Genomic DNA, 230686 nt, shown 5'->3' with positions numbered 1-230686 from the left:
CGTCTGCCGCTCCGTGGTCGACGGCACCGACCCGAACTGCGTACCGTACAACATCTGGTCGCTGGGCAAAGTATCGCCTGACGCGCTGACGTATCTGCAGACCCCGGGCTTCAAGCGTGGCTCGACCCACCAGTCCGTGCTGGGCTTCAACGCCGGTACCGACCTGGGCAACTACGGCATCAAACTGCCAACCGCTGAAAACGGCGTGGCATTCAACCTGGGCTTCGAGCACCGCACCGAGAAGCTGAGCCTGGCAACCGACCAGGAATTCGACACCGGTGACCTGGCTGGCCAGGGCGGCCCAACCCACGGCGTGGAAGGCCAATACTCGGTGAAGGACTACTTCGTCGAAACCCGCGTTCCGCTGATTGAGCACAAGCCATGGGCTGAACTGCTGTCCGCTAACCTGTCCTACCGTCGTTCGGACTACTCCACCGACCAGAAGACCAACTCCTACGGTATCGGTACCGAGTGGAAGCCGATGGAACTGTTCGGCATGCGCGCGTCCTACCAGCGTTCGGCTCGTGCAGCAAACGTGGTTGAACTGTTCACTCCACAAGGTATCGGTCTGTACGACAACGATAAAGATCCTTGCGCAGGCGCGACCCCGTCCGCATCCTTCGCTCAGTGCGCGAAGACCGGCGTGACCGCGGCACAGTACGGCCACATCGACGACAGCCCGGCTGGCCAGTACAACGCCCTGTTCGGTGGTAACAAGAACCTGGCTCCGGAAATCGGCAAGTCCTACACCGTTGGTCTGGTGCTGACCCCAGCGAAGAACCTGTCCCTGTCCCTGGACTACTTCAACATGAAGGTCACCGGTGTGATCGCTGGCGCGCCAGCTACCACCACCCTGAACCAGTGCTTGCTGACCGGCGATCCGAAGTTCTGCTCGCTGATCACTCGTGACCGTCTGGGCACCCTGTGGGCCCTGCCGACCGCGCAGATCGTTGCGACCAACCAGAACCTGGGTATGCGCAAGACCTCCGGCCTGGACGTTATCGCCAACTACCGCATGAAGGCGCCTAACAACCTGGGCTCGCTGGACTTCAACCTGACCGGCACCTGGCTGAAAGAGTTCAAGCAGGAAGACGTACCTGGTACCGGCGAGTACGATTGCGCCGGCCTGTTCGGCCCATCCTGCGGCACTCCGCTGCCTAAGTGGCGTCACAAGGCCCGTGCTTCGTGGCAGACCCCATGGGCCGTGGATCTGGCTCTGACCTGGCGTTACATCAAGAAGGTCAACCTGTCCTCGACCAGCGACAACCCGATCCTGGCCGGCGATTCGGAGCCAGCTGACCGCGTGTTCGGTTCCCGCAACTACTTCGACCTGGCTGCGAGCTACAACATCAACAAGATCTTCACCGTGCGCGGTGGCGTCAACAACCTGTTCGACAAAGATCCTCCAGTTGGTGGCGTGACCTCCAGCACTTTCGGCAACGGCAACACCTTCCCACAGGTGTACGATGCTCTGGGCCGCCGCGTGTTCATGAACGTGACCGCGAAGTTCTAAGCCTTAGCGCTGTGAACGACAAAAAACCTCGCCCGCTGGGCGAGGTTTTTTTTTGATTGATTTTCACACTGCACGGTCGTAAGCTGGCCATGCAAATTTAATAAGAAAGGGACTTTATGGAAATGAAAAGTGTATGCGCCCTGCTGGGCGCCCTGGCGCTGACCGCCTGCGCCGCCAGCCAGGAGCCAATTGTCACCGAGGCGGATATTCAGAACGCCAAGCAGATGCAGGCGATTCAGGCCAAGCAGACAACGCTGACCGGCAGCCGTATTCCTGGCCGCATGACCTCGGAACAGATGCTGCGCTCGACCGGCCAGCAGGACTTCCGCGATTCGACGGAAGTCAAATCAATCGGCAATACCCTGCACGCTAACGGCCAGTAAGCGCGTATCAGAGGCCGAAGCCTGCGCTTTCGGCCGAATAAGCCCGCATGCCTTCACTGAGCGCACTGATCATGGTGCGCTCAGCTTCACTCAGATGCGGGTGCCAGACATCGARAATCAGTACCACGCGCAGCTCATCGCTTCGGTTCCAGGCTTCGTGCTCGATGGTGTCATCGAATACCCACGCCTTGCCCGGCACCCACTCCCGCGTTTCATTCCCCACCCGGAAGCCGCAATGCGGCGGCACGATCAGAGGCAGATGCACCACCAGGCGTGAATTGGACACGCCGCAGTGCGGCGGAATATGCGTGCCAGGCCTTAGCAGGGAAAACATGGCGGACGGCGTCCGGCCCGTCTGGCGCGGCTGTGGCGCCCCGCCCAGTGCCGCCATGGTGACCGGGCAGCGCGCGGCATTGGCTGGCGACAGCACGCCGTCCTTGATCAGGTGGAAGGCGCTCCAGCGCGGCGACTTGTTCAGCTCGGCCCACTGCGCCAGCGGCATATCGTCCGCATAATTCAGATAAGGTTCGAAACCATTGTCCTCGGCCAGCACGGCCAGGAATTCCTTGCGGATCGCATCGGTCTGCGCCTCGACCGCATCCAGCCAGGGAAAGTCTTCGCGCGCGAAAAAGCTCAGCGGCAGCAGGCCGGGGTAATGGTATTGCGCCGATTGCGATTCGAAGCGGCGCTTGCGGCCGAACATGATGTCCAGCGAATCCTGGAAGCGGCCCAGGTTACCGCCGCCCAGCGAGGCGATATGCGGCGCCAGGAAGGTTTCGAGATAGGTGCTGAAGTCGCGATCGTAATGCTCACGGAAAGCCAGCGCCTTCTGCAGCAGCGGCCGCAGATTGGGATGCAGCTGTTCCAGCGGCGGCGCCACACGGGCCGCCGCGCCATAGGCTTGGGCCGCGGCGTGCGTCTTCTTCTGGCGTTCGTACAGGGCGCCGCGCAGCAGCAGCGCCAGCAAGTCCTGCGGATCGCGCTTCAACGCGCCGCTCAGGGCGGCATCCTCGCCCGCCTCGTCGCCCTGCTGCTGGCAGACCACGGCCAGGTTGATCCATTGCTGCAGATCGCTGCCATCCGCCTGTACCAGGCGTTCCAGCAGGCTGCGCGCCTCCTTTAAGTCCTGGCGGCGGAAAGCCCGCTGCGACATGGCCAATAAGGCGCGGGGATGATTGGGGTCGAGGGCAAGAATGCGGGTCCAAATCTGGCCTGCGCGCTCGTCCTGTCCGGACTGGATGGCGCGCAGCACCTCGGCTTCAAGCGCCGCAATCTCCCTGGTCTCCAATTTTTCTCCTTATATACAATCGATACACTTCGTTACATCAATCGATTGTAAGGAGCAACTAATCAGAGCCGCAATGAAAAGTCACACATTGTTGCGTCCACCCCACCACTACTGCCGTGGCGTAAGGACTTTATTCGCCTTTCAGACGGCGCTGACGCACCGCTTCGGCCAGACCTTCCAGCACCTGCACGCTGGCATCCCAGTCGATGCAGCCGTCGGTGATCGACTGGCCATAGGTCAGTTCCTTGCCCGGCACCAGATCCTGGCGGCCGAACACGAGGTGCGATTCCACCATCACGCCCACGATACGGGTGTCGCCACCGGCCACCTGCCCCGCGATGTCGGCACATACCGGCACCTGGTTTTCCGGCTTCTTCGAGCTGTTGGCGTGCGACGCATCGATCATCAGGCGCGCCGCCAGGCCCTGGCCGGCGATCGCCTTGGCCGCGTCTTCCACGCTGGCCGCGTCGTAATTCGGCACCTTGCCGCCGCGCAGAATGATGTGGCAATCCTCATTGCCATTGGTGGACACGATGGCCGAGTGGCCGCCCTTGGTCACCGACAGGAAGTGGTGCGGCTGCGAGGCGGCCTTGATCGCTTCCACCGCGATCTTGGTGTTGCCGTCCGTGCCGTTCTTGAAGCCCACCGGGCAGGACAGGCCGGACGCCAGCTCGCGGTGCACCTGCGATTCCGTGGTGCGCGCCCCGATCGCGCCCCAGGAAATCAGATCGGCAATGTACTGCGGGCTGATCACGTCCAGAAATTCGGTGCCGGCCGGCAGACCCAGCTCGTTGATGTCGCGCAGCAACTCGCGCGCCATGCGCAGCCCGTCGTTGATGCGGAAACTGTTGTCCATGTACGGGTCGTTGATCAGGCCTTTCCAGCCCACCGTGGTGCGCGGCTTCTCGAAGTACACGCGCATCACGATTTCCAGGTCGTCCTTCAGACGCTCGCGCATCTGCACCAGGCGGCGCGCATACTCCATCGCCGCTTTCGGGTCGTGGATCGAGCACGGGCCGATCACCACCATCAGGCGATCATCCTGGCCGTGCAGGATGCGATGCAAAGCGACGCGCGCGCTGGACGCGGTCTGGGAAGCAGCCTCGGTGCAAGGGAACTCGCGGATCAAATGCGAGGGCGGCGTCAGTTCCTTCATTTCGCGGATGCGCAAATCGTCGGTGCGTTGCATATTGAATCTCCTGGGGATGGGTAAAAAAAAACCGCCATCTCTGGCGGTTTTTGGTATTTGCTGGGATCTCGTTTTTGCTGCTACGTGAACCGGCCGCTACTCCACCGCCTGAGGGTTGGAATGGCTAAAGTAAAAGTGGCCGGTAAAGAAAACGAAGCGCTGCATGGTCGAAAGATCCATTAATTTCGAACCACTATAGCAACAGATCGCAGCCTTTGCAAGCGAGGTTGATCGACGGAATTGTGTCGCGCACATACGACGGAATTCATACTCGGCTTTGCAAATTGGCATATAACGGCAGCTCTCGCATGAAAACACATTAACTTTCCTGGAGATTGCCATGCACCGAATGCGCCCCTTACCGGGCGTACTGCGACGAGCTTTTCCTCTTGCAGTCACGCCCCTTCTGCTGTCCACCTTCGCCGCACAAGCCCAGACCATGGGCCCCGATCAAAGCCAGCCAATCCAGCGTGTCGAAATCACCGGCTCCAACATCCGCCGGGCGCAGGCCGAAACGTCCAATCCCGTGCAGACCCTGAACCGCGCCGACATCGAGAAGTCGGGCAAGACCACGGTCGCCGAGCTGCTGCAAACGCTGGCGGTGGATAACCAGGGCTCCGTGCCGACCACCTTCGGCAACGGCTTCGCGGCGGGCGCCTCCGGCATCTCGCTGCGCGGCCTCGGTTCCGCCTCGACCCTGGTGCTGCTGAACGGCCGCCGCATCGCGCCTTACGGCCTGGCGGACGATGGCCAGAAAGTGTTTGCCGACCTGAACATCATTCCGACCGAAGCGGTGGACCGGGTTGAAGTGCTGAAGGGCGGCGCCTCCGCCATTTACGGCTCGGACGCCATTGCCGGCGTGGTCAACGTCATCCTGCGCAAGGATTATGTGGGCACGGCGATCCGCGCCAGCCAGGGCATCTCGCAGGAGCGCGATGGCGGCGATTCGCGCGTGTCGATCACGCATGGCTTCGGTGACCTCGACAAGGACCGCTATAACGCCCTGTTCAGCATCGAGTTCGGCAAGAAGAACGAGGTGTGGAACCGCGACCGCGACGACCGCGGTCCGGTGGGCCGCGCCGACCTGCGCGACTTCGGCTTCAGCGCCCAGGAAGCGCTGGGCGGCACCGGCGCCATCACCACCAACAATGCGGCCGGCAGTTCAGTCAACGGCAATGTGCGCAACCCGGCCACGCTCGACTACTACAGCCGCGGCAATCCGGCCGGCGCCGGCTTCACCCGCTTCTTCCCCGGCGCGGCCTGCTCCAACTTCACCAATCATCCGCAGGGCGATCCTGGTGGCGGCTGCCTGATCGACTCGACCCAGCAATACAGCCAGATCCAGCCGCGCCAGCGCACGCTGAATCTGTTCGGCCGCTTCACCTACCAGATCAATCCGGACTGGCAGACTTATTTCGAAGTGAATGGCTACCGCAGCAACTCGAAGTCGTCCACCACGCCCTCCACCATCAGCGCCAACGAAGGCTATCCGGGCGGCCCGGTCAGCAATGCCGGCGTGTCGCTGGGCGCGGCGCATCCGGACAATCCCTACTATGGCACGGCCGCACGGCTGCGCTACCTGGCCTGGGACATCGGCCCGCGCGTGAGCGAAATCGAATCGACCTTCACCCGCGCGGTGGCGGGCGTGAAAGGCAGTGCATACGGTTGGGACATCGACAGCGCCCTGCTCTTCTCGGAGAACAAGGTGAGCAACGACCGCGATGGCTATATCCAGCGCGACGTTGCCTTCGCCCTGCTGAACCCATCGGCCGCCAACGTGGCCGCGGCGATGAACAATCCGCTGTATGCCGGCCTGCCGCCTGGCAGCTACTGGCGCATCGGCGAGAACGCGGGTCTGAACTCGCGTGCGATTTACGAAGCCCTGTCGCCGACGATCTCGAACGACGCCCACACCCGCATCGCGCAGATCGACTTCAAGGCTTCGCGCGAATTCGGCAAGCTGCCTGGCGGTGCGCTGGGCCTGGCGGTAGGCGGTGAATTCCGCCACGAATCGACCGAGCTGCAGCCAACCGCCGGCACGGAGCGCGGCAACATCATTGGCCTGGGCTACTCCGCGTATGAAGGCAGCCGCAATGCTTCGGCCCTGTATGCCGAGCTGCTGGCGCCGGTGCTGAGTTCCGTGGAGCTGTCCGGCGCGCTGCGCTATGACCACTTCACCGACGTCGGCAATTCGTATACGCCGAAGGTCGGCTTGAAATGGACGCCGATAAATAACTTCGCCGTACGCGCCAACTTCGAACGCGGCTTCCGCGCGCCAAGCGCCGCGGAGAACGGCCGCGGCGGCCTGGCGGCCTTCTCCACAGCTGCCGATCCGCTGCGCTGCGCACTGGGCGTGGCGGCGGCCTGCAACCCTGCCTCGATTGCCGTCATCACCTCGCCGAATCCCGACCTGTCGCCGGAACGTTCGAAGAGCTATTCGGTGGGCGTGCTGTGGGACCCGCTGCCGCGTACCAGCCTGTCGGTGGACCTGTGGGAGATCAAGCGCAAGAACGAGATCAACCAGCAGCAGGTTGATGCCGCAATCGCAGCCGGCAATGTGGCACGCGATCCATCGACCGCCACCAGCATTCCTGGCGACCCTGGCGCCATCACGGCGGTGCTGGCGAAATACGTGAACTCGGCCTCGACCAAGGTGCGCGGCATCGACCTGGATGCGCGCCGCACCTGGGGCCTGGGCAGCTACGGCAACCTGGCCACCGACATCAAGTGGACCCACCTGTTCAAGTGGGTGCGCACCGAGCAGGACGGCACGTCGCGCGATTTTGCCGGCACGCATGGCAACTGCGACGTCACCAACTGCATGGGCACGCCGGATGATCGCATCAACCTCTCGGCCAGCTGGGAACGCAGCCAATGGAAGGTCACCGGCACGGTCAACTATCGGGCCAAATTCGACAACACTCTGTTCAAGGATGACCCGGATGGCTGCGCCAGCCACTTCGCCGATGGCCGCGATGCACCGAACGGTTGCCGCATCGCCTCCTTCACCACGGTGGACCTGACGGCACGCTATCGCATCAATCCGAAGCTGGAACTGTTTGGCACCATCCAGAACCTGTTCGACAAAGAGCCCCCGCTCGATCCGCTGACCTATGGCGCAGCAGGCTACAACCCGCTCGATTACAGCGGGGCCATCGGACGCTACTTCAACGTCGGACTGCGCTACCAGTTCTGATCACAACCCGAGGCAACAGCAGGTGGCAGGCACATCGTGCCTGCCACCAGGGTCACGCCGGTTTTTGACGCTTCGTTACAACACCGATCATATTATTTTCTAGACAATTGTTTTATATCAATTAGACTCTATGCAACCCATTGCACTGTCGTGGAACAGTGCTTGGCCGATCCACACTCACCATGGAGAGTCTGTTGATGAACTTACGCGTATGTGTGCTGTCCGCCTGGGGCCTGCTGGCCACCCTGCCCGCCCTGGCTCAAGAAATCCCTCCTGAAGAAAAAATGATCCGTGTTGAAATCACGGGTTCCTCGATCAAGCGGCTAGTGTCCGAGACATCCCAGCCGCTTTCCGTTTTCAAGGCCGAAGAATTCACCAAGCAAGGCCTGACCACTGCCCAGGAAGTGCTGGACCGCATCCCGTCCAACCAGACCAGCATGGGCGCGGGCAATACCGTTGGCGGTAACTCCAGCGGTCTGCCGACCGGCGGCCAGGCCGTCGCCGACTTGCGCGGCCTGGGCGGCGACAAGACCCTGGTGCTGCTGAACGGCCGCCGCATCGCCAACCACCCGTATGACGGCGCCAGCGTCGACCTGAACATCATCCCCGTGGCCGCGCTGGAACGCGTGGAAGTGCTGCGCGACGGCGCCTCCGCGATTTACGGCACCGACGCCATCGGCGGCGTGATCAACTTCATCACGCGCCGTTCCGTTACCGGCACCACGGTGACGGCGGAAGGCGTGATTCCCGAGCACAGCGGCGGCAAGGAAAAGCGCGCCAACATCATCAGCGGCATTGGCAATCTGGATGCCGATGGCTGGAATGCATTTGGCGTGATCGATTACCACAAGCAGGATGTGCTGACCTCGCAGCAGCGTCCCTTCTCCGCCACCGGCATCATTCCCGATCACGGGGTGAACGAAACCTCGGGCACCACCTTCCCCGGCAATTACTTCGACCCGACTTCAGGCGCCACCGGCAATCCCGGTTTCGCCAAAGGCTGCGACCAGCCCTTCTCGGTACCGCGCGCCAGCAATGGCACCTGCCGCCAGGACTACACGCGCCTGATCGACGACCTGCCGGAACAGGAACAGGTTGCCTTCTTCGGCCGCGCCGCCATGAAGTTCGGCGAGCACACGGCCAGCCTGGAATACCTGCATTCGCAAAACAAGGTGATGTCGCGCACCGCGCCGCCACCCCAGACGGATCTGATCCTGCCGAAGTCCAGCCCCTACTATCCGGGCAATTCGGGCGGCGTGCCTGCGCAGCCGGGCCTGTCCGGTGATCCGCTGTCGGTGAACTGGCGTCCGACCGAAGCGGGCCAGCGCCAGATCAATTCCAAAGGCCAGGCCGATCGCCTCGTCGGCGCACTGGAAGGCCTGGTGGCAGGCTGGGATTACAAGGCGGGCCTGAGCCACTCCATCAGCAAATCGGAAGAGAACTTCACCGGCGGCTATGTGCAGGATGCGGGCTTCGCGGCCGGCGTCTTCAACGGCATCCTGAATCCATTCGGCTTGCAGAACGATGCGGGCAAGGCCTACCTCGCCAGCGTGGCGCTGCGCGGCCGCGTGCAGGATGCGAAGAACACCACCACCGCCTTCGACGCCAAAGCCAGCCGCGATCTGATGCAGCTGGCGGGTGGCCCGCTGGCTGTGGCAGTCGGCACCGAGATCCGCCACGAGAAGGCGGACTTCAACGTGAACCGCGATATCGCAGGGCAAGCCGCCAGCTCCGGCCTTTCCGGGTCGCTGTCGAAAAACGGCTCGCGCAATATCCAGGCAGTGTTTGGCGAATTGAGCGTACCGGTCATCAAGGACCTCGACATCCAGGCCGCCGTGCGCTGGGACCACTACAACGATGTGGGCAGCACCACCAATCCGAAACTGGGCCTGCGCTACCAGCCTAACCAGACCGTTGTCCTGCGCGGTTCGGCCAGCACGGGCTTCCGCGCGCCGACCCTGTTCGAGAAGAACGCGCCGCAGTCCAAGAACGACACCAGCAATTCGTACAACGATCCGATCCTGTGCCCGAACGGCGTGCCGCAGCCAGGCGCCAATCCGCTGCGCGATTGCGATCTGCAGCAGTTCAAACTGCAGGGCGGTAATGCGAACCTGAGTCCGGAAAAGTCGACCACCTTCTCCTTCGGTGCCGTGATTGCGCCAATCCAGAACGTGACGCTGGCCGTCGACTACTGGAACATCCACCTGCGCGACAAGATCTCCTCGCTGCCGGAGCAAACCATTTACGGCGACTACGAGAAATACAAGGCGCGCTTCCTGCGTAATCCGGATGGTTCGCCATATGCAATCCTGGACCTGAACGAGAACCTGGGCAAGGTGCACACCGATGGTCTCGACATCAGCCTGACTGCCAATAGCGGCCGTACCGACTATGGCAACTTCGCCTTCACGCTGGACGGCACCTGGGTGCACAAGTACGAGTACCAGAACGAGCGCGATGGTGAGTTCATCCAGAACGTCGCCCGCTACGGCGACAATGCGCCGGTGTTCCGCTGGAAGCACAACGCTTCCCTCACCTGGAAGTACAGCACCTGGTCGGCCACGCTGTCGCAGACCTTCCGCACCGGCTACGACGACCAGAACCTGGTTGATCCGCAACACTTCAACAAGGTGTCGTCCTATCAGCTGTGGAATTTGTCGACGACCTATACCGGCTTCAAAGGCTTCAGCCTGACCGCCGGCATCAAGAATCTGTTCGACAAAGATCCGCCGTTCACCAATCAGGGCACGGTGTTCCAGAAGGGTTACGATCCGCGTTTCACCGATCCGATCGGCCGCGCGCTCTACCTGCGCGGCAGCTACACCTTCTGATCACGGCGCGGCCTGCGCAAGCCATACCAGGCGCAGGCCGCGACCGGTATGCCAAGGGCGACGGCGGAGACGCCGTCCCACACGCCATCGCCCAGCAGGGCCGCAATCAGTCCCACCATCGTCAGCAAGCCCATCGCCAGAGGTGCGCCCCACAAGCGCAGGAAGGCTGCGTTCATGCCGCCTCCGCTGCGATCGCGCTGTTCGTTGCGGGCACACTCACGCCACGTTTCAGCCACAGATACAGGCCGCTGCCCAGCACGATGATCGTTGCCAGATCGAGCATCGCCCACAGGAACTGCATCCATCCACCGCCGTAATCGCCGAAATGCAGCGGCTGCGAAATCAGCAGCGCGGTCAGATACCACGGCAGCTCGCGGCTGTCCGTGATCTGCGCGGTTTGCGCATCGACCAGCACCGGCTTGTACAAGCGCGAAGTCAGGGCCGTGTCGCCGCGCAGGAAGATGCCGTAGTGGTGGGCACTGGAGTAAGGCGTGCCGGGGAAGGCGACAAAGCCGATCTTCATGCCCGGCTCACGCGCCAGGGCACGCGCCATCGAATCCTGCATAGACCCCAGTTCCTTCAACTGCGGCGCGTTCCTGTACGGTGCGACCATGTCCGCCATCTCGGTGGATTGCCAATACTTCAGCATCAGATCGGCCCAGGTATTGACCATGCCCGTCGCGCCAACCACGAAGGTCCACACCAGCGTGACGATGCCCAGCAGATTATGCAAGTCCAGCCACTTCAGGCGCGGCGCACGCCCGCGGCGCACGGTGCCGAAATCCAGCTTGCGCATGAAAGGCGCGTACAGCACCACACCGGACACGATGGCCACCAGCAGCAGCAAGCCCATGAAACCGAGAAACAGCTTGCCCCACAAGCCCGAGTACAAATCCACGTGCAGGTGGAACATCACGCTCATGAAGCTGCCTTCGAACTTCGGCTGCGCCAGCACTTGCGCCGTGCGCGCATCCACCGCCACCGACACATAATCCGGATCGACCGGATTGGCGCCCAGCGTCAGATTCCAGATATTCGGCTCGTCCGCTTCCTGCGACATGTACATCATTATCTTGCCCGGATGCAGAGCCGACGCCGCTGCGATCACCTTGTCCAGATTGGCCTTCGGTGTGTTCACCGGCAACACGGGCGCCTCCACATCATCGCCCAGCAGGTGGCCGATTTCGTGGTGGTAGATCAGCGGCAACCCCGTCACGCACAGCAGCAGCATGAAGACGGTGCAGACCAGACTGCTCCACTTGTGAATCCACGCCCAGCGGCGGGTGGTTTGGGGGCTCATGGTAAATTGGCTTACGATTAAAGCATTAATGCTAATGCAAATCATTCGCATTTACAAGAGTTTATGAAAACGTTCCCAAGTTTGGTGATTTTCGTAATTGCAAGGGCGTAAGGCCCTCGCCACAATAAGCGCAAACCTAAAACAGCCTGGAGGCAGGATTGAGACAGCAAAGCATGCAGGTGGCCGTTGCAGCCGCCATTTCGTCCATGGTTCTGGCGGCGCACGCCGCACCGATCAAAACCCTCGACCGTGAAGGCGCCTGGGTTTCGGTCGAAGCCTACGGTCCCAACATCGTCCATGTCACCATCGCCGCCGACAAGGCGGAAACGCTGAAAGGCCCCGGCTTCGGCATCCTGCCGGCCGGCGCGGACAACAAGCCCTTCCAGCACGCCGCAGGCAAGGAAGGTGACAGTTTCACCTCCCCTGCCCTCGCGCTGCATGTCGATGCCGCACCAGCGCCGCACGTGCCGAGCATGGGCGAAAAATACTTCGCGCCCGCGCTGGCCAAGGTCGCGCTGCAGGTGAAGAACGCTGCCGGCGACACTGTGCTGAAGATGACCGGCTGGGAAATGTCGCCGCAAACCGTCGCTGGTGAAAAAACTTATCAGGTCGGCGCATCCTTCGCGGCGCCAGCCGGCGAGCATTACTACGGTATGGGCCAGAACCAGGAATCGCTTGGCCCGCTGGACCTGCGCGGCCGCACGCTCGATTGCAAGCACTGGTATGACGCGCCGGCTGGCGAATCGGTCTGCGTCCCCTTCATGGTGTCGTCCAAAGGCTATGGCATCGTGTGGGACAACGCCTCGGCAACGCGCTTTGTGGCTGGCGTGAACGGCCGCATGGGCTTCCAGTCCAATGTGGGCGAGCGTGTCAGCTTCTTCGTCATCACCGGCAAGACGCCTGAAGAAATCTATTCCGGCTACGCACGCCTGACCGGCAAGACGCCCATTCCGCCCAAGGCTGCTTTTGGCCTGATTCAATCGAAAGCCCGCTACGACAGCCAGCAGGAAGTGCTGCGCGTGGCGAACACTTATCGGCAGAAAAAGTACCCGCTGGATGTGATGGTGGTGGACTGGTTCTACTGGACCCGCATGGGCCAGCTGGACATCGATCCAGCGCAGTTCCCCGATCCCGATGGCATGAACAAGCAGCTGCACGATATGGGCATGCAGTCCATTATCTCGATCTGGCCGCGCTTCGAAACTTCCAGCCGCTACTTCAACGAGCTTGATACCAAAGGCTTCCTGCTGAAGGACAAGGACGGCAATTCGGTCGATGGCCTGCCCTTCCGCTCCGACCGTACGGGTGGCCTGATCGACGCCACCAATCCGGAAGCGCGCAAGTGGTACTGGCAGAAGGCGCGCGACAATATCCTGTCGCACGGCTTCGACTATCCATGGCTGGACGAAACGGAACCGGACCTGGTACCGGATGGCTTCTTCTATTCGATCGGCTCGGGCGACCGCTATCACAACCTGTTCCCGCTGATGCACGTGGAAGGCGCGGCGCAAGGCATGCGCGAATGGAAGCCGAACAAGCGCGTGCTGATCCTGTCCCGTGCCGCCTATCTTGGCGCACAGCGCACTGGCGCCCTGTTCTGGTCTTCCGATATCAATCCAACCTGGGAAGCGCTGGCGCGCCAGGTGCCGACTGGCCTGAACATGACCGCCTCCGGCATCGCCTACTGGGGCAACGATATCGGTGGCTGGCAGCATCTGCCGCAGACCACCAGCATCACGGCTACACCGTTGCTCGATCCATCCGACGCGCGCGATACCGTGGGACAGAACAACGACTATCCCGAACTGTTCACGCGCTGGTTCCAGTACGGCACCTTCCTGCCGACGCTGCGCATCCACGGTGAGCGCAAGCACACCGAGATCTGGGAATTCGGCAAACAGGCGGAAGCGGTGCTGGCCGAGTATGACCGCCTGCGCTATCGCCTGATCCCTTATCTCTACAGCCAGGCCAAGTTCACGCACGACACCGGCGCACCGTTCATGCGTCCACTGTGGATGGACTTCCCTGCCGATCCGAACGTCGCCAATATCGGCACGCAGTATATGTTCGGCCCCGCCTTCCTCGTTGCGCCGGTTACCGCCCAAGGCCAGACGGAGAAGGAGGTGTATCTGCCCGCAGGCAGCGACTGGTACAACTTCTGGACCAACGAAAAACTCTCCGGCGGCCAGTGGGTGAAGGTCGCCGCGCCAATCGAGCGCATTCCCGTCTTCGTGCGTGCCGGCTCCATCGTGCCGATCGGCGCCGACGTGCAGTCCACCGCAAGCAAGCAGGCGATCGCCGAGATCCGCGTCTATCCCGGCAAGGATGGCGAGTTCGCGCTGTATGACGACGATGGCGTCTCCTACGACTACGAAAAAGGCAAGGGCAGCGTCACCCGCCTGCGCTGGGACAACGCCAAGGGCACGCTGAGCGCAAGTGGCGGCGATACGGCACTGGCCAAGGCAGCGCAAGGTCTGCTCAAGGTAGCTGGAAAATGAAAGGGCACGCCATGCGATACGCCGTTGCCACCGCCGTTCTCGCGCTGGCTGCCGGTGCCGCCAGTGCGGGGCAGTACCAGCACTTCAGGACCGCGATCTATATTCCCGTCAACGTGACGCAAAGCCTGGCAGATCCCGCCGTGTTCGAGCACCAGTTCGCACGCGCAATGAACCAGGTCCCGTTCGACAAGGTCTACATCGAAACCTACCGCGACAACCGCTTCGCTACCGACGAACAAATCGAAATGGTGAAGAAGGCCTTCCTTGCCAAAGGCATTGAAGTCGCGGGCGGCGTGACGATGGCAGCTGGCGGCTTCAACGGCCAGTTCATGACCTTCGATTACGAAAAGCCGGAAGACCGCGAAATGGGCAAGAAGGCGATGGCACAGGCGGCACGCCATTTCGACTCCATCATCCTGGACGATTTCTTCTTCTACACCTCGAAGTCCGACGCCGACATCAAGGCCAAGGGCAAGCGCAGCTGGACGCAGTACCGGATCGACACCATGCGCAAGGTTTCGCAAGACATCGTGCTGGGTCCCGCCCGCGCCGCGAATCCGAAAGTGAAGGTGACAATCAAGTATCCGAACTGGTACGAGCACTTCCATGGCCTGGGCTTCGATCTCGAAAAGCAGCCGGAAATGTTCGACAGCATCTACACCGGCACCGAAACGCGCGACCCGATCATCACGGACCAGCTGCTGCAGCAGTATGAGTCCTACTCGATCATCCGCTACTACAATACCTTGCGCCGCGACGGCAAGAACGGCGGTGGCTGGGTCGATACTTATTCCACCCGCTACCTCGACCGCTTTGCCGAGCAGCTGTGGGACACGGCTTTCGCCAAGCCGCCCGAGATCACGCTATTCAACTGGCATCCGATGGCTGAGGACAAGCCCGCGGTGGCGGGCGAGCGGCCATGGGGCGATCAGGACACGTCCTTCAACTGGAAGCAAATCGTCGCCGGCTGGCAGGCGGCGAATCCGAATGCGGTCGCGCCCGCAGGCTGGGGCCTGGCCGCGCACGCTGCGCTGAAACAGGCGGATGAAGTGCTCGGTCAGCTTGGCAATCCTACGGGCCTGGCAAGCTACCGCCCACCGCACGCATCCGGCGAAGACTTCCTGCACAACTACCTCGGCAACGTCGGCATTCCGCTCGAAATGAGTGCGCGCTTCCCGGCGGAAGCCAGCACTGTGCTGCTGACACAAGCCGCGGCTACGGACAAGGACATCATCGCCAAGGTCCGCAAGCAGCTGGAGGCTGGCAAGAACGTCTTCGTGACTTCGGGCTTCGTGCGCGCCACACAGGATCATGGCTTCCAGGACCTGCTTGAAGTCTATGCCACCGGCCAGCAAGTCGCGCTGAACGACTACTACAACGGCTACGGCGCCGGCAATGGCGAATCGCTGCGCGACGACCCGAAGGTGGCGCCGCGCGATGTGATCTTCCCCGAGCTGCATTACTTCACCAATGACGCATGGCCGATCATTCGCGGCGTGTCCGGTGCGCGCGGCTTCCCGATCCTGCTGATGAACCGCTACAGCAAAGGCATTCTGTACGTGATCAATATCCCCAGCAATATCGGGGATCTGTACAGCATGCCGGTGGGCGTCATCAACAGCATCAAGCAATACCTGCTGGCCGACGCGCCTGTGCGCATCGAGGCGCCTGCCGGTGTCAGCCTGTTCACGTATGATAACGGCGCCTACATCATCCAGTCCTTCAACGACGTGCCGGCAACAGTACGCGTGCTGAAGAAAGGCGCGCCGCCAACCGAGGTGACCATCGCCCCGCACAGCTTCAAGGTGTACAAGTCATGAAGCGCGCCGCCGTGACAGCCCTCGCTGCGCTGGCACTGGCGGGCAGCGCGGCAGCATCTCCGCAGCCGCCCAAACAGCGGCTGCTGGTTCTCAGCGATATCGAGGCCGATCCGGACGATAGCCAGTCCCTGGTACGCCTGCTGCTGTATTCGAACCAGATCGACATCGAGGGTCTGATCGCCACGACTTCAGTGCACCAGAAGTCGCGCGTGGCGCCGGAATCGATACGCGCCATCATCAGCACTTACGGCCGCGTGCAGCCTAATCTGCTGAAACACGAGAAAGGCTTCCCAAGTGCGGCCGCACTTACGGCGCTGGTGCGGCAAGGCTTGCCGGTCTATGGCATGAATGGGGTTGGCGAAGACAAGGATTCGCAAGGTTCAAACTGGATCATCAAGGTGCTGGAGCGGCCGGACGCGCGCCCCTTATGGGTATCGGTATGGGGCGGCGCCAATACGCTGGCGCAGGCCCTGTATCGCATCCGGCAAACGCATACGCCGGCGCAAACCGCCAGGCTGGTGAGCAAGCTGCGCGTGTATGCGATCTCCGATCAGGACGATACAGGCATCTGGCTACGCAGCAGCTTCCCTGAACTGTTCTACATTGTCAGCCCGGGCGGATATGGCGCGGCGACCTGGGGCGGCATGAATGTCGCCGAGCCGGGCAACGACAACACGGAAGTCAGCAACGCATGGATCGCCGGGCATATCCAGCAGGGCCACGGTCCGCTGGGCGCGGCTTACCCGGACACCGGCTATGGCGTGGAAGGCGATACGCCCAGTTTCCTCGCGCTGATTCCCAATGGACTCAACGCACCCGAACATCCCGACTGGGGCGGCTGGGGTGGACGCTATGAGTTCTACCTTCCATCGCTGGACAATATGGATACGAAGGGATTCAATGGCGGCGTGCCTATCCTTCCCGAGCCGCATGCCATCTGGACCAACGCCATTGATGCTTACACGCCCTGGGTTGGCAACGAATATGGCCGCAATATCCGCGCTTCCGAAACGGTCTTCACCGGATTCAAGACCACCATCTGGCGCTGGCGCAAGGAGTTCCAGAACGACTTTGCGGCGCGCATCGAGTGGACCACCAAGCCTTATGCAGCCGCCAACCATCCTCCCGTTCCCGCACTCGCAGATGCCGAACGCATCACCGTCAAGTCGGGCGAACACTTCGCACTGAGTGCCGCCGGCAGCACCGATCCGGACGGCGACAGCCTGAGCTTCCTGTGGTTTCATTACCCGGAAGCCGGCAGCTGGAAGACGCCGATCAAAACCGACGGCGCGGAAAATATTTATACCGTTTGGTTCACCGCACCTGTTGTATCCAAGTCAGAAACCGCCCACTTCATCCTCAAAGTCACCGACAAAGGCAGCCCGCCGCTGACCCGCTACAAACGCGTGATTGTGACGATCACGCCCTGATTCAGCGGCCTTTTTGGCATACATCCCTCCATGTAGTTATATGTTTTCGGCATATAAAATAGTAAATAAATGATTAGTTTGTAATTCGTGCGCTACGTACGATGGCCTCCATGCAGCCCTAACTGCATCCCCAATAAGAATATTCGGAGACCAAACAGTATGCATAAATTCGATATGCGCAAGACCATATTGGCAGCCCTCATTGCCGATATCCTGATTTCTACCTGTGCCCTCGCACAAACCAGCAACGAGCCCAATGCTGAACCTGAACAGAAGGTTGTCGTGAGCGGCATTCGTGCGTCGCTCGCCTCTTCCCTGATGACCAAGCGCCTGCAGGAAGGCGTTGTGGATGCAGTGTCGGCTGAAGACGCCGGCAAATTCCCGGACACGAATATCGCCGAATCCCTGCAGCGTGTAACGGGCGTGCAGATCCAGCGTAACAACGGCGAAGGCCGCTATATTTCCGTGCGCGGTCTGGGCCCGGAATTCAATAACGTGCTGGTGAACGGCCGCACGCTGACCAGCGACACCGGCGGCCGCGAGTTCTCCTTCGACCTGCTGTCATCGGACCTGATTTCCAAAGCGCTGGTGTACAAAACCTCGCAGCCTTTCCTGCCTGAAGGCGGTATCGGTTCCACCGTGGACATCCAGACTGCACGCCCGCTGTCGGGCAAGGCAGGCAGCTCCGGCGTGGTCAACGTCTTCGATTCCTGGGACTCCAACTCGCGCAAGAACACGCCGAACGTCAGCGGCATGTACTCCTTTGCCAACGCCGAGAAGACCTTTGGCATTACAGGTTCCGTCTCCTACACCGACCGCGCATCCAAGCAGAATAAGGCGATTACCGACGCCTGGAATTACCGCGATGTGGCCATCATCAACGGCGATGCGAACTCCAAGGGTCTGACGATGGCCGACGTCACGACCAAGAAGCTGTATATGCCGCAGAGCTACGGCTTCCAGCAGGAGAACGAAAAGCGCAAACGCCTGGTCGCCAACCTGACGGCGCAATACAACCCATCCGAGAACTGGAAGCTGACCGCGGACGCCCTGTATTCGCGCCTTAACCAGCGCAACGACGTCATCGCCATCAGCGACTGGAACAATCCAACGCAGGTCGGCGTGAAGACCGATGCCAATGGCCAAGTGCTCAGCTTCATCCGTCCCGGCGCGCTGTTCTTCGCGAACAATCCGGCGCTGGTGGGCGGCACGCTCACCGACAAAAACTCGAACGACATGATCGTGAAAGGCGGTGACCGTCTCTCGATCACCAAAGCCGGCGGCCTGAATTCCAAATGGACCGTATCGCCCGACTTGAAAGTGGAGGCGGACGTGAATGCATCGCGCACCACTTCCACCCAGCCGGATATGTGGGTGGTGGCCGGCATGGTGCCGCAGAACAGCGACGTACTGACCTTCGGCTCCACGCCGACGCTGACTTTCGGCGACGGCATCGCCGATCCGAGCAAGGTGTTTGCACACGCCGTGTCGAACAACGACGTGCGCTTCTCCGACTCGCTGCAGGAAGGCCGCGCCAACGTCTCGTGGCAGCATGAAATGGGCTTCTTCAAAGGCATCGATTCCGGCCTGGGCTATCAGCAGCGCAAGGTTGGCCGCACCAGCTGGAGCAGCGATTCGTGGAATGCCTTCAGTGGTTATCACGTCGCCTTGCCATCGAGCCTGTTCACGGTCACGCCGCTGGGTAATCCGTTTGGCGGCAACGCACAGGTGCCGAGCGCCTACCTGAGTTTCGATCCGCAGGCCTACATGAATTACCTGAACCAGCCGTCCGTGCTGGCCTTCTCCAACGATCCGGCATCGTATCTGGACAAGACCAAGTATCCAAACGGCCCGATGGCGATCGACTACACCAAGCCATCGATGTGGCAGGTGAAGGAAAAGGTTTCGAACTTCTATGTCGATTCGAAGTGGGAGGGCGAACACTGGTCCGCCAACGCGGGTGTGCGCGTGGTGCACGTGAACTCGACTTCTTCGGGTATCAGCCGCGTGCTGCTGTCCGCCACCAAAAGCCCGAACGACACCACTTACATCCTGAACTGGGGTCCGGCCACGGCCACTTCGGTGGAGAACAGCTACAACAGCGTTCTGCCTTCCGGTAACTTCAAGTACGACCTGACCAGCGACATGATTCTGCGCTTCGGTGCGTCGAAAACCGAAACGCGCCCGACGCTGAACCAGATGGGTGTCGACAACTCCTACGGCGGCCGTTATGGCGACGTGCAGACCGGCGGCGGCAATCCTTACCTGAAGCCGATGAAGTCGACCAACTTCGATCTGTCGTATGAATGGTATCTGTCGAAGACCAACTACGTCAGCGCGGCCGTCTTCCACAAGAGCGTGCGCGATTTCCTTGAGCAGAAGCTGGTGGATATCAAGATCCCGCAGTACACCGAAGTGGTGCACGACACCCGTATCCGCAACGGCCAGAAGGGCAAGATCAAGGGTCTGGAACTGGCGGGCCAATATGCCTTCGACAGCGGCTATACCTGGCTGCAGGGCTTTGGCGTGTCGGCCAACTACACCTTCGTCGATGCCAAGGCGGAGCGCGACGACGAGACTGCCGCGTCTTCCTGCGGCTACCCTGGCCTGTCGAAGCAGTCGTACAACGCCTCGGTCTTCTACGAGAACGAGAAGTTCATGGCGCGTGTCAGCTACAACTGGCGTAATCACTTCGCCGTGGACTGCGGCGGCGGCAGCACCTTGCCGCGTACCCGTTCGGCTTACGGCCAGACCGATGCCAGCCTGCGCTACAACGTTACGCCGCACATCGCGCTGTACGCAGACGGCATCAACCTCGCCAATTCGCGCATGCACGAATATGCCGACAACGAGAGCCAATTCCTGACGCTGGAAAATGTGGGCCGACGCGTGAACGTGGGCGTGCGCGTAGCCTTCTGATGCAAGGCGGATCAATGATCCGCCCTACAAAAAAGCCGCCCAAACGGGCGGCTTTTTCATTGGTGGCACGTCGTAGGGCGGATCATTGATCCGCCATTTATGCGGTACCGCCGACGGTCACGCCGTCGAGGCGCAGAGTCGGCTGGCCAACGCCCACCGGCACGCTCTGGCCTTCCTTGCCGCACACGCCCACGCCCGGGTCCAGCTTCATATCGTTACCGATCATCGACACGCGGTTCAGCACATCCGGACCATTACCGATCAGGGTCGCGCCCTTGACCGGATAAGTGACCTTGCCGTTCTCGATCATATACGCCTCGCTGGCCGAGAACACGAACTTGCCGTTGGTGATATCGACCTGGCCGCCGCCGAAGTTCACCGCATACAGGCCGTTCTTCACGGATGCCAGAATCTCTTCCGGGTCCTTGTCGCCAGCCAGCATATAGGTGTTGGTCATGCGCGGCATCGGCAGATGGGCGAAGGATTCGCGGCGTGCGTTGCCGGTCACCGGCATCTTCATCAGGCGCGCATTCATGGTGTCCTGGATATAGCCCTTCAGGATGCCGTCTTCGATCAGCGTGGTGCACTGGGTCGGGTTGCCTTCATCGTCGATGTTCAGCGAACCGCGGCGGTCCTTCAGCGTGCCATCGTCCACCACGGTCACGCCTTTGGCGGCAACGCGCTCGCCGATACGGCCGGAGAAGGTCGACGAACCCTTGCGGTTGAAGTCACCTTCGAGGCCGTGGCCAATCGCTTCGTGCAGCAGGATGCCCGGCCAGCCTGGGCCGAGAACGACAGTCATCGGGCCGGCAGGCGCAGGACGAGAATCCAGATTCACCAGTGCCGACTTCACCGCATCTTCCGCATACTGCTCCAGGATCGCATCGGTAAAGTAGCCATACTCGTAGCGGCCACCGCCGCCGGACGAACCGACTTCGCGGCGTCCATCCTGTTCCACGATCACGGTCAGCGATACGCGCACCAGCGGACGGATGTCAGCTGCCAGCACGCCATCGCTGCGCACCACCAGCACCACGTCGTATTCGCCGGCCAGGCCAGCCATCACCTGCACCACACGCGGGTCCTTGGCGCGCGCCATCTTTTCGACTTTTTCCAGCAGCTYGACCTTGGACGTCGCATCCAGCGACACCAGCGGATCGTTCGGCAGATACAGCGAACGGCCGCCGGTCGGGCTCATCTTGCCCGCGACCTTGACCTTGCCCGCACCCGCGCGCGCGATGGTGCGCGTGGCGGCTGCAGCATCCAGCAGGGCCGCTTCGGAAATCTCATCGGAATAAGAGAAGGCCGTCTTGTCGCCCGAAACGGCGCGCACGCCGACGCCCTGATCGATGGAGAAAGAGCCCGTCTTGACGATGCCCTCTTCCAGGCTCCAGCCCTCGTTCTTCGTGAACTGGAAATACAGGTCGGCATAATCGACCTTGTGGGTGAACATACTGCCGAGCGCCTTCAGCAACTTGGCTTCATCGAGGCCGAAAGGCGTCAGCAAAATATCGCGCGCGGCTGCGAGAGCCGTCATGTTCGGTTCGAATGGTTTCATATTGGAATTCTTTGCGTTTTGGTTGTTACCGGCATCTTACATCGTCCGGTGTTTCAGTGCTGGCAGGCTCTCGCGCACGCCGTGCATGAAGATATCGTCTACCTCGCCGCTGACCACGCCCTCGCCTTCCGCCAGCACCGCCTTGACCTCGCCCCAAGGGTCGATCAGCATGGAATGCCCCCAGGTACGGCGGCCGTTGACGTGCGTCCCGCCCTGGGCTGCCGCCAGCACATAGCACTGGTTTTCGATGGCGCGTGCGCGCAGCAGGATTTCCCAGTGCGCCTTGCCGGTGGTGTAGGTAAAGGCGGCCGGCACCACGATCAGCGACACCGGCCCCATGGCACGGTACAGCTCCGGGAAGCGCAGGTCATAGCAGACGGACATGCCAACCTTGCCCACCGCTGTCTCAACTGTGCCGACCGATTTGCCCGGCACAATGGTGCGCGCCTCGTCGTAGGACTCGCTGCCCTTGGTGAAGCCGAACAGGTGAATCTTGTCGTAACGGCCAACATGCTTGCCCTGCGGATCGTAGACCAGGGTCGTGTTGATCACGCGCTGAGGATCGTCGGATGCCAGCGGCAGCGTGCCGCCCAGCAGCCAGATCTTGTGTTCGCGCGCCATCTCGGCCATGAAAGTCTGAATCGGACCGGAACCCAGCGGCTCGGCCCTGGCCACCTTGTCGCTGTCGCTCAGGCCCATGATGGCCCAGTATTCAGGCAACAGGACCAGCTTGGCGCCGGTGGCGGCGGCGTCCGCGATCAGGCTGCGGGCGGTGGCGATATTCTCTTCCACGACCGGCGTGGAAACCATCTGGACGGCTGCAACGATAGGCATTGGCCTCTCCTTATCTGGCGCTCGGAGCGGACAACAGCTCCGGCAATTTCGGGGCGTCGAGTTTGGTGATCACCGGCGCCTTCCATGGACCGGTAACCTGCATATGGTAGGTCAGTGCTTTCATCACCGGCGCACTGAGGAAGAGCTGAGCCAGGAAGCTGCCCAGGCCAATCACCGGGTTCACGGCCAGCGCATACACCAGCGGTGCCGTGCCGAGGTTCACTTCAGGAATCACGACTACATGCAGATTGGTCGATTCGTTTGCAATGTCGGCCGTGCCATCCATCAGCACCGTGGCCTGCACGCCGTGCATCTTCAGGTTTTCGGTTTTCACGATGCCTTTATTGATGACGGCGTTGGCGGTGATGCCGTCGAAGGCCAGGCCATCCGAGAATACATCGTGGAAGTCCAGTTTCAACAGGCGCGGCAAGGCTTGCAGGCTCAGAACACCGAGCAGTTTGGCGGCGCCCGGGTCCTGGCGCAGGAACTGGCCCTTCTCCACGTTCAAGGTCAGGTTGCCTGCCAGGCTGGGCGAGTCGAAGGAATACGGCAGGCCGTGCCAGGAAATATCGCCACTCAGCTTGCCTTTGCCGTTGCGCAGCGTGTCGGCAAAGCCGAAACGCTCCAGCAGCTTGCCCGCATCGTTGATGTTCAGGTCGAAGTTCAGCATGGTGGTGTGCTGGCCATCCTTGGTGACCCAGCGTCCCGTGCCATGCAGTTCACCGTCCGGATTTTCCAGCGCCAGCTTGCTGACGCGCCATTCGCGCGAACTGGTAATCAGCGCGTTATACGCCTGCAGTTCCAGATGGCCCAGCGGCTTGTTGAACAGTTCGAAGCGCTCGGCCACGATGTCCAGCGCAGGGATGGTCGGCGAGGTGGTCGAAGCTTCCAGCAGGTCCTTCACTTCGCTGGCCTGCGATTCAGGAATGATCAGCGAAGACAGGCGCGCCGTCACCTTGCCCACGCCGCGGCCGGATGCCGACTCGTTCCACGTCACGTAGCCGGTGGCCTGGCGCGAATCGATGCTGGCTTGCCAGACACCCTTCTGGTGACTGGCGCCGATCACCACGTTATCCAGTTTGCGCCCGCCTGCGGTCAGCTCGGTGGCGCGTGCAGCCAGGGTATCGGCCACGACGTATTGCGACAGGTCCGGGCCTTCGCTTGCATTGGCGCTGCGCAGCTCATTGCCCGCAATGGCGCTGCCGACGTCGATCCAGTCGTCCACATTCAGCGATTTCAGGCTGGCCTGAATCATCATGCCGCTGTCCGGTTCCGGCGCCGGCACATTGACGCCGATGCCGCCGTTGACCAGGTGATAGGGTACGTGCCCCTTGCGTTCGCGGTGATAGCGGGCGGCGATCGCATTGCCCAGCGTGATGCGGATGTCGTCGCGCTGAAGACCAGCCTCGTTTGGCGCGCCGCCGTTCAGCTGGAAGTGCAGCGGCATCGCTTCACTGGCGGTTTTCTTTAGTGGCGCCGGGAAGTCCAGGCCTGCCCCCACCATGTTCGCATCGACGCTGATCTGCCACTGGTGCTCGCGCGCCACCACCAGGCCATTGAATCTGGTGCTGCCGCTCAGGTGGGAAGCCAGGCGCTGCATGGCAGGCGTCGGATACGCCTTGCGCAAGCCATCCACTGTCACCGTCCCCCCCAGCTTGACCTGGATGGAGTTGTCGCGCTGCGAACCGCCTGACACCTGCAACTGCCCGCCCAGCAAGGTGCCATTGATGGTGTTCAGGTTCACGCCATGCTCATTGAATTCGATCTTGCCGCTGGCCAGCTGAATGGTCGGCATTTCGGTCCACAAGGCGATGTCATTCCCCAGCAGCGACAGCGCGCCCTGCACCTTGGTGTCGATGGCGTGATTGAGCGGCATATGCAGCTTGAGCGCCAGCTTGGCCGGACCGGTGGCGGTCGTCTCTTCGGTGAAGTTGCCGATCCATTCCAGTACCGGGCTGGCCGCCATGTATTTGACGAATTCGTTCAGCTGACCATTCGCTGTGCCATCGATATCCAGCACGCTTTCGTGAATCGTCAGGTCGGGAATCACAGCCTTCACATTGACCAGGGCAACGCCGGCGGTACGCGCGGTGTCGGCCTTGATTTCCATGCGCGCGCGGTCGAACAGGAAGCTGCCCTTGATCTTCTCGGCTTGCGGCCATAGCGGCGACTTGCCGTCCTTGGCGAACATGGTCGGGTCGTAATTCAGCTTGGCGTCATCGAGTTTGCCGGCGATGCGGAATTCTCCTTTCGCCTTATCCGGCGAAGCGTCCTTGAACGGGAAGTGATCCAGCTCGCCGCGCAGGCGCAGGCTCACTTCGCGCGCCGTGCCGTCTTCCAGTGCGCCGCTCAGCCAGGTGCGCAGATGCTCGGGGGTCTTGTATGGCAGGTAGCGGCCGATGGTCTTGATGTCGAAGCCATCCAGCGTGCCGGTGAAGTCGGCCACACCGGCGGTTTTGCCGTCGCGCGGCAGCACGTGGGTGCCGGTGATATTGGCTGCGATCCCGGCATGCAGCAGTTCCAGGTTGTCCACCTTGAGGCTCAGCTGCCGGGCGTCGGCCAGCGACCAGCCAGCGGCCAGCTTCAGTTTGTCGAACACCATCTTCGGTTCTTCGAACCATTCCGGCATATTCAATTCCAGGCCCGGCGCATCGAAGTTGATGCTGCCGCCCTTCTCGTTCGCTTCCAGCGTGCCGCTCAGGTGATCGAAGCCCGGCAACGCAGGAATCGCTGGCGCGCCGGGGTTCTTGCCCGACTTCGGAATGGCAGGGCGCGATTCGAGTGCATTCAAGCCCAGGTCCGACACCTCGGCCTTGACCTTGAAGCTGCCCGGCGCAGGCAGCGCGCCACGCCATTCGGCCGCCAGGTTCTGCACACGTCCGCGCGGCGACAGTGCATCCAGCAGGTCGCGCTGGATTGGCGGCAGCGGCAGGCGCGTCGCCAACTGGGACAGGATGGCCAGATCCAGCGACTTCGCCTTCATCTCGCTCACTTCCGGCTGGGTGGTGGTAGCGGGCAGATGGCGGAAGGAACCGGTGGTTGGCGTCAGCTCCACGCCATCGCGCGTGCGCACGGACAGATCGGTCAGGCTGATGCTGCGGCCCAGCGAGCCAGGCGGCGCCTTGGCTGCCACCAGCGTGGCTGGCATTTCTTCCTGCGCGGTGACGCGGCCATGCAAGGCCGCCACATCGAGTTCGGGCAATTCGGCGTCCAGCTTGGCGACCACGTTTTCCAGCGCCAGGTCGGCGGTCACGCCGGTGGCGCGGGCGCGATCGATACTGACCCAGGCGCGCGCCGCGCCGGCGCCGGACTGCACTTCGACATTGGCCGGAATATAGGTGGACCAGGCAGCCAGATCGGCGTAAGGCACGCTGGCGTACAGCTCGCCCCGCCACTGCGCCACGTCAGATATCCGGCCGAAAGCGGGATGCGAGAAATCGGCGCGCACATCCAGCGGCTTGCCGAGCGTCGCAGGCGGCGTCGCCTTCACGGCAAACTGGTGGCGGCGCCACTTGTTCATCATCAGGAAGCTGACGTTGTCCAGGGTCAGTGCCGGCGTGCCGCGCTGCAGATCGGTCCAGTCCACGCGGCCGTCGCGGATCACCACTTCGCGCTGCGACAGCAGCCAGTCGGCGCCCTTGCCATCGCTCTTCTTCGTTGGATCGATCAGGATGCCGGCGGCGTACAGCTTACCGTCCGCCTCACGCCGCACTTCTAGGTCGGGACGGATGAATTCCAGGGATTCGAAACGCAGGCTGCCGGCCGGCACGCTCCACCACGACAGCGTGGCGGACACGCTGGGCAGCAGCAACGCCTGTTTGCCCTGCGCGTCGCGCAGGATCACATCGCCCAGGAACAGGTTGGGACGCAAACCTTTCCAGGAAGCGTAAATGCGGTCGATGGTAACGGGGTTACCGACAGCACGCGTCGCCAGGCGCTCGAAGTCGCCTTTGTAGTGGTCGATGTTCGGCAGGATGATGTAGCGCAGCGCCAGGAACATGATGGCGAACGCAAAATACAGCAGCAGAACCAGCTTGATCGTGAAGCCGAGTACGTGGTGCGTGGCCAGATTCCAGAAGCGGTAGGCAGCCTGCAGCCGGTGCCAGCGGGACAACAAAGGCCCCTCTTCCGCCACCACCTCCTCCACCGAATTTTCCTTTATTACGCTCAAGCCAAGCCTTTGTTAATTCAGACAATTCTACCGCATGGACCCGCTAAACTATGTTCCAATAGCTAGGCTTTTACATTACTTCACAAATTCCTGATGACCGCACCAAGCCTCGTTTCCGCCTCCCGTTTTTACCAGCGCTGGCTGGCCGCTGCAGCGGATCGGCAAGCCAAAGTTGATGCCATAGCGCAATTATCGCTTGCCTCGCTGAATTTTGCTGAATTTTTGGCAAAAGAACGCAACACTGGCGAGGGAAATCCCCTGCCTTTGGCCAGGGGCATGCGGCGTCTGCGCAACCTGGTGATCGCCGGCCTGATCCGGCGCGACCTGGAGGGCAAGGCGGATCTGAACGAGGTGGTCACGACCATGACGCGGCTGGCCGATTTCGCCATCCGCGAGCATTTGTTCGAGCTCGATGCGGAAATGAGCGCGGCCCACGGCGCCCCGATTGGCGCGGACTCCGGCGCCGAGCAGCAGCTGATGGTGCTTTCCATGGGCAAGGGCGGCGGCGGCGAGCTGAATGTGTCGTCCGACATCGACCTGATTTTCGTTTATCCGGAAGATGGCGATACGGCGGCCGGTCCCGGCCAGCGCTCGCTGTCCAACCACGAATATTTTGTCCGCCTCGGCAAAAAGCTGATCGCGGCCATCGCCGAAATCACGGAGGACGGCTTTACCTTCCGCGTCGACATGGCGCTGCGTCCGAACGGCGCCTCCGGTCCGCTGGCGGCCAGCCTGGGCATGGTGGAGAATTACCTGATCGTGCAAGGGCGCGAGTGGGAGCGCTACGCCTGGGTGAAGGCGCGCGCCGTCACCGGCCATGCGGTCGATATCGCCGCGCTGGACGCCATCGTGCGTCCCTTCTGCTTCCGCCGCTACCTGGACTTCGGCGTGATCGACGCTATCCGCAGCATGCACGCCCAGATCCGCGCCGAAGTGAATCGCCAGGAGCGCCTGCATCCTGACCGCAGCAATAATGTGAAGCTGGGCCGTGGCGGCATCCGCGAAATCGAATTCCTGGCCCAGGTGTTCCAGCTGATCCGCGGCGGGCGCGATCCCAGCCTGCGCGGCCGCTCCACGCGCGAAACCCTGAAACTGCTGCCGGAAAAAGGCTTGCTGGCGGCCGACGTGGTGGAACGCCTGCTGGCCTCCTATACCTTCCTGCGCAACCTGGAACACCGCTTGCAGTACCTGGACGACGCCCAGACCCACACCATTCCTGCCAATGAAGCCGACCAGGCAGTCGTGGCGCAGATGATGGGGATGCCCGATGCCGCCAGCCTGCTGGCCGAGCTGGAAGCCCACCGCCAGTTCGTCGCCGAGCAGTTCGACGCCATCTTCGCCGACAAGAGCGGCAATAGCGATGACGTCGATCCCGACACCAGCAACGATTGCGCCGATCCCGACAACCGCGAAGCCATCGAAGCCCGCTTTACGGGGCTGGGTTACAGCGATCCCGCCGCCGCTGCACAGCGCCTGATCGCGACCTGGCAATCGCCCAAGCTGGCCAGCATGCCGGAAGCAAGCCGCAACAAGCTGGTCGCCCTGATCAATGCCGCCCTGCCCCAGATCGCGCGCGCAGCCGAAAGGAACAGCGCCGGCACCCAGCTGGCGACGCTGGGCCGCCTGCTGGACTTTCTGGAAGCGATCGCGCGCCGCTCAGCCTATCTGTCTCTGCTGACGGAGTATCCGCACACGCTGGAACGCGTCATCAATATGATGCACACCAGTGGCTGGGCCGCCACCTTCCTCAACCAGCATCCGATCCTGCTGGACGAGCTGCTGGATGACCGCCTGCTCAATACCAGCTTCGATCCCGCCGCCGTGGCGCTAGACCTGCAGCGTCAGCTGGCCACCGCGCCGGACGACACGGAACGCCAGCTCGACATCCTGCGCGAAGTCCACCACGTGCAGCTGTTCCACCTGCTGGCGCAAGACCTGGCGGGCGACCTGACCGTGGAGCGCCTGGCCGATCATCTGTCCGCCCTGGCCGACGTGATCGTGGCAGCCGTGGTGCAAGCCGCGTGGCAGAACATTCCCAAGCGCCACCGCGAAGTACCGAAGTTCGCCGTCATCGCTTACGGCAAGCTGGGCGGCAAGGAACTGGGGTACGTTTCCGATCTCGATGTGATCTTCCTGTTCGACGACGACGACCAGGATGCGCCGGGCTTGTATGCCAAGCTGGCGCAGCGCTTCATCACCTGGATGACATCGCACACCTCGGCCGGCATCCTGTTCGATATCGACACCGCCCTGCGCCCGGACGGCGCCAGCGGCATGCTGGTGTCCAGCGTGCAGTCCTTCGAAAAATACCAGCAATCCTCGGCCTGGATCTGGGAACACCAGGCCCTGACCCGCGCCCGTTTCTGCGCCGGCGATGCCGATATCGGCGAGCGTTTCGAAAAGATCCGCTGCCAGGTGCTGCGCAAGGAGCGACCGGACAGCGCCGCGCTGAAGCAGGAAGTGCTGGCCATGCGTCAGCGCATGCGCGACGCGCGTCCGAGCCGCAACGATCTGTTCGACCTCAAGCAGGACGAGGGCGGCATGATCGATATCGAATTCATCGTGCAATACATCGTGCTGCAATACGCATCGCAGTACCGCGAACTGACCGGCAATATCGGCAATATCGCCCTGCTCAAGCTGGCCGGCACGCTGGGCCTGATCGACTCCACACTCGCTAGCGACGTGGCGGACGCCTACCGCGATATGCGCAAATGGCAGCACCAGCTGCGCCTGCAAGGCCAGGAGCAATCGCGCATTGATCCGGCCCGTGTTGCTGTGCATGCTGCAAATGTGAAGCTTTTGTGGGAAGCTATCTTCGCTGGAACATAACTCACAAAAGGAGACACACGATGAAAGCTTTTCTGGGTGGAGTTGTCATTGGTCTGGGCCTGCTGTCCCTGCCCGCCTTCGCTGCCGACAAGGGCACCTCGGACGAGGCGATGGCGATGGTGAAAAAAGCGGCCGCCGCCATCAAGGCGGACGGCAAGGACAAGACCTTTGCCGCCATTGCCGATCCGAATAACAAGGACTATCACGACCGTGACCTTTACGTGTTCGTGTACGACATGAATGGCGTGGCTGTTGCGCATGGCAACAATCCCAAAATGGTCGGCAAAAACTTGCTCGACATGAAGGATGGTGAAGGTAAGGCAATGATCAAGGAAATGGTCGACACCGCCAAGACCAAGGGCAAAGGCTGGGTCTCCTACAAGTGGCCAAACCCGGTTACCAAGACTGTTGATAACAAATCGGCTTATATCGAGAAAGTTGACGACGTATTAGTGGGCGCCGGAGTCTACAAATAGCCGCGGTTTGTCCGGGTTTGCGGACGTTTGGCGAAATTTCTGGACGCCCGCAAAATGAAATTTCTATTGCCGAATAGTTTGTTACATTTTGCGATTGCACAAGACAAGCTGTTGTTTTTTAACTACGTGAAAGTTCAATATTAATAGAATCATCACCCCTTTCCACCTAAAGTGTCGATAGCGACTGGACGGCAAACCTCCAGTGGCAATCATCCAGCTGTTCCATACGACACTTATAAATAGGAGTAGGGAATGATTCGAGAAACAGCAATCGCTCGTTCGATCCGCCTTCTCTGCCTTGGTTCACTCGCCCTTGGCATGCAGCAGGCAAATGCACAAACCACCGCCCCAGAAGGGCCGGTCCAGCAAGTGATGGTGACCGGTTCCCGCATCGCCTCCCCCAACGCCGAATCGCCGTCGCCCCTGCAAGTGCTGACCGCGGCCGACATTGCAGCGTCCGGCGTGACGAATATCCAGGAACTGCTGCAGAAAAATCCGACGATGAGTACGCCTACCATCAGCCGGACCAACTCGAACTTCCAGACTTCCAGCGTCGGCGTCTCCACCGTCGACCTGCGCAACCTGGGCACCTCGCGTACCCTGGTGCTGGTGAATGGCCGCCGCTTCGTGGCCGGTATTCCGGGCGAAACCGCGGTCGACCTGAACTCCATTCCGACTGACTTCATCGAGCGCGTCGAACTGCTGACCGGTGGCGCATCCGCTACCTACGGCTCGGACGCTGTGGCTGGTGTGGTCAACATCATCCTGAAGAAAAACTTCAACGGCCTGATCGCCGACGCCACCTACGGCAAGAGCGACAAGGGCGATGACCTGAAGAAGAAATTCTCCCTGACCTTCGGCACCTCCAGCGCCGACGGCGGCAGCAATATCATGGGCCACTTCGGCTACACCAAGCAGGGTGCCGTGATGTCGAAAGACCGCGATGCTTCCGCGATCGACCAGACCTGGAGCGGCAACACCGAGAACTTCTTTGAAGCGCAGCGCCCCTTCTATTCGAGCTTCGCGCCGCAGGGCCGCTTCTTCCCGGACAGCGGCAGCTTCACCTATGACCGCTCCGGCAATGTGATCCCATGGAACACCAACGGCACCAACGGCCAGGCTGCAACGGGCTTCAACCGCTCCGAGTTCCGCTCCATTGCAGTGCCGACCGACCGCTACCTGTTTGCCCTGAACGGCAATCTGGCCCTGAACGAGAAGCACAGCGCCTTCTTCGAGGGCACTTATGCATCGACCCGCGTCAGCAGCCGCATCGAGCCGTTCCCGCTGGGTGCTGAAAACATCTACCCTGCCACCGGTGGCCAGGTGCCAGCCGAGTTCAATGTGAACGGCGTCATGATGCGTAATCCGATCGTGCCGCAGTATCTGTGGGATCGCATCTCCGATACCGACGGCGATGGCGCCCGCGACTACTACTTCACCCGCCGCCTGAGCGAAGTGGGTGCACGTACCAGCCGCGCCGACCGCGATACCTTCCGCCTGGTGACTGGCCTGAAGGGCAGCTTCACCGCCGGCACCGAGTGGAACTACGAAGCCTTTGTCGGCTACGGCCAGACCAAGGAATCGCAGACTTCCACCGGCCAGGTCAATGTGCTGAACTTCCGCAATGCGCTGGAAGCCATTCCGGACGTGAATGACGTCAACAACAATGGCAGCACCACCGATGCCATCTGCCGCGACGCCAATGCACGGGCACAGGGCTGCGTACCGATCAATGTCTTCGGCTTCAACAGCATCTCGCCGGACGCGCTGAAATACGTGACCGCCCCGGGCAGCCTGAATACCGCCGTGACCCAGAAGATCGCCGGCGCTTCCATCAACGGCGAATACTTCGATCTGCCGGCCGGTAAGATCGGTTGGGCAGCAGGCTTCGAATACCGCGCAGAAGAATCGCGCAGCGAAGCGGACCCGCTGACCCAGGCCGGCCTGAACGCGGGTAACGCGCTGCCGCCAACCTACGGTAAGTTCAACGTGAAGGAACTGTTCGCCGAGGTACGCGCTCCCCTGCTGAAGGACAAGCCTTTCGCCAAAGACCTGGCCTTCCTGGGCGCCTTCCGCCGCGGCGATTATTCGACAGTGGGCTACACCTCCAGCTGGAATGCAGGTCTGGAATGGTCGCCGTTGCGTGATGTGAAGTTCCGCGGCACGCGTGCATTGTCGACCCGTGCGCCGAACATCAATGAGCTGTTCCAGCCGCCGCAGCAGACCTTCCCGGCCGATATCGTCGACCCGTGCGAAGGTGTGACCGCCAGCTCGCAAGGCGCACGCGACACGGCCTGCCGCGCAGCACCGGGCGTGATGGCCAACATCAATGCCAACGGCGCCTTCACCCTGAGCCAGGCCGACAAGCAGGGCATCAGCGGCTACGACCGCGGCAATCCGAATCTGCACGAAGAGAAAGGCCGTTCCACCACGGTCGGTATCGTGTGGACGCCGATGTCGATTCCGATGCTGAGCAAGTTCACCTTCACCCTGGACTACTTCGACATCAAGATCTCGGACGCCATCGTGTCCATCCCACGCCAGTTCGCACTGCAGAACTGCTACGGCGGCGATGGCACCTTCTGTAACGTGATCACCCGTCGTCCGGCGGCAGTGGGCGCCAACAATGCCGGTTCGCTGCAGTACATCGACTCGTCCTCCAACAACAGCGGCGGCAAGGCCACTGAAGGCGTCGACGTCACCGGCTCGTGGGCTGACCGCGTCGGCCCTGGCCGCCTGGCTGCACGGGTAGCCTGGACCTGGCTGCGTGATGGCTACGACATCCCGCTGCCGGGCGCCGACAAGGACTACTGGGCCGGTGAAGTCGGCTCGGCCAAGAACCGCGGCGTGCTGAACCTGGCCTACAAGTGGGGTCCATGGGCCTTCAGCGGCACCACCACCTACATCGGCCCGTCCGCACTGGATGACCAGTTCCTGGCCCAGTACGACCTGCCACGCAACGCGGTGAAAGTGGGCTCGGTGACCTACCAGGACTTCCAAGTCTCCTACACCCTGGCCAAGCGCTATGAGCTGTATGTCGGTCTGGACAACGCCTTCGACAAGAAGCCGCCTCCAATCATCACCGGCCTGCCAAGCGATTCGACCGGTACCGAAACCGACGCGGGTACCTACGACCCGATCGGCCGCCGCTGGTACCTGGGCCTGCGCATTTCTTTGTAAGCCACAGCGCGTAAGTACAAACGGCGGGCTTCGTGCCCGCCGTTTTTTATGCCGCCAGCGGCAAATCCACCTCTTCCAGGCTGACGTGGCCGCGGAAACGGCCGCTCGTGACGGCAGGCCGGCTGGTTTCGATGGCGTCGGCAAAGAACACGGCGGGGTCGCCGTGCAGCTCCTCAACGTGCTGGCGCAGGCGCGGATAGTGCGCCAGCAGCAGTCCCGCGTGGCGTTCAGCCCAGCGCACGGCGGCCACCAGACAGGCGTCCGCAATAGTGCGTTTATTGCCGTCCAGCCATTCACGGCCGCTCAACTGCGCATCCAGATGAGCGCACACGGCGGCCAGGCGCGCTTCACCCGACTGAAATTCCTCATGCAGCATATCCAGCAAACGCTCCAGCCGCGCGTGATCCACCGTGCCGGACTTGTAGCCCAGCAGATGGCGGCGCTGCGAAGCGATGTGGCGCAGAATGCCGCGGCAGTCGCGCATCACGCGTCCGCCCGTTTGCAGCATGGGGCTATGCTGGCCGGGCAATTCAAGCCGCAGCAAGCGATAAGGGCGGCACAGCCATTCGAGGGCGACAATCGTGCCGAAGGCGCAGCCGTGCGGCGCGCCGTAATACAGAATCGGTTCCATGGTATTGCCTCTTTTTCGTAAATTAGGAGGGAATACCAGTCACTTTACTGGTTAAATAGGGCAAAATTGCCCCTCATTGCATGAGATCATTGCAATATGTCCAAACCAGCCATAAAAGCCCTGACCATTCTGGAGATGCTTCAAAGCCAGCGGCAGATCTCGGGCGCCGACATGTCCGAACGGCTCGGCATCGATCGCCGCAGTTTGCGCCGCTATATCTCCATGCTGGAGGAATTGGGGATTCCGATCACTTCGGAACGGGGACGCTACGGCGGCTACATGCTGGTGCCCGGCTTCAAACTGCCGCCGCTGATGTTCACCAATGAGGAAGCGAGCGCCGTCGCGTTGGGCTTGCTGGCGGTGCGCTCGCTGCGCCTGGCCGACACGGCGCCCGCCGTGGCCAGCGCCCAATCCAAGTTGGAACGCGTGATGCCTCCGTCCCTGCAAGGCAGCGTGCAAGCCCTGCGTGAAACCGCCGTGCTGGACGTACCGGATGCGCGCTGGACCTTCACCCAGCCGCATGGCCCCGCTCTCACCGGCGAGCTGACGGCGCTGGCGATGGCGGCCCAGACCCAGCACCGCGTCAGCTTCGAATACCGGCCGCCGGAAGGCGTGCCGATGCGGCGCGAGTTCGATCCCTACGGCCTGGTGTTCAGCCACACGCGCTGGTATGCGGTGGGCCTGTGCCGCCTGCGTCTGGCGATCCGCTCCTTCCGCCTTGACCGCATCGCCGAAGTGCGCGAAACGGGCCACAGCTTCGAGAAGCCGGAAAACTTCGACACCGCCGCCCACCTGCAGCACGCCCTGGCCACCCTGCCGCGCGGCCTGCCCGCCCACGTCCTGTTGCATACCGACCTCGACAGCGCCACCCGTGAACTGGGCCGCTACGTCGGCCCGCTGGTGCCGACGCCGGCCGGCATCCAGCTGCACACGACCACCACCAGCCACACCTGGTTCGCCCGCATGCTGGCCTCCCTCACCTTCGACTTCACCATCCAGGGCCCGGACGCACTGCGCGACGCCCTGCGCACCGAATCCACCCGCCTGGCCAGGCTGGCGCAGTCCTGAAATGCCCCGGCCAAAATCAGCTGCCTGCCACGCGTAGCAGGCACTAGTCCTTGCTGTGAGAAAAAAAAAGCGCCCCGCGGGGCGCTTCTTTGTTCGCTGAAGCGAAGGATTACTTGGCGTTCATCAGGGCCACGGTGGTGTCCAGCATGCGGTTGCTGAAGCCCCATTCGTTGTCGTACCAGGACGAAACCTTCACCAGTTTGCCGGACACCTTGGTCAGGGTCGCGTCAAAGTTGGAGGAAGCCGGGTTGTGGTTGAAGTCCACGGACACCAGCGGCTCGGTGTTGTAGGTCAGGATGCCTTTCAGCGCGCCTTCCGATGCTTCCTTCATGATCTTGTTGATTTCTTCAACAGTGGTGTCGCGCTTGGCGATGAAGGACAGGTCAACGATGGACACGTTGATGGTCGGAACGCGGATGGCGTAGCCGTCCAGCTTGCCGTTCAGTTCCGGCAGCACCAGGCCCACCGCGGCAGCAGCGCCGGTCTTGGTCGGGATCATGGACTGGGTAGCGGAACGTGCGCGGCGCAGGTCTTCGTGCATCACGTCGGTCAGCACCTGGTCGTTGGTGTAAGCGTGCACGGTGGTCATCAGACCGTTTTCCAGGCCGATGGCGTCGTTCAGTGGCTTGACCAGCGGGGCCAGGCAGTTGGTGGTGCAGGAAGCGTTCGAGATCACGGTGTCCGACGCTTTCAGCACATTGTGGTTCACGCCGTACACGATGGTCGCGTCCACATCCTTGCCGCCCGGTGCGGAGATGATCACTTTCTTGGCGCCGCCTTTCAGGTGGGCCGATGCTTTTTCCTTGGTGGTGAAGAAGCCGGTGCACTCCAGCACAACGTCCACGCCCAGCTCGCCCCATGGGATTTCGGCCGGGTTACGCTGCGCGAACACGCGGATCTTGTCGCCGTTCACGATCATGTTGTCGCCTTCCACCGACACGGTGCCAGGGAATTTGCCGTGGGCGGTGTCGTAGCGGGTCAGGTGGGCGTTCGACTCAGCATTGCCCAGGTCGTTGATGGCCACGATCTGGATGTCCTGCTTCTTGCCGCCTTCGTAGAAAGCGCGCAGTACATTGCGGCCGATACGGCCGTAGCCGTTGATTGCTACCTTGATCGTCATTACATGTGCTCCTGATAAAAAGAAATCGTTATTGTGCAAAGCGGGCCCGCAGGCCCGCCTTACTCTTCTTAGGCCAGAACAGACTTAACTTTGGCAACCACGTTCTCGACAGTGAAGCCGAAGTGCTTGAACAGCACGCCAGCTGGGGCGGATTCGCCGAACGAGTCGATACCGACCACGGCGCCTTCCAGACCCACATACTTGTACCAGAAATCGGTCACGCCCGCTTCGATCGCTACGCGTGGGGTGCCCTTGGTCAGCACGGATGCCTTGTAGGCAGCGTCCTGGCGGTCGAACACGTCGGTGGACGGCATCGACACAACACGTACCGGGGTGCCGGCTGCTTTCAGTTCGGCAGCGGCTTTCATTGCCAGTTCCACTTCGGAACCGGTAGCGATCAGGATGGCTTTCGCGCCCGGCTCGTCGGCCAGCACGTAGCCGCCGCGCGCGATGTCGGCCACCGCTTGTGCGCTGCGCTCCATGAACGGCAGGTTCTGGCGCGAGAAGATCAGGGTGGCAGGACCGTCGGCACGCTTCACCGCCTCGCCCCATGCAACCATGGATTCGACGGTGTCGGCCGGACGCCAGTTGTCCAGGTTCGGGATCAGGCGCAGTGCGGACACGTGCTCAACCGACTGGTGGGTCGGGCCGTCTTCGCCCAGGCCGATGGAGTCGTGGGTGAACACGAAGATCGAACGCTGCTTCATCAGTGCAGCCATACGCAGGGCGTTGCGGCTGTAGTCGGAGAAGGTCAGGAAGGTGGCGCCGAACGGGATGTAGCCGCCGTGCAGGGCCACGCCATTCATGATCGCGGACATGCCGAACTCGCGCACACCGTAGTTGATGTGGTTGCCAGGCTGGCCGGAACGCACTGGAACGATTTCCTTCCAGTTGGTCAGATTGGAACCGGTCAGGTCGGCGGAGCCGCCCAGGAACTCCGGCATGATCGGCGCCAGGGCCTGGATCGCGTTCTGCGATGCCTTACGGGTCGCGATGGTTTCTTTCTTTTCCACGCAAGCGGCGATGGCGGCTTGCAGGGTGGCGTCGAAGCTGGCCGGCAGATCGCCTGCCATACGGCGCTTCAGTTCAGCTGCTTCAGTCGGGTACTGGGCAGCGTACTTGTTGAACATTTCCAGCCATTCGTTTTCGAAGGCCGCGCCCTGTTCCTTGAAGCTCCAGGCTTCGGCCACGTCGGACGGAATATCGAAAGGCTCGGCGCCCCAGCTGATGTACTCGCGTACTGCGGCCACTTCCTTCTCGCCCAGTGCCGCACCGTGCACCTTGTCGCCGCCTTGCAGGTTTGGCGAGCCCTTGCCGATGATGGTCTTGCAGCAGACCAGGGTTGGCTTGTCGGACTTCTTGGCAGCGGCGATGGCAGCGGAAACGGCCGCCACGTCGTGGCCGTCCACGTTGCGGATCACATTCCAGCCGTACGACTCGAAGCGCTTCGGCGTATCGTCGGTGAACCAGCCTTCCACTTTACCGTCGATGGAGATGCCGTTGTCGTCGTACAGGGCGATCAGCTTCTTCAGGCCCAGAGTACCGGCCAGCGAGCACACCTCGTGCGAGATGCCTTCCATCAGGCAGCCGTCGCCGATGAAGGCGTAGGTGTAGTGGTCGACCACGTCGAAGCCCGGCTTGTTGAATTCGTTTGCCAGCAGCCACTCAGCCAGCGCCATGCCGACCGCGTTCGCAATACCCTGGCCCAGCGGACCGGTGGTGGTTTCCACGCCTGGGGTGATGTCGACTTCCGGGTGGCCCGGGGTCTTGGAGTGCAGCTGACGGAAGTTCTTGATCTCGTCCATCGACAGGTCGTAGCCGCTCAGATGCAGCAGCGCGTAGTGCAGCATCGAGCCGTGGCCGTTCGACAGCAGGAAGCGGTCGCGGTTCGGCCAGGCCGGGTTGGACGGGTTGTGGCGGTGGTGGCCGCTCCACAGGGCCACTGCGATTTCAGCCATGCCCATTGGCATACCTGGGTGGCCGGAATTGGCCTTCTGAACAGCATCCATTGCCAGCGCGCGGATCGCATTGGCCATCTTGGTGAAGGGGAGCGTAGGTTTCATCGTGGTGATTCGAGGAATGGTTGGAATTTTCATGCGCTGCGGCAGCGGGCCGCCACTGAACCCAATATTTTACCAGAGCGTGACATCAACGCTTAAAATTAGTGCATTTTCAAGCTTTTACCCATCCATATGCCCCGTTTTTTCGTTTCCCAGCCCCTGGCCGTCGGCCAGCATCTCGATCTGCCACAGGAAGTCGCCCACCACGTGAATGTGGTGCGCATGGCGCCGGGCGAGACGCTGACCCTGTTTAATGGCGAGGGTGGCGAGTACACGGCGGTGCTGACCGATGTCCAGAAAAAGCGCGCTTCGGCCGAAGTGAAGGTGTTCACACCGCGCGAAGTGGAGCTGCCTTACGCCATCACGCTGGCGCAGGCTCTGCCGGAGGGCTCGAAAATGGACTGGATCATCGAAAAGGCCGTGGAACTGGGCGTGGCGTCCGTGCAGCCGCTGGCGGCGCGGCGCTGCGTGGTGCGGCTGTCGTCGGAGCGGGCCGAGAAAAAGCTGGCGCACTGGCAGGGCGTGATCGTGTCGGCTTCCGAGCAGAGCGGACGCAACCGGCTGGCCCAGCTGGCCGAGCCGCTGGAATTCCGCGACTGGATTGGCCAGCAGGATTTGCACAAACGTGTGCTGCTGTCGCCGCGCGCCACCGAATCGCTGGCGGACTGGGCACGCCATCAGCCGCCACAGGCGCTGACCATCATGGTGGGGCCGGAGGGCGGTTTTTCGGATGAGGAGGAAGCGGAAGCCTTGCGCCGCGGCGCCCTGCCCTTGTCGATCGGCCCGCGCGTGCTGCGCACCGAAACGGCGGCGCTGGCGGCCGTGACCGTGCTGAACGCGGCCTGGGGCGGCATGTAAACCCACGGCGTAACCCAGGTGGCTGCCACGATGTGGCAGCCACCCGCCTTCTGCCTCGGGTTTTAAAAAAAAGGGACGCCGAGGCGTCCCTTTTTGCTGGCTGAAGCCTTCGATTAGAAGGTGTAGTTCAGGCCCAGGTTGAAGTAGCGGCCAACAGCGCCTGCCTGGTGCAGGGATGCGTTGTACGCGGTCAGGGTACCAGCATTGCCGTAGGTAGCTACGTCGATTGGTGGCTGACGGTCGAACAGGTTCAGGATCGAGCCCTTCAGAGTCAGGTTCTTGCTCAGCTTGTACGTTACGTTCAGGTCGGTAGACATGAACGAAGAGGTCTTGCAGTAAGAAACCGGGTTCTTGTTGTTCAGGTTGAAGAAGTAGTTACGGCCACCCACGCCAGCTGCAACGTCGGCGCAATCGGTCACGTCAAGCGACGGGTCCAGGTTGGAGTAAGAACCAATCCAGTTGAACGTGGTGGTCACGCCCAGTGGGCCCTTGTCCCAGCCCAGGGTCAGCTGAGCACGGTTTTTCGGGTTACCGGTGTCGCCAGACACCACGGATGGGCCGTGGGTACCAGCCAGTTCATACTTGGTGCCAGCCGACTCGATCTCGTAGGAGATCAGGTGGTTGAAGGTGAACTGTGCTTTCGCGGTGCCCATATCGCCCAGCTTCAGGCGGTAGTTCATGTCGATCTCAACACCGCTGGTGCTGGTGGTGCCGGAGTTCACGTAACCGGAGGTTGCGTAAGTGATCTGGCCGACCGATGGAACGCCCACGTGGGTGGTGCCGTCGCCGTTCGAGATATCCAGTGCCTGTGGAGCAGCACGGAAGAAGCTAGGCACGAAGCCTGGCAGACCGGATGCAGTGTTGATCTGGTTCTTCACGTCGATCTTGTAGTAATCCACAGTCGAGCTGAAGGCCGGGATTGGCTGCAGGATCAGGCCGAAGGTGTACGACTTCGACTTCTCTGGGCTCAGGTTTGGCGTGGTCACCTGGACGAAGGTCGGTGCAATACCGCAAGCGGAAGGGACGTTACCAGCGGTCTTAGGGTTGCCATCCTTACACAGGATCGGGTCATTGATCGCGTTGAAGGTGAAGATCGACGATGCGGTGCCCACTTCAGCTGCGTTCGGAGCGCGGAAGCCACGAGCGAAGGTACCGCGAACGGCAACTTGCGGCATCACAGTCCACTTGAACTTGGCGCCTGGGGTCCAGGAATTGCCGTAGGTGTCGTAGTGGTCGAAGCGGGTCGAAGCGCTGACTTCAACGTTCTTGATCGGCAGGGCCGACAGTTCGGCGAACACAGCGGTGTCGGTTTCGCGGCCGGATGCGAAGGCAGCACCGTTACCCACAGCGCCCAGAGCCAGCTGGCTTGGAGGCGGAGCGTTCAGGTCCTTACGGGTCCAGCTGCTACCCAGTGCCAGGGCCAGCGGGCCGCCTGGCAGTTGAGCCAGTTCACGCGAAGCGTGCACTTCGGCGTACTTCAGGGTCTCTTCCGAGGTGTTGCTGAAGTGCGGCGCGATCGCGTCCATATCCGCCTGGGAATTGCCGCCCAGGATGTTGAATGGGTTGGTCGCACGGTTCAGGGCGGTGTACAGGGCGAAACGGTTCACGTAGCCGCTGTAGTCGATCTCGGTCTTGACCTTGGAGTAGCCCAGGCCACCAGCGATATCCCAGCCCATGAAGGTACCGGTCAGGTCAGCTGCGAAACGGGTCGAGGTCGCGGTGTTGTCCTGGGTACGCTGTGGGTCTTGCTGTGGCAGGTAGCCGTACAGACGGGCAGGAGCGCCCAGCTTGTTCAGGTACCAGTTAGCAGGCATCACGGTGCTGCCGTAGGCGTTAACCAGGGCAGGCGCCTGGCCAGGAACCAGGGAGATGTTACCAACGAAGGAAGTCGGCGAAGTGGTCAGGCCCAGGCCGCGGTTGTTCTCGCTTTCGCGCTTGAACATGGAGGCCTTCAGTGCCAGTTTCCAGTCTTCGTTCAGCTGCTTGGTGAAGCCAGCCAGCAGGTTCACATTGTGCGAAGCAGGCTGGATGTTCGACACGGTATCCTGCACAGCGCAACCACCAGCGCGGTACTTGGCGAAGTCGCAGTTGGAGGTCAGGAACTGGTAGGAAGCCGGGTTGTCACGGCCGGTTGCCGGGTTGTACAGGAACGGGGTGTTGGCAGCCACCAGGAAGTTGTTCTGTACGTTCGGTACGCCTGGGTTCAGGTTGATACCGCCGCGGCTGGTCCAGTCGCCATTGGCCCACTCGAAGTTGCTGCGATCAGCAATCTTGATGGCGTCGGCGTGACGGTATTCCAGGGCTGCGAAGGCGTTGTAGCCGTCGTTGTTCAGATCACCGAAACCGTGGGTCAGGGACACGTGGTAGTTCTTGCCACCGCCGTGCTGGGTGTTGCCGCCGTCAACCTTGATATTGGTGCCGTTGAAGGTCTTCTTCAGGATGATGTTGACCACGCCGGACACAGCGTCCGAGCCGTACAGCGAAGATGCGCCGTCTTTCAGCACTTCGATACGCTCAACTGCGTCGAACGGGATCGAAGACACGTCCACGAACTGGCGCTGGCCGTCGTCGGACAGTGGGTATGGAGCCATGCGGTGGCCGTCGATCAGCACCAGGGTCAGGCCCACGGTCAGACCGCGCAGCGAGACGCCGGCGCCGCCGTTGGCGAACGCGCCTGCGAAGCCGGTGCCCAGGGCGCCCTGGCCGTTGGCGGTCAGGTTGCTCAGCACTTCAGCGATGGAAGTCTGGCCAGACTTGGCGATGTCGTCAGCAGTCAGAACCTGCACTGGCGACGGGGTTTCTTTGTCGGCACGGCTGATCAGGGAGCCGGTAACGACAACACGCTGCACGTCGCCGCCTTGCTGCTGCTGCGCCATCGCAGGCATTGCAGCAAGCACTGCAGCGCCGCCGAACGCAACTGCCAGCGAACGAACGAGAATAGTCTTTTTCAACATTATGGTTCCTAAAGTAAGCATGCAGTAGGGAAGAAGCTTGGGTAAAAACTCACTCTTACTCACGCCTTCTACAGCATTGATTTTGTTGTCCCAACTAAAACCAAGAAACACTTGTGACGCTTTGTGGGCGACCACTCGAAACTAATATTCATCAATTAGTTTCAGCTTGGCATAAGACCATATTAAAAGCGGCTATGTCAACGCAACTCCCGTCGCGTATGAGGAAAAAACAACAATTCCTGCGCGTTAAAATTGGCAGAAATAATTAAGCGCAGAAGAACGCAGAAGCGGGGAATTCGCCAGAAATTGCCGCAGCGCGGCATTATTACCTAAATAAATAAAGTTATTATTTTTAGGGGCGAGAAAATATTATCCCGGGCATTGCGAGATAATACAGGCGCGGACTTAATAACTCCGCGTGGGGAGAAAAACCAGAAGTAAGGCTGTACTTCAAATGTCAACTATTACACCCTTCTTATCAGTTGTACAGCGAAAATTTGTATCAGATCGGCCTTCTCCCCCTTCTGGCAGGCTCAGCGTTGCGTTTATACAACCGGGGAAAGCAGGTAAAATGGCGGATTGGGCCCGTTGCGCGCCCCACTAAGTAGAGAGAACACCATGCTGCGATTGAACGAAGTCAAGCTTCCCCTGAACCATACCGACGCCGAACTGAAGCAGGCCATCCTGGAGCGCCTGCACATCGATGAGGCAACCCTGCTCGGCTTCACCATCCACAAGCGCAGCTATGACGCGCGCAAAAAAGCGCACATCAGTCTGATCTACTCGCTGGACCTCGAAACCAGCGACGACGCCGGCATCCTGCAGCGCCGCAAGCACGACGCCCACCTGATGCCCTCGCCGGACATGGAATATAAATTCGTGGCCCAGGGCGTCAATGCCGATGGGAAACAGCCGCGCCCGGTGGTGATCGGCATGGGTCCCTGCGGTCTGTTTGCCGCCCTGATCCTGGCCCAGATGGGTCTGCGCCCGATCATCCTGGAGCGCGGCAAGACCGTCCGTGAGCGTACCAAGGACACCTTCGGTTTCTGGCGCAAGCGCGAACTGAATCCGGAATCGAATGTGCAGTACGGTGAAGGCGGTGCCGGCACGTTCTCGGATGGCAAGCTGTATTCCCAGATCAAGGACCCCAAACATTACGGCCGCAAAGTGCTGACCGAGTTCGTGAAGGCGGGCGCGCCGGAAGAAATCCTGTACGTCAGCAAGCCGCACATCGGCACTTTCCGTCTGGTAAAGATGGTGGAAGCCATGCGCGAGGAAATCCAGGCCCTGGGCGGCGAGATCCGCTTCGAGCAGCGCGTGGCCGATTTTGACATTGAAGAGAAAAACGGCCAGCGCCAGATGCGCGGCCTGAAGCTGGCCAGCGGCGAGTACATCGCCACCAACCACGTGGTGCTGGCAATCGGCCACAGCTCGCGCGACACTTTCGAACAACTGTACGAACGCGGGGTCTATATTGAAGCGAAGCCGTTCTCCATCGGCTTCCGCGTCGAACACCCGCAATCGCTGATCGACACCTGCCGCTTCGGCCCGAACGCCGGCCACCCGATCCTGGGCGCCGCCGACTACAAGCTGGTGCACCATGCCAGCAATGGCCGCGCCGTGTACAGCTTCTGCATGTGCCCGGGCGGCACCGTGGTGGCCGCGGCATCCGAGCCGGGCCGCGTGGTCACCAACGGCATGAGCCAGTATTCGCGCGCCGAACGCAACGCCAACTCGGCCATCGTGGTCAGCATCTCGCCGGAGCAGGATTACCCGGGCCATCCGCTGGCGGGTATCGCTTTCCAGCGCGAGCTGGAGGAAAAGGCCTACGTGCTGGGCGGCTCCAACTACGACGCGCCAGGCCAGCTGATGGGCGACTTCGTGGCGGGCCGCGCCTCGACCCAGTTCGGTTCCGTGGTCCCCTCCTTCAAGCCGGCCGTGCATCTGACCGACCTGGCGCGCATTCTGCCGGACTACGCCACCGAAGCCCTGCGCGAAGCCTTCCCGGCTTTCGACAAGCAGATCAAAGGCTACTTCAAGGAAGACGCCGTGCTGACCGGCCTGGAAACCCGCACCTCCTCGCCGATCCGTATCAAGCGCAACGACGGCGACTTGCAAAGCCTGAACACGCGCGGCCTGTTCCCGGCCGGCGAAGGCGCCGGCTATGCGGGCGGCATCCTGTCCGCCGGTGTGGATGGCATCAAGGTGGCGGAAGCGCTTGCCCTGTCGATGGCAGGCCAGCTTTAATTTCCATCGGCAGTTTCAAGGTGAAGGTGCTGCCTGCGCCTTCGCCGCTCTTCACCTCGATCTGCCCGCCCATCTGATGCACGATGGTGTAAACAATGTGCAGTCCCAGCCCTGAACCGCCCTGCCCGCGCTTGGTGGTAAAGAAGGGTTCAAAAATCCGCTCGCGCACGCTGGACGACATGCCCGCGCCGTCGTCGGCAAATTCCATCAGCAGGCTCTCGCCATCGCACCAGGCACGCACCCTCACTTCGCCGCCCGTGCCGTCTGGGTAGGCATGGCGGGCTGCGTTCATCAACAGATTGGACAGCACTTGCGAGAACTTCCCCGGCGGCAGCCGCGGACGCAGCATGCCGTCGATCTCCAGCGCGACCTTGATGCCCGCCTTGCGCAGTTCCGGACTGTGCGCCGACACCACGCCCTGCACATAGTCATGCAGCGCCAGCGTGCTGACATGCTCGGTGCCCTGGTCCACCGCCAGCTGCTTGAAGTTGCCGATCAATTCCGCCGCGCGGTGCAGATTGGACTCGATCAGGGCTGCCGCGTCGTTCAGGCGCGCGGCGATGTTGACCAGATCGGAGCGGCTGACCTTGGGCGCGGCCAGCGAAGACACCAGCTGGTCGGTGTAGCTGCTCATGGCCGATGCGGCAGTCAGCGCCACCCCTACCGGCGTATTCACTTCATGCGCTACGCCCGCTACCAGCGCGCCCAGTGCCGCCAGCTTTTCCTGCTCGACCAGGCTGGCCTGGGCCGCGCGCAAAGCCTCGGTACGCTGCAGGACTTTCTCCTCCAGCGAAGCTTCCCTGTCCTGGTGCTGCAACTCGGCTGCCGCGCGCGCGGCAAAGATCGACAATAGCGACAGCGCCAGCAGGCGCTTGTTTTCATCGATTGGTTTGGTATCGATGGCCGACAGGATGCCCAGCGTCCTGCCCTCTGTGTCCACCATGGGCATGCCGACATAACTCTCGGCCGCCATGTCCACCAGCAGTGTATCGAGGGGATAGTCCTGCTGGATGCCACTGGCGTGGAAGCACATGGTCTGGCAAGTCACATCCTGGCAAGGCGTGTGCTGGAGACTGTATTCCATATTGGGCGCGAAGTCCTGCCCACCCCACACCGCGAGCGTGCGAATGCCTTCGGCGCCGTCGAAAGGAATCACGCGGCCCACGATCACATACGTTACATCCAGCGCCTGGGCCATATCGTGCACCAGCACGCGGAAGAACTCTTCGCCACGCGCACGCGCCGTGGCCGCCGTGATGGAACGCAGCGCCGCTTCGGCGATGATCCGCGCATCGGCCGGCGTGTACAGCGGCGTATCGGCGCTCATCGCTGTTCTCCTTGCTGATAAAGGCTGCGCAGAAAGTCGCGCCGCGAAAGCAGCACTTGTGCAATGGCGGGATCAAAACGGCGGCCGCCATCGCAGGCCACTTCGCCCAGCGCTTCATCCAGCGTATGCGGACCGCGCCAGGGACGCGGACTCACCATGGAATCGACAAAATCGGCCAGCGTCGTAATGCGGGCGGGAAGACTGATCTGCGCTCCGCCCAACTGGCAGGGATAGCCCTTGCCGTCCCAGCGCTCGTGGTGCTCGCGTGCGATGCGGGCCGCCAGCTGCAGCACCGGCTGTTCGGAGCGCGCCAGCATGGCGGCGCCGGATTCGGGGTGCACACGCATCTGCTCCCACTGCTTTGCGTCCAGCGGACCGGGATGATGCAGGATGGCGTCCGGCACGCAGCAATGACCGACGTCATGCAGCGGCGCGGCCTGGCGCAGCTGGCGCACCGCTGCCTGCGGCATCTCCAACGCCTCGCCCAGCATGGCGGCGATGATGCCGACGCGTTCGGCGCTATTGCCCTGCTTCGGAGAGCGCGTTTCGATCGCCTCGCCGAGGATCGCGACCAGCGCAGACTGCGTGGCGGCCAATTCCTCCCGCTGCAGCAGTTTCTCGTAAGTGATCGCCACATTGGCCGCAAACAGCGACAGCAGCTCGCGCTCCTCTCCTGCCACCGGTTCGGCAAAGTCCATGTAGAGGAAGCACTCATTGCCTTCGCGGGTGCGGTAGTAGCAAGCGTAGTAGTTCTCGCCGTAATGGTCCTGCTGCTCGATCATGCAGCGCGTGAAGGCATCGCGTACAGCAGGCGGCAAATGGTCCAGGGTTTCCTGCGGCGCCAGGTCGGCGTAGGCGGCGGTGGCGGCCAGCACCTGCAGGCGTCCGTTCTGCTGGGCGGCAGCGTAGGCATTCAGGCGGCTGGCGCACACGCCCTGCCCTTCGTGTCCCAGCACGGCAGCTGCCTGCTCCAGTACCGCGGACGCGAAATGACGCAGATTGTCGGAATCGCAGACCTGGGTGATGGCGTCCACGGAACGGCGCAGGCCAGCGCGGGCACGCTCCAGGCGCATCAGGTCGCGGTAGGCGCCCAGGCCGGCATAGAACACGGCACTGAGCTTGGCGTGCGTCAGTTCGGTCTTTTCGCGGTAATCGTTTATATCATATCCGCGCAATACCACGGCTTGCGGCGCCTGGCCCGGCTGGCCGGTACGCAGCACGATGCGCGCCAGAGGATCGCCCAGTTCTTCGCGGATGTAGCGCACCAGATCCAGCCCTGCGTGTTCGCTCTCCATGACGACGTCGAGCAGGATCAGGGCAAACTGGCCGGGACGGGTGTAGATGCTGCGCGCCTGGGCGCCGGAATAGGCGTGGGTGAAGTGGACCGGGCGGCCCTCGAAGCTGAAGTCGCCCATGACCAGGCCGGTAACCTGGTGTACGGCTTCTTCATCGTCCACCACCAGGATTTCCCACGGCGAAGGCGCGGCACCGGCAGCAGGCGCCGCGGCATCCTCCTCGAACAGCATTTCGTCATCGACCATGCCGCCTCTCCCGCAGATTGGGCTTTATTGCCGATTATATATCTATAGCCAGCCGGCGCGGCGGAATCTGCGGTAGACGTAGATGCATGTTGCGAACATGACGCCAAGCGCCGACGGGTAGCCCCAGCGCCAGTCCAGTTCCGGCATGTTCTTGAAGTTCATGCCCCAGATGCCGGCAAAGGCTGTCAGCACCGCGAAAATGGCGGCCCATGCCGCCAGGCGCTTGTTGACCTCGCCCTCTTCCAGCGCCACCATGGAGAGATTGACCTGGATGGCAGTGCCGATGGTGTCGCGGATGGTATCGAGAATGCCATTGATGCGGTACAGGTGGTCATGCACATCGCGGAAGTATTCCTGGCTATTCATGCACACCGCAGGCACACGCCCGCCATGCAGCTTGCCGATGGCGTCCAGCAGCGGCGCCACGCAGTGCCGCATCAGCATGACCTTGCGCTTCAGGGCATACAGGCGCTGGATGCTGTCGCGCTGCGAACCGCGGATGAAGATGCGCTCCTCGATCTGCTCCAGTTCCAGCTCGAAGGTATCGACAATCGGGAAGTAGCGGTCGACCACCGCGTCCATCAGGGCGTACAGCACGAAGCCCGAGCCTTGCTTGAGCAGATGCGGTTCGTGTTCGGCGCGGGCCCGCACGCCGAGGAAGTCCTTGGCGCTGCCCTGACGGTTGGACAGCACGAAATTCGGCCCGACGAAGATATCGACTTCGCCCACAGCCAGTTCATCGTCTTCGGTGAGCTCCAGCATCTTCACCACCACGAACAGGGAATCGCCGTACTCTTCAATCTTGGGCCGCTGATGGCCGCGCAGGGCGTCTTCCACCGCCAGTTCGTGCAAGCCGAATTCGACCCGCATGATTTGCAGTTCTTCGAAACTGGCGTCGCGCAGGGCGACCCACACAAACGTATCCTGGCGGGCGACGTATTCGCTGATGTCCTCTACCGGGATGTCAGCCAGCTTGCGGCCTTCCTCGTAGGCGACACAATTAATCAGCATGGTTTCTCACAATAAAAAAGCTCCGGGGTGTGCAACCCGGAGCTTACCCGAAAACCTGCTGGTCAGTCGTCCTTGGCGCCGTCGATGCCCAGTTCCGCAATCTTGCGGGTGATGGTGTTGCGGCCGATGCCGAGGCGGATCGCCGCATCGTTCTTGCGGCCGTGGGTGTATTTCAGCGCGGTGCGGATCAGCGCCGATTCGAACTGGCGGCCCAGCACGGCCATCACTTCCTGCTGGCCGGAGGACAGCATGCCGGCCGCCTGCAGCTCCAGCAGACTAAGCCAGCCATCCGGCGACGGCGGCGTACGATCGGCCTGGGCATGCACCACGGTGCCGTGATGCTGGGGCATGACGTTTTCGGCGGCGGCCGTTGCGGCAGGCTGGGCGCCGCGTTCCTCGGTCAGCTCCAGCGGCAGGTCTTTCACTTCCACCGTCTGCCCCGGCGCCATCACGGTGATCCAGTTGCACAGGTTTTCCAGCTGGCGCACATTGCCCGGCAATTCCAGGCTTTGCAGGAAGGTCAGGGTGGCATCGCTCATGCGCTTGGCTTCCACGCCCAGCTGTTTGGCGCTCTGCACCAAAAAGTGACGCACCAGAATGGGGATATCCTCACGGCGCTCCCTCAAACTGGGCAGACGCAGGCGAATCACGTTCAGGCGGTGATACAAGTCCTCGCGGAACAGGCCGTCGCGCACGCGCTGCTCCAGATTCTGGTGCGTCGCCGTAATCACGCGCACATTGGCCTTCAAAGGCTGGTGGCCGCCGACGCGGTAGAAGTGGCCATCCGACAGTACGCGCAGCAGGCGCGTTTGCAAGTCAAACGGCATGTCGCCGATTTCATCGAGGAACAGCGTGCCGCCCTCGGCTTGCTCAAAGCGGCCGCGGCGCGTGGTCTGCGCGCCGGTGAAGGCGCCGCGCTCATGGCCGAACAGTTCCGATTCCAGCAAGTCCTTTGGAATGGCGGCCGTGTTGATGGCGATGAAGGGTTGCGAAGCGCGCGGGCTGTGCTTGTGCAGGGCACGCGCCACCAGTTCCTTACCGGTGCCGGATTCGCCCGTAATCAGCACCGTCACGTTCGATTGCGACAGGCGGCCAATGGCGCGGAATACTTCCTGCATCGCCGGCGCCTGGCCCAGGATTTCGGGCGTATCGGCGGGGCCGGATTCCACATTCGCTTCGCGCAGGCTTTCCTCCAGCGCGCGGCGGATCAGCTCCACCGCCTTGTCGATATCGAATGGCTTGGCCAGGTATTCAAAAGCCCCGCCCTGGAATGCGGCCACGGCCGAATCGAGGTCGGAGAAAGCGGTAATGATGATGACCGGCAGGCCGGGATGGCGCTGTTTGACCAGGGTCAGCAAGTCGAGGCCGGAATCGCCCGGCATGCGGATGTCCGACACCAGCACTTGCGGCGTCTCGCTTTCGAGCGCGGCAATGGCATCGCGTGCGTTGGCAAAGCTGCGGGTCGCGAGGTTTTCCCGCGCCAGCGCCTTTTCCAGAACCCAGCGGATCGATTCGTCGTCGTCAACTATCCAGATTGGTTTCATGTAGCTGTGATTCTCCGCATATCACGCCCCTCGCTTATGGCAGGGGCAACAAAATCCTGAAGTCCGTCATTCCCGCCCGGCTTTCGCACTCGATTACGCCGAGGTGCTGCTGTACGAAAGTCTGGGCCAGGGTCAGGCCCAGTCCGCTTCCACCATCCCTGCCCGACACCAGCGGGTAGAAGATCCGGTCGCGGATGGCCGGAGGAATGCCCGGTCCGTTGTCGATGATATGCAAATCTAATGCCAGGTTATAACGCACCTTGGCCATGGTGACTTGACGCGCCACCCGCGTCTTGAAAACGATCTCCGCATCGCCCGCTTCGATGCGACCGGCCAGGGCCTGGGCCGCGTTGTGGGCGATGTTGAGGACGGTCTGGATCAGCTGTTCCTTGTCGCCGCGGAACTCCGGCAGCGAAGCGTCGTAGTCGCGCTGAATCTTCAGGCCATTCGGGAATTCGGCCAGCATCAGACTGCGCACGCGCTCCAGCACTTCGTGGATATTGACGTCGCCTACGATGTGCGGGCGACGGTGCGGCGCCAGCAGGCGGTCCACCAGCGTCTGCAGGCGGTCCGCTTCCTTGATGATGACCTGGGTGTATTCGCGCAGCTGCGTCAGGTGCAGCGGCGGCAGTTCCATTTCCAGCAGTTGCGCCGCGCCGCGGATGCCGCCCAGCGGATTCTTGATTTCATGGGCCAGGTTGCGGATCAGCTCCTTGTTGACCTGGCTCTGGTCCAGCAGGCGCTCTTCGCGGTCCTGCTTCATTTGCTGCACGGTTTCGCGCAGCTCGATCAGCACCGTGTCGCCCGGTTCTTCCAGCGCGCTGGCGATCACGTGCACATGCAGCGGTTCACGGCCGTGACGTTCCAGCACCAGTTCCTGCCGCACATCGGAGAACTTGTGCTCGCGCGCCTGCGCCACGATATGTTCGAGTTCTTCGGGATTGCTGAACTGGCCGCCCAGCTGCTGGCGCGACAGGGCCTTGACCGAAGATTCGAGCAAGTTTTCCGCCGCCGCGTTGGCGAAGGTGATGTGGCCCTGGCCGTCCACCAGCACGACGGCCGATGCCAGCAAGTCCAGACCGGCGAGCGCCTGCGGCCGCGCCATGGCGGCTGCCGCGCGCGCGGCGATATTGCTCACGATGCTCATTTGATGTTGGCGATTTCCCGCTTCAACGCTTCCACATTCTGTTCCGAACGGGCGATGCTGTCCTTCATCGTGGCCACCCGTTCCAGGTACTTGGCGTAATTGCGCTCGTCGCCACGGCGTTCCGGCTCACCGTTGTTGAACTCCTTGCGCAGCTCGGCCAGCTTTTTCGTTTCGGAGTTGAGTTCGTCGGTCAGGATAGCCTTGCGGTCCGCATCGCGGGCCTTCTGCTCGGCGCTGTCCACGCGCGGGAAATTACCCGGGCTGGCAACAGGCGTCACCGGACGCGGCCGCGCGGCACCCTGAGGTGCGGCAATTGAAGCGGGCGGCAGATCCAGCGCCTTGCAGTTGCTCCCCTTGCGGGAATCCGTCAGTTCCTTATGGCCGTCGGCATCGGTGCACAGATAGATTTGCTGCGCCTGTGCCGCGCCACTCAAGGCAATCAGGGCCAGGCCCTGTAAAACGAGAGTGCGAGTTTTCATGCCCCGACTATACAACATCCGAAAAAAAACGCGAGGAAAGCAAAGCCAACCTCGCGTTTAGTTGTCGGCGGATTAATGCTCCGCCGTGTCCCGGCAATTACAGGGAGTAGTACATGTCGAATTCCACCGGATGGGTGGTCATGCGCATGCGAGTCACTTCCTGCATCTTCAGCTCGATGTAAGCGTCGATCATGGTGTCGGTGAAGACGCCGCCGCGGGTCAGGAACTCGCGGTCCTTGTTCAGATGATCCAGCGCTTCTTCCAGCGACGCGCAGACGGTCGGGATCAGTGCATCTTCTTCCGGTGGCAGGTGGTACAGGTCTTTGGACGCTGCTTCGCCTGGGTGAATCTTGTTCTGCACGCCGTCCAGACCGGCCATCATCAGTGCCGCGAAGCACAGGTATGGGTTAGCCAGTGGGTCCGGGAAACGGGTCTCGATGCGGCGGCCTTTCGGGTTCGCCACGTGCGGGATACGGATCGATGCGGAACGGTTACGCGCCGAGTAAGCCAGCTTCACCGGTGCTTCGAAGCCAGGAACCAGACGCTTGTAGGAGTTGGTGCCTGGGTTGGTGATCGCGTTCAGTGCCTTGGCGTGCTTGATGATGCCGCCGATGTAGTACAGGGCGAAGTCGGACAGGCCAGCATAGCCGTCGCCGGCGAACAGGTTCTTGCCGTCTTTCCAGATCGACTGGTGCACGTGCATGCCGGAACCGTTGTCGCCAACGATAGGCTTAGGCATGAAGGTAGCGGTCTTGCCGTAGCTGTGGGCCACGTTCCAGACCACGTATTTCAGGTTCTGGGTCCAGTCGGCGCGCTCAACCAGGGTCGAGAACTTGGTGCCGATTTCGTTCTGGCCGGCGCCAGCCACTTCGTGGTGGTGCACTTCGACCGGGATGCCCATGGATTCGAGGATCAGGCACATTTCGGAGCGCATGTCCTGGAAGGAGTCGACTGGAGGCACTGGGAAGTAGCCGCCCTTCACGGTTGGACGGTGGCCGGAGTTGCCGCCTTCGATGTCCTTGTCGGTCGACCAGGAAGCTTCGTCGGAGTCCACTTTCACCATGGCGCCGGACATGTCGATCTTCCACTTCACGGAGTCGAAGATGAAGAATTCTGGCTCCGGGCCGAAGTAGGCGGTATCGCCCAGGCCGGAGGACTTCAGGTAGGCTTCAGCGCGCTTGGCGATGGAGCGTGGATCGCGGTCATAGCCCTTGCCGTCGGATGGCTCGATCACGTCGCACTGCATGAACAGCGTGGTCTCTTCCATGAACGGATCGATATTGGCAGTGTTCGGGTCCGGCAGCAGGATCATGTCGGAGGCTTCAATGCCTTTCCAGCCAGCGATCGAAGAACCGTCGAAGGCGTGGCCCGACTCAAATTTGTCGATGTCGAAGTGGGAAACTGGCACGGTTACGTGCTGTTCCTTGCCACGGGTATCGGCGAAACGGAAGTCCACGAACTTGACTTCGTGATCTGCTACCATCTTCAGAACGTCTGCGGCGGTCATTGCCATTGCATATCTCCTAAGTGAATAAACTGCCGCGCGCTAGGCTGCGGCAAAAGCTGATGGTACATTAAGCAGAAATCGTGCCAAGCACTCCCCTGCGGTTGAGCCAAAGATGTGCGCACCACCGCGGTGCATTTGCGATATTTTGCACTTCTTTGGTGCGAAATTGGGCGATTAGCTGAAAACGCATCATTGCGGTGCATGCCATCATAAAGGAAAACTAACTATGAGTTCCACCTCTGACATCCTGGACCGGGCACGCGAACGATCGCCCGGCGGCTATGCTGGTGCCGTCACGCCACAGGAGGCTTTTGCCCTGATTCAGGGCGATTCCTCGGTCAAGCTGATCGATGTGCGCACCAATGCCGAGCGCGACTGGGTTGGCCGTGTGAATATTCCCGCCGGCCAGCATGGCGCGGTGCAGTGGAGTTTGTATCCGGGCGGAACGCCGAATCCGGAATTCCTGGCCCAGCTGGCGGCCCAGGCGGGCAAGAACGAGGTGCTGCTGTTCCTGTGCCGCTCCGGCGTGCGCTCGCGCCATTCGGCCAAACTGGCGACCGAAAATGGCTATGCCGAGTGCTACGACATTCTGGAAGGCTTTGAAGGGGACAAGGATGCGGAAGGCCACCGCAAGCAGGTAGGCGGCTGGTGCAAGGCCGGCTTGCCGTGGACCGGCGCCTGATTTAGAACCCAAGGCAGAAACCTGGTGGCAGGCACATCGTGCCTGCCACCTGTTTTACGCCCTTGGTTCTTACAGCGAGTACGTCAATCGTGCGTAGATGAAGCGGCCGGAACGGCCGAACGGCGAGTAGTTACCGAACGGTGCGTTACCCGTTGCATTCAGCACAGCCGGATACGCATCCGGATACTGGTCGAACAAGTTCTCCGCACCCACAGCAGCGCTGAGGTTCTTGGTGATCTTGTAGCGGCCTTCCAGATCCACCAGGGTCTTGGCGCCCAGGGTGAAGTCCAGCGCTGCGGTGGTGCCCGGTTGCAGCACCGAACCGTAGCGCGTGGCGCGCAGGGTTGCGCCCCACGGACCCAGCGACCAGTTGCCGCTTGCCGTGAACTTGGTCTTCGGCGTACCGCGCTCAAAGGTCAGCACGTTGATGCGGTCGAACAGTACCGGCGCAGGATTCAGCGCAGCCAGCTGCGCGGTCACCGGCGTCTTGGTCACTTCGGTCTTGGTGTAGTTGCCGGCCAGGGTCAGGTCGAATTTGCCTGCCGTGCCTGCATTCCATGGGTAGTTGCCGACCACGTCCACACCGCGGGTCGTGGTGTTCACGCCGTTGATGAAGAAGCGGCCGCCGCCCACACCGATGAAGCCCAGGCTGGTCAGGTAGTTACGCACATTGGTCTGGGTCAGGTTCTCGGACAGCACGATGCGGTCGCGGATCTTGATCTGGAAGGCGTCGACCGTGATGCTGGCCTTGCCCAGCTTGCTCACTGCACCCAGCGAGAAGTTGGTCGACTTCTCGGCGTCCAGCGGCTTCGCACCCAGCGCCACCGCAGCCGCTGCAGTCGGCTTGAAGGTGGTGATGTCGTACGGTACGCCGTTGATGAAGTTGGTCGCCGTCGAGGTGAAGTTCTGCTGCTGCGGCGACGGTGCGCGGAAGCCGTTCTGTACCGACCCGCGCAGAGCGAATGCCGGCGTGAAGTTATAACGGCCCGCGACCTTGCCGGACCAGTTATTGCCGAAGTCCGTGTAGTGCTCGCCGCGCACGGCAGCGGAGGCCAGGAACTCCTTGGTCACATTGGCTTCCACGTCCGCATACAGCGAGTAAGCGCGGCGGCTGGTATCCGATTCGTCGGCCGGACGGAAGCCAGGGAAGACCTGGGAGCCCGACGGTGCCGGCGTGCCGTTAGCCAGCAGCACACCGCCGTTGCGCCAGGAATCCGGCTCGCCTGCATGCAGCTTGTACGCTTCGTTGCGCGCTTCGGCGCCGATCGCCACGTTCAGCGGCGATGCCAGGCCCACTTCGAACTGGCGCACGGCCGACAGGTTGGCCACGGTCTGGTCATACGAAAAACCACCGGCATCGAAGTCGGTCTTGCTGGACGGGCCGAGCGAGCGGTTCAGCGTGTTCTCGATCTCGAAGTCCATCTTGTTCTTGCCGTAGACGATGGATGCATCCATGTCCCAGTCGGCGAAGTTCCACGAGATGCCCAGCGCCGCGCTGTAGTCCTTCACGTTTGGCGCGATGATCGGCAGGTAGCCATCCGGATAGATGCTGATGATGTTCTGGTCCTGCACGGCGCGGCGGAAGAAGCCGGCGGAACGCGCATCGCGGTTCTGGTAGCTCAGCCAGCCATACAGCTTGGTGCTGCCGCTCAGGTTATAGCCCGCGTTGGCGAACACGGTGGACTGGTGCAGCTCAGGCTCGCCATACCAGGCGTTGAAGCGATTGATGGTTTTCTCGCGCGGATCGAAGGCGCCGTTCACCAGCGGGTATTGCTGGCGGGTGTCCCAGCCGCCACGCTCGGTGTGGCTCTGGTTTTTCTGTTCGGCGGACACGGTCAGGAAACCGTCTTCGCCCAGTTCCAGGCCTTTCCATACGCTGGCGGTAAAGGTGCCGCCGTCGACGCGGTGGCGCGAATTGGTGCTGGTATCCCAGGTGGCGCCAGCCGGGCCGGGAATCGGCGTGAACTCGTAGTCGGTGTCGCGCTTGCCGTAGCTGATGGTGCCCTCGCCGCCTTTCTTGTCGTCGCGCAGGCGGATGTTGACCACGCCGGCAATCGCGTCCGAACCGTATTGGGCGGATGCGCCGTCGCGCAGCACCTCGATGCTCTTCACCATAGCGGTCGGAATGGTGTTCAGGTCGACCGCAGCGGAGCCGCGGCCGATGGTGCCATTCAGGTTCACCAGCGAGGAGGTGTGGCGGCGCTTGGAGTTCACCAGCACCAGGGTCTGATCCGGCGCCAGGCCACGCAGGGTAGCTGGGCGGATGGTGTCCGTGCCGTCAGCCAGGCCGGGGCGCGGGAAGTTCAGCGATGGCAGGGCAACAGACAAAGCCTGCGAGATTTCCGGCACGCCGGTGTTCTTCAGGGTTTCAGCGTTGATGACGTCAACCGGCGCCGTCGTGTCGAGCACGGTGCGGTTCGAAACGCGGGTACCGGTCACGACCACGGTGCTGACATTGTCTTCAGCCGGGGCCTGGGTTTGCGCCATCGCGGCGCCGGTGGCAAACAGGGTGGCAATGCTTACTGCAAGAACGTGTTTTCTTGGTGCGGCAATACTCATAATTAACCCTCTGATGTGATGGTATTTGAAAGGACGATTGCTGCTTTCTATCCCTTGGGGTCTTTCTATTGAAGACCTACCAAATATCATTGGGTCAACCTGACTGTTTAGTCAACAAAATCGCGTGTAATTGAAGTAATCTTCCTTAAGATACAACACTTGCCTAGACAAATCGCCAACTTTTCTACGTAATGTTACGTAGGGCGGATCATCGATCCGCCGCGCCGGCAATACGTTGGCGCACGAAGTTGATATGACTGCGCAGGCCGTAGAATTCATCCGCAAACGACAGCGGCACCGACAGCCGGTTGACGCGGTCCTCGATATCGTTGAGCCGCTTCAGTTGCTGCTCGCTGACTTCCTTGCGCTTTTCGTCCGGCGCATCATCCAGCGCCTGTTCCACCCGGCGCAGCTGGCCGTACCAGCGATACACGCGCGAGCGGATGCGCCACACATACAGCGGCGGCACGATCTTCGACAGCGGCAGAATCAGCGCACCCAGCGCCACCACCAGCACCCACATGCGGTCGAAGAAAGTCGCCAGCCAGAAGTTCATATAGCGCTGCAGGAAAGGCGGGCCGTCCTTGTAGAACTTGGCCGCTTCGCGCGCCACCGGAATCTCGGTGTAGCGCGGCGAAGGGAATTCGCCCTGCTTCTGGAACCACCCTGCCCCGCCGTGAATTTGGGCGGCGGCTTCCACGAACAACTCGATCAGCGCAGGATGCAGATCCTCGCGCGCCACCAGCGTGGCAGTCGGCGCTATCAGCTGGTAGTCGCGGGACGGCAGGTCGCGGCCCAGGTCCACAATGCCGCGCGGCAGCGTGACGTGGGTGAGGAAAGGCAGGCGGCGCGTATAGGCTTCGGCCTGGGTGAAGTCGAACAACTGGATGCCGGGCGTTTGCAGCAGCATCTGGATCAGGGGATCGTCCGGCGCGGCGGCGAATACCAGGCCGTCGATGCGGCCTTCCAGCAGTTCCACCGTGGCGGGCGTGTTTTCCAGGTTGCTGACCTGGAGATCGGCCGGCGTCAGGCCGTTGACGTCCAGCACCTGGCGGAACAGGCGCGGCGTGCCGCTGCCTTTGGCGCCGAGATTGATCTTGAGGCCCTTGAGCTGGGTGAGCGAGGTGACGGGCTTTTTCTGTTCGCGCATGAACAGCCAGACCGGTTCCGTAAACAGACTGCCCAGGGAAATCAGGCCTTTGCGCTCGGCCTCGACTTCGTTGGTGGAGCCGCTTTGGACGAAGGCGATATCCACCTTGCCTTCGTTCAGGCGGCGCAGGTTTTCGCCCGAACCGTGCGAGGTTTGCAGGGTCACGGCGATGCCGTGCTTTTTCATGGCGGCCTGGTATTTGCGGCCGATGTTTTCGTAGGCGCTGTTTTCCTGGCCACTGCCCAGACTCACCTGCCGTGGCGGGGCGGGGTCGATGATCAGGTACGCTGCGATCAGCGCTGCGGCGATGACGATGATGGTGGGCGTTGCGGTGGCAAACAGGTCACGCAGCGAGAAGCGCGTGAAGGCGAGGATTTTGGACATGTGGCGCATTGGGTTCATGGTGCGTAAGCTTAACACCCAAACCACCAGCGCAAACCTGGTGGCTGCCACATCGTGGCAGCCACCTGTCTCATGCCGTGGGTTTCAAGAACCGCCGCAAGCGCGCTGCGGAGCGGCGGGAGTCGGTGCGCCGGCGACTGCTGCCGCGGCAACAGCGGCAGTGATCATGGGCTGCATGCCGCTGGGAGAGCTGGTGGCGGCGGCAGTCACAACTGCCGGGGCCTTCTGCTGCTGCGGTTCGATCAGCGGCATCAGCGACGGCGCCAGCACGGTCAGCAGCTGCACCGGCAGCGCCGAAGTAAAGTCATAATTCTTCGACTCCGGCCCATGCACATAAGCCGTCATGCTGCCGAAGAAGCGCTCGCCGATATTGAACACAAAGGTCGCCGAACGGTTCACATAGCGCGACTCGATCAGGCGTCCACCCGGCGCGAAGATATCGAAACGCTGGTCGCCGGTACCGGTCTTGCCGCCGACCGGGATCACGGTGCCGTCAGCCTTCACGAACGCCATTTTGGCGCGCTTCGCCGTACCGTCCGATACCACGCCACGAATCTCGTCCGCCACCACGCGCGCCACTTCCGGCGACAGCACCTGCTCGTTGGTGGTCGGCTTGCCCTTGGCGACCTTGGTGTCATAAGGCGTATTGGCCGCAAAGTGCAGCGAGTCGATGCGCTGCGTGGATTTGCGCACACCGCCGTTGATGATAATGCCCATCATTTCGGCCAGTGCCGCCGGACGGTCCGCCGAGGCGCCAAGCGTGGTTGCATACGAAGGCACCAGCGATTCAAACGGATAACCCATCTTCTTCCACTGGCGGTGGATGCCCATGAAGGCTTCCATCTCCAGCAGGCCGGCGATGCGCTTGTCCTGCGCGTGCTTGCGGTGGGTCTTGAACAGCCACTGATAAACTTCCTGGCGCTCCTTTTCGCTGGCCGCCACGATCTGCGTCAGATTGGCTTCCGGATGACGGTGCATATAAGCCACCATCCACAGTTCCAGCGGGTGCACGCCGGCCAGGTAGCCGCGGTCAGCCAGATTCCATTTATCGGTCGCGTACTGGTCGTACATTTTCGCCAGACGATCATCCGGCACATCGTTCTGCACCACCAGATTGTCGTTGACGAATTTGCTGAATTTCGCCAGATCCGCTTCCGGATGAATGGTGCGGTAAATCGTGGCCAGGCGCACCGGCGTCGGACGCACCGATTCCAGCAGGGTCGGATCGAGTTCGGATTCCGACTTGTTGCGGTACTTGGCGTAGAAGCGGTACAGGAATTCCTTGCCTTCCTTGTCCGCAAAGCGCGCCAGATAGGCCGCACGGCGCGGGTCGTCCGCATCAGTCAGCAGGGTTTGCGATGAACCCGGCATCTGGAAGGAATACCACTTCGCCACATCGCGCATAAGACGTACGAACACCAGGTTGGTGGAATGACGTAGCGCTTCGCGCACCGTCAGGATCTTGAAGTCGTCATCCTTGCTGAAGTTACCGAAGAAATGCAGGCCGCCACCGGTGAAGAAGCCCTCGCCCGGATTGCCGGAATACTTACGCTCCATGGCCGCGTTCAACATGGATGGCAGGTCGCGCTTGTCCATTGGCGTCGCCATCAGGTACTCGATGGACCAGGAAGTAATGCGGTCGCGCTGGTCGACCTGCTGCTTCTTCAGCTCATCATTACTCATCTGGCCATACTTCTTGTGCATCTGGTCGACGATGTCCAGATAGGTCACCAGGGTACGCAGCTTGGCGGTCGAACCCAGATCCAGCTTGGCGCCTTCGTTGATGTCCAGCGGCTGATCGAAGTTATCGGTCTGCACCCGCAGGAAGTTGGTGTTCTCGCCCTTTTCCAGCAAAGTGAAGCTGTACACCACATTCGCCGGATCGCCGTTGCCCAGCATGCCTTTGCCGGTCAGGCCCGCTTTCTGCGCCGTTTCGGCATCGCGCAATTCGCGCAGTACGGCGGTTACGGCTTTCTGCGCTTCCGCATCGAGCGTGCTGGTGACGGTCAGATCCAGGCGGTCCAGGTTGTACATGCGGTTATCGCCCAGCAGATTCGCCAGGTGCACGCGCACCGCGTTCGACGCTTTCTTGGTCACGTAAGACATCGGCGGCGCCGACTGCAGGCCGTTGCCGCGCGCCGGATGCAGTTTTTCCTTCAATGCGGCGTCGCGGAAGGAAGGCGAGATCACGCCCGCGGTGGCCAGCAGGCGCAGGTGGCTGTTGGCCAGGACTTCCAAATCTTCCTCACCGTCGCCCAGGTAGTAGCTGGGGCGGCGCTGCGCGATCAGCAGGCTGAGTGCTTCCTTGAAGGCCAGCGGGCTGCCCGGCTGGTCCATCTTCCCGCCCAGCAGGCGGTTCACTTCCGCGAAATCGCGGCCGTACCACACCCACATGCCATCGCCGACACCGTTCACTTCACCATAGCCGGTCTTGGCCGACAGCGGCACGGTGTTGAGGTAATCGACCACGATCTGGCGGCGCACCTTGGTGGTGTCCTCGCCGCCCTGATAAGCGCGCAGCGTGGCGGACACCATCTGCTTCAGCTTGTCCTTCATCGAGCTGGTGCGGCCTTCCGGCGAATGGCGGTATTTCTCGATCTGCGTCGCCAGCGTCGAACCGCCAGCCGCGCGGTGCGCTCCGGCGCCAACGGCGCTCAGCGATTTTTCGAACACGGCCTTGCTCAGGCGGTCCCATTCCACAGCGGGATTACGCTTCGGATAGGTATTGTCGAGCAGCTCGCGGTTCTCGATGAACAGCAGGCTTTGCACCAGCGCTTGCGGCGTTTGCTCGAAACCGTTGTAGATGCGTTCCGGGTAGCTGGCCGTAAACAGCGGCTGCGCGCGGCAATCGTAAATCGTCAGGCCGGTGCGGGTCTTCTCGCGGTAGGTCGCGAACACGCCCATATCCGACAGCTGCACCATTTTGGGCGAGAAGCGCGACTGCGCCGTGATCTCGTAATCCTTGGCCTTCAGCTTGGTCAGGTAATCCGGCATATTCGCGTAGCCCAGGCGCTCGTCGTAAGGACTGTCGTGCGGGTAGCGGATGTCTTTGCTGGGGCCAGCTTCAACGCGCCAGGTGAGCTTTTCGGATAGCTGCGTGAAATAGCGCGCCTGCATGGTTGAGGTGCGAACTTCCTGCACAGCCCAATACACCAGCAGTGAGAGCAGAACCAGCATCAGCACGATGAGGGCATCGCGCGAACGCGAGCGCTTCTTCGGCTCCGATGGTGGTGGCGGCGCCGGCTGGGCGTGGGCGAGGTGGACTGTTTCCTGATCGTGAGGCGAAGACATAGGTACGGAGCGCAGTCGACGTCGCACGCCGCCATATCCAAACGCTGCAGCGCCCGCACGCAATTTGCGCACGGTACTGACTACAACGCGGGGCCGGCGAAAACGTCGATTGCTTAGCATAGTGTTTAAACCGGTCAATCAAACTACTGTTCCTGCATGACTACCATTGCACCACAACGGCAGCGCGTGCACGGAGCAATGCGCAGAAATTTTGATCTGCGCGCAATTTTTTCGCAAAAAAACAACGGCACTTTTCGCCATATGTGAGCGAGCTAACAATGGCTGTTAACACCATTGTCACATCGTGTCATTACAGGCGTGTGTATTCCACTTTCAGCTTATCGAGTTCGCTGCACATTGCCGCGAAGGCTGCTGCGCATTGGCCCGGTTCGCCTTTCACGCCAAGCTCGATATGGCGGCGCGTATTGGCGTCGCCAACGCTGGGCAGGCTGAAGACCCTGACGCGTGGCCAGGCTTTTTCAATGCTCACCATCAGGGGAGTTAACGCCGCTTCGGCCACTTCGTAGACAAGCACCGCATGTTCAGCACGCGGTTCGCGGTTGAACAGATCGGTGTAGTGCGTGTCCAGCACCCATTCGATCATCGGCCAGGCCATCACGGGGAAGCCCGGCACGAAATAATGGGTGCCGACGGCGAAGCCGGGCACGTTGTTGTAGGGATTGGGGATGAGGGATGCACCTTGCGGGAACTCGGCCATCTGCAGGCGCTGCAGATTGTCTGGCGCGTTCAGATCGGCCTGCTGGCCCGCGTCCTGTGCCACCTGGCGGATGCGCTGCTGGATCATGGCTTTGCCTTCTTCGTGCAGCACCAGCGGCCGGCCCAGCGCCGCCGCTGCCGCCTGGCGCGTATGGTCGTCCGGCGTGGCGCCGATACCGCCGCAGGAAAACACGATATCGTTGCCCGCAAAAGAACGCTTCAGCGTGCTGGTGATGCGTTCGCGGTCATCGCCGAGGAATTCGGCCCAGCCGAGCTGCAAACCGCGTGCGGCAAGCAGCTGGACGACTTTGGGAAAGTGCTGGTCTACACGCTTGCCGGACAGGATTTCGTCGCCGATGATGATCAGTCCGATAGCCATGGTGTCCCCTATTCGATCTGGATACGTTCCTCGAATTTCGCATGGCGCAACTGCGCCAGCGCCTCCAGACAATAATACTCAAACCACAGGCCGGTGAAGATAAATATCAGGACGTAAATCCAGATCGACGCCGCCAGCAGCACGGGGAAGAAGGCAATGGCCGCCGCCGCACCGCCGACCCAGGCCAGCGATGGCAGCGAACCGGCCAGGCCGGACACCACGCCGATCGCCAGCAGGCCCCAGCGGCGCTCGCGCTGCAGCGTTTTCAACTCTTCAGCGCTGGCGTAGTCGGCCAGCGCGTCGTAGCTCATCACGCGGCTGGTCAGCCAGCCCCACAGCAGCACGGTTGCGATGCCGGCCAGCGGCGGGAAGATATACAGCGGCAGAATGCACAGCCAGCACACGACAAAGATAATGCCTGCGGCCAGGGCTTGTCCCACGCTGCCCAGCAACGAGCCGCCGCGCTTCTTTTCCAGCTGCGGGAAATGGCGGCCGCCTACGTGGGGCACGATGAACGGCATGGCGGCCACGCCGATAAAGACCAGGGCCGTGATGATCATCAGCGGCAGCAGCAGGAGCAGCGCCACCAGCGGCACGATCACCGCGCGCAGCGTGTCGAGGCCCAGTTTTTCCAGCCATTCACCGGTGGAGCGGAATAATTCGTAATCCACGTACTGGGTGTGCATCCAGTCCAGCATCGGCTGCAGGCCAAGCCAGAGCAGCAGCGCCCACAAGGCGGCCGACAGCAGGAAAGGCGCAATGCTCAGCAATAGCATCTTGCCGTGGAACTGAGACAGCAGGGCGCGCCCGTAGGCGTTCAGGACCGCCAGCATCAGACGCTTTTCTTTCCGGCGTATTCCACCATGCGCTTCAGTCCCAGCCACTGCTGAGCCCAGAAGCCGCGGCCGTAATCGCGACCGGGGATGACGGTGCCATCAGGCGCTGTGCCCGGCAGCTGATCGCGCACGCCGGTCGTTTCAAAGCGCGGCGTGAAGTTCGCGGTGCGGAAGATGATGTCCCAGATTGGCAGCAGTACGCCGAAGTTGCAGCCACCCAGCGTGCCCTTGCCTTTCGATTCGTGGCCGACGCCGATGGCGTGGTGCATGCGGTGGAAGCGTGGCGACACCAGCAGCCGTTCACCGATGGCGCCGAAATGGATGCGCACATTGGCATGCTGGAGGCTTTGCAGGATGCGCGATAGCGACACCAGCAGCACGTATTGCGCAGGCTGCACGCCGATGGCCAGCGCCACCACGGCAATCACGGTGTCATGCAGCAGGTCGTCCAGTAAGTGGTTGCGGTCGTCGCTCCACAGATTCATGTTTTGCTGGCTGTGATGCAGGCTGTGCAAGCCCCACCACCAGTTGAACTGATGCTGGGCGCGGTGGAACCAGTAATCGACGAAATCGAACACCACGAAATAGATGGCGAAACTGGCCAGCGGGCTCATGCCCGGCGCCAGGTTTTCCAGATTAAAGGGACGTACCCCATCCATGCGCAACTGGCCGGCGATGGCGTCCATCACCGGGTCCAGCGTGAAGAAGATCAGCACCGGGAACAGGCCGATACGCTGCAGCACCGTGTAAATAAAGTCGTTCCAGCGCGCGCGCTTGTCGGTGATGGGCTGGGCCGGAATCAGGGATTCCATCGGGCGCAGCACCAGGAAAATCAGAAACAGTTCGCACAGGCCGATCAGGAACCATTCCGTGCCTTCGAAGGCGTCTTCCACCACGTCGCCCATGCCGGCGTAATACAGGACGGGCTCAATCACCGTCTGGAACAACCAGCCCTGGGCCTGTCCCAGCCAGTCTGCCAATAGTTGAATCATTGCTTCACTTGATAGTCAGGATGTTCGCGCAGCGTGGCGAAGCAGAAGCCCTTCTGCTTCAGACCCGTGATCAGCGGCTCCAGATTGGCCGGTGCCCACGGGTCCTTGCGCGACCAGATGCCCATATGGGCCATGAAAATATCGCCGTCGTGCAGGCCGTCCAGCGCTTTCTTTAACAATACCGCATTCGGATAGGCTTCGCTCGACAGCTCATCGCCCGAGAAACCGGCTTTGGCCCAGCCCACGTGGGCATAACCGCAAGCCTTGCCCGCCGCCAGAGTCCGCGGCGAAACTTTGCCGCCCGGCGCGCGCCAGAACGGGTCCATCTTGTGGCCGGTCAGCTCCTGGAAACGCTGGTCGCTGCGGCGGATCTCTTCGCAGTATTGCTGAGCTGTCCACTCCTGCGCCTTGCCACCGTGGGCGCCGAACTGCGGCTTGACGGCGATCTTGCCGTTGGCCGCGTCGCGCAGGTAATAGACGTGATCGAAGGTATGAGAACCAAAAGCATGGCCTTCCGCCACGCGCGCCTTCCAGAAGCCGGCCCAGGACGGGTCCAGCGAATAATCGCCGCGCACAGTTTTTTCGTTCGCCAGGAAGAAGGTGGCGCGGACGTTCTGGCGCTTCAGCACGTCCGCAATCAATTCGGCCTGGGACTGGCTACCGGTGTCAAAAGTCAGATAGATCGTGCCGTGGCACGCTGCCGGTGCCGGCGCGGCTGCTGCGGACGCCAATGCGGACGCAGCGGCGATGCAGATTGCGAGCCGCTTCATCTTTTACATGCGCGCCGAGGAATTGGCGAAGAACACGCCGTGCGGCGAGCGGCCGACCGGGATCATCTTCACCACTTTGCGGCTCGGCAGGTCAATCACGGCGACTTTCTTAATCCAGCGCAGGGTCACCCACATGGTTTTGCCGTCTTCCGTGATTTCCATGCAATCCGGACCGCCCGGCACATTGATGGTGCCGATGTTTTCCAGCGTCTTCTGGTCGATGATGTTGATGGTGTTCGACACGCGGTTCGACACATAAGTGATACGGTTATCGCCCTGTGCACGGAAATTGTGCGTACCAGCGCCAGCCTTGATCTGCTTGACCGACTTCTGGGTGCGCCAGTCGATCACTTCCACGTAATCGCTGCCCATGATGCCGACCATCAGGTACTTGTCGTCCGGGGTCATGGTGATACCGGCCGGCAGTTTGCCGACTGGCATAGTCCATTTGATGGCCTGGGTTTTCAGGTCGATGGCGCTGATCTGGTCACTGCCCTGCTGGGTGATGAAAGCGGTGGTGCTCTTGGCATCGAAAGCGATATGGCTCGGCAGCTTGGCCATCGGGATGCGCTTGGCCAGCTTGAAGTCCTTGCCGTCGTAGCTGTAGACGTCGACGCGGTCCAGACGCAGGGAAGTCACCACGAACCATTTCTGGTCCGGCGAGAAGCCGATCTGGTAAGGGTCGAGGATGTCCTTGACGTGCTTCTGTACCTGGCCGGTTTTCGGGTCCAGGAATACCAGTTCGTTGCCGACCGAGCTGGCGACGATCAGGGACTTATTGTCCGGGGTCGCCATCAGGTGGTGCGGCTCTTTGCCGACGGCGAAAGTCTGCAGGCTGGTGTAGGTGGCCTGATCGAGCAGCTGGACCGTAGCATCCCGGGAGTTAAGCACCACAACGACGTTAGCGTGGGCGGCGGTGAAACCTGCCAATAGTGCAAAGGAAAGGGCTGCGCGACGGATACTGCGGAACATGAAAAGCTCGCTCGAGATGCAAAACCATATTTTACGGTCAAACCCCGTCTGCATTGATATTACCGACCAGTTTTAAGGGGCATTTAAGCTACAATCACCCTCTAAGTTGTCCATATTTGATAAGGAAAAGGAAAAATCATGGCGATTATCACCACCCCATCCGGTCTGCAGTACGACGATATCAAGGCCGGCGACGGCGCTGAAGCCAAGGCAGGCCAGAACGTCACCGTGCATTACACCGGCTGGCTGCGCAACGACGACGGCAGCAAAGGTTCGAAATTCGATTCGAGCAAGGACCGCAACGATCCGTTCGAGTTCGCACTGGGCGCCGGCATGGTCATTCGCGGCTGGGACGAAGGCGTGCAAGGCATGAAAGTGGGCGGCACCCGCCAGCTGATCATCCCGGCGGACCTGGGCTACGGCTCGCGCGGCGCCGGCGGCGTGATTCCGCCAAACGCCACGCTGATCTTCGACGTGGAACTGCTGGGCGTTTAATTACTTCTGCCATCCTTTCTGGATGGCGTCCGTTTCGCCCTTGCCATCCAGCGCAGCCCCATTGATGCGCTGGTCGATGGCTTCCAGCACCGGTGTCGGCATCTCAGCCGCTGCAAGGCGGTAAGGTCCCTGCGCCGGTGCGCGATTGTTCTGCACCAGAATGGGAATCCRCCATTCGCCATTGGCCTTGCAGGCCAGTCCGGACAGCTCCTGTCCGCCATTCCCGGTAATAAAACTGCGGCAGTAACCGCCATCCTGCGCGACAAAACTCAGGCCAATCTTCACCGGTCCGGCAGCACCGGCACTGGTCAGCTGATTGTCCAGCGCCGTAGCCAGGCGGCCCTGCGCGCTTAAACTGCCATCGCGGCTGGCGATGGTTTCCCCGGCGCGCGAATTGTCGAGCTGCCAGGCGGAGAGGCCGAATTTGCCCGCCACCACGCCAACTACCAGCATGGCGGCCAGCGCGCCCCATTCCGGCCAGGACCAGCGCCGTTTCTGGCGCGCCTTGCGCGCCGCCTGATGCTCCGCTTCGCGTTTGGCGCGGACGGAATCCAGGCTGACCACCGTGGCCTGGCGCAGCGGACGCACCAGGCGCGGCGGCACCGCCTCTTCCGCGACCGGCGCATAGGCGGCAAAAACGTTGGTGCGCAACGCCTTGTGCTGCGCCACGCGGCGCGCCAGGCTGGCGTCTTTGCGCATGGCCTCCTCCAGCGCGCGGCGGGTCGCTTCATCCAGCTCGCCGTCGGCATAGGCCATCAGGATTTCATCGGAAAAACTCATATCACGGTCCTCGCTTGCTCCGATAATAACTCTTGCAGGGCGGCGCGTGCGCGCGCCAACCGGCTGGTCAGGGTGCCGATCGGGATTTCCAGTACCTCCGCAGCTTCTTTATAGGGCAGACCGTCCACCAGCACCAGACCTACGACCAGGCGATGTTCGTCGCTCAGCAGGCTGACGGCTTTTTGCACCGCCATGCGCTGCTGGTGCGCTTCGGCATAGTTGTCGCCTATATGTTCGCCTTCTTCTTCCGGCGCAAAAATCTCGCTGCGCCGGGTGCGGGCACGCACTTCGTCGATCCAGGCATTTTTGATGATGCGGAACAGCCAGCTGTCCAGGCGGGTGCCGGCTTGCCACTGCCCGCTGTGCAGAATGGCGCGCTCCACGGCCAACTGGACCAGGTCGTCCGCATCCTCGCGGTTCCAGGTAACAGTACGGGCAAAACGCCGCAAGCGTGGCAGCAGTGCGGCGATCTCCTCATGCAATGCGGTGGTGTCGTCCATGCTTGGATAACGATCCGGCCAGGGATTTTCTTCCCGGCGCCGTACGTTTGTACCGATAAGATCTCTGTTAGCTATATTATCATTCGCCCATGATCCTCTTGCGCCCGACTTGTATCCTGTTGCGTACATGCTGCCGCGCCGCCGTTTTGCTTCTGGCATTGGCCGGCGGCGAGGCGTCCGCCCAGCTGCATTTGCCCGGCCTGCCGCTGCCGGGGCGGGTCGGACCGCTGGATACCTCCCTGCTTCGCGAACGCTTATTAAATACGTCCGACCTGACGGACCGCATCCGCCTCGACCAGCTGCGCCTGACCCAGGCCGCCGACCTCTTGCGCCGCCATCCTGACGTGCTGGAAGCAGATCCGCGCGGGTTTCCAGTTGTCCGCCGCGTGATCGTGGCATGGGCGCCCTCGTCCGCCGGCCTGGCCGCCGCCCGCGCGGCCGGCCTGGAGCTGGCCGGCCAGCAGGACGTGCTGGATCAGCCGGTCCTGACGTTCCGCGTGCCGGAAAGCGTCTCCACCGCCGACGCGCTGGCATCCCTGCGCGCCGCCGATCCGGACGGCGGCTACGACTTCGACCACATATATACAGGCAGCGCGAGCGCCACGCACGATGCCCCCGTGCACTCCAGCGCGGCCGACACCGGAAGCGCGAGGGCCGACGCCGCCGCCGGACGCACCAGTACGAGCGGCAACGGCACGGGTGCCGGCCTGGGCGGCGCACATAACACGCGCGTGCGAACCGCCGCATCAGAGGCTGGCGACGCGGGCGCGGGCGGCGCACATGACACGCGCGAGCGGATCGCCGCGGCGGAGGCTGGCGGCGCGGGCGTGGGCGGCGCGCATGACACGCGCGGGCGAGCCGCCGCATCGGAGGCCGGCGGCGCGACCGCGGGCGGCGCGAATGACACGCGCGGGCGGGCCGCTGCGGCGGAGGCTGGCGGCTCGGGCGCGGTGCGGGTTGGTCTTGTCGACAGCGGCGTCGATGGGCGGCATGAGGTGTTTGATGGCGCGGCGATCCGGCGCTGGGGTTGCGACGGCAAGGAAATCGCCGCCGCGCACGGGACGGCGGTCGCCGCGCTGATGGTGGGACGGTCCGAGCGCTTCGCCGGCGTCGCGCCCGGCGCCACGCTGTACGCTGCCGACATCTACTGCGACCAGCCAACCGGCGGCGCCGCGACGCAGATCGTTGGCGCCCTGTCCTGGCTGGCGCGCGAAAACGTCGGCGTCATCAATCTGAGTCTGGTCGGCCCGCCAAACCAGTTACTGGAGCGCGCCGTAGCCGCCATGATCAAGCGCGGACATCTGCTGGTGGCCGCAGTCGGCAACGACGGTCCCGCCGCGCCGCCGCTCTATCCCGCCAGCTATCCCGGCGTGGTCGGCGTCAGCGGCGTCGATCCAAAACACCGTCCGCTGCCGGAGGCCGCGCGCGGGCCGCAAGTCATGTTCGCCGCGCCGGGCAGTCAGATGGTGAGCGCCACGGCCGGCGCACCGCCCTACCGCGTGGTGCGCGGAACCTCCTTCGCCGCGCCGATTGTGGCGGCCTTGCTGGCGCCGCAGCTGCCACGTCCCGACGCCACCGGCGCCCACGCCGCCATCACCAAACTGGCCGCGACCGCCGGCAATCCCGGCATGAAGGACATCAGCAACGCCACCGGCTACGGCATCGTCGGCGAATCCTACCGCGCCGATCCCGCCGCCTTCCGCTAAAAAAATTTTCGCGGCGATGGAAGAAAACTGAATCGCCCATCGTTCTCCTTGTAACAGCAGCGAATTCGTCGCCGCACTTATCAAGGAGAACGCTCATGAACATGATCAAAACTATCCGCGCCGCTATCATTCTGGCCGCCAGCGCGGCATCCATCGCGCAAGCCGGACCGCTGGGCGGTGTGCTGGGTGGCGGTGGAATCGGCGGCAGTTTCGGCGGCAGCATTGGCGGCACCATGAATGGCCAGCTTGGCGGAATCGGCGCGCTGCCAGTCCGCGATACGATCCGCAGCACGCGCGAAACCGCGTCCAGCGTGACCTCCAGCGCCACCGGAACTGCCGGCAGCACCTACTCCGCAATCGCCGCCGCAGGCCACGGCGCCGCCGACGCTACCACCACCGCAGCGGCCAATACGGCACTGGCGGTGCAAGGCACGGCCGCCAACAGCGTCAGCCAGGCGCAAGGCGCGGCCACCGCAAGCGCGAGCGCCGCACGCGACGCGTCCAACAATGTAGCGGGCAGTGCGTCCACCACAAAGAGCGGCGCCGGCGGCGCGCTTGGCAGCTTAGGCAGTACGGCTGCGCAGTCCAATAACGCACCCGCAGCAAAGACTGCGCAGTCGTCCGCGAAGCCCGCGCAAGCCGGCGAACAAGCGCCGCGCCGCAGCGCAAATGGCGCCGCACAAGGCTCGGCGCAAGGAAGCCTGAATGCATCGGCCAGCGCCAATGCAGGCGCAAACGGGTCCGCCGCTGCAGCGCAAAACTAAGGTAAACAGACCGCAGCCGGTGCACCATGATCGCGCATGAGGCCTTGTTTTTACGGGCTTTTTACACGCCATTTCGTCGCAGGCCAGTCACTATATGGCCTTCTTCGAAAAAGGGTGAACACTTTTTTCAATTAATGTGCTAATCTGCGCGCTCCATTAACCAAGGAGGTAGTAATGAAAAAAGGCGAACTGATTGCAGAATTTGCGAAGCGTACCGAAATGTCCGGCGCTGCCGCTAACGACGCAGTTAACACCCTGATCGCAATCGTTACCGAACGTCTGAAAAAAGGCGACACGGTCGGCATCACCGGCTTCGGCACCTTCTCCGTAGCCAAGCGCGCTGCTCGCAAAGGCCGCAACCCAGCGACCGGCGAAGCGATCAAAATCGCAGCGTCCAAGACCCCTAAGTTCTCGGCTGGCGCGACCCTGAAAGCCGCTGTGAACCCAACCAAAAAGAAGTAATTCCGGCTTCCGCCAGAACGGCGGTTCAAGGCAGGTCATCGCGGCCCGTCTTGAACCGCCGTTTTTTATTGTGCGGCGCACCGCGGATTTGGAGCCTATCCTCTACAGGCGCCGGCGCTTTTCTTTGTATGATGGCGCATCCAAACCCCACCATTGAGGATAAGAGATGAGCCTTCAAGAACAATTCGACGCAGCCGTCGCCGATTCCAAGAACCTGCCGGAGCGTCCGGACAATATGACCCTGCTGAAAATCTACGCGCTGTACAAGCAGGGTTCGGCCGGCGATGCGACCGGCGAGCGTCCTGGCATGACCGACTTCGTCAACCGCGCCAAGTTCGACGCCTGGGCCGCCCTGGCCGGCACTTCGCAGGACGACGCCAAGCAGCAGTACGTCGACCTGATCGAAGGTCTGAAGTAATCAGCGCCTGACCAAATTAATCGGCCCGTCCGCAAGCAGCAGACGGGCCGATTGCTTTTTGGGCTTGGCGGCGGCATCATGCCTCGATCTTCTGGCTTGAGGAGTTCAGATGCGCGCAATGGTTGAAACAATCGACGCACCGGCAGGCAGCGAAATCAGCCGCCGCCTGGACGGCGCGTATTATCACGACAGCTACCGGATCGCCATTCCGCCAAGCGACGCCTCGGCGCTTGAACTTTACCTGCGCGTGGCGCGTCAAACGCCGGGCTGGGTGAACTGGCTAATGGATCTGCGCAACCGGCTGGTCGGCCTGGTGGGCTTGAAAAACCTGGGCGCACTGAACGGCGCCAGCGCCCGCAAGCCTGCATTGGACTACAGGGTCGGCGACCGGGTCGGCATTTTCGACGTGCGCTATCTGACGCAGGATGAAGTCATCCTCGGCGATACTGACAAGCATTTAAAGGTCGAAGTCTCGGTCTGCAAAACGGACGGTGCGCTGAACGTGTCGACCGTCGTTCACTTGCATAACCTGTTGGGCCGCCTGTACCTGGTGCCGGTGGCGCCGCTGCACAAGATCATCGTGCGCAGCATGCTGCGCCGCGCCGGAGGCCTCAATGCTTGAAATCCGCCGCGCCAATGCGGACGATCTGGATGCGATGTGGCTGATTTTTCAGGCCGTGATCGCGCGCGGCGATGCTTTCCCCTTCGGCGCCGGCTTCGACAAACAGACTTTCCAGGCGCACTGGTTCAGCACGCACACGGCCTACGTCGCGGCGGAGGATGACCGCATCCTCGGCATGTACAAGATGGGAGCAAACTACCCGGATCACGGCGCGCACATCGCCAGCGCGACCTACGCCGTGGCGCCCGCAGCGCAGGGACGAGGAATAGGCAAGGCCCTTGTCGAGGACAGCCTCGCACGCGCTCGCGCGCAAGGCTTCCTGGCCATGCAGTTCAACTATGTGGTAACAACCAACGAGCCGGCCATGCGGCTCTACCGAAAGTTCGGATTCGAGCAAGTGGGCACGCTGCCCAAAGCCTTCAGGCACCGCCAGTTGGGACTGGTCGATGCCTGCGTGCTGTACCGCTTCTTATAGAATCAAGCCGCTTCGCCAGCGAAGACACTGCGCATTTTTTCGGCGACTTTGCCTTCGATGGCGGATTTGAAGGCGCCCATCAGGAAGCCGAGCTTGATGTTCATGTGCGCTGCGCTTTCCAGCAAGGTCAGCGTGCCTTCCACGCCGCTGCGGCCGAAGCGCAGGGTGTCGCCGTGCCAGGTGCAGGCGAGGTCGAATTCACGGGAAATTTTTTCAGCTACTTTTTCAGCCGCCGCGCGGGCTGCTTCGGGCGCCAGGCTGTGCGCCTGGGTGATGTTGATGTCGGACATGCGCCTACTCTACCGTCTGCAAAAAGGCGCCATTTTACCGCGAGCGCGTTTGAGTTGGATCAAAAAGCTCCGGCGCACAAGGCGCGACCATGTTTGTTCGACTGCGGCGGGAAACCTTCCTGCCCGTCCCTTGGGGAGAACATCATGGATCAAAAAGTCATCGTCCCGGTCGAGGCCGTTCTGACGAAATGCGCGTCGCTGCCGGTCGGCTATGTGCCCACGCCCACCGAACTGTATCGCCTGCATCGCAAGACCGCGCAATTGCTGGCGCAACCGAGCGCGTCGCGCCTGAAGGAAAGCGCCATGCCGATGAAGACCTGCTCCGCGCCGCCCACCGGCGCGCGCGTGCTGATGTGGAAGCAGGACCCGTCGGTGAGCGAACTCGGCACGCGCAAGGCTTTCCTGCCCGGCGTGGTGCTGGAAGGACCGCGCGACGCCCGTATTACCTCTGGTAAGCCGGGTATCGCCGCAGTGAGTCCGAACGCCTTCGGCGACTTCATCATGTCGCCCAACACCGACCAGTTCGACGCCGTGCACACCTTCGCCGTGGTGCGCCAGACACTGACCATGTACCAGCGCGTGCTGGCGAAAGGCGACAGCGCCGCGCCCCTGCCCTGGGCCTGGAACAGCGTCAAGAATACCGACCCGCTGTCGGTTTTCCCGCACGGCCTGCCGAATGTGATGAATGCCTATTACAGCCGCAACGACCGCGCCGTGAAGTTCGGCGACTTCATTCCCAGCGGCGGTACCGAGCGCATCTACTGCTGCCGCTCCTTCGATATCGTGTCGCACGAAACGGGGCACGCGGTGCTGGATGGCTTGAAGCCAAAATGGATTCTGAGCAGCGCGCCACCGCAAACCGGCGGTCTGCACGAATCCTTTGGCGACCTGACCGCCATCTTCCTCGCGCTATCCCAGCTCGACCAGGTGGAAGCGGTGGTCGCGCAGACCAAGTCAGACCTGCACGACAAAACCTTCCTGGCCGATATGGCGGAACAATTCGGCCTGGCGCTGGGCCGTCCAAACGGGCTGCGCAATGCGGACAACGACCTCAAGCTGTCCGAGGTGGGCAATGAGGTGCACGCGCTGTCGCAAGTGTTCACGGGCGCCATTTACGACATCCTGGCCGACCTGTTCGCCTACGAGCGCCAGCCCGGCCTGTATGACGATGCGGCCGTGCTGCATCGCGTTGGCGCCTACTTGTGCAGCCTGGTGCTGCGCGCCCTCGTCGCTGCGCCGGACGCCGGCGCCAGCTATGCCGACGTGGTGAACCAGATGCTGCTGATTGCCCACACCGATGGCAAGCCGGTGGATTACCTCAACGCCATCCGCAATCGCTTTGCGCTGCGCGAAGTCGTGGTATCGCCGGTGCCGCTGACCGACGACCATCTGCCCGGCGTAACGCTGGCGCCGATGGTGGAAGATGCCCCCGAAGCGCGCCAGGACCGCCGCGCCTGCTGTGGTACTTTGAACCATCCGGAGTATTTCGGACTGGAAGAGGTACTGGACGCCGAGCGCCAGGCGCTGGCCGCCTGGTGCCATGGCTATGCGCTGCGCGAAACGAGCGAGGTGGCAATCAAATGAAGATCATGGTCACGGGCGGCGGCGGCTTCGCGGGGCTGAGCCAGCACTACGAAGTCGATACGCAAACGAGCCCGGCCGGACCGGCGCTGGAGGCAGCCCTCGCCTCCAACGATTTTTTCGAAGCGCCAGATCCGCCCGGCACCATCGGCGCGGACATTCCACGCTGGACCATCACGGCCATTGGCGACGGCCGCCAGCGCTCCCTCTCCTTCGCCGAAGACGCCCCTTCTCCCTGGCTGGATCTGCTGAATCTGATCCGCGCCGCTGCTTAGCAAACCGTCATGTCGTTTCCTTATGCCGAATTTGCTTATATGTATTGTGTATAACGCTGAATTGTGAGAAATAGCGAATTGCCTTAAAATACAGTGCTTTGCTGAGGTTTTTCCAGCGCATAAACATAGATAGGACTGTTATGACCCACGTTGTCACCGAATCCTGCATCGCCTGCCGTTACACGGACTGCGTCGATGTTTGCCCGGTAGATTGTTTCCGGGAAGGCCCCAATTTCCTGGCGATCGACCCGGACGAGTGCATCGACTGCGCCGTTTGCGTAGCCGAGTGCCCGGTGAACGCCATTTTCGCTGAAGAAGACGTGCCCTCCGACCAGCAGAACTTCATCAAGATCAATGCGGACCTGTCGCGCAACTGGCCTTCGATCACGAAGACCAAGCCTGCGCTGCCAGAGGCGGAACAGTTCAAGGACGTCAAGGAAAAGATCCAGTTGCTGAAGCGCTAAGCACGGCGGATCGTTGATCCGCCCTACGCGCTCTGCAATGGCGGTTATTTAACGTGCAACACCGCGCCTGACGCGGTGTTCGCTTATTTGGATGGAATGAGAATCATTATGAACGTCGTCAGCACCCCACCCGGTGGTCTCCACGAAACCGATGCCGTGATTATCGGCGCTGGCCCAGTCGGCCTGTTCCAGGTCTTCGAACTCGGCCTGCTGGAGATTAAAGCCCACGTGATCGACTCCCTGGCAGCCGTTGGCGGCCAGTGCGTGGAACTGTATCCGGACAAACCGATCTACGACATTCCAGCGATTCCTTCCTGCACCGGCCAGGAACTGACCGACGGCCTGCTGAAGCAGATCGAGCCATTCGGCGCGACCTACCACCTGGGCCAGGAAGTGACCCTGGTGAACAAGCGCGAAGACGGCCGTTTCGACGTCGAAACCAGCCTGGGCACCAAGTTCATCACCAAGACCATCTTTATCGCTGCCGGCGTGGGCTCGTTCCAGCCGCGCACCATGAAGGTGGACGGCATTGAAGCCTTCGAAGGCTCGCAGCTGTTCTATCGCGTGAAAGATCCGGCAAAGTTCGAAGGCAAGAACCTGGTCATCTGCGGCGGCGGCGACTCCGCGCTGGACTGGGCACTGAACTTCGTGGGCAAAGCCGAGTCGGTCGTGCTGCTGCACCGCCGTGAAGACTTCCGCGCCGCACCGGCTTCCGTGGCCAAGATGAAGCAGCTGTGCGACGAATACGAAATGCAGCTGATCGTCGGCCAGGTGAGCGGCATCGAAACCAAGGACGACAAGCTGTCCGAGCTGCGCGTGACCGGCGCCGACGGCGTGACCCGCCGCGTGCCGCTGGACATGCTGCTGGTGTTCTACGGCCTGTCGCCGAAGCTGGGTCCAATCGCCGAGTGGGGCCTGGACATCGAGCGCAAGCAGCTGAAAGTCGTTTCCACCGAGAAGTTCGAAACCAATGTGCCGGGCATCTTTGCCGTGGGCGATATCAACACTTATCCAGGCAAGAAGAAACTGATCCTGTCGGGCTTCCACGAAGCGGCTCTGGCTGCGTTCGGCGCTGCACCATATATCTTCCCGGACAAGAAAATCCACATGCAATACACCACCACGTCGCCAAAACTGCACAAAGTGCTGGGCGTGGAAACCCCGGTGTTCGACTGATCCGACCTTTTCTTCGGACCGGTCCTACAAAAAAGCAGCGGAAACGCTGCTTTTTTTCTTTTCTAGCCAGTATTATCTTGGTACAAAGGCCGCAGCGCCGTCGAATGTGCTCTTTCTGGAAGGTATTGCGAAATGCTGTAGGTCACGAACAAATGGCCTATAATTGATTTACGATTCCGCATTGCCACATTTTCCGCAGTGCAACACGACCAGGACGTTCCTATGCTTTACCAACTGCACGAAATGCAACGATCCCTGCTGAGCCCCTTGATGCAATGGGCCGAGGCATCGTCCAAACTCTTCTCCAATCCTGTTTCCCCTCTGGCGCACACGCCGTTCTCGCAACGTATTGCTGCGGGCTACGAGCTGATGTACCGATTGGGCAAGGATTACGAGAAACCGGCTTTCGGCATCAAGGAGGTCGAGGTCAAAGGCAAGACGGTGCCGATTATCGAACGCGTGGTCGACAACAAGCCCTTCTGCAAGCTGATCCACTTCGGTAAGGACCTGAGCGAAAAAGAGATCAAGGCCCTGAAGCAGCCGACCGTGCTGATCGTTGCGCCGCTGTCCGGTCACCATGCCACCCTGCTGCGCGACACCGTGCAGGCCATGCTGCAGGAGCACGATGTCTACATCACGGACTGGGTTGACGCGCGCCAGGTGCCGCTGTCGGAAGGCCCCTTCCATCTGAACAATTATGTGAAGTACGTGCAGGAGTTCATTCGCCACCTCGGCACGAATGTGCACGTGATTTCCGTTTGCCAGCCGACCGTGCCGGTATTGGCGGCCATCTCGCTGATGGCCACCAACAAGGACCCGATGCTGCCGAAGACCATGACCATGATGGGCGGCCCGATCGATCCTCGCAAATCGCCGACCGCGGTCAACAATCTGGCCACCGAAAAGAAATTCTCCTGGTTCGAAAACACCGTGATCTATGCGGTGCCGCCGAACTATCCGGGCTTTGGCCGCAAGGTGTATCCAGGCTTCCTGCAGCATGCCGGCTTCATCGCCATGAACCCGGGCCGCCATGCGCAATCGCACCGCGAGTTCTACATGCACCTGGTGCGCGGCGACGACGAGCCGGCGGAAAGCCACCGCAAGTTCTACGACGAGTACAACGCGGTGCTGGATATGCCGGCCGAATACTACCTCGACACCATCAAGACCGTGTTCCAGGACTTCGCGCTGCCGCGCGGCACCTGGGATGTGGATGGCCAGCTGGTGCGTCCGCAGGACATCACCAATGTGGCATTGCTGACCGTGGAAGGCGAGCTGGACGACATCTCCGGCCCTGGCCAGACCCAGGCGGCACACGAGCTGTGCACCGGTATTCCGTCCGACATGCAGGAAGACTTCGTGGTCCCGCAAGCCGGCCACTACGGCATCTTCTCCGGCCGCCGCTGGCGCGAAATCGTCTGCCCGAAAATCACCGCCTTCATCAAGCAGCACGGCTGATCAGCTACCGCTACCAAATCAAAACGCCCCGCCAGCCGGGGCGTTTTTTATTGCGACTCCCCCCTCCAGTCCAGCATCGGAGCAGCGGGGTTAAGCTGATGCAGATCAACCGCCCGGCAGGGCTTCGTCGCCGAGGCGGCGCCAGTAGTCGCGTTCGAATTTGGGGAGGTCGAGGTCACGGGCGGCGGCGTTGAAGGCGCGCTGGCGGGCCTGGCCTTCCGGGCTGCGTTTGAAGCAGATGTGGACCGGGCGCTCACGGAACAGATTGCCGGCAAAGCCGATGCGGTCACGCTCCGTGCGGAATTGTGGCGTGGACAGCAAGTAGCGCAGCACGCGCTTCTCGATCACGATGGCCGCGAAGCGTTTCGACAGCAGCTTGCGCAAATTGGTTTCGTCGTTGACGCCCTCCTCCACCTGCAGCGCGCCCTTGCGCACCTGGGTTTCGAACTCATCATCGTTGGCATAGCCACCCACCGTACCGATGCGCACGCCCTTCAACTCCGACAGCGAAGACGCCTGCAGCGGCGCCTCCTTCAGATAAGCCAGCACCGTCTGCGTGCTGGCAATCGGCGACGAAAAATAGCACAGCTTCTCGCGCTCCGGTGTGCGCCACACCGCCATGAAGCCCGCGTAGCGTGGATTATGCAGGCCAAATTCCATGGTGCGTTTCCAGGGGAAGTAATCGACCTCCAGCACATTGCCCAGCCGCGCAAACACGGTCGACGCAGCCGCCACAGCCACCCCATTATCGGGCAGCGCGGACGTCACATAAGGCGGCCAATCCTCAGCCGCGATATGCAGCGGCGCGACCGGCGAGTCGGACATGGCCGGGCCGGCGGCCAGCAGTCCAATCGTCAGTCCCAGCAAGCAAAGAGCGCGCGATCCGTTCATAGTGGATGAAGATCGTCCCACAAATGAAAGCGATTTCAAAGTTGTTTATGTGCAACTAATGGTAACCCGCTGTCCATGCGGGGTTTTCGTGCCGCGCGCCGCCAGATATCGGATAATGGCGCTTTACCAAGCAAATAAGTAAGCCGTGACTGATCCGAAAACCCTGGCCGACCGCATCGAAGACGTGCTGCCGCAGACCCAATGCACCAAGTGCGGCTATCAGGGTTGCCGACCGTATGCAGAAGCCATCGCGGCCGGCGAAGCGAATATCAACCAGTGCCCGCCGGGCGGCGCGGAAGGCATCCGCAGGCTGTCATCGGTGACAGGACGGCCTGTCATTCCGCTCAATCCCGTCAACGGCCTGGAGCGCCCGCGCGCCGTGGCCTTCATCGACGAATCGCTGTGCATCGGCTGTACCTTGTGCATCCAGGCCTGCCCGGTCGATGCGATCATGGGCGCGGCCAAACAAATGCACACCATCATTCCGGAACTGTGCACCGGCTGCGACTTGTGCGTGCCGGCCTGTCCTGTGGACTGCATCGTAATGTACCCGGTCACTGAAACCACCGGCTGGGACGCCTGGACGCAGGCAGACGCCGACGCCGCACGCTCGCGCCACGACTTCCGCACCGAACATCTGAAACGCGAACGCGACGAGAACGATGCGCGCCTGGCCGCCAAGGCCAAAGCCAAGATGGAAGCGGTGGACCGCCTGGCGCCGGAGAATTCGGCGGAAGAAGCGGAAAAGGAACGCAAGCGCCAGATCATCGCCGCCGCCATGGAGCGTGCCCGCCAGCGCGCTGAAGCCGACAAGAACAAATGAATCCAGCCAAACGCCACGAAATCTTCAGCCGCCTGCGCGCGGCCAATCCCAAACCCCAGACCGAGCTGGAATACACCACGCCTTTCGAGCTGTTGATTGCCGTGCTGCTGTCAGCCCAGGCAACCGACGTGGGCGTGAACAAGGCCACGCGCAAGCTGTATCCGGTGGCGAATACGCCACAGGCGATTCTCGATCTGGGCGTCGATGAACTGATGGATTACATCAAGACCATCGGCCTGTATAAGACCAAGGCGAAGAACGTGATCGCCACCTGTCAGATCCTGGTCGACAAGTACGACGGCGAAGTGCCGCGCACGCGCGAGGAACTGGAAGAACTGCCGGGGGTGGGACGCAAGACCGCGAACGTCGTGCTGAATACGGCCTTTGGCGAGCTGGCAATGGCCGTCGATACGCATATCTTCCGCGTGTCCAACCGCACCAACATCGCGCCGGGCAAGAACGTGGACATCGTCGAACAGAAGCTAATGAAGTTCGTGCCGAAGGAATTCCTGCTCGATGCGCATCACTGGCTGATCCTGCACGGCCGCTACATCTGCACCGCGCGCAAGCCGCAATGCTGGAACTGCATTATTGCGGACCTGTGCGAGTACAAGCACAAAACGCCGACGCCGGACGGCGTTTGATTCACTTCGCCAGCGGTGCGATCAGCGCCGGGAATTCCTTGTAGAAGGCATCGCGCGCGATGACGCCCGCCGGGACATCCTGCGCATCGCTTGCATCCTTTTTCATGAGGCGCGCAAAGACGTAGGTGTGCTTGTCCTTGCTCGCCCAGCCGACATACCAGCCGTAGCCGGAGGATGCGCCGGTTTTGCCGTGTACATCCCAGTCCGCAGGCGCATCGTCGAATTTCGTGAGGCGCGCGGTCATGTCGTAGGCGTGCTGGCTCACGCTGAGCTGGCGGTTCACGACTTTCGACAGGAAGGCCAGTTGCTCAAGCGGCGAGATTTTCAGCGAGGAGCCGATCCAGGACAGCGTCAGGCCATCGTGTTCGGCATCGCCTGAGACGTCAGCGTTACCGAACTGGAAGCGCCTGGTGTATTCGGCGAATCGCTCTTTGCCAAGCGACTTGGTGATCTGCTGTGAATACCAGACCACCGAGTCCTTCATCCACTTGCTGGGGTCTGTAGGATATTTCCAGTTCTCGCGCCAGTCGACATAGCCTTCGCGGAAAGGCAGCGTCGGCGTGTGTTCGTCTTTCAGAAAGCCGGAGTCGTAGCCCATCAAGCTGATGGCAATCTTGAAGGTGGACGCGGAAGTGACGCGCTGGCGGCACTCACCGCGCTGCACCAGCACTTTGCCGGTGGCAGCGTCCGCGACAGCCATGCAGAGTTCATGCGCACCGGCCGATGAAATGCCGATGATGCTTGCGATGGCGCCGAACGCCAGGGCACGTAATGTCATATGCTTCCTCCTTTGAGGCGCACAGCCTAGCAGATTCACGGCCAGGTGCGGAAGCCAATCAGCCCATACGTGGCCAGGTACGCTGCCGCGCTGAAGTGCAGCGCGGCGTGCACGACGCAGAACCAGCGCACGCCGGGGCGCATTGGCGTTCTGAACGCGTACACTGCCTGCAATGCGCCGCCGAGGGCTGCAAGCCCATACGCTGCCGTCACCGCCATCAGCCATATCGAATATGCCGACACGCGTCCAAATTCCGCCTCAACCGGATACCCCAGCGCTACCGGCAGCACCGCAGCAAGGAGCAAACAGCTCGCCGCCAGCGGCCAACCGCGGATCGCGCGGTCGGCACGGTCGGTATGGCCGGTGCGGCCGGCGTTGGCGGTGCAGTCACCGTGGCCCGCGCCTGCGGTGCGGGCGGCACGGTTCATGCGCCAGTGCACAGGCAGCCAGGCCAGCGCCCATAGTATCGACAATGCAGAGGCCAGCGCGAGCGCCATGAAGCCGACCAGCACAGCATCCACGATCGCTGGCGAGGCACGCCGATAGACCTGCGAGCCGAGCACCAGCACATCGCCATCAATCGGGTCGCTGGCGCGCACGCCTTGCGCGACGCCTGAGGGCCGGTCGTAGGCAAACGCGCCCTGTAGCAGCAGGCTGCGCGCATGCCCGCCGAATATCGTGGAAATCTGCAGCATTCCCTGCGCTTGCTGGACCCGCAAGGCGCCAAACGGCGCTCCCGCTTCGGCTAGCGCGTTGCGCGGATTGGCGAGCATATACACGCCCTCAACGCCGCGCCACGAGGCGTCCGGCGGCACGACAGCGGCCCGCTGCACGGCCGGCTGAACGGGCGATCGTAGGGCTGCATCCTGAGCGCCACCGCTGAACAGCTGCTGCATCAGCAACGCCGCCAATGCGGCAGCCGCGTGGGAAGAATCGCTGTTGATCATGACGACGAATCCCACACCCGCCGTCGGCTCGTACCATAGCCGCGCATGTGCGCCGTCGATGTCACCCGAATGTCCGAGCAGGCGATGGCCGTGGAAGGGATGGTCCAGCAGCCCCATGCCCGGCCCAGTGGGCAGCCCGGCGCGGGCGCCATCGGAAGCTTGTGCCGTCTCCATGCGTTCGATGGAAGCGCGCGCGAACAGCTGACGGCCATTCACCGCGCCACGATTCAACAATAGCTGCAGCAGCCGCGCCATGTCTAAAGCAGTCGCGCTGGTCGAACCGGCTGGCCGATAGAGCAGATGCTGGAAAGGCATGGGATTGCCGCGCCGGTCATAATTGGTGGCGCCATGCTGCGTGTCCTGAAAATACGTCGCCGACTCCATGCCAAGCGGCCTAAACACCGCGTCGGCGACGAAGTCTTCAAACTGGCGCCCGCTGATCTTCTGGACGATGTAGCCCACCACGGCAGGCCCCGTGTTCGAGTAGACCATGCGCGTGCCAGGCCACCAGCGCGAAACCCGCGCACGCGGATTGCGTCCCAGCGCTTCGACCAGCGGCAGGTCGGCCTCGCTGTATTCGGACGTGCGCATCTCGTCCCAGCCGGCCGTGTGTTCGAGCAGATGCACAAGGCGCAAAGGCGCCGGGCGCTCCCACGGATTATCGAACGCGATTTCAGGCGCAAGCAAGTGCACTGGTGCGTCGAGATTCAACTTACCGTCTTCGACCAGCCGCATCACCGCCAGCGCAGTGAATATCTTTCCGACCGACGCAGTGCGGAATGTCGTCTCGCCGTCCACAGGATGCTTGTACGCCAGATCGGCCATGCCAAGATTAATCACCTGCACCGGCTCGCCGCGGCGCACGATGGCAATGGCGGCGCCTGGCACGCCATCGGCCTGCATGATTGCCTGCAGTGAGCCGCGCAAGTCCGGTCCTGCCTGCGCCAGGCAAGGCAACAGGCAAAGCAGGAGCCAGCACAGGGCTTTGGGCATAGACATGCCGCTTATTGTAGTATGGCGTGGTTGATAGGGAGGCAATGATGGAAATGAAGAAGATCAACGCGGGCAAGCTGCGCGCAATCGGCTATGACTCCCGCGAGCGCATGCTGCGCGTGGAATTTGATGACGGCAGCGCGATCGACTACTCCGGCGTCAGCGCCGACATATGGAATCGCTTCTCCACCACCGGCGCGGCCTGGAGCTTCTACCGCGACAATATCGAAGAAGAATTCACCGGCCGCCGCGGCCGCGCGCAAGTGCAGAGCAAGCGCAGCGAACTGGAAGACCTGTTCAAGGCGCCGGGCGAGGAATAAGCCGAAGTTTTTACGCAGCGTTTACGGACGATTCGCTATGCTGGTTCCTATCCTGTATGAGGGGAACCAAGATGCCAGTCCAACTGCCCTGCGCCATCATCATCGTGGTGAGCGCCGCTTCGATTACCGCCTTGCGCCAATTGGCTTTCCGCATTTGCGCGGATCGCCTGGCGTCGATGCGCATCGAGCGCTGCGAGAAGAGCGATCGCATGCGCGCCAGTGTCTACCTGACGCGCGACGACAACGGCGTGCTCACCGAAGCCGTCCGCAGCTTCTTCCCGGACGCTATCTTTGAACGTCCGTCTTCACGCACGCCTGGTTGACAGCACACGTCCGCGATTGCCGCGTAGCTCCTGCACATGCCATCAGATCAGCACCAGGTTATCGCGGTGGATCAGTTCCGGGCCTTCGGCATAGCCAAGGATGGCGGCAATTTCAGCGGATGGCTTGCGCTGGATGCGGCGCGCTTCAGCGCTGGTGTAGTTGGAGATGCCGCGTGCGACGGCAGCGCCGTCCGGGCCAAGGCAGGTGATCACGGCGCCGCGGCCGAATTCGCCGTGGACATCGGTCACGCCAATTGGCAGCAGCGACTTGCCCTCGCCTACCAGCTTCTGCACCGCGCCCGCGTCCAGCACGACCTGGCCAACCGTGTGAAGGTGATCGGCCATCCACTGCTTACGCGCCGTCAGCTGGCCCGTTTGCGCAGACAATTCCGTGCCGATGCTTTCGCCGCCGGCCAAACGCGTCAGCACATCAGTCTCGCGGCCAAAGGCAATCACGGTATGCGCACCAGACTTGGCTGCACGCTTGGCGGCCAGGATCTTGGTCAGCATGCCGCCGCGGCCCAGCGAGGAACCAGCACCGCCGGCCATGGCTTCCAGCGCAAGATCGCCCGCGCGGCCATGCGTGACCAGCGTCGCTGAAGGATCTTTGCGTGGATCGGCGCTGAACAGGCCGCGCTGGTCGGTCAGGATGATCAGCGCATCGGCTTCGATCAGGTTGGCCACCAAGGCGCCCAGCGTATCGTTATCGCCGAACTTGATCTCGTCGGTGACCACCGTGTCGTTCTCGTTGATGATGGGGACCACACCCAGGCGCAGCAAGGTGGTCAGCGTCGAGCGTGCGTTCAGATAGCGCTCGCGGTCCGCCAGGTCGGCGTGCGTCAGCAGCACTTGCGCGGTGCCGACATCGTGTGCGCGGAAGCTCGTTTCGTAAATCTGCGCAAGACCCATCTGGCCCACCGCCGCGCAAGCCTGCAATTCGTGGATATCGGTAGGACGCTTATCGAAACCCAGACGCAGCATGCCTTCCGCCACCGCGCCCGAGGACACCAGCACCACCTCTTTGCCCATGCCCCGCAAGGCGGTAATCTGCGCGGACCAGCGCGCGATCGCAGCATGATCGAGGCCACGGCCGTCATTGGTGACGAGCGAAGACCCCACTTTAACGATAAGGCGGTGGGCTTTCTGGATAACGGAATTCATAAGGCGGCAAAGCTCTTCTCAAAAAGTACAGGGACATTGTTGATGCGCCGGGCTGGTCGCCCTGCTTGCCGCAGACAGTGCCCGGCCCCGCGGATGGCAGGACCGGCACAGATGTGGGTTGTCTCGATTTTAATCGAGAACTTTGAAACGTGGGTCGTCCGGATCGATGGACGAGATGCCGCGGGCTTCTTCGGTCATCTGGGTTTCTTCCGAGCGCTGCTCGGTGTAGCGCTGCTGCTCGATGTGCTGGTAGATCGCGTTCACCAGCTCCTGCGTGCCTTCGTGCGACAAGGCGGAAATCTCGAACACAGGGCCCTTGAAGGCCAGCTTCTTGACGAAGTCCTTCACGCGCTTGGCGCGCTCGTCTTCCGGCACCACGTCCAGCTTGTTCAGAACGAGCCAGCGTTCTTTCTTGCCCAGCGCCGGATCGTACTTTTCCAGCTCCTTGACCAGCGCCTTGGCTTCCTTGACCGGATCGACCGTCGCCTCGAACGGCGCCAGGTCGACGATGTGCAGCAGCAGGCCGGTGCGCGACAGGTGACGCAGGAACTGGTGGCCCAGGCCCGCACCTTCGGCGGCGCCTTCGATCAGGCCGGGAATGTCTGCAATCACGAAGGACTTCTCGTGCGACACGCGCACCACGCCCAGGTTCGGATGCAGGGTCGTGAACGGATAGTCCGCAATCTTCGGACGGGCATTCGACACCGCGGTGATGAAGGTCGACTTGCCGGCATTCGGCATGCCCAGCAGGCCCACGTCGGCCAGCACCTTCAGTTCCAGGCGTAGTTCGCGGCGCTCGCCTTCCTTGCCGTCGGTCTTCTGGCGCGGCGCACGGTTGGTCGAGGTCTTGAAGTGGATATTGCCCCAGCCGCCCTCGCCGCCCTTGGCCAGCATTTCCATCTGGCCGTGTTCGGTCATGTCGGCGATGATTTCGCCCGACACTTCATCGATGATCAGGGTGCCGACAGGCATGCGCAGGAAGATATCGTCCGCGCCGCGGCCGTAGCAGTCGGAGCCGCGGCCCGCTTCGCCATTGGAAGCGCGATGCATTTTCGAATAACGGTAGTCCACCAGCGTATTGACGTTACGGTCGGCCACCGCCCAGATGCTGCCGCCCTTGCCGCCGTCGCCGCCATCAGGGCCGCCGAACGGACGGAATTTTTCGCGGCAAAAAGAGGCGCAGCCATTGCCGCCGGTGCCGGCGATGACTTCGATGCGTGCTTCGTCAATAAACTTCATATGAACCACCTTGAAAACTAAAAAGGCCCTACCACTGGCAGAGCCTTTTGGAGAGAAGGCTTTCGCCTTACTGTACCTGTATTCGCTGTATTAAGCAGCTGCTACAACGGTAACGTACTTCTTGTTGTCCGGACCCTTGGTCACGAACTTCACAACGCCGTTCACCAGAGCGAACAGGGTGTGGTCCTTGCCGGTACCAACGCCTTCGCCAGCGGACACTGGGGTGCCGCGTTGACGGATGATGATGCCACCAGCGTTGATGGTCTGGCCGCCGTACACTTTAACGCCAAGGCGTTTTGATTCAGAGTCGCGACCGTTGCGGGTAGTACCGCCGCCTTTTTTGTGTGCCATTTAGTTACTCCTTGATAGCTGAATTCGGGCAAGCAGCAATTAGCCGTTGATCGAAACGATTTGGATTTCGGTGAAGTTCTGGCGATGGCCTTGACGCTTCTGGTAGTGCTTACGACGACGCATCTTGAAGATACGTACTTTGTCGTGGCGACCTTGAGCAACCACTTTCACCAGAACCGATGCACCGGCAACCAGAGGAGCACCAAACTTGATGCTGTCGCCCGCGCCAACGGCGAGAACCTGGTCGATAGTGATTTCGGAACCAATGTCAGCCGGCAACTGTTCTACTTTAATTTTTTCGCCAGCAGCAACTTTGTATTGTTTGCCGCCGGTTTTTATGACCGCGTACATGATTTGAAACCTCGTTAATTGTTAAGAAATTTCTCCTGCTCGACACCAAGAAAACAACAGGCGGATGCCGGAGAACCTGTGATTGTACACAGTTCTGGGATTTGCGTCAAAAACTATTGTCGAGAGGGCCGCCGCGTGGTATGTCGGCAACTTGTAACGTATAATCGCGGCACCTTATAGCCCACCAACGCAGGTTTGCCTTGTCTAACTCCGCCCAGAACCCCATTACCAGCACCATTGCCGCCGATATGGATGCCGTCAACACGGTGATCCGCGAACGCCTGCACTCGGAAGTGGCCCTGGTTAACCAGATCGCCGAATATATCATTAGTGCGGGCGGCAAGCGTATCCGTCCGGTGCTGGTTCTGCTGGTAGCGAACGCTTACTCTTATAAAGGCACCGCGCACCACGAGCTGGCTGCGGTAGTCGAATTCATCCACACCGCTACCCTGCTGCACGACGATGTTGTTGACGAATCGTCCATGCGCCGTGGCCGCCAGACCGCCAATGCGCTGTTCGGCAATGCCGCTTCCGTGCTGGTGGGTGACTTCCTGTATTCGCGTGCTTTCCAGATGATGGTATCGCTGGATTCCATGCGCGTAATGCAGATCCTGTCCGACGCCACCAATGTGATCGCCGAGGGCGAGGTACTGCAGTTGCTGAATATGCATGATCCGGACGTGTCCGAGGAAAGCTATCTGCAGGTGATCCGCTCCAAGACCGCCAAACTGTTCGAGGCTGCCGCCGAACTGGGCGCCCTGATTACCGGCGCTTCCGATGCGGAAATCGCTGCCGCGGGCGAATACGGTCGCTCCCTGGGCACCGCCTTCCAGCTGATCGACGACGTGCTCGATTACGCCGGCGATGCCGAGGAAATCGGCAAGAACGTGGGCGACGACCTGCGCGAAGGCAAACCAACCCTGCCACTGATCTGGCTGATGGTGAACGGCACCGAAGAACAGCGCCAGCTGGTGCGCTCCTGCATCGAAAACGGCGACGAATCGCACTTCGACACCATCCTGGCCGCCATCACCAATAGCGGCGCGCTGGACTACACCCGCCACGCCGCCAAAGTCGCCTCCCAGCGCGCGATCGACGCGATTGCCGGCATGCCGGACAACCAGTACAAGCAAGCCCTGCTCGATCTGGCACGCTTCGCGGTCGACCGCTCGCACTGAGCAAATAAAAACGGCGCCACTGGCGCCGTTGTCGCAAAGGCGGGCGCTGCCCGCCTTTTTCTTTTCCTTACTTGAACAGCACAGCCGCTTTCTGCAAGGTGATCCAGACACCGATCACCAGCGGAATACCGACCGCCACCCAGGCAAACGAAGCCAGCGCCGGATTGCTGCTGCCGCCCGCGGTGCCTGCCATGCGCGCGCCGCCCTGCGCGGCCGCCTCGCGTTCATGCGCCAGCTTCTTCTCGGCCGCCAGTTCGGCTTCCGACATGAAGTAGCGCGCTGCGATCGGACGCACCAGCATATTGCAGATCAGGCCCAGGATAATCAGGCCGGCCAGGACGTACATGGTGATGTCGTACACCTGTGCCTTCGGCACGCCTTGCGCCAGCTGATACTCGCGCAGATAGTTGACCAGGATCGGCCCCAGAATGCCGGCCGCCGACCATGCGGTCAGCAAGCGGCCATGGATGGCGCCCACCATCTGCGTGCCGAACAAGTCCGCCAGGTAAGCCGGAATGGTGGCGAAGCCGCCGCCGTACATCGACAGGATGATGCAGAAGGCCGCCACGAACAGGGCCAGATGGCCGTTATGCGACACCGACGGAATCGAGGCGTACAGCACGAAGCCCAGCACGAAGAACACGAAGTAAGTCGCCTTGCGGCCGATGAAGTCCGAGCAGGTCGCCCAGAAGAAACGGCCGCCGATATTGAACAGTGACAGCAGGCCCGTGAAGCCTGCTGCGATTGCCGCCGTCTCGCCCTTCTGCGCTGCGGTCAGGTCATTGAACGGGATGTCCAGCCCGATCAGCTTACCGCCGAAGACTTCCTGCAGCAGCGGCGAAGCCATGCCCAGGATGCCGATACCAGCCGACACGTTCAGCCACAGCACGCCCCACAGCAGCCAGAACTGCGGAATGTTCCACACTTTGCGGGCGTGGATATGGCGCGTGGTGATCATGGCATTGCTGGTTTGCGCTGGCTTCGGCGTCCAGCCTTCCGGCTTCCAGCCCGCGGCCGGGATGCGGTAAGCCAGTGCGCCCGCCATCATGAACACGAAGTAGATCGCCGCCATCACGAGGAAAGTTTCCCACACGCCGACCGAGGCCGGGGTGGCAAAGAACTTCATCAGCTTGTCGGCCAACGGTGCGCCGATCATGGCGCCGCCGCCGAAGCCCATGATGGCCATGCCGGTCGCCATGCCGCGGCGATCCGGGAACCATTTGATCAGGGTCGAGACAGGCGAGATATAGCCCAGGCCCAGGCCGATACCGCCGATCAGGCCGGAGCCCAGCCACATCAGCGTAATCTGGTGCAGATACACGCCCAGCGCGGAAATCACCAGGCCACCACACCAGCACAACGCCGACACCACGCCAGCCTTGCGCGGGCCGACGCGTTCCAGCCAGCCGCCGAACATGGCTGCCGCCGCGCCGAGGAACACGAAGAACATCGTGTACATCCAGCCCAGCATGGAGATTTTCCAGTCGCAGCTGGAGGAGAAGATCTCGGCAAAGAAGCCCATATCCGCCGGACAGGCGATTGACTCCTTGATGCCGAGGGCGTGCGACAGCGGCAGCCAGAACACGGAAAAACCGTAGGCCATGCCGATGCACAAATGAATTGCCAGCGCCGCGGGCGGCACCAGCCAGCGGTTAAACCCCGGAGCGGCGACAGTCCGCTCCTTGTCGAGAAAGCCCATAAAGACCCCTTTGTTTATTTGGACATATTAGAAAGCATGCAACGTGTTGCCGCACGAGAATATCACGGCTTCTTTCTAATTTACTAACCAAATTTCACAAGTTAAAGGGTTTAGAGGGCTCCCTCAGGCGGTGCGTCAGAGGATTTCTTTGACCGTCTCAGGCGGACGGCACAAACGTACGCCCTTGTCCGTGACCACGAAAGGACGGTTGATCAACTCGGGATGCGCCATCATCGCGTCGATCAGTTTTTCATCAGGCAGCGACTTATCGGACAATCCCAGCTGGTCGTACACCTCGCCTTTGTCGCGCATGGCGCCGCGTGCCGTCAGGCCGGCGCGGGCGATCAGGCCGATCAGCACGTCGCGCGAGGGCGGCGCCTTCAGATACTCGATGATCTCCGGCTCCACGCCGGATTCGCGAATCAAAGCCAAAGCGCCGCGCGAGTTGCTGCAGGCGTTATTGTGATAAATCGTTATTCCCATATTTTTACTCAGGTAATTCAGGCAGCCCGCACTATACCACCGGGGCGAGTGTTGATAAACGCACAAAGATCTGCTTTAATTGTGACTCACCAATCGGGGTGTAGCTTAGCCTGGTAGAGCGCTACGTTCGGGACGTAGAGGCCGGAGGTTCGAATCCTCTCACCCCGACCAGATCCCCTCCCCCTCACTGTCACCTTGCTTAAGGCGTATCGAAAGCCTGGCGGCGTTGCATGTACAATGGCAACTAAAGTTTAAGTACAAGAAGGGCGCCATCAGTCCTCCACGCACGGGATTGCATCATGAGCGCGCCACAGCAATTATCCACATCACCTGTGATTGAGTTCGGCCCTTACCGGCTGTTTTCGTCCGCACGCCGGCTGGAAAAGGATGGCGCCCCCGTCAAGATTGGCAGCCGTGCGCTCGATATTCTGATCTGCCTGGCCGAGCAGCCGGGACGCCCCGTCAGCAACAAGACCCTGATCAAGCGCGTCTGGCGCGATATGGTGGTGGAAGAGATCAGCCTGCGCGTGAATATCGCCGGCCTGCGGCAGCCCCAAGCCAGACCGTTCTGATTGCCGACTATCGCTGCGGCCTGGAGCTGCAACGCCAGTTTTCATCCGATGAAGTCCGCGTTCTGATCGTCACGCATTTCGATAAAGAAGGCCAGATAAGGCAAGCGCTGCGCGCCGGCGTGCGTGGCTACGTGCTGCAAAGCTGCGTGTTGCAGGAACTGGAGCCGGCCCTTCTTGCCATGAGCTGCGGCCGGAATTACATCAGTTCGCGCGCCGATCGCGCCATCGCCAACAGCTGGTACCGCGCCGACCTGACCGGCCGCGAAAGGGACGTCCTGCAGTTGCTGGGCAAAGGCCACTGCAACAAGCTGATTGCCCGCGAACCGGGCTTGGCTGAAGAAACCGTCAAAACTCATCTCAAGAACGTGATGTCCAAACTGAACGTGTCGGCCCGCGTGCAGGCTGTCGTCGTCGCAAACGAACGCGGCCTGCTCGCAAATTAACTTCCTCATCTTGAAAGGATCAACCTTGAATACTTTGAAAACTCTGGTCACCACTTCTGCCCTGACCGCCCTCGCCAGCGCCGCTCTCGCGGCCGACTACACCGGCGTCGAGCCAACCACCGCCGCCTTCCTGAAGGCTATCGAGAATGCCCCGCCGATGGAAAACATGACGCCGAAAGATGCCCGTCAGGTGCTGATCGACGCGCAAAAAGGCGCCATCCTGCCAAAGGCCGATGTATCCGAAAAGGTCATCAAGGTCGACGGCCAGGATGTGAAGCTGCACATCGTCTGCCCCGCCGGTGCGAAAGGCACGCTGCCCGCCTTCATGTTCTTCCACGGCGGCGGCTGGGTGCTGGGCGACTTCCCGACCCACGAGCGCCTGGTGCGCGACCTGGTCGTGTATTCCGGCGCAGCCGCGGTCTTCGTCGACTACACGCCGTCGCCGGAAGCCGGTTATGGCGTAGCGATCAACCAGGCCTATGGCGCGACCAGGTGGGTGGCTTCGCACGGCAAGGAAATCCATGTCGACGGCTCGCGCCTCGCCGTGGCAGGCAACAGTGTCGGCGGCAATATGGCGGCTGTGGTGTCCCTGATGGCCAAGGACAAGGGCGGCCCGAAACTGCGTGCGCAAGTGCTGATGTGGCCCGTCACCGACGCGGGCTTCGACACCGCCTCCTATCATCAGTTCGCGAACGGCTACTTCCTCACCCGGAACATGATGAAGTGGTTCTGGGATAACTACACCACCGATGCTGCGGCACGCAAAGAGATCTACGCATCGCCGCTGCAGGCGCCGATCGAGCAGCTGAAAGGCCTGCCGCCAACCATGGTGCAGGTCGCCGAGTTCGATGTGCTGCGTGATGAAGGCGAAGCCTACGCCCGCAAGTTGTCCGCGGCCGGTGTCGAGGTCACGCCGCTGCGCGTGAATGGGGTGGTGCATGATTACGGCCTGCTGAACCCACTGGCCAAGGCGCCCGCCGTACAAGGCGCGCTGCGCGCCGCAGGTGCCGAACTGGCCTACCGCCTCAAGTGATGCGTGCGCGGCACTAAACCTTTGTATAGTGCCGCACGCAGGGAATCCGCACTAAGCTGTAAGCAATGCCCCTGCACCGAGAGGTTCGACCATGCACACAATCCAATGGCTGTCACGCAGCGGACTGACGCTCACCGTGTTGCTCATCATCGCGGTGCTGCCCGGCGGCTCGCTGCTGTTGCTGTCTTCGCGTGTAAGGCGCGCGTGCGTGGCGCTGCCTTTGGGTGGTGCAAAAAAAACGCGGCCCGAAGACCGCGCAATGCAATGAAACTAATGGAGCAGAGGCTCAGCGTGCCGTCGTCATGATGGCCTTCGCCGCATCAGGACTGTCGTGGCCTTCCATGACCAGCACTTCGCCGGCATGCGGCGCTTTAGCGCCCTCTTTGGCCAGTTCGCGTACGGGTCCGATCATGGTGGCATTGGCCATGCCCTGCGCATTGGTCACCAGGCTGCCCGTCGCAGCGCTGGCGCCGTTCAGGTAGACGCTGTATTCGGTGTTCGGTTTCAGCTTGAAGAGCGATACTTCCACCGCGTCAACCACGCCCAGATTGCGCGAGACGATAAAGCCTCGACCTTCACCCTGCTTCGGCCGCAACTGGACGTTGACGGAATCCTTGTTCGTACGCGGCACCAGGTTCTCCTTGCCATCGCCTTGCGGCACAGCGTGCGAGATATACACCAGTGCCTGCGGCGCCTGGCCTCCGGCGATGGTCGCGATCACGCGATTTGTGGCAGGATCGATAACCTGCATGCCATCGCCGTTCTCCATGCCGACGAACACACGGTTGCTGTCATCTGAAGTCCAGATCCCGTGCGGCAGTGCGCCGGTCGGAATCGTGGCCACCAGCTTGGCATCCTTGTCGGTGGTGTACACCTTCACCACGTTCTCGCCGCCGATCGTCACGTAGGCAAGCGTCTTGCCGTTCACTTTAGCGAAAGCCAGGTGGTTTGTGATGAACCCTGTATCGATCACGCCCGTCACTTCCAGCGTGCGCGTATCGATGCGCGTGACTTTGCCAACGTCCTTGTGCGTCATCCAGATTTCGCTGTAATCCGGCGAAAATTGCAGGAAGGGCGAGAACGGGCTGGTGACCGTAATCCGTTTGATGATCTTCTTCGACTTCACATCGATGATATCGACGGTCGGCGTGAAGCTCGATACAACGAAAGCCAGCTTGCCGTCCGGATGGAACTGCACCATACCCGGTCCGACCTCGGTCTGAATGCGCTCCTTCTCGCGAAAGGTCTGCGGATCGATCACCGAAATGTAATCCTCGCCGCGCACAACCACCCAGGCCTCCTTGCCATCGGCGGTAAAGAAGCCTTCGTGCGGCGAGCGACCGACATACGTCTTGCCTTTGACCTTATTGGTTGCCGTATCGATGAAGGTGGCTGAGTTGGAGCCGGTAGAAATCACCATCAGCGTCTTGTGGTCCGGCGAGAAGCCCATACCGTGCACATTGATCTCACCCTTGTACAACGGCGACAGCACGTCCGGCCGGGGATTGCCGAGGCGGATCTGGCCCACCAGCGTGTTGGTGGACGGATCGAACACGGAAACGGTATTGCTATTCTGGTCCGCCGTGTAGACGCGGTCCTGCGACGACGGCAAGGCAAAGGCCAGCGGCATGGCAAATACAGCGACGACCGCAGCGATCAGTTGTTTATTGGTGTTCATGAGATTCCTCGTGCATGGAAGGATGGCGTGCCAGCCATGCCTGCATTTGTTGGATTTCTATTTGCTGCTCAGCGATGATGCCCAATGCAAGATTGCGGACTTCAGGATCCTGGCTGTAAAGCAGCACAGCCTTCGCCATATCGACTGCGCCCTGGTGGTGCGGAATCATCATGGTCATGAAGTCATGCTCGCTCTGGCCATTCATGGGGGCCTTGGCCATGCCGGCATCCATGACGGCCATGGCGTCGTCCATTAATGCTGCAAACGGCTTGGCTGTGGTGGCGGTAAAGACGGGCGGCGCTGCCGCAGAGTCGGCGGCGCCGTGGTGGTGATGGGCTTCCTGGGCCAAGGCAGAACCGGTGAACAGGCAGAGCATCAGACTTATGGCGTATTTCATTTATAGGCTCCCTGTGTGTGGGTGAGGCCAGTGTATGAAGAGCGCTCCAACAAACTTCTGACAAAACGATTACAAGCGCCCTGTCATCATTTCGTAATTATCCAGTCATGAGTTGGTCAGCGCCGATTTTCTACTATGGCTACATCAACCACCCAAACACTGGAGCAAATCATGAAAATCGCTAAACTGACCGCCGCCGCCCTGGTCATCGCCGCCACCGCTGGCAGCGCCTTCGCCCAAGGCCCTACGGGCTCGCCAGCCGACTATGGTAACGCCGTTGCTTCCGCCAACGCCGACCGCAAGATCGACCTGCAATCCGGCGTGCACAATGTTACCGTGACCAACGGCGACACCGTTGAATTCACCAACGGCTCCGACTCCGTGATCTGGCACTTCGACACCTTCCCTGGCCAGACCGTCGTTGACCTGTCGGCCATCGCACCGAAGCTCAACGCGCAAGGCGTACGCGTGTTCGTGCGCGAGAACCCACTGTATCAGGGCTGAGCGCTCGCAAGCACCTCTTCCAGCGCGCGTGCCGCTTTGCTGCGGTAACGCGCGCGATGGCGCAGCAGGTAGAAGCCGCGCGGCGGCAGCTTGACCGGCGCCCGCACCAGCAATCCTGCGTCCAGATAGGGGGCCACCACCAGTTCTGACACGCCCGCCGCATAGCCGCCATTCGCCAGCACGGCGGAGCGCATCGCCTCGTTCGACGGCAGCGTCAGCGCCACCTGCAGTTGCGGCGTCTGCACGCCATGCTCCGCCAGCATGGCTTCGAGCGCCGAACGCGTACCGGAACCCTGCTCGCGCATCACCCATTCGCCCTTCTGCAACTCGGCCGCACTCAGGCGCTTTTTCTGCGCCCACGGATGCTGCGGCGTGACCGCAACCACGATACGGTCGCTGCCCGCTTGATTGATATGCAGGTCGGGAGCCTCGACCAATCCTTCCACCAGACCCAGTTCCGCCTCGCCTTCCAGCACTGCACGCGCCACGCTGTGCGAATTGCCCGCTTCCAGTTCGATATCGATGCGTGGATGGCGCGCCCGGAAGGCGACCAGCAGCGGCGGCAGCCAATAGCTCGCAATGGTCTGGCTGGCCTGCACCCGCAGCGTACCACGCTCGCCGTCCGCCAGTTCAGCCAGCGCGCGTTCGGCCGCTGCAGCGCTGGCCAGGGTGGCACGCGCCTCCACCAGGAACAGCCTTCCAGCCGCATTGGTTTCGATGCGCCGGCCAACCCGGTCAAACAAGGGCGTGCCATAGCGCTCTTCCAGTGCGCGGATGGAAGCGCTTACCGCCGATGGCGTCAGTGCCAGCACGTCCGCAGCCTGGGTCAGATGCTGGCGTTCAGCTACAGCGACGAAGATGCGAAGCTGCTCAAGAGTCATCGTTCAATCCAATCGAATGAAATCTCAAATATTATAAGATGGACTGAATGATTGATCGCTCCGAAAATATCGTCATGGGCACAAGAATGTGCTGACGAATACTCTGGAGACGACCATGAAACTGCTTCCCGGACTAATCATTTGCGGCCTGGTCACCGGCGCCGCCGTCCTGCTGGAACGCGAAGGCGCCGCGTTGCTGGGCCATGCCTGGCTGGAGCCGCTGGTCATCGCTATCCTGCTGGGCAGCGTGGTGCGTACCTGGCTGACCTCCGACAAACAGTGGCCAACTTTCGACCCCGGCGTGCAATTCAGCGCACGCTTCCTGCTCGAAGTCGCGGTGATGCTGCTGGGTGCTTCCGTCAGCGCCCGCAGCCTGGCTGAACGTGGCCCGGCCCTGCTGATCGGCATTGCGGGTGTGGTCGCAGTGGCGATTGCAGCCAGCTATGCGATCGGCCGCGCGCTGCGCCTGCCGCACAAAATGGCGGTGCTGATCGCCTGCGGCAACTCAATCTGCGGCAATTCCGCCATTGCGGCCGTCGCCCCCGTGATCGATGCAGATGGCCGCGACGTGGCAGGCGCCATCGCCTTCACCGCGGTGCTGGGCGTGGCCGTGGTGCAGACGCTGCCCCTGCTCGACAGCGTGCTGGGTCTCTCGCCCATGCAATACGGCGTGCTGGCCGGACTGACGGTGTACGCGGTACCGCAAGTGCTGGCCGCCACCGCGCCGGTGTCGATGATGAGCCTTCACATTGGCACCCTGGTCAAGCTGGTACGCGTGCTGATGCTCGGCCCCGTGGTGCTGGCCCTGCCCTTCCTGCGCCGCGGCCGCGCCAGCACGGCCGGCGCATCGCGCCCTGCCATCAGCCACCTGCTGCCGTGGTTCATCCTCGGCTTCCTGTCGCTGATGGCGCTACGCACTTTTGGCGTGATTCCGCAGGGCGTATTGGCTGCCAGCCAGGCCGTCTCCGGCGCGCTGACCACCGTGTCGATGGCCGCGCTGGGCCTCGGCACGGACCTGCGCGCCGTGCTGCGTGCCGGTCCGCGCGTGTCCGCGGCCGTGGTGCTGTCGCTGCTCGTGCTGACCGTGGTCAGCCTGGCGCTGATCAAGGTGCTGCATATCACCTGAGCGCCAGCATCAGCATGCGGTCGAACATCCGGTCCGACAACAGGAAGCGCAGGAAAAGCATGGGCGTAGCCAAAAAGCCTGCGTGGTAGCGGGTCTTTGGCTGTCCTGCTTTCAAGGCCTTCACGATCAAGTCAGAAATCACGCTCGGCGCCGGAACTTTCGGCTGCACGGCAGCCTGCGCCTTGCGCAGTTTCGCCACCAGTCCCGCGTAGGCACCCTTGCCGGAATAACGCTCCGCTTCTTCGTCCGCAATATCGCCCCACTCGCTCTCGATACCGCCCGGCTGGATCACCACCACGTCGATGCCAAATGGCTTGACCTCCAGCCGCAACGCATCCGAGTATGCCTCCAGTGCGAATTTCGAAGCGTGATACCAGCCTCCCAACGGACCTGCGAACTTGCCGCCCATGGACGAGATATTGAAGATGCGGCCGAACTTCTGTGCGCGCATATGCGGCAGGCAAAGCTGGGTAAGTCGAGCCAGGCCGATGACATTGGTTTCCAGCTGACGCCGCGCCTCGGCCATTGGCACGTCTTCCAGTGCGCCATACTGACCGTAGCCCGCGTTGTTGATCAATACATCGATGCGGCCATGCTGGCGGATGATCTCATCCACCGCTGCGACCAGCGATGCGTCGTCCGTAACGTCCATGCTCAGTGTGCGACCACCTGCATCGCGGATTTCCTGCATGCGCTCGACACGGCGGGCGGCGCCATAGACGACGTATCCCTCGTCAATCAGGCGCAGCGCGAAATCCTTACCCATTCCGGACGAGGCGCCTGTGATCAGTGCAACTTGCTGTTTCATTAATCTCTCCGTAATTAACTAACTAGTTGGTTATAAGATAGCCGCTTGTTCGGTTGATGTCAACCAACCGGTTGTTTAGAATTCCGGGATGAGCAGAAACGCAGAAGAAACCCGCAAAAAAATCCTCGCCTCCGCCACGGCCGAATTCGCACAATTCGGCATCGCTGGCGCACGCGTGGACCGCATCGCCGCGACTGCCGGCTGCAACAAGGCCATGCTGTACGCCTACTTCGGCAATAAGGAACAGTTGTTTGACGCCGTGTTCGAGTCCATCATCAGCGAAGTCCTCGAAGGTGTTCCGATTGACGCCAATAACCTGCCAGAGTATGCGGGCCGGCTGTTTGATCTGGGACGGAGCCGTCCCGATCTCATCAAACTGAATTTATGGCGCACGCTGGAGCGCAGCGCACCGGAACACGCGTCTGCAATCGAACAGCAGGCCATGCAAACGAAAGTCGCGGCCATTGTGCGCGCTCAGGAAGCCGGTATCGTCACCAAACGCTTCCCGCCGGAGCAGGTGCTGCTGCTGGTGCTGAAGATGGCGAGTATCGGCAGCGAAGGCTCGCCGGAAGGCTGCCTGCCTCACCTGCCGGCCGCCGCAGTGCGCAATCTCATCGTCGAAGCAGTGAAAGCCCTGGTCAACGACTGACGTTTCGGCGTCACACCCGCCGCATCAAGCTTCTGGGGAGGATCTGGCGCGCTTAGGTGAAGACGTAGCCTTCGAAGTCGATCGATACCATCAGCAAATCGCGCACCGCTTTCATGTCCGGCCCGCGCAGGTAGGCCCGGCGGCGGGTTGGCATCATCAGGCCCTGGACTTCGATGTGGCCGTCGATGTATTGCGCTGCGGGGAACGAACCTGCAACATCAACCTGGTAGTCGTGCCGGCGCAATAGCAGGTCCGGCCCGAAATAGAAGTCCTGCACCTCGCAATGGCTGGCGATATGTTTGGGGAAGCGCACGCGCAGGCCGCGCCATTGTTCGCCATCTTCTTCGATCGCCGCGATCTCCTCCATTTCAAAGCCTGGCATGGCCAGGAAGAACGGCGACGTCAGATAGGTCCACATCGCGTAGCCGTTGAAGTAGGCGCGGTGCAGCGGATTCCACGGCGTATTCATTGTGTGGCCATCGAAGCTGACGCGCGGATCACTCAACTCCTTCACCACTTCGCCATCAAGGGTTTCGATTGCCACCCGCTCGGGCCGGAAATTGGTGCGCCAGTTCGGCTGTCCGAACGGCGTCACGGAGGCAAATTCCTCGTGCAACGCGACGGTCATGGTGCGCGTGTTCGAATCCTGGATCAGTCCTTTCAGCGGCCACAAACCACCGCCGCTGACCACATCCACCTGCACCGTATTGAACTGCCTGAACCGCGCCAGGCCACCATGCGCATCCAGCACGCGCTTTACAAACTCGTTCATGACTCACTCCTGCGTTGCACGATCAGATTGGCGACAAACACTTGTGCCGCCTGATCTTCCTGATTGAACGTGGTGCCGCGAACCTTGGCAATGCCCTGCTCCGGACGCGATTTCGAAGCGCGCACTTCAAGAACCTCGAATTCGGCGTGCAAGGCATCGCCGGGACGCACCGGCAACGGCCACTTCAACTCTTCGAATCCCGCACCAACGATACCGCCAGCCGGACGAAACTCGCTATCCACCAGAAGGCGCATGGTCAGCGCCGCCGTATGCCAGCCACTCGCAGCGTGGCCACGAAAGATCGTGTCCCTTGCCGCCATCTCGTCCAGGTGAAAAGGCTGCGGATCGAACTCGGCGGCGAATGCCTTGATCTGCTCCGCGCTTACAGTCAATTTGCCGGAACGGTACTTTTGGCCCGGCTCCAGATCTTGCAAGTAAAGCATCTTCATAAGGCCTCCGCGATTAAATAACGATCGTTATGCTATCATGCCTGTGTTGTCGGCGCGGTCCATTGCGAAATCCGTGTTGACTCCTTCGACGCACACTGACCAACCTCTTAGGAGAACAAAATGAAAAACCTGAAACTGGCTCTCGCCGCCCTTTCCCTCGCCGCCATCTCCGGCGCCGCCTTCGCCCATAGCCTCACCGGCACCGTCGGCGACTACGGCCGTATCGCCCCTGCCGGCAGCGCCGATCGCCAGATCGCGGTGACTGCCGCGACGCACAGCATCAATGTGACCGATGGCGAAACCATCGAGTTCACCAACGGCACCGATTCGGTCACCTGGCACTTCGAAACCTATCCTGGCCAGACCGTGGTTGATCTGTCAGCGCTGGCGCCGAAGCTGAACACCCAGGGCGTACGTGTCTACGTCCAGGGCAACCCGCTGTACCAGTAATGTGAAGCGCGCGGGCCGGTTGCATCCCGGTCCGCTTCCATTATCATGGACACGTTTTGACGTGGAGGATGCATGCGATACCCACCCGGCCATAAGGAAGAGCGCCGCAAGGAATTACTGAAGACCAGCGGTGAGGTCATCAAAAATAAAGGCTTTTCGGCCACTGGCGTGGACGCGCTGATGGCCGCTGCCGGCATGACCAGCGGCGCCTTCTACAGTAACTTCTCATCGAAAAACGACTTGCTCAAGGCGCTGGTGGAAAGTGAGCTGGAACGCACGCGCGGCATCTATGAAGCCAATCCCCATACTTCACCGGAAGCATGGCTGGAATTCGAAATCGACCGCTACCTGAGCCTGAGCCATGCACAGCGTACCGAGTCCGGCTGCGTGATTCCCGCCATCGGCGCCGAGATCGCGCGCGGCGACAAAGAGATCAAGGAAGTATTCGAACGCGAACAGCGCAAACTGGTGGCAATCCTGACCGAAAAGCTGGGCAGCGAAGCGCTGGCCTGGGCTTTCAAGGCTCAATTGATCGGCACCATCATGATGGCGCGCGCCATGCCGACCGAAGCCGCGCAGCAGGAAGTGCTCGACGCGGGAAAAAAATTTTTGAAAGCCGCTGTACAATCCATCCGACGGTAAGCCAATCCCATAGGAGGCAAGTCTGATGGTCGATCACATTCTTCAGGCGGATCACGCCATGCGCAACTGGGCGGACCCTTCGCCCGATCCCGTGCGTCCCGGTTCCGAACGCCACTTGCGCATGTTCTGCGAGCTGCTGCTGCAGACGCATAATCCGTACAAGCCTGCCGTGATCGACTGGCCCAAGCTGGAGCCTGACGCGCTCAATCGAGTGACCTCACTGCCGATCTGGGATATCGCCGTACAGACCGAAGGCCGCGCATCCATCCGCGTGCGCACCTTCGCGCAAACCGTTCAAGACCCGCTGCTGCGCCGCGCCCTCGATATGGATGCGGACGAAGAGGCCCGCCACAAAGTCGTGCTCTCCAAACTGGTTGAGGCTTACGGCATCAAGCTTGCTCCCGAACCCGACTATCCACCGCCGGATGATCCGGAATGGGGCTGGCTGGTCACCGGCTACAGCGAATGCATCGACAGCTTCTTTGCCTTTGGCCTGTTTGCTGCGGCCAAACGCTCCGGTTACTTCCCGGCCGAACTGGTGGAGACTTTTGAGCCGGTGATCCAGGAGGAAGGCCGCCACATTCTGTTCTTCGTCAACTGGGCCGCGTGGTACAAGCGCCAGCTGCCATGGTGGCGCCGTCCTTTGTTTGCGCTGAAGGTGATGCGCGTATGGGCTTTCCTGATCTGGGAGCGCATCGGCATTGCGCGCGGCATCGATGCCGATGGCAGCGCGAATGACGCCAACTTCACCATGACCGGATCGGGCGCGGTGGCCGATCCGCTGGAGCCGAAGGCATTGATTGCCTTGTGCCTGGAAGAGAACGAGCGGCGCATGGCGGGCTACGATACGCGCCTGCTGCGCCCGAACACCGTGCCGCGCCTCGCCAGTCTCGCGCTCAAGTTCCTGCGCTAATGCAGATAGCCTTCGGCGCGGAACCAGCCCAGGGCGTCGCTTAGACCTTCGCGATATGGACGCGGCGCATAACCCAGCTCGCGCTGCGCCTTCGCTGAAGTGAAGAACATACGGTAGCGCGACATCTTCAGACCGTCCACGGTCAGGAAAGGCTCACGCCCCGTCAGCCGCGCCGCGCCTTCGGCAAGATGCGCCAAAGGATAGAGCGGCCAGCGTGGCAGTTCCACGCTTGGCGCACGGCGCCCGCTCAGCGACGCGATCTCGCCGAGAATTTCGCGCAAGGTGGCATCCTGCCCGCCAAGAATGTAACGCTCGCCCACGCGTCCACGCTCCAGCGCCAGGAAGTGCCCCTCGGCGCAATCATCCACATGCACCAGATTGAGCCCCGTATCGACAAAGGCCGGCATCTTGCCCGACGCCGCTTCCACAATAATGCGCCCGGTCGGTGTTGGACGAACATCACGAGGCCCTACTGGCGTTGAGGGGTTAACGATTACCGCAGGCAGCCCCTGTTCGGCGATCATCCGCTCCACCAGCCGCTCGGCCATCACCTTGCTGCGCTTATAGCCGCCGATGGCTTCCTCGGCCGCCATACCCGCATCCTCGGCAACCGGCGCGGTCGCGCCAGCCACGCGCAAGGTCGCCACGCTGCTGGTATACACCACGCGCTCAACGCCGGCGGCCAGTGCCGCTTCCATCACCGCGCGCGTGCCTTCGGTATTGGCCCTTACGATTTCCTCGGAGTCGGGCGCCCACAAGCGGTAGTCCGCAGCCACATGGCATAAATACCTTACACCCCGCATGGCTTCACGCATCGACGCCGCATCGCGCATATCGCCCACGACCACCCGTACGGGTAACCCGTCCAGGTTGCGGCGCGGGCTGTTGGCGCGCACCAGCACGCGTACCCGCAGGCCCCGATCCAGCGCCTTGCGTACTACGGCTGAGCCAAGAAAACCGGACGCGCCGGTCACAAGAATGTCATCTTCGACCATGAAGTTTCTGCTTGGAGACAAAAAGTAGGTTGCGAAAAGTGCACACAATCCGATACCGGTATATAGTAAGTCCTGTTGTGCCATAAATGTTGTTATTTTCAGTAAACACATTGAGCTGGACGTCCGGAAAGAAGGGAGTCTCTGATGCAGGTGATTCTTGCCCAACCGCGCGGGTTCTGTGCTGGTGTAGTGCGAGCGGTCGAGATTGTGGACCGCGCACTGATCAAGTTCGGTGCCCCCGTCTTTGTGCGCCACGAGATCGTGCATAACAAGCACGTGGTCGAAGGCTTGCGACGCAAAGGCGCGGTTTTTGTCGAGTCCTTGGAGTCTGTACCGAAAGATGCGGTCACAGTCTTCAGCGCCCACGGCGTGCCCGCTTCGGTGGAAGCCGAAGCCGAGGATCGCCAGTTGCGGCCGATCGATGCCACCTGCCCACTCGTCATCAAGATCCACAACCAGGGCCGCCAATATGCTGCAAGCGGCCGCACTGTGCTCCTGATCGGCCACGCAGGTCATCCAGAAGTAATAGGCACCATGGGCCAGATCCCCGGCGAGGTGATCCTGGTCGAAACCGAAGCCGACGTCGCCACACTCGCATTGGATAACGATGCGCCGCTGGCCTACGTCACCCAGACCACGCTCAGCGTGGACGACACGAAAAACATCATCTCTGCGCTGGAAAAGCGCTTCACGAACATCGTCGGTCCCGATACCAAGGACATCTGCTACGCGACCCAAAGCCGGCAAAGTGCAGTGCGCCAGCTAGCAAAGCTGGTTGATGTTATCCTCGTGATCGGCGCCACCAACAGCTCCAATTCGAACCGCCTGCGTGAGATCGGAACGGAGATGGGTGTGCCAAGTTACCTGATCGCAGATGGCAGCGAGCTTGACCCGGCCTGGGTCCGCGGTGCCAATGTGGTCGGCGTTACGGCCGGTGCTTCGGCGCCGGAAGCCATGGTGGAGGATGTGCTGAATGCCCTGCGCAAGCTAGGTCCGGTAAATGTCTCTACAATGGACGGCAAGGAGGAACACGCTGAGTTCCGCCTGCCTGCCGAACTGGCTGATGTACAGCCGGTTTCTGTCTGAAGATTTTTTCTGGATTTTTCTGGAGGCTGATTTTGGCGATACCTCTTCTGCAGGCTGTCCGCGTGGGCAGCTACATCGTGCGCCAGCAACTGTCTGGCCGCAAGCGCTACCCGCTGGCCCTGATGCTGGAACCGCTCTTCCGCTGCAACCTCGCTTGTAATGGCTGCGGCAAGATCGATTATCCGGACCCTATCCTGGACCTGCGCTTGTCGATCGAGGAATGCCTGCAGGCGGTGGATGAATCGGGAGCGCCGGTGGTGTCGATTGCAGGCGGCGAACCGCTGCTGCACAAAGATATGCCGGCTATCGTGAAGGGCATCATCGCCCGCAAGCGCTTCGTCTACCTTTGCACCAATGCCCTGCTGCTGGAAAAGAAGCTGGACCAGTATGAACCCAGCCCTTATTTCGTCTGGTCCGTTCACCTGGACGGCGACCAGAAAATGCACGACCACTCGGTGTCGCAGGAAGGCGTGTACGACCGCGCTGTGGCCGCGATCAAGGCCGCCAAGGCACGCGGCTTCCGCGTCAACATCAACTGCACGCTGTTCAACGATGCGGTTCCGGAGAATGTCGCGAACTTCTTCGACACGCTGAAAGACATGGGCGTGGACGGCATTACCGTGTCGCCGGGTTATGCCTATGAACGCGCGCCGGATCAGGAACACTTCCTCACCCGTTCCAAAACGCGCCAGCTGTTCCGCGATATTCTTGCGCGCGGCCGCGGCGGCAAGAATTGGGCGTTCAGCCAGTCGTCGCTGTTCCTGGACTTCCTGGCCGGGAACCAGACCTACCATTGCACGCCTTGGGGCAATCCGGCGCGCACCGTGTTTGGCTGGCAGCGTCCCTGCTACCTGCTGGGTGAAGGCTATGCCGCCACCTTCAAGGAGCTGATGGAAGAAACCGATTGGGATGCATACGGCACCGGCAATTACGAGAAGTGCGCGAATTGCATGGTCCACAGCGGCTACGAAGCTACTGCGGTGACCGACACCATCAAGAATCCGCTGAAAGCCATGATGGTCAACCTGCGCGGCGTGAAGACCGATGGCCCGATGGCGCCGGATATCGCGCTCGACAAGCAGCGTCCTGCGGAATTCAACTACAACAAGGAAGTTGCGATCCGCCTGGACGAAATCGGCAACCGCAAAGCTGCAACACGCGGCGCCGCTGCTCCTGCTGCCGCTCCCGCCGAGGCAGGAGGCCGCTAATGGACACGGCAGTGCTGGCCGGCGGCGCGCTCAGCGCAGCCGCCACGGCCTATGCCCTGCTCGCCACGCTCGCCACCACGCGCGCGCGCCATGCCCGTTCGCCCGCGCTCGGCACCGCAGCCGCGCAAAATTCCGCCATCGACGCGCCGGCGTCAGTTCGCGTGCCGTCCATGCCGTCGGACGCACTGGTTGCTGCGCACCCGGTCACGGTGCTTAAGCCGCTGTGCGGAGCGGAGCCGCGGCTGTATGAGAACCTGGCGACGTTCTGCCAGCAATCGCATCCGTCCTACCAGCTCGTGTTCGGCGTGCGGGATGCGAACGATCCCGCAGTCACCGTGGTGCGCCGCCTGCAAGCCGACTATCCGCAGCGCGATATTGCGCTGGCAATCGATCCAGCTACGCACGGCAGCAACCCCAAAGTCAGCAACCTGCTGAACATGATGCCGCACGCCCGCCACGACTGGCTCGTGCTGGCCGACAGCGACATCGCCGTGCCGAACGATTATCTGGTGCGCGTCACCGCCCCGCTGGCCGACGTAAAGACCGGTGTCGTCACCTGTTTATATAAAGGCCGCGCCGCCGCTAAAGGCTGGCCGCAACTCGGCGTGCAATTCATCGACGACTGGTTCGCACCATCCGTGCACGTCGCCCACGCCGGCGGCTCGCGCAGCTTCGCGTTCGGCGCAACGATTGCGCTGCGACGCGACGCACTGAACGCCATCGGCGGCTTCAGCGCATTAAAAGACCGCCTGGCCGACGACTACTGGCTCGGCGAACTCACGCGCCAGCAAGGCCTGACGACCGTACTCTCCGACGTCGTGGTAACCACCGACGTCACCGAAAAAACCCTGAAGGACCTGTGGCGCCACGAGCTGCGCTGGATGCGCACGATCCGCTCGCTGAACCCAGCAGGTTTCGCCTTCACCTTCATTACGTTCACCTGGCCAATGCTCCTGCTCGGCCTCGCGATCGCGCCCGGCCAGACCGGCTGGGCACTGCTGCTGGCCGGCGCCATTGTGCGCAGCTGGCAAGCCGGTTCCTTCAGCGCCGCACTGCGAGCCCCGCTGCGCGACGCCCTGCTGCTGGCCGAATGGGCCGCCGCCTTGAGCGGCTCGCGCGTTCGCTGGCGTCAGCAAACCTTGTCCGTGCATGATGCACAACCGCTTCCCGAAAGGTCGCAATGAAAACCTTATTTCTGCAGGCACCTTCCTTTGACGGTTTCGACGGCGGCGCCGGTTCGCGCTACCAGGCCAAACGCGAAATCAAATCGTTCTGGTATCCGACCTGGCTGGCCCAGCCTGCGGCCATGGTGCCGGGCAGCCGCCTGCTCGACGCGCCCGCCGATGAACTGACCGTCGAACAGACGCTGGAAATCTGCGACGAGTATGAGCTGATCATCATCCACACCAGCACGCCGTCCTTCCCGACCGACGTGAAGTTCGCCGAAGCGCTGAAAGCGCGCAAGCCTTCGTTCCTGATTGGCCTGGTCGGCGCAAAAGCTGCCGTGGAACCGGATGCGACCCTGGGTGACAGCCCGGCCATCGACTTCATCTGCCGCGAAGAATTCGACTACACGTGCAAGGAAGTGGCGGAGGGACGCCCGCTGTCCGAGATCACGGGCCTGAGCTACAAGCTGGCCGACGGCACGATCAAGCACAACCCGCCGCGCGAGATGATCGAGAACATGGACGAACTGCCTTTCGTCGCACCGATCTACAAACGCGACCTGAAGGTGGAAAATTACTTCATCGGTTACCTCAAGCATCCTTACGTCTCGATCTACACGGGCCGCGGCTGCCGTTCGCGCTGCACCTTCTGCCTGTGGCCACAGACCGTGGGCGGCCACCGCTATCGCACCCGTTCGGCCGAAAACGTGCTGGCCGAGGTCAAATGGATCAAGGAGAACATGCCGGAAGTGAAGGAGATCATGTTCGACGACGACACCTTCACCGACTTCCGTCCACGTGCTGAAGAAATCGCACGCGGCATGGGTAAGCTGGGCATGATGTGGTCCTGCAATGCCAAGGCCAATGTCCCTTACAGCACTCTGAAGATCATGAAGGAAAACGGCCTGCGCCTGCTGCTGGTAGGCTACGAATCCGGCGACGACCAGATCCTGCTGAACATCAAGAAGGGTCTGCGCACCGATATCGCACGCCGCTTCACGTCCGACTGCCGTGAACTGGGCATCACGATTCACGGTACCTTTATTCTCGGCCTGCCGGGCGAAACCCAGGATACGATCGAGAAGACCATCCGCTACGCACAGGACATCAATCCGCACACCATCCAGGTGTCGCTGGCCGCGCCGTATCCCGGCACCACGCTGTATCAGCAGGCCATGGAGAATGGCTGGCTGAAGGACCGCAAGGTCATCAGCCTGGTGAACGACCAGGGCGTGCAGTTGTCGGCACTGAGCTATCCGCATCTGTCGCGCGAAGAGATTTATCACAGCGTGGAAGTGTTCTACAAACGCTTCTACTTCCGCCCCAGCAAAATCTGGGAGATCGTGCGCGAGATGCTGGGCAGCTGGGAAATGACCAAGCGCCGCCTGCGCGAAGGTGTCGAATTCTTCCACTTCCTGCGATCGCACGAGGCCTGAGCTGTCTTCGCCTGACACAGCGGCCTCGCCGCGCGGCTTGATCTTCACGGCGGACGACTTCGGTCTGCACGCCGCCGTGAACGAAGGTGTCGAACTGGCGTACCGCGACGGCGTCCTGAACGCCACCAGCCTGATGGTTTCCGCTCCCGCCGCGGCCGATGCCGTCGCGCGTGCGCGGCGCCTGCCGGGCTTGCGCGTCGGTCTTCATCTGGTTCTGGCCGATGGGGCGCCCACACTCTCCCCTGCCGCTGTCCCCGCACTGGTCGATGCACACGGCCGGTTCAGTGACGATATGGTAGGCAACGGCGTTCGCTTCTTCTTCCTGCCCCATGTACGCCGTCAGCTCGCGGCGGAAATCCGCGCGCAGTTTGAAGCCTTTGCTGCGACTGGCCTGCCGCTCGATCACGTCAACTGCCACAAGCACTTCCATTTGCATCCGACGATTCTGTCGCTGATCCTGCAGATCGGCCGTCAGTACGGCATGCGCGCGATTCGCCTGCCGCTGGAGGCAAGCGCGCCGTGGTGGCTGCGGCCGTGGCTATTGCTGCTGCGCCGCCGTCTGCGCGCAGCGGGCATTGCGCATAATGATTACGTGGTCGGTATCGAGTCCAGCGGCGCCATGGACGAAGCAGCCGTGCTGGCCGCTCTCTCGCGGCTCGGTCCCGGCGTCACCGAAATCTACTTCCACCCCGCCGTCGCCAGCGCCGTGCCGATCACCTCCACCATGTCCGACTACCGCCACGCCGACGAACTGGCCGCCCTGCTGTCCCCCCGCGTCCGCGCCGCCCTCGACGCCCTCGCTCTCCCGCGCGGCGGCTTTACCGACGTGCTGCTTTCCGGCTCGCCGCTTTCCCGCCGCGCCGCGCCGCCTCAGCCCGTCGACGCCATTCCCGCGCGCCACGCGCACAACAATGCGCTATGCGATCCCGCGCACCACACGCACAGCGATGCGCCAAGCAATCCCGCGCACCACGCGAACACCGACGCGCCAGGCGATCCCGCGGCAGTCCGCGCCGACGTGGCCAGGCCGCAGGACGCCATCGCCGCGATGAGTTCCGGAAGCGATGCACCACGCGCCCCAGCACCCGTTGGTGCCGACGGCGCCGTTCCGCTGCGCGTGCCTGCTTCGACCCGGGGCGACATCGCAGCGGCGCACGACGCTGCAGCGGCTGGTGAGCCAGCGGGCGGCACCGGCCCTCTTGGGCGCGCTGTACGATGAAGCGGCTGGCTTATCTGTTTGCGCTGGTTGGCCTGGTTGGCCTGACTGCGCTGGTCATTCATGAAGGTGCAGCGGATGTGATGAGCGTGGTCGCCCAGGCTGGCTGGCCGCTGCTCCTGCTGCTGCCGCTGCACGCGCTGCCGCTCCTGCTGGACGCCCAGGGTTGGCGCACCTTGCTGCACGCCGCCCTGCCGCACGAGCGCGCGCCGCTCCCCTTCCTGTGGTGGACCGCGATGGTGCGCGAAGCCGTCAACCGCCTGCTGCCGACTGCCAGTGTCGGCGGCGAACTGGTTGGCATCCGCCTCGCGCGATTAAGAATGAGCGACACCGGCGCCATCGCCGCCAGCATCGTCACGGAAGTGATGGTCACCATGTTCTCCTACTACGCCTTCACCGTGCTGGGGGTGCTGGGACTTCTGATGTCCATCGACGGCACCCGTTACGGCTGGGCGATCATCGGCGGCCTGGTGCTGTCGCTGGCCGGGCCAATCATCTTCGCCCTCGCCCTGCACCACGGCGCCATCTTCGCAAGACTCGGCGGCCTGGCGCAAAAAGTCTTCGGCGACCAGTTCGGCGCACTGGGCGACGGCGCGAAACTCGACGCGCATATCAAATCGCTGGTGCGGCGTCCCGGCGTCCTGCTTACGGCAATGGCATGGCAGTTGGGTGGATTGTTGCTGGGTACTGCGGAAGTGTGGTTCGCCTTGACCCTGCTTGGCCATGAGGCCACGCTGTGGCAAGCCTTATTCATTGAAGCGCTGACGCAGGCGGCGCGGCAAATGGCTTTCTTTGTGCCGGCGGGCCTCGGCGTGCAGGAAGCGGTGGTGCTGATGCTGGGCGAAATCCTCGGCATCAGCTCCGAGATCGCGCTGTCGCTGGCCCTGGTCAAACGTGCGCGGGAAATCCTGTTCGGCGTGCCGGCACTGCTGTCATGGCAATGGCTCGAACTGCACCGATGGAAGCGCAGCAGCGGCCCGCGCGAGGCCGCCCCGTGAACTCAGGCGCCAGCCTTGTTGTGGCGGTCGAGGAACTTGAGCAAACCGTCCACCCCATCGCGCGCCACGATATCGGCAAACTGCTTGCGATAGATCTCGATCAGCCAGGCGCCCATCATATTGATGTCGTAAATCTTCCAGCCGTTCTGGGTGCGCGTGAGGCGATATTCAATCGCCATATCCTCGCCATTGGTCACCACATGCGTCTGCACGACGGTGTCGTTCGCGCTGGCCCCACCTTTCACGGGCACATACTGGAACTTCACGTTCTGCTCGCGCATCTGCGACAGCGACAACGCATAGGTCTTCACCAGCAAAGCCTGGAACTGCTGGAACAACTGCTGGCGTTGCTCAGGCGTGGCGGTACTCCACGCCTTGCCAACAGCAAGCTTCGTCGTGTATTGGAAGTCCGTATAAGGCAGGAACTTCTGCTGCACGACGGCTGTGATCTTGGCCATATCACCACCGCGGGTGGCGGGATCGGACTGGATGGTCCCCACCACGTTTTCCACGGCGGCACGTACCAGCGCGTCCGGTGTGGCCTGGTTCTGGGCCAGCGCGGGCGCGGCCGCCAGCACGGCGGCAAGAGGCATCAGGGCTGCATAGTTTTTCATAGGCGGCTTCACTCAACAATGCCGCGGAACGCGGCGGTCCGTCCCAGTATAACGCGCTTGCCCGCGCAACGTTGGCATGATTGCCATGAGAACGGCAGCTGCTGCTATACTGGTTCTTCCATTTCACGCCGCGAGCCAGCCGCCCACTGCTCATGCTGACAGCACTGCTCATCCGCCTGGTCCGTATTGCCGTGCACCGCGCCGGGATCACGATCGCCGTCGCCTCGGTGCTTACTCTACTCAGCGGTATATACGCAGCCCGGCACTTCGCCATCGACACAGACATTGACCGCCTGCTGGAGTCGAACGCGCCCTGGGCTCTGCGTGACGCTGCCATCGATAAAGCCTTCCCGCAGCGGCGCCAGATGATCCTGGCCGTGGTGCAGGCGCCCGCACGCGAACTGGCCGATGCCGCTGCCGACGCACTGGCTGCTGATCTGGAAACGCAAACCCAACGATTCCGCACCGTGAGCCGTCCCGGCGGCGGTGAATATTTCGGCCGCGCGGGCCTGATGTTCCTGCCCACCGAAGAGGTACAAAAGCTCACCGCACAATTACAGGAAGCCAAGCCGCTGATTGGGCTTCTACAGCGCGACCCTTCGCTGCGCGGCTTGTCCGATACCTTGTCCACCACGCTGGCCCTGCCTCTGCAATTAGGCCAGGTCAAGCTGGAGGACATGGCCAGCCTGCTCGAGCGCAGCGCCGCGGCGATTGAAGGCACACTGGCCGGCCAGCACGCCGCCCTGTCGTGGATGGACCTGGATACTCAGCCAAAAGACAAGCCGACGCAAGCCAGCGCCTTCGTCGCCATCACACCAAAACTCGATTTCGCCAACCTCGCCGCCGGTGGCGATGCCAGTGACCTGATTCGCGCCAGCGCGGCCCGGCTCGACCTGTCGCGCAAATTCAACGCAACGGTACGCCTGACCGGTCCGCAGCCGCTGGCCGACGAGGAATTCGCGTCCGTGGCGGAAGGCGCCATCCTGAACGGCGTTCTGACCCTGCTGCTGGTGATCGTCATCCTCTGGCTGGCACTGCGGTCGACCAAACTGATCGCCGCCGTGCTTATCAGCCTGATTGCAGGCCTGATCGTGACAGCGGCCCTGGGCCTGGCCATGGTCGGCTCGCTGAATATGATTTCGGTGGCCTTCGCCGTACTGTTCATCGGCCTGGGCGGCGACTTCGGCATCCAGTTCGGCGTGCGTTACCGCGCCGAGCGCCACGAGCACCCTACCCTGCATCTGGCACTGGAACGCAGCGCCGCCGTGGCAGGCGGGCCGCTGGCACTGGCCGCTGCGGCCACCGCCCTCGCCTTCTTCTGCTTCCTGCCTACCGATTATCGCGGCGTGGCGGAGCTGGGGCTGATCGCCGGTGCCGGTATGCTGGTAGCCTTCTTCTTCACGCTGACACTGCTGCCGGCGCTGATCAGCGTCTTCCGTCCGCACGGCGAGCCAACGCTGCCTTCGGTGCGCTGGCTGGCTCCCGCCGACGAATTCTTTGAGCGCCACCGCAATGCGGTGCTGATCGGCGCAGGGGTGCTGATCCTGGCCGGTGTGCCTCTGCTGACCCATCTGCGCTTCGACTTCGATCCGCTCAACCTGAAAGATCCGAATTCCGAATCGATGGCCACGCTGCGCGCGCTGGCCGATGCGCCGGAAGCGGGTACGGAAGACGTCAGCGTGCTGGCGCCTTCGCTGGACGATGCGCAAAAAACGGCGAAGCGCCTGGCTGCCGTGCCGGAAGTCCTGCGCACCATCACCCTGTACAGTCTTGTGCCGGAAGATCAGGAAGCCAAGCTGCCGCTGATTTCCGCCGCTTCGGCCGTACTGTCGCCAATACTGGCCCAGCCGACGGCCGCCGCAGCCAGCGATGCCCTGCGCGTCGCAGCTCTGAAGCGCCTGGGCAGCCAGCTGGAACTGGCGGCGGAAGATCATCCCGGCGCCGGCAGTGCTCCTGCCCTGCGCCTCGCCAAAGCCGTGCAGCGCTTGGCCGGCGCCGATCCCCGCCAGCGTGACCGCGCCGAAGCGGCGATCGCGCTGCCACTGCGCTTGTCGCTAGCCCGCCTGCAACTGGCCCTGCAAGCGCAGCCAGTCAGCGTGAAGGATGTGCCGCCGGCCCTGGTGCGCGACTGGGTCACACCGGATGGCCGCGCCCTCGTCTCGATTACGCCGCGCCTGCCGGCGCCGGACAGCGACGATTTCCCCGATACGCTCGACCAGTTCATCGATGCCGTATTGCGCGCCGATCCGCGCGCTGCCAGCGGTCCGATTTCCGTGCGCGGATCGGCCGACACCATCATGGGCGCCTTCGGCAAGGCCACCGGCTATGCCCTGCTGTCGATTACCCTGCTGCTGTGGATTACGCTGCGCCGCTTCGGCGACGTGCTGCGCACGCTGGTGCCGCTGCTGGTATCCACCCTGGTCACGCTGGAAGTCTGCGTGCTGATCGACCTGCCGCTGAATTTCGCCAATGTGATCGCGCTGCCGCTGCTGCTTGGCGTTGGCGTCGCCTTCAAAATTTATTATGTGATGGCCTGGCGCGCGGGCCAGACCCATTTGCTGCAATCGAGCCTGACGCATGCGGTGCTGTTCAGCGCAGCCACCACCGCCGCGGCGTTCGGCAGTCTGAGTTTTTCACATCACCCCGGCACGGCCAGTATGGGCCAGCTGCTGGCCCTGGCGCTTGCGTGTACCTTGATTGGCGCCGTTTTCTTCCAGCCTATCCTGCTGGGCCGTCCGCGCGATACCGTGCGCACGCCCATCCCGCCGGATCTGCAGGACGACGAGGGCAGCCTGGAACTGGTGAGCAGTGCGGGCCGCAAAACCTCTGTCGGGGATTGACCTCCATGAAGCCAACGACTAGTTGTTCCGCCGTGATCCTGTGCGCCCTGCTGGGCGGTTGCGCCACCGTGCAAAGCCCTACTCCGGGCGATCCGCTGGAATCGTTCAACCGCAGCATGTTCAGCTTTAACGATACGCTGGACACGCATGTCATGAAGCCGGTGGCGCAGGGCTATCAGTCCGTCACACCATCCTTCGTCCGCACGGGCGTGACGAACTTCTTCGGCAACCTGGGCGACGTGGGCAATACGGTCAATAACTTCCTGCAGGGGAAAGTGGGCGATGGTTTCGAAAGCCTGATGCGGGTGGCGATGAACACTACTTTCGGCCTGCTTGGTATTCTGGATTTCGCCACACAGGCAGGCATTCCCAAGCATTCACAGGACTTCGGCCTGACGCTGGGGACCTGGGGCCTGCCTTCAGGCTCTTACCTGGTGCTGCCGCTGTTCGGTCCCAGCTCGTTCCGCGATGGCGTGGGCGTGGGCGTGGATATGTACTTTGATCCTGTGACCTATGTGGATTCGGATTACGCGATTCCCATGCGCGCGGTGAACATCGTCAATACGCGCGCCAATTATCTGGGTGCCACGGATTTGCTGGAGCAGGCGGCGCTGGATAAATACACCTTCGTGCGCGACGCCTATATGCAGCAGCGCCGCAACCGTCTGGGACAGGGTAAGGAAGGCGGCCTGCCGCAGTATGAGGAACCGGATGAGGGCAAGCCAGCCGAGGCGCCACAGTCCGGCGCCACACCRGTGCCGCCGCCACAGCAGCAGCCTGCCGAGCCGGCGCCGCAACAGCCGGCGGCGCGCTGACGGGCACGCATTCGCGCCGGCGCACGCGGGCCGCGCGGCTCAGGCCAGCGCGTCCGGCAGGGCGAAACGCTCACCCAGCCGCGCGCGCACCTGGCCCAGCGCGGTGCGCGCTTGCGCGGAATCGCGGCCCAGCCGCATCAGTGCTCCCAATTGCGTGGGACGCGTCAACAGGCTGCCTAATAGCGCACTGACGTCAGTCCGCCCATCGACGCCAAATGCCGCCACCGCAGCCGGCGGAACGGGACGCTCAGCCGGATCGATCACCACGCGCAAGGCGGCGAACGGCACGCCAGCCTGCCGCGCCGCGCGGGCGCCGATGTGCGATTCCATATCCGCCGCCAGCGCACCCAGCGCTGCGTACATGCCGGCCTTGTCGTCCACCGCCGCGATCGGCGCATCCACGCCTGCCAACGGCCCCAACGCCACGCCCGGCAAAGCGCGCAGCAACTCGGCGGTCCAGAGCGAATCGGTAGGAATTGTTTCGGCAAGCGTCGAGATGCGGTCAGCGATGACGATCGCCCCGGGTTTCAATGAAGGCGCCAGCCCGCCCGCCACGCCAAAGCTGATCAGCCCCGCGCAGGGCTGCTGCAAACGCGCAGTTAAAGCGCGCTCCAGCGCCTCGCCGCGCAGGCCATAGATCACTTCCGCATCGGCGATGCGCGCTTCGAACGCCATGCCCGTGAGGACAAGGACAGGCGCGCCGATCACATCCCCCAGCGCGTTGGAGCGGCTCCGTCGCGGCGCAGGTTGGCGTAGCGTGCCAGGACCCACAGCAGGAAGTAATGCGCGTAGCCGTGGTAGCGCAGGTAGAACACGCGCGGGAAGCCAACAGCCGTAAAGTGTTCCTCTTCCCAGGTGCCGTCTTCGCGCTGCGTGGAAACCAGATAGGCGATGCCGCGCTCAATGGCTTCGTTATCGCCCTCGCCTGCCGCCATCAGGCCCATGATGGCCCATGCCGTTTGCGATGGTGTGCTGATCGAATTCTCGTGACCGTTGTAGTCAATGCGGTAGCTGTCGCCGCCTTCGCCCCAGCCGCCGTCGTCGTTCTGGACGCTGAGCAGCCATTGGCCCGCGCGCTTCATGGCTGGATGGTCCGCATCCAGGCCAGCGGCATTCAGCGCGCACAGCACGCTCCAGGTCCCGTACACATAATTGGTGCCCCAGCGGCCGAACCAGCTGCCATTGTCTTCCTGCTCGTCCAGCAGGTAATTCAGCGCCAGCTGCGCTTCCGGGCTGGTGACGCCGCCCTCCATCTGCGCCAGCATGGACAGGCAGCGCGCCGACACGTCCGCCGTTGGCGGGTCAAGCAAGGCGCCGTGGTCGGCAAACGGAATGTTATTCAGATAGTAGTGCGTGTTCTCAGGCTCGAAAGCGCCCCAGCCGCCATTGGAACTCTGCATGCCCACCACCCATTCGCGCGCACGCTCGATGGCGTCCTTCGATGGCGGCAGTTTGGGGTCGTCATGCGGCACGTGCTCGCCCAGCGTTTGCGTGAAGCGATGCAGGGCCATGGCCACAACGGCGGTATCGTCCACGTCCGGATAATAGGCGTTTTCGTACTGGAAGGCCCAGCCGCCGGGGCGCACGTCCGGACGACGCACCGTCCAGTCGCCGCGATGATCCAGCACCTGCAGGCTGCGCAGCCAGTTCAGGCCACGCGCAGCCGCCGCCGAAGCCTTGGAGCTGGACACCTCCAGCAACGCGTGGCAGGCCAGCGCCGTATCCCACACCGGCGACAGGCAAGGCTGGCAATAGGATTCGTCCTCGCGGTCCACCAGCAGCAGATCGATGGATTTGCGCGCTACCTCCGCATCAGGATCGGTAGCCGGCACGCCTAGCACATCGAACATTAAAACAGCATTAACCATGGCCGGAAAAATCGCACCGAGGCCATGCTCACCGTTGACACGCTCGCGCACAAACTGCTCGGCCTTCTTCAAGGCGCGCCGGCGCAAGCCGTTTGGAATCAGTTTTTCGCCAGCGCGCAACACCACGTCGATGCCGCGGAATATGGCGTACCAGCCGCGGTGCTGATGCGGCGCGCAAGGCGGCAAATCGGCCTTCTCGGCTGGATGTATGAACAATTCGTCGATCTTCACGCCACGCGGATTGCGGGCCACGGGACGCAGGCTATTCAGCACCAGCAGCGGCACCAGCACGGTACGCGACCAGTAAGAGACTTTCGAAATATGGAATGGCGCCCAGACCGGCAGCAGCATCAGCTCCACCGGCATCATCGGCACGCTGCGCCAAGGCAGGATGCCATACAGCGCCAGCATCGTGCGCGTGAAGACGTTGGCGTTTTCGGCGCCGCCCAATTCCAGGATGCGGGCGCGCGCCCGCTGCATATGGGGCGCGTCCGGCGAGTCGCCCAGCATCTTCAGCGCGAAGTAGGCCTTCACGCTGGCGCTGATATCGGCCGCGCCATCATGAAACAGGGGCCAGCCGCCATCGCGGCCCTGCACGCGCCGCAAATAGCGGCCCATGCGTTCTTCCAGTTCGGGGTTGTGGGCTTCGCCAAGATAATGGACGAGCAGGACATATTCAGCGGTGATCGTGGAGTCCGCTTCCAGCTCATACAGCCAGTGGCCATCTTCACGCTGGCGGGAGAGGACGGCATCGAGAGCTAGCTCGAGCGCCGTTTCCGCACTGCGCGGTGCCGGTCGGGTTTGCGCTTGTCGTACCTGGGCCATATTCACCTGAATCAAAGGTTAATGCGATGGGGGCACTGCCTTGGTGGCTCGACAAATTATAACAATATGTCAAAGCGACACACTATCCTAGCGGATATATGAAAGTCTTGCAGGAGCTTGCCAACAACAGGTGAAAGTAGGTGCGCGTCGCAGTTTGGGCGATCAGGGATTTCCTCCGAGCACTGCTTCTTTTGCGATGATCAACAATCCGGAATCAGAACAGATTGCCCTGCGCCGTGGTCAGGCTGGCGAAGCTGCTGTTAAGGGGAAGCAGGATGGAGTCGGCAATCGGTTCCAGCTGCTTGCTCAGATAGTGCTCATAGTCGATGGCCGAGCGCTGGACTTCCAGCGGCTCGGGGCCGTTCCTGGTCATCACGTAGCTGATCCAGCCGCCGTTCTGGTAGCGCAGGGGGCGTTTCATGCTGGCGTTGTATTCGTCGGCGATGCGGGCGGCGCGCACTTGCGGCGGCACGTTGACCTGGTATTCGTCCAGCCGCTGGCGCAGGCGCTTGCGGTAGACCAGCAGTTCATCCATTTCGCCGGACAAGGTCTTGCGCGCATACTCGCGTACGAAGTCCTCGTACGGTTCGGAATTGAAGACCAACTTGAACAAGCCTTGCTGGAACTGCTGCGCCAGCACGGTCCAGTCGCTGCGGGCTACCTCCAGGCCGCGATAAATCATTTCGCCTTCGCCGGTCAACCCTGCGTAACGCTTCTTGCTGCCCATGTCCGTGCCGCGAATCGTCGGCATGAAGAAGCGCTGGTAGTTGGTATCGAACTCGATTTCGAGATGGCTCTCCAGATCAAATTCTTCGCGCAGGTGAGTGCGCCACCAGGTATTGATCTTGTCGACCAGGCGGCGCGCAACGGCCATCGCCTCGTCGTTGCCGTGACGGCGTTTGAGCCAGATGAAAATGGAATCGGTGTCGCCGTAGATGACGTCATAGCCCTCCTCTTCCACCAGCTCCACGGTGCGCTTGATCATGGCGTGACCGCGCAGCGTGACGGACGAAATCAGTTTGGGATGGTAAAAGCGGCATTCCGTTGAACCCAGCACGCCAACGAAGGAATTCATCAGCAGCTTCAGTGCCTGCGACAGTGCTTCGTTCTTTTCGCGCTTGGCCGCGTCGCGGCCCTGCCATAGCTGGGTCGTGATGGTCGGCAGGCAGTGGCGGTCGCGCGAGAAGGCCGCACCGCGCATGCCGGGTACCGTGTCCACCTTCCCCTCTTCCGCCATGCCGACCACCATGCCGACCGGATCGACCAGGAAGGTGCGGATGATGGATGGGTACAGGCTCTTATAATCCAGCACCACCACCGAGTCGTACAGCCCCGGTTTTGAATCCAGTACGAAGCCGCCCGGCGATGGCTGCGGCGCCACCTCGCCCACATTCGGCGCCACAAAACCTTCGCGGTGCATGCGCGGCAGGTAGCAGAAGTTGAAGGCCGCGATGGAGCCGCCCATGCGGTCCGGCTCCAGGCCAGTAACGTGGGCGCGTTCGAGAATGAAGGCCATCAGCCTGGCTTTCTCGAAAATGCGCGTGACCAGTTCGCAGTCCTTCAGGTTGTAGTAGGCCAGCGCCGGTTTGTCTTCGTGGAAGCGGCGCTCGATCTCGGCCATCTTGTCGTAGGCGTCGCCGATGTCCTTGCCCTCGCCCAGCATAACCTGCGATACGTTCTCCAGGCTGAAGGAAGAAAAGCTCCACGAGGCCGCGCGCAAGGCCTCTATGCCGTCGATGACGATGCGGCCCGGTACGGATGCGAACACATAGCCCTCGCGCATGCCGTGCTGGCGCCAGTCGATAGTGCGGCTTTCGCGGCCCAATTGCAGCGGCACCTTGTATTTGTCGGCGTTCTTCTGCAGCACGCGCAAGTCGAATTGCACCACGCTCCAGCCGATGATCACATCCGGGTCGTGCTCGCGGAACCAGGCGTTGAGCTTTTCGATCAGCTGGCGCGGCGTTTCACAGTATTCGAGCGAGAAGTCCTGCTGCGGCTGATCGACAGGCGGCTGGCCCAGCATGTACACTTGGCGCTGCCCGCAGCCTTCCAACGCAATGGAATACAGATCCTCGAAGGCGCTGGTTTCAATATCCAGCGAAACCATCTTCAGTTTGGGACGGTAGGCGGGCGCGGGTTTCATGCGGTCGCCGTCCACCTCCACGCCAGCCGTGATGAAGCGCTCCATCAGGAAGCGCTCAGGCGGGCGGATATCGGCTTCGTACAGCGGAATGCCGCGCTCCCGCAACTTCTTCTCCAGCGCCAGCAACTGCTTGTAATGCGTGGCGTACACCCCGACCACCGGCTCGTGCTGGAAGGTTTTCAGCGGCAGTTCGCGCAGATCGATGCCGCGCAATCCCTCCAGCTGCGACTCGATGGCCGAACGCAGGCCAACTTCGGCGAAGGCCACGGACGGCTGCGCTGTCAGCACGATCTTGTGCGGGCCTTCGTCCGTCGCGAGCCAGAACTCGATTTCAGTGCCGTCGCGGGTGTCGCGCCAATGGCGGGTAAGAATAAAACCTTGCATGGCAAAATTATACTGTACGCAAATACAGCATGCAGGCCATGGTATAGTGCCGCCTCTTACCTTTTTGCTAAATACTCATGAACGACCGCGTGTTTCCGATCCGTCCTTACGACAAGCCAGCCGGCGGCCTTGGCTCGCTGCACGGTACGGCGAAGGCCTTACAGGAAAACGGGCCGTTCCCCGCGTTGTCCACGCTAACGAAACTGAACCAGCCGCAGGGTATCGATTGTCCCGGCTGCGCTTATCCGGACACGCCGGGCGGCAAGACGGTGGACTTCTGCGAACAGGGCGCATGGGCCGTCGCGCACGAAGCGACCAAGCGCCGCGCCGCGCCGGAATTCTTTGCCGCGAACACGCTGACTTCCCTGCGCCAGCGCGAAGAATGGGAGCTGGAAGGCTTCGGCCGCCTGACCGCGCCGATGCGCTACGACGCCGCCACCGACACTTACCGCGAAATCGCGTGGGAAGAAGCGTTCAAGCTGGCTGGCGAAGGCTTGCGCGCGCTGGAGCATCCGAATCGCGCGGTGTTCTATGCATCGGGACGCAGCAGCAATGAAGCCGCCTTCCCTTACCAGCTGTTCGCGCGCGCTTTCGGCACCAACAATATGCCGGATTCGTCCAACTACTGCCACGAATCCTCCGGCGATGCGCTGCGCCTGTCGCTCGGCGTCGGCAAAGCCACCATCACGCGGGAAGACTTTGAACACGCCGAAGCGATCTTCGTCTTCGGCCAGAACCCGGCCACCAATCACCCGCGCATGCTGGGCGATCTGCGCGAAGCCAAACTGCGCGGCTGCAAGATCGTGGTCTTCAACACGATGCAGGAACGCGGTCTGCAGGAATTCGCCGATCCGCAATCGATGTCCGAAACGCTGACCGGGCGCGGCACCTCGCTGGCCGACGCCTATTATCAGGTGCGCATCGGCGGCGACTTCGCGGCGCTGATGGGCATGGCCAAGGCCGTGCTGGCTGCCGATGCCCTCGACCGTCCCTTCATCGCCGAGCATACCGACGGCTTCGAGCAGTTCGTCGCCAACGTCGCGGCCCACGATTGGCCAGCGCTGGAAGAAGCCAGCGGTCTGACGCGCGCGCAGATGGAAGAAGCCGGAGCAATCTACGCCGGGTCGAACGCGAGCATCGCCACCTGGTGCATGGGCCTGACCCAGCACGAATTTGCGATCGAAACCCTGCAAACGCTGGTGAACGTGATGCTCCTGCGCGGGAACGTTGGCCGTCCCGGCGCCGGCCTGATGCCGGTGCGCGGCCACTCCAATGTGCAGGGTGACCGCACCGTCGGCGTCACCAACCGTCCCAAGAAAGAATGGCTGGACGGCCTGCGCGCAGTGTTCGGCTTCGAGCCCCCGTCAGCGCATGGCCTGGATGCGATCAACACCATCCGCGGCCTGCTGAATGGCGAAGTGCATGCCTTCACCAGCCTGGGTGGCAATTTCGCCGTTGCCGGTCCGGACAGCCCGCGCGTGCTGGACGCACTCTCGCGCACCCAGCTCACCGTGCACATTGCCACCAAGCTGAATCGCACCCATTTGTATCCCGGCCGCGTCGGCCTGTTGCTGCCATGCCTGGGCCGCACGGAGCTGGACCAGCAGGCAGGCGGCCAGCAATTCGTCAGCGTGGAAGATACCGCCAGCGTGGTGCACGCCTCCACCGGCCGCAACATGCCTGCCAGCGAGACGCTGCGCTCCGAGCCTTTCATCGTTACCGAACTGGCGCGCCATGCGCTGCCGGATTCGAAGATCGACTGGCAAGCCATGGGCCGCGACTACGACACCACCCGCAACCACATCGAGCGCGTCGCATCGCACGCGCAAGCCGTGGAAGGCTTCGGCGATTACAACCGCAAGATCCGCGAACGCCTCGGCTTCCGCCTGCCGAATTCGGCGGGCCTGCGCATCTGGCATACAGCCAGCGGCAAGGCGCGCTTCACGGCGCATGCCCTGCCGGCGGACACTATCATGTCGCGCGCCCGCGCCGCCTTTGGCCCGGACGTGCTGTGCCTCGCCACCGTGCGCGCGCATCGCCAGTACAACACCACCGTCTACCGCGATCCGCGCGGCGAGGTGGACCGCTACCGTGGCGTCAACGGCACACGCAAAGTGCTGTTCATCGGCAGCGCTACCCTGGCCCGCCTCGGCCTGCAGGACGGCGATATCGTGACCGTGCGCGCAGCAGCACCGGACGGCATCGCCCGTGAACTCAACGGCTACCGCCTGGTTGAACGTCCGCTTCCGGACGGCGATGCGATTGGCTATTTCCCCGAACTGACGCCGCTCATTTCGCCTGATCTGGTCGCGCGCGGATCGAATACACCAGCATTCAAAGAGGTTCCAATACTGTTGGTAAAGGAACTTCAATCGTGCAATGAATTTAGGAAATAGGTGCTAGACTCGCCGTTTCTCGATACAAAAATATCAACTAAGGGAACGGGGCATGAGTCAGGCAACTACCGGCCATCTGGCCAAGATTTTCATCGACAATCAGGATGCCTTGCTGGAGGGCTGGCTCAATGCCATGCTGTCACGCCTGGTGCGCCGCGACAAAAACGCGGAAGCGGAGATCCGCCAGCAGGCCGCCCGCTTTATTCCCCTGATGATCAAGGCGCTGGACAAGGGCCAGACCTATGACATCGACCAGCCTTCCTGGGCCGAAGTACGTCACCTGCTGAGTGACATTTCCGCCACACGTGTGCGCCAGGGCTTCACCCCTACCGAGACCGCGACCTTCATCTTCGCATTGAAAGAGCCGCTGTTCGCGCTGCTGCGCACCGCGATGGCGGGCGATGCTGACGCGCTGGCCACCGAACTGCTGGAAACCGGCACCTTGTTCGACAAGCTCGGCCTCCTTACTGTCGAAGAATTCCAGAAAGGCCGCGAAGCGGTCATCATGCGCCAGCAGCAGGAATTGCTGGAGCTGTCCACGCCCGTTGTGCAGTTATGGAAAGACGTGCTGGCCCTGCCGCTGATCGGCACCCTCGACAGCGCCCGCACCCAAGTGGTGATGGAAAGCCTGCTGCAGAAGATTATCGATACCGGCGCTTCCATCGCCGTTATCGACATCACCGGCGTGCCCACGGTGGACACACTGGTCGCGCAGCACCTGCTGAAAACCGTTGCCGCCGCGCGCCTGATGGGAGCCGATTGCATCATCAGCGGTATCCGTCCGCAAATTGCGCAGACCATTGTGCACCTGGGCGTCAACCTGGAAGACGTGATTACCAAGGCTTCGCTGGCCGACGCCTTCCAGGTGGCACTGAAGCGCGTCGGCGCTTCAGTTGTCTACCAGCAGACCGCGTGAGGCGGGCATGGAGCGCATTCCCATTCTCAAGATGGGTGACCTGCTGCTCGTCACCATCCAGGTGGACATGCATGACCGCCTGGCGATGACGCTGCAGGAGGACCTCACCGCCCGCATCGTGAGCGCGCGCGCACGTGGTGTGCTGATCGATATTTCGGCACTGGACATCGTGGACTCCTTTATCGGCCGCATGATCAGCAATACAGCCGCCATGGCGCGCATTCTCGACGCGCGCACTGTGCTGGTCGGGATGCAGCCGGCCGTGGCGATCACGCTGGTCGAACTCGGTCTCACGCTGCACGGCGTGGAGACTGCGCTGAACGTCGAGAAGGGCGTGCAACTGCTGCAGCGCCACATCAACTGAGCGGGGCGGTACTGTGAGCCATAACGACGTCGAAGCACTGGTACTGCAGATCCGCTCCGACGAGGACGTGGTTCGTCTGCGCCAGGCGGTACGCGAGCAGATGATCGCCATCGGCTTCAGCCTGATCGACCAGACCAAAATGATTACCGCAGCCAGCGAACTGGCGCGCAACACGCTGCGCTACGGCGGCGGCGGCGAAGCGCATCTGATCAAGTGCAGTAACGGCAAGCGCGGTCTGCATGTCGCGTTTATCGATCATGGCCCCGGCATTCCGGACATCGAGCAGGCGCTGAAAGACGGTTACACGACAGGCGGCGGCATGGGCCTCGGCCTGTCCGGCGCCAAGCGCCTGGCCGACGAATTTGATATTGCCTCGGAACCGGGCCAGGGCACGACTGTGAAGATCACCAAATGGAAACCGTTCTAGGCATCGCCGGACGCCAGTCCAGCCACCAGTTGTCCGACGCGAGCCAGGTGGCGTCGGCGCGCCGTGCGGCCGGTGAGCTGTGTGCTCGGCAGGGTTACGATGCCTTGAGCGTGGGCGAGGTTGCACTGCTCGTCACCGAAGCCGCAACCAATATCATCAAGCATGCGGCGCATGGCGAAATCCTGCTGCGCTGCCTGAAAGGTGGCGGCATTGAAATTCTGGCGCTGGACCAGGGGCCGGGCATGAACAATTTCATCGCCAGTTCGGCCGATGGCACCACCACGGCAGGCAGCTATGGCGTAGGGCTGGGCGCCATGCAGCGCCTGGCGTCGCTGTTCGACGTGTACAGCGCGCCGGGCAAAGGGACGGCGATCCTGATGGCGTACTGGCCGAAAGGCGTTGCGGCGCCCGAGGCGAGCATGCACTGCGGCGTGGCCTGCCTGCCGCTGCCGGGGGAAACCGCTTGCGGCGACAGTTGGTCGATGGCCTGGGACGCCACCACGGCCACCGTGCTGCTGGCCGATGGCCTGGGCCATGGACCGCATGCCGCCGAGGCTTCGGACCTGGCGGCGGAGGTGGCGATGCGCGAACCGGCGCGGGCGGCCGGCATGCTGATGGACGATGTCCACGCCGCCTTGCGCGCCACGCGCGGCGCAGCCGTCGCCGTGGTTTGCTTCGACATGCTGCACGAGCGGCTGCAGTTCGCGGGCATCGGCAATATATCCGCCCACCTGTTCCAGGGCGAACAGCGGCGCCAGCTGGTATCCCACAATGGCATCGTCGGCAGCAATATGCGCAAGGTGCAGGAATTCCCCGCCAACTGGGACAGCACGGCAACCATGGTTCTGCATTCGGACGGCCTGACGTCGCGCTGGAATATCGACGATTATCCGGGCCTGCTGCAATGCCACCCGGCCCTGCTGGCCGGCGTGCTGTATCGCGACTTCCGGCGCGGACGCGACGACGTCAGTGTGCTGGTGCTGCGCGACCACCAGGGGTGGCTGCCATGAGCTTACGCATCCTCAACCTTGGCGTACATGCGGAGCTGGATGTCGTGGCATCGCGCCAGCGCGCACGCCAGATCGCCGGACTATGCGGTTTCGGCGGCCAGGATCAGGTACGCATCGCCACCGCAGTTTCCGAACTGGCGCGCAATGTCTACAACTATGCCCGCGCCGGACGTATCGAGTTTGCCGTGGAAGGTGAAACCGCGCCGCAGCTGCTGGTCATCACGATCAGCGACCAGGGGCCGGGCATTCCGCATCTCGATGTGGTGCTGTCCGGCCGCTATCAGTCCGAAACCGGCATGGGCCTTGGCATCATCGGCGCCAGGCGCCTGATGGACCAGTTCGACATCCGCACCACCGTTGGCGGCGGCACGACGATCACGCTGAAAAAACTGCTGCCGCGCGAAGCTGCCCTGCTGACGCCTGGCATGGTGGGCGCAATGGGTGCCCAGCTGACGGCGCTACCGGCCGATGTCACCCTGTCGGAAATGCAGCAGCAGAACAAGGAACTGCTGGCCACGCTGGCGGAGCTGAACACGCGCCAGGAAGAATTGCTGCAATTGACGCACGAACTGGAAGACACCAACCGCGGCGTCGTGGCTTTGTATGCCGAGCTGGATGAGAAGGCCGATCACCTGCGCCGTGCCGACGAGATGAAGTCGCGCTTCCTGTCGAATATGAGCCATGAGTTCCGGACGCCGCTATCCTCGATCCGCGCCTTGTCGCGCCTGCTGATCGAGCGCGCGGACGGCGAGCTGACGGAAGAACAGGAAAAGCAGGTGCTGTTCATTCTGAAAGGCGCCGAATCGCTGACGGAACTGGTGGACGACCTGCTGGACCTGGCGAAGATCGAAGCGGGCAAGGTCGATATCCGGCCGGTCAAATTCGATGTGGCGGACCTATTCAGTGCCCTGCGCGGCATGCTGCGCCCCCTTCTGGCCGGCGCGCGCGTGGAACTGATCTTCGACGTGCCGGCTGCGCCGCTGATCATGTACTCAGACGAAGCCAAGCTGTCGCAGATCCTGCGCAACTTCGTTTCCAATGCGCTGAAATTCACCGAAACGGGCCATGTGCGCGTTTCGGCGGACGTGCAAGGCGATAGCATCCGCTTCGATGTGGAAGACACCGGTATCGGCATCGCCGAAGAATACCAGCAAGTGATCTTCGAGGAATTCAGCCAGGTCGAAAGCCGGCTGCAGCAGCGCGTGAAAGGCACGGGACTCGGCCTTCCCTTGTGCCGCAGGCTGGCGACGAGCCTGCTGGGCGGCAGCGTCACGCTGCACAGTGTGCCCGGCCAGGGCTCAACGTTCAGCGTTATCCTGCCGCGTCAATACCAGGCTGGCGCGGACAGCGAAGACGCGCTCGAAACCGAACCACAGGATGGCAGCGGGTTGCCCATCCTGATCATCGAAGACGACCGCTCCACCATGCTGATGTATCGCAGCTTCCTGCGCAATACACCCTTCCGTGCCGTGTGCGCGCGCAGCCTGTGGGAAGCCGAGCAAGCGTGGGCCGCCGAAAAGCCCGCCGCTGTCATTCTCGACCTCTACCTGCAGGGCGAAGACAGCTGGCGGTGGCTAAGCCAGGCCAAGGCCAGCGAGCAGCGCAAGAATGTCCCGGTGCTGATCGTTTCCGAAGTCTCCGATCGGCAGAAAGCCTTTTCCCTGGGCGCGGACTGCTATTTCAACAAGCCCGTGCTGCGCGATGAGTTGCTCGCCCAGCTCAAGGCTTCTTGCCATCCGTCATAAGGCCACGCCATGTCCAGCGCCGATGAAGAACTTATCCTGAACGTCGACGACACCGATGCCGCACGCTACGCGAAGACGCGCATCCTCACGCGCGCCGGCTTTCGCGTGATCGAGGCGTCCAGTGGTGAAGAGGCGCTGGCCAAAGCTGCCAGCGAAGACCCTGCCCTGGTGCTGCTGGACACCAAACTGCCCGACATCAGCGGCTTCGACGTGTGCCGCCACCTGAAAGAAAACAAGTCCACCGCCTACATTCTGGTGCTGCAGACGTCGGCCTCGTATGTCGCCACGCCGGACAAGGTGCGTGCGCTGGACTGCGGCGCCGACAACTACCTGTTCGAACCGATCGAACCCGAGGAACTGGTGGCCAATGTGCGCGCCCTGCTGCGCCTGGGCCGCGTCGAACGCGAACTGCGCGACATGGACCGCCGCAAGGACGAATTCCTGGCCATCCTGGCGCACGAGCTGCGCAATCCGCTGGGACCGATCCGTAATGCGGTGGAGTTGCTGCGTCTCGCCGATCCTTCACCGTCGCCGCTGCACGAACATGCGCGCCAGATCATCCTGCGCCAGACCGACCATATGGTGCGCCTGGTCGACGATTTGCTGGATGTCTCGCGCATCTCGCGCGGCAAGATCGCGCTGCGCCGCGCGCCTGCCGATTTGTGCGAGGTAGTACGCGCCGCCCTGGAAACCAGCCTGCCCAATATCGAAGCGCGCCAGCACAAGCTGGAGCTGGACCTGCCGGGCGAGCTGTGGGTCGTTGGCGACGCCATCCGCCTGACCCAGGTGGTCGGCAATCTGCTCAATAACGCCGCCAAATTCACGCCACCGGGCGGCAATATCAAAGTCCAGGTGCTGCGCGAAGATGAACATGCGGTGCTGCGCGTGCGCGACAGCGGGATCGGCATTCATTCCGAACAGGTAGAGCGCATCTTCGATCTGTTCACGCAGGCAGGCCATGCGCCGGACCGCGTGCAGGACGGCCTGGGCATCGGGCTGTCGCTGGTCCGGACGCTGGTATGGCTGCATGGCGGCAGCGTGTCCGCCAGCAGCGCCGGCGAAAACCAGGGCAGCACGTTCGAAGTGCGCCTGCCGGGAGAGCAAGCCAGTGCAGCCGCCCAGGATTCCGGCACAGATGCCGCCGCAGCGCCACCGTGCTGCTACCGCATCCTGGTCGTGGACGATAACGCCGACTCGGCCCACATCATTGCTTCGCTTCTGCAACTGGCCGGCCATGAAACGCAAGTGGCGCATCGCGGCATCGACGCTATCGAAGCGGCGCAAGCAATGCGGCCGGATGTTGTCTTCCTCGATATCGGCCTGCCGGACATGCGCGGCGAGGAAGCCGCGAGCCGTATTCGGGCCCTGCCCGAACTGGCCGGAACGAAGCTGGTTGCCCTCAGCGGCTACGGCCAGGACAAGGATCGCGCCACCGCCATCGCGGCAGGCTTCGACCTGCACCTGACCAAGCCGGTCACGCTGGACATCCTGAGCGCAACCATCGCGCGCCTGCTGTAACGGCCGGTCACTGCCGCGGGAGGCCAATGGCGCTCTGCTAGAATGCGCGTTCGCACATCTCCCCCTTATATAAAAGACACATATGCGATATCTAGCATTCCCTCTGCTGGCGAGCTTGCTGGCAGCTCCCGCCTTCGCCGTCACTCCCGTCACCCTCGATCAGGCCATGTCCCATCCGGACTGGATTGGCACGCCGGTCGAAACCGCATGGTGGAGCTGGGACGGCAAACAGGTCTTCTACAAACAGAAGCGCACCGGCTCTCCGCTGCGCGATACGTTCCAGGCTGGCGACAAGCCGCGCCTGATCGGCGATGCGGAACTGGCCAATCAGGACAGCGCCACCGTCGTCTACAACCATGACCGCACCCGCTCCATCGTGCTGCGCAATGGCGACTTGTTCGAGCGCGACATGAAGACGGGCATCCTGACCCAGATCAGCCGCAATACCGTGCCGGCCGAAGCACCGCAGTATTCGGCGGACGGCCGCGCCGTACAGTTCCGCATCGGCCACGACTGGTTCAGCTGGAGCCGTGCCGACCGCCTGGTGACTCCGCTCGCCATGCCGCGCGCGATGAAAGACCCAGCCGCCGCACCGGATGACGATTACCTGCGCGCCATGCAGCTGCGCCTGATCTCCACGCTGAAGCGCCAGAAGGATGATCGCGAAGCTGTCCGCGAGCGCAATGAAGCCGAGCGCCGCGCCGACGCTACCCGCGCGCCTTCGCCGTACTATCTCGGCGACAAGATCACCCTGGATGCCAGTGCCCTGTCACCGGACGGCCGCTGGCTGGTCGTGGCGGTCTCGCCGAAGAACGGCGACAGCGGCCGCGTAGGCAAGATGCCGCGTTACGTGACGGAATCCGGTTACGAAGAGTTCGACGATCAGCGCACCCGCGTTGGCCGCAACTATCCGCTGGCCCAGACCCTGAAGCTGATCGATCTGCAGACGCGCACCGTGCGCGACATCTCGCTCGATAATCTGCCGGATATCGCCAAAGATCCTCTGGCGTCCTTGCGCGAAGCGCAGAAGCAGCCGGCGCTGAAGGGCAATCGCCCGGTGCGCCTGGAAGAAGATGAAGGCGATGGCCTGGCATGGACCGAGAACGGCGGCAAGCTCGCCGTGATGCTGCGTGCCGTCGACAACAAGGACCGCTGGATCGCCACTGTCGATCTGAAGGAAGCCAGGCTGCAGCCGCAGCACCACCTGGCCGACAAAGCCTGGATCAATAACAGCTACAACGAATTCGGCTGGATGAAGGACAACAGCACCCTGTGGTTCCAGTCCGAGGAAAGCGGCTATGCCCACCTGTATACACTGGGCGCCGATGGCAAGCAGCGCACTCTGACCAGCGGCCAGTGGGAAGCCACCAATGTGCGCTGGAATGCAGACGGCTCGATGGCCTACATCCTGTGCAACCGCAAGACGCCGGGCGAATATGAAGTCTGCTCCGTGAACGCCAGCGATGGCGCGGTGCGTGAAGTCACCCAGCTGGATGGCGGTGTCGAACAGTTCTCCCTGTCGCCGGACCAGCGCAAGCTGCTGGTGCACTATTCCAACGCCTATCTGCCGCCACAGCTGGCCATCGTACCAGCCGCCGGTGGCGCTGCGACCAAGCTGACCGATACCCGCACCGCCGAATTCAAGGCGCGCGAATGGGTGCAGCCGCAGTACGTGGCGGTGCCGTCTTCGCATGGCACCCAGCCTGTCTGGGCCAAGCTGTATCGCCCGGCCAAGCTGGAAGAAGGCAAGAAGTATCCGGTCGTGATGTTCGTGCACGGCGCCGGCTATCTGCAGAACGTGAGCCACCGCTACACCAACTACTTCCGCGAGCAGATGTTCCATAACCTGCTGGTGCAGAACGGCTACATCGTACTGGACATGGACTACCGCGCGTCCAAAGGCTATGGCCGCGATTGGCGCACGGCGATCTACCGCCAGATGGGCCACCCTGAACTGGAAGACTATGTGGACGGCGCCAAGTGGATGGCCGCCAATCAGCAAGGCGACATCAACCGCGTCGGCATCTACGGCGGCAGCTACGGCGGCTTCATGACCTTCATGGCCCTGCTGCGTGAACCGGATCTGTTCAAGGCTGGTGCGGCCCTGCGCCCTGTGACCGACTGGACCACGTACAACCACGGCTACACGTCCAACATCCTGAACACGCCGGACATCGATCCTGAAGCGTACAAGATCTCTTCGCCGATCGAGTATGCCGACAAGCTGAAAGGTCACCTGCTGATCGGCCACGGCATGGTCGACGACAACGTGTTCTATCAGGACTCCGTGCGCATGGCACAGCGCCTGATCGAGTTGAAAAAGGATCACTGGGAGCTGGCGTCCTATCCGCTGGAACGCCACGCTTACGTACAGCCTGAGAGCTGGTACGACCAGTATCGCCGCATCTTCCAGCTGTTCGAGCGCACGTTGAAGTAACGTGGATGGCGGGTCAATGACCCGCCCTACGTAGGGCGGATCATTCGATCCGCCGTTTTTCACTTAGCTGGTAGCTGGTAGGGCGGGTCATTGACCCGCCGTTTTTCACTTCAGCGGATCGACCGCAGGCGCCTGCCGCTGCGCCCGCGCCAGTGGCACCGGATCATCCGTTTCCACCTGCAGCAGCGTGGTCGACGCCAGCACGCCATTGGCATCCATCAGCTGCAAGCCTCCCACATACCTCTTCCCTGTAGGCAGTCCCGACCAGCTCACGTTCACCGTCGCCGTTTTGCCGGTGTACACGCGCGAAGGCAGCATGGCCCGCAACGAACCGCCAGCATCCGACCTGGTCACAATGGCCGACGACAGCTGGAAGTCGATGCTGGCCCGGTTGGCCGCGGAATAGCCGATGATGCACAGCTTATAGTCCCCCGCCGCCGGTGAAGCCAGCAAAGCCTGCTCATTCGAGCCTTCAACGGCGCTGGTGGAAAGCAGCTTCCAGCCGGGATCGAACAACGCCATATCCAGATCGTCCATACCCGGCTTGCCCGTATCACGGTCGAACAGCTCAAAAGTCGCAGCCACGGTATCGGCAGGGATGTGCACCGTCTGCACCAGCACACCTGTGCCGCCGGCCTTGCAGCTGGCCTGCATCCGCGCCGGCGTGCCGGAACTGTTGTCCGGCGCCTGCCCCACGCGCAAGGATGTGCGCTGCACTTCCTTCAAGCCGCCCAGCGCGTAAGCCATGCGCCCGTTGAAGGCCGTTTCCACCGTCATCATGGTGCTGCCATCCGTCTTGTCGCTGCGCAGCGCAGCCGGCGAACGTACCATGCGGCCCACACGCGCAACGACAGGACTGCGCACCTTATGCGTGCCATCGCTCCATTCCATCGAGCCAAGCTGCCAGATGTTCTCGAATGCGGTAGTGCGCGTCAACACGATGTTGAAGGACTTGCTCTCGCCGGGCGCCAGCGCCAGCGTCGCCGGCTGGAGCGCCGCCGTAAAGCCATGCACGTCGATCTTGCCCGTGTACGTTGACGCAGCGCCGCTGACATTGGTCACCGTGCGCGTGATCACCGCTGTATTGACCACATTACCGGCCGAAACGGACGCAAGGTTCAGGTTATAGCCTGGCATGCTGCCCTCGCTGCATTGATCGCTCATGCCCGTGCCGCACAGGTACTTCTTGTAGTCCGATGCGCCCACCGTGTACACCAGTCCCGGATCGGCGGCCGCAGTCGGGTCAACGTGGCCAGCGCCCTGCGCAAAGGGCAGCGTACCAGCCTCCATGCCGAACAGCCCATCCGGCAAGGTATCGTAGGCCGTCGTCATCAGCGCCGATTTGATGGCCGATGGCGACCAGTCGGGATGGCGATGCTTCAACAGCGCTGCGATACCTGCAACGTGCGGGCTGGACATGGATGTGCCATCATAAAAATTCCAGGCCGGCTGCGGCACCAGCGTGCCGTTGACCACATCGCTACGCTGCTCCTGGGTCAGCGAAGGCGTGACACCAGCGACGATATTGACGCCGGGCGCTGTCATATCAGGCTTCAGCACATCGCCATCCGTCGGGTTCGGGCCGCGCGAGGAGAAGTTGGCCATGATCGGCGCCTCGCCCTTGGTGGTCATGACGAACTTGCTCATCGCGGCCGTGGCGTTCAGTGCCTGCGCGTAGTTGGCAATCGCCGCGCCATCTTCCGCGCTCACGTGAACGGTCGGCACGGAGTGCCCTTCCGCTACCAGGCCATTGCCGTTGTCGATCATCACCATGCCGCTGCCGCCCGCCTCCTTCACGGCCAGGCTCTTATCAACGCGATTGTTCACGCCGCGCAGGCAGGTCACGATCTTGCCCGTTACCTTGGCCGTGTCCAGCACCGGCGCGCCATCGTTATTGGCCGCCGTGAAGCAATACTGCAGCCGATCCGGGTCCACATTCGGCAAGCCCGCATCCTGCGCGCGGATGATGGGCGTGCCGCCAGCCAGCGGCGTCATGTTCAGCGACGCGCCGGAATACACGGCCTTGTTGCCAAGCGTGACATCGGCTTTCTGGAAGCGGTTATGCGTGGACGCACCGACGGTTGCCAGCCATGGGCTGACGTGGGCTACCGTGTTGCCCGGTCCCGCATTACCCGCGGACGCAGCCACGAACACGCCCGCATTCGCCGCGTGCAGGAAGGCCATCTCCACCGGGTCTTTCACGGTATCGCTGCCGCTGATGGAGAAGTTCAGCACATTCACACCATCCACCACGGCCTGCTCGATCGCATCCACCGCGTCGCCCGTGAAGCAGCCGACCTGGCTCTGGTGGCGAAAGGCTCCAGATACGCCCAGCAGATCTTGTACGCCGCCAGCCGCGCACGCGGCGCCATGCCCGACAGCGTGCCGACATAGGCGCCGTTGACATTGCCATCCACGCCGTGGTTGCCGGCTGCCGTGGTCGACGTGTGCGTGCCATGGCCGCCGCTGCCGGACGGTGCGCCCAGCGAGTCGCGCGGCGAACGGAAATCGCTCCATGCCGGCGTCAGGCCAGCCTGGTCCTGGATGGCGCGGTAGGTGGCATCGAAATAACGCGCGCCAATCAGCTTGTTGTTGCAATGGCCAGCGGTAAAGCCTTCGCCAGTCTGGCACTCGCCATGCCAGGTCGCAGGCGGGGCGTTGTAGGCCAGCGTTCCATTATTGTCGAAAGTGGGCTTGCCTGCCGCATCCACGCGATCCGCATAAGCCGGATTCTCGGGCCAGACGCCGCTATCGATAATGCCGACGACGACATCTTCGCCCGCGTGTTCTGGCCCGCCGAGCTGGCTCCACAAGCCGCCCGGCTTGTCGAGTCCGAGGAAAGTTGGGGTAAAGCTGGTGACCGGACGGCGCGGCTCGTCCGCCGAAATATCGGCCACTTGCGGGCTGGCCTTCAACTGGCGCACTTCGTCATCGGTCAGCATGGCGGCAAAGCCGTTCAGCACGACCTTGTACTCATGCAGCACCGGCGCACCGGCCACGATCGCTTGCACGCTGGCTTGGCGCTGCTGCAGATAATTGGTGTACAGCTGCACCGGCTGCGATTGCAGATTGAGGCGCTGGCCCGGCGCAGGCTGGGTCGCCTGCAGGCCGGCGATGCCACCGCTGTAGGACGCTACCGGCGCGTCGGCCAGCTGCACAATGTAAGGACGGCGCACAGCTTCGGCCCAGGCGCCGTGCGCAGCAAAACTCAGGGCGACCAGCACCGCCCACGTTACAGGACGTAGTTTCATGAAGTCTCCTAGATCTGGGTTTAAGCGGACAATTCTTCTTTGCTCGCAAAGCGCTGGTTCTTGCGGCGGCGTGTCATCGCGCCCATGACCAGGAGGCCGCCGCCAAGCATTGCGATATTGGATGGCTCAGGTACAGCCGATACGCTCACATTCAGGTTATCGATGGCGAACTGGCCCTGGTTGGTTTCGAAGGCGTGGCAATCGCCGCCGTCGCCGCAGGCCAGGCCGAAGAAAGCCATGGCGATAAACTGGTCCTTGCCGAAATCGCCGGTGCTGGTGTTCTCAAAGAAGAACTGGCGATTCGACTGATGCAGCTCGACGTCAAAGATGTCGTAGGTGTGATCGGCGCGGAAGCCCTGAATCCGCAGGATGCCCGGAATATCGGGCGTCGCTGCGCCTTGCATGGCGCCGACGAAAGATGCGTCCAGCGACAGCAGGGAGAAGGCTTTGTGATCATCGCGCTCCAGCAGCATCACACCATCGTTCAAGCCCGTGTAATAGGTGGTGCTGTTGTTGACCGGGCAGGATAGCCACAGGCAGTCCGTGGGCTTACTGCCATTCATGATGCCGCCGACCAGATCGCCGGGCAGCGCATCGTCCAGCGCGGACTCGCCCGTCATCGAGTAACCCTTATGTTCCACCACATCCTTGTAGCCCACCGCCTGCGCGGCGATGCCTTCGAAGTCCAGCGTGTCTGCCTGCGCCGGCGCCGCCACCACAGCGGCCGCCAGCAACGTTGCCCCGATTTGTTTTCTCAGATTCATGGATCATCCTCAAAGAAGTTTCGAATGATGGCTTTCGACAGCGCGCACGAATCCCGCGCGGCGCGCTGCGGCGGCCACGAATGCAAACTGCGCTTTACAGGAACAGGAAGATCAGGCGGGTCGCGAGCGGCGCCGGCGTGCGACGCAGCCGATCAGGCCAAGTCCGCCGGAGAGCATCGTCCAGCTGCCCGGTTCAGGAACGGGCGCTGTGACCAGGTTCAGTTCGAGCGGCGATTGCCCTCGGCCGAAACCGGTGAGATAAATGCCGCCCGGTGTGCTGTCGATGGGCAGCTGATTCAAGGTGAGATTGCTGAAGCCGAAAACGATGTAGCTGCCTGCGGCGGCGTTGATGTCGAATACCGCGTTGCCGGACAGGTTGACCGTCTTCGCCGTATCGAGCAGCGAAGCCGTGCCATACAGCGCACCGCTGCCCAGGTCCGCGTAGACATCCTTACCGGGCTGCATGCTGTTCAAAAAAGTGGTGTAGCGGTGCGATACATCGAAGATGCCGATCGTGCTGGCGCCGTAGTCGCCGTAGAACTTGGGATCGAAGGTCATGCTGGCGGAGCTGTAACTGCCGGGCGGAATGTAGAACAGCGCCCAGCTGTTGATATAGCTCTCATGGTCGATCCCTGTGTACATATTGCTGAACGACTCGGAGCCGTTGCCGCCGCCTTTGCTGTCCACCCAGCCTTGCGTATGGGTGTCCAGCGTGACGGTATCGGCATGCGCTGCGGGGATGGCCGCACCGGCTAGCAGTGCGGCCGCGGCGACAATGCCGCGTGGGCGATGCAGGAACATATGTACCCTCCTCTTAACAAGTTAGTAAGAGTGACTAATGGTACATAGCTAAAATGTGCGCACGATTGAGATTACAATTTTCCGACAAACCATCATTTAACGCACAACACTGCTTGGCAGCTCGGTGAAATCGTCCGTCTGGTACAAGGCCTGCCAGGCTGCCAGCAATGCCGGTGGTGGCGTGACCAGTTTGCGCGCTGTGAGGTCCAGCCAGCCGCCGGAGCTGTTGATGCGGGCCGCCAGCTTGCCATCGCTGCGGTAGATATCGGAACGCAGCATCCAGCGCGAGCCATCCTGCGACAGGCCCGCGCACGCGAGAGTGACAGTGATCTGGTCGAGCAGCAGCACTTCCTTAAAGTAGTTCAATTCGTCCTTCATCACCACCGGGCCGATGTTCAGGCGCTTGAACTCCCCCATCGGAAAACCGTGCTCGGACAAATAAATCATCCGCAGGTCGGCGGCCTTGTTCAGATAGGCCGTGTTGGCCATATGGCTGTTGAAATCCATATCGCCCCAGCCGGCGGTCATCCTGCGTTCAAACATCACATCTCCTCGGCGTTATGCCGCTGCGAGGAAGTCCGCCAGTGTAAGCGCAACGACTTTCGTGGCTTTGCGCAGATCTTCCAGCAGCAGCTTTTCATCTGCTTTCTTGGCATTCGATTCGGGCACGGTACGCGGCCCAGCCCCATATAGTACCGCTGGAATCCCATGCTCGCCATATAGCCGTGCATCAGCGTACAAGGGCGTTCCGCCCGCGCTGATCTCTTCGCCAATGACGTCCTTCGCGTTGTTGCGGATGCTGGCGACCAGCGTGTCCGTGCCGGGCAGCGGACGCAGGGCGTGCGACAGCAGCAGGCGGCGGATCTCCAGTCGGATGCCAGGCTCGCCGCGCACCGCTTCTTCGATCAGCGCGCGCACCTGGGCTTCCACCTGCGCCGGATCTTCTTCCGGAATCATACGGCGGTCCATTTTCATCACGACTTTGCCCGGCACCACATTGGTGTTGGTGCCGCCGTCGATGCGGCCTACCAGCATCGTTGGCGAATCGATGCCCGGCACTTTGGATTTGATTCTCTTCAGTTCCGGCAGCTGCCCGTAGATCGCGTTCAGGATCCTGGTGGCAGCTTGCAGAGCATCGTGGCCCGTTTCAGGCATGGCGCCGTGGCCGGACTTGCCGTGCACCGTGATCTCCAGTTGCAGACAGGCGTTGTGCGCCGTGACGATGTTGTAGCTGAAGCCTGCCGCGATCACGTAATCCGGCTTGGTCAGTTTCTTTTCCAGCAGCCAGCCGGGACCCAGCAGGCCGCCGAATTCTTCGTCGTAGGTGAAGTGCAGTTCCAGCGCGCCTTTCAGCGGCACGCCCAGCGCTTCCAGTGCGCGCGTGGCAAACACGAACGTCGCGAAGTCGGATTTCGAGACCGCAGCAGCGCGGCCATAGATATACCCGTCTTCCACCACGCCACCGTATGGCGGCTTGGTCCAGCCATCGCCCGGCGGCACCACATCGCCATGCGCATTCAGCGCCACGGTCGGACCGCCCGCCGCATAGGGACGGCGCACGATCAGGTTGGTGATCGTCTCCATGCCGTAATCACGCACCACCTGTTCCGGCACCGCGTGCTTCTCAGCCTTCCAGCCATAGGCTTCCAGCAGCCGCGCAACCAGCTCGGCGTGCGGCGTGTTATTGCCGGGCGGCGTATCGGTTGGCGTTTGCAGGACCTTCTGCAGGAAAGCCACTTCTTCATCGAAGTGCTGGTCGATCCATTGGATGATTTGTTCTTTCATTTACTTTGCTCCTGCCGCCAGCCAGGCGGCGACTTGCGCGCGTTCGGCGTCGGTCATACTGGTCAGATTGGCGAGTGGCATGGCCTTCAGCTCAACCACCTGTTTCTGGATTTGCGCGGCGCGCTGATGGATCTGGTCCGGCGTATCGAGCACCACGCCGGCCGGAGCGCTGGTGAAGCCAGGCTGGGTTGGATGCGCCGAATGGCAGGCGACGCAGCGCTGGTCGATGATGCTCTTCACTTTCGCAAATTCAGCGGCCGGATCGGCGCTCGCCGCAACTTGCGCTGGCCGTGACGGCGCAATCACCACGGCAATCGCCAGCAGCAGCGCGACGCCAATCGCCGGATAGCGCCATTCGACGCGGCCCTTGTGGCGCAGGTTGAAGAAATGGCGAATGAACACGCCGGCTGCCATGATGAAGGCCAGCACCAGCCAGGCGTTCCTGTTCTGGTAAGTCATCGCATAGTGGTTGCTGATCATGATGAACAGCACTGGCAGCGTGAAGTAATTGTTATGCACGCTGCGCTGCTTGGCCTTGATGCCGTATTGCGGGTCCGGCAGGCCGCCCGCCTGCATCGCCTGCACCATCTTGCGCTGGCCGGGGATGATCACCATCGCCACATTGGCCACCATGATGGTGCCGATCATCGCGCCAATGTGGATATAGGCCGCGCGGCCGCTCAGCAAATGCGTCAGCACATAGGCCGCGCCGACCAGCAGCGCGAAAATCACCAGGCCGAACCACTTGTCGCTTTTGCCCAGTGGAGATTTGCACAGCAGGTCGTACACCACCCAGCCGATCACCAATGCGGCGATACCTACGCCGACTGCTTGCAGGCTGCTCAGGTCCGACACCGACCTATCGACCATCATGGCTTGCGCATTGAAGTAGTAGGCAATCGTCAGCAGCGCAAAGCCGGAAAGCCAGGTGGTATAAGCCTCCCATTTGAACCAGTGCAGTTCCTTCGGCAGTTCAGCCGGAGCCACCAGATATTTTTGCGGGTTATAGAAACCACCGCCGTGCACTGCCCACAGCTCGCCGGACACGCCCTTCTTCGCCAGATCCGAGCCTGGTGCCGGCGGACGAATCGAGTTATCCAGCCAGACGAAATAGAACGATGCGCCGATCCAGGCGATGCCCGTGATGATGTGCAGCCAGCGCACCAGCAGATTCGCCCATTCGAGTCCGTACGGGAGCAGGTATTCCATGTAATTCCTTGAGTTAGACGGTCGCCAATCTACAGAAGATAAACGGTTATACACCATCACACATGAAAAATAGCGTATATTCAACATATTCGATCCAATATACACACGCATCATGTCCGGCCTGCCGCAACACCTCGATATTCATTTGATCCGCATTCTCTATCTGCTGCTGGTGGAGAAGAACGTATCAAGGGTGGCGCTCAAGCTCAATCAACCGCAGCCCTCCATTTCAGCCTCGCTGCGCAAACTGCGTGAATTGACGGGCGATCCGCTGCTGGTGCGCGGCGCGCGCGGCATGGTGCCGACCCAGCACGGCGAAAGCCTGCTGCGTCCCGCCAAGCGCATTCTCGACGAGGCGGAGGGCCTGTTCGTCAAGAAGACGCCCTTTGTACCGCAGGAAGAAGCCCGTACTTTCAACATAGCCGCTCCGGATTATCTGGACTCGCAATTCCTGCCGAATGTGGTGTCCATGCTACGCCGCGGCTCGCCTATGAGCCGGGTAGTGATCCACAGCCTGGGGCCAGGCAGCGATTACCAGCGCATGCTGTCCGATGGCGATATGGACCTGGTGATCGCAAACTGGGATGAACCACCGGCGCATCTGCACATCTCCAAACTGTTCGAGGACCCGATCATTTGCGTGATGCATGCGGCCAGTCCTTACGCCAAGCGCACCGCAAGCGATGCGATGACGCTGGACGATTACCTCACCCTGCCCCACGTGGCGCCATCGCAAATGGTGCCCGGATACGGCGGCGTGATCGACTCCTTCCTCGAACGCCAGAATCTGCGCCGCAACGTGGCCGTGGAGTCGGCCTACTTTGGACTGATTCCTTACATGGTGACGCAATCGGATCTGGTGCTGACCACAGGCCGCCAGTTTGTGCGCTTCTACGAAAACTCGCTGCCGCTGAAGATTTTCAATGTGCCGGTGAAGTTCCCGCCGATGCGCTTCTATCAGCTGTGGCATGAGCGCGTGCATCAGGCGCCGGAACACAAGTGGCTGCGCGACCAGGTCGCCGCTGCTGCCAAGGCACTGGCGCGAAAGTAGGCGTCAGCCCAGCCTTGTCCGCCGCATCCGGTTCACGCGGCTGACCCGCGCGTGCAGAGTGTGTCCGATATCCAGATGCCGGAGAATCAGGATTGCGATCCCCGATCCCACCGCCGGCACGCCAAATGCCAGCACTTTCATTCCCAACAGGACTGAAGGCGGCTGCACGGCGCCCGGCACGTAGCCCAGTGCTGCAAGCGTTCCACCGATTGTCGCCAGCGCTGCTGCACCGCCGCCCTTCAGCAGCACCAGCATGACTGCAAACGAGAGCGTTTCGCGCCGATCCCGATAGCGGAATTCCGAGAAGTCGATGATGTCGGCCAGTATCCCCCATGGCAGCATGAAGACGCCAGCGAAGCCAATGCCGATCAGTGCCGCATACGTCAGCAGCGCAATCCTGTTTTCACCCGCCGCTGCAAACAGGACAATTCCCACAACCGTAATGGCGTGACTCATCGCCAGCAGGGACGTTTTATCCTGATGCCTGACCATCGCAATCCAGAACATCGCGCCAAGAATCTGGCTCACCGCGAGCATCAGCAGAACCTGTCCGGCGAATTCGGGACTTTGCAAGACATAAGTACACAGATAAAGCAGCGTCTTGACGAACATAGGCGTGGCAAAACCGGTGATCAGCGCAATCGACGCCATCGCGGCAAACAAGCTGTCCGGCCGCGGAAATAAGCGCCGCGTCGACAATTGCCGGTGACGCGCCGGGGCGGCATTATGCGCCGGCTTCGAACACCATGCCGCCAACAGCAACGAAGCGCAGAACAGCAGGCCGCCCGCAATGCCCAGCCACGCCATCCGTTCCGGCGCAGCGCTACCGACTGCACCGTGCATGAGCGGGGCTATCGCACAGGCGATGGTGATACTTGCGATGGAACTGAAGATGGTGCGGTAGCCGGAGGCGCGTCCGCGCGCGTGGCTGTCGGCCGTAACACGTGCCAGCAAGCCGTTATGCGGAACATCGATGGCCGCGAAAACGGCGCGAAAACACAGGATGAGGGCGCCGGCGACCACAATATCGTCAATGCCTGACAGCGGGAAACTGTAAATGGCGGCAAAGACCAGCGCACATGGCAGGGTGAAAAGCACGATCAGGCGGCGGTAGCCGATGCCATGCCGCTCTGCCCTGCCCGCAATGCATCCCGCCAAAAGATCGAACATCAGGTCCCCAGCAAGCACCAGCACCATCAGCTGGCTGACGCGCGCGGGCGCAATGCCGATAACGTCCGTCAGCAGATAGAGCAGCGTGACATCGATAGTACCCAGCAGGATCGCCTTGCCGAAATTGCCGGATGCATAGCCGATGATGTGCCGGTCATTTTTGACGGCGCGGCGGCATTGACCGATCCATATGAGGGGGCGATGGGCGAACATGAGGCGGGAGGCAAATGGAGGCGAGTTCCTGGCCCGTCCAGCATACTGCCCGCAGATGACCGCTTCGTGTCAGGCCAGCAGCGCTGTCGCAGCGTGAATCGGCAGCAGCGCTGCACCGATCGCGATCGCACTGCCGCCAAGTGTCGACACGCGCACCTCGCCGTGCTGCCGATAGTGCGGCCAACGCAGAGACAAGGCGTTCAATCTGGCCGCAAGACGCGATGTGATCGATTCCGGCAACGGGCTTGAAAACACAATCTCGTCCGGATCGAACCAGGCGATGGCACTGTTCACCAGGGACTCCAGCTGAACGGCGGCGCGGTCCAGCCATTGCTCGATCACGTCCTCATAGCCCGCCGTCAGTTCCTCGAACTGGGCGACCGACAGCACCGGACATCCCGCCTGCTGCAGAACCGATAGCAGATCCATCGTCGTCGGGCGCGGTAAGTCCGACGGATACAGTCTGCCCACATCGCCGGCGCTGCCGAATTCCCCCTTGATCAGGTGCCCGTCTTCAATTACTCCCGCCCCGATGCCATATCCCAGTAGGATCACCACGACGGTGGCCGCTTTGCCGATGGTGCCGCCCGAATAGTATTCCGCCAGCGCTGCCGCCTTGGCGTCGTTTTCCAGCAGGACGCTGGTGCCGAGGGCTTCGTCCAGTATCCGCCGCAGTGGCACGTCGCGCCATCCCGGCAAGTCCTTCACCGTATGCCATTGATCGCCCTTGCGCGAAACGGCCGGCCCGGGCACGCCGACACCGATACCGAGAAAACGCATGCCCAGCAGCTTGTGTTTGAGGCTCAGCTCACTGATTCGCTGTTCCAGGATGTTGGCGAACTCGATGGGATCGGGTGCACCCACCTGCTCACTGGTCAGCGAGATGACACCGCCTGCAAAATCGACCAGGGCGATTTCCAGCACGCCTTTGTGCACCGTCGCTCCGGCAGCGAAACCGCCGGCCGGCGACACCGCCAAGGGAACGGTCGGCCGCCCGCGCACTGGCGGTTCAGCCGCAGCCAGTTCCTCGACCAGACCGAGACTGATCAGGTTATGCGAAAGCTTCGTCAATGAGGAGTTGCTGACCTGAAGGGACAGGGCCAGCTCCGTGCGCGGCATCGGCCCTTTGCTGCGCATATGCCGAAGCAAACGCTTTTCTTCCGACACCAGGTTCAGTCGCGCCGCTCTCATTGCTTATCACCTTGCCATCAAGTTTTCGATTTATTTTACAAGTAATAAATAAAGCGGTCAAAATTGGTCCTTAAGCTGCTGGTGACTTATCCCTACCTACCAGGAGTGAAACCATGATCAGGAAAAAGACACTCGCCGCGGCGATCGGCGCGCTGTACGCGCTCACTACGTCGGCTCTCGCGCAGGTAAGCGCAGAGGCACCCGCTGCCGCTACGCCCGCTGCCGATACCACCGATTCGCAGGTCGTCGTCGTCACCGGCTCCGCCCGTCCGCAGCGCCGCTTCGATGTGTCCTATGCCGTGAACTCGCTGTCGCAGGGCGACGTGCAAAAACTGGCGCCGCAGAACATGGCCGACCTGCTGGGCAAAATGCCAGGCATCCAGGTTGAAGCGACTGGTGGCGAAGTGCAGAACATCACCCGCGTGCGCGGCATTCCAACCGACGACGGCTACGCCCTGTTCCAGCAGGATGGCCTGCCGCTGTTTACGGAAATTAACGGCTTCTTCTTCCGCGGCGACAGCATGAACCGCTACGATCTGATGACGAAAACGGTGGAAGTGGTGCGCGGCGGACCGGCGCCGATTTACGCCAGCCAGGCCGCCGCCATCGTCAACAACACCACGGTCACCGGCACGGAAAAAACGCAGGGCAAGGCCCAGGTCAGCCTTGGCACCACGGGTCTCAAGCGCCTGGACGCTTACCAGGCCGGCGCCATTGACGACAAGACCTTCTATGCCATCGGCGGCTTCATTCGCCAGGACGACGGTCATCGCGACAACGGTTTCCCCAATGACCGCGGCGGCCAGCTCCGCGCCAACATCAAGCGCGTGACCGATACCGGCACCTGGAAGCTGAGCGCCAACTACCTGAACGACCATAACGTCTTCTATCTGCCGATTCCGATTGCCGATCCGCGCAACCCTGGTGTCTCCCTTGATCCCTACATCGACTACTTCAAGGGCACGATGAACTCGCCGTCGCTGCGCAACGTGCCGCAGAAATACCTGGATGGTTCGGGCGCTCTGCAGACCGACCAGCGCGACCTGAAGAACGGCCGTCACCTCGAATTCGGCAACATCGGCCTGCAATACGAGGGCGAAATCGGCGCCTGGCTGCTGTCGGCCAAAGCCGGCTTCACCAAAGGCAAACTGGATTTCGACGCTTTCTATTCGACTTCCAACCCGGCCGACGCGAAGAGCTTCGCCAACGGCTTCCTCGCCGCTTCCAAAACGGCCTTTGGCGCGGTCGATCACCTGGGCTATGCCATCGCTGGCAGTAATGGCAGCCAGGTCTATGATCCGGCATCCGCCTCCGGCCTGGTCATGCAGGGACAATACCGCGCAGCAGGCTCGGACTTCCGCTCGAATCAGGTGGACATCAACGTCACGCGTAATTTCCAGACGGGCCTTGGCAACCACGACGTGAAAGCAGGCTTCTACGGCAGCAGCTATGGCCAGACCAGCATTTCCGTCTACAACGACATGCTGATCGAAGTGCAGGGCAAGCCGCGTACACTCGACCTGCTGGCCTATTCCGCCTCCGGCGCCGTGCTGGGCTCCGTGACGGACAATGGCGTTCTGCGCTACAGCACCACGCTGAACCAGGGCGATGTGCACGCAAAAATGGGGGCACTGTACCTGAACGACACCTGGGAAGTTACCGACCGTCTGCGTCTCGATGCGGGTGTGCGCGCCGAACGCTATCACTACGACGGCTACGCCCTGCTGACCAAGCAGGCCAACCTGGGCGACAAGAACACCCTGGCTGACGATGCCACGCGCGCCTTTACCGGCGACCGCCAGTCCCACACCTACAAACCGCACACCACCAACTGGACGGCGGGTGCGAACTACGACTTCACCAGCAGCATCGGTGGCTATGTCCGCGCATCCCACCTCGAAATTCCGCCGTCCATGCAGGTCGCGGCCTCGGTCGATCCGCTGGTGCTGACCACCAAGGCCAACCAGTATGAAGCCGGCTTCAAGACGACGTTCGGCAAGTCCTACCTGTACGTGACGGGCTTCTACACGCAATTCGATCCGCTCAACGCATCCTTCGTGGCCTTCAATCCGGTCACCGGCCGCAATGACCAGACCGTGCCGTTCTTCGGCAAGGCCGTCGTCAAAGGCGCCGAAGCCGATGGCGCCTGGTATGTGACCGATCGCTTCGTCCTCAATGCGTCGCTGACCATTCAGGACCCGCAGTACCGCAACTTCGTGAGTTCCACCGGCGCCGATCCGTCGCAAGTGGTCGGCAACCAGATCATCCGCGAGCCCAAAGTATTCGGCAATATCCGCCCGAGCTACGCCTTCAGCATGGGCAATAACCAGGTCGACGTGTACGGCAGCTTTGCCTACACCGGCAAGCGCTATGTGGACTTCTTCAATGCGACCGAACTGCCTTCCTACCACTCGCTGGGCGCAGGCGTCACCGTAACGCACGGACAATGGCAGTTCCAGCTCACCGGCGACAACCTGACGAACGCCAAAGGCCTCACCGAAGGCAACACGCGTACCGATACTCTGGCAGGCCAGGGCAGCGCCACGGCGATCTACGGCCGCCCGGTGTTCGGACGCAGCGCACGCTTCGTCGTGAGCAAGGCGTGGTGAAGTCCATGAACAAACGTATCACTCTTGCCGCGGCGCTTGCCTTCGCCCTCCCCCTGCATGCGGCTCCCGTGGCGAACCAGCACTGGTCGCTGCTGGCAAACCGGCTGTTCCCGATGCTGTCCGGCGCGGCACAACCGCCGGCCGGCCTCACCCCGCTTCTGGACGGCCGCAAGAAGCGCATGAACGCCTGCGAGCAGGCGCCCAAATGCCTGCTGCTGGCCGCCGCCTGGAGCGAAGCGGAGATGGATGCGGTGGCAGCAGCGTCGCCGGGCCGGCAAGGCATGGCCGACGATGGCGCCACAGCGCAAGTAAAGCGCGAGCTGCGCGGCCTGAATACCATCTTACAGGTCTATGGATTCGGCAATCAGCCGCGCTACCCGACCATCGATGGCCCGGTCGAGAAACCTGGCACGGCGGAATTCAAGGCGCTGGTGGCGGACGCTATCAGCCTTGCCGACGCCGGGAAGAATGATCCCGCTGTCAGCCTGGACCCAAGCCTCGCGCTGGCCATCGCGCTGATCGACGTCAGCGAGCGGCATGAGGCAGTCGACTTCGAACCTCTCGACCAGACGCATAACACCGCAGCACTGGCACGCGCGCGCAGCATCGACTGGAAGCGCTACAAGTACACGGCAGCGATCATTCCAGGTGTGGGCCCGGAAAATCCTCTGATTCCGCTGAGCGCGCGGGGCAAGCAGCACATACAGCTGGCTGCCAGCCGCTTTGCAAACGGGGACGTGGCCTTCATCATCGTCAGCGGCGCGTCGGTCCATCCAAGGGGATCGCGCTATGTGGAGGCGGTGGAAATGCGCAAGGCGCTGATTGAGCGTTTCCATATCCCTGCCGACCGTATCGTGATCGAACCGTATGCCCGGCATACAACGACCAACTTGCGCAACGCCACTCGGCGTCTGGCGGCGCTGGGCGCACCGGCCAGCCAGCCGGCGCTGATCATCGCCAACGTGGAGCAAAGCCGCTATATCGAAAGCGCCGAGTTTGCAGCCCGCAACCAGGCGGAACTGGGCTACGAGCCTGGCACCATAGGCCTCCGCCATTCGCCATTCGAGCTGGAATTCCATCCTTCGCTGAGGTCGATGCGCGTCGACCCGATGGACCCGCTCGATCCCTGAGCCGTCAGTCATATAATCAGGAGGTGTATAAGCGCTATTTTCGGCCGCTTATATGCCTCCGCGCCCGGCGCGCTATGATCGTAAGTTCACTATGGGATATTTGCGATGACGACTCTCTCCGATCTGAACACCTGCGACCAAGCGGCTTTCGCGGACCGCTTGCGCGGCCTGTACGAGCACTCGCCCTGGATTCCGGAGCGGGCCTGGTCGCAGCGTCCGTTTGCCACGGTGACTGCGCTGAAGCAGGCCTTGCAAGGTGTGGTGTCCTCCGCCACGCTGGATGAGCAGCTTGGCCTGATCCGCGCTCACCCGGAGCTGGCGGGCAAAGCGGCCATCGCCGGTGAGCTGACCGCCGAATCGACCAGCGAACAGGCCAAGTCCGGCCTGAATCTGTGCAGCCCCGAGGAATTCACCACGCTGCACAAGCTGAATGCCGATTACAACGAGAAGTTCGGCTTCCCCTTTATCCTTGCGGTGAAAGGCCCCACCGGCCAGGGTCTGACGCGCGAGACGGTCATCGCATCCTTTGCGCGCCGCTTGAAAAACCAGCGCAGCGATGAAATCGCGGAGTGCCTGCGCCAGATTCACCGCATCGCCGAAATCAGGCTGAACGAGCTGCTGGGCGTCTCACTGGCGTTCGGCCCGCAGATCATGCAATGGTCGGAAGATCTGGCGCAATGGAGCGATGACGCCGACGGCCTGACCTGTGCTTACATGACCGAAGCACACCGCCATACGTCCGTCCGGCTGGCCGACATGATGCGCGCGTCAGGCATGTCCGTGACGATCGATGCCGTCGGCAATGTGGTTGGCCGTTATCTGTCCGACGCGCCGGGCGCAAAAACCTTGATCACCGGATCGCATTACGACACCGTGCGCAATGGCGGCAAATACGACGGACGCCTCGGCATCCTGCTGCCGATCGCCATCGTGCAGCAGCTGCATGAACGCGGCGAAAAGCTGCCTTTCCATTTCGAAGTGATCGGTTTTGCGGAAGAAGAAGGCGTGCGCTTCCGCTCCACTTTCCTGGGCAGTAATGCAGTGACCGGGCAGTTCAATATGTCGCTGCTCGACGCCGTCGATGCGGATGGCGTCACCATGCGCAAAGCACTGCTGGATGCAGGCCACGATCCTGCCACAATTCCCTTCGTCGCCCGCAAGCGCGAGGACGTGCTGGGCTTTGTAGAAGTCCACATCGAACAAGGCCCGGTCCTGCTGGAACGCGGTCTGCCGCTGGGCGTGGTGACCGCCATTGCCGGCAGCTCGCGCTTCCTGATCGAGTTGACCGGCCTCGCCAGCCACGCTGGCACCACGCCGATGACCATGCGCAAAGATGCCGCTGCCGCTGCGGCTGAAATCGTGCTGCTGGTAGAGAAACGCTGCTCGCAGGCGGATTCGCTGGTCGGCACAGTTGGCCAGTTGGCCGTGCCCGGCGGCTCCGTGAACGTGATTCCCGGCGCATGCAAACTCTCGCTGGATATCCGCGCCGCAGACGACGCCGTGCGCAAGGCGGCAGTGGAAGACATCATGGACGGCATCGCCGCCATCTGCAAGCGCCGACAGATCGAATGGCACGCCGAGCGCATCGTCGAAGCCAGTGCCGCGCCATGCGCGCCGTGGCTGATGGACCAATTCGGTGCTGCCGTCGAACGCACCGGCCTGCAGCGCTTCGACCTGCTCTCCGGCGCCGGTCACGACGCCATGGCCATGGCATCCCTGACCGGCGTCGCCATGCTGTTCACCCGCTGCGGCAACGGCGGCATCAGCCACAATCCGCTCGAAACAATGACTGCCGACGATGCCGACCTCGCCGCAGTCACCCTCCTCGACCTGCTGCGCAACTTCACACCAAAGACCGCCTAAGCCAGCGCGAGGTGACCGCCGAGGGCGATCAAGGTGCCGAAGAAGCAGCGGCGGAACAGGACAGGATTCATGCGCCGGCGCAGCCAGGTGCCGAGGTACATGCCCGCCATGGCGGGAAATTGCGCCAGCAGTGATGCGCCCGCGACGGCGGGATGCAAAGCGTCGTGCATGGCAAGCGTGACCGCCAGCGCAGCCGTGGAGACAGTGAAGGACAAGCCCATCGCCTGTACCAGCTCATCGCGCTTGAGACCAAGCGCCTGCAAGTAAGGCACGGCGGGCAGGGTGAATACGCCGCTGGCCGCAGTCAGCAGACCGGTGAGCGCACCGATGACCGGCGACAGCCAGGGTTCCGCGCCTTCAGGCACAGTAAAACGGATGGCCAGCAGGCCGAGGATGCCGTAGATGGCCAGCGCGACGCCCAGCGTGGCATTGGCGCTCCACGACACTCCGAGGCTTCCGGCGTCCCCGGCTGGCGCAGACCCAACCACTGCAAACATCGCGCTGCCCGCCAGCGTGCCGAGACAGATTGCCACAAGCATTGGCCAAAAACGCTGCCATAACGGGAAAACCGGCTCGCCACTGGCCAGTTGCCATACATTCGTCAAAAGCGAAGGCACGATCAACAATGCTGCCGCTTCGAGTGGCGGCACGAAAAGGCTGAGCAGCGCCATGGCGACTGTGGGCAGGCCCATCCCCGTAACGCCTTTCACCACGCCTGCCAGGACGAATACGACGCCGATGTAGATGATATGAGTTTCCATATCCATCAGTCTGCCAGCGCCGGGAAAGTTAGAAAATGTGGAATATACTGTCCCTGCCTTCGTCAATTCCGAAGGCAGGAGAATCCCCATGCGCTACGACCTGACCGACCTCAAACTCTTCCTGCGCGTCGCCGAAACCGGCAGCATCACGGCAGGCGCCGAGCAGACGCACCTGGCGCTCGCCTCAGCCAGCGCGCGCATCCGCGGCATGGAGGACACGCTTGGCGTCCCACTTCTGGTGCGTGGCCGGCGCGGCGTCGAGCCCACCGCCGCGGGCCGCACCCTGCTGCACCACGCCCGCGCCATAACCCAGCAAATGGAGCGCATGCGCGCCGATCTTGGCGAGTATGCGACCGGGTTGAAAGGCCATATCCGCCTGCTGTGCAATACGTCGGCACTCACCGAATATCTGCCGGACGCGCTGGCTGACTTCATGGCCAAACACCCGCAGGTGAATATCGACCTGGAAGAGCGGCTCAGCCGAGAGATCGTGCAGGCGCTGCGCAACGACCTCGCCGACATTGGCATCATCAGCGACGCCGTGGATAACAGCGGGCTGGAAACCGCCCTGCTGCGCAAGGACCGGCTGGTGCTGGTGATGGCGCCTGGCCATCCCCTGGCCCGGCGTGTGGGCCGCCGCACCAGCGTCGCATTTGGCGACGTGGTGGATGAGGAATTTATCGGCCTGGCCGGCGACAGCGCCCTGCAGCAGCACATCGGCGAACACGCAACGCGGCTTGGCGCGCGCCTGCGCTACCGCGTGCGCGTGCGGAGTTTTGATGCCGTGTGCCGGATGGTCGCCGTCGGCAACGGCATTGCCGTGGTACCGGAATCGGCGGCGCAGCGCTCGCGCGATGCGTCCGCAGTCAAGGTGCTGGGCTTGAGTGATTCATGGGCGAACAGGCAGCAATTGCTGGCCACACGTAGCTATGCTGCCTTGCCTGGTTATGCGAAAGAGCTTGTGGATACGCTGCGTACAGGCGATTGGAAAGCGGCGTAAAGGCGGATCGATGATCCGCCCTACGCGACGCAGGCCCTCTGCCTAACGATCTGCCATTTCGAGCATCGCGTGCAGCAGCACGTTGCAGCCTGCTTCCAGGTGCTCCGACTTGGCGTCCTCGATCTCGTTGTGGCTAATGCCGTCCTTGCAGGGCACGAAGATCATGCCTGCCGGCGCCACGCGTGCCGCATAGATTGCGTCGTGGCCGGCGCCGGAGACGACGTCCATCACTGAATAGCCCAGTTTATCGGTCGCCTTGCGTACCGCTCCCACGCAGTCAGGATGGAAGGGGCATGGCGGATAGTAGGACACGCGCTCGACCTGGATCTTCAGGCCAGTCTCCAGCGATGTCTTATCCACGAAGGCCAGCATTTCTTCATGCATTTTGTTCAGCAGCTCGTCATTCACATTGCGCAGGTCGATGCTGAACTTGACCTGGCCGGGAATCACGTTGCGGCTATTGGGGAAGACCTGCATCATGCCCACCGTGCCGCGTCCGTACGGCGGATAGCGATTGGCGATGGCCACTACTTCCTGAATGATGCGTGTGGACACCTGCATCGCATCCTTCCGCAAATGCATAGGCGTCGGCCCCGCGTGGGCCTCCATGCCGGTGACGGTGCAGTCGTACCAGGAAAGGCCCATTACGGCAGGCACCACGCCAATCACCTTGTCCTCATCCTCCAGCACCGGGCCTTGTTCGATGTGCGTCTCGAAGTACGCGCCAATCGGATGCTGTCCCGGAACCTGGTCGCCCATATAGCCGATGCGTGCCAGCTCGTCGCGCACAGTCTTGCCTTCGATGTCCTTGGCAGCGTAGGCGTGCTCCAGGGTGAAAGCGCCGCAGAACACGCCGGAACCCATCATCACCGGCACGAAACGCGAGCCTTCCTCATTGGTCCAGAACGCGACTTCGATCGGCGCCCTGGTCTTGATGCCTTTGTCGTTCAGGGTACGCACGACTTCCAGGCCGGCCAGCACGCCGTAATTGCCGTCGAATTTGCCGCCGGTAGGCTGGGTGTCGATATGGCTGCCCGTCATGATCGGCGGCAACGAGTTATCCGTGCCGTCGCGGCGCATGAAGACGTTGCCGATCTGGTCGACCGTGACCGACATGCCGGCCGCGCGTCCCCAGCCGACAACCAGGTCGCGGCCTTGCTTGTCGAGGTCCGTCAATGTGAGTCGTTTGACGCCGCCTTTGGGTGTGGCGCCGATTTTGGCCAATTCCATCAGCGAGTCCCACAGGCGCTGGCCATTGATACGTAAATCGCTCATGCTTGCTCCTTAGCGCGCCGTGATGGGCGCAAATGCCGGACGGTCGATGTGGCGGCCCGCGCCTTCCACCGCTCTCAATTCGCCGCGGTGATAAACGACCTTGCCCGCCGCCACCGTGGTGCTCGGAATGCCTTTGACGGTGCGTCCTTCGAAGACGTTGAAGCCGCCCTTGTTGTGCTGGGTCCTGGCCGAAATCGTGCGTGTGCCTTCCGGGTCCCACACCACAATGTCGGCATCGGAGCCCGCAGCGATCAGTCCTTTGCGCGGATAGATATTAAAGATCTGCGCCGCGTTGGCCGACGTCACGCGCACGAATTCGGACGGCGTCAGCTTGCCGCTATTGACGCCTTCGTCCCAGATCACGGCCATGCGGTCTTCCACGCCGCCGCAGCCGTTCGGGATCTTGGTGAAGTCATTGCGTCCAGCCGCTTTCTGCTCGGCGCAGAAAGTGCAGTGATCGGTCGCCGTGGTGTGCAGATTCCCGCCCTGCAGGCCTTGCCACAGCGCCTTCTGGTGCTCCTTGCTGCGGAACGGTGGGCTCATCACGTGGCCCGCTGCGTAGTCGAAGTCCGGATGCTCATACACGCTGTCGTCCACGATCAAATGGCCAGCCAGCGCCTCGCCATATACACGTTGTCCGGCAGCGCGGGCGCGCGTGATGGCATCCAGCGATTCTTTGCAGGAGACGTGGACAATGTACAGCGGGGTTCCCAACACATTCGCAATGGCGATCGCGCGGTTCGCGGCTTCGGCTTCCACTGCGGGTGGGCGCGACAGCGGATGCGCGCGCGGACCGGTAATGCCCTTTTCCAGCAGTTCCTTCTGCAACTGGAAAACCAGCTCGCCATTCTCGGCGTGTACGGTCGGGATGGCGCCCAGCTCCAGCGCGCGGCGGAAAGAGCGCACCAGTGTCTCATCGTCCGCCATGATGGCGTTCTTGTAGGCCATGAAGTGCTTGAAACTGTTCACGCCATGATTGCGTACCAGTGTTCCCATTTCTTCGTGAACCTGATCCGACCACCAGGTGACCGCAACGTGGAAAGTGTAGTCGCCCGCCGACTTCGCAGCCCAGCCGCGCCATTGGTGATATGCCTCCAGCAGCGATTGCTTTGGATTAGGGATCACGAAATCGATGATGGTCGTGTTGCCGCCGGCAAGGCCCGCCGCGGTGCCTGTGAAGAAGTCGTCCTGCGTGACAGTGCCCATGAAGGGCAGGTTCATGTGGGTGTGCGGATCGATCCCGCCCGGCATGACGTACTGGCCGCCTGCGTCGATCTCGTGTGCGCCGGCCGGCACATCAAGGTTCGGGCCGACCGCGACGATCTTGTCGCCTTCGCACAGCACGTCGGCACGATAAGCGCGGTCCGCGTTCACTACAGTACCGCCACGAATAATTGTCGCCATATTGCTTCTCCAAAGTTCAGGACTGCGGGGCAGTATTCAGCGTGGCCGCTGCCCTGCCCTTCATCATGATTCCGTACACAAGGGCTGAAATGGCGATGCCAACAAACCATGCGTAGGTATAAATCAGCTTGAAGCCTTGGCCCACATCGGCGAAGCTTTGCGGGAAGGCCGCATTCAGGAAGCCCGGCACATTCGGCATCACGCCGAGCACAAAGGCCACCAGTGCTGCGGAATTCCAGCCGTTCGTGTATGAATATTCGCCATCGTGCACATAGAGCTGATCCACTTTCAGATTCGTTTTGCGGACGAAGTAATAGTCGATGATCAGCACACCCGCGATGGGGCCAAGCAGCGCCGAGTAGCCAATCAGCCAGGTGAAGATATAACCTTGCGTGGTTTCCAGCAGCTTCCACGGCATCATCACCAGCGCAATGCCAGCGGTGATATAGCCGCCGATACGGTAGCTGATCACCTTCGGCGCCAGCGCCGAGAAGTCATAAGCAGGGCCGACCAGATTCGCCGCCAGATTCACGCTAACGGTGTCGATCAACAGAATGATCAGCGCAATCAGCACCGCTGCGCCGGTCATGCGGCTGGCCAGATCAACCGGGTCCCAGATCGCTTTGCCGTACAGGACGATGGTGGCCGATGTCACGATCACCGCCAGCGCGGCCAGCAAGCCCATCGGCACAGGCAGGCCCACCGACTGGCCCAGCACCTGGTCGCGCTGCGTTTTCGCGAAGCGCGTGAAGTCGGGAATATTCAGCGCCAGCGTAGCCCAGAAGCCGACCATGGCCGTCAGCGAAGGCCAGAAGGTCGGCCAGAACTGGCCTGCTTTCTTGCCGCCTTCAACGAACTGCGAGGGCTGATTCAGCAGCGGACCGAAGCCGCCGGCACGCTCATAGACCCACCACAGCAGCACGAAGCAGATGATGATCTTCAGCGGCGCCGTGTAGGTTTCCAGTTTGCGGATCGCGTCCATGCCGTGGACGATGTAATAAAACTGGATAGCCCAGAAGCCCAGGAAGCAAAGCAGCTGTGCCAGATTGATGCCAAGACCGGGCAGCTTATCGCCGCCGATCTCTCCACCCGTCATTACGCCCAGCAGCGTGTAAATCATCTGCCCGCCGAACCAGGTCTGGATGCCGTACCAGCCGCAGGCCACAATCGCGCGCATCAGCGCCGGCAGCCGCGCGCCGGTGGTGCCGAACGAGGCGCGTGCCAGCACCGCATACGGAATGCCGTACTTGGTGCCCGCGTGGCCGATGGCCAGCATCGGCAGCAGCACAATCGTGTTGGCCAGGAAGACCGTCAACACCGCCTGATATGCGGACATGCCGCCTTCAATCAGGCTGGCAGCCAAAGTGTATGCGGGGATGCACATGACCATCCCCACCCAGAGTGCAGCAAAGTGATACCAGCGCCATGTGCGCTGTGCGGCGCTGGTTGGCGCCAGGTCTTCGTTCCACAAATGCGGACTGTCATTGCTCACTGACGCTCTCCTCTTCGGAGATCAGCTGGCTGCGCTGACCTCTTTTGCGATCTCCGCGCGTGGATTGCGCGGGTCCTGGGTCCAGTTCATGTACGGCTTGCCGGTCTGCTGCGGGACCATGGTAATGCATCCTTGCACCGGACAGGTAATTTCGCACAGATTGCAGCCGACGCATTCCTGCTCGTTGACCTGGTAGGTCCGCGTGCCGGTCGCTTCGTCCACCAGCTGGAAGATGGACTGGTGCGACGTATCCTCGCACGCCACATAGCAGCGGCCGCACTTGATGCAGTCGTCCTGGCTGATGTGGGCGATGGTCTTGAAGTTCATGTCCAGGTACTTCCAGTCGGTGGTGTTCGGCACCGCCTTGCCGCGGAAGTCTTCCAGCGTCTTGTAGCCTTTGGAGTCCATCCAGCGCGAAAGACCGTCCTTCATCTCTTCGACGATGCGGAAGCCGTGCAGCATCGCCGCAGTGCAGACCTGCACACTGCCCGCGCCCAGCGCGATGAACTCCGCCGCGTCACGCCAGTTGCTGATGCCGCCGATACCGGAGATGGGAAGCCCCCTGGTTTCAGGATCGCGCGCGATTTCGGCCACCATGTTCAGGGCGATCGGCTTGACGGCTGTGCCGCAGTAACCGCCATGGGTGCTGGCATTTCCGACCATCGGCAATGCAGCCATGCGGTCCAGGTCAATCGAGGTAATCGAGTTGATGGTGTTGATCAGCGAGACTGCGTCGGCGCCACCCTTCTGCGCAGCGCGTGCAGGACGGCGGATATCCGTGATGTTCGGCGTCAGCTTCACAATCACCGGCAGCTTCGTGTGCTTTTTGCACCAAGCCGTCACCTGCTCCACATATTCCGGCACCTGGCCGACAGCGGAACCCATGCCGCGTTCCGGCATGCCGTGCGGGCAGCCGAAATTCAGCTCGATGCCGTCCGCGCCGGTCGCTTCGACCAGCGGCAGGATATGCGCCCAGTAGTGCTCTTCACAAGGCAGCATCAAGGACACCACCATCGCGCGGTCCGGCCAGGCCTTCTTCACGGCCGTGATTTCATCCAGATTGGTTTGCAGCAGGCGGTCGGTAATCAGCTCGATATTGTTGAAGCCGATGACTTCGCGGTTCTTGCCGTAGATGGCCGAGTAGCGCGAGGACACGTTCACAGGCGGCGGATCTTCACCCAGCGTCTTCCACACCACGCCGCCCCACCCTGCTTCGAAGGCGCGGATCACGTTGTAGGCTTTATCGGTCGGCGGCGCGGAGGCCAGCCAGAACGGATTGGGCGCCTTGATGCCGCAGAAATTGATGCTCAGATCAGCCATGGACGCCTCCCTTGGTCGAAATATCGTTATGGATTGCGAGCGCAGCCAGCTTGCCATGCTGGACGGCTTGCACCGTCAGGTCCTGTCCCGGCGCCACACAGTCCCCGCCGGCGTAAATGCCTGGCAGGACGGTGCGGAACTGATCGTCGACATGGATCTTGTCGCCATCCCGCTTCAGCAGCGTCGCCAGCGGATCGTTCAGCGATTCAGTGTCCATGCTCTGGCCGATGGCCTTGAACACGGCATCGGCCGTGATTTCGAAGGTAACGCCAGTGCCGACGAGGCGCGAGCCTTCGAGATGCGTGCGTTCGAAGCGCATGCCACGCACACGGCCCGCTTCATCCAGCAGCACCTGCTTTGGCTGCGCCCAGGTTTGCATGCGCACCTGGTTGGCCTTGGCGATGTCCTGTTCGTGATGTGTGGCGCTCATGGCGTCGAAGCCGCGGCGATAAACCATGGTCACTTCTTCAGCACCCAGGCGCCGGATTTGCACGGCCATGTCGATGGCGGTATTGCCGGCGCCGATCACGATGGCGCGGCGTGGGACCGGCAACTTGGCCAGGTCGCTGGCCTGGCGCAGTTCGGCGATGTAGTCCACGGCAGCCATCAGGCCGGGAGCATCTTCTCCCGTGAGGCCGAGCTGGCGGCTGGCGCCGAGGCCAAGACCGAGGAAGACTGCGTCATATTCGTCATGCAGCGCCTTCAGCTGCACGTTGTCGCCCAGCTTCTGGCCATGGCGGATTTCGATGCCGCCCACGCCCAACAGAAAGTCCACTTCCTTTTGCGCGAAATTGTCGGTCAGTTTGTATTTCGCAATGCCGTATTCATTCAGGCCGCCGGATTTCTCCTGCGCTTCGTAAATCACGACGTCGTTGCCCAGCATCGCCAGGCGGTGCGCACAGGACAGGCCTGCCGGACCGGCGCCGACTACGGCGATCTTCTTGCCGGTGGAGGCGGCGCGCTTGAACGGGTGGCTCTCAAACGCCGCATGATCGAGCGCGTAACGCTGCAGCAGGCCAATCTTCACCGGCTGGCCTTCCGCATCGTGATTGCGCACGCAGGCGTCTTCACACAGGATCTCGGTCGGACAGACGCGCGAGCAGCTTCCGCCCAGGATATTCTGCTGCAGGATGCCGACCGCGGCGCCGTTGACGTTCTTTTCGTGGATGTTGCGGATGAAGCTTGCTACGTCAATGCCTGTGGGGCAGATGCGTGTGCACGGCGCGTCATAGCAATACAGACAGCGCGCGCTTTCAATCGCCGCCTGGCGTGCGTTCAGCGGTGGCGCGAGGTCTGTGAATTGTCCGGCCAGCTCTTCGTTCGTGGCTTTTGGCTGCGGTATGTATTTGAGTGACTCGATCATTGCCTCTTCCTCGCTACGTTTTGAACGGCGGATCGATGATCCGCCCTACGCTTGTTCACTTCATTTGTGGGAATGCAAATTGCGCGCCAGCGCTGGCGGTGTTCGGCCAGCGCTGCATCACGGCTTTGTGGCGCGTGTAGAACCGCACGCCTTCGGGGCCGTAGGCGTGGTGGTCGCCGAACAGGCTGCGCTTCCAGCCGCCGAAGCTGTTGAAGGCCATCGGCACCGGCAGCGGAACGTTCACGCCCACCATGCCGACATTGATCTGGCGGACGAACTCGCGCGCCACGCCGCCATCGCGGGTGAACACGGCGACGCCGTTGCCATATTCGTTCTTGTTAATCAGCTCCACGGCCGTGGCCACGTCAGGCAGGCGCACCACGCACAGCACCGGACCGAAGATCTCTTCCTTGTAGATCGTCATATCCGGCGTGACGTTGTCGAACAGCGTCCCGCCAATAAAGAAGCCGTTCGGACGCTCGGGTACTTTGTAGTTGCGCCCATCGACCACCAGCTTGGCGCCCTGCTCCACACCTTCGCCAATCAGGCGCTCGATGCGCTGCTTGGCGGCGGCCGTCACCACAGGCCCCATTTCGGCGTCGGACGCCATGCCGTCGCGCACTTTCAGTGCAGCGGTGCGCTTTTCCAGTGCGCCGATCAGCTTATCGGCCGCATCACCGACAGCTGCGACGACGGAGATTGCCATGCAGCGCTCGCCGGCCGATCCGAAGGCGGCGCCCATCAGGGCATCGACCGCCATGTCCATGTCCGCATCGGGCATCACGACCATATGGTTCTTTGCGCCGCCCAGCGCCTGCACGCGCTTGCCGTGCGAGGAGCCGCGCGAGTAGATGTACTCCGCAATCGGCGTGGAGCCGACGAAGCTCACCGCCTGCACTACCGGATGATCCAGCAGCGCATCCACCGCCACTTTATCGCCCTGCACCACATTGAATACGCCGTCCGGCAGCCCCGCTTCTTTCAGCAGGCGCGCGTGCAGCAGCGATGGCGACGGATCGCGCTCGGAAGGCTTCAGCACAAAGGTATTGCCGCAAGCGATAGCGATCGGGAACATCCACATCGGCACCATCACCGGGAAGTTGAATGGCGTGATGCCGGCAACAACACCTAGTGGCTGACGCATCGACCACGCATCGATGCCGCGCGCAATCTGGTCGGTGAATTCGCCCTTCATCAATTGCGGAATGCCGACGGCGAACTCCACCATCTCGATGCCACGCGCCACTTCACCCTGCGCATCGGAGAACGTCTTGCCGTGCTCGCGCGTCAGCAAGGCCGCGAATTCGTCCGTATGCTGCTGGCACAGTTGCAGGTACTTGAACAGCACGCGCGCGCGGGTCAGCGCCGGCGTGGCGGACCAGGAAGGGAAAGCCTTCTCGGCGGCCTTCACGGCCGCATCGACTTCTTCGGACGTGCCAAGCGCCACGCGGGCAACCGGCTCGCCCAGCGCGGGATTGAACACGTCGCCATAACGGCCACTGGCCGTGTCGACCTTCGTGCCGTTGATGAAATGGGTAATGGTATCGAGGTCGCTCATCTTGCTCTCTTCAATTCAACCCAGCAGGGAATCTGCCGGTACATAGGGATAGCCAAGTGCATGCGCCACCGCTTCATAGGTGACGTGGCCCTGGCATACATTCAGTCCGTCTTTCAGATGCGGGTTGGCCTTCATCGCTTTCGCCCAGCCTTTGTCCGCCAGCGCCAGCGCGTGGCCGATGGTGGCGTTGTTCAGGGCGAAGGTCGAAGTACGTGCCACAGCGCCCGGCATATTCGCCACGCAGTAGTGGATCACGCCATCGACCACAAACGTCGGATTCTCGTGCGTGGTCGCGTGCGAAGTCTCGAAGCAGCCGCCCTGATCGATCGCCACGTCCACCACCACGGAGCCCGCTTTCATGCGTGCCACCATGGCGCGCGTGACGAGCTTCGGTGCGGCAGCGCCGGGAACCAGCACGCCGCCGATCACCAGGTCCGCATCGGTTACCGCATCGTCGATCGTGTGCGCGTTGGAGAACATGGTCTGGATGCGATTGCCGTAAATGAGATCCAGCTGGCGCAGGCGGTCAACGTTCTTGTCCAGCACCGTCACGCGCGCGCCCATGCCAACGGCGATCTGCAGCGCGTTGGTTCCGACTACGCCAGCGCCGATAATCGCCACATGGCCCGGCGCCACGCCCGGCACGCCACCCAGCAGCAGACCCATGCCGCCTTTCGATTTCTCCAGATGCGCCGCACCCGCCTGAATCGACATGCGCCCCGCCACTTCGCTCATCGGCGCCAGCAGCGGCAAGCCGCCGTTTGGTCCGGTAATAGTTTCGTAGGCGATGCAGATGGCTTTCGAAGCCACCAGCGCCCTGGTTTGTTCCGGGTCTGGCGCCAGATGCAGGTATGTGTACAGGATCTGGTTCTCGCGCAGCATCGCGCACTCCTGCGGCTGCGGCTCCTTCACCTTCACGACCATCTCGGCACGCGCGAAGATTTCTTCCGCGGTGTCAACGATGGTGGCTCCGGAAGCCGCATACATTTCGTCAGTCAGTCCGATGGCTGCGCCCGCGTTGTGTTGCACCAGCACCTGGTGGCCGCGGAGTGTCAGTTCTTTTACGCTGGCCGGGGTAAGGCCAACGCGCGATTCCTGATTCTTGATTTCCTTCGGTACGCCTACCAACATGGTTTGTCTCCTCTAATCTAGATTTTTCAAAACCTTGGCGAGCTTTCCAAACAGTTCGTCGATGTGCTTCTTCTCAAAGGTCAGTGGAGGCGACAAAGCGATGATGTCGCCGGTAACGCGGATCAAGACGCCTTCTTCCGCGAATGCTTTCTTGAACGCGGCGTAAGCGCGCGCTCCGGGTTTTGCCGCAATGGGCGCCAGCTCGATGCCCGCCACCAGGCCGATGGTTCTGATGTCGATCACGTTCGGCAAGCCTTTCAGGGAGTGCACCGCATTTTCCCAGTAAGGCTGGACTTCTTTCGCGTGATCGAGGATGCCTTCGCTGTTGAATACATCCAGCGTGGCCAGCGATGCCGCGCAGGCGACCGGGTGGCCGGAGTAGGTGTAACCGTGGAACAGCTCAATGCCGGCCGGCGCTTCCATGAAGGCGTCGTGAATGAATTTCTTGCTGAAGACCGCGCCCATCGGAATGGTACCGTTGGTGAGTCCTTTGGCAGTGGTCATCATGTCCGGCTCGACGTCGAAATAGTCGACAGCGAATGGTGTGGTGAGGCGGCCAAAGCCGGTAATCACTTCATCGAAGATCAACAGGATGCCATGCTTGGTGCACAGCTCGCGCAGGCGCTTCAGGTAGCCCTTGGGCGGAATCAGCACGCCGGTAGAACCAGCCACCGGTTCCACGATCACGGCGGCGATGGTCGACGCGTCGTGCAGCGTAACGATGCGTTCCAGTTCGTCGGCCAGGTTGGCGCCGTGTTCAGGCTCGCCGCGCGTGAAAGCGTTCTTCTCGATATTGTGGGTATGCGGCAGATGGTCAACACCCGGCAACAGCGCGCCGTAGGGCTTGCGGTTGCCCGCGATGCCGCCGACCGAGATGCCGCCGAAGCCCACGCCATGGTAGCCGCGCTCGCGGCCGATCAAACGGGTACGGCTGCCTTCACCTCGCGCGCGGTGATACGCCAGCGCGATCTTCAATGCGGTGTCGACGGATTCGGAACCGGAGTTGGTATAGAAGACATGGCCGAACTTGTGGCCCGTATAGTCCATCAGTTTTTCGGCTAGGTCGAAAGCCGAAGGGTGTCCCATCTGGAAGGTGGGTGCGAAGTCGAGCTGGCCGACCATTTTGCGCACGGCGGAGACGATCTTCGGATGCGAGTGGCCGACAGGGACGCACCACAGGCCTGCGGTGCCGTCGAGAATCGGGCGGCCGTCCACGTCCTTGTAATAGACGCCTTCTGCGGACACCAGCAGCCGCGGGCTCGCTTTGAAGTCACGGTTGTTGGTGAAGGGCATCCAGAATGCGTCCATCGACTCTGGCCGGGTCTCGTTCATGTCGCGTCCTCCAAGGTTTTTGACGACTCTAAAAAAACTTTACCAGTTGGCAAAATCATGATGCAATAATAGACAGCCAAATAACTATGGCACATATACACATACGCGGAAACGATCCAACCGTACAGGTGGCAAAAACAGTACAGTTGAATATTGCGGAGACGAGGATGGACGACGCAGGTGTTGCGCTGAATCAAGGCATAAAGGCCTCGGGCGAGCCCGGCTGGCCCGTGTTGTCCATTGAGCGCGCACGCAAAGGCAGCCTGGTCGATCAGATCGTTGCGGCCATCAGCGCCATGGTCGGCAGCCGCGAGTTGCGCGTAGGAACGAAAATGCCGTCGGTGCGCCAATTCGCGAAGTGTAATGGCATCAGCACCTTTACAGTTGTCGAAGCCTATGACCGTTTGCTGACGCTGGGCCTGCTTTCTTCGCGTCGCGGTTCCGGATATTTTGTTGCGCGCCAGGATCTTCCTGCCCTGCTCGCGCCGGCAGCGCTGGCTACCGGGCCGGCGGCTGTCGACGCGCTCACGCCTGAACTGTATTCCGGCGCATCGGAAGCCCTGCCGGTCGGCGCGGGCTGGCTGCCGCCGGAGTGGTATGGCGAGGACACCATCCTCGACGCCGTGCGCCATGCCATGCGCATTCCCGCCACACGCTTGCGCGGATATGGCCATCCGCTGGGTTTCCCCAGCCTGCGCCAGTACATGGCCGCCACCATGTCGGAAGAACTATTCCCGCTCGAAGCAGAACAGGTGCTGCTCACGCACGGCGCCACGCATGCTTTCGACCTGATCCTGCGCACGCTCACCCGGCCGGGCGATACCGTGTTCGTTGAAGATCCGTGCTACAGCAACCTGCTGTCGCTGATCCGCCACCATGGCTGCAACGCGGTCGGCATTCCACGCGGCGAGCATGGACTGGACATGGAGTATCTCGCCGCACAGGCCAGGATCGCCCAGCCCAAGCTGATGTTCGTGAACACGGTTCTGCAGAACCCGCTCGGCACCTCGCTCACGCACGCGCAGGCGCATCGCTTGCTGGGTTTTGCAGAGCAGTTCGATTTCTGGCTGGTGGAAGACGACATCTACCGCGAGCTGACGCCGCGCGGTGAGGCGTCGCTGGCGGCAATGGACGGATTGCGGCGCGTGATCCGCGTCGGCAGTTTTTCGAAGACGCTGTCGCCTGTGCTGCGTGTGGGTTCCATCTGCGCGTCACAGTCGCTGCTGCCGGAACTGGTGCGCGTGAAGATGCTGGCGGGCCTCACCACTTCGGAGGTGAACGAGCGCGCCGTGTATCACGCGATCACGGCACGTCCCTACAAGCGCACCGTGGAAAAGCTGATCGCGCAGCTTGAAACGGGACGCGAGCGCACTATCGAAGCGCTGCGCGGTGTAGGCATGGCGCCGATTGCGCGTCCACGCGGCGGCATGTTCGTCAGTGCCAGCTGGCCTGAAGCGCCGAGCGCCGAATGGAACGGCAAGCTGGTGGCGGACCTTGCACTGAAATCCGGCATTCTTCTGGCGCCCAACGAATTCTTCATGCTGCGCGACAGCGAATCGATCTGGTTCCGCTTCAACGTGGCTTACAGCGACGATCCGCAATTGATCGACTTCCTTGCAAACGTCAGGAGAGCACATGGCATCGGCTAAACTGCGCCGCGTAATGAACCGTGACCGGCTGGAGGCGGACATCGCCGCCGAAGCCGTGAAAGTATTTGCCGAATGTGGCTACGAAGGCACGTCCGTCGCGGCCATCGCGGAGAACGCGGGCCTGTCCAAGCAGAATCTGATGTACTACTATCCCACCAAGCAGGTGCTGTATCAGCGCGTGCTGGACGATGTGCTGGACGACTGGCTGGAACGCATGGCCCACCTGGCCGATCCCGATCGCGAACCGCACGAGGTGCTGCGTGCTTACATCCAGGCCAAGCTGGCGTTCTCGCGCGAACAGCCGGCGGCATCGCGCGTGTATGCGATGGAAGTGATCAGCGGCGCACCGCTGTATGGCGACAAGATCCGCGAGCGCGTGGTGCCGCTGCTGCGTAAGGATATCGAGATCTTTGAAGGCTGGATCGCGGCAGGCAAGATCGCGCCGATCAACGCCACGCATCTGATTTTTTCCGTCTGGGCCATGACCCAATCCTACGCCGACTTCTCCGCCCAAATGGCGCTGGTACTCGACAAGCACGCGCTGACGGATGAAGATTTCACCGCCGCCGAAGACACCATCGTGCGCATGGTACTCGCCGCCATTCAGCCATCGTCGTGATCTGCACGCCGGCCACGCGCCACTTTCCTAGTTAGCCAGCAGCGCATCCGGCACAGTGGCCCCGGCCTTGCGGGACGCTTCCGCCAGCACGCGGATCTCGCGACGCATGTCTCCTGTCGCATCCGGCAGGGCCTTCGCTACGAACATGGCAGGTCCGTTATCGCGGCTCTTGGATTTGCGCATGACGTTCTTGAGTTCGGGCAGATCGCGCAACACCGCATCGAACTGGCTCAGGGCCTGGCCGAGCAGGGCCAGGCCTTCATTCAGCTGTGCAGGGTCGTTCGTCGCGCCGCTCGCCAGCGCTTTGCCAATAGTGGAAAGGGCGCGCACCTCGCCCGCCATGACTTCTTCTGCCTGCTGGCGCGTCATATCTTCCGTCAGCAGAGCAGCCGTGGCGCCCGCTTCGTCGGCACGCGCTTTCTGGTCCACCGCTTTCAGCAGACTGACGCTGCCGGCCAGCGTGGTACGAGAGGCCTCGACGAAGCTATGCATCAGGTGTCTGGACGGATCACTGAACACATCAACGCCGGCGAACTGTCCGCCACCATTTCCCAGCTGAGCCGACGCCATTTGCGGCCCCATCGCCAACGCTACCGCAAGCAGTACCACTTTACGCATGCCGATACCTTATGAATAATAGAAGCGCCACTGTACACGACAGCGGCGCTTGAAAGTTCACCAATTATTGCACCGACCCACGCCATGACTGCCTTTACCCCTTTCACGCTTGCCACGCCGCGCCTGACGCTGCGCTTCATCGCGCCGACCGATGCGCCGGCGCTGTTCGCAATGTATTCCGATCCCGAAGCGATGCGCTATTGGAGCAGCGGGCCGTGGGAGGATATCGCGCAGGCGGAATCTTATGCCGCTGCCGGTATGGCGGGCTATGAAAGCGGCGCCATGCTGCGCCTGGGCTTCGATATCGACGGTACGCTGGCGGGCGTCGTCAACCTGTACAAGTTCGATGAGCAGAACCGCCGCTGCGATATCGGCTATATGCTGGGCCGCAGCTCCTGGGGTAAGGGCTATATGCGCGAGGCGCTGGCGGCAGCGCTGGAATATGCGTTCAGCGAACTGCATCTGCACCGCGTGGAGGCGGATATCGATCCGCGCAACCACGCCTCAGCCAGGCTGCTGCAAAGCCTGCATTTCGTGAAAGAGGGCCATCTACGCGAACGCTGGATGGTGAATGGGGAAATCTGCGACAGCGATATTTACGGCTTGCTGCGCGCGGACTGGCGGCGCGCAGAGAACAGGTAGGCAGCGGCCAGGCCAATCGCCACCAGCAGCAGCGAGGTCGGTTCAGGAACACTGGCGGCAGGGCCGCCAAGCTCGTAACCCGCAGCGTCAACGTTCTTGAAGTAATTGGCGCCGGACAGCGTCAGCGAAGAATTCCAGCTGTTGGCAATCACGTTGCCGCCAATGGTGCCATTGCCGCCGGTGATATCCGCATTCGGCGCCAGCATGCTGCCCGCCAGCGCGATATTGCTGAAATCAAGCTTCATCGCGTCGACGAAGTTGTACAGCACATTGGCGCCACCGAAATCGCCCAGGCTGTGAATGGTGCCGTTTGCCGCGCCGCTCACATTGACGATGACGGTCGCGCCGGACGCGATACCACTGACGTTCAGCCAGCCGGCAGAGGTCAGCGCACTTGCGTCGAGATCAAACACTTCCAGCGCGTGATTGCCGCCGGTCAGATACAGGCCGCCGTACTGGGCGCGCGAGCTGCCGGTCGTCGCCAGCGTATCCAGTTCGGCGGACATATCCAGCGCATGCGCCGCCACGGCGGAAAACGTCAGTGGCAACTGTGTCGAATTGCTCACGCCATTTTGGCCAACCGACGCCGCCAGCGACGAACCACCGCCCGCGTACACCTTGCCGTTGTTCAGGGAGCCATTGCTGACGGTCAGTTTGCCGCCGGCGACCAGGGCGTAGCCGTCGTACGCTGTCTGGTTGCCGCCATTCAGACGGAAAGAACTCAGGTCCACATTCCCGCCGGCGACCACGGCGCCCGCCGTGCCGTTGTTCGTGCCCTTGAAATTGGCCGTGGTGAAGACATTGGCGCCGCCGATTCCGAGATCGATCACCCCCGCCTGCGCAGCGCCGGCCAGCAGGAGAGCGGCCGTTGCGGCCACCATGCTCTTCAACATTATCAATTTTCCAAAATGAAATATTAATTTCTCTAGTTTAACACGACTCGCAGGCTGCTCCCCGTGCAGTTCATCCGCAATTCGCCGCAGGTCAACCCCGCCAAGCAACGTTTCATCGGAAAGCCATAGGCAGGCCAGAGCGCCAGGCGTACATTGGCACCATCGATTTACATGGAGCAAACGATGAAAACTATTAACAAGACCTTCAAGCAGACCGTGAATGAGGTGCTGGACGCCTTCATCGCCATCGGCCGCCATATCGTGCGTACGCTGGAATGCATGTCCTGGCCCTCGCTGCTGGCGATGGCGCTGGTGGTGGCATTCTTCGTCAGCATTCTGCCGCTGGCATTGACGCTGTTCGTCGTCTTCCTGATCGCCAAGCTGGTGATTGGCTTCTTCGCCGCCAAGCACATCCGGAGGTAAGAAGATGGGAAGCCGTACCCGCAACGCCCTGAGCTTCGTCCGCGAGGTTGGCGAAACCGCCAGTTCCTTGTGGTGGAACTTCTTCGACTGGCTGGCGCAGGTGCCAATGCGCCAACTGGTCGTGACCTGGGTGTTGGCCCTGCTCCTGGCGACCACGCCGCTGGTGCATCCGCGTCAGGCTGGCTTGTTCATCTTCCTGTCGCTCGGTCTAAAGATTCTCGCGGGCGGCAAGCGCAAGGCGGAGATCGAAGCGCGCCAGGCATCCGCCCAGGCAGGCACGGAAACGCTGGAGCGCCGGCTGGTCGAAGCGCAGATGGCCGCGCTGCAGGCACAGGTGGAACCGCACTTCCTGTTCAACACGCTCGCTCTGATTGGACAGCTGATCGAAACCGATCCGCCGGAAGCAGCCAAGATCCACACGCACCTGATCGAATACCTGCGCTCCACCCTGCCGCAAATGCGCTCGCGCGGCAATGGCACGCTGGGCAAGCAGATTCAGATGTCGCGTTCCTATCTCGCCATCATGCAGGCACGTATGAAGTCGCGGCTGGCGGTGTCGATCGACGTGCCGAAGGAACTGGAAAGCGCCAGCTTCCCCGCCATGACCTTGCAGATCCTGATCGAGAACTGCATCAAACACGGACTGGAACCGAAGATCGAAGGCGGCCGCATCGACATTCGCGCCAGCATGGATAACAACATCCTGCAGGTCGACGTGCAGGACGACGGCGTCGGCTTCAATATGTATGCCGGCGATGGCGTGGGCCTGACCAATGTCCGCGAGCGCCTCAAGCTGCTGTACGGCGTGCGTGCTTCGCTCACCATCGAAACCCCGCTGGAGGGCGGCTGCCGCGCCACGATCCGCCTGCCTTTCGCACCTGATATTTTCGCCAAACCATGAGCCAGCCATCCGCCACCGCCGTTATCGCCGACGATGAAGATCCGATGCGCGACATGCTGCGCAAGCGACTGTCCGAAGTCTGGCCCGAGCTCACCATCGTGGCCGAAGCCAACAACGGTATCGAAGCCATCGCGCAGGCCGGCAAGCACCAGCCGGACATTGTGTTCCTCGACATCCGCATGCCCGGCCTGTCCGGTATCGAAGCGGCGCGCATGCTGTTCAACCGCTGCCACATCGTCTTCATTACCGCTTATGACCAGTACGCGATTGAAGCCTTCGAACAGGGTGCACTGGATTACCTGCTCAAACCCGTCAACGCCGAACGCCTGAGGCTCGCGTGCGGACGGCTGCAGACCCGCCTTGGCAAGCAGCCGAACAATATCGAGCGCCAGCTGGATCAGCTGATCCGCCAGACCACTGGCAAGCCCGACCGCGATTATCTGCACTGGATTCAAGCCCAGGTCGGGAACAGCCTGCGCATGATCAGCACCCGCGAAATCCTGTTTTTCCGCGCAGATGAAAAGTACACAAGGGTACAAACGCAACAGGGCGAAGTCCTGATCCGCAAGACCTTGAAAGAACTTGCAGACGAACTCGATCCGAATGAATTCTGGCGCATCCACCGCTCGACGCTGGTGCGCGTGGACGCCATCGCCGAGGTCACACGCGACCTGCGCGGACGGCAAATGGTCAAGGTGCGCAACTTCCCGGAAGAGCTGGAAGTCAGCCGCGGCAACACTCATTTATTCCAGCAAATGTAGCCAGCTCGCGCCCGCTTGCCCGCGTCCCAGCCCTGGTCTATATTGTTTGGACAGCCGCGTCCTGACCACATTTTTCAGGGAGAGAACACATGTCGACTATTCCGAAACAAACGCGCGCGACCATCATGCCCTGCCTGCGTTACCGCGACGCGCCGGCCGCCATTGACTGGCTGACCAAGGTGCTGGGCTTCGAGGCCACACTGATCGTTCCCAATGAAGACGGTACCATCGCCCACGCCCAGCTTTCCTATGGCAATGGCAATGGCAATGGCAATGGCATGGTCATGCTAAGCTCTATTTTCGACACCGAGTACGGCCGTCTGATGAAACAGCCGGCGCAAATCGGTGGCTTCGTCACCCAAAGCGCCTACCTCGTGGTGAGCGATGCCGATGAAGTGCACGCCCGCTGCGTGAAGGCGGGTGCGCCCATCGTGATGGAGCTGAAAGATGAAGACTACGGCGGACGCGGTTTCACCTGCCGCGATCCGGAAGGCCATGTTTGGAGCATCGGCACTTATGACCCTTGGGAGCAATGAATAATGGGACGCACTGTTCACTTTGAAATCCAAGCGACCGAACCGCAGCAGCTGATCGACTTCTACGCCGGCATGTTCGGCTGGAGCTTCAGCAAATGGGAAGGCGGCGATTACTGGCTGGTCGGCACCGGCGAGGTGGGACAGCCGGGCATCAATGGCGGCCTGTTGCCGCGCCGCGGACCACGCCCGGAGGAAGGAGCGAGCGTGAATGCGTTTGTCTGCACGGTGGATGTCGAGGATCTCGACAAATCGCTGGCGCAATTGAAAGAACTACAGGGCGTGGTGGCTGTGCCCAAGATGCCGGTACCCGGCGTGGGCTGGCTGGCGTATGCGAAGGACCCGGACGGCAATATCTTCGGAATGATGCAGATGGATACCGCTGCGTCCTTCGACAAGCACGATTAAGTTTCGAGCGCTTCCACCAAAGCCCGGTCCTGCACCTGTACCGGGCGAATACCAATTTTCTGGCTATACAGCGGAGGCAGGCGGCCGCACAGCGCGTGCAGCTGCTCTTCCGGCATGCCCGGCGTCACATACTGGAACTGGCACTGGTTATTTTCCGGCAGCGGCCCTTCCATCGTTGAACCATACGCGCCCAGGTTCATGAAACTGAGCGCGCTTTCATCCGGCCCTACTGCAAACACAAAGGTGCCGTCTTTCGGATGGCCGAGGTACTGGCGCACTTCCGCGCGGGTTGCGGCATCGGCGCCTTCCATCAGCTTGTAGCGCAGCTGGGCGTAAGCGCGGGTGCACTCCATGAAGGCGGTGCGGATACCGGAATGCGTGTGGCGCCCGTGGCTGCACAGGATCAGGTTACCGAAAGAGTCCAGCAACGCGACTGCATCGCCCTTCCCTGCCATGCCCTTGTCGCGCAGGCGCGCCTGATGCAGATATGGCGCCAGTCCCGCATCGGGACGGCGCGGTGCGCACTTGTAGGTCAGCGCATCCGGGAAAGTGCGCTTCAGCGCGGCCACGATGGGATGATCTTCCGGCAGCGTGGCCGGGTCTTTCAATTCATCGTGCGGAGGATCGACGTTGAACAGCTCCATCACACCAGGGCTGGTGGCTTCGAACACCAGCGAGCACAGTGCCTGAGTCGGTTCCGAAATCGTCTTGCCGATGAAGAAGGAGCGTGGCATTGCGCCTGCGCTGCGGCGCGCGTAGGAGGAGCTGCCCAGTACAGCGGGATAGGCGAACGTCTCTTCCGCTTTCGGGCGCAGCCCATTCGGCAGCGAAGTGAAATAGCCCGTGCCGTGATGGTTGATGCCGGCGCTGGCGTCCGGCGCGGCCACCAGCACGTTGAAGCCACCGGCCAGAATCGCACCTGCGCACATGCAGCATGGGTCGAGCGAGGTCACGATGGTGATCTCTTCGGGCGGCGGCAGTTCGCGGCCCTTGGCACGCTCGGCGTAGTACCAGTCAATCAACTGGCGTTCGCCATGCGCGGTCGGGTCGTAGATCAGCCCATGCTTGATGACGTTATTGTGCAGCGACTTCAGCACGTTGCCGCTCTGGTCGAGCATCACTCCCCCGACGCCAAAGGTGCCCTGGGTTTTCGCTGCAATGGCTTCGGAGGCCGCAATGGCCACCGCTGCCTGAACGTCAATCGTGCGCTTCATCCGTTTTACTTCTTGAGGTCCCAGCCGCCGAAAGCTTCCGGCAGCAGTTCGGCGGCCGTGGTTTCACGGATGTCGCCTTTCAGATTGGCCAGCACAACCGGCAGGCTGTTGCCGCCCATTTCCAGCGTCACCTGGCGGCAGGCGCCGCAAGGAGAGATGGGGCTTTCGGTTTCGCCAACCACCACCAGCTTGTCGAAGTCGCCCGGCCGATAGCCGTGAGCGACCGCGCTGAAGAAGGCGGTGCGCTCGGCGCAGTTGCACAGGCCATAGGACGCGTTCTCCACATTGCAGCCGTGGAAGACCTTGCCGTCCTTGGTCAGCAGCGCCGCGCCGACCTTGAAGTTGGAGTATGGCGTGTATGCCTTCAGACGCGCGGCTTTGGCTTCGACGATCAGCTGTTCATTGTTCATTGTTTGCTCCCTTTAAAACCAACGGCGTGGATCTGGTGGCTGCCACGATGTGGCAGCCACCTGTTTTACGCCGTGGGTTCTTATGGCCGTACCGTGCGATAAACGATCTTGTTGGCGGCAGGTGCTGCGTCGGCGATGGTGTAGGCAGCCTGGATTTCGCGCACGGCCTGCTCCGCAGCTTCCTGCGTACGGGCGTGCACCATGGCCAGCGGCTGGCCGGCTTGCACCGGCTGGCCCAGTTCCACCAGATCGGTCAGGCCGACGGCGAAGTCGATCGCGTCGGTTGGACGCTTGCGGCCGCCGCCCAGCGAGACGACGGCCAGGCCGATATCGCGGCAAACAGTCTGCGACGCAAAACCGGAACGCAGTGCCGGCGCCGGAATAACGATCGGCGCCTTCTCCAGGTGCTGGTCCATATTCTCCACCAGATCAGCCGGACCGCCCAATGCCTTGACCATGCGCGCAAAGCGGTCTGCCGCTTCGCCGGAATCCAGCGCATGCTGCAGCTTGGCACGGGCCTCCGTTTCGTTGGCGGCCAGCTTGCCCAGCACCAGCATCTCGGCGCACAGCGCCATCGTCACTTCATGCAGGCGCGCTGGACGGAACTTGCCGGTCAGGTAGTCGATGGCGCCGCGTACTTCCAGCGCATTGCCTGCCCATGGGGACAGGGATTCGTTCATATCGGTCAGCAGCGCCGAAGTCAGCGTGCCCGCGCCATTGCCCACCTTGACGATGGACTCGGCCAGTTCTACCGATTTCTCATAAGTGGGCATGAAAGCGCCGGAGCCGGCCTTCACGTCCATTGCCAGCACGTCCAGGCCTGCCGCCAGCTTCTTGGACAGGATGGAACCGGTAATCATGGCCACCGATTCCACGGTCGCGGTCACGTCGCGGATGGAGTAGAAACGCTTGTCCGACGGCGCCAGCGATGCCGTCTGGCCGATGATGGCCACGCCGACCTCCTTCACCACCTCGCGGAACTTCTCGTTGGTCGGCACGGTGGAGTAGCCCGGAATGGAATCGAACTTGTCCAGCGTACCGCCGGTGTGGCCCAAGCCACGGCCGGAAATCATCGGCACGAAGCCGCCGCAGGCTGCAATCATCGGGCCGAGCATCAGCGACACGACATCGCCGACGCCGCCGGTGGAGTGCTTGTCCATGACCGGACCTGGCAGGTTCAGATCCTTCCAGTTCAGCACTTCGCCGGAATCGCGCATGGCCAGGGTGAAGGCGACGCGCTCGTCCATGTTCATGTCGTTGAAGAAGACAGCCATTGCCAATGCCGCGATCTGGCCTTCACTCACGCTGTTATCGGTGATGCCTTTGACGAAGAACTGAATCTCTTCCTTGCTCAGCGCACCGCCGTCGCGCTTTTTGCGGATGATTTCCTGTGGGAGGAACATTTTTTATTCTCTTTTCATTTGAAAAAACCCGAGGCGGAACCCTGGTGGCTGCCACGATGTGGCAGCCACCTGCTTCACGCCGTTGGTTTTAGACGCCGTATGGAATCCAGATATTCTTGACCTGCGAAGCATGGGCCAGCACCGTGCGGCCGCCTGCCTGCGCAGTGCTGAACCAGTCACGGCCCTTGGCGCCGCCAGTCCAGGTGCGCTTCAGCGAACCGGCCGACAGCTTCTCCACTTCCGCGCAGCCTTCAGCCGAACCGTCGTGGCGCCACATCGCATCCACATCCGAGTGAGCCGCCAGGGTGCGCGCCAGTTCATCAGCCGAACCGGTCACGATATTCACCACGCCGCCCGGCAGGTCGGACGTATCGAAGATCTGGTACAGGTCCGTGGCCGACAGCGGATGCGCCTCGGAAGGCACAGCCACCACGCGGTTGCCCACGGCGATAGCCGGCGCCACCAGCGACACAAAGCCCAGCAGCGGATTCTCGTTCGGGCACACGATGCCGATCACGCCGATCGCTTCGTTCAGCGCCACGGTAATGCCGTGCATCGGCGGCTGGTGTGCCAGGCCGTCGTACTTGTCCGCCCAGGCGGCCCAGTAGAACAGGCGCTCGATGGAAGCCTGAACTTCCTTCTCGGCGTTCTTGGCGCCGGTTTGCGCAGCGATACGCGCAGCAAATTCTTCGCCGCGGGCAGCCAGGTTTTCAGCAATGTAGTACAGCACTTGCGCGCGATTGTGTGCAGTTGCCTTGGTCCAGCCGGTCGCCTTGTGAGCAGCTTCCACGGCGTTGCGGATGTCCTTACGGTTACCCTCGCCCACTTCGCCAATGAACTTGCCATCGGCGCCGTGGATGGCGCGGGAGTAGGCGCCGTCAGGGCGCGCTTGCTTGCCGCCGATGTACAGCTTGGCGGTGCGGTCGATCGCGAACGGATCGGCAGCGATGGTCTGCGCGGCCTTGGCCTTGGCCGGCTTCTCGAACACTGGTGCTGCCGGACGTGCATCTTCCGACACCGGCACCAGGTATTCGAACATGCCTTCGCGGCCGCCTTCACGGCCGTAGCCGGATTCCTTGTAGCCGCCGAAGCCGCAGGCTGCGTCGAACTGGTTGGCGGTGTTGATCCACACCACGCCGGCCTTGATCTGCGGCGCCACGTCCAGCGCCAGCGAGATGTTTTCGGTCCACACGCAGGAAGCCAGGCCGTACACGGTGTTGTTCGCCAGCTGCACGGCTTCCGCCGGAGTGCGGAAGCTCATTGCCACCAGCACCGGGCCGAAGATTTCAGCCTGCGCCACGGCAGCCGAAGTCGATGCGCCGGTGATCAGGGTCGGCGGGAACCAGGAACCGGAAGCCGGGATTTCGCAGCCGGCCGGCTGATAGATCTCGCAGCCTTCGGTACGCGCCGAGTCCACCAGGCCAGCGATGCGCTGACGCTGGATCGGATCGACCAGGGCGCCGATGTCCATCGACTTGTCCAGCGGGGAGCCCAGGCGCAGATTGTCCATGCGGGATTTCAGCTTGGCGAGGAAACGCTGTTCGACGGATTCCTGCACCAGCAGCCGCGAACCGGCGCAGCAAACCTGGCCCTGATTGAACCAGATCGAATCAACCAGGCCTTCGATGGCGGCGTCCAGGTCCGCGTCTTCGAACACGATGTATGGCGATTTGCCGCCCAGTTCCAGCGACAGCTTCTTGCCGGTGCCGGCGGTGGCTTCGCGGATGATGCGGCCAACTTCAGTGGAACCGGTGAAGGCCAGCTTGTCGATGCCAGCGTGCTTGACGATGGCTTCGCCGGTGCGGCCGTCGCCAGTCACGATGTTCACGACGCCCGCCGGCACGCCGGCCTGTACGCAGATATCGGCAAACAGCATGGCGCTCAGCGGAGTGAATTCGGCAGGCTTGAAGACGATGGTGTTACCGGCCGCCAGTGCCGGTGCGATCTTCCACGCCAGCATCAGCAGCGGGAAGTTCCACGGCACGATCTGGCCGACCACGCCCACGGCGCGGTGCGCGGGGAATTCTTCGTCCAGCAGCTGGGCCCAGCCGGCGTGGTGGTAGAAGTGACGCGCCACCAGCGGCAGGTCGGCATCGCGGGTTTCGCGGATGGTCTTGCCGTTGTCCAGCGTTTCCAGCACGGCGAACAGGCGGGAGTGCTTCTGCATCAAGCGCGCGATCGCGTACAGGATCTTGGCGCGGCCATGGCCGCCCAGTGCCTGCCAGGCCGGCAGCGCAGCGCGTGCGGCAGCGACGGCGCGGTCGACGTCAGCGGCGGTCGCCTGGGTCAGTTCGGCCAGCTGGGAACCATCGGCCGGATTGTTGGACGCGAAGGTCTCGCCCGGCTCGGTCCATGCGTTGTCGATGAACAGGCCGAATTTGCGGGAGCGCTGCTCCAGCCACGCTTGCGCTTCTTTCTGGCTTTCTGGTGCGGGGCCGTAGTCCATGGTGTTGAGGATCTCGTTAATAGTTGGCATGGCGATGTCTTCTTAAGGTTGCGCGTGGCGATGGGCGGCGGAGTAGGCACCGGTCACGTGGTGCTCCAGCTGTCGCTCGATGTCGGTCAGCAGGCTCGATGCACCGATACGGAACAGGTGCGGCTCAAGCCATTCGTTGCCCAGTTCTTCCTTCATCACGGTCATGTATTGCAGCGCCGACTTGGCGGAGCTCACGCCGCCAGCCGGCTTGTAGCCCACCTGGAAGCCGGTGCGCTCGTAGTATTCGCGGATTGCACGCACCATCACCAGCGATACCGGGATGGTGGCGTTGACGCCTTCCTTGCCGGTCGAGGTCTTGATGAAGTCCGCGCCTGCCATCATGCAGACCCACGAAGCTTTCGCCACGTTTTCCAGTGTGACCAGGTCGCCGGTCGCCAGAATCGCTTTCACGTGGGCTTCGCCGCAGGCCTTGCGGTAGGCCAGCATTTCGTCGTACAGGGCTTGCCAGTTGCCGGTCAGGACGTGCTGGCGGGTGATCACGATGTCGATCTCCTGCGCGCCGGCCGCCACGCTCAGCTCAACTTCGCGCACCTTGGTTTCCATATTCGTCAGGCCGGCCGGGAAGCCGGTCGACACCGCCGCGATAGGCAGACGGCCTTTCAGCACCTTGTCCGCGTGCTGGATCATCTCGTGGTACACGCAGACGGCGCCGGTCATCAGATTGCGGTCCTGCAGGCCCAGTGCTTCCACCAGGTCGGTGCGCAGCGGACGCATGGCCTTCATGCACAGGCGCTCGACGCGGCCTGGCGTATCGTCGCCCGACAGCGTGGTCAGATCGATCAGTTCAATGGCTTTCACCAGCCAGGCGGCCTGGTACTCTTTCTTGACGGTGCGGCGGTTCGCCAGCGATGCGGCGCGGCGGTCCGCGGCGGCCTTGTTCACGTGGATGTGATTGAGCCAGCCCAAATCGAGGCCTTGCGGCTCGTTGCGCTTGAAGTCGGTGATATTGCTCATAGGAGGTTGGTTCCGTTGGAAAGAGGTTTCACGCCAAGGTGATGTGCGATGGTCTGGCCGATGTCGGAGAAAGTCTCGGAAATGCCGAGCGGCTGAGGCTTCACTTTCGGGCCGAAGAAGATCACAGGAATGTGTTCGCGGGTGTGGTCGGAGCCTGGCGAAGTCGGATCGCAGCCATGGTCGGCGGTGATCACGCACAGGTCGCCGTCTTTCAGCCTGGCGATGAATTCAGGCAGGCGCGCATCCATTTCGTGCAGCGCGTTCGAGTAGCCCGCCACGTCGCGGCGGTGGCCGAAGGCCTGGTCGAAGTCCACGAAGTTGACGAAGGTCAGGGACTTGTCGCCTGCTTCGTCCTGCACTTTCAGCAGCGCGTCGAACAGGGCCATATTGTCCGGGCCTTTCACCACGCGGCTCACGCCTTGCGCAGCGTAGATATCGCTGATTTTGCCCAGCGCGATCACCTCGCCGCCCTCGTTCTTCACGTGGTCCAGCAGGGTTGGCGCGTGCGGCGGCACGGCGTAGTCGTGGCGGTTGGCGGTGCGCTTGTAGTCGCCGTTGGCGCCTACGAAGGGACGCGCGATGATGCGGCCGATGTTGTAAGGCTTCACCAGTTCATACGCCTTCTCGCACATATCGTACAGGCGCTCCAGGCCGAAGTGCTCTTCGTGCGCAGCGATCTGCAGCACGGAGTCGGCGGAGGTGTACAGAATCGGCTTGCCGGAAGCGACGCTTTCATCGCCCAGCTCATTGATGATGGTGGTGCCGGAGGCGTGGCAGTTGCCCAGGAAACCCGGCACGCCAGTCAGTTCCTGCAGCTTGTCGGTCAGCTCTTTCGGGAAGGACGGCACGGTCTTGGGGAAGTAGCCCCAGTCGTAGGTCACCGGCACGCCGGCGATTTCCCAATGTCCGCTCTGCGTATCCTTGCCGGTCGATTGTTCGCGCGCCGCGCCGTAAGCACCTTTGAAGCCTTCGCGCTGCGCGAAGCCGGCAGCCCATTCGCCGCTGGCGGCTTGCGCCGCGGCGGCCAGGCCCAGGCCCTCCATGGTCGGCAGGCTCATTGGCTTGCCTTCTTTCGCAGCCCAGGCTGCGATGTGGCCGAAGGTGTTGGTGGCGGAATCGCCGTACTTGTCCGCATCCGGCGTGGCGCCGATGCCGAAGGAATCTAACAGGAGGATGAAGGCGCGTGACATGGTAAGCCTCGATATGAATGAAAACCAGGGGCAAAAAACAAGTGGCTGCCACATCGTGGCAGCCACTCGGTTCAGGCCTTGGGTGTTTTGGCCACGTTTGCCAGGTAAGCCAGCATCAGCTTGATCAGGCTCTCAGCACCGATGGCGGCGTATTTCAGGGTTTGTTCGTGCGACAGCGGGAATGGCGACATGCCTTCCGCCAGGTTGGTGATTACCGAGCAGCCAACCACTTTCAGGCCGCAGTGACGGGCCGGTACGACTTCCGGCACAACCGACATGCCCACCACATCGGCGCCCAGCGTCTTGAAGGCGCGGATTTCGGCAGGCGTTTCGAAATTCGGGCCTGGGTAAGCGATGTACACACCTTCGTGCAAGGTGATGCCCTGTTCCGCCGCGGTCGACTGCAGCAGCTTGCGCAGATCCGCATCGTAGGCATTGGCCATGGAGAAGAAGCGCGGGCCGAAGCGTTCGTCGTTCGGGCCGATCATCGCGCTGCCAGGCAGGAAGTTGATATGGTCGTTCAGCGCCACCAGGGAACCCGCATCCACTTCAGGACGCAGCGAACCGGCCGCATTGGTCACGAACAGGAATTCGCAGCCCAGCAGCTTCAGCGTGCGCACGGCGGAAGTCATCACGCCCATGCCGTAGCCTTCGTAGAAGTGGCCGCGGCCCTTCAGGCAGACCACCTGCACGCCTGCCAGCGTACCCATTACCAGCTGGCCGGCGTGGCCATGCACGGTGGAGATCGGGAAACCCGGCAGCTCGTCGAAGCCGATCGCCACTGCGTCGGCCATCTGCTCGGCCAGCACGCCCAGGCCGGAGCCCAGGATCAGCGCAGCGCGCGGCTGGAAGTTCGCCGGCATACGCGCGCGAATGATGGCGGCTGCCTGAAATGGGGTGTTAGACATTGCTGTATTCCTCGTTTTTATATTGGGTATGGGGCGGGCGTACGAACGTACCACGACACTATGCATCATCGTCTATATGTATGGCAAATACCATTTTTCTTTGCCATTTATATGAGATAGATATAAATTGGTTTCTATTATAGTGGAACACCTCAATTGACACTAGCTGGACAAATGTTTAGCATCACAAACAAATGTTTATCGAGATTTTCCGTGAGCGAGCTCTCCCGTAAAGAACAGCTGCTGGACCTGATCCGCGCCAATCCCTTCATCTCCCAGCAAGAGCTGGCCGAGCAGCTATCGATGTCGCGTTCCGCCGTCGCGGGGCATATCGCCACCCTGATTCGCGAGCGCCGCCTGCTGGGCCGCGCCTACGTGCTGCCCGACCGCCGTCCCGTGCTGTGCATCGGCGCAGCCAACCTGGACCGCAAGCTGCGTCCCAATCAGCCGCTGCAGATGGGCACCTCCAATCCGGCCACCGCCGAGGAAAGCTTTGGCGGCGTGGCGCGCAATATTGCTGAAAACCTGGCCCGCCTGGCCCTGCCCTGCTCCATGATTACCGCCCTCGGCGACGATTCGTCCGGCCGCGCCCTGCGCTCGCAGGCCGAGGAATCGGGCATCGACATGGCAGGCACCCTGCAGCTGAACGGCATGGGCAGCGGCACCTACACCGCCGTCCTGGATGCGCGCGGCGAGCTGGTGGTCGCGCTGGCCGACATGGCGCTGTACGACATGCTGACGCCGGCCGTGCTGTCCTCTCGCCAGCCGCTGCGCAATGCTGCCGCCATGGTGGTGGCCGACTTGAACCTGCCGCACGATTCCATCGCCCTGCTGCTGGCCGAGGCGCGCGAGAGCGGCGTGCCGCTGGTGATCGTGGCGGTATCGCAGCCAAAGATGGCGCGCCTGCCGCGCGACTTGCGTGGCCTGAAGCTCTTAATATTGAACCGCGGCGAACTGGAAACGCGTGTGGGCCGTTCGCTGCCGACCGAAGCCGATGTGCAGGAAGCCTGCCGCGAAGTGCGTGCCGATGGTGCTGAAGACGTGATCGTCACCTGCGGCGCGCAAGGCGTCTACCACACCATGCCGGAAGGCCTGCACTGGCTGGCGGCGCACGATGCAAAAGTGGTGGACGTCACCGGCGCCGGTGATGCCTTCTCGGCCGCCGTCTGCTGGTCGCTGGTACAGGAATCGAGCGATCTGCACCTGGCCTGCGAACGCGGCCTGCTGGCAGCGGCGCTCACGCTGGAAAGCCCGCATACCGTATCGCCCGCGCTGTCCGCTGAAAAGCTGGGCGCGCACACTCCTCTCGAAAGGGACTGAATCATGCAGCAATATCTCTCCTTCTCTCCCGAAGTCGCCAATGCGCGCGCAGCCGGCAAGCCAGTTGTGGCGCTGGAATCGACCATCATCTCGCACGGCATGCCGTATCCGCAGAATGTGCAGACCGCGCGCGAAGTCGAACAGATCGTGCGCGACCACGGCGCCGTGCCGGCCACCATCGCCATCATCGGCGGCAAGATCTGCATCGGCCTGACCGACGAACAGCTTGAGTTGCTGGGTAATTCGCCGGATGCGCTGAAGGTGAGCCGCCGCGACCTGGCCTATGTGCTGTCCCAGTTCAAGCTGGGCGCCACCACCGTGGCCGCCACCATGATCTGCGCGCAGCTGGCGGGCATCCACGTGTTCGTCACCGGCGGTATCGGCGGCGTGCACCGCGGCGCGGAAACCAGCATGGATATTTCGGCCGACCTGCAGGAACTGGCCCAGACCAATGTGGCCGTGGTGTGTGCGGGTGTGAAGTCCATCCTCGATATCGGCCTTACACTGGAATATCTGGAAACGCAGGGCGTGCCGGTCGTCAGCGTGGGGCAGCAAGGCTTCCCCGCTTTCTTCACGCGCGAGAGCGGCTTCAATGCAGACTTCCAGCTGGACAGCGCCGCCGACCAGGCAGCCTTCCTGCGCACCAAATGGCAGCTGGGCTTGAAAGGCGGCGCGGTGATTGCCGCGCCGGTGCCGCAAGCCGATGCCATGCCGAAGGAGGAAATCGACCGCATCACCGTGCAGGCCTTGCAGGAAGCGGAAGAAAACGGCATCACCGGCAAGAAAGTGACGCCTTTCCTGCTGGCGCGCATCAAGGCCCTGACCGAAGGCCGTAGCCTGATGACGAATATCGCGCTTGTCAAAAACAATGCGCGTGTGGGCGCCGAACTGGCACGTGCCCTGATTAGCTGATCAAACCTATGTCGATCGATCTCAAACAGCTCCGATACTTCCTCGCCGTCGCTGAAGAGAAAAGCTTCAGCCGCGCCGCCGAACGCCTGCATATTTCGCAACCGCCGCTCAGCCAGCAGATCATGAAGCTGGAGGCGGAACTGGGCGTGAAACTGTTTGCGCGCACTACCCGCACCTTCGAACTGACGGTGGCAGGCAAGGCGCTGATGCAGGAGGCCTCCGAGCTGCTGGGCAAGATGCGCATGACGATTGACACCGTGCGCCAGATCGACCGCGGCGAAGTGGGCCGCCTGCGCGTGGGCATCGTGGGCTCCGCGATGTGGGGACCGATTCCCAGCATGCTCGAAGAATTCCAGAGCAAATACCCGCGCGTGACCTGGACCATCCATGAACTCGGCCCCACCGTGCAGTACGACGCCCTGCGTGCCAAGCAGATCGATGTGGGCTTCTGGCGCGAACCGAAGCTGGAAGAGGATGAACTGAAGCGCGACAATATGCGCCAGGAGCTGTGCTTCCGCGAGAATATCTGCGTGGCGGTCAATGAGCATCATCCGCTGGCCAAACAGGAATCGATCGAGCTGAAAGACATCGCCGACGAGCCGATGCTGACCCTGGCGCTGGATAAATCGTCCTTCCCGCGCTACCTGATCCAGTGCTGCGTGAAGGCCGGCTTCCAGCCCACCATCTTCCAGGAAGCGAATGAACCGCAAACCCTGCTGGCCATGGTCGGTGCAGGCCTGGGCGTGACGCTGATGCCGGAAACGACCAGCCGCATCGGCTGGCCAGGCGTGGTCTTCCTGCCGCTGCGCAATCCACCGTCGGCCAACCTCTACATCACCTACACCACGCTGGACGACGCGCCCGTGGTGCGCGCCTTCCTCAACATCCTGCGCCCGCCAGCCCGCGATTAATGCGTCGCGCCGCCGGCGGCGGCAATGTCCGCATCAGTCGCGAGCGCCGCGCGTACGGCGACGCGCAGGCCTTCGATCATGCTGTTCAGCGACATGCTGGCCGCACCGGGATGCGCTGCCGCCTGCTCCGGCAGGTATGGGATATGGATGAAGCCTGCTTTCACGTCCTTGCGTCCGGCCAGCGCGTGCATCAAGCCATAGAACACGTGGTTGCACACGAAGGTGCCAGCCGTCTGCGAAACTGAAGCAGGCAGCCCCGCCGCGCGCAGCTCGCGCACGATGGCCTTGATCGGCAGCGTGGAAAAGTAAGCTGCCGGGCCGTCCGCTACGATGGGCTGATCGACCAGCTGCTGCTGGCGGTTGTCCTTGATTGGCGCATCGTCGACGTTGATGGCAACGCGCTCGATGCTCATGTCCACGCGGCCGCCCGCCTGGCCGACAGCGATCACCAGCACGGGATGCACTTCAGCGATGGCGGCGCGCATGGTATCGATGGCCGCACCGAACACGCAGGGGAGCTGGCGGATCTGTACCGCGAAGTCCTTCTCGCGCCAGCCTTCCAGCGCGCGCACGGCTTCCCAGGCGGGGTTGATCGTCTCTTTGTTGAACGGCTCAAAGCCGGTAAGCAATACGGTCTTCATGACTTCATCAGGAAATACAACAGGAAGATATTCACCAGCAGCAGCGCCAGCGCGGTCGGGATTTGCGCCTTGATGACGGCATGGCGGTCCGGCAGGTCGAGCAGTGCGGTGGGAATGATATTAAAGTTCGCGGCCATGGGTGTCATCAGCGTACCGCAGTAGGCGCTGAACATGCCGATGGCAGCCATCACGGCGGGATTGGCGCCGAACTGGTGCACCAGCACCGGAATGCCAACGCCGCCCGCCATCACAGGGAAAGCGGCAAAGCCATTACCCATCACGATGGTGAACAGGGCCAGGCCGATGCAGTACACGGCCACCGCAACGAACGGTGATTCCAGTCCGATATACGAGGTGGTAATGTGGGCGACCGCCTTGCCGACGCCCGCCTCCGTGAACAGCAGGCCAAGCACCGCCAGCATATGCGGCAGCACGAGCGCCCAGCTCATTGCATCCACCAGGCGGCGCGACTCGCGGCCGGCCTGTAGCGGCGAGGCGCGCGTCAGCCAGCAAGCCACGGCGACGGCGACGATTGCCGCGCAGCCTAAAGAGGCCAGCGTCAGATTCTTCTGGTCGAGCAGAAAAGCGCCATCGATCTGCACGCCTTTCAGCAGCGTGGAGCCGATCATGGTCACGGCCGGGATGATCAATGCGGGCAGAATCAGCTTGCCGCCGAGGCGCGCTGCGCTGGCGCGGCGCTGATCCTCCGGCAGCGTGTCCGGCTTGCCGCTGCGGACGCCGCCAAAGCCGGCCAGCAGCGCCATCACCACCATCATGGCGCCCGCAACCACGGGCGGCAGCAGGTCGCCGGCAATGTAGATGATCGCGTACAGCGCCCAGAACAGCGACGTGGTCCAGCGGCGCGGATTCGTGCGGTCCATGGCGGACATCACCGACACCAGCGCCAGCATCACGCCGAGCAGCCAGTAGAAGTATTCGACGCGAATAATCATCGCGGCCTCGCGAGGTAAGCGTCCAGCCGGTGCAAGCGCCAGGCGTGGATGATGAAGGCGCTGATCGCCGTCGGAATGCCCCACATCGCCATGCGCAGCGGATCGACTTCAATGCCCTCGGCGCGCAGAATGGTCTGCATCAGCACGATGGCGCCAAAAGCCACGAAGATGTCTTCACCGAAGAACAGGCCGACATTGTCCGTGGCCGCCGCCATGGCGCGCACGCGGAAGCGCTGCTCTTCCGTCAGATCCGGGTGGCGCTGCTCGGCCGCCCCCTCCGCCATCGGCGCGACCAGCGGCCGCACCATCGACGGGTGTCCACCCAGCGAGGTCAGTCCCAGCGCGGCGCTCAATTCGCGGATGGCGAGGTAGACGATCAGCAGGCGCCCCGCTGTCGCCGAGCGCACCTTCGAGATCGCAGACTGCGCATACTCGCGCAAGCCGAAGCGCTCCAGCAGTCCGATTGCCGCCAGCGGCAGCAAATAGATCATGGGCAGGTTGCGGGTCTTGACGAAGGCCGTGCCGAGCGAAGCAAGCAGGTGGTCGATGGGCATGAAGGCCGCAAAACCGGTCGTAAAGCAGGCGGCAGCGACAACCAGGACGGGATGAAGGCGCAGCAGGAAACCGAGAACGATCACGGCGACGCCAAGTAAGGGCCAGAGATTTGGGTGCATCTGCTTATATTACAACCGGATGAAACTAGTGGCAGGCACTTTGTGCCTGCCACTGGGGTTACGCCTTGGGTTAAAAAAAACGCCCGCGATCTGGCGAGCGTTTTTTTCAGGACCGGTCAGGCGATCAGAAGTTTGCCTTCAGCTGCACACCGTAGGTGCGCGGCTCGTTCACGATACCAGTCAGGTTGTTGAAGTCGATCGCGCCCAGGGCCTGGATGCGGTTGGTGATGTTACGGCCGTAAGCTGCCAGCTCGTACTTACCATCCTGCCACTTGTAGCCCACGCGCAGGCCGCCTTCCAGCAGGGACTTCGCCTTGTACTCGGCTGCTTCGTACAGGAAGAAGTTGTAGCTGGTGCGGTATGCCCAGTCGGTGTAGGCGTAGAACTCGCCGTTGCCCATCGGGGTGCTGTAGCGCAGGGTGGCGTTATGCTGCCACTTCGGTGCACGCGGCAGCGGATTGCCGTCGATCAGAGCCACCGTGGTGCCCTGCAGGACCTTGGTCGGGTCCAGCACGGTGCAGCCGCCGCCGCAAGGCTGCGCGAACAGCGTCGGGTCTTCGATCTTGGTGTAGTTGTAGCTGGAGCCGAAGGTGAAGTTCCAGCTTTCGGTGATGTTGGCCTGGAAGTCCAGTTCCACACCCTGGCCGATGACCTTGTCGGCGTTGATCAGCTGGTTCTGGTTGATGGTGCCGGAACCCGCGGTCAACTGCTTGTCCTTGACGCGATAGTGGAAGACGGTTGCGGACACGCGCGCACGTCGGTTCCACAGGTCCTCTTTCACACCGGCTTCATACGACAGCACCTTTTCGGCGGCGGCTTGCGACGGCACCGAGGTCAGGTCGAACAGGCGGCCCTGCATGGACGGCGCACGGTAGCCGGTTGCGATACGCGCAAACAGGTTGGTGTCCGGGTTCAGGGTGTAGGTGCCGCTCAGGTCACCGCTGACGTTGTTGGAAGTATCATGCAGCGGCAGGTAGGAAGAGCCGTTGGTCTGAATACGGCGTGCCACGAAGTCCTTCTTATCGTTGGTGTAGCGGATACCGCCGCGCAGCTTCAGCTTGTCGGAGACAGTGTAGTTCACGGTACCGAAGGCCGCCCACGAACGCGCATCCTGCACCTGGGTCGAGTAATCCTTGTTCTGCGGATTGCCCGGAGTCAGGGAGTCAAATGAGATCGAGTCGATCTGGATATGTTCCTTGAAGTAGAACAGACCGGCGATCCACTGCAGCGGCCCCTTGTAGTTGGACTCGGCGCGGAACTCCTGGCTCCACTGGTTGTGGTCCGGGATCAGGTCGGCGGTTTCAACCACGAACGGGATGAAGCCTGGACCCATTGGCGGAGCGTAGACCGCGCCATAGCCGCCATCGACGTCGCCGCGGCTGTAGAACTTCAGGGACTCATAGCCGGTGATCGAGTGCAGGGTGTAGTCACCCACGTTCCACTTCAGGCGCATATTGGCGCCGGTGTTGGTCAGGTGCTGGCTGTTGCCGCCGTCGGTCGGGTAGGAACCGTAGTCGAAATCGTCGACCAGGTCATTGGTGCCCTTCTTCAGGATGTTGGCGCGAAACAGGGTCGCGTTGCCGTCCATATTGCGGCCGTGGACGTTGAACAGCGCGCTGAAGTCGGCATTCGGCTTGACCAGGAACTGGAAGCGGGCTGCGTTATCCTTGTAGCCTTCGAAGTCGGTAGTGATGGCGTTCGGACGCGGATTGTGCACGCGGTCGTCACGGTGCTGGGATTGCACCGACAGGCGCATCGCCACGGTGTCGTCCATCGGGAAGTTGATGGCGCCTTCGTAGTTGCGCACGCCATCCTTGCCGGCGCCGATGTTGAAGTAGCCATCGGTCTTGCCGAAGGTCGGCTTGGCGGAGTCGAACTTGATCACACCGGCCGGCGAGTTACGGCCGAACAGGGTACCTTGCGGGCCACGCAGCACTTCAACCTGGTCCACGTCGAAGACCGGGAAGCCCTTCAGCATCGGGTTTTCCTGAACGATATCGTCCATCACCAGGCCCACTGGCTGGGAGGCGTTCAGGTCGAAGTCGGTGTTACCCAGGCCACGGATATAGAAACGCGGGAAGGTACGGCCGTAGTCCGATTCAACGGACACGGAAGGCGAGCGGCCGCTCAGGAAGCGGATGTCCTGGCCACCGGAGGTCAGGATGTCCAGCTTTTCGCCTTTCAGGGTGCCGATCGACATTGGCACGTCTTTGATGTTCTCAGCGCGGCGCTGCGCGGTAACGATCACGGTTTCGAGCTGGCCGGATACTTTTTGCTCGACTTGCGGCTCCGCGTCCTGCGCCATCGCTGGGAAGGCGCTGGCCAGTGCCAGGGTAATCAGGGTGTATTTCAAGGTGGTGTTCATGTATTTATGTCCAGTCTTTATTTAAAAGTAATGGAATGTCATTTTTAGGCCGCATCCTAGCATGTAGAAGATTGACGGAAAATTACTCTGAGAAACCATAGATTAAGACGATATGGATATAAATTGCAAAGAAAAAACGTATTTGCCATACATATAGCCCTTGTTGCATAGTATGGAAGAAGGATTCCCGTAGGCAGCAGCTACAAAATTAACATTGCAATTTCTGCACGTGCACAAATTTTAATCAGTAATAAATTTGTAAAATTTGCCGGAATCGTTGTAGTGAAGAGACAGGGCGCGCAGAACTTTTTTGCCAAATGGAAAATTCTTGTGCGCCGCAGGATAAAGAAAGACTGGCCGAGGATGGATGTTGGGCCCGCAAAAACTATACAATAGCGAACCTCCAGGAGCTCTTACATGAAAATCAAACAACTTAGCTTGATGATCGCCGCATTTGCGGTCGCTGCCAGCGCCTCCGCGGCCGACCCGAAGCTGGGCATCGTCTATGATGCCGGCGGCAAGTTCGACAAGTCGTTCAACCAGTCCGCGTTTGAAGGCGCTTCGCGCTTCTCCAAGGATACTGGCATCAAGTTCATCGAAGTGCAGGCTTCCAGCGACACGCAGGCCGAGCAGGTGCTGCGCGGCCTGGCCCGCAAGAACCTGGACCTGATCGCTTCCATCGGCTTTGCGCAAACGCAAGCCGTGCAGAAGGTCGCCAAAGAATTCCCGAAAGTACACTTCGTGCTGATCGATGGCGTTGCTCAAGGCAATAACATCAATTCCGTGACGTTCAAGGAAGAAGAAGGCTCTTACCTGGTGGGTGTGGCCGCTGCCATGGCTTCCAAGTCCAAGAAGCTGGGCTTCATCGGCGGCATCGACATTCCTCTGATCCGTACTTTCAACTGCGGCTACGCGCAAGGCGCGAAAGCCACCGACAAGAAAGTGGAACTGTTCTCCAATATGGTCGGCACCACCGCTTCCGCCTGGAACGACCCGGCCAAGGGCGGTGAACTGGCCCGCTCCCAGTTCGAGCGCGGCGTGGACGTGGTATTCGCAGTGGCTGGCGGCTCCGGCCTGGGCGTGCTGCAGACCGCCAAGGAGAAAGGCAAGCTGTCCATCGGCGTCGACTCCAACCAGAACCACCTGTATCCGGGTTTCGTGCTGACTTCCATGGTCAAGCGCGTGGACAACGCCGTGTATGACTCCTTCATGCAGATGAAGAACGGCACCTGGAAAGCCGGCGTGACCGCCAAAGGCATCAAGGAAGGCGGCGTGGACTGGGCTCTGGACGAGAACAACCGCAAGCTGATCACCCCGGAAATCGAGAAGAAGGTCCTGGGTGCCCGCAAGGACATCATCGATGGCAAGATCAAGGTCATCGATATCCGTGCCACTAACGCCGCCTGCCCGGCCTAATTCGCTTTCCCTTTAACGAGAACGCGCCGACGGGGATACCCGTCCGGCGCGTTTTTCAGTAAATACGACCTGAAAATCCTTATGCAGCCAGCTGTTGAATTTCGCGGAATCTCCAAGCACTTCGGTGCGGTGAAGGCGAATACGGACGTCAGCTTCAGCATCGCCAAAGGGGCCATCCATGGCCTGGTGGGCGAGAACGGGGCCGGCAAATCGACCCTGATGAGCATCCTTTACGGCTACTACCATGCCGATGGTGGCGAGATCCTGTTGGATGGCAAAGTCCAGCACATCCGCTCCTCGCAGGAAGCGATCCGTCTCGGCATCGGCATGGTGCACCAGCACTTCATGCTGGTCGAAAACATGACCGTGCTCGATAACGTCATGCTGGGCACTGAAGGCGGCTTCAAGCTGAAGGCGCACCGCGCGGAAGCCGAGCGCAAGCTGCGCGAGATCTGCGAACGCTACCGCCTGGACGTCGATCCGCTGGCCACCATCCACGACCTGTCCGTGGGCGCCCAGCAGCGCGTGGAAATCCTGAAGCAGATCTACCGCTCGGCCAACATCCTGATCCTGGACGAGCCGACCGCCGTGCTGACCGCGCAGGAAACCGCGTCGCTGTTCGAGATCCTCAAGCTGTTCAAGGAACAAGGCAAGACCATCATCCTGATCACCCACAAGCTGCAGGAGATCAAGGACATTACCGATACCGTGACCGTGATGCGCGGCGGCCGCGTGGTTGGCGCCGTGCAGACGGCCGATGTGACCAAGGAAGACCTGGCCAATATGATGGTCGGCCGTCCGATCGAAAACAACCTGCCGCGCGCACCTTACAATCCGGGCAAGCCGGTGCTGGAAGTGAAGAACCTGCAACTGCAGGACGATAACGGCGTCAAGCTGCTGAAGGACATCAACTTCACCCTGCGCGCCGGCGAGATCGTGGCGATTGCTGGCGTGTCCGGCAATGGCCAGTCCGAGCTAATGGAAATCCTGTCCGGTATGGCCCTGCCCTCTTCCGGCGAGGTCGACTTCGAAGGCAAGGCTCTGCCCTACGGCAAGCGCCACGACGCGGACGGCCTGCCGACCAAGTTCCGCGAGCTGGGCATCGGCCACGTGCCGGAAGACCGCCTGCGCGATGGCGTGATCAAGAACTTCTCCGTGATGCAGAACACCTTCTTCGGCTACCAGGACAAGGTGAAGAACAAGTGGGGCCTGATCGACTTCAAAGGCATCGCCCAGCGCTGCGCGGGCCTGCTGAAGGAGTTCGATGTGCGCCCTGCCAATCCGGACCTGCGTATCGGCCTGCTCTCCGGCGGCAACCAGCAGAAGGTGGTGATCGCACGCGAAGTGCTGGCCCAGCCCAAGCTGATGCTGGTCGGCCAGCCGACCCGCGGCGTGGACATCGGCACCATCGAATCCATCCACACCCAGCTGCTGGCCCTGCGCGACGCGGGCGTGGCGATCCTGCTGGTGTCGGTGGAACTGGAAGAAGTGCGCGCGCTGGCCGACCGCATCCTCGTGATGTGCGGCGGCGCGATCACCGGCGAACTGAAAATCGAAGAATTCGACACCACCCGCATCGGCCTGCTGATGGGTGGCATGCATAGACACTGATCATGACGACAAACGATATGCCACGCTGGGCGACTGGCTTTGTCCTGCCCATCCTGAACCTGCTCTCCGCGCTGCTGGTGGCCGCGCTGGTGATTCACCTGCTGGGCGAAGACCCGGTGGAATCCATGCAGATCCTGATCAACAGCGCCATCGTCAATCCGGAAGGCCTGTCCTACACGCTGTTCTACGCGTCCACCTTCGTGTTCACCGGCCTGGCAGTGTCGGTCGCGATGCAGGCGGGCCTGTTCAACATCGGCGCGGAAGGCCAGATGTATTTCGGTGGCCTCGGCCTGACCCTGGCCATGCTGGCCTTCGACGCTTCCCTGCCCTGGTATCTGCTGATCCCCGTCGGCATCGTCGGCGCCGCGCTGTTTGGCGCGCTGTGGGCCTTCATTCCGGGCTATCTGCAGGCCAAGCGCGGTTCGCACATCGTGGTGACCACCATCATGTTCAACTTCATCTGCGCTTCGCTGATGAACTTTGTGATCGTGAAGTACCTGATCCCGGCGGGAGAGCAGAACACCGCGTCGCGCGTGTTCTCTGCCGCCGCTGAAATGCCGCGCCTGAACACCTGGTTCCCTGTGCTGGGCGATACCCCGCTGAATGTGAGCTTCATCTTCGCCCTGATTGCGCTGGTGATCTACGGCGTGATGGTATGGCGTTCGTCCTGGGGCTATAAGCTGCGCGCTACGGGCCTAAACAAGCACGCCGCGCACTACGCTGGTGTGAAGATCTCCGCCATGATCATCGCCACCATGGCGATTTCCGGCGCGCTGGCTGGTCTGGGTTCGGTGAACTCCATCCTCGGTTCCACGCACTACCTGTCGCTGAACTTCGTCGGCGGCGCGGGCTTCGTCGGCATCGCGATTGCGCTGATGGGCCGCCAGCATCCGGTCGGCATCCTGCTGTCGGCCATCCTTTTCGGCGCGCTGATTCAGGGCGGCTTCGACCTGTCGCTGGAAAAACCGAACATTCCGACCGAAACCTTTATCTTCATCCAGGGCCTGATCATCCTGTTCTGCGGCGCGATGGAAAATCTGTACGCACCGGCCATCATCAAGCTGCTGAAATCGCGCAAGGGCTAATACCATGACTTTTGAAGATCTCCATCTCGGCTCCATCGTCATATCCACCGTGCGCAATGCGCCGGTGCTGATTTTCGCCGCCATGGCCGGCTTGTTTGCGGAACGCTCCGGCGTGATCGATATCGGCCTGGAAGGCAAGATTCTGGCATCGGCCTTCGTGTCGGCAGCCGTCGCCTTCGCCACGCATAATCCCTGGTACGGCATCCTGGCCGGCATGGGCATTTCCGTGGCGCTGGCCCTGCTGCAAGGCTTCGTCGCCATCACCCAGAAGGGCAACCAGCTGGTGGGCGGCATCGCGATCAATATCGCCATGAGCGGCCTGACCTTCGTGGTAGCGCAATACTTTTTCCAGCAAGGCGGCCGCACCCCTGATCTGGGTGACGCGCGCTTGTTCGACGTCGTACTTCCTGGCAGTTCCGCCGTGGCCGACATCCCTGGCCTGGGCTGGATTTACACGCAGCTGATCGGCGGCCATTCCGTGCTGGTTTATCTGGCCTTCGCCCTGGTACCGGTGGTGCACTGGGTGCTGTACCACACCAGCTTTGGCTTGCGCCTGCGCGCCTGCGGCGAGAACCCGCATGCGGCGGATGCGGCCGGCGTGTCGGTGGCAACCATCCGTTATTCGGCCATGCTGATCGCCGGCGTGCTGTGCTCCTTCTCCGGTGCTTACCTGGCCATCGTGCAATCGGGCTTCTTCCTGCGCGATATGTCGGCCGGTGCCGGCTACCTGGCGCTGACCGCCATGGTGTTCGGTAACTGGCGTCCGATGTACACCTTCCTCGGTTGTCTGATGTTCGGCTTCTTCGGCGCTGTCCAGATCCAGCTGGAAGGCGTGGACCTGCCGGTAGTGGGCCGCATTCCTGGTGCGCTGATCCAGATGGTGCCGTATGTAGTGACCGTGATCGTGCTGGCGGGCCTGATGGCCAAGTCGGTCGCACCAAAGGCCATCGGCGTACCGTTCGTCAAGTCGCGCTAAGGCCACACAGTCAAAAAGAAACCCCGCCGCGGCGGGGTTTTTTCATTGTATCGACTCGTTGCGCGGACTATATTCAAGGAAGCGGGGGGAGATAGCTGAGCTGGCATATCAAGACCAGCGCGCACTCCAAGCAGGTGACTGCCTGCGCCTTGTGCGCCCCTCCTGCCCGCCCTTTCCGCGCCTTGGTTTAAGGCCAGATTTTTTCCAGCAGCTCGGCCAGGTGGTAGCCGCCTTTGACCAGTTGCTCGCGTGCGATCGCGGACGACGGCACGGGATAGTTGTCCGGCACCGTCATGGCCCATACCGTATAAGCTTCGCCGCTCTTGCTGGTCTGCTTGGTCGCGGTACCAACCTTCACATCGGCGTAGGCTTGCTTCGATACCACCAGTGCATCGTTGGCCCACTGATACGGCCAGCTCGCCACATCGCCTGTATTGGCGGCCAGCGCCGGCTTGTTCTCGACGGCCCATTGCGCGAACTGCTCCGGCGTGCGCTTGCTGGTACGGCGCATGGCGTAATCCACCACCGTGGTATCCCAGTAAGAGTGGAAAGGCTTGGTCGGATACTTAGATGCTTCCGGTTTGGTGTCCGACGGCGGAATCAGCTTCGCGCTCGATGCAGCCAATGCCGCTTCGTCCATCTGGAAGTTGTTCCCGCCGCGCGAATCAAAGACGTTCAGCGAATCGATTTCTGCCTGGGTTTTCGGCACCACGAACATGCCGTCCTTGCTGACGTAGGCCGCGCCCACGTGCAGCGGCTGATGGATGTCGCCGGCCAGGTGGGTCAGGATCAGCAGCGCCTGGCGCCTGGTGAATTTGTGCGGGTTGGTTTCCGGCGTATCCTTGCCCTGCAGGACCAGGATAGCTTCCTTCATTGTTTGCACGATGTCGTCATCAGCCGTACCGACGGCGTGATCGTGGTATTCGCTCAGCTGGAACGGCACGTCCGTGTAGTGATATTCGGAGTGCTTCGGATTGGCGCTCACATAATCCGCCATCTCCGCGGTTTGCGGGCCGCAGAAGGTGCCCTTCACGCAGTCCGCCCAGTTGGCGATGGACTCCAGGCTTTCACCCGGCAGCAGCAAGGCTTTTACCTGCTTCTCCGCGTCGGTGCCTTTGATCAGCTTATCGGCGATGGCGCCGACAACGCGGTGACCGGCATTACCCCACGCCAGCGCGTTGGTCGAAATAAAGGCGGCGCTGATCGCCGCGATGCATGCGAGTTTTTTCATTCCTCTTCCTTGGCCTTGTTCGGTTTCGGGTAGTTCTTGTTGATGTCCAGTGGCTGCGCGTATTGCGAAGACCAGGTTTGTTCATGCAGCGCCGTCAGTCGTTTTGCCATCTGCTCGTTGCGCATCACGACTTCGATATTGCGCGACAGGTCCAGATAGCCGCCGGACCAGTTGCTGGTGCCGACCCAGGCCAGCTTACCGTCAATCGTCATGATCTTGCTGTGGATGACGCGCGCGAACGGAATAAAGCCGGTCGAGGCTTTCGGCAGCGTGACCACGCGGATCTCCACATTCGGCAGCACGGCAAGGCTCTTCAGGTAAGCCAGCGCCGGCGCTTCCAGGTTCCAGTTCGATACCATCAGCTTGATCTTCACGCCACGGTTGGCCGCAGCGCGGACGGCGTTGTCGATCACTGCGTAGTAAGGGCGCGTGCCTTTCGGGCCGTAGCTGAGCGGTGCGTAGTCCAGCAGCTGCACGCGCACTTCTTCTTTCGCATCGGCCAGCAAGGCTGGCAGCGTGATTTCGGAATCGAGCACGCCCGGCGGATTGAACGCGCCCGGGCTGGACAGCAGCACGGCGTCCGGCGCGGCTGCAGGTGCAGCGAGCGCCGGCGCTACTTCAGCCAGCGGCGCCGGCGTTGCCAGCACAGGCGCCTTGGCACGCAGCGGCGCCACGGTGCGGCCTTGCGCCACTTGCGCCTGGGCGCTCCAGTCCTGCTCGAAGATCGCCTGAATTTCGCCAACTACTTTCGGATCGCTGATGCGCAGGCCCGTCTCGTGGATGTGCGTGAATGAACGCCAGTCGAAGTTCTGGCTGCCGACAAAGGCCACAGCGCGGTCCACCACCAGGTACTTGGCGTGAATGATGCCGTTGCCCGTCAGTTTGTTGACGTCCAGGATGCGGAATTCCATATTCGGAATCGCCTTGATGCGTTCAATGGTCGCAGCATCGGACAAGCCGACACCTTTTTGATCCAGCAGGAAGCGGATCTTCACGCCACGCTTGCCGGCAGCGTCCAGGCGCTCGATCACATGTTCGAAAGGTGCGCCGGCTTTGCTGGCAATGTAGAACTGGCCAATAACGATCTCGCTTTTCGCGTTATCGAACAGCTCAGACCAAACGGTCACTGGATCGCGCAGATCGGCGCTGTGCAGCGTGGTTTCAACCGGCGCTGTCTGCACCAGTTCGAAGCCGGGAATGCGGAAATCCGCATGGGCGCTGCCGAAAACGGCGCTCAGTGCAGCGGCAAGGATAAAGCGGCGCATGGTGCTCCTTTATTTGATGCGCGTGAAGCGCAAAGTGGTGGCCTGCTGGCCAACCGGTTTTCTATCGTTCTCGCGGCGCACCAGGTACTGCGCCAGCGAATCCACGTCGCGCACGCCGGTCTTCACGCGATTGCTGCCCTTGGTGAACATGGAGAAGCCATCGCCGCCTTCAGCGATGAAGTTGTTGACTGCTACGCGATAGCTGTCGCTGTCTTCGAGGCGCACGCCATTGAGCGTTATGCTGTCCGGGACGATACGCTGGCCAACAGGCTGGCGCAAATCGTACTGGTAGGTGAAACCTTCGGATACCTGCAGCATGGCGCGCTTGTTATTGGCTTCGCCAGCATGCCATTGTTCTTCGAGCAGCGCGCGCACCTGGGCGCCGGTCATGTTCATGACCACCAGCTCGTTCCCGAACGGCAGCGCGGCCTGCACATTGCCCAGCGTGGCGATATTGCCCTTGCGGGTTTCCAGGTCCATGCGCACGCCGCCCAGGTTCATGAAGGCGATCTGCGCGCCCCATGGACGGCCTGCCAGCAGTGTCGCATCCGCCACCACCTGTCCCAGCGGCGATTCTTCCGTGCCATCCATGCGCGGCTGGCGGACAACGGACGCGCCCAGGGTGGCGACAGGTTTCGCCAGCTCCGCATTGCTGCGGGCGCGTACCTTGTCCATAAACGCCTGCATGGCTGGCTCGGCGCCGAAGCGGCCTGGCTCCATCACGATATTGCGGGCGCTGACGTCGGTCAGCACGCCGCTTTGCTTGTCGACTATCATGCGGATGCGCGACAGCACATGACCGCCCATCTGTGCCTGTGTGACGAGCCGGCCATCCACCTTGCACAGGTATTCCTTGTGCGAGTGGCCACTGATGACAAGACGAATGACCGGGTCGAGACGCTTGACCACACCCACGATATCGCCAGTCAGATCATCGCAGTATTCACTTTGCGGCAAGGCTTCATCATTGTGCGCGTGCTTGCCGCCCTGGTGGATCAGCACCACGAAGACAGTTGCGCCCTGCTCGCGCAGCTGTGGAATCAGTTTGTTGATGGCCTGCGCTTCATCGATCACCTGCATGCCACTCAGGCTGCTGGCGGAAACCAGTTCCGGCAAATCTTTGACCACGGCGCCGATGAAGGCCACCTTCACCCCCTTTACCTCTTCGATACGATAGGCAGGCACCACGGGCGTATTGCTGCGGGTATCGATGACGTTGGAGGCGAGATAGCTGAACTTCGCGCCTTCAAAGGCAGTCTCGAACTTGCAGGCCTTGTCCATGCGCGGCGAAGCGCAGCCGCCGTTCTGCTGGCGCAGCAGTTCGGCGCGGCCCGGATCGAATTCGTGATTGCCCACCGAAGTCACGCGCAGGCCCAGCATGTTCAGTGCATCAATGGTCGGTTCGTCGGCCCACATCGAGGATATCGCAGGGCTGGCGCCAACCAGATCGCCTGCCCCCACCAGCATCAGTTGCGGATCATCCTTGCGCCAGTCCTTCAATGCAGCGGCCAGCGTCTCGACGCCACCTATCTTCTCCTCGCCGCCATAACGGGAGGCTTCGAGATTGCCGTGCAGATCGTTCAGCGCAACGAGGTTCAATTCGACGGTATTGGAAGGCCGCAAGACAGCGCAGCCACTCAGAAGGGCCGCAAGAAGAAGGGGCCGCAGGGAGGATTTCATGGCGAAAAACGGGAAAGGCAAAAAGTCCATTGTACAAAGAAAAGGGCCGGTGTTTCCACCGGCCCCTTGTATCAAACTATATCAAGCAAAGCGCTTAGAACTCGTACTTGAAGGTAGCTTGCATAGCCCACTGGGATTCGCCCTTGACCTGGCGGACATCGAACGGTTCCACCACGTCGCGCAGACGGTAGATGTACTTGCCGGATGCAGGATCGACACCAGCGAAGTCCACGAAGGAGCGCGCCTGGCCGCCGTTGGTCTGGAAGCTGATCTCGTTGATACGGCCCCACTTCTTGTTCAGCAGATTGCCGACGTTGAAGATGTCGAAGGTCAGAGAAGCCTTGTGGCCTTTCCACAGACCTGGCAGTTCCTGAGCGATACGCACGTCGAAGCTGTTGGTCCATGGCGAGAAGGCATCGTTACGCTTGGTCACGCCGCCCATGGCGTTACGCAGCGAACGGTTGGCGTTCACGATGCTCCAGAACTTGTCTTCGTTCGGGTGGTTGGTCGCGGTGTCGCCCACGAACAGCACTTCGCCCGAACCCGGCTTGGACGGGATGTACATCAGGTCGTTACCGGCCGAGGAGTCACCGTTCATGTCGTTGTTGAAGGTCCAGCTGTATGGCTTGCCGGTACGGCCTTCGTAGAACAGACCGAAGGTGGTGCGGTAAGCGCCCCAGAACGCCTTACGGAAGTTAACCATGGCGTTGATACGGTTCTTCACCAGGTACGCCGAGTTAGCATCCACTTCTTCGTTCGGGTTGAAGATGGAGCGGCTCAGGTAGTTGGAGCTGGAGGTCGACGAGGTCAGCGGAGAAACTTCCTTCGCTTCCGTGTAAGTGTACGACAGCGACCAGCCGAAGCCACCGATCAGCGGACGGCTCAGGGACATCGTAGCGATGTTCGAGTAGCCTTCGCTGGTCTGGGTTGCTACCAGCACGTTGTTGAACGATGCGTTGGACTGTGCCTTGGCGCGGAAGCCGGTGCAGACGCCGTTGGTCAGGTTACCGTTCGCGGTCCAGCAAGCCGGGTTGTAGCCCTGTGCGGTGTAGTACAGCTCACGGCCGTCATGACCGATCAGGGTTGGCGCACCCAGGTTCAGGTTCTGGTAGTAGATTGCGTCGCGGGTCTTGAGCTTCAGGAATTCGCCGCTCAGCACCATGTTGTACCAAGGCAGTTCGTGGTCAACAGCGACGTTAGCCTTCCACACGGACGGCTGACGCAGGCCAGGAGCCAGTGCGTCGACGTTCGCAGCCGGCTGTGCGCCGGAGAAGTTGGTCGGCTGCTTGGTGATGTCCGGAGTGAAGATCGAAGCAGTGGTCGAGCAAGCCGAGAAGCCGCTGGTGCCGCAACCCAGCACGTTGGTCGCAACGCCGGTGTTCGAGAACGGGTTGGACAGCCACACGGTCAGCGCGGCGCCCTGGAACAGGCCTGCACCACCGCGGATCTGGGTGTTGCGCTCGGTATCCAGCTTGTAGTTGAAGCCTACGCGCGGCTGCCACAGTTTCTGGCCGTCGAAGGTCTTGGTGTTGTCCAGACCGAAGCCGCCGGTAGCGCGGCCGTTCACGATCGGACCGGCAGCAGCCAGCACGGCGGTGTTCTGCAGCGGATGCTCGCCGATGTCAGCGTAGTCAACACGCACACCAGCCTGCACGGTCAGGTTCTTGGTCACCGACCACTGGTCCTGCACGAACAGGCCGTAGTTTTTGAAGCTGAACTGCGAGATCGCGTCGTTCAGGGTGCGGCCAGGCGCTGCCACCTGAACCAGGTAAGAGGTCGGACGGCCGCGGCGGAAGTTTTCCAGAACGGCGGCTTCATAGTCGGCGTTGGACAGGTTCGTGCAGCTGGCGATGGTCGCACCGCCCTTGAAGTCGTAGGCAGCGCCGTTAATGCAGTTGAAGGTGTAGTTGCCCCATACGTTCTGCAGGAAGGCGTTGTACACGTCGTTCTTGTTCAGGTCACCGCCGAACTTGATTTCGTGATCGCCGTGGGACCAGTTGGCGCCAACGTAGGCGTCCTTGGTCTTGGTGCCCAGCACGTTCAGCTGGCGGCTGTTGTCGGTACCGAAGTTCAGGAAGCGGTTACCGGTCGACACGCCGGCCGGTGCACCGGCTGGCAGAGCGCCGCTGAACTGCAGGCCCATCAGAGGCAGGTTGGAGTTCAGGGCAGGCACGGAGTCATAGTCGCGCTGCGAGTACTTGATCTCGGTCGAGAAGGTCGGAGTCCAGTCGGAAGTCAGCTGGGCAACCTTGGTCTCGATCGACTTGTTCTGCGCGTACCATTCGGAGTTCAGGGACAGGCCGGTCGCGGACAGGCCGGAGAACTGCGGCTCGGTTTGCGAGGTCTTGGCCCAACGAACCATCAGGCGGTGGTCGTCGTTGATGTTCCAGTCCAGTTTGACCAGCTTGTCGGTCACGTTTGCAGCCAGGCCGGCCGGCACGTCGGAGGTGCCGATGTCCATGCCCCAGGTGTTCTTGGCGATGGATTGCGCGCTGGAGATGGCGGACGGGGTCACGCCCACGTTGGTCAGGCTCGAACCCAGTGGGCCGAAGGCCGGCGCGGTACGGGTCGATTCAAACTTCTCGTAGTTGGCGAAGATGAACAGCTTGTCCTTGATCAGCGGAGCACCGATGGTCGCGCCCTTGGTGGTTTCCTTGAAAGGAGCCGGAGCGGAGTAGGTGTCGTTGGACGAGTTGTAGCGGTCACCGGCCAGGCGGTCGTTACGGAAGACGTAGTAAACCGAACCCTTCACCTGGTTGGTACCAGACTTGGTCACGGCGTTGATATTGCCGCCGGTGTATCCCTTCTGGGTCACGTCGTAGTTGGCTACGTTCACCTGTACCGACTGGATTGCTTCGATCGAGATCGGCTGCTTCAGGGTCGGGGAGCCGTTGGCTTCCAGACCGAAGGTGTCGTTCACGGCCACGCCGTCGATGGTCAGGCTGTTGTAGCGGGAGTTCTGGCCGGCCACGGACAGTTCGCCACGTTCCTTATCGGTCTGCGAAATACGTGGGTCGGAGCGGGCATAGTCTGCCAGGTTACGCGCGATGGACGCCTGGATAGCCAGTTCAGCGGAGCTGATGCTGGTACCCGAGCCCATGGAGGACTTGGAGAATCGCTCATTGCGGCCGCCGGCCACGCCGGAAACGGTCACGGTCTGCATCGGTGCGCCGATGGTGGCGTCCACGTTGGCGGTCTGCGCCAGCTCGATGAACACGCCTTCGCGCTTTTCGGTCACGCCATTCTGGGTGACCGTAATGGTGTAAGGACCGCCGGCGCGCAGACCGCGTGCAACGTAACGGCCTTCGGCGTCGGTCACCACGTTGCTGACGGAACCGGATTCAACGTGCAGGATCGTCACCTGGGCGCCAGCTGCTGGTTTGCCATCAGCAACGGAGATACGGCCGCCGATGGCGGACGTGGTGTTCTGCGCGAAGGCGGGAGCCGCCAGAGCGAGTGACAGGCTAAACGCGATCTGCGTCAACCGAAGTCGTTTTTGATTCTTCATTGTAATAACCCCAAAAGAGACAAAATTATTGGACACGGACGGTATTGCTTGTGACTACCCCGCTCGCGGCCTTGTTTTACGAGTATTAATATTGCAAATTTATTAGCCGACCAGCGAGTCTATCCGGTCTGTTTTTCAAGACCGTGACAGCTTTATGACAACTCTGTGACACACACAAGGTTTCCCTGCGCGCATAATTGTTTATTTTTCGTGCAACTATGCATGAACTGACCAAATCGTGACAAATTCGATTTCCTTTGCGGATTTATATGCAAAAAATCTAGATCGACCTCATCCGGTCATCGTTTGGTCAAAGAATAGCTGCGCTGGGGGAAGGCTTTGAGGCGGGATTATAATTCAGTCACTCTTGCGTGAATTTAATTCATGAAGAAATTATTAAAACGCTTTCGAGAGAACAACAATTTGTGGCGTCAGGGCCACACGGGAACCAGGCGGGACCGGGCAGCCGCTTGGCCGCCCGGCAGATATTGATTTTATTTCACTGATTTTTGCTGCGAATTTGCCACATCGGCTTCGAACTTGGCAAAGCGATCACCCAGTTGTTTCAGCAACCGTTGCTTGTCAGCATCGGACATGAAGCTGTAACGAATGCTGTCATATGAAAGCTTTTTCACTTCGGCATAGTCGGCGTGATAGCGGGTCGCAAACAGCATGTATTCATTCGACAAGTTGTTGCGTGACACGCCCGCGTCGTCAGTCGAGATCACAAATGGCACCCCGTATTTGCGATACACCGTCACCGGGTGAGCCTCGCCTTTGATGCCCAGGATGAACTCGTTGCTGCTGAGATTGATCTCGACCGGAATCTTGCGATCGCGCATCTCCTTCAGCAGGGCTGGCGCATTGCGTTCGTGCACGATATCGATCCCGTGGCCAATACGCTGGCCGCCCGCCACGTCGATCGCCTCACCGATGTGGAACTTCAGGCCTTCCGGCGGCACCATGCCCAGGGCCAGTTCGCCTGCGTGCAGCGACAGCTTGACCTGTGGATACTTAGCTTTCAGGAACTTAAACATTTGCATGTGCAGATCGTAGTCGCGCATGGACACGGTGAAGTGCTCAGCGCCTACGATATTGACAGCCACTACCTTCGGATTCGACATCGCCAGCTTGAAGCCGGCCGCCATTTGCGAGAACACCATGGACGGCGTCAGGAATCGCAGCACGAACGGCTGGTAGCGCATGGTGAACTGTTCATCGTCGATACCGGCGCTGCTGGTGTCGAGATGCGTGTTGTAGTCCGCGATGCCTTTGGCGAAAGATGGATTGGCTTCCAGCTTCTTCAGGTAGGCATCTAATTGCTGCGGCAGCGAGCCGTCATTCTTCACCGACTTGTCGAAATCCGGGTCCAGAGTAATCGGTGCGATCTCGTACACCGTTTCGATGTAGCTCAGGTTTTCATCGATGGCGCGTTGTTTCAGGCGCTTCAGGCCATCATTGCCATTGGTCGACGCCACATCGTTGAAGTAGCCGAAGGTTTCGAAGAAGGTATGATCCGGCGGCATTTGCTGCGCGCCGTGATTGTAGAAGTCCTTGACCGACCAGCGTTGCAGCAGGTTGCGCAGGGCCGTGTTATCCAGCGCCAGATCCTGGGCGCTGACACAGCCCGCAGTGCGTTTCGCCTGATCGGTGACGATGCGCGAGGTTTCCTTGTCGATGCAGTAGCCCTGCTTATCCACCCACTCCAGGTATTGCTCCGCGTAGATCGCGCCGGAGTAGTGGTTGTGCAGGTCGCCGCCCTTGGGGAACTGGGTGAAGAACATGGTCAGTTCCGCCAGCTTGGGCTGCGGTCCCGAGACCAGGGACGCGAAGTGGCGCGCCGTGATGTCCTGGTTGCTGGCGGCATTCACAGCGGCTGGCGCAGCGAAGGCCAGGGCAATCAGCAGGCTCGGGATGGTCTTTTTCATGGACGGTCTCTCTCGGTTTTGTTGTTCAGACCCTGCGCTCGTGTACCTTCCTGCCCGCTGAATAACTGGCCGCGATCACGCGGTCGTCGCCCAGCAAGGCCAAAGCAAACAGCTGTTCTTCCAGGCTTTCCGTGTTGACGCTGCGCCGCGCCAGCAGCGGCGTCGCTTGCGGGTCGATGACAATAAAGTCCGCTTCGCAGCCGGCCGCAAAGCTGCCGATCGTATCGTCCAGCTGCAGGCTGCGCGCCGCACCCAGGGTAGCCAGGTAAAACATGCGCATGGCAGGCAGGTAACTGCCCTTCAAGCGCGCTACTTTATAGGCTTCATTCATCGTTTGCAACATGGAGAAGGAAGTGCCACCACCCACGTCCGTCGCCAGCGACATCAGCATGCCGTGCTTGTCGGCCTGTTCGAAGTCGAACAGGCCGCTCCCCAGGAACAGGTTGGAAGTCGGGCACACCGCCGCGGCGGACCTGGTTTCCACCATGCGTTCGCGGTCGCGCTCATTGAGCCAGATGCAGTGACCGAACACGGCGCGCGGACGCATCATGCCGTAGCGGTCGTACACGTCCAGATAGCTGCGGGCTTGCGGGAACAGCTGCTGCACCCAGGCGCATTCCTCCTGGTTTTCCGAGACGTGGGTTTGCAGGAAGGTATCCGGGTACTTCTGCGCCAGTTCGCCCGCCAGTTGCAGCTGCGCCTCCGTGGAAGTCGGTGCAAAACGCGGCGTGATGGCATACAGCGAGCGGCCGTGCTTGTGCCAGCGCTGAATGAGTTCCTCGGTGTCGCGCGCGCCCTGTTCCGCCGTATCGCACAGGAAGTCAGGACAGTGGCGATCCATCATCACTTTGCCCGCGATCATGCGCAGATTACGTTGCTCGCTGGCGGTGAAGAAGGCGTCCACCGATTGGGGATGGACGGTGCAGTAGACCATGGCCGTGGTGGTGCCGTTGCGCAGCAGCTCGTCGAGGAAGAATTCAGCGGTCTGCGCGGCGTGCGCCGGATCGGCGAATTTGCGCTCGGTCGGGAAGGTGTATTGCTCCAGCCAGGGCAGCAGGCCTGGCGCCGGTGAGGCAATCATGTCCGTTTGCGGATAGTGGACGTGAGCATCGATAAAGCCCGGCATGATGATCTTGCCGCGGTAGTCGTGCACTTCCGTGTCCGGCGGCAGTGCGTCCTTCAGCGTGGCGTAGTCGCCAGCTGCCTGCACCTTGCCGTCTTCCACGATCAGCAGGCCATCTTCATGCCAGGCGTGGGCGCGCTCGGTGAAGGCCGGATCGGCGTGAAAGTGCAGCAAGCCTGCTCGGTAGGCCTGCACATTGTGCGTTTTGTTCATACTGTTTATTCTTTCGTCTGGTCTTCCCAGACCATCAATAACTGGGCGGCGACCGAGGCGGCAATCACCGCTGGTGCCTTGTTGATGATACCCGGTATGCCAACAGGGCACACCATGCGCTCCGCGCTGAAGCCTTTCGCTTCGAGGCGGGAGGTGAATTGCGCGCGCTTGGTTTTGGAGCCGATCAGGCCGAACCAGCCCACATCGGCACGCGCGAGAATGGCTTCGGACAGGCGCTGGTCCAGCGCGTGGCTGTGAGTCATCACCAGGTAGCTCGCATGCGGTGGCGCCTCGTCCACGCAGGCTTCCGGCGTATCGGTTGCTTCAATCCGCACATTGGCCGGGATCTCGGAGGGGAACATATCGTCGCGTTCGTCGACCCAGGTCACGGTGCAAGGCAGCTCCCCCAGCGCACGCACGATCGCGGCGCCAACGTGGCCTGCACCAAACAGAACCAGGTGCGCGCGCGGCGTCAGGCAAGGATCGACCAGCCAGCGGCGGCCCGTTGCATCGGTCGCCAGTCCTGCCGGGCCATGCGGCAGATCGGCCGGCGGCTGCACGCCAGCCAGCAGATGCCCCTGCGCGTCCACGACCGCACACATCGGATCACCATCCAGCGCAACGTAGCGCCAGCTGTCGTCCCAGCGCCGCTCACGCAACGCCGCGAGAACTGCGGCCACCTCGCCGCTGACGAGTTCGAAGGTCAGCCAGACCACGCCGCCGCAGCACTGGCCCAGGCGCGGGCCGAGAGGAAAGCGTTCGTAGCGCGGCAGCTGCGCGCTGCGGCCGTTGCCGCCAGAAGCGGCTTCCGCCAGCATGCTGCGCGCGATGTCGAAGGCGCGATGCTCAAGATGGCCGCCGCCGATCGTATCGAACTGGGTGTCAGCCGTCACCAGCATCTTGGTGCCGGCTTCGCGTGGTGCGGAGCCCTCTACACGCGCGACCGTTACAAGGACGGCAGGCGCGCCGGGCGCGGTCATCCAGCCGCTCATTGTGCTTCCACAACCGCGATAGCGCGCAGGATTTCTTCGCTGGTCGCAGGCGCGTTCAGCGGAGGATTGATCTTGTGGCCACCGACCGCCGAAATTGCATCGCGAATGGCGAAGAACACGGAGAACGGCAGCAGCAGCGGCGGCTCGCCCACTGCCTTGGAGCGGTGAATCGAATCCTCCACATTGCGGTTCTCGAACAGCTTGACGCGGAAGTCCTGCGGGCAGTCCGAGATGCCGGGAATCTTGTAAGTGGACGGGGCATGCGTCATCAGCTTGCCCAGTGAATTCCACCACAGCTGCTCGGTCGTCAGCCAGCCCATGCCCTGAATGAAAGCGCCCTCCACCTGGCCAAGGTCGATGGCAGGATTCAGCGAAGCGCCGGCGTCGTACAGGGCATCGGCGCGCAGCAGCTTCCATTCGCCGGTCAGCGTATCAACCACCACTTCCGATACGGCCGCACCGTAAGCGTAATAAGAGAATGGATGGCCGTTCATGGTCTTGGCGTCCCAGTGCAAGCCAGGCGTGGCGTAATAGCCATCGGACCACAGCTGAACGCGTGCCAGATAAGCCTTCTGCACAATCTCCCCAAAAGGCAGCGATTGCCCGCTGACGTGGATCTCATTGCCAAAGAAGCGCACATCCGCCGCATCGCCGCCATACTGGCGCGCGGCAAACGCGGCAAGACGCTCGCGGATCTGGCGTGCGGCATCCTGGGCCGCCTTGCCGTTCAAGTCAGCGCCGGTGGACGCTGCGGTTGCCGAGGTATTGGCCACTTTGCTGGTATCGGTTGCCGTCACGCGCACGTGATCGAGATCCAGGCCCAGTTCATGTGCCACGCATTGCGCCACCTTGGTGTTGATGCCCTGCCCCATTTCCGTGCCGCCGTGATTGACCAGCACCGAACCGTCGACATACACGTGCACCAGCGCTCCCGCCTGGTTCAAGTGGGTCACATTAAAGGCGATGCCGAATTTCACCGGTGTCAGAGCCAGCCCTTTTTTCAGCACAGGGCTGGTCGCGTTGAATGCCGCCACCGCAGCGCGGCGTGCGCGGTACTCGCTGCTCTCTTCCAGCTCCGCCACCAGTTCATGGATGACGTTGTCCACGATGACCTGGCCGTAAGGCGCAACGTTGCGGTCTTCCTTGCCGTAGAAATTCAGGCGGCGGATGTCCAGCGGATCGCGGCCCAGGTTGCGTGCAATCTCGTCGATGATGTACTCGATGGCGATAGCGCCCTGCGGACCGCCGAAGCCGCGGAAGGCGGTATTCGATTGCGTATTGGTCTTGCCGCAGCCTGCGCGGATATCCACATCGGACAGGTAGTAGGTATTATCGAAGTGGCAGACGGCGCGCGTCGCAACAGGGCCGGACAGGTCGGCCGAATAGCCAGCACGCAGCGTCATGTCAAGCTTGGCGCCAACGATACGGCCGTCGTCGTCATAGCCCACTTCGTATTCGTAGAAGAAGCAGTGGCGCTTGCCGGTTACCATCATGTCGTCATCGCGGTCGGCGCGCAGCTTGACCGGACGGCCGCTCTTCACTGCGGCAATCGCAGCGGCTGCAGCCCACAACGCCGATTGCGATTCCTTGCCGCCGAAACCACCACCCATGCGGCGGCATTCGACCTGCACATGATGCGAATGCAGCCCCAGCGCGTGCGCGACAACGTGCTGCATCTCGCTCGGATGCTGTGTGGAGCACTGCACCAGCATGCCCTTGTTTTCTTTCGGGATGGCGTAAGCGATCTGGCCTTCCAGGTAGAACTGTTCCTGGCCGCCGACAAAAAGCTGGCCCTGCACCTTGCGCGGCGCGCGCTGGAAGGCAGCTTCGCAATCGCCACGTTGCAAATGCATCGGCGGCAGAACGTAAGAACCGGCAGCCTTGGCCTGCTGCGGCGTCAGGATGACGGGCAGATCTTCGTAATCGACTTTCGCACGGCGCGCTGCGCGGCGGGCGTTGGTGTGACTGTCCGCCACCACGATGAAGATCGGCTGGCCGATGTAGAACACTTCGCCGTCAGCCAGGATGGGATCGTCGTGAATGATCGGACCGCAGTCATTGGTGCCCGGGATATCGGCCACCGTGTAGACCGCCTTCACGCCCGGCGACGAACGCACGGCATCGAGGCTCAATCCGGTAATGCGGGCGTGTGCTTTCGACGACAGGCCCAGCGCAGCATGCAGCGTGCCTTGCACTTCCGGGATATCGTCCGTGTAGGTGGCCTGCCCCAGCACGTGCAGCTCGGCCGATTCGTGCTTGCGTGGGATGCCGACGCCGCTCCAGGCGGCGGCCTTCAGTTCGGGAGTGACGGGATGATTCATGGTCTTTCCTTTCACGCGCCGGCGGCGAAAGCATTCACGTCCTGCGCGGACAATGGCGCTTCGCTGCGCGTCTCAAGCCAGAAGCGGCGCAGCAGATTCTGCGCCGTCTTCATGCGGTACTCGCTGCTGGCGCGCATATCGCTCAAGGGAGCATAGTCCTGCGCCAGCATCGCCATCGCTTCCTTCATCGCCGCCTCATCCCACACGCGGCCTTGCAGCAGCGCTTCCGTGCGCGCAGCGCGCTTCGGTGTGGCCGCCATGCCGCCAAAAGCGATGCGCAGCTCGGCAATCACGCCGTCTTCGATGCGGAAGGCGAAGGCGGCGCACACCGCGGAGATATCCTGGTCGAAACGCTTGGCCAGCTTATAAGTGCGGAACTGCACATCCGCGCGCGGCAGCGGCACGCGCACAGCTTGCACGAATTCGTCCGCCTGCAGATCCTTCTTCATGTAATCGAGATAGAAGGCTTCCAGCGGCAGCACGCGTTCACCTGCTGCGCCGCACAGTACGACCTCGGAACCCAGTGCGATCAGCCACGGCATGGAGTCGCCGATCGGCGAACCGTTGGCCACATTGCCGCCCAGGGTTCCGGCGTTACGAATCGGCAGCGAAGCAAAGCGCTGGCGCAGTTCGCCCAGCTCGGATGGATAGTGCTCGCACAGGGCGTTGTAAGCATCTTCCAGCGACACCCCGGAACCGATTTCCAGCTTGCCTTCGCTCACGCGCATTGCCTTCAACGCATCGACATGGCCGAGATAAATGATGTCCGCGATCTCGCGCATCTGTTTGGTGATCCACAGTCCCACGTCGGTGGAACCTGCCAGCAGCACGGCGGCCGGATTGGCAGCGCGCAGCTGGATCAGTTCATCGAGCGTGCGCGGCGCCAGGAAAGTCTGGCCATGCGCGTTGTACACCGCCAGCTGATCGCGCTTCAGCGCTTCCAGCTGCGCCACCAGCTGCGCGCGGTCGAACGCCACTTTCGGCAGCTCCATCATGCGCCGGGCCGCGTCGATGATGGGCCGGTAACCCGTGCAGCGGCACAAATTACCGGACAGGCAGTCGTCAATCTCCTTGCGTTCGGGCTTCCGACCCTCCTGCTTGAGGTACATGCCCCACATGGACATGGCGAAGCCCGGCGTGCAGAAACCGCATTGCGAACCGTGGCATTCCACCAGCGCCTGCTGCACAGGATGCAGCGCGCCGTCCTGCTGTTGCAGGTCTTCCACAGTGAACAGGGCTTTTCCGTCCAGGGTTGGCGTCAACTGGATGCAGGAATTCACGGCCTTCAGTTCAAGCTGGCCGTTGGCATTCAGGCCGCCCAGCACGACGGTGCAGGCGCCGCAGTCGCCCTCGGCGCAGCCTTCCTTGGTGCCGGTACAGTGCAAGTCCTCGCGCAGATGCTGCAGGACAGTCTGCGTCGGGGCGGCGTCATGCACTTCGTGCACGCTTCCGCGGTAATAAAAACGGATCGGTTCTGACATCTCGGCCTCGCAATAGTCCCAGATTGCAAGATTAGCACCGCACCCCACCGCCCCTATAAGAATTTACTGATTTTGAATATCAGCGATTTCGCATATACGGATGGTGCTGGTGCCAGTGCTCCGCAATATCGATGCGGCGGGTGATCCATACGCTTTCGTGGCCCTGAACATAGTCGAGGAAGCGGGCCAGCGCCGCCGCGCGCGCCGGACGTCCGACCAGGCGGCAGTGCAGACCGATCGACAGCATTTTCGGCTGGTTCAGGCCATTCGGGTCCCCTTCCTTATAGAGTACGTCGAAAGCGTCCTTCAGGTAGTCGAAAAATTGCGTGCCGCTATTGAAGCCTTGCATTGCAGCAAAGCGCATATCATTGGTATCGAGGGTGTAGGGCACGATCAGCTGCGGCGTGACGGCTGGCTTGCCGCCTGCGTCCGTGTGCGCAACTTCCTGCCAAAATGGCAGATCGTCGCCGTAATAGTCGGCATCGTAGCGGAAACCGCCATGCTCCACGACCAGCCGCCGGGTGTTCGGCGAGTCGCGGCCGGTGTACCAGCCCAGAGGTGCGCTGCCGGTCAGCTCCTTGATGATCCCAACCGCTTCCTTCATGTGGGCGCGCTCGGTGGCCTCGTCCATATTCTGGTAGCTGATCCATTTCAGGCCGTGGCAGGCGATTTCATGGCCCAGTTCCTGGAACGCGGCCACCGCTTCGGGGTTGCGCTGCAAGGCCGTCGACACGCCGAAAATCGTCAGCGGCAGCTTGCGCTCCTCGAACATGCGCAGCAAACGCCACAGGCCGGCGCGCGAGCCGTATTCATAAATCGACTCCATACTCATGTGGCGATTGGTGAACGCCGCTGCGCCGATGATCTCGGACAGGAAGGTCTCGGAGGCCGCATCGCCATGCAGCACATTATTCTCGCCGCCTTCCTCGTAATTCAGTACGAACTGCAGCGCCACGCGGGCTTTATCGGGCCAGTTCGGATGGGGAGTGGTGCGGCCGTAGCCGATCATGTCGCGCGGATAGCTCATGGTGAAGTCAGGGTGATTGGTATATCTTCCATCTTATATTGCCGGGTTGGCATCGGTATATGATTTACGGAATACGCAAATCAGCCCGCACATATAAGGATAATCATGGGAAAACTGACCACGCACGTACTCGATACCGCCAACGGCCGTCCGGCCTCCGGCGTGCGCATCGCCCTGTACGCCATCGCGCCGGACGGCTCACGTTCGCAATTAAAGGAAGAAACCACCAATGGGGACGGACGCTGCGGCRCACCGCTGCTGGAAGGCGCCGAGATGAAGCCGGGCCGTTATGAGCTGGTGTTTGAAGCCGGCGATTATTTCGCGGAGCACGGCGTGACGCTGCCGACGCCGCGCTTCATCGATCATGTGACGATCGCCTTCGGCATCGCGGACGGCGACCAGAACTACCACGTGCCGCTGGTGGTGTCGCCCTGGTCCTACTCCACTTATCGCGGCAGCTGATCGCCTTTGCCGTACACCTGAATCAAGCGCGCCAGCAGGTACAGGCGCGGTGCGATGCTGTCGATTTCGGCGTATTCATCGGCCGTGTGGATGCCGCCACCGACAATACCCAGGCCATCCAGCGTGGGCACACCGGCCGCGAAGATCAGGCTCGCATCGGCCGCGCCACCGCTGCTCTCAAGCGTCAGCTTGCGGCCCAGCTCCGCGTAGATATCCGCCGCCTGCTGCGCCAGCGCATCGGTGACCGGGCTTGGCGGCATTGGCGGGAAGCCGCGCACCAGATGGGCCTCGACCCGCGTTTCCGGGATCATCTTATTAGCCGACAGGCGCGCCAGATCATGCTCGACGCGGTCGAACTCCTCGGCCACCATCACGCGCACATCCGCCTGCATGGACGCGCGGTCCGGAATCACATTGCTGCGATCACCGGATTTGATGACGGTCCAGTTGACCGTGGTGTGCTTGTCCTCATCACCCAGGTCGGACAGCTGCATCAGCTGGTGCGCCGCTTCCTGCGCGGCGTTCTTGCCATCCTTCGACGCCGAACCTGCGTGCGCGGCCTTGCCGGTTACCTCCAGCTCAATTTCGCCGCTACCTTTGCGCGCAACGACCAGTCCATCCGCAGCGCGGCCCGGTTCAAGATTGAAGGCGACGTCGTGTTCCCTCGCCAGTTTTTCGATCAGGGCGCGTGAACCGTGCGAGCCGGTTTCCTCATTCGTGTTGAGGAGGACAGTAATCTTCGCGTAGTCCTTGTAACCTTGCAGGATCTTCAGCGCACCAATGGCGGCCGCGACGCCGCCTTTATCGTCCATGATGCCGGGACCGTAGGCGCGATGGCCCTCAATGCGGAAGGGACGCGAAGCGGCCGTGCCGTCGCCGTAGACGGTATCCAGGTGCGCTACCAGCAGGATGCGGCCCTTGCCCTTGCCGGTGAAGGTCGCCTGAATATTGTGGCCGGATGCAGGCGAAGCTGGGAAGGTTTCGATGCGCGCGCCCAGCTTCTGCAGTTCGGCGGCAGCGAGCGCGCCGACCTTGTCCAGGCCCTTGCCGTTGAAGGAGCCCGAGTCGATATTGACCATGCGGCCCAGCAGCTTCAGCACCTCCGGCTTCGCCTTCTCGGCGCGCGCCAGCAGGGACTTATTCAGCTCGGCGGCCTGCGTGCTGTGGACCAGCGCCAGCGCGGCCAGCGCCGCGGCGACTTTCTTCATTCTGCACATCCTTCCGTAATGAACGATGGGCAGAATAGTAGCGCATCAGCGAGCGATCTCGCTGTAGTGCTTATTCGGCTTCAATCCCTTGACCTTGCGCTGCAGTTGCATCAGGCCATACAGCAGGGCCTCCGGCGTCGGCGGACAGCCGGGAATATAGACGTCCACCGGCACGATGCGGTCGCAGCCGCGCACCACCGAATATGAGTAGTGATAGTAGCCGCCGCCATTGGCGCAGGAGCCCATCGACACCACATAGCGCGGCTCCGGCATCTGATCGTAGACCTTGCGCATGGCGCGCGCCATCTTGTTGGTCAGCGTGCCGGCGACAATCATCAAGTCCGCATGGCGCGGCGACGGACGCGGACACATGCCGAAGCGGTCCAGATCATAACGGGCCGATGCGGCTTCCATCATTTCGACCGCGCAGCAGGCCAGGCCGAAACTGAGATACCAGAGGCTGTCCGTGCGGGCGGTGTTGAGCAGAGATTCGAGCGAAGTGACGACATAGCCGTCCTTCTCCAGCGTTGCTTCCATATGCATTTCCCCTAAACGTGAAATCCGGCGTCACGATAGCGGGTTGTGCGGGCTAATACTTGTATGAATGCGACAGCTCGCCCGCCACGACGGCCAGCGCTTCGTCGTCGTAGTGGTAAAGACGCAGCTCGCCCTTGGTGTCAGCTGCCACGCCTTGCAGCAGGGTGCGCGGGGCGAGCCCGGTGTACTGGATGAAGTCGCGGATCATGTGGGCCTGGTCATGGTAGCCGGTATCCATGGCGACACGGGTGAGCAGGCCGTGCCTGGGCGGCTGCGCCATCAGCCGTGCCAGCGCGCGCACGTAGCGGTCCATCTTGCGCGAATCGCGGATGCTTTGGCCGTAGCTGGCGGCGAAGCGGCGCTCAAGCTGACGGACGCTCATCCCGCAGCGCGCAGCAATATCCAGCGTCGGCAGCGCCAGCAGGCTCGCCGGCAGCACGAAGGGCTCGCGCCCGCCTTCGCGGCGATCCAGCAATTTGAACAGCCAGTCGGCGAAGTCGCTTGCCCACTGGTGGCAATCACCGGAAGAACGCAAGGCATCTTCCAGCTGCGCGGTCGGCAGGCGCAATTCATCGAGCGGCAGGATGGCGTCGCACAGCTCATTGAGATCAGGATCGAATAGCCGCCCGAAGCGCCCCGGCTCGATGATGGCGCTGATGAAAGTCGTACCGGGCTCCCACACGGCGGGGAAAGGCCCGGTCAGCGGACCGGTAACAAAGGGACGGTCATACAGCACGCCGCCCGCCAGCGAACCGCCGCGGATAAAAAAGGTCAGCATCGGGCAAGGCGTCGACGGCACCATGACCGCGCCCGAGCTCGACCGCTCCACATGAAAATAGCGCACAATCCCCGCCAGCCGAGGCGGCGGCACCAAAGCCAATCGCTCCATCACGCCATTATAGGGTCAGGCACCAAATGCTACATGAGGCCGCTTCGGCGCAGGCGAACCCATGTAGCATTTCGTACCTGACCCCAAATTAAATACTGTAGAATCGGGGGCTTCTCCGGTTCCCTTTGACCTCCCTTGGATAATGTTCCCTTGTGGGCGCAATTCGCTGCCCTTGCCTTCCTGATTCTCGCCTCGGCCTTCTTCGCCATGGCCGAAACCGCCTTGATGGCGGCCAATCGATTCCGCCTGCGCCACCAGGCTAAACGTGGCTCCAAACGCGCGATCGCGACGCTGTGGCTGCTGCAGCGGACCGAGCAGCTGCTGTCCCTGGTCCTGATCGCCAATACCCTGATCAATGCAATGGCCATCGCGCTCGTGACCGCGATCGCGATTACCCAGTTCGGCCTGGAAGAGCACGTGATCCTTATTTCAACAGGTCTTGTAGTCTTCATATTGATCGTGCTGGCCGAGATTTCGCCGAAGATCATCGGCGCGCGCTATGCGGACCAGATTGTGCTGCCCGCCTCTTTCGTGCTGCGTCCTTTGCTGTCGGCCGCCAAGCCGCTGATCTGGTTTGTGCATCTGTTCGTAAATACCCTGCTGCGCCTGGCGCGCGTGAAGCCGGCTGGTGCGGCCGAGGAGGCCCGCCTGTCGCCCGATGAACTGCGCTCGGTGCTGATCGAGAATGGCGCCTTCATCCCGCAGAAGCACAAGAGCATCCTGATGAATCTGTTCGATCTGGATACCATTTCGGTCGAGGACATCATGACCCCGCGCGCCCAGATCGAAGCCCTGAACCTGGCCGTGCCAGTGGAAGATATCAAGGCCCAGCTCACCACCTGCTATCACAACAAGCTGCCCGTCTACGATGGCGAGATCAACCAGATCCTCGGCATTCTCCACGTGCGCAAGGCCGTGGCGCTGCTGAATGAAGAAGACGAACTGACCAACGACCATTTCCGCGCCCTCCTCAGCGAGCCTTATTTCATGCCGGAAGACACGGCCGCCTTTGCCGCCCTGCAGAACTTCCAGGAGAACAAGGAGCGGCTGGCCATCATCGTTGATGAATACGGCGAGGTGCAGGGCCTGGTCACGCTGGATGACATCATCGAAGAAATGATTGGCGAGTTCACCACCTCCACGCCAAGCGCCACGCGCGCCGACAGCTTCGGCTGGGATGCCAACGGCGAGTGCCTGCTGGAAGGCACCACGCCTTTGCGTGACATCAATAAGCGCTTAGGTTTAAACTTTCCGCTGGATGGGCCGAAAACACTGAATGGCATGCTGCTCGAACTGCTGCAGGATATTCCGGAAGCACCAATCAGTTTAAAAGTCGGCCAGTGCATCATCGAGGTGGTGCAAGTCCACGATCAGGCCATCAAAGTAGTGAAATTGCGACGCCCTAAGGCCTGAGGCGCGCACTCTAGAGTCCTTCGCTTTACAAAAATGATGCCCGCAGGCATCATCCGGGGATCGTAGACATCCTTTCACTAGATAGATAGCGCGCTCCTATGGCAGCAGTCCAACCCAACTCGACGTCAGGCACTCCTATGTCGGGGCTGGCGCGGGCATTGATGCAAGCCGGGCGTCTCACCGCCCCGCAGGCGGATGCGCTGCAAAAGAAGTCGCAGACCGAGAAGCAGCCCTTCATTGACGTGCTGCTGTCCAGCGGCACCATCAATGCGCGCGATCTGGCGCTGTTCTGCTCCGAGACGTTCGCCTATCCCATGCTGGATCTGGCGGCCTTCAATCTCGACCTGCTGCCGCAAAAGATCATCGATCCCAAGCTGATGTTCAGCCAGCGCGTAATTGCGCTGACCAAACGCGGCAACAAGATGGCGGTTGCCATCTCCGATCCGACCAATACGCAGGCACTGGACCAGATCAAGTTCCAGACCGAATCCTCGGTGGAACCGGTGGTGGTGCCGCATGACACCCTGGTCAAGCTGCTGGCCGACCTCGGCAAGTCCTCGGAACAAAGTCTGCACGATATGTCAGGCGATGAAGCCGACATCGAGTTCGCCGAGGAATCGGAAGCCGCGCCATCGCAAGCCGCAGCCGACGCGGCAACCGAAGTGGAAGATGCGCCGATCGTGCGCTTCCTGAACAAGATGCTGATGGACGCCGTTAACATGGGTGCATCAGACTTGCATTTCGAACCATTCGAAAAGTTCTACCGCATCCGCTTCCGCGTCGACGGTGTGCTCATGGAACACGCCCAGCCACCGATCGGCATCAAGGAAAAGCTGATCTCGCGTATCAAGGTGCTGGCCAAGCTGGACATCTCCGAAAAGCGCGTGCCACAGGACGGCCGCATGCGCCTGGTCGTTTCGGCCACCAAGACCATCGACCTGCGTATCTCGACCCTGCCGACCCTGTTCGGCGAAAAGTGCGTGATGCGTATTCTGGATGCGACCCAGGCCCAGATGGGTATCGATTCGCTTGGCTACGACCCTGACCAGAAGGAACTGCTGCTGGACGCGATCCAGCGCCCATACGGCATGGTGCTGGTAACCGGCCCGACCGGCTCCGGCAAGACCGTGTCGCTATACACCTGCCTGAACATCCTGAACAAGCCCGGCATCAATATCTCCACCGCGGAAGACCCGGCCGAGATCAACCTGCCCGGCGTGAACCAGGTTAACGTGAACGACAAGGCGGGCCTGACCTTCCCGGTCGCGCTGAAAGCCTTCCTGCGCCAGGACCCGGACATCATCATGGTTGGTGAGATCCGTGACCTGGAAACGGGCGACATTGCGATCAAGGCCGCGCAGACCGGTCACATGGTGTTCTCCACCCTGCACACCAACGATGCGCCGTCGACCCTCACGCGTATGATGAACATGGGCATTGCGCCCTTCAATATCGCTTCCTCCGTCATCCTGATCACGGCGCAGCGCCTGGCGCGCCGCCTTTGCACCTGCAAGCAGCCGGTCGATATTTCGCCCGAGCTGCTGCTGAAGGCCGGCTTCAAGGAGGAAGACCTGGATGGCAGCTGGAAACCTTACGGCCCGGTGGGCTGTGAACGCTGCAACGGCTCCGGCTACAAAGGCCGGGTCGGTATCTACCAGATCATGCCGATCACGCCCGCGATCGAAGCATTGATTCTGTCCAATGGCAATGCAATGCAGATTGCCGCCCAGTCCGAAGCCGAAGGCGTGAAATCGCTGCGGCAATCGGGCCTCGTCAAGGTCAGGAACGGCTTGACCAGCCTGGAAGAAGTGCTGGGCTGCACCAACGAATAGGAACCACGAATATGGCAAACGCGGGCAATGTAAAAGAATCTGTCTTCGCCTGGGAAGGCAAGGACAAGACCGGCAAGACCGTGCGCGGCGAACTGCGCGCCGGTGGCGAGGCGGTGGTCAATGTGACCCTGCGCCGCCAGGGCATCATGGTTACCAAGGTAAAGAAGAAGGTCTACCGCTCCGGCAAGAAGGTCACCGACAAGGACATCACCCTCTTCACCCGCCAGCTGGCCACCATGATGAAAGCCGGCGTGCCGCTGCTGCAGGCGTTCGACATCGTGGGCAAGGGTCATGCGAATCCTTCCGTGTCCAAACTGATTCTTGACCTGCGTTCGGATATCGAGACCGGTACTTCGCTGAACCAGGCTTTTCGCAAGTTCCCGCTCTACTTCGATCCGCTGTTCTGCAACCTGGTAGCCGCCGGTGAACAGGCCGGTATTCTGGAAGACCTCCTGACCCGCCTGGCGATCTACAAGGAAAAGACGCTGGCCATGAAGGCCAAGATCAAGTCGGCACTGACTTATCCAGTATCGATTCTGGCGGTGGCCTTCATCGTGACCGCCGTGATCATGATCTGGGTGGTGCCGGCATTTAAGGAAGTGTTCACCAGCTTTGGCGCCGATCTGCCCGCGCCGACCGTACTCGTGATGAATATTTCCGAGTTCTTCGTGAAGTATTGGTACATCATCTTTGGTGGCCTGGGCGCCGGCCTGTACTTCTTCTTCCAGTCCTGGAAACGCTCGCTGAAAATGCAGCAGACCATGGACCGCCTGCTGCTGCGTTTGCCTGTTTTCGGTGAGGTGATCCGCAAGGCCACCATCGCGCGCTGGACGCGTACCCTGTCCACCATGTTCGCCGCTGGTGTGCCACTGGTTGAATCGCTGGATTCGGTGGGTGGCGCAGCCGGTAACGCCGTGTACCTGGATGCGACTCGCAAAATCCAGACCGAAGTTTCGACTGGTGTCAGCCTGACCGTGGCAATGCAGAATGCGGAAGTCTTCCCCAGCATGGTGACCCAGATGGTCGCCATCGGCGAAGAATCCGGCGCACTCGATTCGATGCTGGGCAAGGTGGCTGACTTCTACGAAGAAGAAGTGGACGACGCCGTGGCTTCGCTGTCCAGCCTGATGGAACCAGCGATCATGGTGATCCTGGGCGTGCTGATTGGCGGCCTGGTGGTTGCAATGTATCTGCCTATCTTCAAACTCGGTTCGGTTGTTTAAGGACACTCAATGCAAGAAACCTTCGCGCTGTTTTCTCCGCCCGCTACGATGGCCGCTGCCATCGTGGCAGCAATCCTGGGTCTGCTGGTAGGCAGCTTCCTCAATGTGGTGATCTACCGGCTGCCCAAGATGATGCAGCGTGAAATGGACAATTACATTGCCGACGAGGCAGGCAAGCCCCTGCCGCATACGGACCGCTATAACCTGATCGCGCCGCGTTCGGCTTGCCCGCATTGCGGCCACCAGATCACGGCACTGGAAAACATTCCGGTCATCAGCTGGCTGGTGCTGCGCGGCCGCTGCAGCAGCTGCAAGGCGCCGGTATCGGCGCGCTACCCGATCATCGAATCGCTGACCGCCATCCTGTCCGCCGCGCTGGTGTGGAAATTCGGCTCCGGCTACGCGGGCATGGCTGCTCTGGTGTTTGGCTGGCTGCTGATTGCCATGACGTTCATCGATGCCGACACCAAGCTGCTGCCGGACGATCTGACCTATCCCCTGCTCTGGCTGGGCCTATTGATGAACGTGAACGCCACCTATGTGCCGTTGAAAGACGCCGTGATCGGCGCCGCCGCCGGCTACATGGCGCTGTGGACCATCTACTGGGCTTACAAACTGCCGACCGGCCGCGAAGGCATGGGCTATGGCGACTTCAAGCTGCTGGCTGCGCTGGGCGCCTGGATGGGCTGGCAAATGCTGCCGGCGATTATCCTGCTGTCGTCCGTGGTGGGCGCCGTCGTGGGCATTACGATCATGATCGTGGAGCGCAAAGGCCGCCACACCCAGATTCCTTTTGGCCCTTACCTGGCGGGTGCGGGCGTGCTGGCCATGCTGTTCGGCGAACAGATCAGCGCCGTGCTGCGCGGCGTGACCGGCGGCTGATATGTCCGGACGCTTCACCGTCGGCCTGACGGGCGGCATCGGCAGCGGTAAGAGCGTCGTTGCCCGCCTGTTTGCCGAGCGGGGCGTCACCATTGTCGACACCGACCAGATCGCCCGCAGCCTGACCGCGCCCGGCGGCGCGGCCATGCCCGCGGTCATTGCCGAGTTCGGCGTCGAGATGGCGGATTCCCAGGGCGCCATGGACCGCGCCAAAATGCGCGAACTGGTATTCCGCGAACCGGACGCCAAGCGCCGCCTGGAGGCCATCCTCCATCCCCGCATCCGCGACGCCGTGGCCGCTGCCGCGGCAATTGCCACCGGCCCCTACACCATCTTCGACGTCCCCCTGCTGGTCGAGTCCGGCACCTGGAAAGACCGCGTCGACCGCGTGCTGGTGGTGGACTGCCCGGAAGAGGTCCAGCTGAGCCGCGTCATGGCGCGCAATGGATTGCCGGAAGAACAAGTTCGGGCCATTATGGCGGCCCAGGTAGCCCGTCCAATACGCCTCGCGGCGGCGGACGATATTATCGAAAACGGCGGCAAAATCGAGGACTTACCGCCGAAAATTGATCGTTTACATCAACTTTATCTGGATTTTTCCGAAAGAAAGATAACAATACGTTAGCAACGTTTGTATTTTTGCTTCGCATGGTTCAGAATCACGTGATTCTTACAGGTTTATAAAAGGGATGTCATTTTGATCGTCTACGAATATCCTTTCAACGAGCGCATTCGCACCTTGCTGCGCCTGGAGGACCTGTACGAGAAATTCAAGTTCTTTGTGCATCAGGAACATCCGATGCAGCATCACGTAGCCCTCGCAACGATCTTCGACATGCTGGAAGTGGCCGGCCGTGCCGACCTGAAATCCGATCTGCTGCAGGAACTGGAGCGCCAGCGCCAAAGCCTGCTGGGCTACCGTTCCAATCCCAATGTCCAGGCCGATATGCTGGACGCCATCCTGGCCGAAGTGGATGCCGTTTCCAGCGCCCTGGTTGCCGCACAAGGCAAGACCGGCCAGAATGTGCGCGACAATGAATGGCTGATGAGCATCCGCGGCCGCACCATCATTCCTGGCGGCGCCTGCGAATTCGACCTGCCTTCTTACTACGCCTGGCAGAAGCGCCCGGCGGAGTACCGTTTCAACGATATCGCGGGCTGGTTTGCGCCGCTGGCGCCCCTGTTCGATGCGCTGGCCCTGGTGCTGCGCCTGTTGCGCGACTCGGGCGGTCCGGTGAAAATGATTGCCAATGCAGGAAGTTACCAGCAGATGTTGCAGGGGAAGGTGTACCAGATGCTGCGCCTGAGTGTGGATGAAGCGATGGGCGCCATCCCGGAAATCTCGGCCAACAAATATATGCTGTGGGTACGCTTTACCAGCCAGGGCGGCGATCTGAAACCCAAGCCGCTGGAAGAAGATGTACCATTCGAGCTCACCCTCTGTAATTTCTAAGCCATGCCTACTGTAGTTGAATGCCCCACCTGCCACAAAAAAGTGGAGTGGACCGAAGCCAATAAATACCGTCCGTTCTGTTCCGAACGCTGCAAACAAATCGACCTCGGCGCCTGGGCCGAAGAGAAGTACCGCGTCCCCGGCTCCGCACCGGACCCCGAGGACGAAACCAACCCGACGGGTCAGTAACGCACGCGGTCCAGCCACTCCAGCAATGGAATGGTGGCTGGCAGCAGCGGCTCTACACCGACCTCCCCTTGCCATGCAAATGCCTGGCCTTCCAGGCTCTGCGGCTCGCCTTCCCACTCTCGGCTGATGAAGAAATGCAGGCGCACGTGCGCGTGTTCATACACGTGCTCGACGCCGCACCACTCCTCTGCGCTGAGCACGCGCACGCCCAGTTCTTCCATGAACTCGCGCTTCAAGGCTTCCAGGATGGTTTCGCCCGGATCGACCTTACCGCCCGGGAATTCCCAGTAGCCCGCATACGGTTTGCCTTCGGGACGGCTGCCCAGCAGCACATCGCCGTTGGGCTTCATCAGAATACCCACGGCCACATCTATCGGATTGCTCATTCAATGCTTTCCCGCGTAATCACGCGCAAACTGCCAGGCCACGCGGCCCGAGCGTGAACCGCGCTGCAGCGCCCAGCGCAGGGCGTCGGCACGCGACTCCGCGATCTGTTCGGCCGAGCAGCCGAAAGATGCCAGCCAATGCGCGACGATGCCGAGGTAATCGTCCTGTTTGAAGGGATAGAAGGACAACCATAGCCCGAAGCGCTCAGACAGGGAAATCTTCTCTTCCACCGTTTCGCCCGGATGCAGATCGCCGTCGTCGTCATGCGTGGTGCCTGCGTTGTCGCTGAAGCGCTCCGGCAGCAGATGGCGGCGGTTGGAGGTCGCGTAGATCAGCAGATTGTCGGCGTGGCCGGCAACCGAGCCATCCAGCGCCACTTTTAGCGCCTTGTAGCCGCCCTCGCCTTCCTCAAAGGACAAGTCGTCACAGAACACGACGAAGCGCTCAGGACGCCCCGCGACCAGGTCGACGATGTCCGGCAAATCGGCCAGATCGGCTTTGTCCACTTCGATCAGGCGCAAGCCATCAGCAGCAAACTGATTCAGGCACGCCTTGATCAGCGAAGACTTGCCAGTGCCGCGCGCGCCCGTCAGCAGCACATTATTGGCTGGCTTGCCTTGCACGAACTGCCGCGTATTTTGCTCGATCTGCGTCTTTTGTGGCCCAACATGCTGCAAATCGTTGAGCGCGATGGCGGCAGGATGGCGCACCGGCTGCAGCCAGCCGCCCTCCGCCAAGCCCTTGCGCTTGCGCCAGCGGAAAGCCGTGGCGGCGCTCCAGTCCGGCGCGGGAGGTGCGGGCGGCAGGATGGCTTCCACGCGCGCCAGTACGGCTTCGGCGCGCTTCAGGAATTGCTCAAGCTGGGTAGCCATCAGGAGCGGTAGTCGGCGTTGATGGAAACGTAGTCGTGGGACAGGTCACAGGTGTACACGGTCGCCTTGGCCGCGCCGCGCGCCAGCTTCACGCGTACCGTGATTTCGCTCTGCTTCATCACGCGCTGGCCATCTTCTTCCTTGTAGTCCGGGTTGCGGCCGCCGTCCTTGGCCACCCACACATCGTCCAGATACAGGTTGATCTTGCTGACATCCAGGTCATCCACGCCGGCATAGCCAATGGCTGCCAGGATGCGGCCCAAATTAGGATCGGAAGCGAAGAAGGCAGTTTTAACCAGTGGCGAGTGACCGATGGAATACGCGATCTTGCGGCATTCTTCCGCGTTCTTACCGTCTTCCACGGCGATCGTCATGAACTTGGTCGCGCCTTCGCCGTCACGCACGATGGCTTGAGCCAGGAACAGGGACAACTCGTTCACCGCAGCGGCCAGCGCCTTGTATTCCGGCGAATCGACCGAGTTCACTTCCAGCGTACCGGCGCCGGTAGCGATGATCATGAAGGAGTCGTTGGTGGAAGTGTCGCCATCGATGGTGATGCAGTTGAAACTCTGGTCAGCGGCTTCCTTGGTCAAGACGTCCAGCACCGGCTGCGCCACTTTGGCGTCGAAGGCCAGATAGCCCAGCATGGTCGCCATATTCGGCTTGATCATGCCGGCGCCCTTGGAGATGCCGGTCAGATTCACGGTATGGCCACCGATCTGCACGGTACGCGAGCCGGCTTTCGGCTGGGTATCCGTGGTCATGATGGCTTCGGCAGCGTTGAACCAGTTATCGGACTTCAGGTTCTGCACGGCTTTTGGCAGGCCGGCCTTGATCTTCTCGACCGGCAGCGGCTCCAGGATCACGCCGGTGGAAAACGGCAGAATCTGCTGTGCATCGCAGCCCAGTTCACTTGCCAGCGCAGCGCAGGTAGCGCGCGCATTGGCCATGCCCGCTTCACCGGTGCCCGCGTTGGCGTTGCCGGTGTTGACCATCAGGGCGCGGATCGGCTTGGCGCCGCCCTTCACTGCCGCCAGATTCTCCTTGCAGATCTGCACTGGTGCAGCGCAAAAACGGTTCAGCGTGAACACACCCGACACCGTGGCGCCATCGGCCAGTTTCATGACCAGTACGTCCTTGCGGTTCGGTTTCTTGATGCCCGCTTCAGCGTAGCCGATCTCGATACCGGCGACAGGTTTCAGTTCGGAGGCGACAGGGATTGGGGAGTTGACGGCCATTGTATTTTTCTCGTGCAAAGATGGGAAAAGAAGCCGTTATTGTAATCCCTGCCACCGTAATTTCATTGCCTTGTTAGGGCAATAATTCATGCACCGCAACAGTGCAATTGTTGTAATGAAATGTCGCATAAATGTCTACAAAAATTAGTAAAACCCTACTAGTTCACTGAAACTAGTTTCAGAATGCAAGCCATTTCATTTATCGTGAGCAACTGCCGAGGGAACGGCAGTCCTGCACTGTCGCGTCGCACAAGAAAAACAGTACGACCGTGCGGACAAAATCATATAAAACAACCATGGATCACCACTTATGAAGATGAAATTTATCGTCGCATCCGTCCTGGCAGCCGCCGCTTCGCTGTCGGCACAGGCGGGTATCTTGGGCGACGGCAACCTGAGCATCAGTGGTTTCGGCACGGTAGCAGCCGCCAAAACCAATACCGACGACGTCAAGTTCGTCCGCTACAACCAGGCAGAAGGCGTGGGCGATTCTCCTCGCCTGGGTCTGGATACCAACCTCGGCCTGCAAGCCAGCTACCAGGCAACGCCTGACCTGTCCGCCACCGTGCAGGTGCTGAGCCGCAAAAGCACCAGCCAGCAATTCACCACCGAGCTGACCTGGGCCTTCCTGAAATACAAGCTGAACGATGAAACCAGCGTGCGCCTCGGCCGCACCGTCATCCCGGCCTTCCTGATCTCCGACTACCAGAATGTGGGCTACGCCAACACCATGATGCGTCCGCCGATCGAGCTGTACGGGCAGGAACCGCTGGAAAGCGTGGACGGCGCCGACATCAACTGGCAGCACTCCTTCGGCGACACCAACGTCACCGTGCAGGGCGTGGTCGGCAAGAGCAGCGGCAAGCTGTTCGTCGCCGCCGGCGGCACCGGTTCCGTGACCCACTATGACGCGCCGGTCTATGGCTTTGCCGTAACCGCCGAACACGGTCCGATCACCGTGCGCGCCGCTCACCTGCGCGCCAAAGTCGAAGTGAACGACTTCGCCCTGCTGAACGGCCTGACCGACAACCTGACCAAATTCGGCTTCGGCCAGCTGGCCAACGACATGACCACCAAGGGCGGCAAGCACATGAGCTTTACCGAGATTGGTGCGACCCTGGACTGGAAGAACATCGTCGGCCAGGCTGAGTACGCTCAACGCCGCGCCCAGGACGCCGTGTACATTCCGCAAACCAACGCCTGGTACGTGATGGCCGGCTACCGCTTCGGCAAAGTGCTGCCTTACTACGCCCACGCCCACTACAACGGCGCCAACCAGAAGATCACGGCTCCGGCCCTGCCGGCTGCCCTGGCAGTGCCGGTCGCTGCCTTCCTGACATCGGCATCGCAGAGCTCCGACCTGGTCGGCGTGCGCTGGGACTTCGCCAAGTCGCTGGCTTTGAAAGTGCAGTACGACCGCGTGGACCCGACTTCCAAATCCGGTTCGCTGGTGTACGGTCCTGCGGTGTATAACAAGAAAGTTAACGTGATCGCCGCTGGCGTCGATTTCGTGTTCTGAGGAGCCCAATAATGAAAAAGATTCTGAGCGCCCTCATCGCAGTGGCGCTGGGTGGTGCTGTGCTGCCCGCATCCGCTGAAATCGTGGTTATCGTGAACAAGGAAAATCCGGCGACCCGTATGTTCTCTGAACAGGCATCGCAATTCTTCCTCGGCAAATCGGCCATGTTCACGCCGATCGACCAGAGCGAAGGCTCCAAGATCCGTTCCGACTTCTATCAGAAAGTCGCGGACAAAGACCCGGCCCAGGTGAAAGCGATCTGGTCCAAGCTGGTGTTTACCGGCAAGGCCACGCCGCCAAAAGAATTCAAGTCCAACGCCGAGGTAAAGAAAGCCGTGGCCGACGATCCTAAAGCCATCGGCTACATCGACAAGTCCGCTGTGGACGATTCGGTGAAAGTCATTCTGACCCTGCCTTAAACGGCAGCCTGAAAAGCCCGGTGCGCCGGGCTTTTTTTATTCCCATCGCTGTAGCAGTTCCACCATCAGGCGCTGACCTTCCTTCGATTCGCAGGCCGTGCGCAGCCGCGCTACCGCCGCGCGGTCCGCCCCAGCGAACTGACGCGCGCCACCCGTTGCGGGCCAGGGTATCGGCAGCGCAGCGGTCCCGCTAATCGCCCTGCTTACCACGCGCAACACTCGCGCAGAAATATTTTTCATTTTTGCAACTTTTAATGCTGAAGCGATTTACAATCCTGATTTGCGGATTGCCGGAGGACTGCGTTGAACTTATCGCTGCGGGCGAAATTTCTGATTCTGAGTGCTGTAGTGCAGGCCCTGGTGGTCGCGCTCCTGATCGGAAACAGCCTGCGCCTGATGAACAAGGCCGTCAGCAGCAATGCCGACCGCGTAGCGCACGAGTACGCCGTCAACCTGAATCTTACACTCAGCCCATATGCCGCCAGCGGACGTCTGGGCGAGCTGCGCTCCTACTGGCAGGAGATGCTGGCCGAACCGGCCGACAGCTTCCTGCGCTACATCRTCATCGTGGATGCCCGCGGCAACATCATTCTGGAAGCGGGCCAGCGTCCCTTCTCCCTGCCGGCAGCATTGCGCAAGACTTCAACCGATGGCAGCAAAGGCGTGCGCACGGTCGCCGAAGACATGGTGCTGCATGCGCGCGCGCCCTTGCTGCTGAAGGAAAACCAGGTTGGTACGCTGTACTTTGGCTTGTCCACGCGCGACCTCGTGATGGCGCGCGAAGAAGTGCTGCGCCAGGGCGGCATCATCGCGGCACTGGGCTTCGCCATCGCGCTGCTGCTGTTCTTCGCCTTCACGCGCGGAGTGGGCCTGCGCCTGCAAGCGCTGACCGCGCAATCGGAGAAGCTGGCGCACGGCCACTACGGCGAGCAGCTGCCGGCCCACGGCGGCGATGAACTCGAAGTGGTCACCAACTCCCTCAACACCATGAGCGCCGCGCTGCGCGAGCGCATCGATCAGGTGGAAGAATCGCAGCGCCGCCTGCAGGAATCGGAAGAGCGCTTCCGCACCCTGTTCGATATGACGCCGCTGCCGCTGGCCGTGTCCGACCGCGAAGGCTATATGATCGGCGCCAACCAGGCCTTGTTGCAGACTTTCGGCCTGCGCCTGGAACAGCTGATCGGCAAGCGTTCCGACGAAATCAATTTCTGGTTCGTGCCGGAAGAGCGCGAACGCATCTGGAACATCTACCGCGAACGCGGCACGGTACAGGGCGAAATCGCCACCGTGCATATGCATGACGGCAGTGCAGGCTCCGTCGCCATCTGGTCTTCTTCGCTGACGCTGGATGGCCAGCGCGCCATCATCTGGGCGCTGCTCGATCTGACCGAAGAGATGAAGGCCAAGCAGGCGCTGAAGGAATTGAACGTGTCGCTGGAGAGCCGCGTGCGCGAGCGTTCCGCCGACTTGTCGAACGCCCTCGATACGCTGAAACGCACCCAGCACGACCTGATCGCCTCCGAAAAGATGGCGTCTCTCGGCTCGCTGGTGGCGGGCATCGCGCACGAACTGAATACACCAATCGGCAACAGCCTGCTGGCGTCCACCGCGCTATCCGATCGCGTGCACGACTTCCAGGCCGTGGTGGAGCAAGGCTCGCTGAAGCGCTCCGCGCTGACCCACCATCTGGAAGAAGTCGATATGGCATGCGGGCTGATTTCGAATTCGCTGCAGAAAGCAGCGGATCTGATCTCCTCCTTCAAACAGATTGCAGTCGACCAGACCAATGACCAGCGCCGCCGCTTCAAGCTGCAAACCGTGCTGCTGGATACCACCGCCACCTACACACCGCGCCTGCGCCGTTCCAACTGCGCAGCCAGCGTGGATGTGCCGCCGGAGCTGGAACTCGAATCCTATCCGGGTTCGCTGTACCAGGTCTTCAATAACCTGATCAACAACGCCCTGGTGCACGGCTTCGAAGGCCGCGACAAAGGCCACATCAGTATCACGGCGCGCGACGCTGGCGAGCAGCAAGTCGAAATCGTCTTCCGCGACGACGGCATCGGCATGCCGGAAGAGGTGCAGCGCCGCGTGTTCGACCCCTTCTTCACTACCAAGATGGGCAGCGGCGGCACCGGGCTGGGCATGAACATCGTCTACAACATTGTTACCGGCGTGATGGGCGGGCGCATCGCCGTCGAATCCGCGCCGGGCCAGGGCACTACCATCCGCATGGTTGTGCTCTGCTGTTCTCCACAACGGGAGTCATAATCCATGGACAATCACAACACCACTGCACTTCACCTGAGCAAACACCGCATCGAAGCCCTGGTCGACGGCATCTTCGCCGTGGCCATGACGCTGCTGGTAATCGATCTTCGCCTGCCCGAACATCTGCATATGGGCACGGACGCTGAACTGCGCGAGGCACTGGTGCACCTGCTGCCCAATTTCTATTCCTGGCTGGTCAGCTTTATCGTGCTCGCCATTTTCTGGGTGGGCAATCATCGCGTGTACAGCCACGTGCGGCATGTGGACGGCGCCCTGGTGTGGTTCACCATCATGCTGCTGGGCGGCGCCAGCCTGCTGCCGTTTGCATCGGCCGTCAACGCACAATTCCTGTCCCAGCTTGGCCAAACGGTCTACGCATCGGTGATGACCCTGATGGGCATCGGCTCTCTGCTGGTGGCCAATCACATTTACCGCCACCCCGAGCTGTGCGTGCATCCGATCGACAAAGACGAATACCGCGGCTCCTGCATCCGCACGATTGGCTTGATCGTGATCGCCGCACTGACCGTGCCGCTGGCCACTCACCTCCCCGGCTCGTCCAATATGGCCTTCCTGCTGTTGTTCGCCTTCCGCCCTTTGAATAACCTGCTATCCCGCCGCCTGCGTCGTGCGCCGGCCAACTAACCGGAAGACGTTGTGGAAGACGCGCCGGTAGTCGGCGACCCGGCGCTCGAACAGATGTGAGAACGCCATACAGCTGGCCACCACGAGCACGCCGGTAACGACGATGTCGCTGAGCGAGTCTTTCGAGAAGTGGCAAACGGCGATGAAAAAGTAGACCAGCGGCAGGTGGAACAGGTAGAGCGTGAACGTCGCTCCCGCCAGGTAGCGAATCGCTCTGGCGGCGAAGGCTTGTGCGTTGGCCAGCTCGCCCTGTGCGAAATACAGCATCGCCGAGAAGACCACGCCCAGCAGCAAGTCCGCAGGCAGCCGCGGCAGGTCGCCGATAAAGATGGCAAGGCCGCCCAGATGCAGCATCCGGTCAGGATAGGCCGCGTCCATCGCGTCCTTCATATAGGCGAGCGGACTGCCCATCCACAGCATGGCAATGATGGTGGCGGCGCACAGCATGCGCGCCGGCCATTTGATATCCGGCGACGGCGCCCATCTGGCGGAGATGTGATAAGTCGCCAGCCCCAGGAGCCACAGCGGAAAGTAAGCCACAATGCGCGGTCCTGCAGCCAGCATCGACAGCCCAACGAGCACGACGCGCGCACGCCCTTTCGCAAAGAAGAAGGCCGCAAAGATCACGTAATACCAGAACTCAAAGGCCAGCGACCAGAAGGCGCGATTCGATAGCGCCGTGATCGTGAAGTTCCACGACTCCTGCATGAAGAGGAGGTTGGCGAGCAGACGCACAAGCGATTGCTGGTGATCCGGCAAAGAATAAAGTGCCGGCGCCACCGACATCCCTACCCCATCCAGCACCAGGGTCAGCGCCAGCGCGGGCGCCACCACCGAATACAAACGCCCCAGCCGTGCCGCCGCATAATCGGCGAATACGCGCTCGCGCGTCGCCGTCACGTAAGCGATGACATAGCCGGATATAACGAAGAACACGACCACCGCTTCGTGCCCCCAGCGCACCCAGGGGAAGACCGCGTTGATGCTGACATTGGTCAGGTGGCTGAGGAAAACTACCATCGCCGCAATGAAGCGCGCGGCATCAAGAAATAGCGATGCGGAAGGTGTCATGCGATGCTCTTCAAAAAGTTAATCTTTTTACAGCATGATGACACAAAAAAACCGGGGCTAGCCCCGGTTTCTTTTTTACGCCAGCTTACCGTGGCAAGCTTTGTACTTCTTACCACTGCCGCATGGGCAAGGATCGTTGCGACCGACCTTGACGCCCATTTGCAGCATCGCTTCGACCTGCTCCGGCGCCGCGGTTGGCGCCAGCAGTTCTTCCGGTGCCGCGTTCGGGTTGAAATCGGCGTGCTGGTAGTGCACGTTCTCCACGTGGGGCTGCGCCATCGCTGCTTCCGCCGCGTCGATCTCTTCGCGCGACTGGATGCGGACCGTCATCACCATGCGGGTCACTTCGTTCTTGATCATGTCCAGCATCTGGCCGAACAGCTCGAAGGCTTCGCGCTTGTATTCCTGCTTCGGGTTCTTCTGCGCATAGCCGCGCAGGTGGATACCCTGGCGCAGGTGATCCAGTGCGGCAAGGTGCTCGCGCCAGTGCGAGTCCACCGATTGCAGCATCACATTGCGTTCGAAGCCACCGAAAGCTTCCTTGCCGACGATGTCGATCTTGGCCTGGTATTGCTGATCCGCCGCGGCGATCACGCGTTCCAGGATGTCTTCGTCGGTGATGGAGGTTTCCTTCTCCATCATCTGCACCAGCGGCAGGTCGAGCTGCCATTCGCCGGCCAGGGTGGCTTGCAATGCCGGGATATCCCACTGCTCTTCCACCGATTCTTCCGGCACGTACTGGCGCACCACATCGTTGAACACGCCGTGGCGCAGGCTCATGATGGTTTCGGAGATGTCGTTCGCTTCCAGCAGCTCGTTACGCTGCGAGTAGATCACCTTACGCTGGTCGTTGGCGACGTCGTCGTATTCCAGCAGCTGCTTACGGATGTCGAAGTTGCGGGCTTCCACCTTGCGCTGTGCGGATTCGATGGAACGGGACACGATGCCCGCTTCGATCGGTTCGCCTTCCGGCATCTTCAGGCGGTCCATGATCGCGCGCACGCGGTCGCCGGCGAAGATGCGCAGAAGCGGATCGTCCAGCGACAGGTAGAAGCGGGACGAGCCTGGGTCGCCCTGGCGGCCGGAACGGCCACGCAGCTGGTTGTCCACGCGGCGGGATTCGTGACGCTCGGTACCCACGATGTGCAGGCCGCCTGCGGCCACCACCTGGTTGTGCAGTTCCTGCCAGCCGTCGCGCAGCTTCTGCGCCTGGTCTGCCTTGTCAGCGTCGCTCAGGTCCGGATTGGCTTCGATGACCTTGATCTGGCCTTCGACGTTCCCCCCCAGGACGATGTCGGTACCACGACCGGCCATGTTGGTAGCGATGGTGATCGCTTTCGGCGAACCCGCCTGGGCGATGATCTCTGCTTCGCGGGCGTGCTGCTTTGCGTTCAGCACGTTGTGCGGCAGCTTGGCCTTGTCCAGGATGCCCGACAGCAGCTCGGAGTTTTCAATCGAGGTCGTACCCACCAGCACCGGCTGTCCGCGCTCGTAGCAGTCGCGGATGTCCAGCATCATGGCGTTGTACTTCTCTTCGTTCGACTTGTACACCTGGTCCTGGCGGTCCTTACGCTGGGAAGGACGGTTCGGCGGAATCACCACGGTTTCCAGGCCATAGATTTCCTGGAATTCGTAGGCTTCGGTATCCGCGGTACCGGTCATGCCGGCCAGTTTGGCGTACATACGGAAGTAGTTCTGGAAGGTGATCGAGGCCAGGGTCTGGTTCTCGTTCTGGATCTTCACGCCTTCCTTGGCTTCGACTGCCTGGTGCAGGCCGTCGGACCAGCGGCGGCCCGTCATCAGGCGGCCGGTGAATTCGTCGACGATCACCACTTCATTGTTCTGCACCACATAGTGCTGATCCTTGAAGTACAGGGCATGCGCGCGCAGCGCAGCGTACAGGTGGTGCACCAGGGTGATGTTGGCGGAGTCGTACAGGGACGCGCCTTCCGGCAGCAGGCCCATCTTGGTCAGGATGCCTTCGGCCTTTTCGTGGCCGGCTTCGGTCAGCAGCACCTGGTGCGCTTTCTCGTCCTTGGTGTAATCGCCCGGCACTTCGATATTGCCCTTGCCGTCCGGCGTTTCTTCGCCAACCTGCAGGGTCAGCTGAGGCGGCACCAGATTGATCTTGTGGTACAGGTCGGTGTGGTTCTCGGCCTGGCCGGAGATGATCAGCGGAGTACGCGCTTCGTCGATCAGAATCGAGTCCACTTCGTCGACGATGCCGAAATTCAGGGCGCGCTGTACGCGGTCGCGGGATTCGAACACCATGTTGTCGCGCAGGTAGTCGAAACCGAATTCATTGTTGGTGCCGTAGGTGATGTCCGAACCGTAAGCCAGCTGCTTGGCGCTGTGCTCCATCTGGGACAGGTTCACGCCGCAGCTCAGGCCCAGCCAGCGGTACAGCTTGCCCATGGTTTCGGCGTCGCGCTGTGCCAGGTAATCGTTGACGGTCACGATGTGCACGCCCTTGCCGGACAGTGCGTTCAGGTAGGCCGGCAGGGTTGCGGTCAGGGTTTTACCTTCACCGGTGCCCATTTCGGCGATCTTGCCATAGTGCAGAACCATGCCGCCGATCAGCTGCACGTCGAAGTGGCGCATCTTGTAGACGCGCTTGGACGCTTCGCGGCAGACAGCGAAGGCTTCCGGCAACAGGTCATCCAGCGACTCGCCATTGGCCACGCGCTCCTTGAAGGCAGGCGTTTTGGCTTGCAGCTCGGCATCCGACAGCTTTTCAAATTCCGGTTCCAGGGCGTTGATCGCCTTGACCGTTTTTTGGTATTGCTTAAGCAGTCGCTGGTTGCGGCTGCCGAAAATCTGGGTCAGTAAGGACATTTCTTGAATTCTTCCTCGGGTCCGCCAATGGCAAAAGTGCGTGATTTTATCATGCGCGAAGGGCAAGGTTGGGATGTTCAGCTATATAACAATGGCCAGAGCGCAAATTTACCGGCTGGGGCCGCCACGGTACAATGCAGCATGCGTTCCCGTTACACCACCATGATCCGCGAGGCCGCTGGAGCCACGGACTTTCTTCGCCGCAACGACCGCCTGGCGGCGCTGCTGCCGGCTGCCCAGCGCATGGCCGATCTGCAGCGAGATTGTGCGGAAGCGCTGCCAACCTCGTTCAAGTTCTGCGAAATCCTGGCTTTCAATGGAACCGATCTGACGCTCGCCACGCCCAACGCCGCAGTTGCTGCCAAGCTTAAACAACAATTGCCAAAGCTACAAGAATGTCTCGTGCGAAAAGGGTGGCAGATTAACAACATCCGCCTCAAAGTGCAGATGACGCAGTCGGCCCAGCAAGCCGTGCAGCCGAAACCCAATATGGAGCTGTCGTCCGCCGCGGTGAACTCATTCGAGCAGCTCAGCGAACAACTCGAAGCCACCAAAGAAAACGCGCCGCTGATCGCGGCGCTGAAGTCTATGGTGGCGAAGCGCCGTCCTTAGTAGTTGAACGACCACTCTTCCGCCAGCTGGCGGGCGTAGGATGGCGGCGCTTTGTCGGTCGATTCGTAGGTGACGATTTCGTAGGAATCGGGATCGGCCAGCATGGCGCGCAGCAACTGGTTGTTCAGGGCGTGGCCGGATTTGTGGGCTTCGTAGCTGGCGACCATCGGGTGACCGACCATGTACAGGTCACCGATCGCGTCCAGGATCTTGTGGCGGACGAACTCGTCGTCGTAGCGCAGGCCATCGGAATTCAGGATGCGGTACTCGTCCATCACAATGGCGTTTTCCAGCGAACCGCCGCGGGCCAGGCCGATACCGCGCAGCATTTCCACGTCCTGCATGAAGCCGAAGGTACGGGCGCGGGCAATCGCCTGCACATAGGAGACGTCGCCGAAGTCGACATTCGCGCGCTGGGCGGTGCCATCGACGGCCGGGTGGTTGAACTCGATGAAGAAGTCCAGCTTGAAGCCGTCGTGCGGTACCAGGCGCGCCCACTTTTCCTTATCGCCCTTCCCTTCGCGCACTTCCACGGTCTTTTTCACGCGGATGAACTTCTTGGCCGCGTCCTGCTCCTCGACGCCACCTTGTTGCAACAAATATACGAAGGATGATGCCGAACCATCCATGATCGGAATCTCTTCCGCCGTCACGTCGACATAGAGATTGTCGATGCCCAGGCCGGCGCAGGCCGACAGCAGGTGCTCCACGGTCGAAACGCGGCCGCCGTCCTTCATCAGCACGGTGGCCATGCGGGTATCGCCCACGATGTCGGCTTTTGTCGGGAAGGCAATAGGCGGGTCCATATCGACGCGGCGGAACACGATGCCGGTATCCGGCGCGGCCGGGCGCAAGGTCAGCTCGACCTTGGTGCCGGAGTGCAGACCCACACCTGTCGTGCGGACGAGTTCTTTGATGGTTCGTTGTTTCAGCATTCCGCGATTATATCGGGATTACGGATGCTCGGCCTCGGGATGGTCGGCTTCCCGCCGCACCAGGTAAATGCCCGAAGCGATGATAATGGCCGCGCCCAGCAGGGTGTACATATCCGGCAAGCTTTTCCACAGCACCCAGTCCATCATCGTGCCCCAGGCCAGCGCCGTGTATTCGAACGGCGCCACGATCGACGCTTTGCCCATGCTGAAGGCTTTGGTCAGCGCCAGCTGTCCCAGGAAGCCGCTGATCGCCAGGGCCAGCAACGGCACCCAGTCGTCCATCCGCACCTCGACCCACTGCTGCCAGGCAAACGGCGAGACACCGATGCCCATCATCGCCAGCACCCAGAACATGATGTGCTCAGGCGCATCCGAACGCGCCAGGATGCGGCTGACGATGGCCGACACGGCGTAGCACACGGCCGAGCCCAGCACCGCCAGTCCCGCCACCGAAATGAAGCTGCTGCCATTGGGACGCAGCACCACCAGCACGCCGCCCAGGCCGACAAAAATCGCCACCCACTGCCCGAGGCCGACTTTCTCTTTCAGGAAGAACACCGCCAATGCCGTCACCAGCGCGGGAGCGATGAAGAAGATCGAATACGTTTCGGCCAGCGGCAGCGACTTCAGCGCGAACGCGAACAGCGACAGCATGCTGATGCCGATCGCACCGCGCAGCAGATGCAGCGGCCAGCGCACCTGGAACATCCCTTTGAACTTGCCGCGCCAGGCCAGGTAGGCAAACACCAGCGGCATCGACGACATGCAGCGCAGCGCAGTCACCTGCAGCGCCGGATAATGCTCGGCCAGCACCTTCATGGACGCATCCATAAAGGCGAACATGGCGACAGCCGCCACCATCCAATAAATACTCTGCAGGTTTTCTTTCGCGCTGGGGGTCATGTAGGTCCAAATGCTCACGCCGGACCGGCCATTGTACTGAAAGAAACGCGGCATCGCTCGCGCCGAGATCAAATTAGCTGATGTCGTAACAATAGAGTTCCGGACCCACCCAATGCGGCAGCTCGCGCGTGCGCGCACTTTGCGCGGCATCAGCGCTACGTGTGTGGCGCGACCGGGTTATTATTGCGGGATGAACGCCGACGCCATGAAAAAATCCGCCCCGACCTCCCTGTATGAAGTGCACGAATCGCCCGTCCATGGACGAGGCGTGTTTGCGAGCCAGTTGATCCCCGCGGGCACGCGCATCATCGAGTACACCGGCGAGATCGTCGACTGGGATGAGTGCTGCCGCCGCACCGAAGAGAAAGGCGGCCCGATCGGCCACACCTTCTTCTTCAGCCTGAACAACGGCCTGCTGATCGACGGCGGTGCCGGCGGCAACGAAGCGCGCTACATCAACCACTCCTGCGAGCCGAATTGCGAAGCGGAAGAAGACGACGATTCGCGCGTCTACATCTGCTCGCTGCGCCACATCGAACAAGGCGAAGAGCTCAACTACAACTACGGCCTGATTTACGAAGAGCGCCACACCAAGGCCGTGAAAAAGCAGTTCGCCTGCTACTGCGGCGCGTCCTCCTGCACCGGCGTCATGCTCGCCCCCAAAAAGCGCAAGCGCAGCAAGGCTGACAAAGCGCAAAGTTAAGCCCGTGCGCCGTTGCTAGGATTAAAGTCCTTTCACGGCGCGGAGGCTTCAAATGTCTGAGCTATCGACGATACAGTCGCTCACGCCTGGCCAGACTTGCCGGATCTGGTTCAACTTTCTCGCTCTGCTGTTTGGGCCGGTCTATTACATCTGCACATGCTGGGCGCGGATCAGGCAACCATGCCGCGCATAGGGAGATACTGCGGCCCGCTGATCTTCTGCTTCCGCGCGAATATCGATTACTACAAACGGATGGTGGAACAGGACAACGGATGGTGGTAGCGGCGCCCGGAAAGAGCGCCGCGGAGGGAATGATTACAGCTGGCCCAGCATGGTTTCAGCGTTCGACACTTCGAACTTGCCACCCTGCTCAACGTTCAACTGCTTGACCACACCGTCTTCCACCAGCATCGAGTAGCGCTGGGAGCGGGTGCCCATGCCGAACTTGGAAAAGTCGGCGTCCAGGCCCAGGGCCTTGGAGTAAGCGGCGTTACCGTCGGCCATCATGCGTACGATGCCGGTGGCTTTCTGGTCGCGGCCCCAGGCGCCCATCACGAAGGCGTCGTTCACGGAGATGCACCAGATTTCGTCCACGCCCTTGGCTTTCAGCTCGGCAGCGTGAGCGACATAACCCGGCACGTGTTTAGCCGAGCAGGTCGGGGTGTAAGCGCCTGGCAGGCCGAAGATAGCGATCTTCTTGCCTTTGACCAGGTCCTGCACGTTGAAAGTGTTCGGGCCGAGGGAGCAGCCTTCGCTTTCAACTTCGATGAATTCGGACAGGGTGCCTTCCGGCAGTTTGTCGCCGATCTTGATGGTCATTGGATTCTCCTTTTAGAAAACAAAAAACCGCGCAGCGCGCGGCAGCTTTTCCTAAGTATAAATGACCACGCCGCCGGACGCACAGGTCCGGCGGCGCGGCTGATCCGCGATCAGCCGGGATCAGTCAGCCTGCTTGCGCAGGAATGCCGGAATGTCGTAGGTTTCCATGCCGGTATTCTGCAGCGCGCGCACCTGTTCGGATGCGGACTCGCGGCGCCATACGGCCGGCTGCTTCTGGATATCGTGGTGAGCTGCGCCACCCAGGCCAGCAGCGCCCATGGTCACGGACGAAGTCACAGCGCCGCCGCCCAGTGCTGCGGAAGGCGTCATTGGCGCATTGTGGGTACCGGTACGCAGAACCTGCTGCGGCACCAGCTGCACATGCTTCTTCTGCTTGCCCAGGCCGGTGGCCACCACGGTCACGCGGATCGCGTCGCCCATTGCGTCGTCGTAAGCGATACCTTGTGCGATCGATGCATCCGGTGCAGCGAAGGCGCGTACGGCAGCCATGACTTCCTTGATTTCCTTACCCTTCAGGCCACGCGATGCGGTCACGTTCACCAGCACGCCGCGTGCGCCGGACAGGTCGACGCCATCCAGCAGCGGCGAAGCCACGGCCTGCTCGGCTGCCACGCGGGCGCGGTCCACGCCGGAAGCGGTGGCGGTACCCATCATCGCCTTGCCCTGCTCGCCCATGATGGTCTTCACGTCGTTGAAGTCGACGTTGATGTGGCCCGGCACGTTGATGATTTCGGCGATACCGGCAACGGCGTTGTTCAGAACGTCGTCGGCGTGCTGCAGCCATTCGATCAGGGATTCGTCTTCGTAGATCTCTTCCAGCTTCTCGTTCAGGATCACGATCAGGGAGTCGACATTGGCAGCCAGCTGCTCCAGGCCTTCCTCGGCGATGTCCATGCACTTCTGGCCTTCATGCGAGAACGGCTTGGACACCACGGCCACGGTCAGCGCGCCCTGGGATTTGGCCACTTCAGCAACGATCGGTGCAG

The 230686-nt window shown here is 61.7% G+C and carries 194 protein-coding genes, 1 tRNA gene and 1 pseudogene (2 of these 196 only partly in view); 93 read left to right on the top strand and 103 right to left on the bottom strand.

Going from position 1 to position 230686, the window contains the following annotated elements; translation table 11 throughout:
- Nucleotides 1–1513, top strand: the 3' portion of a protein-coding gene (locus AB4Z19_RS15020; protein WP_442035539.1) for a TonB-dependent receptor domain-containing protein. Its footprint begins 1373 nt before the window's first position; only the last 1513 of its 2886 coding nucleotides appear in the window; its start codon lies beyond the left edge, outside the window; its stop codon occupies nt 1511–1513.
- A 122-nt stretch (nt 1514–1635) separates the two neighbouring features.
- Nucleotides 1636–1896, top strand: a complete 261-nt coding sequence (locus AB4Z19_RS15015; protein WP_442026080.1) for a hypothetical protein — start codon at nt 1636–1638, stop codon at nt 1894–1896.
- A 7-nt stretch (nt 1897–1903) separates the two neighbouring features.
- Here AB4Z19_RS15015 and AB4Z19_RS15010 read toward each other — a convergent pair whose 3' ends face one another.
- Together AB4Z19_RS15010 and aroG are read right to left on the bottom strand one after the other, a co-directional pair.
- The gene (locus tag AB4Z19_RS15010) at nt 1904–3184 is read right to left on the bottom strand and encodes an aspartyl/asparaginyl beta-hydroxylase domain-containing protein (protein ID WP_442035538.1); all 1281 of its coding nucleotides are present in this window, start codon (nt 3182–3184) and stop codon (nt 1904–1906) included.
- A 130-nt stretch (nt 3185–3314) separates the two neighbouring features.
- Nucleotides 3315–4373, bottom strand: coding sequence for a 3-deoxy-7-phosphoheptulonate synthase AroG (gene aroG / locus AB4Z19_RS15005; RefSeq protein ID WP_442026082.1), 1059 nt, complete (start codon nt 4371–4373; stop codon nt 3315–3317).
- A 340-nt stretch (nt 4374–4713) separates the two neighbouring features.
- On the opposite strand from aroG, the gene AB4Z19_RS15000 reads away from it, so the two are divergent.
- Both AB4Z19_RS15000 and AB4Z19_RS14995 read left to right on the top strand, forming a co-directional pair.
- Nucleotides 4714–7569 carry a TonB-dependent receptor gene (locus tag AB4Z19_RS15000; RefSeq protein ID WP_442035537.1) on the top strand — a complete coding sequence of 952 codons (2856 nt, stop codon included), beginning with the start codon at nt 4714–4716 and terminating at the stop codon, nt 7567–7569.
- A gap of 197 nt (nt 7570–7766) precedes the next feature.
- Complete coding sequence (locus AB4Z19_RS14995; protein WP_442035536.1) at nt 7767–10400, top strand: TonB-dependent receptor domain-containing protein; 2634 nt, start codon at nt 7767–7769, stop codon at nt 10398–10400.
- Here AB4Z19_RS14995 and AB4Z19_RS14990 read toward each other — a convergent pair.
- Nucleotides 10388–10576 (bottom strand): hypothetical protein, encoded by a 189-nt coding sequence (locus AB4Z19_RS14990; protein WP_442026085.1) that lies wholly within the window; start codon nt 10574–10576, stop codon nt 10388–10390. The genes AB4Z19_RS14995 and AB4Z19_RS14990 overlap by 13 nt on opposite strands.
- Nucleotides 10573–11700, bottom strand: coding sequence for a PepSY-associated TM helix domain-containing protein (locus AB4Z19_RS14985; protein ID WP_442035535.1), 1128 nt, complete (start codon nt 11698–11700; stop codon nt 10573–10575). The genes AB4Z19_RS14990 and AB4Z19_RS14985 overlap by 4 nt, the downstream gene beginning before the upstream one ends.
- Nucleotides 11701–11858: 158 nt before the next feature.
- On the opposite strand from AB4Z19_RS14985, the gene AB4Z19_RS14980 reads away from it, so the two are divergent.
- The 4 genes from AB4Z19_RS14980 to AB4Z19_RS14965 all read left to right on the top strand — a co-directional run bounded on the left by AB4Z19_RS14980 (nt 11859) and on the right by AB4Z19_RS14965 (nt 20367).
- On the top strand, nt 11859–14198 hold the full coding sequence (locus tag AB4Z19_RS14980; RefSeq protein WP_442023771.1) for a glycoside hydrolase family 31 protein: 2340 nt from the start codon (nt 11859–11861) through the stop codon (nt 14196–14198).
- Between the two features lie 11 nt (nt 14199–14209).
- Nucleotides 14210–16018: a hypothetical protein gene (locus tag AB4Z19_RS14975; protein ID WP_442035534.1), complete on the top strand. Its 1809-nt coding sequence runs from the start codon at nt 14210–14212 to the stop codon at nt 16016–16018.
- Nucleotides 16015–17448 (top strand): nucleoside hydrolase-like domain-containing protein, encoded by a 1434-nt coding sequence (locus AB4Z19_RS14970; protein WP_442023767.1) that lies wholly within the window; start codon nt 16015–16017, stop codon nt 17446–17448. The genes AB4Z19_RS14975 and AB4Z19_RS14970 overlap by 4 nt, the downstream gene beginning before the upstream one ends.
- Nucleotides 17449–17607: 159 nt before the next feature.
- Nucleotides 17608–20367: a TonB-dependent receptor gene (locus AB4Z19_RS14965; RefSeq protein WP_442035533.1), complete on the top strand. Its 2760-nt coding sequence runs from the start codon at nt 17608–17610 to the stop codon at nt 20365–20367.
- Between the two features lie 97 nt (nt 20368–20464).
- On the opposite strand, the gene tldD is transcribed toward AB4Z19_RS14965, so the two are convergent.
- The 3 genes from tldD to AB4Z19_RS14950 are packed head-to-tail and all read right to left on the bottom strand — an operon-like array spanning nt 20465 to nt 26930.
- Nucleotides 20465–21925 (bottom strand): metalloprotease TldD, encoded by a 1461-nt coding sequence (tldD, locus tag AB4Z19_RS14960; RefSeq protein WP_442035532.1) that lies wholly within the window; start codon nt 21923–21925, stop codon nt 20465–20467.
- Nucleotides 21926–21961: 36 nt separating this feature from the next.
- Nucleotides 21962–22759: a carbon-nitrogen hydrolase family protein gene (locus tag AB4Z19_RS14955; RefSeq protein WP_442023761.1), complete on the bottom strand. Its 798-nt coding sequence runs from the start codon at nt 22757–22759 to the stop codon at nt 21962–21964.
- A gap of 10 nt (nt 22760–22769) precedes the next feature.
- The gene (locus AB4Z19_RS14950; protein WP_442035531.1) at nt 22770–26930 is read right to left on the bottom strand and encodes a YhdP family protein; all 4161 of its coding nucleotides are present in this window, start codon (nt 26928–26930) and stop codon (nt 22770–22772) included.
- Between the two features lie 93 nt (nt 26931–27023).
- Between AB4Z19_RS14950 and glnE the strand changes: the two genes are divergently transcribed.
- From glnE to AB4Z19_RS14935, 3 genes are all read left to right on the top strand, one after another.
- Nucleotides 27024–29762 carry a bifunctional [glutamate--ammonia ligase]-adenylyl-L-tyrosine phosphorylase/[glutamate--ammonia-ligase] adenylyltransferase gene (glnE, locus tag AB4Z19_RS14945; RefSeq protein WP_442035530.1) on the top strand — a complete coding sequence of 913 codons (2739 nt, stop codon included), beginning with the start codon at nt 27024–27026 and terminating at the stop codon, nt 29760–29762.
- A gap of 20 nt (nt 29763–29782) precedes the next feature.
- Complete coding sequence (locus tag AB4Z19_RS14940) at nt 29783–30238, top strand: cache domain-containing protein (RefSeq protein ID WP_442028476.1); 456 nt, start codon at nt 29783–29785, stop codon at nt 30236–30238.
- 252 nt (nt 30239–30490) lie between these two features.
- Nucleotides 30491–33418, top strand: a complete 2928-nt coding sequence (locus AB4Z19_RS14935) for a TonB-dependent receptor plug domain-containing protein (RefSeq protein ID WP_442035529.1) — start codon at nt 30491–30493, stop codon at nt 33416–33418.
- Between the two features lie 46 nt (nt 33419–33464).
- On the opposite strand, the gene AB4Z19_RS14930 is transcribed toward AB4Z19_RS14935, so the two are convergent.
- Nucleotides 33465–34049 carry a glutathione S-transferase family protein gene (locus AB4Z19_RS14930; RefSeq protein ID WP_442035528.1) on the bottom strand — a complete coding sequence of 195 codons (585 nt, stop codon included), beginning with the start codon at nt 34047–34049 and terminating at the stop codon, nt 33465–33467.
- Nucleotides 34050–34145: 96 nt separating this feature from the next.
- Here AB4Z19_RS14930 and AB4Z19_RS14925 point away from each other — a divergent pair, with 96 nt between their 5' ends.
- Nucleotides 34146–35117 carry a helix-turn-helix transcriptional regulator gene (locus tag AB4Z19_RS14925; protein ID WP_442029300.1) on the top strand — a complete coding sequence of 324 codons (972 nt, stop codon included), beginning with the start codon at nt 34146–34148 and terminating at the stop codon, nt 35115–35117.
- Nucleotides 35118–35226: 109 nt separating this feature from the next.
- Here AB4Z19_RS14925 and gap read toward each other — a convergent pair whose 3' ends face one another.
- On the bottom strand, nt 35227–36237 hold the full coding sequence (gap, locus tag AB4Z19_RS14920) for a type I glyceraldehyde-3-phosphate dehydrogenase (protein WP_442035527.1): 1011 nt from the start codon (nt 36235–36237) through the stop codon (nt 35227–35229).
- A 68-nt stretch (nt 36238–36305) separates the two neighbouring features.
- A complete protein-coding gene (tkt, locus tag AB4Z19_RS14915; RefSeq protein WP_442028751.1) occupies nt 36306–38300 on the bottom strand; it encodes a transketolase in 1995 nt (664 codons plus the stop codon).
- Between the two features lie 129 nt (nt 38301–38429).
- On the opposite strand from tkt, the gene AB4Z19_RS14910 reads away from it, so the two are divergent.
- The gene (locus AB4Z19_RS14910; protein WP_442028750.1) at nt 38430–39155 is read left to right on the top strand and encodes a 16S rRNA (uracil(1498)-N(3))-methyltransferase; all 726 of its coding nucleotides are present in this window, start codon (nt 38430–38432) and stop codon (nt 39153–39155) included.
- 113 nt (nt 39156–39268) lie between these two features.
- On the opposite strand, the gene AB4Z19_RS14905 is transcribed toward AB4Z19_RS14910, so the two are convergent.
- The gene (locus AB4Z19_RS14905) at nt 39269–42109 is read right to left on the bottom strand and encodes a TonB-dependent receptor (RefSeq protein WP_442035526.1); all 2841 of its coding nucleotides are present in this window, start codon (nt 42107–42109) and stop codon (nt 39269–39271) included.
- A 618-nt stretch (nt 42110–42727) separates the two neighbouring features.
- On the opposite strand from AB4Z19_RS14905, the gene AB4Z19_RS14900 reads away from it, so the two are divergent.
- Nucleotides 42728–44356, top strand: a complete 1629-nt coding sequence (locus AB4Z19_RS14900; protein WP_442027786.1) for an NAD(P)/FAD-dependent oxidoreductase — start codon at nt 42728–42730, stop codon at nt 44354–44356.
- On the opposite strand, the gene AB4Z19_RS14895 is transcribed toward AB4Z19_RS14900, so the two are convergent.
- The 7 genes from AB4Z19_RS14895 to glnA all read right to left on the bottom strand — a co-directional run bounded on the left by AB4Z19_RS14895 (nt 44310) and on the right by glnA (nt 52918).
- The gene (locus AB4Z19_RS14895) at nt 44310–45683 is read right to left on the bottom strand and encodes a sensor histidine kinase (RefSeq protein ID WP_442027787.1); all 1374 of its coding nucleotides are present in this window, start codon (nt 45681–45683) and stop codon (nt 44310–44312) included. The two genes, AB4Z19_RS14900 and AB4Z19_RS14895, sit on opposite strands and share 47 nt — an antisense overlap.
- Entirely contained in the window at nt 45680–47224 is a 1545-nt protein-coding gene (locus AB4Z19_RS14890; RefSeq protein ID WP_442035525.1) for a DUF3369 domain-containing protein, read from the bottom strand. The genes AB4Z19_RS14895 and AB4Z19_RS14890 overlap by 4 nt, the downstream gene beginning before the upstream one ends.
- Before the next feature lie 42 nt (nt 47225–47266).
- Nucleotides 47267–48235 carry a magnesium/cobalt transporter CorA gene (corA, locus tag AB4Z19_RS14885; protein ID WP_442029592.1) on the bottom strand — a complete coding sequence of 323 codons (969 nt, stop codon included), beginning with the start codon at nt 48233–48235 and terminating at the stop codon, nt 47267–47269.
- 62 nt (nt 48236–48297) lie between these two features.
- Nucleotides 48298–49779: a nitrogen regulation protein NR(I) gene (gene ntrC / locus AB4Z19_RS14880; RefSeq protein WP_442035524.1), complete on the bottom strand. Its 1482-nt coding sequence runs from the start codon at nt 49777–49779 to the stop codon at nt 48298–48300.
- 34 nt (nt 49780–49813) lie between these two features.
- Nucleotides 49814–50926, bottom strand: coding sequence for a nitrogen regulation protein NR(II) (gene glnL / locus AB4Z19_RS14875; protein ID WP_442029140.1), 1113 nt, complete (start codon nt 50924–50926; stop codon nt 49814–49816).
- Complete coding sequence (locus tag AB4Z19_RS14870) at nt 50923–51405, bottom strand: DUF4124 domain-containing protein (protein ID WP_442029139.1); 483 nt, start codon at nt 51403–51405, stop codon at nt 50923–50925. Before AB4Z19_RS14870 ends, glnL begins: the two co-directional genes overlap by 4 nt.
- Before the next feature lie 97 nt (nt 51406–51502).
- Nucleotides 51503–52918 carry a type I glutamate--ammonia ligase gene (gene glnA, locus AB4Z19_RS14865; RefSeq protein WP_442027001.1) on the bottom strand — a complete coding sequence of 472 codons (1416 nt, stop codon included), beginning with the start codon at nt 52916–52918 and terminating at the stop codon, nt 51503–51505.
- A 220-nt stretch (nt 52919–53138) separates the two neighbouring features.
- On the opposite strand from glnA, the gene AB4Z19_RS14860 reads away from it, so the two are divergent.
- Nucleotides 53139–53594, top strand: a complete 456-nt coding sequence (locus tag AB4Z19_RS14860; protein WP_442027000.1) for a rhodanese-like domain-containing protein — start codon at nt 53139–53141, stop codon at nt 53592–53594.
- 69 nt (nt 53595–53663) lie between these two features.
- Here the strand turns inward: AB4Z19_RS14860 and AB4Z19_RS14855 are convergent, their stop codons facing one another.
- The 8 genes from AB4Z19_RS14855 to AB4Z19_RS14820 form a co-directional block, all read right to left on the bottom strand.
- Nucleotides 53664–56153 carry a TonB-dependent receptor plug domain-containing protein gene (locus tag AB4Z19_RS14855; RefSeq protein WP_442026999.1) on the bottom strand — a complete coding sequence of 830 codons (2490 nt, stop codon included), beginning with the start codon at nt 56151–56153 and terminating at the stop codon, nt 53664–53666.
- Between the two features lie 208 nt (nt 56154–56361).
- Nucleotides 56362–57687 carry a TAXI family TRAP transporter solute-binding subunit gene (locus AB4Z19_RS14850; RefSeq protein ID WP_442026998.1) on the bottom strand — a complete coding sequence of 442 codons (1326 nt, stop codon included), beginning with the start codon at nt 57685–57687 and terminating at the stop codon, nt 56362–56364.
- 102 nt (nt 57688–57789) lie between these two features.
- Entirely contained in the window at nt 57790–60996 is a 3207-nt protein-coding gene (locus AB4Z19_RS14845) for a transglycosylase domain-containing protein (RefSeq protein ID WP_442035523.1), read from the bottom strand.
- A gap of 310 nt (nt 60997–61306) precedes the next feature.
- Nucleotides 61307–62092, bottom strand: coding sequence for a competence/damage-inducible protein A (locus tag AB4Z19_RS14840; protein WP_442035522.1), 786 nt, complete (start codon nt 62090–62092; stop codon nt 61307–61309).
- Nucleotides 62093–62100: 8 nt separating this feature from the next.
- Complete coding sequence (locus AB4Z19_RS14835; RefSeq protein WP_442035521.1) at nt 62101–62925, bottom strand: EI24 domain-containing protein; 825 nt, start codon at nt 62923–62925, stop codon at nt 62101–62103.
- Nucleotides 62925–63920 (bottom strand): sterol desaturase family protein, encoded by a 996-nt coding sequence (locus AB4Z19_RS14830; protein ID WP_442027130.1) that lies wholly within the window; start codon nt 63918–63920, stop codon nt 62925–62927. The genes AB4Z19_RS14835 and AB4Z19_RS14830 overlap by 1 nt, the downstream gene beginning before the upstream one ends.
- Nucleotides 63917–64690, bottom strand: coding sequence for a polysaccharide deacetylase family protein (locus AB4Z19_RS14825; protein ID WP_442027129.1), 774 nt, complete (start codon nt 64688–64690; stop codon nt 63917–63919). The genes AB4Z19_RS14830 and AB4Z19_RS14825 overlap by 4 nt, the downstream gene beginning before the upstream one ends.
- 3 nt (nt 64691–64693) lie before the next feature.
- A complete protein-coding gene (locus tag AB4Z19_RS14820; RefSeq protein WP_442035520.1) occupies nt 64694–65716 on the bottom strand; it encodes a YVTN family beta-propeller repeat protein in 1023 nt (340 codons plus the stop codon).
- Nucleotides 65717–65800: 84 nt separating this feature from the next.
- Here AB4Z19_RS14820 and AB4Z19_RS14815 point away from each other — a divergent pair, with 84 nt between their 5' ends.
- On the top strand, nt 65801–66157 hold the full coding sequence (locus tag AB4Z19_RS14815) for an FKBP-type peptidyl-prolyl cis-trans isomerase (protein WP_442027125.1): 357 nt from the start codon (nt 65801–65803) through the stop codon (nt 66155–66157).
- Here AB4Z19_RS14815 and AB4Z19_RS14810 read toward each other — a convergent pair whose 3' ends face one another.
- Nucleotides 66158–66937, bottom strand: coding sequence for an anti-sigma factor family protein (locus AB4Z19_RS14810; protein WP_442035519.1), 780 nt, complete (start codon nt 66935–66937; stop codon nt 66158–66160).
- Nucleotides 66934–67437: an RNA polymerase sigma factor gene (locus AB4Z19_RS14805; protein WP_442027123.1), complete on the bottom strand. Its 504-nt coding sequence runs from the start codon at nt 67435–67437 to the stop codon at nt 66934–66936. The genes AB4Z19_RS14810 and AB4Z19_RS14805 overlap by 4 nt, the downstream gene beginning before the upstream one ends.
- 119 nt (nt 67438–67556) lie before the next feature.
- On the opposite strand from AB4Z19_RS14805, the gene AB4Z19_RS14800 reads away from it, so the two are divergent.
- The 6 genes from AB4Z19_RS14800 (at nt 67557) to AB4Z19_RS14775 (ending at nt 71884) form a co-directional block, all read left to right on the top strand.
- Nucleotides 67557–69143: a S8 family serine peptidase gene (locus tag AB4Z19_RS14800; RefSeq protein WP_442035518.1), complete on the top strand. Its 1587-nt coding sequence runs from the start codon at nt 67557–67559 to the stop codon at nt 69141–69143.
- Nucleotides 69144–69238: 95 nt separating this feature from the next.
- Nucleotides 69239–69907 carry a hypothetical protein gene (locus tag AB4Z19_RS14795; RefSeq protein WP_442035517.1) on the top strand — a complete coding sequence of 223 codons (669 nt, stop codon included), beginning with the start codon at nt 69239–69241 and terminating at the stop codon, nt 69905–69907.
- A gap of 174 nt (nt 69908–70081) precedes the next feature.
- The gene (locus AB4Z19_RS14790; RefSeq protein ID WP_050409188.1) at nt 70082–70369 is read left to right on the top strand and encodes an HU family DNA-binding protein; all 288 of its coding nucleotides are present in this window, start codon (nt 70082–70084) and stop codon (nt 70367–70369) included.
- Between the two features lie 166 nt (nt 70370–70535).
- Nucleotides 70536–70787 (top strand): acyl-CoA-binding protein, encoded by a 252-nt coding sequence (locus tag AB4Z19_RS14785; protein WP_442035516.1) that lies wholly within the window; start codon nt 70536–70538, stop codon nt 70785–70787.
- A gap of 118 nt (nt 70788–70905) precedes the next feature.
- Entirely contained in the window at nt 70906–71409 is a 504-nt protein-coding gene (locus AB4Z19_RS14780; RefSeq protein WP_442035515.1) for a DUF2867 domain-containing protein, read from the top strand.
- Nucleotides 71402–71884: a GNAT family N-acetyltransferase gene (locus AB4Z19_RS14775; RefSeq protein ID WP_442022916.1), complete on the top strand. Its 483-nt coding sequence runs from the start codon at nt 71402–71404 to the stop codon at nt 71882–71884. Before AB4Z19_RS14780 ends, AB4Z19_RS14775 begins: the two co-directional genes overlap by 8 nt.
- A 2-nt stretch (nt 71885–71886) precedes the next feature.
- On the opposite strand, the gene AB4Z19_RS14770 is transcribed toward AB4Z19_RS14775, so the two are convergent.
- Nucleotides 71887–72174, bottom strand: a complete 288-nt coding sequence (locus tag AB4Z19_RS14770; protein ID WP_442022915.1) for a polyhydroxyalkanoic acid system family protein — start codon at nt 72172–72174, stop codon at nt 71887–71889.
- A 144-nt stretch (nt 72175–72318) separates the two neighbouring features.
- On the opposite strand from AB4Z19_RS14770, the gene AB4Z19_RS14765 reads away from it, so the two are divergent.
- The 5 genes from AB4Z19_RS14765 to AB4Z19_RS14745 all read left to right on the top strand — a co-directional run bounded on the left by AB4Z19_RS14765 (nt 72319) and on the right by AB4Z19_RS14745 (nt 77128).
- Nucleotides 72319–73758, top strand: coding sequence for a hypothetical protein (locus AB4Z19_RS14765; protein WP_442022914.1), 1440 nt, complete (start codon nt 72319–72321; stop codon nt 73756–73758).
- The gene (locus tag AB4Z19_RS14760) at nt 73755–74030 is read left to right on the top strand and encodes a protealysin inhibitor emfourin (protein WP_442022913.1); all 276 of its coding nucleotides are present in this window, start codon (nt 73755–73757) and stop codon (nt 74028–74030) included. Before AB4Z19_RS14765 ends, AB4Z19_RS14760 begins: the two co-directional genes overlap by 4 nt.
- Nucleotides 74031–74170: 140 nt before the next feature.
- The gene (gene fdxA, locus AB4Z19_RS14755; RefSeq protein WP_442022912.1) at nt 74171–74494 is read left to right on the top strand and encodes a ferredoxin FdxA; all 324 of its coding nucleotides are present in this window, start codon (nt 74171–74173) and stop codon (nt 74492–74494) included.
- 108 nt (nt 74495–74602) lie between these two features.
- Entirely contained in the window at nt 74603–75670 is a 1068-nt protein-coding gene (locus tag AB4Z19_RS14750) for an NAD(P)/FAD-dependent oxidoreductase (RefSeq protein ID WP_442022911.1), read from the top strand.
- A 222-nt stretch (nt 75671–75892) separates the two neighbouring features.
- Nucleotides 75893–77128, top strand: coding sequence for a polyhydroxyalkanoate depolymerase (locus AB4Z19_RS14745; RefSeq protein ID WP_442022910.1), 1236 nt, complete (start codon nt 75893–75895; stop codon nt 77126–77128).
- A gap of 105 nt (nt 77129–77233) precedes the next feature.
- Here the strand turns inward: AB4Z19_RS14745 and AB4Z19_RS14740 are convergent, their stop codons facing one another.
- The gene (locus AB4Z19_RS14740) at nt 77234–78019 is read right to left on the bottom strand and encodes a substrate-binding periplasmic protein (protein WP_442035514.1); all 786 of its coding nucleotides are present in this window, start codon (nt 78017–78019) and stop codon (nt 77234–77236) included.
- 145 nt (nt 78020–78164) lie between these two features.
- On the opposite strand from AB4Z19_RS14740, the gene rsxB reads away from it, so the two are divergent.
- Nucleotides 78165–78842, top strand: a complete 678-nt coding sequence (gene rsxB / locus AB4Z19_RS14735; RefSeq protein ID WP_442022908.1) for an electron transport complex subunit RsxB — start codon at nt 78165–78167, stop codon at nt 78840–78842.
- Entirely contained in the window at nt 78839–79486 is a 648-nt protein-coding gene (gene nth / locus AB4Z19_RS14730; RefSeq protein WP_442022907.1) for an endonuclease III, read from the top strand. Before rsxB ends, nth begins: the two co-directional genes overlap by 4 nt.
- Nucleotide 79487: 1 nt before the next feature.
- Here the strand turns inward: nth and blaOXA are convergent, their stop codons facing one another.
- A complete protein-coding gene (gene blaOXA / locus AB4Z19_RS14725) occupies nt 79488–80264 on the bottom strand; it encodes a class D beta-lactamase (RefSeq protein WP_442022906.1) in 777 nt (258 codons plus the stop codon).
- A gap of 35 nt (nt 80265–80299) precedes the next feature.
- The gene (locus AB4Z19_RS14720) at nt 80300–82210 is read right to left on the bottom strand and encodes a serine hydrolase domain-containing protein (protein WP_442022905.1); all 1911 of its coding nucleotides are present in this window, start codon (nt 82208–82210) and stop codon (nt 80300–80302) included.
- A 47-nt stretch (nt 82211–82257) separates the two neighbouring features.
- Here AB4Z19_RS14720 and AB4Z19_RS14715 point away from each other — a divergent pair, with 47 nt between their 5' ends.
- Nucleotides 82258–82524, top strand: coding sequence for a KTSC domain-containing protein (locus tag AB4Z19_RS14715; protein WP_442035513.1), 267 nt, complete (start codon nt 82258–82260; stop codon nt 82522–82524).
- Between the two features lie 71 nt (nt 82525–82595).
- Nucleotides 82596–82847, top strand: a complete 252-nt coding sequence (locus AB4Z19_RS14710) for a hypothetical protein (protein ID WP_442022903.1) — start codon at nt 82596–82598, stop codon at nt 82845–82847.
- A 42-nt stretch (nt 82848–82889) separates the two neighbouring features.
- Here AB4Z19_RS14710 and proB read toward each other — a convergent pair whose 3' ends face one another.
- The 4 genes from proB to rplU all read right to left on the bottom strand — a co-directional run bounded on the left by proB (nt 82890) and on the right by rplU (nt 85949).
- The gene (gene proB / locus AB4Z19_RS14705) at nt 82890–84008 is read right to left on the bottom strand and encodes a glutamate 5-kinase (protein ID WP_442035512.1); all 1119 of its coding nucleotides are present in this window, start codon (nt 84006–84008) and stop codon (nt 82890–82892) included.
- A gap of 129 nt (nt 84009–84137) precedes the next feature.
- Nucleotides 84138–85247 (bottom strand): GTPase ObgE, encoded by a 1110-nt coding sequence (gene obgE / locus AB4Z19_RS14700; RefSeq protein WP_442022901.1) that lies wholly within the window; start codon nt 85245–85247, stop codon nt 84138–84140.
- A gap of 90 nt (nt 85248–85337) precedes the next feature.
- Entirely contained in the window at nt 85338–85598 is a 261-nt protein-coding gene (rpmA, locus tag AB4Z19_RS14695; RefSeq protein WP_442022900.1) for a 50S ribosomal protein L27, read from the bottom strand.
- 39 nt (nt 85599–85637) lie between these two features.
- Nucleotides 85638–85949: a 50S ribosomal protein L21 gene (gene rplU / locus AB4Z19_RS14690; protein ID WP_055933037.1), complete on the bottom strand. Its 312-nt coding sequence runs from the start codon at nt 85947–85949 to the stop codon at nt 85638–85640.
- Between the two features lie 200 nt (nt 85950–86149).
- Here rplU and ispB point away from each other — a divergent pair, with 200 nt between their 5' ends.
- Nucleotides 86150–87127 (top strand): octaprenyl diphosphate synthase, encoded by a 978-nt coding sequence (gene ispB / locus AB4Z19_RS14685; protein WP_442022899.1) that lies wholly within the window; start codon nt 86150–86152, stop codon nt 87125–87127.
- A 67-nt stretch (nt 87128–87194) separates the two neighbouring features.
- On the opposite strand, the gene AB4Z19_RS14680 is transcribed toward ispB, so the two are convergent.
- Entirely contained in the window at nt 87195–88826 is a 1632-nt protein-coding gene (locus AB4Z19_RS14680) for an OFA family MFS transporter (RefSeq protein WP_442035511.1), read from the bottom strand.
- A gap of 135 nt (nt 88827–88961) precedes the next feature.
- Nucleotides 88962–89309, bottom strand: coding sequence for an arsenate reductase (glutaredoxin) (gene arsC, locus AB4Z19_RS14675; protein ID WP_442028639.1), 348 nt, complete (start codon nt 89307–89309; stop codon nt 88962–88964).
- 94 nt (nt 89310–89403) lie between these two features.
- On the opposite strand from arsC, the gene AB4Z19_RS14670 reads away from it, so the two are divergent.
- The 5 genes from AB4Z19_RS14670 (at nt 89404) to AB4Z19_RS14650 (ending at nt 91625) form a co-directional block, all read left to right on the top strand.
- Nucleotides 89404–89480, top strand: a tRNA-Pro gene (locus AB4Z19_RS14670).
- Between the two features lie 128 nt (nt 89481–89608).
- Nucleotides 89609–89881, top strand: coding sequence for a winged helix-turn-helix domain-containing protein (locus tag AB4Z19_RS14665; RefSeq protein ID WP_442028638.1), 273 nt, complete (start codon nt 89609–89611; stop codon nt 89879–89881).
- A 119-nt stretch (nt 89882–90000) separates the two neighbouring features.
- The gene (locus AB4Z19_RS14660; protein ID WP_442028637.1) at nt 90001–90324 is read left to right on the top strand and encodes a response regulator transcription factor; all 324 of its coding nucleotides are present in this window, start codon (nt 90001–90003) and stop codon (nt 90322–90324) included.
- A gap of 25 nt (nt 90325–90349) precedes the next feature.
- A complete protein-coding gene (locus tag AB4Z19_RS14655) occupies nt 90350–91357 on the top strand; it encodes an alpha/beta hydrolase (RefSeq protein ID WP_442035510.1) in 1008 nt (335 codons plus the stop codon).
- A 91-nt stretch (nt 91358–91448) separates the two neighbouring features.
- Entirely contained in the window at nt 91449–91625 is a 177-nt protein-coding gene (locus AB4Z19_RS14650) for a hypothetical protein (protein ID WP_442028635.1), read from the top strand.
- An 18-nt stretch (nt 91626–91643) separates the two neighbouring features.
- Here AB4Z19_RS14650 and AB4Z19_RS14645 read toward each other — a convergent pair whose 3' ends face one another.
- Together AB4Z19_RS14645 and AB4Z19_RS14640 are read right to left on the bottom strand one after the other, a co-directional pair.
- On the bottom strand, nt 91644–93035 hold the full coding sequence (locus AB4Z19_RS14645) for a YVTN family beta-propeller repeat protein (RefSeq protein WP_442035509.1): 1392 nt from the start codon (nt 93033–93035) through the stop codon (nt 91644–91646).
- Nucleotides 93022–93432 (bottom strand): DUF305 domain-containing protein, encoded by a 411-nt coding sequence (locus tag AB4Z19_RS14640; RefSeq protein ID WP_442028634.1) that lies wholly within the window; start codon nt 93430–93432, stop codon nt 93022–93024. The genes AB4Z19_RS14645 and AB4Z19_RS14640 overlap by 14 nt, the downstream gene beginning before the upstream one ends.
- Nucleotides 93433–93603: 171 nt before the next feature.
- On the opposite strand from AB4Z19_RS14640, the gene AB4Z19_RS14635 reads away from it, so the two are divergent.
- Nucleotides 93604–93936: a CzcE family metal-binding protein gene (locus AB4Z19_RS14635; RefSeq protein ID WP_442035508.1), complete on the top strand. Its 333-nt coding sequence runs from the start codon at nt 93604–93606 to the stop codon at nt 93934–93936.
- On the opposite strand, the gene AB4Z19_RS14630 is transcribed toward AB4Z19_RS14635, so the two are convergent.
- Nucleotides 93927–94817 (bottom strand): LysR family transcriptional regulator, encoded by an 891-nt coding sequence (locus AB4Z19_RS14630; protein ID WP_442027832.1) that lies wholly within the window; start codon nt 94815–94817, stop codon nt 93927–93929. The two genes, AB4Z19_RS14635 and AB4Z19_RS14630, sit on opposite strands and share 10 nt — an antisense overlap.
- Before the next feature lie 115 nt (nt 94818–94932).
- Here AB4Z19_RS14630 and AB4Z19_RS14625 point away from each other — a divergent pair, with 115 nt between their 5' ends.
- Nucleotides 94933–95943 (top strand): YeiH family protein, encoded by a 1011-nt coding sequence (locus AB4Z19_RS14625; RefSeq protein WP_442027831.1) that lies wholly within the window; start codon nt 94933–94935, stop codon nt 95941–95943.
- Here the strand turns inward: AB4Z19_RS14625 and AB4Z19_RS14620 are convergent.
- Nucleotides 95936–96751: an oxidoreductase gene (locus tag AB4Z19_RS14620; RefSeq protein WP_442035507.1), complete on the bottom strand. Its 816-nt coding sequence runs from the start codon at nt 96749–96751 to the stop codon at nt 95936–95938. The genes AB4Z19_RS14625 and AB4Z19_RS14620 overlap by 8 nt on opposite strands.
- Nucleotides 96752–96839: 88 nt before the next feature.
- On the opposite strand from AB4Z19_RS14620, the gene AB4Z19_RS14615 reads away from it, so the two are divergent.
- Nucleotides 96840–97400, top strand: coding sequence for a TetR family transcriptional regulator (locus tag AB4Z19_RS14615; protein WP_442027828.1), 561 nt, complete (start codon nt 96840–96842; stop codon nt 97398–97400).
- 52 nt (nt 97401–97452) lie between these two features.
- On the opposite strand, the gene AB4Z19_RS14610 is transcribed toward AB4Z19_RS14615, so the two are convergent.
- Both AB4Z19_RS14610 and AB4Z19_RS14605 read right to left on the bottom strand, forming a co-directional pair.
- Entirely contained in the window at nt 97453–98172 is a 720-nt protein-coding gene (locus AB4Z19_RS14610) for a hypothetical protein (RefSeq protein ID WP_442035506.1), read from the bottom strand.
- Nucleotides 98169–98621: a MaoC family dehydratase gene (locus tag AB4Z19_RS14605; protein ID WP_442027825.1), complete on the bottom strand. Its 453-nt coding sequence runs from the start codon at nt 98619–98621 to the stop codon at nt 98169–98171. The genes AB4Z19_RS14610 and AB4Z19_RS14605 overlap by 4 nt, the downstream gene beginning before the upstream one ends.
- Nucleotides 98622–98741: 120 nt before the next feature.
- Between AB4Z19_RS14605 and AB4Z19_RS14600 the strand changes: the two genes are divergently transcribed.
- The 3 genes from AB4Z19_RS14600 (at nt 98742) to AB4Z19_RS14590 (ending at nt 100626) form a co-directional block, all read left to right on the top strand.
- Nucleotides 98742–99071 carry a CzcE family metal-binding protein gene (locus tag AB4Z19_RS14600; RefSeq protein WP_442035505.1) on the top strand — a complete coding sequence of 110 codons (330 nt, stop codon included), beginning with the start codon at nt 98742–98744 and terminating at the stop codon, nt 99069–99071.
- 72 nt (nt 99072–99143) lie between these two features.
- Nucleotides 99144–99713: a TetR/AcrR family transcriptional regulator gene (locus tag AB4Z19_RS14595; protein ID WP_442030356.1), complete on the top strand. Its 570-nt coding sequence runs from the start codon at nt 99144–99146 to the stop codon at nt 99711–99713.
- A 25-nt stretch (nt 99714–99738) separates the two neighbouring features.
- Nucleotides 99739–100626, top strand: a complete 888-nt coding sequence (locus tag AB4Z19_RS14590; RefSeq protein ID WP_442035504.1) for a ferritin-like domain-containing protein — start codon at nt 99739–99741, stop codon at nt 100624–100626.
- Here the strand turns inward: AB4Z19_RS14590 and hpnA are convergent.
- On the bottom strand, nt 100623–101621 hold the full coding sequence (gene hpnA / locus AB4Z19_RS14585; RefSeq protein WP_442025545.1) for a hopanoid-associated sugar epimerase: 999 nt from the start codon (nt 101619–101621) through the stop codon (nt 100623–100625). The genes AB4Z19_RS14590 and hpnA overlap by 4 nt on opposite strands.
- 144 nt (nt 101622–101765) lie before the next feature.
- On the opposite strand from hpnA, the gene ispH reads away from it, so the two are divergent.
- From ispH to AB4Z19_RS14555, 6 genes and pseudogenes are all read left to right on the top strand, one after another.
- Nucleotides 101766–102707, top strand: a complete 942-nt coding sequence (gene ispH / locus AB4Z19_RS14580) for a 4-hydroxy-3-methylbut-2-enyl diphosphate reductase (RefSeq protein ID WP_442025544.1) — start codon at nt 101766–101768, stop codon at nt 102705–102707.
- Between the two features lie 32 nt (nt 102708–102739).
- Nucleotides 102740–103915 carry an adenosyl-hopene transferase HpnH gene (gene hpnH / locus AB4Z19_RS14575; protein ID WP_442025543.1) on the top strand — a complete coding sequence of 392 codons (1176 nt, stop codon included), beginning with the start codon at nt 102740–102742 and terminating at the stop codon, nt 103913–103915.
- Nucleotides 103915–105099: a bacteriohopanetetrol glucosamine biosynthesis glycosyltransferase HpnI gene (gene hpnI / locus AB4Z19_RS14570; protein WP_442025542.1), complete on the top strand. Its 1185-nt coding sequence runs from the start codon at nt 103915–103917 to the stop codon at nt 105097–105099. Before hpnH ends, hpnI begins: the two co-directional genes overlap by 1 nt.
- The gene (gene hpnJ, locus AB4Z19_RS14565) at nt 105096–106517 is read left to right on the top strand and encodes a hopanoid biosynthesis associated radical SAM protein HpnJ (protein ID WP_442025541.1); all 1422 of its coding nucleotides are present in this window, start codon (nt 105096–105098) and stop codon (nt 106515–106517) included. Before hpnI ends, hpnJ begins: the two co-directional genes overlap by 4 nt.
- 1 nt (nt 106518) lies before the next feature.
- Nucleotides 106519–107376 (top strand): annotated as a pseudogene (gene hpnK / locus AB4Z19_RS14560) (hopanoid biosynthesis-associated protein HpnK); the annotation flags it as partial.
- Between the two features lie 356 nt (nt 107377–107732).
- On the top strand, nt 107733–108731 hold the full coding sequence (locus AB4Z19_RS14555) for a lysylphosphatidylglycerol synthase domain-containing protein (RefSeq protein ID WP_442035503.1): 999 nt from the start codon (nt 107733–107735) through the stop codon (nt 108729–108731).
- A gap of 2 nt (nt 108732–108733) precedes the next feature.
- Here AB4Z19_RS14555 and AB4Z19_RS14550 read toward each other — a convergent pair whose 3' ends face one another.
- Nucleotides 108734–109345: an MlaC/ttg2D family ABC transporter substrate-binding protein gene (locus AB4Z19_RS14550; RefSeq protein ID WP_442025539.1), complete on the bottom strand. Its 612-nt coding sequence runs from the start codon at nt 109343–109345 to the stop codon at nt 108734–108736.
- 152 nt (nt 109346–109497) lie between these two features.
- Between AB4Z19_RS14550 and AB4Z19_RS14545 the strand changes: the two genes are divergently transcribed.
- Nucleotides 109498–112185 carry an MMPL family transporter gene (locus tag AB4Z19_RS14545; protein WP_442035502.1) on the top strand — a complete coding sequence of 896 codons (2688 nt, stop codon included), beginning with the start codon at nt 109498–109500 and terminating at the stop codon, nt 112183–112185.
- Nucleotides 112186–112190: 5 nt separating this feature from the next.
- Nucleotides 112191–113000, top strand: coding sequence for an MlaA family lipoprotein (locus AB4Z19_RS14540; RefSeq protein WP_442025762.1), 810 nt, complete (start codon nt 112191–112193; stop codon nt 112998–113000).
- Between the two features lie 39 nt (nt 113001–113039).
- Here the strand turns inward: AB4Z19_RS14540 and AB4Z19_RS14535 are convergent, their stop codons facing one another.
- The 3 genes from AB4Z19_RS14535 to AB4Z19_RS14525 all read right to left on the bottom strand — a co-directional run bounded on the left by AB4Z19_RS14535 (nt 113040) and on the right by AB4Z19_RS14525 (nt 118220).
- Entirely contained in the window at nt 113040–113708 is a 669-nt protein-coding gene (locus tag AB4Z19_RS14535; protein WP_442025763.1) for a phosphorylase, read from the bottom strand.
- Nucleotides 113705–115693, bottom strand: coding sequence for a squalene--hopene cyclase (shc, locus tag AB4Z19_RS14530; protein ID WP_442025764.1), 1989 nt, complete (start codon nt 115691–115693; stop codon nt 113705–113707). The genes AB4Z19_RS14535 and shc overlap by 4 nt, the downstream gene beginning before the upstream one ends.
- A 214-nt stretch (nt 115694–115907) precedes the next feature.
- A complete protein-coding gene (locus AB4Z19_RS14525; protein ID WP_442035501.1) occupies nt 115908–118220 on the bottom strand; it encodes a DNA polymerase II in 2313 nt (770 codons plus the stop codon).
- A gap of 77 nt (nt 118221–118297) precedes the next feature.
- Between AB4Z19_RS14525 and AB4Z19_RS14520 the strand changes: the two genes are divergently transcribed.
- The 8 genes from AB4Z19_RS14520 to AB4Z19_RS14485 all read left to right on the top strand — a co-directional run bounded on the left by AB4Z19_RS14520 (nt 118298) and on the right by AB4Z19_RS14485 (nt 129033).
- Nucleotides 118298–120616: an FdhF/YdeP family oxidoreductase gene (locus tag AB4Z19_RS14520; RefSeq protein WP_442035500.1), complete on the top strand. Its 2319-nt coding sequence runs from the start codon at nt 118298–118300 to the stop codon at nt 120614–120616.
- 52 nt (nt 120617–120668) lie between these two features.
- Nucleotides 120669–121532, top strand: a complete 864-nt coding sequence (locus tag AB4Z19_RS14515) for an STAS domain-containing protein (protein ID WP_442029000.1) — start codon at nt 120669–120671, stop codon at nt 121530–121532.
- Nucleotides 121533–121539: 7 nt separating this feature from the next.
- A complete protein-coding gene (locus tag AB4Z19_RS14510) occupies nt 121540–121896 on the top strand; it encodes an STAS domain-containing protein (protein WP_442035499.1) in 357 nt (118 codons plus the stop codon).
- Nucleotides 121897–121909: 13 nt separating this feature from the next.
- A complete protein-coding gene (locus tag AB4Z19_RS14505; RefSeq protein WP_442029002.1) occupies nt 121910–122323 on the top strand; it encodes an anti-sigma regulatory factor in 414 nt (137 codons plus the stop codon).
- Nucleotides 122308–123333, top strand: coding sequence for an ATP-binding protein (locus AB4Z19_RS14500; protein WP_442035498.1), 1026 nt, complete (start codon nt 122308–122310; stop codon nt 123331–123333). The genes AB4Z19_RS14505 and AB4Z19_RS14500 overlap by 16 nt, the downstream gene beginning before the upstream one ends.
- On the top strand, nt 123330–125078 hold the full coding sequence (locus AB4Z19_RS14495; protein ID WP_442025822.1) for an ATP-binding protein: 1749 nt from the start codon (nt 123330–123332) through the stop codon (nt 125076–125078). The genes AB4Z19_RS14500 and AB4Z19_RS14495 overlap by 4 nt, the downstream gene beginning before the upstream one ends.
- 9 nt (nt 125079–125087) lie before the next feature.
- Nucleotides 125088–126596, top strand: a complete 1509-nt coding sequence (locus AB4Z19_RS14490; RefSeq protein WP_442025823.1) for a response regulator — start codon at nt 125088–125090, stop codon at nt 126594–126596.
- 82 nt (nt 126597–126678) lie between these two features.
- Nucleotides 126679–129033 carry a prolyl oligopeptidase family serine peptidase gene (locus AB4Z19_RS14485; protein ID WP_442025824.1) on the top strand — a complete coding sequence of 785 codons (2355 nt, stop codon included), beginning with the start codon at nt 126679–126681 and terminating at the stop codon, nt 129031–129033.
- Nucleotides 129034–129138: 105 nt separating this feature from the next.
- Here AB4Z19_RS14485 and AB4Z19_RS14480 read toward each other — a convergent pair whose 3' ends face one another.
- From AB4Z19_RS14480 to AB4Z19_RS14450, 7 genes are all read right to left on the bottom strand, one after another.
- Nucleotides 129139–131307: a S8 family serine peptidase gene (locus tag AB4Z19_RS14480; RefSeq protein ID WP_442025825.1), complete on the bottom strand. Its 2169-nt coding sequence runs from the start codon at nt 131305–131307 to the stop codon at nt 129139–129141.
- Nucleotides 131271–132284 (bottom strand): S8 family serine peptidase, encoded by a 1014-nt coding sequence (locus AB4Z19_RS14475; protein ID WP_442035497.1) that lies wholly within the window; start codon nt 132282–132284, stop codon nt 131271–131273. The genes AB4Z19_RS14480 and AB4Z19_RS14475 overlap by 37 nt, the downstream gene beginning before the upstream one ends.
- Before the next feature lie 20 nt (nt 132285–132304).
- The gene (locus tag AB4Z19_RS14470) at nt 132305–133048 is read right to left on the bottom strand and encodes an NF038120 family PEP-CTERM protein (RefSeq protein ID WP_442028031.1); all 744 of its coding nucleotides are present in this window, start codon (nt 133046–133048) and stop codon (nt 132305–132307) included.
- Between the two features lie 111 nt (nt 133049–133159).
- Complete coding sequence (locus AB4Z19_RS14465; RefSeq protein ID WP_442028033.1) at nt 133160–133849, bottom strand: PEP-CTERM sorting domain-containing protein; 690 nt, start codon at nt 133847–133849, stop codon at nt 133160–133162.
- A 96-nt stretch (nt 133850–133945) separates the two neighbouring features.
- Nucleotides 133946–134392 carry an acyl-CoA thioesterase gene (locus tag AB4Z19_RS14460; RefSeq protein WP_442028034.1) on the bottom strand — a complete coding sequence of 149 codons (447 nt, stop codon included), beginning with the start codon at nt 134390–134392 and terminating at the stop codon, nt 133946–133948.
- A gap of 15 nt (nt 134393–134407) precedes the next feature.
- The gene (locus AB4Z19_RS14455) at nt 134408–135634 is read right to left on the bottom strand and encodes a M20/M25/M40 family metallo-hydrolase (RefSeq protein WP_442028036.1); all 1227 of its coding nucleotides are present in this window, start codon (nt 135632–135634) and stop codon (nt 134408–134410) included.
- Nucleotides 135635–136843, bottom strand: a complete 1209-nt coding sequence (locus AB4Z19_RS14450) for a urate hydroxylase PuuD (RefSeq protein ID WP_442035496.1) — start codon at nt 136841–136843, stop codon at nt 135635–135637. It lies immediately after the preceding gene.
- Nucleotides 136844–136955: 112 nt separating this feature from the next.
- Here AB4Z19_RS14450 and AB4Z19_RS14445 point away from each other — a divergent pair, with 112 nt between their 5' ends.
- Nucleotides 136956–137894, top strand: coding sequence for a LysR family transcriptional regulator (locus AB4Z19_RS14445; protein ID WP_442027929.1), 939 nt, complete (start codon nt 136956–136958; stop codon nt 137892–137894).
- Nucleotides 137895–137897: 3 nt separating this feature from the next.
- Here the strand turns inward: AB4Z19_RS14445 and AB4Z19_RS14440 are convergent, their stop codons facing one another.
- Both AB4Z19_RS14440 and AB4Z19_RS14435 read right to left on the bottom strand, forming a co-directional pair.
- Nucleotides 137898–139277 (bottom strand): MFS transporter, encoded by a 1380-nt coding sequence (locus tag AB4Z19_RS14440; RefSeq protein WP_442035495.1) that lies wholly within the window; start codon nt 139275–139277, stop codon nt 137898–137900.
- A gap of 69 nt (nt 139278–139346) precedes the next feature.
- Entirely contained in the window at nt 139347–140468 is a 1122-nt protein-coding gene (locus AB4Z19_RS14435; protein ID WP_442035494.1) for an ROK family protein, read from the bottom strand.
- A gap of 113 nt (nt 140469–140581) precedes the next feature.
- On the opposite strand from AB4Z19_RS14435, the gene AB4Z19_RS14430 reads away from it, so the two are divergent.
- The 3 genes from AB4Z19_RS14430 to AB4Z19_RS14420 all read left to right on the top strand — a co-directional run bounded on the left by AB4Z19_RS14430 (nt 140582) and on the right by AB4Z19_RS14420 (nt 146070).
- The gene (locus tag AB4Z19_RS14430; protein WP_442035493.1) at nt 140582–143077 is read left to right on the top strand and encodes a TonB-dependent receptor; all 2496 of its coding nucleotides are present in this window, start codon (nt 140582–140584) and stop codon (nt 143075–143077) included.
- 5 nt (nt 143078–143082) lie between these two features.
- On the top strand, nt 143083–144207 hold the full coding sequence (locus AB4Z19_RS14425; protein ID WP_442027798.1) for a YdcF family protein: 1125 nt from the start codon (nt 143083–143085) through the stop codon (nt 144205–144207).
- 105 nt (nt 144208–144312) lie between these two features.
- Nucleotides 144313–146070, top strand: coding sequence for an allantoate amidohydrolase (locus AB4Z19_RS14420; protein ID WP_442035492.1), 1758 nt, complete (start codon nt 144313–144315; stop codon nt 146068–146070).
- Here AB4Z19_RS14420 and AB4Z19_RS14415 read toward each other — a convergent pair.
- The gene (locus AB4Z19_RS14415; protein ID WP_442035491.1) at nt 146067–146831 is read right to left on the bottom strand and encodes a sulfite exporter TauE/SafE family protein; all 765 of its coding nucleotides are present in this window, start codon (nt 146829–146831) and stop codon (nt 146067–146069) included. The two genes, AB4Z19_RS14420 and AB4Z19_RS14415, sit on opposite strands and share 4 nt — an antisense overlap.
- Nucleotides 146832–146919: 88 nt before the next feature.
- On the opposite strand from AB4Z19_RS14415, the gene AB4Z19_RS14410 reads away from it, so the two are divergent.
- Nucleotides 146920–147831: a LysR substrate-binding domain-containing protein gene (locus tag AB4Z19_RS14410; RefSeq protein ID WP_442035490.1), complete on the top strand. Its 912-nt coding sequence runs from the start codon at nt 146920–146922 to the stop codon at nt 147829–147831.
- A gap of 42 nt (nt 147832–147873) precedes the next feature.
- Here AB4Z19_RS14410 and AB4Z19_RS14405 read toward each other — a convergent pair whose 3' ends face one another.
- From AB4Z19_RS14405 to AB4Z19_RS14370, 8 genes are read right to left on the bottom strand one after another with little or no spacing between them, the layout of a single operon-like run.
- Nucleotides 147874–149106, bottom strand: coding sequence for a Zn-dependent hydrolase (locus tag AB4Z19_RS14405; protein ID WP_442029045.1), 1233 nt, complete (start codon nt 149104–149106; stop codon nt 147874–147876).
- Between the two features lie 9 nt (nt 149107–149115).
- Nucleotides 149116–150510 carry a dihydropyrimidinase gene (gene hydA / locus AB4Z19_RS14400; protein WP_442035489.1) on the bottom strand — a complete coding sequence of 465 codons (1395 nt, stop codon included), beginning with the start codon at nt 150508–150510 and terminating at the stop codon, nt 149116–149118.
- A gap of 16 nt (nt 150511–150526) precedes the next feature.
- A complete protein-coding gene (locus AB4Z19_RS14395) occupies nt 150527–152002 on the bottom strand; it encodes an NCS1 family nucleobase:cation symporter-1 (RefSeq protein WP_442028643.1) in 1476 nt (491 codons plus the stop codon).
- 21 nt (nt 152003–152023) lie between these two features.
- A complete protein-coding gene (gene preA / locus AB4Z19_RS14390; RefSeq protein WP_442028645.1) occupies nt 152024–153322 on the bottom strand; it encodes an NAD-dependent dihydropyrimidine dehydrogenase subunit PreA in 1299 nt (432 codons plus the stop codon).
- On the bottom strand, nt 153315–154685 hold the full coding sequence (locus AB4Z19_RS14385; protein ID WP_442035488.1) for an NAD(P)-dependent oxidoreductase: 1371 nt from the start codon (nt 154683–154685) through the stop codon (nt 153315–153317). The genes preA and AB4Z19_RS14385 overlap by 8 nt, the downstream gene beginning before the upstream one ends.
- Nucleotides 154686–154740: 55 nt before the next feature.
- On the bottom strand, nt 154741–156243 hold the full coding sequence (locus AB4Z19_RS14380; protein WP_442026531.1) for a CoA-acylating methylmalonate-semialdehyde dehydrogenase: 1503 nt from the start codon (nt 156241–156243) through the stop codon (nt 154741–154743).
- Nucleotides 156244–156258: 15 nt separating this feature from the next.
- The gene (gene ald, locus AB4Z19_RS14375) at nt 156259–157374 is read right to left on the bottom strand and encodes an alanine dehydrogenase (RefSeq protein ID WP_442026530.1); all 1116 of its coding nucleotides are present in this window, start codon (nt 157372–157374) and stop codon (nt 156259–156261) included.
- Between the two features lie 12 nt (nt 157375–157386).
- A complete protein-coding gene (locus tag AB4Z19_RS14370; protein ID WP_442035487.1) occupies nt 157387–158706 on the bottom strand; it encodes an aspartate aminotransferase family protein in 1320 nt (439 codons plus the stop codon).
- 167 nt (nt 158707–158873) lie between these two features.
- Between AB4Z19_RS14370 and AB4Z19_RS14365 the strand changes: the two genes are divergently transcribed.
- Complete coding sequence (locus AB4Z19_RS14365; RefSeq protein ID WP_442026528.1) at nt 158874–160355, top strand: aminotransferase-like domain-containing protein; 1482 nt, start codon at nt 158874–158876, stop codon at nt 160353–160355.
- Nucleotides 160342–160974: a TetR family transcriptional regulator C-terminal domain-containing protein gene (locus AB4Z19_RS14360; RefSeq protein ID WP_442026527.1), complete on the top strand. Its 633-nt coding sequence runs from the start codon at nt 160342–160344 to the stop codon at nt 160972–160974. The genes AB4Z19_RS14365 and AB4Z19_RS14360 overlap by 14 nt, the downstream gene beginning before the upstream one ends.
- Before the next feature lie 27 nt (nt 160975–161001).
- Here AB4Z19_RS14360 and AB4Z19_RS14355 read toward each other — a convergent pair whose 3' ends face one another.
- Entirely contained in the window at nt 161002–161592 is a 591-nt protein-coding gene (locus tag AB4Z19_RS14355; protein WP_442035486.1) for a hypothetical protein, read from the bottom strand.
- A gap of 84 nt (nt 161593–161676) precedes the next feature.
- On the opposite strand from AB4Z19_RS14355, the gene AB4Z19_RS14350 reads away from it, so the two are divergent.
- Entirely contained in the window at nt 161677–162234 is a 558-nt protein-coding gene (locus tag AB4Z19_RS14350; protein WP_442023619.1) for a GNAT family N-acetyltransferase, read from the top strand.
- Here the strand turns inward: AB4Z19_RS14350 and AB4Z19_RS14345 are convergent.
- Nucleotides 162189–163127 carry a choice-of-anchor A family protein gene (locus tag AB4Z19_RS14345; protein WP_442035485.1) on the bottom strand — a complete coding sequence of 313 codons (939 nt, stop codon included), beginning with the start codon at nt 163125–163127 and terminating at the stop codon, nt 162189–162191. The two genes, AB4Z19_RS14350 and AB4Z19_RS14345, sit on opposite strands and share 46 nt — an antisense overlap.
- A gap of 183 nt (nt 163128–163310) precedes the next feature.
- On the opposite strand from AB4Z19_RS14345, the gene AB4Z19_RS14340 reads away from it, so the two are divergent.
- From AB4Z19_RS14340 to AB4Z19_RS14320, 5 genes are all read left to right on the top strand, one after another.
- Nucleotides 163311–163550 carry a hypothetical protein gene (locus AB4Z19_RS14340; protein ID WP_442023622.1) on the top strand — a complete coding sequence of 80 codons (240 nt, stop codon included), beginning with the start codon at nt 163311–163313 and terminating at the stop codon, nt 163548–163550.
- A 4-nt stretch (nt 163551–163554) separates the two neighbouring features.
- Nucleotides 163555–164451, top strand: coding sequence for a sensor histidine kinase (locus tag AB4Z19_RS14335; protein WP_442023624.1), 897 nt, complete (start codon nt 163555–163557; stop codon nt 164449–164451).
- The gene (locus tag AB4Z19_RS14330) at nt 164448–165212 is read left to right on the top strand and encodes a LytR/AlgR family response regulator transcription factor (protein ID WP_442023625.1); all 765 of its coding nucleotides are present in this window, start codon (nt 164448–164450) and stop codon (nt 165210–165212) included. Before AB4Z19_RS14335 ends, AB4Z19_RS14330 begins: the two co-directional genes overlap by 4 nt.
- An 89-nt stretch (nt 165213–165301) precedes the next feature.
- Nucleotides 165302–165748, top strand: coding sequence for a VOC family protein (locus AB4Z19_RS14325; RefSeq protein WP_442023627.1), 447 nt, complete (start codon nt 165302–165304; stop codon nt 165746–165748).
- Nucleotides 165749–165751: 3 nt separating this feature from the next.
- A complete protein-coding gene (locus tag AB4Z19_RS14320) occupies nt 165752–166153 on the top strand; it encodes a VOC family protein (RefSeq protein WP_442035484.1) in 402 nt (133 codons plus the stop codon).
- Here the strand turns inward: AB4Z19_RS14320 and AB4Z19_RS14315 are convergent.
- The 7 genes from AB4Z19_RS14315 to xapA all read right to left on the bottom strand — a co-directional run bounded on the left by AB4Z19_RS14315 (nt 166150) and on the right by xapA (nt 174729).
- Complete coding sequence (locus tag AB4Z19_RS14315; protein ID WP_442023631.1) at nt 166150–167367, bottom strand: nucleoside deaminase; 1218 nt, start codon at nt 167365–167367, stop codon at nt 166150–166152. The genes AB4Z19_RS14320 and AB4Z19_RS14315 overlap by 4 nt on opposite strands.
- A 5-nt stretch (nt 167368–167372) precedes the next feature.
- Nucleotides 167373–167777 (bottom strand): cytidine deaminase, encoded by a 405-nt coding sequence (locus tag AB4Z19_RS14310; protein ID WP_442023633.1) that lies wholly within the window; start codon nt 167775–167777, stop codon nt 167373–167375.
- Between the two features lie 80 nt (nt 167778–167857).
- Complete coding sequence (gene deoA / locus AB4Z19_RS14305; protein WP_442023635.1) at nt 167858–169180, bottom strand: thymidine phosphorylase; 1323 nt, start codon at nt 169178–169180, stop codon at nt 167858–167860.
- Nucleotides 169181–169268: 88 nt separating this feature from the next.
- The gene (locus AB4Z19_RS14300; protein ID WP_442035483.1) at nt 169269–171656 is read right to left on the bottom strand and encodes an aldehyde dehydrogenase family protein; all 2388 of its coding nucleotides are present in this window, start codon (nt 171654–171656) and stop codon (nt 169269–169271) included.
- Between the two features lie 12 nt (nt 171657–171668).
- Nucleotides 171669–172631, bottom strand: a complete 963-nt coding sequence (deoC, locus tag AB4Z19_RS14295) for a deoxyribose-phosphate aldolase (protein WP_442023639.1) — start codon at nt 172629–172631, stop codon at nt 171669–171671.
- Nucleotides 172628–173821 carry a phosphopentomutase gene (locus AB4Z19_RS14290; RefSeq protein ID WP_442023641.1) on the bottom strand — a complete coding sequence of 398 codons (1194 nt, stop codon included), beginning with the start codon at nt 173819–173821 and terminating at the stop codon, nt 172628–172630. The genes deoC and AB4Z19_RS14290 overlap by 4 nt, the downstream gene beginning before the upstream one ends.
- Before the next feature lie 71 nt (nt 173822–173892).
- The gene (xapA, locus tag AB4Z19_RS14285; RefSeq protein WP_442035482.1) at nt 173893–174729 is read right to left on the bottom strand and encodes a xanthosine phosphorylase; all 837 of its coding nucleotides are present in this window, start codon (nt 174727–174729) and stop codon (nt 173893–173895) included.
- A 213-nt stretch (nt 174730–174942) separates the two neighbouring features.
- Between xapA and AB4Z19_RS14280 the strand changes: the two genes are divergently transcribed.
- Genes AB4Z19_RS14280 through AB4Z19_RS14270 form a run of 3 tightly spaced genes read left to right on the top strand, consistent with a single transcriptional unit; the run spans nt 174943 to nt 177872 of the window.
- Complete coding sequence (locus AB4Z19_RS14280) at nt 174943–176049, top strand: carbohydrate kinase (RefSeq protein WP_442035481.1); 1107 nt, start codon at nt 174943–174945, stop codon at nt 176047–176049.
- A gap of 3 nt (nt 176050–176052) precedes the next feature.
- Complete coding sequence (locus AB4Z19_RS14275; RefSeq protein WP_442026709.1) at nt 176053–176961, top strand: pseudouridine-5'-phosphate glycosidase; 909 nt, start codon at nt 176053–176055, stop codon at nt 176959–176961.
- An 8-nt stretch (nt 176962–176969) separates the two neighbouring features.
- Complete coding sequence (locus AB4Z19_RS14270; protein WP_442026710.1) at nt 176970–177872, top strand: LysR family transcriptional regulator; 903 nt, start codon at nt 176970–176972, stop codon at nt 177870–177872.
- Here AB4Z19_RS14270 and pcp read toward each other — a convergent pair.
- The 4 genes from pcp to AB4Z19_RS14250 form a co-directional block, all read right to left on the bottom strand.
- The gene (gene pcp / locus AB4Z19_RS14265) at nt 177869–178513 is read right to left on the bottom strand and encodes a pyroglutamyl-peptidase I (protein WP_442026711.1); all 645 of its coding nucleotides are present in this window, start codon (nt 178511–178513) and stop codon (nt 177869–177871) included. The two genes, AB4Z19_RS14270 and pcp, sit on opposite strands and share 4 nt — an antisense overlap.
- Nucleotides 178510–179466: a DUF979 domain-containing protein gene (locus tag AB4Z19_RS14260; protein WP_442026713.1), complete on the bottom strand. Its 957-nt coding sequence runs from the start codon at nt 179464–179466 to the stop codon at nt 178510–178512. Before AB4Z19_RS14260 ends, pcp begins: the two co-directional genes overlap by 4 nt.
- On the bottom strand, nt 179463–180140 hold the full coding sequence (locus tag AB4Z19_RS14255; protein ID WP_442035480.1) for a DUF969 domain-containing protein: 678 nt from the start codon (nt 180138–180140) through the stop codon (nt 179463–179465). Before AB4Z19_RS14255 ends, AB4Z19_RS14260 begins: the two co-directional genes overlap by 4 nt.
- A 124-nt stretch (nt 180141–180264) precedes the next feature.
- Nucleotides 180265–182505 (bottom strand): TonB-dependent receptor, encoded by a 2241-nt coding sequence (locus AB4Z19_RS14250; protein WP_442035479.1) that lies wholly within the window; start codon nt 182503–182505, stop codon nt 180265–180267.
- A gap of 417 nt (nt 182506–182922) precedes the next feature.
- Between AB4Z19_RS14250 and AB4Z19_RS14245 the strand changes: the two genes are divergently transcribed.
- From AB4Z19_RS14245 to AB4Z19_RS14230, 4 genes are all read left to right on the top strand, one after another.
- Nucleotides 182923–183921, top strand: coding sequence for a BMP family lipoprotein (locus AB4Z19_RS14245; RefSeq protein ID WP_442027497.1), 999 nt, complete (start codon nt 182923–182925; stop codon nt 183919–183921).
- 81 nt (nt 183922–184002) lie between these two features.
- Complete coding sequence (locus AB4Z19_RS14240) at nt 184003–185532, top strand: ABC transporter ATP-binding protein (RefSeq protein WP_442027496.1); 1530 nt, start codon at nt 184003–184005, stop codon at nt 185530–185532.
- 2 nt (nt 185533–185534) lie between these two features.
- Nucleotides 185535–186617 carry an ABC transporter permease gene (locus AB4Z19_RS14235; RefSeq protein ID WP_442027495.1) on the top strand — a complete coding sequence of 361 codons (1083 nt, stop codon included), beginning with the start codon at nt 185535–185537 and terminating at the stop codon, nt 186615–186617.
- 4 nt (nt 186618–186621) lie between these two features.
- Entirely contained in the window at nt 186622–187593 is a 972-nt protein-coding gene (locus AB4Z19_RS14230; protein WP_442035478.1) for an ABC transporter permease, read from the top strand.
- A 187-nt stretch (nt 187594–187780) separates the two neighbouring features.
- Here the strand turns inward: AB4Z19_RS14230 and AB4Z19_RS14225 are convergent, their stop codons facing one another.
- The 10 genes from AB4Z19_RS14225 to puuE all read right to left on the bottom strand — a co-directional run bounded on the left by AB4Z19_RS14225 (nt 187781) and on the right by puuE (nt 204362).
- Nucleotides 187781–188824: a S1/P1 nuclease gene (locus AB4Z19_RS14225; RefSeq protein WP_442028506.1), complete on the bottom strand. Its 1044-nt coding sequence runs from the start codon at nt 188822–188824 to the stop codon at nt 187781–187783.
- The gene (locus tag AB4Z19_RS14220) at nt 188821–190089 is read right to left on the bottom strand and encodes a phospholipase D-like domain-containing protein (RefSeq protein WP_442028507.1); all 1269 of its coding nucleotides are present in this window, start codon (nt 190087–190089) and stop codon (nt 188821–188823) included. Before AB4Z19_RS14220 ends, AB4Z19_RS14225 begins: the two co-directional genes overlap by 4 nt.
- A gap of 9 nt (nt 190090–190098) precedes the next feature.
- A complete protein-coding gene (locus AB4Z19_RS14215) occupies nt 190099–191712 on the bottom strand; it encodes a bifunctional metallophosphatase/5'-nucleotidase (RefSeq protein WP_442035477.1) in 1614 nt (537 codons plus the stop codon).
- A 151-nt stretch (nt 191713–191863) separates the two neighbouring features.
- Nucleotides 191864–195277: a TonB-dependent receptor domain-containing protein gene (locus tag AB4Z19_RS14210; protein WP_442028505.1), complete on the bottom strand. Its 3414-nt coding sequence runs from the start codon at nt 195275–195277 to the stop codon at nt 191864–191866.
- A 494-nt stretch (nt 195278–195771) separates the two neighbouring features.
- Nucleotides 195772–197205 carry an adenosine deaminase family protein gene (locus AB4Z19_RS14205; protein ID WP_442035476.1) on the bottom strand — a complete coding sequence of 478 codons (1434 nt, stop codon included), beginning with the start codon at nt 197203–197205 and terminating at the stop codon, nt 195772–195774.
- A 25-nt stretch (nt 197206–197230) separates the two neighbouring features.
- Nucleotides 197231–198541 carry a guanine deaminase gene (gene guaD / locus AB4Z19_RS14200; RefSeq protein ID WP_442028836.1) on the bottom strand — a complete coding sequence of 437 codons (1311 nt, stop codon included), beginning with the start codon at nt 198539–198541 and terminating at the stop codon, nt 197231–197233.
- Nucleotides 198542–198546: 5 nt separating this feature from the next.
- Nucleotides 198547–199533 (bottom strand): xanthine dehydrogenase accessory protein XdhC, encoded by a 987-nt coding sequence (gene xdhC / locus AB4Z19_RS14195; RefSeq protein WP_442028837.1) that lies wholly within the window; start codon nt 199531–199533, stop codon nt 198547–198549.
- Nucleotides 199530–201854, bottom strand: coding sequence for a xanthine dehydrogenase molybdopterin binding subunit (xdhB, locus tag AB4Z19_RS14190; protein ID WP_442035475.1), 2325 nt, complete (start codon nt 201852–201854; stop codon nt 199530–199532). The genes xdhC and xdhB overlap by 4 nt, the downstream gene beginning before the upstream one ends.
- 11 nt (nt 201855–201865) lie before the next feature.
- Nucleotides 201866–203335 (bottom strand): xanthine dehydrogenase small subunit, encoded by a 1470-nt coding sequence (xdhA, locus tag AB4Z19_RS14185; RefSeq protein ID WP_442028340.1) that lies wholly within the window; start codon nt 203333–203335, stop codon nt 201866–201868.
- Nucleotides 203336–203414: 79 nt separating this feature from the next.
- Nucleotides 203415–204362, bottom strand: coding sequence for an allantoinase PuuE (puuE, locus tag AB4Z19_RS14180; RefSeq protein ID WP_442028341.1), 948 nt, complete (start codon nt 204360–204362; stop codon nt 203415–203417).
- Between the two features lie 105 nt (nt 204363–204467).
- Between puuE and uraH the strand changes: the two genes are divergently transcribed.
- Nucleotides 204468–204824 carry a hydroxyisourate hydrolase gene (gene uraH / locus AB4Z19_RS14175; protein ID WP_442035474.1) on the top strand — a complete coding sequence of 119 codons (357 nt, stop codon included), beginning with the start codon at nt 204468–204470 and terminating at the stop codon, nt 204822–204824.
- Here the strand turns inward: uraH and AB4Z19_RS14170 are convergent.
- From AB4Z19_RS14170 to AB4Z19_RS14160, 3 genes are read right to left on the bottom strand one after another with little or no spacing between them, the layout of a single operon-like run.
- Entirely contained in the window at nt 204809–206032 is a 1224-nt protein-coding gene (locus AB4Z19_RS14170; protein WP_442035473.1) for a glutamate carboxypeptidase, read from the bottom strand. The two genes, uraH and AB4Z19_RS14170, sit on opposite strands and share 16 nt — an antisense overlap.
- 45 nt (nt 206033–206077) lie before the next feature.
- Nucleotides 206078–206569 (bottom strand): NuoB/complex I 20 kDa subunit family protein, encoded by a 492-nt coding sequence (locus AB4Z19_RS14165; protein WP_442035472.1) that lies wholly within the window; start codon nt 206567–206569, stop codon nt 206078–206080.
- A 52-nt stretch (nt 206570–206621) separates the two neighbouring features.
- The gene (locus AB4Z19_RS14160; RefSeq protein ID WP_442035471.1) at nt 206622–207347 is read right to left on the bottom strand and encodes a helix-turn-helix domain-containing protein; all 726 of its coding nucleotides are present in this window, start codon (nt 207345–207347) and stop codon (nt 206622–206624) included.
- 246 nt (nt 207348–207593) lie between these two features.
- Between AB4Z19_RS14160 and AB4Z19_RS14155 the strand changes: the two genes are divergently transcribed.
- The 7 genes from AB4Z19_RS14155 to yacG all read left to right on the top strand — a co-directional run bounded on the left by AB4Z19_RS14155 (nt 207594) and on the right by yacG (nt 214450).
- Nucleotides 207594–208871 (top strand): HlyC/CorC family transporter, encoded by a 1278-nt coding sequence (locus AB4Z19_RS14155; RefSeq protein ID WP_442025270.1) that lies wholly within the window; start codon nt 207594–207596, stop codon nt 208869–208871.
- Between the two features lie 98 nt (nt 208872–208969).
- Nucleotides 208970–210703 carry a type IV-A pilus assembly ATPase PilB gene (gene pilB, locus AB4Z19_RS14150; protein WP_442025269.1) on the top strand — a complete coding sequence of 578 codons (1734 nt, stop codon included), beginning with the start codon at nt 208970–208972 and terminating at the stop codon, nt 210701–210703.
- Nucleotides 210704–210714: 11 nt separating this feature from the next.
- A complete protein-coding gene (locus tag AB4Z19_RS14145) occupies nt 210715–211926 on the top strand; it encodes a type II secretion system F family protein (RefSeq protein WP_442035470.1) in 1212 nt (403 codons plus the stop codon).
- Nucleotides 211927–211935: 9 nt separating this feature from the next.
- Nucleotides 211936–212808 (top strand): prepilin peptidase, encoded by an 873-nt coding sequence (locus AB4Z19_RS14140; RefSeq protein WP_442025267.1) that lies wholly within the window; start codon nt 211936–211938, stop codon nt 212806–212808.
- Between the two features lies 1 nt (nt 212809).
- The gene (gene coaE / locus AB4Z19_RS14135; RefSeq protein WP_442025266.1) at nt 212810–213433 is read left to right on the top strand and encodes a dephospho-CoA kinase; all 624 of its coding nucleotides are present in this window, start codon (nt 212810–212812) and stop codon (nt 213431–213433) included.
- 72 nt (nt 213434–213505) lie between these two features.
- Complete coding sequence (zapD, locus tag AB4Z19_RS14130; protein ID WP_442025265.1) at nt 213506–214261, top strand: cell division protein ZapD; 756 nt, start codon at nt 213506–213508, stop codon at nt 214259–214261.
- A 3-nt stretch (nt 214262–214264) separates the two neighbouring features.
- The gene (gene yacG, locus AB4Z19_RS14125; protein WP_442025264.1) at nt 214265–214450 is read left to right on the top strand and encodes a DNA gyrase inhibitor YacG; all 186 of its coding nucleotides are present in this window, start codon (nt 214265–214267) and stop codon (nt 214448–214450) included.
- Here the strand turns inward: yacG and AB4Z19_RS14120 are convergent.
- From AB4Z19_RS14120 to argJ, 3 genes are read right to left on the bottom strand one after another with little or no spacing between them, the layout of a single operon-like run.
- Nucleotides 214444–214836, bottom strand: a complete 393-nt coding sequence (locus tag AB4Z19_RS14120) for an NUDIX domain-containing protein (protein WP_442025263.1) — start codon at nt 214834–214836, stop codon at nt 214444–214446. The two genes, yacG and AB4Z19_RS14120, sit on opposite strands and share 7 nt — an antisense overlap.
- Complete coding sequence (locus tag AB4Z19_RS14115) at nt 214837–215709, bottom strand: ATP-binding protein (RefSeq protein ID WP_442025262.1); 873 nt, start codon at nt 215707–215709, stop codon at nt 214837–214839. It abuts the gene before it with no gap.
- Nucleotides 215709–216947, bottom strand: coding sequence for a bifunctional glutamate N-acetyltransferase/amino-acid acetyltransferase ArgJ (gene argJ, locus AB4Z19_RS14110; RefSeq protein WP_442035469.1), 1239 nt, complete (start codon nt 216945–216947; stop codon nt 215709–215711). Before argJ ends, AB4Z19_RS14115 begins: the two co-directional genes overlap by 1 nt.
- Before the next feature lie 310 nt (nt 216948–217257).
- Here argJ and AB4Z19_RS14105 point away from each other — a divergent pair, with 310 nt between their 5' ends.
- Complete coding sequence (locus AB4Z19_RS14105; protein WP_442035468.1) at nt 217258–218466, top strand: porin; 1209 nt, start codon at nt 217258–217260, stop codon at nt 218464–218466.
- An 11-nt stretch (nt 218467–218477) separates the two neighbouring features.
- Nucleotides 218478–218885, top strand: coding sequence for a hypothetical protein (locus AB4Z19_RS14100; RefSeq protein ID WP_442028691.1), 408 nt, complete (start codon nt 218478–218480; stop codon nt 218883–218885).
- 36 nt (nt 218886–218921) lie between these two features.
- Here AB4Z19_RS14100 and AB4Z19_RS14095 read toward each other — a convergent pair whose 3' ends face one another.
- The gene (locus AB4Z19_RS14095) at nt 218922–219125 is read right to left on the bottom strand and encodes a hypothetical protein (RefSeq protein WP_442035467.1); all 204 of its coding nucleotides are present in this window, start codon (nt 219123–219125) and stop codon (nt 218922–218924) included.
- A gap of 63 nt (nt 219126–219188) precedes the next feature.
- On the opposite strand from AB4Z19_RS14095, the gene AB4Z19_RS14090 reads away from it, so the two are divergent.
- Together AB4Z19_RS14090 and AB4Z19_RS14085 are read left to right on the top strand one after the other, a co-directional pair.
- Nucleotides 219189–221156, top strand: coding sequence for an ATP-binding protein (locus AB4Z19_RS14090; protein ID WP_442035466.1), 1968 nt, complete (start codon nt 219189–219191; stop codon nt 221154–221156).
- Nucleotides 221157–221159: 3 nt separating this feature from the next.
- The gene (locus tag AB4Z19_RS14085) at nt 221160–221801 is read left to right on the top strand and encodes a TMEM175 family protein (RefSeq protein WP_442028695.1); all 642 of its coding nucleotides are present in this window, start codon (nt 221160–221162) and stop codon (nt 221799–221801) included.
- On the opposite strand, the gene AB4Z19_RS14080 is transcribed toward AB4Z19_RS14085, so the two are convergent.
- Together AB4Z19_RS14080 and secA are read right to left on the bottom strand one after the other, a co-directional pair.
- Complete coding sequence (locus tag AB4Z19_RS14080) at nt 221766–222872, bottom strand: acyltransferase family protein (RefSeq protein WP_442035465.1); 1107 nt, start codon at nt 222870–222872, stop codon at nt 221766–221768. The two genes, AB4Z19_RS14085 and AB4Z19_RS14080, sit on opposite strands and share 36 nt — an antisense overlap.
- Nucleotides 222873–222947: 75 nt before the next feature.
- The gene (gene secA / locus AB4Z19_RS14075; RefSeq protein WP_442035464.1) at nt 222948–225707 is read right to left on the bottom strand and encodes a preprotein translocase subunit SecA; all 2760 of its coding nucleotides are present in this window, start codon (nt 225705–225707) and stop codon (nt 222948–222950) included.
- A 27-nt stretch (nt 225708–225734) separates the two neighbouring features.
- Here secA and AB4Z19_RS14070 point away from each other — a divergent pair, with 27 nt between their 5' ends.
- A complete protein-coding gene (locus AB4Z19_RS14070) occupies nt 225735–226319 on the top strand; it encodes a hypothetical protein (protein WP_442027345.1) in 585 nt (194 codons plus the stop codon).
- Here AB4Z19_RS14070 and lpxC read toward each other — a convergent pair.
- Both lpxC and AB4Z19_RS14060 read right to left on the bottom strand, forming a co-directional pair.
- Nucleotides 226316–227254, bottom strand: a complete 939-nt coding sequence (lpxC, locus tag AB4Z19_RS14065; RefSeq protein WP_442035463.1) for a UDP-3-O-acyl-N-acetylglucosamine deacetylase — start codon at nt 227252–227254, stop codon at nt 226316–226318. The genes AB4Z19_RS14070 and lpxC overlap by 4 nt on opposite strands.
- An 18-nt stretch (nt 227255–227272) precedes the next feature.
- The gene (locus AB4Z19_RS14060) at nt 227273–228115 is read right to left on the bottom strand and encodes a DMT family transporter (protein WP_442027351.1); all 843 of its coding nucleotides are present in this window, start codon (nt 228113–228115) and stop codon (nt 227273–227275) included.
- Nucleotides 228116–228362: 247 nt separating this feature from the next.
- Between AB4Z19_RS14060 and AB4Z19_RS14055 the strand changes: the two genes are divergently transcribed.
- The gene (locus tag AB4Z19_RS14055) at nt 228363–228860 is read left to right on the top strand and encodes an SET domain-containing protein (protein ID WP_442027349.1); all 498 of its coding nucleotides are present in this window, start codon (nt 228363–228365) and stop codon (nt 228858–228860) included.
- A gap of 315 nt (nt 228861–229175) precedes the next feature.
- Here the strand turns inward: AB4Z19_RS14055 and AB4Z19_RS14050 are convergent, their stop codons facing one another.
- Together AB4Z19_RS14050 and ftsZ are read right to left on the bottom strand one after the other, a co-directional pair.
- Nucleotides 229176–229679, bottom strand: a complete 504-nt coding sequence (locus AB4Z19_RS14050) for a peroxiredoxin (RefSeq protein ID WP_442035462.1) — start codon at nt 229677–229679, stop codon at nt 229176–229178.
- Between the two features lie 120 nt (nt 229680–229799).
- Nucleotides 229800–230686, bottom strand: partial view of a cell division protein FtsZ gene (ftsZ, locus tag AB4Z19_RS14045; RefSeq protein ID WP_442035461.1) — the 3' portion only. The gene runs 331 nt beyond the window's last position; 887 of the gene's 1218 nt are visible here — the last part of the coding sequence; its start codon lies beyond the right edge, outside the window; the stop codon is at nt 229800–229802.

Origin of the sequence: Pseudoduganella sp. RAF19 (assembly GCF_052114165.1) — a bacterium.
GTDB lineage: Bacteria > Pseudomonadota > Gammaproteobacteria > Burkholderiales > Burkholderiaceae_D > Rugamonas.
The sequence above is the reverse complement of the archived record's forward strand: the minus strand, read 5'-3'. Positions and strand labels throughout refer to the sequence as shown.

Coding starts and splice junctions, on each gene's coding strand:
- AB4Z19_RS14500 (WP_442035498.1), top strand. CDS start 122,308: ATGGAAACCGTTCTAGGCATCGCCGGACGCCAGTCCAGCCACCAGTTG.
- AB4Z19_RS14465 (WP_442028033.1), bottom strand. CDS start 133,849: ATGTTCCTGCATCGCCCACGCGGCATTGTCGCCGCGGCCGCACTGCTA.
- AB4Z19_RS14630 (WP_442027832.1), bottom strand. CDS start 94,817: ATGACTCTTGAGCAGCTTCGCATCTTCGTCGCTGTAGCTGAACGCCAG.
- argJ (WP_442035469.1), bottom strand. CDS start 216,947: ATGGCCGTCAACTCCCCAATCCCTGTCGCCTCCGAACTGAAACCTGTC.
- AB4Z19_RS14300 (WP_442035483.1), bottom strand. CDS start 171,656: ATGCCAACTATTAACGAGATCCTCAACACCATGGACTACGGCCCCGCA.
- AB4Z19_RS14555 (WP_442035503.1), top strand. CDS start 107,733: ATGAAGCGGCTGGCTTATCTGTTTGCGCTGGTTGGCCTGGTTGGCCTG.
- AB4Z19_RS14840 (WP_442035522.1), bottom strand. CDS start 62,092: ATGGCTATCGGACTGATCATCATCGGCGACGAAATCCTGTCCGGCAAG.
- AB4Z19_RS14220 (WP_442028507.1), bottom strand. CDS start 190,089: ATGCGCCGCTTTATCCTTGCCGCTGCACTGAGCGCCGTTTTCGGCAGC.
- xdhA (WP_442028340.1), bottom strand. CDS start 203,335: ATGTCAGAACCGATCCGTTTTTATTACCGCGGAAGCGTGCACGAAGTG.
- AB4Z19_RS15015 (WP_442026080.1), top strand. CDS start 1,636: ATGAAAAGTGTATGCGCCCTGCTGGGCGCCCTGGCGCTGACCGCCTGC.
- AB4Z19_RS14260 (WP_442026713.1), bottom strand. CDS start 179,466: ATGATTATTCGCGTCGAATACTTCTACTGGCTGCTCGGCGTGATGCTG.
- AB4Z19_RS14100 (WP_442028691.1), top strand. CDS start 218,478: ATGAAAAAGATTCTGAGCGCCCTCATCGCAGTGGCGCTGGGTGGTGCT.
- AB4Z19_RS14665 (WP_442028638.1), top strand. CDS start 89,609: ATGAGCGCGCCACAGCAATTATCCACATCACCTGTGATTGAGTTCGGC.
- AB4Z19_RS14340 (WP_442023622.1), top strand. CDS start 163,311: ATGAAAACTATTAACAAGACCTTCAAGCAGACCGTGAATGAGGTGCTG.
- AB4Z19_RS14370 (WP_442035487.1), bottom strand. CDS start 158,706: ATGAACGAGACCCGGCCAGAGTCGATGGACGCATTCTGGATGCCCTTC.
- AB4Z19_RS14975 (WP_442035534.1), top strand. CDS start 14,210: ATGCGATACGCCGTTGCCACCGCCGTTCTCGCGCTGGCTGCCGGTGCC.
- AB4Z19_RS14515 (WP_442029000.1), top strand. CDS start 120,669: ATGAGTCAGGCAACTACCGGCCATCTGGCCAAGATTTTCATCGACAAT.
- AB4Z19_RS14210 (WP_442028505.1), bottom strand. CDS start 195,277: ATGAAGAATCAAAAACGACTTCGGTTGACGCAGATCGCGTTTAGCCTG.
- AB4Z19_RS14235 (WP_442027495.1), top strand. CDS start 185,535: ATGACGACAAACGATATGCCACGCTGGGCGACTGGCTTTGTCCTGCCC.
- AB4Z19_RS14230 (WP_442035478.1), top strand. CDS start 186,622: ATGACTTTTGAAGATCTCCATCTCGGCTCCATCGTCATATCCACCGTG.
- AB4Z19_RS14850 (WP_442026998.1), bottom strand. CDS start 57,687: ATGTCCAAAATCCTCGCCTTCACGCGCTTCTCGCTGCGTGACCTGTTT.
- guaD (WP_442028836.1), bottom strand. CDS start 198,541: ATGAACAAAACGCACAATGTGCAGGCCTACCGAGCAGGCTTGCTGCAC.
- AB4Z19_RS14315 (WP_442023631.1), bottom strand. CDS start 167,367: ATGAAGCGCACGATTGACGTTCAGGCAGCGGTGGCCATTGCGGCCTCC.
- AB4Z19_RS14620 (WP_442035507.1), bottom strand. CDS start 96,751: ATGAAACAGCAAGTTGCACTGATCACAGGCGCCTCGTCCGGAATGGGT.
- AB4Z19_RS14930 (WP_442035528.1), bottom strand. CDS start 34,049: ATGGAACCGATTCTGTATTACGGCGCGCCGCACGGCTGCGCCTTCGGC.
- glnE (WP_442035530.1), top strand. CDS start 27,024: ATGACCGCACCAAGCCTCGTTTCCGCCTCCCGTTTTTACCAGCGCTGG.
- deoA (WP_442023635.1), bottom strand. CDS start 169,180: ATGTTCCTCCCACAGGAAATCATCCGCAAAAAGCGCGACGGCGGTGCG.
- hpnJ (WP_442025541.1), top strand. CDS start 105,096: ATGAAAACCTTATTTCTGCAGGCACCTTCCTTTGACGGTTTCGACGGC.
- AB4Z19_RS14320 (WP_442035484.1), top strand. CDS start 165,752: ATGGGACGCACTGTTCACTTTGAAATCCAAGCGACCGAACCGCAGCAG.
- AB4Z19_RS14145 (WP_442035470.1), top strand. CDS start 210,715: ATGGCAAACGCGGGCAATGTAAAAGAATCTGTCTTCGCCTGGGAAGGC.
- AB4Z19_RS14845 (WP_442035523.1), bottom strand. CDS start 60,996: ATGTCTTCGCCTCACGATCAGGAAACAGTCCACCTCGCCCACGCCCAG.
- xdhB (WP_442035475.1), bottom strand. CDS start 201,854: ATGAATCATCCCGTCACTCCCGAACTGAAGGCCGCCGCCTGGAGCGGC.
- AB4Z19_RS14805 (WP_442027123.1), bottom strand. CDS start 67,437: ATGGACGACACCACCGCATTGCATGAGGAGATCGCCGCACTGCTGCCA.
- preA (WP_442028645.1), bottom strand. CDS start 153,322: ATGGCTGATCTGAGCATCAATTTCTGCGGCATCAAGGCGCCCAATCCG.
- AB4Z19_RS14905 (WP_442035526.1), bottom strand. CDS start 42,109: ATGTTGAAAAAGACTATTCTCGTTCGTTCGCTGGCAGTTGCGTTCGGC.
- AB4Z19_RS14640 (WP_442028634.1), bottom strand. CDS start 93,432: ATGAAATACGCCATAAGTCTGATGCTCTGCCTGTTCACCGGTTCTGCC.
- hpnA (WP_442025545.1), bottom strand. CDS start 101,621: ATGGTCGAAGATGACATTCTTGTGACCGGCGCGTCCGGTTTTCTTGGC.
- fdxA (WP_442022912.1), top strand. CDS start 74,171: ATGACCCACGTTGTCACCGAATCCTGCATCGCCTGCCGTTACACGGAC.
- AB4Z19_RS14785 (WP_442035516.1), top strand. CDS start 70,536: ATGAGCCTTCAAGAACAATTCGACGCAGCCGTCGCCGATTCCAAGAAC.
- AB4Z19_RS14985 (WP_442035535.1), bottom strand. CDS start 11,700: ATGAGCCCCCAAACCACCCGCCGCTGGGCGTGGATTCACAAGTGGAGC.
- AB4Z19_RS14360 (WP_442026527.1), top strand. CDS start 160,342: ATGGCATCGGCTAAACTGCGCCGCGTAATGAACCGTGACCGGCTGGAG.
- AB4Z19_RS14335 (WP_442023624.1), top strand. CDS start 163,555: ATGGGAAGCCGTACCCGCAACGCCCTGAGCTTCGTCCGCGAGGTTGGC.
- AB4Z19_RS14055 (WP_442027349.1), top strand. CDS start 228,363: ATGAAAAAATCCGCCCCGACCTCCCTGTATGAAGTGCACGAATCGCCC.
- AB4Z19_RS14325 (WP_442023627.1), top strand. CDS start 165,302: ATGTCGACTATTCCGAAACAAACGCGCGCGACCATCATGCCCTGCCTG.
- AB4Z19_RS14645 (WP_442035509.1), bottom strand. CDS start 93,035: ATGAACACCAATAAACAACTGATCGCTGCGGTCGTCGCTGTATTTGCC.
- AB4Z19_RS14170 (WP_442035473.1), bottom strand. CDS start 206,032: ATGAAGAAAGTCGCCGCGGCGCTGGCCGCGCTGGCGCTGGTCCACAGC.
- AB4Z19_RS14290 (WP_442023641.1), bottom strand. CDS start 173,821: ATGTCACGCGCCTTCATCCTCCTGTTAGATTCCTTCGGCATCGGCGCC.
- shc (WP_442025764.1), bottom strand. CDS start 115,693: ATGGCCCAGGTACGACAAGCGCAAACCCGACCGGCACCGCGCAGTGCG.
- AB4Z19_RS14270 (WP_442026710.1), top strand. CDS start 176,970: ATGTCGATCGATCTCAAACAGCTCCGATACTTCCTCGCCGTCGCTGAA.
- AB4Z19_RS14525 (WP_442035501.1), bottom strand. CDS start 118,220: ATGCAAGGTTTTATTCTTACCCGCCATTGGCGCGACACCCGCGACGGC.
- AB4Z19_RS14650 (WP_442028635.1), top strand. CDS start 91,449: ATGCACACAATCCAATGGCTGTCACGCAGCGGACTGACGCTCACCGTG.
- AB4Z19_RS14245 (WP_442027497.1), top strand. CDS start 182,923: ATGAAAATCAAACAACTTAGCTTGATGATCGCCGCATTTGCGGTCGCT.
- AB4Z19_RS14495 (WP_442025822.1), top strand. CDS start 123,330: ATGAGCTTACGCATCCTCAACCTTGGCGTACATGCGGAGCTGGATGTC.
- AB4Z19_RS14445 (WP_442027929.1), top strand. CDS start 136,956: ATGTCCGGCCTGCCGCAACACCTCGATATTCATTTGATCCGCATTCTC.
- AB4Z19_RS14165 (WP_442035472.1), bottom strand. CDS start 206,569: ATGGAAGCAACGCTGGAGAAGGACGGCTATGTCGTCACTTCGCTCGAA.
- AB4Z19_RS14775 (WP_442022916.1), top strand. CDS start 71,402: ATGCTTGAAATCCGCCGCGCCAATGCGGACGATCTGGATGCGATGTGG.
- AB4Z19_RS14430 (WP_442035493.1), top strand. CDS start 140,582: ATGATCAGGAAAAAGACACTCGCCGCGGCGATCGGCGCGCTGTACGCG.
- arsC (WP_442028639.1), bottom strand. CDS start 89,309: ATGGGAATAACGATTTATCACAATAACGCCTGCAGCAACTCGCGCGGC.
- AB4Z19_RS14410 (WP_442035490.1), top strand. CDS start 146,920: ATGCGCTACGACCTGACCGACCTCAAACTCTTCCTGCGCGTCGCCGAA.
- AB4Z19_RS14550 (WP_442025539.1), bottom strand. CDS start 109,345: ATGAAAAACTATGCAGCCCTGATGCCTCTTGCCGCCGTGCTGGCGGCC.
- AB4Z19_RS14105 (WP_442035468.1), top strand. CDS start 217,258: ATGAAGATGAAATTTATCGTCGCATCCGTCCTGGCAGCCGCCGCTTCG.
- AB4Z19_RS14115 (WP_442025262.1), bottom strand. CDS start 215,709: ATGGCTACCCAGCTTGAGCAATTCCTGAAGCGCGCCGAAGCCGTACTG.
- AB4Z19_RS14715 (WP_442035513.1), top strand. CDS start 82,258: ATGAAGAAGATCAACGCGGGCAAGCTGCGCGCAATCGGCTATGACTCC.
- AB4Z19_RS14770 (WP_442022915.1), bottom strand. CDS start 72,174: ATGTCCGACATCAACATCACCCAGGCGCACAGCCTGGCGCCCGAAGCA.
- AB4Z19_RS14455 (WP_442028036.1), bottom strand. CDS start 135,634: ATGAAAGAACAAATCATCCAATGGATCGACCAGCACTTCGATGAAGAA.
- AB4Z19_RS14615 (WP_442027828.1), top strand. CDS start 96,840: ATGAGCAGAAACGCAGAAGAAACCCGCAAAAAAATCCTCGCCTCCGCC.
- AB4Z19_RS14680 (WP_442035511.1), bottom strand. CDS start 88,826: ATGGGCTTTCTCGACAAGGAGCGGACTGTCGCCGCTCCGGGGTTTAAC.
- hpnI (WP_442025542.1), top strand. CDS start 103,915: ATGGACACGGCAGTGCTGGCCGGCGGCGCGCTCAGCGCAGCCGCCACG.
- AB4Z19_RS14990 (WP_442026085.1), bottom strand. CDS start 10,576: ATGAACGCAGCCTTCCTGCGCTTGTGGGGCGCACCTCTGGCGATGGGC.
- AB4Z19_RS14795 (WP_442035517.1), top strand. CDS start 69,239: ATGAACATGATCAAAACTATCCGCGCCGCTATCATTCTGGCCGCCAGC.
- AB4Z19_RS14545 (WP_442035502.1), top strand. CDS start 109,498: ATGCTGACAGCACTGCTCATCCGCCTGGTCCGTATTGCCGTGCACCGC.
- proB (WP_442035512.1), bottom strand. CDS start 84,008: ATGAATTCCGTTATCCAGAAAGCCCACCGCCTTATCGTTAAAGTGGGG.
- AB4Z19_RS14860 (WP_442027000.1), top strand. CDS start 53,139: ATGAGTTCCACCTCTGACATCCTGGACCGGGCACGCGAACGATCGCCC.
- AB4Z19_RS14415 (WP_442035491.1), bottom strand. CDS start 146,831: ATGGAAACTCATATCATCTACATCGGCGTCGTATTCGTCCTGGCAGGC.
- AB4Z19_RS14720 (WP_442022905.1), bottom strand. CDS start 82,210: ATGTCTATGCCCAAAGCCCTGTGCTGGCTCCTGCTTTGCCTGTTGCCT.
- AB4Z19_RS14160 (WP_442035471.1), bottom strand. CDS start 207,347: ATGCTGACCTTTTTTATCCGCGGCGGTTCGCTGGCGGGCGGCGTGCTG.
- AB4Z19_RS14520 (WP_442035500.1), top strand. CDS start 118,298: ATGAACGACCGCGTGTTTCCGATCCGTCCTTACGACAAGCCAGCCGGC.
- lpxC (WP_442035463.1), bottom strand. CDS start 227,254: ATGCTGAAACAACGAACCATCAAAGAACTCGTCCGCACGACAGGTGTG.
- AB4Z19_RS14955 (WP_442023761.1), bottom strand. CDS start 22,759: ATGCCTATCGTTGCAGCCGTCCAGATGGTTTCCACGCCGGTCGTGGAA.
- AB4Z19_RS14380 (WP_442026531.1), bottom strand. CDS start 156,243: ATGAGCGACCTCGATACCATTACCCATTTCATCAACGGCACGAAGGTC.
- AB4Z19_RS14600 (WP_442035505.1), top strand. CDS start 98,742: ATGAAAAACCTGAAACTGGCTCTCGCCGCCCTTTCCCTCGCCGCCATC.
- hydA (WP_442035489.1), bottom strand. CDS start 150,510: ATGGCGACAATTATTCGTGGCGGTACTGTAGTGAACGCGGACCGCGCT.
- AB4Z19_RS14590 (WP_442035504.1), top strand. CDS start 99,739: ATGGTCGATCACATTCTTCAGGCGGATCACGCCATGCGCAACTGGGCG.
- AB4Z19_RS14440 (WP_442035495.1), bottom strand. CDS start 139,277: ATGTTCGCCCATCGCCCCCTCATATGGATCGGTCAATGCCGCCGCGCC.
- AB4Z19_RS14790 (WP_050409188.1), top strand. CDS start 70,082: ATGAAAAAAGGCGAACTGATTGCAGAATTTGCGAAGCGTACCGAAATG.
- AB4Z19_RS14625 (WP_442027831.1), top strand. CDS start 94,933: ATGAAACTGCTTCCCGGACTAATCATTTGCGGCCTGGTCACCGGCGCC.
- AB4Z19_RS14965 (WP_442035533.1), top strand. CDS start 17,608: ATGCATAAATTCGATATGCGCAAGACCATATTGGCAGCCCTCATTGCC.
- glnL (WP_442029140.1), bottom strand. CDS start 50,926: ATGAGCATCGTGAGCAATATCGCCGCGCGCGCGGCAGCCGCCATGGCG.
- AB4Z19_RS14240 (WP_442027496.1), top strand. CDS start 184,003: ATGCAGCCAGCTGTTGAATTTCGCGGAATCTCCAAGCACTTCGGTGCG.
- AB4Z19_RS14070 (WP_442027345.1), top strand. CDS start 225,735: ATGGCAAAAGTGCGTGATTTTATCATGCGCGAAGGGCAAGGTTGGGAT.
- AB4Z19_RS14820 (WP_442035520.1), bottom strand. CDS start 65,716: ATGCAGACGGGGTTTGACCGTAAAATATGGTTTTGCATCTCGAGCGAG.
- AB4Z19_RS14635 (WP_442035508.1), top strand. CDS start 93,604: ATGAAAATCGCTAAACTGACCGCCGCCGCCCTGGTCATCGCCGCCACC.
- AB4Z19_RS14080 (WP_442035465.1), bottom strand. CDS start 222,872: ATGACACCTTCCGCATCGCTATTTCTTGATGCCGCGCGCTTCATTGCG.
- AB4Z19_RS14255 (WP_442035480.1), bottom strand. CDS start 180,140: ATGCACCCAAATCTCTGGCCCTTACTTGGCGTCGCCGTGATCGTTCTC.
- AB4Z19_RS14435 (WP_442035494.1), bottom strand. CDS start 140,468: ATGAGAGCGGCGCGACTGAACCTGGTGTCGGAAGAAAAGCGTTTGCTT.
- ald (WP_442026530.1), bottom strand. CDS start 157,374: ATGTTGGTAGGCGTACCGAAGGAAATCAAGAATCAGGAATCGCGCGTT.
- AB4Z19_RS14365 (WP_442026528.1), top strand. CDS start 158,874: ATGGACGACGCAGGTGTTGCGCTGAATCAAGGCATAAAGGCCTCGGGC.
- AB4Z19_RS14345 (WP_442035485.1), bottom strand. CDS start 163,127: ATGTTGAAGAGCATGGTGGCCGCAACGGCCGCTCTCCTGCTGGCCGGC.
- xdhC (WP_442028837.1), bottom strand. CDS start 199,533: ATGAGCGGCTGGATGACCGCGCCCGGCGCGCCTGCCGTCCTTGTAACG.
- AB4Z19_RS14870 (WP_442029139.1), bottom strand. CDS start 51,405: ATGAAAACTCGCACTCTCGTTTTACAGGGCCTGGCCCTGATTGCCTTG.
- AB4Z19_RS14060 (WP_442027351.1), bottom strand. CDS start 228,115: ATGGTGGCGGCTGTCGCCATGTTCGCCTTTATGGATGCGTCCATGAAG.
- AB4Z19_RS14355 (WP_442035486.1), bottom strand. CDS start 161,592: ATGCGTAAAGTGGTACTGCTTGCGGTAGCGTTGGCGATGGGGCCGCAA.
- AB4Z19_RS14385 (WP_442035488.1), bottom strand. CDS start 154,685: ATGATCGAGTCACTCAAATACATACCGCAGCCAAAAGCCACGAACGAA.
- AB4Z19_RS14855 (WP_442026999.1), bottom strand. CDS start 56,153: ATGAGTATTGCCGCACCAAGAAAACACGTTCTTGCAGTAAGCATTGCC.
- AB4Z19_RS14470 (WP_442028031.1), bottom strand. CDS start 133,048: ATGAATCTGAGAAAACAAATCGGGGCAACGTTGCTGGCGGCCGCTGTG.
- AB4Z19_RS14765 (WP_442022914.1), top strand. CDS start 72,319: ATGGATCAAAAAGTCATCGTCCCGGTCGAGGCCGTTCTGACGAAATGC.
- pcp (WP_442026711.1), bottom strand. CDS start 178,513: ATGAAGACCGTATTGCTTACCGGCTTTGAGCCGTTCAACAAAGAGACG.
- AB4Z19_RS14475 (WP_442035497.1), bottom strand. CDS start 132,284: ATGAAACTACGTCCTGTAACGTGGGCGGTGCTGGTCGCCCTGAGTTTT.
- AB4Z19_RS14745 (WP_442022910.1), top strand. CDS start 75,893: ATGCTTTACCAACTGCACGAAATGCAACGATCCCTGCTGAGCCCCTTG.
- AB4Z19_RS14815 (WP_442027125.1), top strand. CDS start 65,801: ATGGCGATTATCACCACCCCATCCGGTCTGCAGTACGACGATATCAAG.
- AB4Z19_RS14835 (WP_442035521.1), bottom strand. CDS start 62,925: ATGCTGGCGGTCCTGAACGCCTACGGGCGCGCCCTGCTGTCTCAGTTC.
- AB4Z19_RS14925 (WP_442029300.1), top strand. CDS start 34,146: ATGTCCAAACCAGCCATAAAAGCCCTGACCATTCTGGAGATGCTTCAA.
- AB4Z19_RS14310 (WP_442023633.1), bottom strand. CDS start 167,777: ATGAACAATGAACAGCTGATCGTCGAAGCCAAAGCCGCGCGTCTGAAG.
- AB4Z19_RS14895 (WP_442027787.1), bottom strand. CDS start 45,683: ATGAGCGCCGATACGCCGCTGTACACGCCGGCCGATGCGCGGATCATC.
- AB4Z19_RS14485 (WP_442025824.1), top strand. CDS start 126,679: ATGCGATATCTAGCATTCCCTCTGCTGGCGAGCTTGCTGGCAGCTCCC.
- AB4Z19_RS14120 (WP_442025263.1), bottom strand. CDS start 214,836: ATGAGCAATCCGATAGATGTGGCCGTGGGTATTCTGATGAAGCCCAAC.
- AB4Z19_RS14970 (WP_442023767.1), top strand. CDS start 16,015: ATGAAGCGCGCCGCCGTGACAGCCCTCGCTGCGCTGGCACTGGCGGGC.
- AB4Z19_RS14095 (WP_442035467.1), bottom strand. CDS start 219,125: ATGAAAAATATTTCTGCGCGAGTGTTGCGCGTGGTAAGCAGGGCGATT.
- AB4Z19_RS14595 (WP_442030356.1), top strand. CDS start 99,144: ATGCGATACCCACCCGGCCATAAGGAAGAGCGCCGCAAGGAATTACTG.
- obgE (WP_442022901.1), bottom strand. CDS start 85,247: ATGAAGTTTATTGACGAAGCACGCATCGAAGTCATCGCCGGCACCGGC.
- AB4Z19_RS14995 (WP_442035536.1), top strand. CDS start 7,767: ATGAACTTACGCGTATGTGTGCTGTCCGCCTGGGGCCTGCTGGCCACC.
- AB4Z19_RS14750 (WP_442022911.1), top strand. CDS start 74,603: ATGAACGTCGTCAGCACCCCACCCGGTGGTCTCCACGAAACCGATGCC.
- rplU (WP_055933037.1), bottom strand. CDS start 85,949: ATGTACGCGGTCATAAAAACCGGCGGCAAACAATACAAAGTTGCTGCT.
- AB4Z19_RS14910 (WP_442028750.1), top strand. CDS start 38,430: ATGCCCCGTTTTTTCGTTTCCCAGCCCCTGGCCGTCGGCCAGCATCTC.
- AB4Z19_RS14205 (WP_442035476.1), bottom strand. CDS start 197,205: ATGAAAAAGACCATCCCGAGCCTGCTGATTGCCCTGGCCTTCGCTGCG.
- AB4Z19_RS14740 (WP_442035514.1), bottom strand. CDS start 78,019: ATGAACGGATCGCGCGCTCTTTGCTTGCTGGGACTGACGATTGGACTG.
- aroG (WP_442026082.1), bottom strand. CDS start 4,373: ATGCAACGCACCGACGATTTGCGCATCCGCGAAATGAAGGAACTGACG.
- AB4Z19_RS14330 (WP_442023625.1), top strand. CDS start 164,448: ATGAGCCAGCCATCCGCCACCGCCGTTATCGCCGACGATGAAGATCCG.
- corA (WP_442029592.1), bottom strand. CDS start 48,235: ATGCTGATTAATTGTGTCGCCTACGAGGAAGGCCGCAAGCTGGCTGAC.
- nth (WP_442022907.1), top strand. CDS start 78,839: ATGAATCCAGCCAAACGCCACGAAATCTTCAGCCGCCTGCGCGCGGCC.
- coaE (WP_442025266.1), top strand. CDS start 212,810: ATGTCCGGACGCTTCACCGTCGGCCTGACGGGCGGCATCGGCAGCGGT.
- AB4Z19_RS15000 (WP_442035537.1), top strand. CDS start 4,714: ATGCACCGAATGCGCCCCTTACCGGGCGTACTGCGACGAGCTTTTCCT.
- AB4Z19_RS14760 (WP_442022913.1), top strand. CDS start 73,755: ATGAAGATCATGGTCACGGGCGGCGGCGGCTTCGCGGGGCTGAGCCAG.
- AB4Z19_RS14940 (WP_442028476.1), top strand. CDS start 29,783: ATGAAAGCTTTTCTGGGTGGAGTTGTCATTGGTCTGGGCCTGCTGTCC.
- AB4Z19_RS14350 (WP_442023619.1), top strand. CDS start 161,677: ATGACTGCCTTTACCCCTTTCACGCTTGCCACGCCGCGCCTGACGCTG.
- AB4Z19_RS14450 (WP_442035496.1), bottom strand. CDS start 136,843: ATGGAATACCTGCTCCCGTACGGACTCGAATGGGCGAATCTGCTGGTG.
- ispH (WP_442025544.1), top strand. CDS start 101,766: ATGCAGGTGATTCTTGCCCAACCGCGCGGGTTCTGTGCTGGTGTAGTG.
- pilB (WP_442025269.1), top strand. CDS start 208,970: ATGGCAGCAGTCCAACCCAACTCGACGTCAGGCACTCCTATGTCGGGG.
- AB4Z19_RS14140 (WP_442025267.1), top strand. CDS start 211,936: ATGCAAGAAACCTTCGCGCTGTTTTCTCCGCCCGCTACGATGGCCGCT.
- AB4Z19_RS14610 (WP_442035506.1), bottom strand. CDS start 98,172: ATGAACGAGTTTGTAAAGCGCGTGCTGGATGCGCATGGTGGCCTGGCG.
- AB4Z19_RS14275 (WP_442026709.1), top strand. CDS start 176,053: ATGCAGCAATATCTCTCCTTCTCTCCCGAAGTCGCCAATGCGCGCGCA.
- secA (WP_442035464.1), bottom strand. CDS start 225,707: ATGTCCTTACTGACCCAGATTTTCGGCAGCCGCAACCAGCGACTGCTT.
- ntrC (WP_442035524.1), bottom strand. CDS start 49,779: ATGAAACCAATCTGGATAGTTGACGACGACGAATCGATCCGCTGGGTT.
- AB4Z19_RS14460 (WP_442028034.1), bottom strand. CDS start 134,392: ATGTTTGAACGCAGGATGACCGCCGGCTGGGGCGATATGGATTTCAAC.
- AB4Z19_RS14510 (WP_442035499.1), top strand. CDS start 121,540: ATGGAGCGCATTCCCATTCTCAAGATGGGTGACCTGCTGCTCGTCACC.
- AB4Z19_RS14890 (WP_442035525.1), bottom strand. CDS start 47,224: ATGGTCGATGACGAAATGCTGTTCGAGGAGGATGCCGCGGCGCCTGCT.
- tkt (WP_442028751.1), bottom strand. CDS start 38,300: ATGAAACCTACGCTCCCCTTCACCAAGATGGCCAATGCGATCCGCGCG.
- AB4Z19_RS14605 (WP_442027825.1), bottom strand. CDS start 98,621: ATGAAGATGCTTTACTTGCAAGATCTGGAGCCGGGCCAAAAGTACCGT.
- AB4Z19_RS14935 (WP_442035529.1), top strand. CDS start 30,491: ATGATTCGAGAAACAGCAATCGCTCGTTCGATCCGCCTTCTCTGCCTT.
- xapA (WP_442035482.1), bottom strand. CDS start 174,729: ATGTCTAACACCCCATTTCAGGCAGCCGCCATCATTCGCGCGCGTATG.
- gap (WP_442035527.1), bottom strand. CDS start 36,237: ATGACGATCAAGGTAGCAATCAACGGCTACGGCCGTATCGGCCGCAAT.
- deoC (WP_442023639.1), bottom strand. CDS start 172,631: ATGAGCAATATCACCGACTTCAAGCGCAACGAGCCGCAAGGCCTCGAT.
- AB4Z19_RS14710 (WP_442022903.1), top strand. CDS start 82,596: ATGCCAGTCCAACTGCCCTGCGCCATCATCATCGTGGTGAGCGCCGCT.
- AB4Z19_RS14780 (WP_442035515.1), top strand. CDS start 70,906: ATGGTTGAAACAATCGACGCACCGGCAGGCAGCGAAATCAGCCGCCGC.
- AB4Z19_RS14085 (WP_442028695.1), top strand. CDS start 221,160: ATGGACAATCACAACACCACTGCACTTCACCTGAGCAAACACCGCATC.
- AB4Z19_RS14825 (WP_442027129.1), bottom strand. CDS start 64,690: ATGAAGCGGCTCGCAATCTGCATCGCCGCTGCGTCCGCATTGGCGTCC.
- glnA (WP_442027001.1), bottom strand. CDS start 52,918: ATGGCAATGACCGCCGCAGACGTTCTGAAGATGGTAGCAGATCACGAA.
- blaOXA (WP_442022906.1), bottom strand. CDS start 80,264: ATGACATTACGTGCCCTGGCGTTCGGCGCCATCGCAAGCATCATCGGC.
- AB4Z19_RS14900 (WP_442027786.1), top strand. CDS start 42,728: ATGCTGCGATTGAACGAAGTCAAGCTTCCCCTGAACCATACCGACGCC.
- yacG (WP_442025264.1), top strand. CDS start 214,265: ATGCCTACTGTAGTTGAATGCCCCACCTGCCACAAAAAAGTGGAGTGG.
- AB4Z19_RS14225 (WP_442028506.1), bottom strand. CDS start 188,824: ATGAAAAAACTCGCATGCATCGCGGCGATCAGCGCCGCCTTTATTTCG.
- AB4Z19_RS14405 (WP_442029045.1), bottom strand. CDS start 149,106: ATGAGCGATTTACGTATCAATGGCCAGCGCCTGTGGGACTCGCTGATG.
- AB4Z19_RS14050 (WP_442035462.1), bottom strand. CDS start 229,679: ATGACCATCAAGATCGGCGACAAACTGCCGGAAGGCACCCTGTCCGAA.
- AB4Z19_RS14425 (WP_442027798.1), top strand. CDS start 143,083: ATGAACAAACGTATCACTCTTGCCGCGGCGCTTGCCTTCGCCCTCCCC.
- AB4Z19_RS14830 (WP_442027130.1), bottom strand. CDS start 63,920: ATGATTCAACTATTGGCAGACTGGCTGGGACAGGCCCAGGGCTGGTTG.
- rpmA (WP_442022900.1), bottom strand. CDS start 85,598: ATGGCACACAAAAAAGGCGGCGGTACTACCCGCAACGGTCGCGACTCT.
- AB4Z19_RS14420 (WP_442035492.1), top strand. CDS start 144,313: ATGACGACTCTCTCCGATCTGAACACCTGCGACCAAGCGGCTTTCGCG.
- AB4Z19_RS14250 (WP_442035479.1), bottom strand. CDS start 182,505: ATGAACACCACCTTGAAATACACCCTGATTACCCTGGCACTGGCCAGC.
- puuE (WP_442028341.1), bottom strand. CDS start 204,362: ATGAGCTATCCGCGCGACATGATCGGCTACGGCCGCACCACTCCCCAT.
- AB4Z19_RS14490 (WP_442025823.1), top strand. CDS start 125,088: ATGTCCAGCGCCGATGAAGAACTTATCCTGAACGTCGACGACACCGAT.